The sequence below is a fragment of the Yoonia sp. I 8.24 genome, assembly GCF_022096995.1.
GTDB lineage: Bacteria > Pseudomonadota > Alphaproteobacteria > Rhodobacterales > Rhodobacteraceae > Yoonia.
On record NZ_JACXGQ010000004.1, the window covers coordinates 283,188 to 447,670 of the forward strand.

Here is a 164,483-nt window from a genome sequence, read left to right on the forward strand (position 1 = left end):
AAATCCCGCGCATCTTCGAAGAATCTGGCGCGATTTTTGTTTATGCAACGACTGAACCCGAAGAGGCGCTTTTGCTGGGCGGCAACACCGCCACGCTTTGGGAGGGCCGGATCACCCAGTTCGACCGTACCCCTTTGGTTTATCGCCGCCCTGTTGACGCCCGGACCGCGCGGGTGTTTTCTGACCCGCCGATGAACTTTCTGACGGTCACCAAATCCGGGAATCAGATTTCATTCGGCAGCGGCCATATCGCACCAACCCCAAAGCATTTTGCCGGACTAGCAGATGGGAGCTATACCGCCGGATTTCGACCCAATCATTTGGGGCTTGAACCACAAAATGCGCAATCCATTGAATTTGCGACGCATTTGACCGTGACAGAGATCACGGGCTCCGAAACATTCATCCACCTCAATCACCACGGCGAACGCTGGGTGGGCTTGGTACATGGGGTGCGCGACCTGCCGATTGGCACGGCCATAAAGACTTACCTTGATCCGGCGCATGCCTATATCTTTGCCCCGGATGGCGCCTTGCTGTCAGCCGCCCCCTATGCGGAGGCGGCGTAAATGGCCAAAATTACCCTTGATAACCTTGCGCATTCTTATCTGCCCAACCCGAGCGGCGAAGCAGATTATGCCCTGAAAGAATTGAACCATGACTGGGCGGACGGCGAAGCCTATGCGCTGCTTGGGTCATCGGGCTGTGGGAAATCCACCCTGCTCAATATCATTTCAGGCCTGCTGCATCCCAGCCAAGGGCGCATTCTGTTTGACGGCAACGACGTGACACATGCCCCTACTGCCGCGCGCAACATCGCGCAGGTGTTTCAGTTCCCTGTGGTCTACGACACGATGACAGTGCGCGATAATCTTGCATTTCCGCTGCGCAATCGCGGCGCGAATCCAACCTATATCGCACAGCGTGTAAACCAAATCGCAGCGATGATCGGGATGGAAGACAGGCTCGGCCAAAAGGCTCGCGGGTTGACGGCGGATGCAAAACAGAAAATTTCGCTTGGGCGCGGAATGGTCCGTGAAGACGTAAACGCGCTGTTGTTTGATGAACCGCTTACCGTGATTGATCCGCATATGAAGTGGGAATTGCGTACACAGCTCAAGGCGCTGCACCATGAATTTGGGCACACGATGATCTATGTGACCCACGACCAAACAGAGGCACTAACTTTCGCAGATAAAGTGGTCGTCATGTATGATGGGCGTGTCGTGCAGATCGGCACCCCGCAAGAATTATTCGAACGGCCTGCCCATACATTTGTCGGTTATTTTATCGGCTCGCCAGGGATGAACCTGTTTGACGCAACGATTGATGGCGCAACGGCGACAATCGCGAATACGTCTGTTGATTTGGGTGCGGGATATGCCGCCGCAGGCCAACTGCAAGTCGGTGTACGCCCCGAGTTCATTCAGCTTTCGACGGACGGTAGCGGGATTCCTGCACAGATCAAACGGGTCGAAGACGTGGGCCGCCATAAAATCGTACGGCTGGAGGTGAACGGTCAAAACATCGCGGCCATCGCGAATGAAGGCGCCAGCATTCCTGCCGACGCAAACCACATCACCTTCGATCCCAAAGGGATCAACGTCTACGCCAATGATTGGCGCGTCGCACCAGCCGCGGAGGCCGCGTAATGAATAAAACTGTCAATCAAAAAGCATGGTTTCTAGTGTTGCCAGTATTGGTACTGGTCGCGTTTTCTGCGGTGATCCCACTGATGACCGTGGTGAACTATTCGGTGCAAGATACCTTTGGCAACAACCAGTTCTTCTGGGCAGGTTTGGAATGGTTCCGCGAGATGCTCGCATCTGAACGGATGTGGAACGCGCTGTCACGGCAATTGGCCTTTTCGGTGATCATTCTCGCCATTGAAATTCCGCTGGGCATCTATATCGCGCTAAACATGCCTAAAAAAGGGTTTTGGGCCAGCTTTTGTCTGGTGCTGATGTCCCTGCCCTTGTTGATCCCCTGGAACGTCGTGGGGACGATTTGGCAAATTTTCGGGCGCGTTGATATCGGGCTGTTGGGCTATACGCTGGATAAAATCGGGGTGTCATACAACTACACCCAAGATTTCTTTGCCGCTTGGGCAACGTTGATCGTGATGGATGTATGGCATTGGACGTCACTGGTCGCCCTTTTGGCCTATGCAGGGCTGCAATCGATCCCAGACGCCTATTATCAGGCGGCGAAGATCGACCAAGCATCACGCTGGAACGTGTTCCGCTTTATTGAGCTACCAAAAATGGCGGGCGTGCTGATGATCGCGATTTTGCTCCGTTTCATGGATAGTTTTATGATCTATACAGAACCGTTTGTTGTCACCGGCGGAGGCCCCGGCAATGCCACGACATTCTTGTCAATTGATCTTGTAAAAATGGCAATGGGCCAGTTTGACCTTGGTCCGGCAGCGGCATTCTCGATCATGTACTTCCTTGTTATCCTACTGATTTCATGGGTATTTTATACTGTAATGACGAACCTCGACAAACGGGATGGTGTATGATGAGCACGTCAATGAAAAATACCCGCCGCATCAATGGGTCAGCGATTGTGATGGGCCTTTATCTGTTGTTCCTTTTGCTGCCAATCTATTGGCTGCTGAACATGAGCCTGAAAACAAACACCGAAATTTTGGGTGGGTTTTCGCTCTGGCCGCGTGACCTGACCTTTGCGAACTATGCGAAAATCCTGACCGACCCAAGCTGGTACATGGGTTATGTCAATTCGATGATCTACGTAGTCTTGAACATGGTGATCAGCCTGACAGTGGCCTTGCCAGCCGCCTACGCGTTTTCACGCTATTCGTTCATGGGCGACAAGCATTTGTTCTTTTGGCTGCTGACTAATCGGATGGCGCCACCTGCGGTCTTCGCACTGCCGTTCTTTCAGCTTTATAGCTCGGTTGGTCTGTTCGACACACATATCGCAGTCGCTTTGGCGCATTGCCTGTTTAACGTCCCGCTTGCCGTGTGGATCCTTGAAGGGTTCATGCGTGGCGTCCCCAAGGAAATTGACGAAACCGCCTATATCGACGGCTACAGCTTTAGCCGCTTTTTCACCCGTATCTTTATGCCGCTAATCGCCAGTGGCATCGGGGTCGCCGCGTTCTTTTGCTTTATGTTTTCGTGGGTGGAACTGTTGCTAAGCCGCACGTTGACATCTGTTGACGCCAAACCGATTGCCGCCACCATGACCCGCACGGTTTCCGCCTCGGGGATGGATTGGGGTGTCTTGGCCGCCGCAGGGGTTCTGACGATCTTGCCCGGTGCGCTCGTGATTTATTTTGTCCGCAACTACATCGCCAAGGGCTTTGCCCTGGGCCGTGTGTAAAGAAAGGATCTGCACATGGCTTGGATGGCTTGGACAACACCGACGGCTATTTTCTTTATTGTGATCGCGTCACTGCTTGTGACCTTTACATTGCTTGCAATTAAATTTCCCGAAACGCCGCGCACCGGTGTCTTGGGGTTTGAGACAACGCGCGGTGACCGTCTGTTCATCACGCTGTTGGGGTCGGCCTTTATCAATTTGATTTGGCTTGGTCTTGAAGCCGGACCACAGCCCTATGCGCTGTTGGTCTGCCTGATCTACGCCGGCGGGGTTTTTCGCTGGGTATGATCCGCACGCTATGTCTTGCGGCAACTTAGATTGCCGCAGGGTTTTCACCAAAGTTCAATTCTCGGGAGGAGATAAGATATGAACTTACCACTTAAATCAACGACGGCGATGGCACTGACCTTTGCGGTGCTGGGAAATATGGCCCATGCCGATATGGCTGCCGCCATCGATTTTCTAGACAGTACAATTGAACGGTCATCTATTGATCGCGCGTCACAAGAAGCCGAAATGCAATGGTTTGTCGACGCGGCTGAACCTTATGCTGGTATGGATATTCGTGTGGTGTCTGAAACCATCGCGACCCATGAATATGAGGCCAACGTCCTTGCCCCGGCCTTTACCGCGATCACTGGCATTCAGATCACCCATGATCTGATTGGCGAAGGCGATGTTGTCGAAAAACTGCAAACGCAAATGCAGTCTGGCCAGAACATCTATGACGCCTATGTCAACGACAGTGACCTGATCGGCACGCACTGGCGCTATCAGCAAGCGCGCAACCTGACCGACTGGATGGCCGGCGACGGTGCCGCAGTCACAAGCCCCACGCTGAATCTTGATGATTTCATCGGCCTCGATTTTACCACTGGCCCAGATGGCAAACTCTATCAGATGCCAACACAGCAGTTCGCGAACCTTTATTGGTTCCGCTACGACATGTTCACTGACGAAAAAAACATGGCCGATTTCGCTGCTGAATATGGCTATGATCTGGGCGTGCCTGTGAACTGGTCTGCCTATGAGGATATCGCAGCCTTCTTTACCAACCGTGATCTCAGCCATATGGGCATCGATACCGAAGTCTACGGCCACATGGATTACGGCAAAAAAGACCCGTCGCTTGGCTGGCGCTTTACCGATGCTTGGATGTCCATGGCAGGGATGGGCGACAAAGGCGAACCAAACGGCCTGCCCGTTGATGAATGGGGCGTGCGCGTCAATGAAAACAGCCAACCCGTCGGGTCCTGTGTGGCGCGCGGTGGTGCAACCAATTCACCCGCTGCGGTCTATGCGATTGAAAGCTATGTGGATTGGCTGACAAACTATGCGCCACCCGCGGCGGCTGGGATGACGTTCTCTGAATCTGGTCCTGTGCCGTCTCAGGGTGGGATCGCGCAGCAAATGTTCTGGTACACCGCATTCACCGCCGACATGGTTGGCGAAGGTGCAGCAGCTGTGCTTGATGAAGACGGTATGCCGCTTTGGCGCATGGCCCCAAGCCCACACGGCGCATATTGGGAAGACGGCATGAAAGTCGGCTACCAAGATGCCGGATCGTGGACATTGATGGAATCGACACCGCTGGATCGCGCGCAGGCTGCGTGGCTTTATGCGCAATTCGTCACGTCGATGACGGTGGATGTTGAAAAGTCCCACGCGGGTCTGACGTTTATCCGCGAATCCACAATCGATCATGAAAGCTTTACTGAACGCGCCCCGCGTTTGGGTGGCTTGATCGAATTCTACCGCTCACCTGCGCGGGTCCAATGGTCGCCAACGGGTACCAACATCCCCGATTATCCAAAGCTGGCACAGCTGTGGTGGCAAAACATCGGCGATGCATCTTCGGGTGCAAAATCTGCGCAAGATGCGTTGGATAGCCTGTGTTCAGAGCAGGAACGCGTGTTGGAACGGCTTGAGCGCGCAGGCGTCCAAGGCGTTCTGGGGCCTGTCATGAACGAGGAAATGGAAGCGGATTACTGGCTCAGCCAGCCCGGTTCGCCCAAGGCCGCATTGGACACCACAGATGAAGAGCCGATCACGGTGTCTTATGATGAGCTGATCCAATCTTGGCAGTAAACGGCACCCTTTGTCATGGGCGGCCTCCCTGCCCATGACCTCCACGGCGCGGCGGCGCTTTTACGGCCGTCGCGCTTTTCTATTTCACGCGAATCCGGATAAGATCGTGACATGACACATATTCTTGCAATTGATCAGGGCACCACATCATCGCGCACGATCATTTTTGATCGCGACATGCATATTGTGGCCTCAGCCCAAGAAGAATTCGAACAGCATTTTCCGCAATCAGGCTGGGTCGAACATGCCGCCGCCGACCTTTGGTCGACCGTCGCAGGCACAGCGCGATCCGCGATTGAACGGGCGGGGCTACGCCCTGACGATATCGCTGCCATCGGGATCACCAATCAACGCGAGACCACTGTGGTCTGGAACAAGCTCACAGGGCAAGCGATCCATAACGCAATCGTCTGGCAGGATCGCCGCACTGCCGCTTATTGCCGCGAACTTGGCGACGCCGGCCACGCCGATATGATCACGGCCCGTACTGGCCTTTTGCTGGACCCGTATTTTTCGGCGACCAAGCTAAAGTGGATATTGGACAACACCCCTGGCGCCCGCGAAAGCGCGGCCAAGGGCGATCTGCTGTTTGGCACCGTCGACAGTTACCTGATTTGGAAAATGACCGATGGCGCGTCGCATGTCACAGATGCGACCAATGCCGCGCGCACGATGCTGTATGATATCCACAAAGGCCGCTGGAGCACCACGATCTGCACGCTGCTCGACATTCCGATGAACATGCTTCCCGAGGTTAAGGATTGCGCCGCAGATTTTGGCCATACCCGTCCCGATTTATTCGGGCGCCCTGTTCCGATCACCGGGGTGGCGGGCGATCAGCAGGCCGCGACCGTTGGGCAAGCGTGTTTTGAACCTGGCATGCTCAAATCCACCTATGGCACCGGATGTTTTGCGCTGCTCAACACCGGCGATACACCCGTAGCCTCGCAAAACCGTCTCCTGACAACGATTGCGTATCAGTTGGAGGGCAATCCAACCTATGCGCTTGAAGGGTCAATTTTCGTCGCCGGGGCGGTTGTGCAGTGGCTACGTGATGGGTTGAAGATCATTCGCGATGCGGCGGAAACTCAACCGCTGGCACAAACGGCGGACGACGGCCAAGACGTAATCCTTGTGCCTGCCTTCACCGGGCTTGGCGCGCCCTATTGGGACCCCGAATGTAGGGGCGCTATTTACGGACTCACACGGAACACCGGACCTGCGGAACTGGCCCGCGCGGCATTGGAAAGTGTGGGTTTTCAGACCCGCGACCTGATCGAAGCCATGCATGCCGACTGGCAAGGCGAAGGGGTGCAACCCACCCTTCGCGTTGATGGCGGGATGAGCGCATCGAACTGGGCTATGCAGTTCTTGGCCGATATCATCGGCGCATCAGTGGACCGCCCCGAGGTGTTGGAGACGACAGCGCTTGGGGCCGCGTGGCTGGCCGGGCAGCATGTGGGGCTGTACCCGAACAAAGATGAATTTGCGCAACGCTGGCGGTGTGAACAGACGTTTTCTGCCGCGATGGACGAAGACACGCGCGCGCGTAAATACGGCGCATGGAAAAAAGCGGTGGCCGCGACAATGTCGGTTACCAACTAAAAAGGGCGGCGAGGTTATCACCTGCCGCCCCCTTAATTCGTTGCGATACACCGTCTATGCCGCGTCGCGTTTTGGGTTTTTGCCCATAATGATCATCGACAGAATGTCGTCTTCGGTCACATCCTCGACGCGTTCATTCCCAATCATCTGACCATTCTTCATCACCGACACGCGATCACACAGCTCCATCATTTCGCGGGTGTCATGGCTGATCAAGAAAATCCCCAAACCTTGGGATTTCAGTTCCTTAATTAAATCCGCGACCATCGCCGTTTCATGCACACCCAGCGCCGCTGTGGGTTCATCCATGATCAAGATGCGTGCATTAAAATACACGGCACGGGCAATTGCGACGGACTGGCGTTGGCCGCCTGACAGTGAGCGGACTGGTTCCGAAAAGCGATTAAAGTTAGGGTTCAGGCGCGCCATGATTTTGCGTGATTCAGCCTCCATTTTTGCATCATCGACCAGACCCAAGGGCGTTGTGATTTCGCGCCCCAAGAACAGGTTTGACGCCGCATCAAGATTGTCGGCCAACGCGAGGGTCTGAAAGATCGTCTCGATGTTCTGGGCGCGGGCGTCGCGTGGATTGTTGATGTCCACCTTTTTGCCATCGACAAAAATCTCGCCCTCATCAGCCTTGTAGGCCCCAGCAAGGATTTTGATCAGCGTCGATTTCCCCGCACCATTGTGACCCAACAGGCCGACAACTTCGCCCGGCATAAGGCTGATGGATACGTTATCAACCGCCTTGATGCCGCCAAAACGGATTGAGATGTTTTTCATTTCAAGAAGTGGCGTAGTCATTAGACGTCTCCCGTTTTGCGACGATACACGATGTCGACCCAGACAGCGAAGACCAGCACGGCACCGACAACGATATTTTGCAGCGGGCTGTCGACACCCACCATCCCCATACCCGATGTCAGTGATTGCATAATCAAGGCTCCCAAGATGGCTCCGTAGATCGTCCCGGCGCCCCCCGAAAGCGCCGTGCCGCCAATCACGGCCGCCGCAATGACCCGTAGCTCATCCAGCGTGCCGATATCCGTTGTATGCGCCTGCAAACGTGCTTGGGCGACGATGGCGGACAGGCCGCAGAGGAACCCCATGATCGCAAAGACCTTTACGGTTAAAAGCCGTGTATTAATCCCAGACAGTTCTGCCGCATCGGGGTTACCGCCCGTCGCAAAGATATAGCGCCCCAAACGGGTTTTGCGGGCGACGACCGTCATCACAACCGCCACGGCGATCAAAATCAGAACCGAGATCGGAAGCCCGTGCCCTTGGGTGAAGCCTTCTGGCATGACTTCGCCGCGCGCTTCGAACATGCGGCGCAGTTTGCCCTTGGGGATGTTGTAGGCATTGAGCGTCGCAACAAAACCCAAAATCGCGACGACAAAGATACCGGCAATTATGAATTCCGCCCATAGCGGTTTCGTCGGGAAGCCGTGCGAAACCCGGTTCTTGCGGGCGCTATAGACACCCCAAACAGCAAACAGCGACGCGATGGCACCGACAATCCAGCTCCAGAATTCGCCCAACGTGCCTTCGGCCCCGCCCAGCAGGATGAAGGTGCTATCAAGCGGTGCGATTGTTTGCCCGTCGGTCAGGTACCAACCCGCATAGCGCCACACCAGAAAGCCACCCAAGGTGACAATGAACGCTGGGATCATCTGATAGCCGATTAGCCAACCGTTGAATGCGCCGATTAAGGTGCTGACAATAAGACCCGAAAGAATGGCCAATGGCGCGATCCAGATTGATCCGTACTCTAGCCCAAAATAGCCGGGCAACCAGCGGGCCTGCACCATCGCGATCACGGCGGATGAAATCGCCAAAAGCGCCCCAACCGACAGATCGATGTTGCGGGTGACAATTACAAACACCATGCCGGTCGCCATAATGGCCACGGACACGGTTTGGATTGTTACGTTAAAGATGTTGCGCGGGGTAAGGAACGTGCCCCCCGTCGCAATGCTAAAGCCGATGGCGATCACAATGAACGCGCCAATCATGCCCAATAGTCGCGTGTCGAGCTCAAGGCTTTGTATGATATTTCGTGGGGACTGGGTCGGGGTCGATCCAGTGGGTTCGGTACTGTCGGTCATGTGTTGTTCCGGGGTTTCAGAGTTGCAAGAGTGAGTGCGCCGCCCCGATGGACCATCGGAACGGCGCGTTTCGTTCACAGTTTCATTGCATTAATTACAAGGTGCCGGACCGTTTTCGACGCCTTGGCACAGGGCCTCTTGGGTGATCCAACCTGCATCAACAACAGCGGACAGGTTGTCAGCGGTCACAGGCACAGGTGCAAGGAACACGGCGTTCATGTCGTTCCCACCGGGCGTTGAAAACGTCACAGCGTTTGCAACATCAGCCGGGGCCGTGCCACCAGCAAGTGCGACCGCGATCTCGCCAGCCGCTTTGCCCAGTTCGCGCGCGTCTTTCCAGACAGATACAGTTTGCGTACCCGCTGCGACGCGGTTCAGCGCAGCATGGTCCCCATCTTGACCAGACACGGGAATACCTTGCATCCCTTGGGCTGTCAGCGCAGCAACAACACCGCCCGCCGTACCATCGTTAGATGCAACAACCGCATCAACGTTGTTGTCTTGCTCGGTCAGGATTTGCTCCATGTTGCGCTGTGCGTTCGCAGGCTGCCAACCATCTGTATAAGCTTCACCAACGATGGTGATCGCGCCAGAATCGATGGCCGCTTGCAGGACTTCTTGCTGACCACCACGCAGGAAGTCCGCATTTGGATCGGTTGGTGACCCTTTGATCATGACATAGTTACCTGTTGGCTGCGCCGCCAAAACAGCAGCAGCCTGAAGCCGACCCACTTCAACGTTGTCGAACGTCAGATAGAACGCACGGTCGTCTTCAATCAGCCTGTCATACGCAACGACAGGGATATCTTCATCTACTGCAGCCTGAACCGCAGGGATCACAGCCTGAGTATCCTGGCCGAGAACGATTAGCGCATCAACGCCCTGTGCGATCAGGTTTTCGATATCTGTCAGCTGCTTTGCAGCAGATGACTGCGCATCCGCAGAGACATATTCCGCGCCCGCAGCTTCGAGCGCTGCTTTAATCGCAGCCTCGTCAGTCTTCCAGCGTTCTTCTTGAAAATTGGACCAGCTGACACCGACAGTCAGATCGTCGGCGAGTGTCATTGTTGCAGGCAGCGTTGCAGCTACCGCCGCAGCGATAAGTACGTTTTTGTTCATAATATTTCCTCCCAGAAAGACGGCCGTGCCGGCCGCTACGAAAACTATAGGTAGCGCTAACATTTATGTCAAACCTAATAATCCTATTGAAATTGTTAAGAAAAATTGAATAGCTATCCGGACGCGCGCAGCTAAGATTTTGCAAATACGCGCGATATGAGCTACAAAGATAGGCAGTCTATGGGCAGGCAATTTGAACGTTTTCCAACCGTGGAACTTGCACAATCTGCGCGTTTATCGCGCAAGAAATCCGCACGAATTACGCAAATCTCCTTAACATTTCCTTTGCTTTCTATAACGTTAACGTTGATTGGCGTGGGCGCTGCGGCGCAATCATCTCCACGTTTTATTGACCGCGCAAACACCCTTTCCGCACCACATGAATATGCCGGCGGGTGGGGCTACTTTGTCGGTGGCGGCGTCGCGATTTTTGACTGTAACGATGATTCGTTGCCCGATTTATTTATCGCGGGTGGAGAAAACCCTTCGAGACTGCTAATCAACGCATCTGGCAGTGATCTGAAATTTGAAAATGCCAGCATGCCTATGATCCAAGCTGTCACCGGTGCCTACCCTATCGACGTCAATAATGATGGCGCGATAGACTTGATGGTGCTCCGCAATGGACCCAATAAGCTATTTTTGGGCCTAGGTGATTGCCAGTTTTCAGAGGCATCTGAACAGCTCAACCTGCCGACCGATGATCGCTGGACAACCGCGTTTTCTGCCACTTGGGAGAGCGGGCAAACCTACCCGACGCTCGCGATCGGCAATTATGTCGATGCGACAGACCCAAACGGACCTTTTGGCACCTGCGATACAAATTGGCTACTGCGCTCCGACGGTCACCGTTATGGCGCCCCCGTCGCTCTTGATCCCGGTTACTGCCCACTTTCGATGCTGTTTTCCGATTGGCAGCGGAGCGGCACGCCGATGCTGCGTATTTCTAATGACCGGCAGTATTATCTGCACGACGGGTCCGAACAGATGTGGACGCTTGACCCGCTGCGCGCGCTAGACGCAGCCGATGGCTGGCCCGTGCAAAAGATATGGGGCATGGGGATCGCGAGCCGCGACATCACCGGAAACGGAATGCCTGATGTGATGCTAACATCAATGGGAGATCAGGTGCTGATGTTCAACGATGGGCAACAGTTCGCGCCCGTGGATTACGCTGTCGGCACCTATGCACAGCGCCCATTTACCGGCGATGACGGGCGGCCTTCAACCGGGTGGCATGCTGAATTCGGCGACATCAATAATGACGGGCGTGCCGATCTGTTTATTGCCAAGGGCAATGTCGACCAGATGCCGGGCCTTGCGATGTTGGATCCCAATAATCTGCTTTTGCAAGACCAAGACGGCACATTCACCGAGACCGCAGGCGTCGCCGGTATCGGCACAACCCACCGCGCCCGCGGGGCGGGGTTGGCCGATTTGAATGGCGACGGATTGTTAGATATCGTCGTCGTGAACCGGCGCGCGCCGCTCGAAATTTGGCAAAACATAAGCACAGAGACAGGCAATTGGCTGCGCATTGATCCGCGCCAGACTGATAGCAACATTTTTGCAATCGGCGCGATCGTCGAGCTTCGCACGGCTGACGGCGTCCAAGCCATCGAACGTACAATCGGTGGCGGCCACGCCAGCGGCAGCCTCGTGCCCCTGCACTTTGGAATTGGTACGCATGAAACGGCAGAGGTACGCATAATCTGGCCGAATGGAGCGGTGGGCGAATGGGAAACGGTGCATGCAGGTATCAGCCATATAAAACTTCGGCCCTAGAAGGCGTACCACCCAGTAGTCACACACAGCCTTACATCTAATCGCAGTCTTGGCCGGCGATCACATCATGTAGATTGACCTGCGTGATTTCAGTTCCATCATATAAAAAAAGTATTTCTGTTGGGTCACGAAAATTCGCCGAAACTGAGACAAACGCAGCCAAACCATTATTCACGTCATCTTTATAATACCGAAGCATATCGCGTTCTAAAATAGGTACGCGGTGCATTTCAGTGCCGATTATTTCATAGACCCTGTATGACTGATAACCTGTGAGCCAATGTGGTTTGGTGTAGCCACTATAAAACTGGCGACCTAATTCTGCGCTTCGGCTAATATCCTGCACATCATCAATGTCACCTTTCGGATCATAGAGGTTCGGGCGTATCTCTCCACCTTCGCCGAAACTCCAAACCCCACCGTCGTTCGAAACGTTGATCCATCCGTTCATGAACCAACCATATACATAAACGCGCCCACTGTCGGGATCATAAGGGCCCACGCCCACAATGAAGTCGCCTGTTGGCGACCACGCCGCTTCCCCTTCAACGGTGCCAAAATGCAGCTTTAACATTCCTTCGCTCGGAATGCTTATATGTGGTTCTAGGCCTGCAACGGATACCGGATCCCCTTGGTTCCAGAGGGGGGCATCGTTCCGCTGTTCCGAAACAAGACATAGCTCCAAATAAGGTGCATCTTCGGCTAACGACGGCATGCAAGAGCCAATTAGCGACACGACCAAGGCCATTGAGTTAAAAAGCGCGCACCAACAGGTACGCCCAAATTCGCGATCAATCATCAAGCACAAACGAGATTTTCATAACCACGCGATATTCTTGAATTTCGCCATCCTTGACCGTGACTTTTTGATCGGCGACCCAAGCACCTGTAATGCCCTTTAGGGTCTTTGAGGCCCGCTTGATACCGTTCTCGACCGCATCATCAAATGACTTTGATGAACTTGAAATGACTTCCGTGACTTTTGCGATAGACATCGTATTTCCTTTTCAAAGTAATTGGTTTGGTTAGGTAATAGTAGTGAGCACAACCATAAGAGCAACCTTCAAGAGAGTTTAAAAATCAAACGCCAATTGCCGTGTCGCGTTGAGTAGGCCAATTTTGCGGCCCATTACGCGTTCGGCCGCTAAAACCACTTGTGCCGCAGCACGTGCATCTTCGCCCGCGTCGTGGTGGCGAAATTGCAGCCCAAGCACTTGCTTAAGATGGCCCAACCCATGCCCGCCATTGCCCCGCAACTCTGGCCACGCTTTGCGCGCAATCGCCACGCTGTCGGACCAATCCGATTTCAGCACGGGCAGGTCGGCATGGGCGCAGGCCGCATCAAATGCTTTTTCATCGAAACGACTATGCTGCACAAGCGGATGCGCCTCCATGATGTCACGCAAATCGGGCAAAATTTCGTAAAATGGCGGGGCACCGTGCACCGTGCCTGCATCGATCCCATGCAGCCGGGTATTGCCCGCCGCAAACGTGACTTGTGGATCAACATAGGCGCTATGGGTCGTAATTGTGTCGTCAAACCCAACAACAGCAAGGCCAATCTGGCAAATGCTGGCCACATCATAAGCGGCCGTTTCGACATCAACGGCAATGAACCGGATTGCGGCATTCAGTGGCACTGTTTGCGCAAAGCAACTGGGCAATGTGAATGGTTCGAATTGCGACATGTCGTTTTGTAATTGACCTCTCATCCTACGGATTCATGCCATTGTATCGCGCGGTCACGGTCAGGCAAAGCGCATAGCGAGAACAGTCTTTTGGCAGCGCCCACAAAAATATTAGTTATGCTATAACATTTCTATTGCATCACATTCTTATCCCGATAAATTGCCGGACTTGCAACGTAGCCGATGGAGCCAAACATGTCAGACACACGCCTTCCCGTAACGGTCCTTTCCGGTTTTCTAGGTGCGGGCAAAACCACGCTTCTTAACCGCGTGCTCAACAATCGCGAAGGCCGCCGGGTCGCGGTGATCGTGAACGATATGTCAGAGGTCAACATCGACGCTGACCTCGTACGTGCCGATACTGAACTCAGCCGGACCGATGAAACGCTGGTTGAAATGTCAAACGGTTGCATCTGCTGCACGCTGCGCGATGACCTTTTGGACGAGGTCCGGCGGCTAGCGGCTGAAGGGCGTTTTGATTATTTGTTGATCGAATCCACAGGCATTTCTGAGCCGCTTCCCGTCGCCGCAACATTTGATTTTCGCGACGAATTTGGCGAAAGCCTCGCCGATGTGTCCCGCCTTGATACAATGGTGACTGTCGTTGACGCCGTAAATCTGCTGCAAGACTATTCCAGCCATGATTTCCTAAGCGACCGCGGCGAAACGCTGGGCGAAGAAGATGAACGCACGCTTGTGCACCTTTTGACCGATCAAATCGAATTCGCAGATGTCGTTATCTTAAATAAAGTTTCCGACGCAGGCCCTGACCGCGTGGACGCCGCCCGCAAAATCATTCGCAGCCTGAATGCAGATGCCAAAATCATCGAAGCCGATCATTCCGATGTTGCGAGCGGCGCAATTCTTGACACTGGGCTATTCGATTTCGAAAAAGCGCATGAGCACCCGATGTGGGCGAAAGAGCTTTATGGATTTGCAGACCACACGCCCGAAACCGAAGAATACGGCGTTGCGTCTTACGTTTATCGTGCGCGGCAACCGTTCATCCCTGAAAAGGTTCTTGCGGTTTTGAACGGGGAAATGCCGGGGGTCATTCGTGCCAAAGGGCATTTTTGGATTGCGACGCGCCCTGAATGGGTCGCTGAATTCTCGCTCGCGGGTGCACTTTCCAGCGTGAAACCGCTTGGTACTTGGTGGGCATCTGTGCCGCAAGAAAACTGGCCAGATCACGATAGCGCAAGGGACTATATGAAAGCCCATTGGCAAGAACCCTGGGGCGACCGCCGCCAAGAATTGGTCTTTATCGGTGCCGGGATTGATTGGAGCGCGCTTAAGGCGCGGCTTGATAGCTGTCTCGTGCCAGAAGTCGTTGCGACAAGCCCGGACGCGCTGCCGGATTATCCCGATCCCTTCCCCGTTTGGCGACGTGCACCGGCGGCGGCATGAATATACTACGCGCACGACTGCCCAAAAAGGTGGCAGGTATCACAGTTGTAGAAGATCCCGAGGCGCTTTCGGTGTTTATCGAGCCTGCCTGCGCTGGGGCAATTTGGCGCAGAAAAGCTTCACCAGATTTCCAAAACTGGGTCGACAGCTTGCCCCCCGAACAGCTGCCGCAAGGGCGTGTCGTGACGCGTGCCGATGCGGTAAGCGCTGTCGTGGCAGAGCTTTGCGAGATCGCACAGACACCGGTATGTCGGCAACGCGATCAACTGATCGACGATGTTGCAGCGCTGGCCGATGTGTTTTCCGATTTGATGAAACCACCATATCTGCGCGTGCGGCTACAGGTGGTCACATCAAACGCCTGTCGCAAGTTCCATACCGATGCGCTCACCGCGCGGCTTGTCTGCACATATCGCGGCACGGGTACACAATATGGGATCGCAACCAAGGGCCACGACCCGGCACGCGTATTCACGGTGCCGACCTGCGCGCCAATCCTGCTGCGCGGCACCCAATGGCCAGAGACGCCCGCCTCCGGGCTTTTGCACCGCTCACCCCCAATCGAAGGCACCGGCGAAACACGGCTTGTGCTTGTGCTTGACCCTGTACACAGCTTGGAAGACGCGGCATGAGCCAAAACCTTGGCGATACGAGCCTGCGCCGAAAACGTCGCTCGGTCGATCCGATGCATGCCTATGATGCCTTGCCTTCGCCGTTGCGCGCATGGCTTTCGCAGGCGGCCTTGCCATGGTCGCCGACCTCAGCCCGAAAAATTTGGAAACGGGCGCAGGCCAAGGGGCTCAGTGCGGATGAAACCCTTGACCTGCTGTGCCAAGTCGAGACGAATACGCTCGCCCGGGACAAACACGCGATCCGCTAGGAGCGGCCCAGCCCCCCACTCTGCTATGCTTCGTTTTGTTTCTTCAGGTCGTCCAAAATCGCGAGCGATTGATTGGACAACGGTAGCTTCACAGGTTCGTTGATTTCCGCAGAAACATCGGCCGCCGAATAGCTTTCCATCACCATGCGTGCGTGGTCCGGGGATACCATGACTTCACGGTCCAGCAGCACCGCTTCGAGGAAGTGAATGGTTTCCGGCCCCATCTGCCCTGCAAAGGCATGATCAACCTGTTCACCCGGCATTGTCGACATAGGATACTGGGTGCCACCTTTGACCGTATTCAGCCAATTATCGCGGCTGGTGTCATCAAGGATCAACGACCCTTCAGTGCCCGTGATTTCGATCCATGTTCCGCAATAGTTTGGATAGCTCGGTGGTAGATTCCACCCGCCACCAACGACGACCAACGTGCCATCATCCATAGTGACTGTGGACCATTGGCAATCATAGGATCCATTCAGATCCTTCATGTAGCCATAAGCACCTTGAGAATAGACCCGTTCGGGTTTCGCCGGGCCAAGTAGCCAGAACACAAAATCCAAGTCATGCGTGCTTTCCATCGCAGCGGGCGAAAGCTTCACGCGGTTTGCAATTTTTTTGCCTAGGTTGCGCGACAGGTGACGGCTCACCATCACGTTCACAACCTTGCCCAATGTGCCATCCGCGATTGATTTCTTCGCATAAGCAATCTTTGGGTTGAAACGCTGGGAATATCCGATAGTGAATTTCAGGCCCTTTTCCTTGGACAGTGCGATCAGCTCATCCGCTTGGGCCAGTTCCATCGCGATTGGCTTTTCCAACAGCACGTGTTTTCCGGCACGCAGGCAATCGCGGGCAATCGGGTAATGCGTGGATTCCGGCGTGGTCGAGATATAGACGACCTCGATCGCAGGGTTGTTGATAATGTCTTGGTAATCCTCCGTCGCGCTAGCTGGATTTGTCAGTTCCTTGACCTCGGCCAGCCGCTCTGGACGGTTTTCACAGATATGCAATTTATCGACAAGAGCAGAGCGTGCCAGTGTTTCAGCGCGAATGCCACCGCACCAACCCGTTCCAATGACGGCAACTTCGACTTGTCTCATGTATTTTGCTTTCTGATTTAGAAGTATTTTCGTAAGGTGTGACGGCGCAATCCGCGCCGTCACGTTGTGTCGTTATTGACCTGTGAGTTCGTCAACAAGCGTCTTGTAGGCTACGGCCTGCTCTTCACGCATCACTTGATAGGTCGGCCCATCAAGAAGTTCGATGGTTTCATTCAGGCGGCCCATCATACGTGTGAATGTTTGATCCTCGATCAATTGCGCGAATGCATCTGTCAGTGTCGCAACAACTTCATCCGGTGTGCCCGCAGGCGCAACCAGAACGCGGTGCATAAAGCCGATGTCGCCCTCAACGCCAACTTCGGCAAATGTTGGAACATCGTCAAACATCCGTTCTGCGCCCGCAGTTGCAAGAATACGGATATCCCCCGCTTCGATTTGACCGCTCAGCGTGGATGGGAACCCCATCGTGACATCTGAATCACCTGACAACAACGCCTGCAAAGCCGGTCCACCACCTTGGTAAGGGACGAGGTTAAACTGAACCCCACGTGCCTGCATGATCTGGGCGGCAGGCACAAAAAACGCACCCCAGTTCCCAGAGTGTGACAGATCAATGCTACCAGGTTCAGCTTCCGCCGCTGCTATCAGATCTTCAAACGTTTCAAAGGGGCTATCAGCCCGCACAACCACACCCATTGGTGCATAGTTCACGCGCGCAATCGGAATAAAGTCTGTCAGCGGGTCATAGGGGACGTTTTCAACATACTGCTGGAGCATATCGACATAGTTGTGCGTGAACAAAAGAGTGTAGCCGTCGGCTGGCGCATTTGCCACTTCTTGCGTACCCTTTTGCCCGCCTGCACCCGGTGTCAGGCGCACGATCATGGCTTGGTTCAAATACGTCGGAATGACCGACGTGATCACACGCGCGTTCAAGTCGTGCGACCCGCCTGCGCCAAATGGAATAACCATCGTGATCGGTTTCTCTGGGTATTCCGCATATGCGGCTGTCCCCATGGTCGCGACGGCCATCCCACCGGCCAGCGCTACTTTCTTAAAAATCGATGCGAACATAAATTTTCCTCCCTTTATGCATCTTTCGTTTGAATGGAGGGGCGATGCGTCACCCACCATTTTAGTTTTCCGCAGGCAATGCGTTCAGGCGTCTCCACAGCATGAACCCAATGACAGGAATTGAAAGCAGTACACCTATTGCGCCCAAACGTTCTTGGAATAGGAACTGCATGACTTCGCCGTTGCCCATCGCCATTGTCTGGCCGAATGCGTATTCCATCGGCGGCCCTAGGATGAAGCCCATGACCATCGGCATGACGTCAAACTTGCCAGCCCGAGCGACCAGACCAAAGACACCAAAAGCAACAAGCATGATCAGGTCGAAATTGTCAGACCGGAACACATAGGCACCTGCGAATGCGAACATAATCACAACGGGCACCAAGACGGATGTTTTGATCTGCACGATCCGCGAAAAGAACGGAATCGACAGGTACCCAATGACCAAGAACAACAGGTTGGCAAAAACCATCGCAACCAGAATGGCGAACACAGTCGCACCTTGTTCCTCGAACAATTGCGGTCCGGGGCGTAGCCCTTGAGCCACGAATGCGCCCAGCAAGATCGCAGTCACATTGTCACCTGGAATGCCAAGCGTCAAAAGCGGCACCATCGTTGGGCCGTTGACCGCGTTGTTTGCAGCCTCGGCGGCGGCGATACCTTCAAGCTCTCCCTCGCCGAATGTTTCGGGGTGATCTGACGCATTCTTTGCGGCCGAATATCCCATCATGGCTGCAACAACCTGCCCCAACCCCGGTATGATCCCGATACCTGTTCCAATGACGGTCGACCGGCAGATAGTTTTAAAGCAGCGGCGGAATTCAGCAAAGGTCAGACGCTCACCCATGACGGCGGCCAGCTTTTGCACCTTGTCTGACTTCATCACCACATTGGCGATTTCAGGGATCGCAAAGACACCGATCAGCATTGGCAATAACGGGATGCCGGATTTCAGATCGAAAATACCAAAGGTGAACCGTTCAACCCCACCCAGCGGGTCCGTCCCGATGAACGATAACCACAGGCCGAACAGCATCATCACCAACGCCTTGAGCGGATTTTTCCCCGAAGTGGCCGCGATAATCACCAAGCTTAGCAGCAGCACCGCAAACAGTTCAGGTGGGCCAAATTGCATCACAAGAAATGCGATTGGGAAAATCATCACCATGGTGAACATGTCGCTCATAGTGTCACCAAAAACCGAAGAACACAGCGCCATATCCAGCGCCTTGCGCGACTTTCCTTGCTTGGTCAGCGCGTATCCGTCGCGGGACGTGGCAACCGCCGCTCCCGTGCCCGGCATGGACACAAGAATCGCAGGGATAGAACCTCCAAAAATGCCGCCTTTATAGACACCTAGAAGGAACGGAATACCGACAATAGGTTCCAAGAAAAACGAGATAGGCAACAAAATCGCCATCGCCAAAAGCGTCGTGAATCCGGGCAAAGCGCCCACAAGCATACCGCCAAACAGACCTGCGGCCATCAGCGCAAAGGTATCGACCCGAAACGCCATACCAAAGCCGGTAATGAATTGTTCTAACATCCGCGTTTTCCTTAGAGGCCGAGTTGCTGCGCGTAGAACAGCTCGATTGTATTGAGTTCAGGAAGCGATACAGCCAAGACCCGCGTTGCCACTAAGTAAAGTGCCATAGGGCCAATCACGGCGATCGCAATAATTTGTAGGGCAGATCGGTTTCCCGAAAGTACGGACACCATGATAATCGTGAGCGCGGACGATATGAAAAAGCCCAATGGCACCATCGCCAAGGCGTAAAACAGCATAAAGGCAAACAACATCACGCCGCGCCCAATGGCCTGCCAATCCGTACCCGCGTCCTCTGGTGTTTCTGCTTCATCGACATTTGAAAAATACAAAACGATGCCAGAAAGCACCGCCAAAACGCCAAGAACCAAAGTTGGAAATAGGCTCGGTGTGATCGCAGTGAGCATCCGCCCCATCAGAACTTTTGGCGCAGCAACAAGCTGCCCCATGCACACGACAGCCAGCACTGAAAGCGCGGCAAACGCTAACAGCACCCACCTCTCAGCGGACATATTTATATTTGCAATCACATCACCCTCCCCGGTGTGGACTTGGCTGCGCTGCTCATACAGCGCGCCGGTCTCCCATCTGCCGTCATGACTCTCCCAATCATTCCGGCGTGTTTTTAAGATCGTAACCAAAGCTGCAGTAGGAAAACAACGCGTGGTTACTTATGGTCGGAATCAGAAAAAATGATGGGTCTGAACCCGCTGTTTTATCCCTTTGAACCAAACGAAACTCTTGGGTGTTTTCACGGCCAAACTATGCAACCGAGAAGCGTTCACGCACATCGGCGCAACTCTTTCTAATCATGTGACAAAGTAGCTCTCCGAAGGCAGAAGTCGCGGTTGATTTTGCGCGCGTTTCTGGTTCGATGAGCAGATAATCAACGGTCAAAATAGGGTCCCGGATTGGGGATAATTTTGCCTTTGGATCATCAAATTTTGAGATGCATAAACAGCCTGGCAAAATTGACGCGTAATTGCCGCGCTCCAGCAGGTCAAAAGTCGTCATCATACTGTCCAACTGCAAGATCGCATGTTTCGACTGACACGTATTTTCAAGGTATTGATCGATCCCTTTGCGGCGCGCGTTACCTGTCCCTGGCAGTACGAGATTCAGAGGTGGGGCCGTCGCGAGATGGGTAAAGCCGTCAGTAGCTTTGCCATCCAGATTGCTTTCAACAAGCAGTTCCAAATCAGTATCGACATGCGAACTGCGGATGCCTACAGGCAAAGGGCCTGCTGGCACAACGGCGAAATCAAGTTCTTCGTCGGCCACGCGCCGAGTTAGCGTTTCGCTATAGCCTTCGCTGATTTGTACATCCACATAGGGGAATTTTTCCGAAAACTCCATCAAGGTAGGCCCAAGGACAGACCGCGCGAAGGTCGGCATAATGCCGGCACGTACACTCCCAACCAGATGCCCGCGATGGGCCGACACGTCGTTTTGCAGTTCATCCATTTCGCGCAGAACACGTATCGCACGACGGTAGACCAAATCGCCCATTTTGGTCGGCACAACGCCTGCGGAATTCCGTTCGAATAGGGGCATTCCAACGCGATCTTCGAATTCGCGGATCTGCATGCTGACACCCGACTGGGTCGCGTTCACCTGATGTGCTGCGGCCGTGATCGAACCGACGTTATAAACGGCAACGAAGTAACGCAGTTGTTGGGTCTTGATATTTCGCATACTGGAAAAGCCCCTAGTGCTGACGCTGAATGCGCCACGTTAAACTAGCTGGAACTGCGCATTCCATCAATGGCTTGCGGCGGCGGGCCGTTAGACAGGCCCGCCCCGGTTATTAGCATCCTAAAAAGGCGCATATCTCATTTTTGAACGCTTGCGGTTGTTCGAGGTTCGACAGATGCGCCGCATCCGCGATGACCTTGAATGTGCCATTGGGTGTGGCGTCAGCCATTGCTTGCATAACGGCGACGGGTGCCGCGACATCTTGTGCGCCCGTCATGAACAACGCGTCATGCGTAAGCCCTGACAATGACGGCAAAACGTCCAATGACTGCAAGCAGCGCGCCGTCCCTTCATACCCTATGGAGGCCGTGGCGTTGAACATATCACGTACGACATCCAGCTTGGGCTTATTCGCCCCATCCGCAAGGAAACTTTCGGTAAACCAGCGGGTTAACGTCGGCTCACAAAGCGCTGCCAGATTTTCATTATGCAATTTCGCAATATTACCGTCCCATATCGCTTTATACGGGTCGGGCGCATCTGCGCGGGCGTCACAACAAACAATCCGGTTCACACGGTCCGGGTGATGTACCGCCAATGCCAATGCAGTCATTCCACCAAGCGAGACACCAAGAACATCAGCTTTTGCGATACCCACATGATCCATCAGCGCGATCAGATCACCGACCAGCTGCGGGAAACTGTAGGGTGGTTGGCTAGCGGTGCTTTGCCCGTGCCCACGTGTATCATAGCGCAAAACGCGAAACGTTTTTGCCAAATATGATGCTTCATAGTCAAATAAGCGCATATCGGTCGCCAGCGAATTGGAACAGATGATCCAATCACCATTGGCAGGGCCGTCAATTTGATAGGCCAGCTTAACGCCGTCAGATAGCTCTAGAAAATTCACATTAGCCATCAGGTATTTTCCAACGTCAAAGCGCCAAGCGCTGCATTAACCTTTGGCAGCACTTTTTCCGCCGTCAGGATCATAGAACGACGCCCCAATTCGCGGTCTGCCCAGTCGTGACCTGCATAGACGAGCTTGCCAAAGTGGCCGATTTCGTCATGGAATTCCAATACCTGATCAGCAACGCTTTCAGGATCGCCATAGATCACCAACCGGTCCATCACGTAGTCCAATGTCACGTCATCATCGGGCATGTTTTGATCTTCTTTGAAAAGATTCAAACGTCCGCCCGCCCGCATTTTGGTCAATAGCTGACTATAGTAAAACACATAGGGGCTATCTGGATCACGCGCATAGGCTTTGGCCGTTGCCATATCTTCGGCAACACAGATGTTCTTTGCAACGCTCCAGTTATTGAAATCAGCCTTCCGGCCACCCTGTTCGCAGCCCTCTACATAGTTGGGCCAATGGGTCTTCACCCATTTAGGCAGCAAGAAGTTCGCAGAAATGGGCTCCCACCCGCGCGCGGCCATCGCTGTCACCCCTTTTGAAAACGGGGCAACGACGGTCCCAACGATGGGGGGATGTGGATCCTGATAGGGCTTGATCACAGTGCCTTGCCCGATCTCGGGGATCATTGTCTTTTCAGTCGAAACCTCAAAAAATTCACCCTTTAGATTATAAGGCGCTTCGCCTTCCCAAATCTGAAGCACCATATTGATGCATTCGATGAACATCTTGTTGCGATCATTATCAAGGTTGCCGAAAATTTCTGCGTCCGACATCAGCCCGCCGGGCGAGATACCGAAATTCATCCGGCCTTTGGTCATGTGGTCAAGCATCGCCACTTCGGCAGCCACCCGCGCAGGGTGCGAATTTGGCAGGTTCACGGTTCCCGTACCAAGCCGAATATTTTTCGTCTCATAGGCAAGGCTCGCCATAAATGCGACGGTAGACGTAATCACCTCTGCAAGATCGGTCGTATGCTCACCGCAATAACCTTCGACGAACCCAAGCTCATCCGCGAGAATAAAAGCTTCGCGGTCTTCTTGCAGGCTTTGTGAAATCGATTTCCCAACCGGGTGTATCGGCATCGTGAAAAAAGAAAGCTCCATCTGTCCCTCCCAAGGATGTCAAGCAATGTTGGCGGCTAGATTGACCGTCTCGGGCCAACAGGGAAAACGATGCTTTGTTATGGCTACAATCAGAAAATCTGATTGCCATCGCGGGTTAAATGCATTGGCATAGGTCAGAGTGAGCAATCAGATTTTCTACTTGCCCCTATAAGTTTTGATGAGTTGCAAGGCCTTGCCGTTCGCCATCTATTCGGTTTGGTATGCTGTCGTATCACAAGGGGGGAGCCTAGGATGTCTGACAAATTTACGGTTGCGATTGCCGGTTTTGGATGGTGGGGGCGCCATATGGTGAAACGGCTCGCGACTTCGCCAGACATTGATGTTCTTGCGGTGATCGAACCAAACACGGCTAATCATGCCGATATCATCGCCGCCGGTGTTGATGCTTGCGCCGATTTCGAAACCGTACTTGCCCGTCCCGATATCGATGCCGTGATCCTGACGACCCCGAACCCTGTCCACGAAGAACAAGTAACCATGTGCGCCGCCGCCGGAAAGCACGTCTTTTGTGAAAAGCCACTTGGGCTAACGGGCCCCAGTGCAAAACGGTCCGTGCAAGCCTGTATTGACGCTGGCGTGACCTTGGGCATTGGCCACGAACGCCGGTTTGAGCCGGGATTAGAGGCGCTGAAAGCTGAAATCGACAAAGGCGGGCTTGGTACGATCATGCATGCCGAAGCCGCATTCAGCCACGATAAGCTGATCAATGTACCCGCGGGCGATTGGCGGACCTCCAAAGCCGTGAGCCCCGCAGGCGGCATGACCGCGATGGGCATCCATCTGACTGATTTGCTCATCTCATTCTTTGGCCCAGTCGAAACTGTACAAGCGATGACGGCGGATCGGTCGCTAGGCTGGGAAACCGGGGATTTGGTCACTGTGCAGCTTGGCTTCAAAGCCGGGATGACAGCAACCCTAAGCGCGGTTTTACATACACCCCACTTCATCCGCATGCATGTGTTCGGGACCGAAAAATGGATCGAAGTCCGCAACGATTCGCACCCAGACACCCCCGGCGGCAAGGTCAGCTATGTCGAAGCGGTCACTGGCCAACCGCACCGTGAACAGGTTTTTGAATGGACCGATGCCGTCGTTGACAATCTGAACGCATTTCGCGAGGCATGTCAGGGCACAGCACCTTATCGTTTTAGCCATGAAGAAATGATTCACAACATCGAAGTCTTAGATGCGATCGCCCAGTCTGCAGAGACCCGCGAAACCATCCATATGGGATCTTAAATGCTCAACCTGCCGAAAATTATGGTCGCCCCAAACGGCGCACGCCGCACGCAAGCCGACCACCCCAAGCTGCCGGTCACGATTGACGAAACCGTCGAGACCTGTATCGCCTGTGCTGGTGAGGGGGCGACTGGCGCGCATTTGCACGTGCGCGACGACGCTGGCATCCATTCGTTGGACGCCGACCGTTATGCCCGTTTGCTGGAAAAGATAGACACTGCCCTGCCCGACTTTTTTGCGCAAATCACAAGTGAAAGCGCAGGGCTGTATACCGCCGCAGATCAGCGCGATCTTATCCACGCGTTAAAGCCGCGTTCAATTTCCGTTGCCCTACGCGAATTCCTGCCCGATACCGCGACCCAATCCGCCGCAAAAGATTGCTATCATTGGGCGCATGAAAACGGCGTTACAATTCAACATATTTGCTATAGCCGCGATGAGCTTGATCGGCTGCTCGGATTTATGAACGACGGTATCATTCCAGGTACGCACCACCATGTGCAGCTTGTTTTAGGGTCCTATGACGGGACCAAGATCAGCCGTCCCGAAGACATCGCAAGTTTTGCTGCACCACTTATCACGCCGACGGGTGGGGCATCCTTTGACTGGATGATGTGCGCTTTTGGGACTGCCGAAACAGACTGCCTGTTGCGCACGTTTGAATTAGGTGGGAAAGCTCGGATCGGGTTCGAAAATTCGCTTTGGAATGCCGATGGATCTGGTGCAAAAAACAATGCAGAGCGTGTGCGTGAATTGGTCTCGCGGATGACCGCAAACTAAAGGGCAAACATGGACCTGATCCAACTCAAGGCGCTGGCAGAAGTCCTTGCCCCAATCTGTCTTATCATCACGATTGGGTTTTTCCTGCAAAGATCATCGGCAAAGGTCGATGTCACAAGTATCAGCCGCCTTATTATGCTGGTGGGCACGCCAGCCTTGGTATTTTCTACGCTCACGACAACCGATCTTCCGACGCAAGTTTTGATGGACGTCTCGCTTGCTGCGCTTTGCACCTGCGGGTTAGCGATCATTTTCGCGCTGATTTGCCTCAAGCTTATTGGCAAACCGGTAAATACCTATCTGCCACCTTTAACGATGCCGAATTCCGGTAACCTTGGGCTGCCGCTTGTTCTGCTGGCCTTTGGCGCTGATGGGTTAGCTATCGGTGTGGCGTTCTATTTTGTCGTGGCCATCATCCAATACACCCTGATGCCGATTGTCGTCGCCGGGGCGTTTTCGCCTAAAAGCCTTGTAAAGGAACCGCTCATCTGGGCCGTTATTGCGGCACTATTCGTCAAGTTTACGGGCGCGATGGTCCCCTTGATTATCGCCGACACCACCGAAATTTTGGGAGGTATGATGATCCCTGTCATGCTTGTCCTATTGGGGGCTGCGATTGCTGGTCTTGGGGTATCTGATCTGAAAACCGCGGCCACGCTGGCGCTCTTGCGGCTTGGCATTGGGTTGGCTGCCGGTCTTTGCACAATCTACATCCTTGGCGCGACAGGCATCGCTGCGGGGGCGATTTTTATTCTCTCTTCGATGCCATCAGCGGTGGTCACCTATGTCATTGCAGCGCGCTACGACCAAGGTCCGAAACGGGTTGCAGGGCTTGTGGTCATGTCAACCTTGTTAACCCTGATATGCCTGCCCCTATTGCTTTGGGTATCATTGCAATTAGCTGCCTAAGCCCATCACCGTTTCTTATAGGCCGCATAAGCAACGATGTCTTTTTTCGTGTAGGCGGCCACTTTACGGTCATTCCATAGCAACGGTGGAGGAAGCCCGCGCTGAACACGCTATCAACCGCAGAACCGACCCACTGTGTATTGATGTGCTTCCTCCTCCCAGACCATGACAACAATACTTCCGCACGGCAGCGGCAGATCAGGAGTGAACGCAATGCAAACCGATGTCATTGAAAAGGCCCCGGCAATAGATCCCAAAGCCTTGCGGGATACATTGTCTTGCTTTCCAACCGGCGTTGCAATTGCGACGACGTCAGCGCGTGACGGCACACCGATTGGCGTCACGATCAGTTCGTTCAATTCCGTGTCGATGGACCCACCGCTTGTCTTGTGGAGCCTTGCAAGCAATGCGGGCAGCCTGCCCGAATACATGGCGCACAAAGGCTTTGCGATCAATATTTTGTCCAGCGATCAGGTCGCATTGTGTAAGCTATTCTCAAGCCAAGAACGCGACCGTTTTGCGTCATTGAACTGGATGCGAGGTATGCACGGGCTCCCGATTCTTGCCGGTTGTGCCGCGACGTTGGAATGCACCACCCATGCTGTGGTTGAAGGCGGGGATCATCAAATCATGATCGGTCGCGTCGAACAGCACGCATCTTTTGATCGGACGCCGTTGGTGTTTGGAAAAGGTCAGCTTGGCGCGTTTGCGACTGCATAAACCGTAAAAAAACTGCGCGGCCGTAAGCCACGCAGTTTCTTTAGATTAACCGTTTTAGGCCTGCCTAGCGCGGCAGCCCCTTGCCTTTACCAGCCTCCATAACACCATCAACAAGCACAAACATAATCGTGCAAGGTACAGTGCCACGATTGGCCCATGCGTGGTTGGTGCCGCGCTGCACAACCACGTCGCCCGCCTTCAGCAGTACGTCATCTTCTTCATTGTCCATCAGCATCCAAATTTCGCCGTTCATGACAATGCCATAATCGACGGAATCCGTGCGGTGCATCCACGGGTGCCGTCCACCTTGCACCACATTCGCGCCCGCGCCCATTTCAGCGAATGCCGCGGCGCCATCTTCGCTGGATAAGCGCGCCATCACTTCGGGGTCTTCTGGCATGAATTCAACACAGCGAAACACCGTGCCGTTTTGCGGCGGGTGCAGAATGAAATCACCCGTGCAGGTTTCCGTCGGGCCATCATATTCGGCTGGCGTTTGATCCGTCATCCAAAAATTTGTCAGCCGCACACCCGGCCGATTTGGACGTTCTAGCTGTTGCGTCGCGATTTGATCGCTTTCAATGATCGCTGTGCCTTCGGCGTTATGTCCGGTGACAACGCGGCGGTAGTCTTTGTGTTTCATGAAGTTGCTTTCGAAGTTTGGTGAGAAGATCGGTCGAGAACCACGACCGCAACAAAAAGACCAAGGCCCACAGCCGCGCTAATCAACCCTTGGAACAAGAGGCACAAGCCCGCTGCCGCAGCGATTATCCGCACAAGTGGCGACAACCGCCCATTCAGATTGCCGATGATCGCAACCCCAATGGCGAATGTCCCCAGTGCCGCCGTGACAATGGCAAAACCGTTTTCAACGATTGTACCCCCCATCAACAGACCCGGCCCATAGACAAAGGCAAATGGCAGCACAAAGGATGTCGCCGCATAGCTTGCTGCGGTCCAGCCCACCTTATTCACATTCGCGCCTGCGATGCCCCCCGCCACATAAGACGCAAGCGCAACAGGCGGTGTGATTGTCGAGATACAGCCGTAGTAAAAGACAAAGAAATGCGCGGTCAGCACTGGCACGCCAAGCTTCACCAGCGCAGGTGCCACCACCGTCGCAAGGATAAGATATGCAGCAGTCGTCGGCAGCCCCATGCCCAAAATGATCGATGTGATCATGGTGAAGAATAGCGCAAGGAACAGATAGCCACCCGATGCCAAATCAATCAGCGTCGCAATCTTTGACCCAAGCCCCGTGACCCCCAAAATCCCCGCGATAATCCCCGCTGCGGCACAGGCCGCAGAAATGGTCACCACAGAGCGCGCCCCCTCTGAGATTGAGCGCATAAGTTTTTCAAAGAATACCTTGTCGATTTTACGCTGCCAAACGATATCGCCCAAGACCAACACACCCATCGCCCAAAGCGAGGCCTTAAACGGGGAATAGCCCATCAGCATCATTGTGATTAGCGTCCCAAAGGCTGCAATAAAGGGGCTGCCCTTTACCAAAACTTTGGCCAAAGGCTCTGCGCTGATTTCAGCGCCAGTGTTCGGCGCAATACCAGATTTGACCGCTTGCAAGTGCACAACCACAAATGCAGAGCCAAAAAACAAAAGCGCGGGCACAATGGCCGCAGCCATTACCGATGTGTAAGGGACGCCCACGATTTCAGCCATGATAAAGGCCGCGGCCCCCATCACTGGCGGCATGATTTGCCCCCCAGTCGAAGCCACAGCCTCGATTGCGGCGGCCTGATGCGGCGCATAGCCTTCGCGCTTCATAATTGGGATCGTCACGGTCCCCGTAACCGCCACATTGCCCGCCGCTGACCCGCTGACCATGCCGATCAAAGTCGAAAACAGCACCGCCGATTTGGCAGAGGCCGCACGCAAACCGCGGGTACAGCGCACCGACAATTCAAAAAAGAAATCCCCGGCCCCAAAATTCGACAACAACGCGCCAAAAATCGTAAAGACGATGATATATGTCGCCGCAACGCCAACTGGAATGCCGTAGATTCCTTGGGTGTCTGTGGTCAGCACAACGATAATGCGGTTCAAATTCGACCCGCGCCCTTCCAGCACGCCCGGTAGATAAGGCGCAAGAAACGGGTAGAGAAAGAACACAAAGGTGATCAAGGCGAGGATCAGACCGATGCCGCGTCGTGCGGCCTCAAAGACGACGAACAACAAGACCGCGCCAGCAATCAAATCCGTATCGTTGGTGATGCCGCCGCTAAAGGCAATCGGCTTCCAACGTGTCAACATCCAAAGACTGGCAGCGACCGTTGCCAAGACAAGAAACCCGGAAATCGCAGCGTTGAGCTTTGTCCCCTCGAGCTTTGCGCTCGCAGGTTTGATGACAAAAAGAAGTGAAAGCGCGAGCATCACATGTGTTAAGCGCATCGGCATTGTCGAGATGACAAAAACGCCAGAAACCACCATCAGATGGTACGCGCCAAGCGCCAGCCCAGCCGCGAAAATCGCGTTCTGAACCGTCAAAAATCGGTGAATTGAGTTCATTGAAACCGCCCCCCAACTGACCAAGCCACTTACAGTGGCTCAGTCAGTCGTAATTTTAAATTACTTCGAGTCGAAATAAGCCTGCGCACCCGCGTGAAGCGGAATAGCAAGCTCTAGCGACATCGCGGGATCAATCTGAAGCGCATTGGCGTTTTCAGCTTGTAGCTCTTCGAGATTGTCAAAGATCGCGGCGGTCACAGCTTCAACCGTCGCCGCATCAAGACTGTTTGGCGCAATCAACATGTTGTTGACACCGATCGCTTGGCCAGCTTCGGCTGTGCCATAAACATCCGCAGGGATTTCGACAGCAACATATGCGCTATTTGCTTCAAGCGCTGCGTCAAGCATCCCTTCGGAGAAGCTAATATAGCGCAGATCAGCGCCAGCCGTTGCTTGCAAAACCGCCCCTGATGGGAAGCCAGACAGGGCAAGCGCCGCGTCGACCGTGCCATCTGTCAATTGGCTGAAGCCATCAGAATAGGACACAAAGCTTGGCGTGATATCTTCGATGCTCATGTCATGCTGCGGGAACAAGAAGTTCACAAAACCCAATGTGCCGCCGCCAGCAGGACCGACAGCAACGCTTTTGCCGCGCAGGTCTTCGATTGTCATAATGTCGCTATCGGCCAAAACCATCATGTGCAAAACTGATGGATGCAAAGCCGCAACCGCACCGATGTCGATTTCGCCTGTATTGCTGTATGGGCCAACACCTTTGGTCGCCAATACTGCAAGGTTATTGTTTGTGATGGCAATCTCAACTTCGCCGCTCGCGATTAAATTGGGGTTCTGCACAGATCCGCCGGTAACGATTGGCACCATAGAGATACCTTCGCCAGCGTGTGCATTCACAACGTTCGAAATACTCTGCCCCATAGGATAAAACGCACCGCCAAGCGATGCAGTACCGATACGCAACTCTTCGGCCGCAGAAGCCGTACCAAGAATCGCCAACACAGCGACGCCAGCGATTTTTTTGAATGCGTTAGACATGGAATCCTCCTTAACATGCAGGCACAAGCTAACGACATGAGGCGGGAAAGCAATAAAAAATCTATATTTTTGACATAATATAAAATAAATAGATATTTATTGCGCAGTGGCTTTGCCCGATTCACACATATTAAATCGTGTATAATAAGGTAATATGTAGTGCATCAATACGGCTCCACCGTATCGATATATGTAGGCTGTCGACTGCCTAAGTCGCACCAACGCTATAGGCTGAAACTTGTCAAACACACACCAATTTTCGATCATGGGTTGTGCGACGTCCAGTGCCGCGATGCATGTGCGTGCTCGAAAATTTTAGTTAAGGATCGTTTTGCTTAAAAAACGCGCTATGGTTTGCAAATCACATCACCAAACGTAGATTTCCATAAATTCCGCTTCCAGAACGTACCCTGTTTGCGCCACTTCCGTCATCTGCACCTCATGTTGCATACGGCCTGTCACCCAAACCGCATCCCATAGGTTATCTGACGGCCATGGCGTGAACGCATTCACGAACACCAGTTGATTGGGCGGCGGCGGCGGCGTGTGAATGCAGGCCCCCACATAGGGAACAAGGATGAAACTGGTGACACCAGCAGCCGTCTGCTCTATTGGAATGATGAACCCCGGCATCTTGATATAGGCCCCATCCAATGCGGGGTTCAGCTTGGTCGCATTACCATCAAACACGGGCAACCAAATGTCATTCACTTCGTCCATCACCCCTTCGCCGATGATTTCTGAATATGGGACACCCGGTGGTATCAAATCATCCCAGGTTATCTCGGTCGCGGGGTTTGCTGCGGCAACACGCGGCAGCGCTGCACCCGCCGTTGCAATCGCAAGCAGTTTTCTGCGTGAAATCTTCATCAATTGCCCCCTAAGGCCTAGATTTTGACCATCATACCATCGGCAAGGGACAATCTGTAAGCTCTGATTGCGGGTACCATACTCACGATTGCGCCAGCGCAAACAACACCAAGTAACACCCAAAATTCTCTCATGCTGGGTGCCACAATGGGAATCCAAAGCCCAAAGGCGCTATCAATCAGCGGCTGCGCCACCCAAAGCCCCAAATACAACAGCACCAATCCAAGCAACGCGCCAAGTGCGGCCATCAAAGCCGCCTCTAGCACCAAGAGGCTAAGAATGACCCAGGGACGCGCGCCCATCGCCCTGAATATCGCCATTTCCCGGCGGCGTTCATTGAGGCTCGAAAAAATGGTGGCCATCATGCCGATCATAGCCGTGACGATCACCATCGCAGACACCGCGACCAAGGCGGTTTCAGCGATCCCCACGATTTGCCACAACTCTTGCAGTGCCACGCCGGGCAGAATGGCAAGCAGTGGCTCTTGCGGATATTCGTTAATTGCCCGTTGCAGGCCAAAGATTTGCAACCGACTTTTGACACCGACCAAGGCGGCAGTCACGGCCTGCGGTTGCAGGTCCATCTGGCGGATTTCATCCACGGGAGTCGATTGACCGGGGATCTGCGCGCCACTTTGCCAATCCACATGGATCGCTTCAATCGCCGCAAGGCTGACGATCACCGTGCGATCAACAGGCGTGCCAGTTTTGGCCAAGATGCCCGAGACACGAAAAGGCTGGTCTTTATGCTCAGTAAAAGAAGCCAGCCCATGCGCCACCACAATCGGATCACCCACCGCATAACCCAAGGTCTGCGCAACATCGGCCCCAATGGTCGCGTCAAACAGATCATCCATAACCGCACCATGTTGGATGGATAGCGATTGCCCTGACCGATACTTGTAGCGGTCAAAAAACGCCGTGGTGGTGCCCATCACCCGAAATTGCCGATGACTATCCCCCAAAGAGATCGGCACGATCCAATCGACCTCTGGACGCTCGGCGATATCTTGGTAGCTTTCCCAAGTCAGGTTGTTCGTCGCATTCCCGATCCGAAACACAGAATAAAGCAGCAATTGTACCGAACCAGACCGCGCCCCGACAATCAAATCGGTGCCCGAGATCGTATCGGCAAAGCTGGCCTTCGCACCGGTGCGGACCTTTTCCACCCCTAAAAACAGCATGACAGACAAAGCAATCGCCAGAATAGTCATCGCGACCGTTAACGCGCGCGCCAAAAGCGATGCAAAGGCCAGACGCAAAATCATGCTGCATATCTTGTGGTGTGTGCGATATCGGCCATGTCGATCACCCGGTCAAACTGGTTTGCCAAACGTGAGTCATGGCTGACCATCATCACCGTGCTGCCATGCGCGCGCGATTGTGCAAACAGCAAGTCAAGAAACGTGGCTTGCGTCACGGCATCTAAAGAAGAGGTCGGTTCATCCGCGACGATCAAAGGCGGGGTGCCGATTAACGCGCGCGCCGCGGCGACACGCTGTTGCTGACCCACACTTAGCCTTCCGGCCTTTTGCGCCATCACATCTTCAGGCAACCCAAGATCACGGCAAAGGCGTTCAGCCGTTGCCAAGGGCGCAGACACCCGCCCTGCCCGGTCAGGGGCGAACCGCAGCGGCAGCAAGATGTTATCGCGCACGCTTGCAAATGGAAGCAGGTTAAACTGTTGGAAAATAAGCCCGATCTGTTCGGCCCGAAACCTATCGCGCTGACCAGACGATAGGCCGCCGATATCCGTTCCGGCCACATGCACCCTACCCGATTTAGCCAAGATCGTACCACAGATCAAAGATAATAGTGTCGATTTCCCCGACCCGCTTTCACCAAGTAGCAAAACGGTTTCAGCCGGATCTAGCCGAAAATCACGGACATTCAACGCAAACGATGTCTGCCCCGGCCACCGGAAACTGACATCGCTCAGCGCAAGAATATGATCCGAATTAGTCACGAAATACCTTGGTTAGTTCACATCGCTCAGGTCAAGCAACGGCGCATCACGATCGACTTCGAATGCTGTTGCACCTGCATCCGATACGAATTGAACGTCAACTTCAAGCGCGTTGGGGAATGCATTAAAATAGGCAAAGGCAATCTCGGTGAGTGCAGAGGTATCAGCACAGTCTAACAAATATTGTGCCTGAAATTCGGTGTGACTTCCACTCTCGTCGTGATCATCATGGTCATCGTGGTCGTCATGATCATCATGGTCAGCGTGGTCGTCATGATCATCGTCACCTGCCAACGCGGCATCCGCGTCGATAACGCTGCATTGGGCGGCTTCAGATGGGACAAACAGTACCATGGGTTGCGCCAGCACGGACAGAGCTGCGGCGATTTCCGCGCGATCTTCCGCGCTTTCAGCGGCATATTCGAACCCAACAATATCGGCGCCGGGGACATGTAGTTCCATCGCGATTTGCGTGCCATCAAAGGCAATACTAAGCTGGCCAACACCATGTTCATGGCTGCCCACATGCCGCGTTTCTTCGGCAAAAGCGGGCGTCGTGATAAGCGTAGATAAAGCGAGAAATGATGCGATTTTCATGTTTAATTTCCATCGTTTAAGAGAAGAATGGTTAGGCTGTGCAACCCAGTAAGAGCCTGTGCATGTTGACGATTCCTTCGTCGCCGCAGATGTTAGAAAGGAACACAGTCGACACAGCCCGATCGGGTTCTTTGTGGATCGACGCTTGTTCGCGCATTGTGTTCAGACTTCCACCGGATGCTAATTCGTTATATTATAAGATAACACCCGACAAGCCCGAATGCGGGCGATAGGCACAAACCCGGCTAAGACACGGCTGGGCGACGAGAAGCCTATCGTATCAGCCGATTATCCGTTAAAAATAATCTAATTATTTGGGATGAATGGGAGCCTCAAGATGTGCAGATTGTTTGTTGGTGCGGACCCCGCAATGTGGACAAGCCACACGCGGTCAATCCGGATGGATGGTATGGTCACAAGCGTCAGGCTAGAGAGCATGTATTGGACAGTTCTTGAAGAAATCGCTGCCAACGATGACATGAATGTCCCGCAGCTTTTGCATCAACTTTATAACGAGTCGATCGACGAAGGGCACGATCTGGGGAACTTCACATCGTTTCTCAGGGTGTGCTGCTTGCGCTTTATCGACCTGCAGCTTCAAGGGCTGATCCCGTCCGCGCAATCTGGCAGTTTTGAAACCTTGCCTGCCGAAGATATTCTAAAGGTCGAAGCCGAGAATAACCGTGAGCGGGCGCGTCTGACGGCCACCCCAAGCACGCAGCACTGAAGCGACACATAGTCCCGCCGAACGAATACGGCCCCGCCTCAAACCGCGGGGCCGTCCAGCTTTGTATATATCCACCCTAGAGATTGCCCTGAGACATCTCGCTTGCGACATGGTCAGCCTGCCGAATTGCGAGCGCCACAATCGTAAGGGTCGGGTTTTCCGAGGCGCCTGTCGTGAATTGCGATCCGTCTGAAATATACAGATTTTCAACGTCGTGGGTCCGGCCCCATTTATTCACAACCCCATCTTTCGGGTCTGCCGACATCCGATTGGTACCCAAATTGTGGGTGGATGGGTACGGCGGTGTTGGCATTGTCCGGGTCGCGCCAACGGCATCATAAACCGCCTGACCTTGGCTGTATGCATGGTCACGCATGGCAATGTCATTCGGGTGATCCGAGAAATTCACATTGACCACGGAAAGACCCCATTGATCCTTGACGTCAGTATTGAGCGTGACGCGGTTGCTTTCTTGCGGCATGTCGTCGCCCACGAGCCACATGCCTGCCATGTGTTCATAGCCAAAGCATCACCCCTTGGATTTTATTATTGGTAGCGCCCGAGCCTCTGCATCACTTCGATTTCGTACCCATCAGGGTCCTGAACAAAGAAAAACCGGGCGAGCGTTTTTCCTTCATGTGCAAAATCAACGAGCTTACGCGGGGCGAACCCGGCCTCCTCAAACCGTTGATGTTCAGCATCGACGTCCTCGACAACAAATGCCGTGTGGCCATACCCGTTCCCAAGGTCATATGGCGCGCTTTGGCTTTTGTTGATGGTCAGTTCCAGCTCAAAGGTGTTTTCCGCGTTGGAAAGGTAAACCAGTGTAAAGCCGTCAAAATCCAGACGCTCCGCAACCTTCAACCCGAATGCTTGATCATAAAATGCGACGGATTTGTTTTCGTCCAGAACGCGTATCATCGCGTGTACAAACTTCGCCAATGTGTCCCTCCTTAGGCTTTGCAGTGCCGGGGACCCTAGCGCATTAAGGTTCGGGACGGGTATTATCCAAGTACTACCATGCAATAACCTGTACGGGCGGGGTGGCGTAAAGGTTTCGGCGGCACCACGATCACGCGCGGGTGGCGCCTCAGCGTTTCAATTCTGCGGCAAGAAAATCGTAAACGCGGCGGATACGGCGGCTGGTTGACAGTTCACGGTGCGCGACAAGCCAAATTGGAAACCTGAGCGGCTCTAGGTTTGGCAAGACCCGCACCACAGCAGGTTCTGCATCACCAATAAAGGCATCCAACACCCCGATACCGACACCCTGTTTGACCAATTCCCACATGACCAGATAGCTTTCGGTCAAAAGCGGGAAATTAGCTTCGGTGAGCCCAAGACCAAGGCTGTTGAGCCCCTTCAGCATCATCCCCGAATGGTCCAAGTTGATAAAATCGGCGTGCCGCAGATCATAGGGTACCGCCGGGTTCCCCAGCTTTTCAACATAGCTGGGTGCCGCATAGAGTATCGCATCCGCCATACCGATTTTCTTGGCGATCAGGTCAGGCTCTGTTGGTCGAAAATTGCGCACGGCGATGTCGGCCTCGCGGCGGCGCAAATCACTGGCGCGATTTGAGACGACGATCTCAACCTGAATGCCCGGCTCTTCTTGGCGCAGTTTGGCGATGATCGGAGGAAGCAAAACAGCGGCATAGGTTTCGCTCGCGGCGATCGAAATGGACCCTTCGAGCGTCTGCGATTGGCCATGTGCCGTGAGCGACACGCGTTGCGCCGCTTCGCCCATCGCGCGGACATGTTCAAGCAGTTCCATCCCACTTGGGGTCAAGCTCAGACCGCGGCCGACTCGTTCAAACAGCACCACGCCAAGTTCTTGTTCAAGCCCATCGACCTGACGTCCAAGGGTGGGTTGTGCCATGCCCAATGCACGCGCGGCAGCCGACAAAGACCCTTCCTCTGCGGTCACAAGAAATGCCCGTGCTTTGTTCCAGTCAAATTTTACCGCACGCCAATCCATGCGGATATGCATATCAAAATTAGAAAATTGGTCAATTCGCATAGACCACGACAGATCGTAGACCTTCGCCAACACAGAAAGGATAGGCAAATGACATCCATCTCAAAGAATAACTGGGACCCGCAGGCGGCACGTATGGCCGGCGCGCTTTATCTTTCCATTGCGGTCTGCGGCGGGTTTAGCATTGGCTATGTGCCGACGCAGATCGTCGCAAGTGATGCCGCATCATCCAGCGCCAATCTGATGGCAAACCTCGGGCTGTTTAAGCTTGGGGTTTTGGCCGATAGCGCAGTGATCCTGTTCGAGCTCGCCATTACGGCGATACTGTTCCAAATGTTCCGCCATGTCGGACCGACCATGTCGATGATCGCGCTGATCTCGCGGGCGGGTATGATCACGGTGATGGGGATCAACCTGTTGCTTTGGGTGATGCCCTATCTTTTGCTGCACAGCGATGCAGGCCCAACCCTGCTTGTTCAGTTCTGTTTTGAAGCCCACGCGATGGGCGTCTTTGTCTGGCAGCTTTTCTTTGGCGTGCATCTATTGGCGCTTGGTTGGCTGATCCTTAAATCCAACATCGTGCCACATCTGCTGGGGCGCGGGTTGTTTATCGGTGCGTTTGGCTACCTTATCCAAGGGGTTGCCGCGCTGGCGTTCATCGATATCGCGCTGATCAACTACGCCGCCATCGGCCTGCTTGTGATCGTCACAATTTCAGAGGTCAGCTTTGGCCTATGGCTGCTAATTTGGGGCAGCCGCATATCCCCCACCCAAACCGTAACAGCATAAAGGAGACCACCGATGCTTGCCTATTCATATTCACGCTATGGCTCCCCCGACGTCTTGGAACAAGTCACCCTGCCCACACCAACGCCACAACCGAACGAAGTGCTGGTCAAAATACACGCGACGACTGTCAGCGCAGGCGATTGGCGCGCCCGCAGCCTCACTATGCCAAAGGGGCTTGGATTTATGGGACGGCTTGTGTTTGGGATAACGGGGCCGCGCAAACCGGTCCTCGGTACTGAATTTTCAGGTGTAGTTGCCGCCGTGGGATCAGAGGTCACCAGTTACCAGCCAGGTGACGAAGTGATCGGATTTCCCGGAGCCAGCTTTGGCGCTCATGCGGAATTTATCACGATGCCATCGGACGGCAAGCTCGTACGAAAGCCAGATAACATCAGTTTCGAACAAGCTGCCGCCATCCCATTTGGCGGCACGACAGCCTATGATTTTCTGGTCAACAAAGCAAAGCTCCAGCCGGGCACAAAGGTGTTGATCAACGGCGCATCAGGGTCTGTCGGGTCCGCCTGTGTCCAAATCGCAAAGCATCTGGGCGCGCATGTGACGGCTGTTTGCAGCGCCAAAAACGCGCAGATGGTCACAGGCTTGGGTGCAGATCAAGTGATCGATTACCAGACCCAAAACGTCATCACTGACGGCATGTTGTATGATACTGTTGTCGATGCAGTTGGCACACTTCCTTGGGCGCAGGCGCGCCACGCATTACGCCCCGGTGGGCAGATGGTTCTGATCGCAGGCAAGACATCGGATATGCTGTTTGGGTCGCTTAAGGCCCGGCTCGCGGGCAAGCGGCTGATTGGCGGCGTCGCCTCTGAACGTCGCGAAATCATCGAAGCGGTGACCCAACTTGCGGCGCAGGGCATCTTCCAACCGGTAATCGATCGCAACTATCCGTTCGATGAAATGAAGGCAGCCCATGCGCATGTCGATACCGGGCACAAGTGCGGGAATGTGGTGATTTCTATGACCTAGCGCGGGCGATCAAGCACCCGCCAACCAATCGTAGACAAGACGCGCCTTGCCAGAGGCGCGCGGGTGCAATTTCACATAAAACCCCTTGGGTGAGGCGACCCCGCTGGGCAATAGTTTTACCAATTTGCCGGATGTAACTAATGCGTCCGACAGCCCATCCCACCCCAAAACAGCCCCCATGTCGTCTTGGGCGGCTTGCAATGCGATGACGTAATTATTCACTTGGTGTGTATTTTGCAGCGGTCCATGATAGCCTAACGCGCCGCACCATTCTTGCCAGTTGGTCCAGCGCGTGTCTGGCGCATCCAGATGGATCAGCGGGATTTTCGCCATATCTGCGACAGTTTCAACCCTGTGCTTGGCGGCAAAGCTGGGGCTGCCAAAGGCCATGATCTGATCGTGGAACAGCGCCCGACATATGCCCGTTTCTTGTGTAATATCGCCGTAGTGAATGCTGAGGTCGCAATCAGATTGAGTCTGATCCGTGTCGCTCACGATCTGTGCCACTGAAATATTACCGTGCGCCCGCCAAAACTGCGCCAATCGCGGTGTCAGCCAAAGCGAACTGACCGCCGTCGTCGCCCGGATCGTGACTGCGGCCTTGGGCGCACGGGCGCGCAGCTGACCGATTGCATCATCAATTCCTTCAAACCCGCGCTGGATCGCGACCATCAGATAAGCCCCAGTTTCAGTCAGTTCAACACCACGGTGATGGCGGTCAAATAGGGGGCGCTGCAAATCCGCCTCAAGTGATTTGACCTGATGGCTGATTGCCGCGGCGGTCACGTTCAGCTCTACTGCTGCGTTCTTAAAACTCACATGACGCGCGGCGGCCTCAAAGCTCACCAGCGCAGTCATCGACGGTAGATTATAGGGGCGCTGCGACAATTTATCTATCCATATATCCAAATTATATACTGATATACTTATAACATATCACAATTTGGCTCAATTTTTCTAAGCCATATCAAATTTTTTTGCAATTGTCCGCGCCAGTATTTGGGCAGAGCCTACGTGTAGCCCCTCCCGAAAGGACTTGCAGATGAATATTGAGGTAAAGCCGCTCAAGACGCGCAGATCACGGCGCGGTGGCGACCGTGCGCGTTCTTCGGCCCCGGGACAAAACCCACATCTTGTGACGCCTTTCATTACGCGCAAAATCAAACCCTATGAAATTCTAGATGAAGACCAGCTTGATCAGATCGAGGCGACCTCGGATCGGATCATGTCCGAGATCGGGATCGAGTTTCGTGATGATCCAGAGGTGGTTGAGCTGTTTCGCGCGCGTGGCGTCGCTGTTGAAAATGTCACCGGCTCTGCGGGCGATCCTGCATGGCGGCTGCGGTTTGAACCGGGGCTCGCGCGTGACATCTTGCGCACCGCCCCTGAACGGTTCACGCAACATGCACGCAACCCGACAAAATCGATTGAGATTGGCACAGATGCTTCGGTATTTTTGCCCTCTTACGGCAGCCCCTTCATCATGGAAATGGACGGCACCCGGCGCTATGCTACATTGGACGATTTTGAAAACCTCGTGAAGCTTGCGCAGTCAACACCTTGGCTGCACCATTCAGGCGGCACCATCTGCGAACCCACAGATATCCCTGTCAACAAACGCCACCTTGATATGGTTTATGCCCACATGCGGTATTCAGATCGGCCGTTCTTGGGGTCAGTCACCGCCCCCGAACGCGCCGAAGATTCGATCGAGATGTGCCGTATTCTATTTGGGGCGGAATATGTCGATCAGCACTGCGTGATCATGGGTAACTTTAACACCACTTCGCCCCTGGTCATTGATGGGGTCACGAGCAGAGGCATCCGCGCCTATGCCCGCGCCGGGCAAGGGTCGATCCACCTGCCCTTTTTGCTGGGCGGGGCCGTTGCCCCACTGACCATGGCCGGGCAGGTTGCGCAAAATTTGGCTGAAACATTGGTCAGCGCCGCGATTACACAGCTTGAACGACCCGGTGCGCCCGCGGTGATCGCCAGTTTTATGAATTCACTCGCGATGCGGTCTGGCTCTCCGACATTTGGGACGCCTGAACCTGCGACGGCGAGCCTGATCATGGGGCAATTTGCGCGCCGCTATAAATTGCCGCTGCGCTGCGCGGGGAATTTCACCACCTCCAAACTGCCTGACGGGCAAGCCATGCAACAAAGCATGATGTCCGCCCTGTCAGCCGTGCAATCAGGGGCCAATTTTATCATGCACATGGCCGGGTATTTGGATGGGCTTTTATCCATGTCCTACGAAAAGATGATGATGGATATTGACGTTTGCGCGGCGCTTCATGCTTACTTGCGTGGGGTTGATGTGAACGAAGACACGCTTGCCTTTGAAGCTTTGGCCGAAGGCGGACCGGGCCAACATATGTTCGGCTGCCAACATACATTGCGCCACTACGAAACCGCATATTGGGATAGCGCGCTTGATGATAATACACCTTGGGAAACTTGGGATGAAAACGGGCGGGTTGATATGGCCACACGGGCAAATCAACGCTGGAAAGCGCAACTGGCACAATATGAGCCACCTCCGCTTGATGCGGATAAGGACGCGGCGTTGAAAGCATTTATTGCGCGCAAAAAAGAAGCAATGCCAGATATGTGGCACTAGCGCGAGGGCGCACGAAAGGAAAACCCATGTCGAACGATCCGCTGTTGCAGCCCTATCAGCTCAAACATCTGACGCTCAAGAACCGGATCATGACCACGAGCCATGAACCCGCCTATCCCGAAGACGGGATGCCTAAGGACCGCTACACCGCTTATCACGCCGAACGCGCAAAGGCAGGGGTTGCATTGACGATGACCGCAGGATCGGCGGCCGTATCCAAAGACAGCCCGCCTGTGTTTAATAACGTGCTGGCGTACCGTGATGATGTCGTGCCGTGGATTCAGCGGCTCACGGATGCCTGTCACGAACATGGATCAGCTGTGATGATCCAATTGACCCACCTGGGGCGACGTACCGCGTGGAATAAGGGTGATTGGCTGCCTTCGGTCAGTTCGTCCAAACACCGCGAACCCGCCCACCGTGCCTTTCCCAAACTGGTCGAAGATTGGGATATAGAACGCATTATCAACGATTTCGCAGATGCCGCCGAACGCATGAAAGCAGGCGGCATGGATGGGATTGAATTGCAGGTCTACGGGCATTTGCTGGATCAGTTCTGGTCGCCCCTGACCAATGATCTGAGCGGCCCCTACGGCGCAGATAGCTTGCAAACCCGGCTACAATTCCCGCTGGATGTCCTCGGCGCAATTCGCAAACGTGTGGGTGAGGATTTCATCGTTGGATTTCGTTACACCGCCGACGAGGCGCAAAAAGGCGGTATCACCGAAGACGACGGCATCGAAATATCAAAAACCCTTGCCGCGACAGGGCAGCTAGATTTTCTGAACCTGATCCGGGGTCGCATCCATACCGACCCTGCCATGACAGATGTGATCCCTGTGCAAGGCATGCCCAGCGCCCCGCATCTTGATTTTGCAGGCCGGGTCAAAGCGGCCACTGGCATGCCGACATTCCATGCCGCGCGTATTCCTGACGTCGCAACTGCGCGCCATGCGATCACAGCCGGGCTTTTGGATATGGTGGGCATGACCCGCGCGCATATGGCTGATCCGCATATCGTCCAAAAGATCACAGAGAACCGCGAAGACGACATCCGCCCTTGCGTTGGCGCGACCTATTGTCTGGACCGCATTTACCAAGCAGGTGACGCGCTGTGCATCCATAACGCGGCCACTGGGCGTGAATTAACGATGCCGCATGTGATCGCCCCCGCCAAAACGCCCAAACATGTCGTGATCGTCGGTGCTGGCCCTGCGGGGCTAGAGGCCGCACGCGTCGCTGCCGAACGTGGTCACCGGGTAACCGTGTTCGAAGCGCAGCCAGATCCCGGCGGTCAAATCCGGCTGGCCACACAATCGGCCCGACGACGTGACATGATCGGCATCATTGATTGGCGCATGGCGCAATGCGCTGCGCGCGACGTCACATTTCACTTTAACGCATGGGCCGAGGCAGATGATGTCACCGCATTGAACCCCGATGTCGTGATCATCGCCACTGGCGGGTTACCAAACACCGAATTGTTTGAAAGCGGCGTTGAACAAGGGCGCGCTGTGACCAGCTGGGATATCATCGCAGGCGATGTGAAGCCCGGACAGAATGTGTTGATCTATGACGAAAGCGGTGATCATCCGGGGCTACAAGCTGCCGAAGTCGCCGCCAATGCCGGGGCCACCGTTGAGGTGATGACCCCAGATCGCGTCTTTGCGCCGGATATTATGGCCATGAATTTGGTTCCCTACATGCGTGCATTGCAAGATAAGGATGTCACGTTCACTGTCACCCGCAGGCTGTTAGACATCACCCCAGCGGGCAATCTGTTGAAGGCAACGATTGGCACAGATTACAGCGATTTCACCGCTGAAAAGACCTATGATCAAGTGGTGATCAACTACGGCACATTGCCGATGGATGATCTCTACTTCGACCTGCGCCCGGCCTCATCGAACCTTGGTGAAGTGGATTACGAAGACCTCATCACGGGCCACCCGCAGGTGCAAAATCGCAATCCAGATGGGGCGTTTCAATTGTTCCGTATTGGTGACGCAGTGTCAGCACGCAACACACATGCAGCCATTTATGACGCTTTGCGTTTGGTCAAGGACATCTAGTTGGGGTTTGGAGCGCCGGACACCCTTCTAACGATTTAAACTAATATATTGCAATAATATCGATATTATGCCAGCTTCACAATCCAAAGACGGGGGGAGCCGCAGTGAAGCACAATAATATGGTCACCGATCATGCGATCGGCCAGAAGACATGCACCCTCCCAACTTACGACACGGCGCGTAAAAGCAACCGCGCCTGGTAATCGCATACCGCGAGACAAACCGCCGAAACCATCTGGGAGGATGACATGAAACACACTTTACGCGTAGCCCTGACGGGTCTTTTGCTGGGTTCAACAGCCGTATCAGCGCAAACCGTTGAAGGCCCCGAAGTCAATTGGAGCTTTTCAATGTGGGGCAACCCACGTGCGCTATCCGCAGGGATGGAGGCCATCGCACAAGAAGTTGCCGCACAAACGGGTGGCAACTTTAACATCGAAATATTCTACGGCGGGCAACTGTCTGGTGCACGCGAAAACCTTGATGGGCTCCAGCTGAACGCATTTGAAGGCGCCGCAATCTGCAATTTCTACCACCCCGGCAAAAACCCGGCTTGGATGGTATTTTCGCTGCCGTTCTTGCCGCTTGGTGACCCGGCCGTAGATCAATATGTACGTGCCAAAATGTTTGAACATCCCGCCATCGTCGCCGACATGGAAGCATGGAACGCGATGCCCTATATGTCTGGCCTGCTACCGCAATACGAGATCCTCGGCAAAGGTGATGCACCAACCGAATTGAGCGGCTGGGAAGGCTTGCGGGTGCGCGCGGGCGGCGGGCTTGGCAGCGCGATGGAAGCGCTTGGCGCAACCAAGCAGACCCTGCCTGCGGGCGAAACATCAACGGCATTCCAACGGGGCGCGCTTGATGCTGCCGCATTCCCCTACACATATGCGCACGTCAGCTTTGGCATCGCAGAAGAAGCCGATTGGTACACATCCAACCTTGCCCCCGGCACGTCAGAATGCGGATGGGTCTTTAACAAGACAGCCTATGACGCGCTCCCCGAGCAGTATCAGACCCTGTTGATGGATCTGCGCGGCATGGGCATGGACATCGAACAAGCCGCCTATGCGGCCCAAGACGAAATCAACCTGCCTATCTTCCAAGATACGATGCAGGAAATCGTCTATTCCGACGCCCAAATCGCTGAATTCCGCGAAGTTGCAGGACAGCCCGTTTGGGACGCATGGATCGCAGACAATAGCGAAAAATTCGATGCCCAAGGCCTGTTTGACGCCGTTTGGGCCTACGCAGAAGAAGCACAAAACCAATAGGTTTTTCTCGGTCGGTCCCTTGTCGGGGCCGGCCGTCACATTTGATAAAATAGAGACCAACAATGCCAGATGATACATCGGCAGACCGTAGTCTGCTTGCCCGGCTTCACCGCGGGTTTATCCCCATAGAGGACTTAGCCAATCTGCTGGCAGCCTTTGCGATCATGGCGTTGATGATCTTAGGTGTTCTGCAAATTGTACTGCGCACCGTCTTTAATACCCCGATCGGCGGCTATATCGATCTGGTTGAGCTTTCGATGGCGAGCATGGCGTTTCTCGGGGCCGCTTACACCCAAAGAATCGGCAGCCATGTGCGGATGGAATTGGTGGTCGGCAGCTTACGCGGTCGGGCGCTTTGGCTGCTTGAAGCCTTTGGCGCCGCAGTCGCAATGTTTATCATTGGCGTGTTGATCTATTACAGCTACGGCCACTTTATGCGCGCCTATACGCTGGGCGACACCACGATCGACGCTGAATATGTGACGTGGCCCTCAAAACTTTTGGTACCGATCGCGTTCTCTATCTGGTGGATACGGCTTGCGCTGCAATTCATCGGCGCGGTGCGGCTCTTTATCTATCCGCATGCGACACCAATTGGGGTCGTCATCACCAAAGACGCCGCCGAACAGGCCCAAGACGAAATTCACGAAGTTATGGGCGATGACGTCGACTTCTCTAATCCTGAGGATGAATCATGATTATTGGTATCGGCATGTCCGACCCGTTCTTGGTCGGCGTTATTACACTGTGCCTGCTGCTTGGGCTCATTATCATGGGCGTGCGTGTGGTCTTTGCCGCCGCTGTGGTTGGCCTATTGGGCCTGATTGAATTACGTGGCTGGGGCCCGGCTGCGGGCATCGTCGGCACCATTCCGCATGCGAAATCATCGACCTACGCCCTATCCGTCTTGCCAATGTTTATCTTTATCGGCTTTCTGGCATTCCACGCAGGCATGACCCAACAGCTGTTTGATGCCGCGCGCAAATGGCTGGGCTGGTTGCCCGGTGGTTTGGCGATTGCGACAGTCTTTGCCACCGCGGGGTTTGCCGCCGTATCAGGTGCGTCCACCGCGACCGCAGCGGTGTTTAGCCGGGTCGCGATCCCTGAGATGCTCAAATACGGGTATAACAGACGCATGGCGGCGGGTGTTGTGGCTTCGGCTGGCACGCTCGCCACGTTGATCCCACCTTCTGCGATCCTTGTGATCTATGCGATTATTGTTGAGCAATCCGTCGGCAAACTGTTGCTAGCGGGCTTCCTGCCCGGCATTTTTTCGGCCATCGTTTATGCGGGCATCATTATCGTTTGGGCGATGCTCAAACCCGAAGCCGCGCCATCCGTGACCGGTTTCACATGGGGCGACCGGATGCGCACCCTGCCCGGCATTTCACCGATTATCATTGTTGTCGTGATCATCATGACATCGATCTACAGCGGCTGGGCAACCCCAACCGAAGCCGGCGCGCTTGGTGCGTTTGTGGTCTTTGTCTTGGCATTGGTTCGGGGCACGCCGCTCAGTTCGATCAAAGCGTCATTGATGGAATCAGCCAAGCTGACCGTGATGATCTTCTCGCTGATTTGGGGCGTTTTGATCTTTGTGCGGTTCCTTGGATTTTCGGGCATCCCTGGCGCGTTCACCGAATGGGTTGTGAACCTGCCCTATAGTCCAATGACGATCATGATCTGCATCTTGCTGGCCTATGCTGTCTTGGGCATGTTCATGGATGCGATTGGGATGCTTTTGCTGACGCTTCCTGTTGTTTACCCCGCCGTTATCGCGCTTGGGTTTGACCCGATTTGGTTTGGCATTATCGCCGTAAAAATGGCCGAGATTTGCCTAATCACGCCGCCCATCGGGCTGAACTGTTTTGTCGTCAACGGCGTCCGACCCGACATTCCACTTGGCGAAGTCTTCCGCGGCGTTGCATTGTTCTTTATCGCGGACGTCATCACCATTGCTGCGCTTTTGATGTTCCCTGAAATCGTCACATGGCTTCCGAACTTTGACTTTGCCGCTTGGTGGTCAGGTCTTGGCACCGCAGCTAACTAAGGAAAGAAAATGCGCTTACACACCAGCCTGCCGCTTGCAAAAGCAAACGCAATCATCACCGAGGCGCTGCGCCTTGGGCGCGCTGCCAACCTGCTGCCTTTGACGGTTGTGGTGCTTGATGCTGGCGGCAAGATGGTCGCGATGCAATGCGAAGACGGATCAGGCGTGATCCGGTTCGATGTGGCCTTTGGCAAAGCCTACGGCGCACTGGGCATGGGCATTTCAAGCCGTCTCATCCGGGACCGATTAAGTGAACGGCCAACGTTTCAGGCGGCTCTTGCGACAGCATCAGATGGTCGGCTTATTCCGGTGCCCGGTGGCGTTCTGGTCGAAGACGCAGGCGTGACCATCGGCGCGGTCGGCATCAGCGGCGATACATCCGACAAGGATGAATACTGTGCGATTGAAGCGATCAAAGCCGCAGGTTACGTGTCGGAGCCCAGCGACCCCAATCCAGATTGGCGCACGTCGTCCCTGTCGGATCATTATCCGGCATCGACCTAAAGCGGTAGATCAATATGGCGGTGGGTTACCTGCAAGCGCGGCAATGCAGCATCAGCCGGATCCACCAAGGCAAAGGTGGATTTGCCTGCAAAAGACGCTGGGATCACCATAGCCCGGACAAAACTTGTGACGCCGATGCCCTGCAAGGCAACAGCGCGCACCGGGGATGTGATCGGTTCAAACCAACTGTCGCCCTCGCTGACGATTTGGGTATGACCCTCCGCCTCGATCCGCAGCGCCCCGCGTACAAGATGGCGCAGGCCAGCGCCACTATGCGTGTGCCGATGCGCAACGGCCCCGACTGGAAAACAAACCTCATCCACGCGCAACAGTTTATCACTGTCAGGAATATCACAGGCATGGCTGCTCAGAACCCCTGCCCCGGCGGGCGCCGCTTCGGACAAAACAAACGTCAGGCCAGCATGCGGCAATTGATCGACAACTGTGGCTATACCCGCGGGGTCCAGCCCGGCAGTATCGTCGCGCGGCGTCCAAGAGATAGCCGCGCGAATGTCGACCTCTGCATCCCCGCCACGTATCAGGCTCATAAACATCAACAATCCCCCCATTCAGGGCAACCTAACTGATGCGCGCGCTGCTTGCCATTGTGCTGATAGCTGATTCTGCGGCTGTTTTGGCCGCCAATACATTTGGCGGGGATTTTGCGCATACCGTCGCACGCATATTATTTGTTGTCCTGTGCTTGCTTGGCATGAAGACAAGCACGTTACGCGAAATGCTTTTGTTTCTGGCGTCATTGATGCTCGCCGCTATCTTGTGGCAAGATCCGGAAGATCACGCAGCCTTGTTCATCGCGATGGACCTCGCTGCCTATTTCGCAGCTTTTATCGCCCTGCTCACCGCGCTCAAACTCGCAGCCGAAAACTCGCAATCGGTATTGGCCGTCGGGCGGTATCTGACCCGGCAACCCACAGGGCGCAGGTTTGTCGCGACCGCCACGGGCGGACATATTTTGGGGGTGTTTCTCAATTTCGCAGCCGTAAGCCTGATGGCGCCATTGATCCAATCAACCACGAGACGCAGCGATGGCAGCATCGACCACGACCTTGAACGCCGTCAGATGTCAGCCCTTTTGCGGGGCTTTGCGTGGATTTTGCTCTGGGCCCCCACAACGTTGGGGCAGGCGGTGCTTTTGACGTTGTTCACAGATATCGATCATATCAAAATCATCTGCGTTGGCATCGCGACATCCATGCTGATGATGGGCATCGGCTTGGCCTATGATCGGTTCGAGTGGCGCAATAGCACGCCGCCCGGAACAGAAGATGCGCCGCCCGCGTGGCCCGGCACCGCGCTTGTGCGATTGGGATGTGTCTGCGCAACGCTTATTGGTGCCACGGCAGTGCTTCAGATCACGATGGGGTTTAGTACCGCGCTTTCACTGATGTTTGTGGCCCCGTTGGTGACCTTTATCTGGTTCACATGGCAAAAACCCAAGGGGTTGCCACTATCCAATCAGATGACGTTATTTTGGCAGGCGCTCAAGACCGACGCGGCGGGATTGACGCGGTCCGCCATTGCGCTCGGGCTTTCTGGGTTCATCGGGCGTGCCGTGGCAGAGGTGCTACCACTTGCACAGATGAGCCAGCACATAGACCTCGGGGCGATACCCGGCTGGCTATTTTTAGCGATTTTGCCGATCTTGATCACGCTCGGTGGACAAATCGCGCTGAGCCCGATCATCCTTGTCGTGTTCATCGGACAGGTGGTGCAAACCTTTCCGGCATTGCCCGCCGATCCAACGCATATTGTTTTCGCGCTCAGCGCCGGTTGGGCGATTTCAATGTTTGCATCCCCCAATGCAACGGCCACCTTACTGATCGCGGCGGCGTCCAAGATCCCGCCCACAACACTGACATGGCGCTGGAACCTGCGCTACGGCGCGATCTGCTATGCCGTGCTTGTCGGCATCTTTGCGCTGCTTGAAGCCGCATAGGGCAAGCTAGCCTATCACCTGCACCGCGTCCTGACCCGTTATCGCGTCGCGCTTGCGATAAAGCGCGGTTCCCTTGTGTCCCGAAATCATGCCCGCGGTGCCCGGATCACGCAGCAATTGGGCCGGGGTTGATGTCGCCCGCGCAAACGCTTGGCCGATATCGTCGCCTACCTGTTCAACCATCACATCAATCGCGCGCGGCATGGCAAGGTCGGCGCCCGCAAGTGTTCCGTCATCCAACGTCAGTCGGCCGTCATGGCGAAACACGTCGCGCCCGTTAAGACTGAACTTTTGGATATCTGATCCGGCAGTAGCCATCGCATCGGTTACCAAGAACACGCGCTCTGACTGCGGCTTTGCAGCCAATGCAATACGCATCGTCGTTGGGTGAACATGGATCGCGTCCGCAATCAGCCCGGCATAGACATCGTCCCGCGCTAAGGCCGCGCCGACCAACCCGGGTGCGCGGCTACCCAATTGGCTCATGGCGTTAAACAGATGTGTCACACAGCGCGCGCCTGCATCAAATGCAGCGTGACAGGTATCAACATCCGCATCCGTATGCCCCAAAGACACGGTAATCCCGGCGTCAGACAACTGCTTGATTTGAAGAGGTGTCACGTTTTCAGGGGCAAGTGTAACCATCACATTGGCCAATCGATCAGCAGCGTTCAGCAATACGCGCAAATCCATATCATCCATCGCGCGGATCAAATGCGGATCATGCGCGCCTTTGCGTGCCACGCTAAGATGTGGCCCCTCGAGGTGAATACCGACAATCCCGTCGACCTTTTGCGCAATGGCCGCGTCAACCGCGTCAATGGCAGCGGCGGTCCGCGCGGGCGTATCGGTGATCAGCGTCGGAAGGATCGCCCCGGTCCCCGTCGTTGCATGTGCTTGCGCAATCACACGCAATGTTGCGACGGATTGATCATCGTTGAACATGACACCGCCGCCACCGTTGACCTGCAGATCAACAAACCGCGGGGCAATCACCCCGCCCGCCAAATGCGTGATCGGACATCCCTCAGGCAAAGCCTGACGCGGCAAAACAGACAGATAGCCATCGCCGCCCACACCCAAAGCATGGTCATCATGCAGGGTTTGCCCATCAAAGATCTGCGCGCCCAGATAGGCCTTTTTTACTCCGCTCATATCGACCCGCCTTGGTGTTCCGCCCGTGCCAGCGCAAAGGCACCGTCCAATGCGCTGCCCTTCGCATCCATTTTTCCGGCGAGATATGCAGGGAGCAAATACCGCGCGTAATGTGGCCCCAGCCCGCCAAGGAAACAAAGCGCATCCCCCGGCTGAAACCCCAATTGCGTAAGGCCGCGCGCCATGTAATCCGCGCCGCGTTGCAAGATAGATTGCGCCCATATATCGCCATCAATCGCGCCCGCAATGACCGCAGGGGCCAAGGTACCAAAATCGCTTGGCGTTGCGGTAGTTGCAAAGCCTACAACCGCGCTAGGGTCATCCCCATATTGCGCAAAAAGCGTGACCGACAGTTCTGACCACTCCGCCAGCCCATCATAACACAGAAGCACATGTTCGAGCGCCGCACGCCCCAACCAAGCCCCCGAGCCTTGGTCCGAAATTTGCAGCCCCCATCCGCCGACGGATCGCACAGCCCCTCCCTTGTTTGTAGCGACAATCGTGCCAGTCCCAACGGCTAGCAAGTAACCTTCTTGCCCTGCAAATGCGCCTGCCAATGTCGTGGCGCGGTCATCGGTAACGGAGACTTGCGCAAATGGCAGCGCCCCCGCGATACGCGATCTTTGGGTTGCAGTGATCGCTCCGGCCAACCCCAAATGCGCAGTGCCTGCTGCAAACGCGCTAGGCGCGATGCCCGCATTTTTTGCGGCGGCATCAATCGCAGCAATAACGTTGGTGATAGCACAATCGATATCAGTGGTAACATTGGCGCGACCGCCCTCAGCCTGCGCCAGCACACCCGCTTCGACCGTACCAATCGCAACCCGGCAGCCAGTTCCACCGCCGTCGACACCGATAATCACATTGCTTTGCAATTCGTCCATATGGGTATCGTTATAATACCTCTTTGACGAATGATAGAACGCAGGGATCGGCGCCGCAGGAAATCGCAAGAAAGAACTGCACCGATTATGGATTAACGGCCCGCTTTGCGACCGCCTGCAAAAGCACCTGAACGATCGCGCGCTGTTCGTCGGTAAACGACGACATCGCGATGTCAGGCTCTGGTCCGTCTAGATCGCTCGCATCAAACAATGCAGCCTCATCTGGAAAAAACTGCGCCCGAAGCGCTTCGTTATCCTCTGCAAATTTTGCAAGCAGCGCCTTTGCTGTCGCGTTGTCCATGACGCCCCCTGAAAACCGAGGGAGGTCTTGCTGCGGCAACGACCGGAAAACACGCCGAATATGGACTTCAGGGACATTTTTCACCAGTTGCATCAGGTCTAAGACGTCTATTGAAGGCGTCGCATTCGCAGCGGACTGCGGCGTCGGGAATCCGTCAGCTTGCGTATCAATCCCAAGCACCTGCAAGAAATCACGGACGACATCGCCTTGCGGAAATGATTTGGGATCAAACCTGCGAAACAAAAATTCAGCTTCAGGCCACGCGGTCTGCCAGGCGGCAACAATCCGACGATATTCCCCGCCGCCAGTGCCAAACTTAGCGATGAAATTCTCGAATCCGAACCGCGCCTTCGCCGTTTTCAGTTTTTGTTTGTAGGCGTTCGCAAGGTATTTATCTTGCCGCCGGAAATACCCAACAATCTTAACGCCCATGGGTTCTGGCAAGGCAAGAACGTCGCGTAGGGCCGCCGGGTTTACGCCCGAAAACATTTCAGAGGTCAGCACAAAATTTTGCAACGCGCTTTTGCTGATCAAATTGCGCACAACTGCTCCAATCTCGACGGCGCGGTCGTGGTTGCCGCTGCGCAACGCGACGCTCAGATCGTTGTAAGACCCGCTGCGGTGCCGTGTGAGGAAATCAAAGCCAAGGGGATTGAGGTAATCCTTATTGTCGCGCGTGAAACGCTGAATGGCCGTCGACCCCGTTTTGGGCGTTCCAATATGTATCCAAAGTGTACGCATAACCTATGCACTTTGCCCATGATAAAAACATTTAGAAACGGCCGCATACATTTCTAAATCCTCTTCATACGCTCGTTCGGCATTTTTGCGGTCTTGTTCTGTTAAGCCGTCTTTATAACGCGCGCTGTTGCTCTGATGGCCCAAATACTGTCGTGTATCAACGACACTCAACTCAACACTTGAGTGCGCGAACAAGCGATTGACGATGTCGTTCCGAGCGACCTCCATATGTTCGACCTGACCGATCATATCATAGGCCACAAGCCCGTAACTGATTTCTTTGCATTGCGGCCGCCAATGGCGATCTAGATTTTTTGCGCTCTCGTCATTCGCTACAATATCAAGAAACTGAGATAATGTTATCTCGTGCGTGGGCGGGCGCCCTATGTGCGCATTAATTCTTTTCCTATAGGCCGCCATCCCTTTGATACGGTCAGACCAAGCCGATACGGTGCGGCTATATGGGTCGCGTATCACAGTAAACCGAAAGCAATTGGGATCGCTCAATGCCTCCTCTACCAACATGGGGTTGAGGCTTCGCGCCCCTGCCCGCAAATACCTATCATCAAGATTGTGGACACTCTCCATGCTGATATCAACATCCCCTTCAGCGCGGATTTCGGCGTGAATATGTGTCATGAGCAACGTCAAAACATTTGTACATGCGGCCTTGTGGTTCTTCATATATAAAAAATTTGCTCCGCCAAAAGCTCGGGCAGGGAGATGCACATTCTGCAACAAATGTCGCCGACTTTGATAGTTAGGCAGCATTTTCTCAAACAGAGATGCGTTAGTCATTCCGTCACCTCACCCGAAACCTTACGCCTAATCGCCCGTCTTGGCTGCCCTGTGTGTTGATAGGTCATTGCGATAAAATCAGCCCAATCTTCGCGCGCTTTGATGTCAATAATCTTGGCCCGGTGCCATGCGACGGCATCTGTGTGTAGGTTTCGCAGCACCTTGTCAGAGCGCAGTTTTGCCAGTTCTTGCAACATGCCAGGCACATGTTTCAGCATCGAATAATCGCGCGTGTAATTCGTGTTCATCGCGTCAAAGTAATCTTGACCTTGGTCCATATTCACATGGTTTGTCCGACCACGGTCACGCTTGACCAAAAAGCTATCCGCGCTACGGATCGCGTAGTGATGAAGCCGCGCGAAATCATGCGCAAAGCCTTTCCAGGTCCGCCAAGACACCGTTTTCGCATCTACCGCATTGCCGCCTGCATCGCGCCACGTGATATCTTCATAGGGGGATGGGGCTTCTGCCGCGGCATCTGCATCCACTTTCATGAATGGCCGATGTACCCCCATACGGTGGAAAGCGCCATTGTTGCGATACAGCGTTTTGATCCCAGCCCCGCGATAATTCGTAAAGATATCTTCAGGCGCGCAATGAAAGAACTGCTCGGTCAGCGGCAGGTCCTCGTAGTGGCGGCGCATCCCATTGCCGAACAGTTTCCAACTGAGCGAGATCGCATCCGCCGGGCCGCTTTTGTCGATCAAGTCCGGCAAGCCCATACCGCAACGCAGGTTCAAAAATTCGTCAGCATCGGCGCAAATCACCCAATCGGCGGCTTTGTAGTGATCGGTCTTTGGTGCCAGCCGCAATGCTGCGCGCTGCGGCGACAGTTCACGCCCCTTCCGGCCAATTTTACGATCATTATTATCGACGTGCCCCGCCAGACCCAATTCTTGCAGGCGCTGCGCGATCGCATCGGTGCCATCGGCGCAGTCATTCGTGTAAATCAAGAAATCGTCGAACCCAATCGCACGGTTAAACGCAATCCATTCAAGCATAAACGGGGCTTCGTTTTTCATTGTCGTCACAATGAGAAAGCGTTCTTTGTCCAACTTACACCTACACGTTTACCACTGTCAGAGCTGGCTTTTAGTCCAACCCAAGTTTTGCCGCGATTTCCGGCATTTCTGCAACTACGGCCTGACGGGCAGTATCAAGTTTTTCGCGGTGCCATTCAAGGCTTTGGGCGTGTAAACGCGCCAGATGCGGATGCGCGGCTTTGATATCGTCAATACGCGCTTGCAAGGCGGGCACATGGCGCTGGATGCTCGTCTCACGCACATCATTGGCGTTAAAGGTTTCAAAATAGGAAAAATCAATCCGCTCTTGGTCGGCGCTATTGGCGGTGCCGCGGTAGCGTTTCATCAAAAATGCTTCGGATGATTTGATCATATAGTGGTTCATGCTAACCAGATCACGGCCCAAGCTAGCCTCAAATGACCGCCAGCCTTGCTTCAAATAGCGCTCTGGCATCGGTTGACCAGAGCCGTTGACCCAATTGACCGGATGGCTACCATCCTGAAATCGCGGCTTCAGGCGCGGGCGATGAATGGCCGGTTTGCGCACAAAACGCGGGCGGAACATGGTTTTGAACGCGGTGTAGCGTTGGATGTTATGGGTGCCTGCCGGGGCCGCTTGATCAAACTGTGCGATCACGGGCACGTCTTTGAACCCGACAATACCGCCATTGCCAAACACCCGCCATGTGGCGGAGATCATATCAGCACGCTGGGGTGATATTTCGGCAAGTGCTGCAAACAGGGCATCAATGGTCCCGTCCCCCACGTGGATGTTCAAAAACTCATCCGCGTCCGCCACCAATATCCAATCTGACGCCGTGATCGCCGGATCTGCCCAAAACCTCTCGTAGGCGCGGTTTTGCGGGTCTTCGCTAGTGCCTTTTGGCTGGCCACTGTTTTCAAGATGGGTGATTTCGCCCACCGTGTCGAGATAATCCAACATCTGCCGGGTGCCATCACTGCAGTCATTCGATGCAATCGCAATCCGATCAAAGCCAATCAGCTTGTAATAGTAAATCCACTCAAGCAGATAGGGGCCTTCGTCTTTGACCGTCCCGACAAGCGTGCATGATTGGCGATCAGCCATGACGACATCCTTTTTTCATCTGTGATCCTGCGTAACGCCAAGCCCCTTACATGCCAAGGATGGATGTTGCGGGGCTGCGCGCCATCAGATAGAAATTACCCCGACAAGGACCCAAATTTGAAGGTATTGACGATGGCCGTGCTTCCCCCGATTGGTGCCCTTTGGATTGGGGGGTCTTTGACATGGCTTGAACAGCTTTGCCTGAAATCCTTTGTCGATCAGGGGCACCCGATGATCTTGTACACATATGGCAAGGTGAAGGGCGTGCCAGAGGGCGTCGAAATTCGTGACGGCAACGATATTTTGGCCACCGACCGGTTTATCACCCATGACCGGACTGGATCTGTTGCGCTTTTCTCCGATCTATTCCGGTTTCATCTGATCGCAAAAGAGCCTGAAATCATCTATATCGACACCGATGTCTATTCGGTGCGCCCCTTCCCCGGCGGCGAAAGCCATATCTTTGGCTACGAATTCTATAACGAAGAGCGCCAAAAGGGGCAGGTCAACGGTGCCATTTTGCGGATGCCGCAAGACAGTCCTGCGCTGAATGCGCTGCTTGAATTCACATCCGACGAATATCCGATCCCAGAATGGCTGCCCCGCCGTCATCTTGACCCGATCAAAGCACGCGCCGCAGCAGGCGACCCAATGCATGTCTCCGAGATGCCATGGGGAATTTGGGGACCGCTGGGCGTTACCGCATATCTGATACAGAGCGGCGAAATCGAACACGCGCGCACAACGGATGTTTACTATCCGGTCCACTTTGCGGATCGCAGGATCTTTACAAAACGCCCAATGCTCACACGACGACATTTTACGGATGAGACCCGCTGCTTGCATATTTGGGCTCCGATCAAGAACTTCTGCGCCAAGCGCTTTGGCGGGGTTCCCCCTGAAAACAGCTTCCTTGATGAACGGCTCAAGCACCATGGGATTGACCCAAACGCGGCGCCAGTGATCCCACAAAGCGATCGGTCGGTGGTAGCCTAACGTGGCGCGTGTCGCCCCCCAGCCGTTTTACGCGTCAGACCGGGTCAAAGCGACCTATGTCACCGGGCGCGAACCCCGGCTGGTGGTGTCCTTCACGGGGATCGGCAAACCAGATACCCGTACCCAAGACGAAGAATTCGTCGGATATGGATCACAAGACGGACGTAACCATGTGTTGTTTGTCGCGGACACATTGCGCAGTTGGTACAACGATCCCGGTATTTATGACGAGATCGTAGACACGGTTGCGCGGTATAAATCGAAACACAGCATCGCCGACACGGTCTCATTTGGCAATTCAATGGGCGGCAACGGGGCCGTGATTTTTGCGGGCGCAATTGGCGCAACCCGCTGCTTGTCGTTGTCGGCGCAATACTCTGCAGACCCTACAATCGTGCCCGAAGAAACACGTTGGCGTGAATACCGCGATAAGATCGCCGAATTCACACGCCCGCCATTAGAGACGACCATCACCCCAGGTTGTCAGTATTTCATCCTACACGGCGGTGGTGATGTCGAACGCCCGCATTGGTCCCGTTTTCCCAAAGGGGGGAACATCCATCATTATCTGGTGGGCGGCGCAGGGCATGGCGTTGGTCGGCGGCTCAAGTCATCGGGTCTGATCAAACCCGCAACGCATTTCGCTATTGCGGGACGCCCACGCGCGTTTCGCATGGCACTGAAAGACGGGTTACGATTACATCGGCCCAAGTGACTGATCAACGTAACGCGGTGCCACCTCTATCAAAGTAATGCGTCCGCTTTGGGTCGAACTGCACCGATACTTTATCCCCCGGCGTCAGGTCTGAATCGCCCAAGACCCGGACCGTCACCTGCCCCGCGTCGGCGCAATCAAGCACCACGAAAGTATCAGCGCCAAGGTATTCGAGTACGTCAACCGTGCCGTCCAATTGCCCAGAACCCGGCGCAGCAAGTGTTGCATGTTCGGGTCGCAAACCGACATGGGTTGCGCCATTTGGCGCATCGACACCCGGCACCGCACCCGCAGGCATCACGTTCATTTTCGGCGATCCGATGAACTGCGCGACAAACAGGTTGGCCGGGCTTTCGTATAGCTCACGCGGCGTGCCCACTTGCGCAATATAGCCGCCATCCAGCACCACGATGCGGTCGGCGAGCGTCATCGCTTCGACCTGATCATGGGTTACATAGATCATCGTGGATTTTAGCGTCTGGTGCAGCTTGGCGATTTCATAGCGCATTTCGACACGCAAGGACGCATCAAGGTTTGATAGGGGTTCATCGAACAAAAACGCTGTCGGATCACGCACGATTGACCGACCGATTGCGACACGTTGCCTCTGGCCGCCAGATAGATCTTTGGGACGCCGATCCATATAGGCGTCTAGCTTTAATACGCGTGCAGCTTCGTCCACCTTTGCAGCAACTTCATCGGCGGGCATCCCGGCAGATTTCAGCGGAAAACCAACATTGTCGCGCACCGACATATGCGGATAAAGCGCGTAAGACTGGAACACCATTGCCAGCCCGCGTTTGGCGGGCGGTTCTGCCGTTGCATCGCGGTCATCAATGACGATTTGGCCGCGACTGGTTTCCTCAAGCCCTGCAATCATCCGCAATAGGGTCGATTTCCCGCAGCCAGACGGGCCGACAAAGATGATGAATTCGCCTTCTGCAATATCAAGATCAATACCCTTGATGACCTGAACCTTGCCGAACCACTTTTCAACGGAATTGAGCGCGATAGAGCCCATTTAGAACCTCCCCTTTGCGTGCGGAGACGCCCATGTCAGCCAGATTGCTGCGGTCCAGCTAAAGTTGTCACCACCCTCGGGCGTGCCGATGTAAGGATCAAAATATTCAAAGAACCCATGTTCCGCGATCAGGCTTTGCGTGGCTTTGCGCAGCTCTTCGGCTTTGGTGATATGGTGCATTTCCGCAAGACCAATCGCGATCAATGCGTTCACATTCGACCACGTTGGGCCGCGCCAATAGCGTTTGGGGTTGAACGTCGATGCGGCCGGGTCATTGGACGGCACGCCAAACGGCACCACGCCCATAATCCGTTCATAATGCGCAAGCATCTGCGGGTGATCAATCCCAGCATACCAGCATAGAAACGACCCCGTGCTCAGCGAATTCGCAAATTCCCCGGTGCGCAAGTCGATACTGTCGTAATGGCCGTGCTCAGCATTCCAGTGACGTTCAACACCACCTTTTAACGTGGTAATCCAGCCTTGGATTTCGTCGGTTTCATGGTCCAATTCTAGCGCGAGATGCAGCAGGTCACGACAAGCGCGCAAAAATAGAAAGGTCATCCCAACATCCGCGACGCGGAACGGCGCGTTCTTGGCGATCTCGTCCTCATCCCAACCGCAATCGCGCGAAAAGTAGAGCATGGTCAGGTAGCGATCATAATCTTCTTTCTTAGGGCGCATTTCGGGGTCGATATGGGCCGTGTCCCGCCGCGTGTATTCACCAACGTTTGATCCATCCACGTTGGCCATCGCGCCATCCCAATCAACCGCATTGTCGCGGCCAGATTCCCACGGGTGAGTGATCGCGACCATCCCATCATGCAGGCGGTATTTCACGAACCAGCGGTGCCATGACACTAACCGTCCATAAAGCAGCTCCATATGGACGCGGCCATAGTGCTTGTCTTGCTCATACACGCTGCGCGCCATTGTCGCCGCGATGGGCGGTTGCGTGATACCAGATGTGTGCGGCACGCGCGGCACGTCCCACACATCAGGCCCCGGAAAATACCCGATTGCCTGCTTGTGGAATACAATATGCGGCACCATGCCGTTGTCCCATTGGCCTGTAAAAAGCGTCTCTATCTCGGCCCAAGCACGGCGCACGTCATATGTTGCGATACCCCATGCGCAAAATGCACTGTCCCAGTTCCATTGATAGGGGTACAGCCCCTTGGTCGGCACCGTGTAAAGCCCCCGGTCGTTGACCTGTAAGATTTTGCGCGCGCGTTTATCTAACTTATCGTAATTCATCGTCTTATCCTTTGACCGACCCGGCGGTCAGTCCTTTTGTCATGAAGCGTTCCAAACCCAAGAACAGCGCCATGATCGGCACAGTCGCGATCACAGATCCAGCCATCAGGTGTTGGCGCGGAATTTCGGAAGAGTTGAGGCTGGCGATCCCACGGGTCAGCGTAAATTTCGATGGATCATCCAACAGCATGAACGCGAGCAGGAATTCATTCCACGCGATCATGAAAACATAAAGCGAAACAGAAGCCATCGCAGGCAACGACAGCGGCAGCGTGATTTTCCAGATGACCTTCAAGCGGCTAAGCCCGTCCATCAGCCCGGCTTCTTCGATTTCAGCGGGTAGCCCACGAAAGTAGCCTTGCAACATATAGAGCGCGACAGGGATCGTCGTGACCGGATAGATCATGACAATCCCGCCCAAAGAATTGCGCAAACCGAGCATCGAAAATGCGATATAGATCGGCAGTGCCAAAACGATCATCGGCACCATATAGATCAACAAGATAGAGCGTGAAAACGCCGCCCGCCCCCTGAAACGCAACCGCGCCACAGCATAGGCACCCGGCACGGCAAACAGCAGCGTGATGAACACCGTCAGAACAGAAATGATAAATGAGTTGAACAAATAGATGCCAAAATCAAACTGGCGGAACAACTCGTCGTAGGACCGGAAAAGGTCCCAGCCTTTAGACAGGTCGATAGAGAAGTCGAGCGGGTTTTGGATCAGCTCGGCTTGGTTCTTGAGGCTGGTCAAAACCATCACATAGAATGGGATCAACACGATCGCTGTAAAAAAGATGTAGCCGAACCCGGTGAGGAATTTGATCAACGCAGCCTCAGAAACATGCCGGTTGATCGCGCCAAAATCCACGTCATCAAGTATGATCCACAGCCCCAGTGCTGCAAATCCAGCGGAAGCCCCCGCGCCCAGCACCGATGATAGCGCCGATACGCCTTGTCCGATCACGATAGGCCCAAAACCAAACAATGCTGCGGAGGCTGCGAGAATTGCCGCGACAATTGCATTCCACTGCGGACCCGGCAGGCAAGCCAACCCAAGCCCTGCGCCCCAGATCAACGCGCCAAGCCCCGATGGGCGAAACGCAGACCCGGTTGCGAAACTCATGGTGATCGCCACAGTCAGAGCAATCACAAAGGTCCATAAGACCCCCAATAGCGGCGCAGTGACATATCCAAACCGCAGGTATTTCATAGCCCTTCCTCCTGCGAGATGAACCGAAAGAAGAAGAATGAAAACGCCAGAAGGCAGCCAAAGATCACAACAGCGACAGCCGCCCCAGCGCCGATGTTCGACACTGCAAAGGCTTGTTCATAGACATTCACTGTCAAAGTCCGCGTGCCCGCATTCCCGCCCGTCAGCAAGAAAATATCGTCAAATTTATTGAACGTCCAAATGAAGCGCAGCAGGAACAACACGGATAGAATACCCAAGAGCTGCGGCACGCTTAGGTACCAAAACTGTTGGAACGGCGATGCGCCATCCATATCGGCCGCTTCATACATGTCAGTATCAATCGATTGCATGCGCGCAAGGATGAACAGGAATGACAGCGGGAAATAGCGCCAGATTTCAAACAAAGTCACCATGATCAGCGCCAGCGGGCGCTGCCCAAAGAAATTGATCGCTTCTTGCGTGACGCCCATCTGGATCAGCAATGCGTTTGCCGATCCAGAAAATGGATCAAACAGCAATATCCATGCAAAGGCGACCGCGATCACCGGGGATACATAGGGAAACAAATAAAGCCCGCGTAAAATGCCTTGGCCCCTGAAGGACTTGTTGAGCAATAGCGCAGCAAACAGCCCAAACAAGAGCGCGCCAATCGTGCCAAAGACCGTGTAAAACAGCGTCACCCAAAGCACCGACCAGAATTCATCGCCGTCGAAAACACGCTTGAAGTTATCCAAGGTAAACGTGCCATTGGTCAGCATGCTTGACGCGCGACCTGTTATGACAGCAAGACTGTCTTGCGGGCGGAGTGCGTTGTCCAGATAGGCCTGTTCTACAGTAACGGGGATCATCAGGCTTTCGCGAAACCCACCGTCCCAATCGCCCATGTCGCAAAACAGATCACGGCCATCAAGGGTGCAGCGCGGGTCAATTTCAGAGACGGTCAAACCCTCTGGAATCGTGTCGGTAATCGTCACACCGCGAATGGGTTGATCTTGTGATGAATTGCGCAGGCGGTAGCGAATAGATGCCGCATCGCCCGCGGCCTCGTCATCGCCACGGATGTCTTCGCGAATGACGACTTCGGGTGCGCGCAAATCAGAGAGCGACACAGGTTTCACACTGATCCAAAAAATCGCCAAAAGCGGCAGGATAACCACCAGCGCCACGGCGGTGATCGTCGGGGCAAGCAGGCCCCATGCCAAACGCGCCTCTAGCCGCGCAAGCGGGCCGGTGCCTTTGGGGGGTGAAACGTCTGACATTGGGGCGTGCTCCGAAAGAAGATGTGCAAGGCGGCGGACCGCCTTGCAGGGTGGTTTACTCGACGCCAGCGATGGCTTCGTTCATGGCGGCGACCGTGGCGGCAGCGTCACGCTCACCGTCGATATATTCGCGCACAAGGCGGTTGATCACTTGGCTGTTGATGATCTTGGATGCTGTCGCAAGCTGGCCATCAGCCACGCCCCAACGTTGGGCCACATCCAAGCCACCCACGATTTCAGCAATCATGTCGGCTTCGTACAGGTCACCAAGTGGTGCCTTGCGGTCGACACCAACATCCAGCGTCGCCCAAAGATCAGCGAACTGTGTTGGATTGTCAGCAGTACCACGGCGCACAGGGAACTTGCCCTCAGGTGCGATGGCAAGCGTCTGGCCGTAGCCGTCGTTCATCGAATATTCGACAAATTCCATCGCGGCATCGGTCGACGCATCAGAGGTAATGCCGAAGTAACGGATGTCACCCCAAGCCGCGCCACCCGGGTTTGACGGGCCAGAGAAGTTGGTCACGATACCAGTTGCCGCCGCCAGATCAGAACTGGTCGGATCGTCGTTGATTGTGGGTGGGGCGCTGTCGCGCAAGCCAGCCAATTCGTCAAGAATGAACGGCGACCAGATGATCATCGCAGCATTACCAGAGAAATAAAGCGACCGGGATTGGTCCCAATACAGATCACCGGGTGGGGATGCTTCAGCGATGGCTTTGTAGAATTCCAACACTTCGATTGTGGCGGCCTCATCCAGATCTTGGATCCCATCAGGCCCAACCGGCGACACGCCATTGGCCAAGAAAACATGCTCAAGCACTTGGCTCATGAAGTTTTCGTCGATCTTGGTTGCAGCCACAAACCCGTACATTTCTGGCGGATTGTGCAGGGCTTCAACAGCAGCCAGCACGTTCGCATAGGATGTCGGTGCGTCAAGCCCGGCTTCCGCGAATTTGTCGGCTCGGTAGACGATCATCTGTGTCCAACCGTCAACTGGGACGGATGCAAAACCATCATTGCTTGCGGCCATCGCGAGCGCACCGGGCGCAAATGTGGCTTCTCCGAGGTTTTCAACAACGTCCGTTGCGGCATCTGTGTCCAAGATACCGGCTTCGGCCCATGGCAGCGCATATTGCAGCGGGTGATAGATGACGTCAGGCAAATCGCCAGCAGCATAGGCGGCCGTCGCGCGTGTACCCAGATCGCTTTCGGTCACGGGGATCACTTCGACTGTGTGGCCAGAGGCGGCCGCGAAATCAGCGGCCATTTGTTCTTGGCGTTCTAAACGCTCTGGCTGCTCTTCGGTTGTCCAGAACCGCAGCGTGTCTGCGCTCGCTGAAACCGCTGAAAGGGCCAGCGCCGTTGCTGCCCCCATCAACAATGTCGTTTTACAATTCACTTTCATAGTTTCCTCCCTTGGAATTTGTTTGTGAATGGGGCGCAGGACCCGTGGACCCACGGCGCAAAAATTGCGCGGTGGCGGTTTCCTGAAGCCCGGTTGGTTTTTCACCGCGAATATTGCGGATCAAAAGGTTGCTCAGCCGCAGGCCAGCATGTTTGAAATCCACCGCAAATGTCGAAAGCGGTGGCGACACATGTGCGCCCTCGGGAATGCCGTCATAGCCGATAACCGATAGGTCCGTGCCAATTTCCAATCCGCATGCGGCGGCGGATTCGTAAACACCCAACGCAGCCATATCGACAGCGCAAATGATTGCGGTGGGCGGGTTAGGCGCGGCCAGCATCACATCAGCAGCGGCACGCGCTTGGTCGATGGTTACAGCATCCTGCGCAATCAAAGCAGGATTAACTGACAGCCCTGCATCGCGCATCCCGCGCAGAAATCCATCTGCGCGCGTTGGCGCGTAACTGTATTGCGTGCCACCGTTGATGAACCCGATCTGCCTGTGACCCAAAGAAGAAAGATGTTCCACGGCCTCATGCATCGCGGCCCCACCCTTAATGTCGTAGGATGGTAAATCGGCCGCGCCCGCGACGCGGCCAAATAAAACAAACGGCACATCCGCCGCACGCAAAAGCGCGATCCGCGGATCATCAACCATCGTGCGCGGTAAGATAAATCCATCGGCCTTATGATCGCGGATCATTGACTTAAACGTATTAAGCGTGGCCTGTTCGCTATTGGACGTCGCAATGGTCAGCGTGAACCCTTCCGCGCTCGCGCCCTCAGAAAGCCCCGCCAGAAAAGTCGAAAGAAAGGGGCGCTGCGCATCATGGTCACCCATCTGAATGACAAGACCCAACGACTTCACCAATCCAGTGCGGATGGCCTGCGCGTGGCTAAGCGGGCGATACCCCATTTTGTCGGCCATGGCCTGTACGCGGGTCCGCGTCGTTTCCGAAATATCAGGATAGTGATTGAGCGCGCGCGACACAGTTGATTTCGTCAGTCCCAGCGCATCTGAGACGTCCGATATCTTCACACGTGCGCCTTTGCGCGGCATATCTTTGCCTTCAAAACTCATACTCGTCGCAAACCCTCCACGAATCATAGATCGTTTCCGAAACCGGTTTCGGCAAGGGTATTATCGACTTACGCACAACTTTCAACGCTGCATCGCAGCATGCTGTCGCAGCCAGTCCGGACAGCGCACGGCAAGGCTCAATCAAGGAACCTGACGATTCTCGCGCTAAGATGAAGAACTTTTTTTCTTAGTCGGTGGCTTTTTGCGCAACTCAGATCTGACTTTGACAAGTTCAAAGCGATCAGAATATGGGACACGTTTGATATAGTCGGGACCCCAAATTATGCGAGAAATGAATGTCCGCATGCGCGCGAATATGCCGCCCGCCTGACGCGCCAGCAATCGTTCAATCCGGCGTTTGTAAATCTCGTCAAAGAATCTCGCGATACTCTTGCCGCGCAACACGGCAATTTCTGACAACCGATCGTTTGCTGCAAATTTCCCCGTCCGTTCGAACCCAAGCGCAAGCAAATTCTTTATAATTGCTTTTTCACCTTTCGCGGTCGATGCATAGACGGCAACGCCCTTTATCGTTGCCCATTTAGATAGCTCATAGATCGTCGCAACGTTATCAAGCTCAACCTTCGCTTCGCGAATTGGCAAAGAATTTCTGTGCACCCCGTCCGTAAATTTGGGAATTGTGACCACCCCAATGTGATAGAGGTAAAGATCATGCGGATCAGCCTCGGCCCAACTGATGCAGGCATCTGACAGCATTTCTGCATGAGATAATTCACCTGCAATAAAGCGCTCAAAATCTTGCTTGGAAACTGGAATAATCCCCCAGTAGCCAAATGGCTGCTCTGATTCAGATATGATACGAAACGCATGCTGGTTCTTTTCGAACGCGTCCCAATATGAATCGTCGCTACTGATTACATCGCTATTGAGTACCTCTGAAAAATACTGCCGTCTGAGCCGCAACACCTCGTCAATTTCCCAACGCTCATTACAATATCGCGCGGATAACGCTTGCGGCCAACCTGTATCAAATTCCTCAGGAAAACATCGCACAATGAGCCAATCTCGGATTTCAGACAACATCGTTCTAAGGCTGCGAATATTGCCATAGATCACGACGACAGCGCCAACTGCGACGCCGAAGGCGACCCAGTACTCGTAAAACAATTCAACCATTTTCCCTCACGAGCTCGGCACCTATCGCAAACAGTTTGTACAATCAGGGCGTGACTTCAAGTAAATTTACGGAACAATTTTGTCTGGTCGAACATATCTTCTAGCTGTTCCATCCGATCCTTGGTGTCATCCCAATCAACGTTTTGAACGGCGGCGATCATCGATTCCACGAGCAGCATCAACGTCGCCACCGAATCCCACGCCGAAGGCACAACGATCCGGCCGCTAAAACTGATTTCGGCCAATTGATGCACCGGCGACCGCCATTGATCCGTAAACAAAATTATCTTTGCCCCACGTGCATGTGCCATTTCAGCCAGCTTGAGCGTGTTGTTTTCATAACGCCGCACATCAAAGATCACGAAAACATCGCCTGGCCCCACGTCGAGCAGGTAGTGTGGCCAAGCGTTCGACGTGGATTGAATATGCGTTACATTGGGCCGCAAAATTTGCGTATGCAGGAACAGGTATTCCGCCAACGTATGTGAGACACGACCACCCACAATATAGAGCGGCTTGGATTGATCAGCGACCATCTCGCAGGCTTCGTCGAATTTATCGGGATCAATCTGCGCCAACGTGTGCCGTATATTATCGATCACCGCATCCGTGAATTGGTTTAAGACATGCCCCGACGGTGCACCCTCGGCCCATGTATCATGTTTGGCGATCGGGTTCTGCACTGTTGCTTTTAGCTCTTCGCGCAATTCGGCCTGAAAATCGGGATAGCCCTTAAACCCAAGCTTTTGCACCATCCGCGCAACGGTAGGGACCGAAACATTGGCCACCTTTGCAAGCGCCGCAAGTGGCCCCAACCCCGAAGCTGGGTAATTTTCCAGAATCGAATGCGCCAACTGACGTTCAGCGCGTGTCATATCATCTAATTTGTTATGTATACGATCTGCGATCGTGAGAATTCCATCGGTCATGCAAGCCCCCGCTTGAATAAAAAATAACAAAGCAATTCGGCCTGTTACAAATATAACAGAATTCTGTTGACATGTCGCCCCTCATGCAAGCAGTTTATCTGCAACGGAGAATATATGACATACGACACCGCCCCCAACCCAGTACAAATTGACAACGCAGAGGGACAATCTGCGGCAATTTTGGTGTGCGAGCACGCATCTTACGCGATTCCACCCGCACTGAATGGGCTGGGGCTGTCCAAGGAAGCCAGCCAAAGTCACGCGGCGTGGGACCCGGGCGCAATGGCCGTCGCGCAGCGCATGTCACAAAAACTGGATGCTGTGCTTGTGTCCAGCACGGTGTCGCGGCTTGTCTATGATTGCAACCGCCCGCCCAGCGCGCTTGATGCGATGCCTGCCAAAAGCGAGGTTTTTGACGTGCCCGGCAATGCCGGATTGACCCAAACCGACCGTGATACGCGCGCCGAGACCTATTACGTCCCGTTTCAAGCGGCACTGGCCGCGCAAATTGCCAAAACCGCTGCCCCTATCATCGTGACAGTTCATAGCTTTACGCCCGTTTACCATCGTCAAGAACGCGCGGTAGAAATTGGCATTCTGCATGATCACGACACGCGGCTTGCCGATGCGATGCTGAACACTGCCGCGGCCCATACATCCGCGTTGGTCTTGCGGAATGAGCCTTATGGCCCTGATAACGGCGTCACACATACGCTGCGCGAACATGCGCTGCCGGGCGGGCATCTGAACGTGATGCTCGAAGTGCGCAACGACCTGATCACAACACCCGAGGCCCAAGCGGCAATGGGCGATATGATCGCCGCATGGGTCGCGGATGCCGTTTCACAAATTACGGATCAGGGGGCAGTGCAATGCGTCGCGTAATGCATCGCTATATCCGCGCGGTTGATGCCGTAAACTACCGGATCGGGCGGGTCGCGATGTACGGCATCTTTGTGCTGATGGGTATTTTGCTGTGGTCGTCGATCTCCAAGAGCTTTTTCTTGCCGTCCCTATGGACGCTGGAAATGGCGCAATTCGTGATGGTGGGCTACTATATCCTTGGCGGGCCGTATTCACTGCAATTGGGATCAAACGTGCGCATGGATTTGCTCTATGGCGAATGGTCCATCCGCAAAAAAGCATGGTTTGATGTCGTCACCGTGCTGTTGTTGATCTTCTATCTATGCGTGCTGCTTTACGGGGCTGTGGCCTCGACCGCTTATTCGCTCGGCTATTGGGGGTCGGAACCGTTCACCTATCTTGGCAGCGTCATCATCGGTGTCGAAGAAGTTGGCCGGATGGAACGCGCATCATCCGCGTGGCGCCCGTACCTTTGGCCAATCAAGGGCGTGATGGTTATCGGATTTTTCTTGATGCTGCTGCAATGCACATCCGAGCTGTGCAAAGACATATTGCGGATCAAAGGCGAGACTATCTGATGTCCTATGAATTGATCGCAACCCTGATGTTTTCGTCGATGATGCTGATGTTGCTGACCGGCCAGCGCGTGTTCGGCGCGATTGGGTTCGTCGCGGTTGTCGCGTCCTTGCTTCTTTGGGGCGACCGGGGCGGGTTTGACCTTGGCTTTGCGGCAGCAATGAAGCTGATGAAATGGTATCCGCTGCTAACCCTGCCGATGTTTATTTTCATGGGCTACGTGCTGTCAGAATCTAAAATCGCTGATGATCTTTATAAGATGTTCCATGTCTGGATGGGCGGGCTGCGCGGTGGACTCGCCATTGGGACCATCGGATTGATGGTGCTGATTTCAGCAATGAACGGCCTGTCAGTTGCAGGCATGGCGATTGGGTCGACAATTGCGCTGCCCGAGCTTTTGAAGCGCGGCTATGACAAGCGCATGGTCACTGGGGTGATCCAAGCTGGATCCAGCCTTGGTATCCTCGTGCCACCTTCTGTTGTACTGGTGCTCTATGCGATGATCGCGCGACAACCGGTCAGCCAATTGTGGCTTGCCGGGATTATTCCAGGGTTGATGATGGCCGGGTTGTTCATCGGATATATTGCGATCCGCTGCCGGATGAATCCTGATCTGGGACCAGTTTTACCCGCCGAAGACCGCGATATTCCGCGTGCTGAAAAGATGCGCCTTTTATCCGCCGGGCTGCTGCCGCTGGGAATTTTCTTTGTGATGATGTTCCCCTTTGTCAAAGGCTACACATCCTTGGTCGAAAGCTCTGCCATCGGCGCAATCGCAGCCTTTGTCGCGGCGGTCCTAAAGGGGCGGATGACCCGTGAAGTGTTTGAAAATTCTGTGCGCAACACGTTGGGCATCACCTGCATGTTCATGTGGATCATTCTTGCCGCCCTCGCCTTTGGGGCCGTATTCGACGGGCTGGGTGCTGTCAAAGCGATCGAAAGCCTGTTTACCGAAACGCTGAACCTGTCACCTTGGACTATCCTGATCTTGATGCAGCTTAGCTTTATCGTGATGGGCACCTTCCTTGACGATACGGCAATGCTGGTCATCGTCGCCCCGCTCTATGTGCCGCTGGTCGGCGAGCTGGGCTTTGATCTGATTTGGTATGGTATCCTGTATACGATCACCACGCAGATCGCCTATATGACGCCGCCGTTCGGCTATAACCTGTTTTTGATGCGCGCGATGGCCCCGCCCGAAGTCACGCTGCGCGATATCTATGCCTCGATCACGCCTTTTGTGATGATCATGGTCGGCGCATTGACCCTTGTCATGGTCTTTCCGGGCCTCGCCACATGGCTGCCTGACTACGTTTATAACACCACCCCTTAACAAGAGCCCGCCCAAGCGGGCCATCCCACCCCAACCAAGGAGACGACACGATGACTACAAGACGTAAGTTTATCCAAGGGGCCGCAATTGCCGCCCCAGCCGCGCTGGCGACCCCAGCCTTGGCGCAATCAACAATCAAATGGCGGATGCAGACCTATGCCGGTGCTGCCTTAGCCGAGCACGTGATTGATCCGGCGATCAAAATGTTCAACCAGATCGCAGGCGACCGCATGCAGATCGAACTGTTCTACGCGGACCAATTGGTCCCAACAGGTGAATTGTTCCAAGCCATGCAACGCGGCACAATTGACGCAGTTCAATCAGATGACGATTCAATGGCCTCTCCAACCGAAGTCACCGTATTTGGCGGCTACTTCCCATTCGGGTCACGCTATTCATTGGACGTGCCTGTACTGTTCAACAAATACGGGTTGAACGAAATCTGGGACGAAGAATATTCCGCCGTTGGTGTGAAACACATCAGCGCGGGCGCATGGGATCCATGCCACTTTGCGACCAAAGACCCAATCCGTAGCCTTGCTGATCTTGAAGGCAAACGCATCTTTACCTTCCCAACTGCGGGCCGGTTTATGTCGCAGTTTGGCGTGATCCCTGTGAACCTGCCATGGGAAGACATCGAAGTCGCCGTGCAAACCGGCGAACTCGACGGCATCGCATGGTCTGGCATTACCGAAGATTACACTGTCGGCTGGGCTGATGTGACCAACTATTTCTTGACCAACAACATTTCTGGCGCGTGGGCTGGATCGTTCTTTGCGAATATGGATCGCTGGAACGAACTGCCCGAAGATCTGCAAACGCTGTTCCGCGTCTGCTGTGATCAGTCACACTACTACCGCCAGTGGTGGTATTGGGGCGGCGAAGCCGACCTGCGCGTCAACGGTCCGAAGATGGAGCTTACCTCCATCCCAGACGAAGAGTGGGCGACAGTCGAAGCCAAAGCACGCGACTTTTGGGAAGAAATCGCGGCAGAAAGCGACGTCAAACGCCGCGTTGTCGATATCTTCAAGCAGTATAACGCTGACATGGAAAAAGCTGGCCGCCCCTACCGTTACGGCTAAGATGAATACTTGGTGTTCCCTCTGAATTGCGGGAACACCAACATTGAAGGAAGGAACAAGACGAATGGAAAAAGTAGCCCCCGTGATTGATCCATCCATCATAAATGTAAGTCCAGCAGCAGCTGCGCACATTAAAGATTGGTTCGCGCAGGTCGAATCAGAACCATCACTACCTGATCACGTGGCGTCGCTGACACACATAAACAGGGCTGCCAGGTATGACCCTGATGGAAACCTAGAATACACCCTTGGTCGCCACCTTGGGCTTGGCTGCTATAAGCGATCCGATGTTAATGAACGCTGTTTGGTTACATTTCTAGGGCACGATGTTTTTCTATCCCTCCACCCTCTGGGCGAAGTCGAAACGCTGCGAAGCGTTGATATAGAGCTTACGGACCGCGTATTAGAAGCGCGATTTGATCCCCCGGCGCCAGCACCCACAACCAAAGACCGCGACTTCCCTGCACTCTTGGAACAGCTTGAAAATGACGCGCAAAACCAAATGAAAGAAAATTCATAATGCCCAGCACATTAAGTTTTGAAGATCTGAAATCCCGCGTCGCTGACGGTTCGGTTGATACGGTTCTGACCTGCCTTGTTGATATGCAAGGCCGCCTGATGGGCAAACGGTTCCATGCCGCGAATTTCGTGGAAACATCCTATAACGAAACGCATTGCTGCAATTACCTGCTTGCCACCGACCTTGAGATGGCGACCCCCGATGGCTACGCATCCACAAGCTGGCAATCGGGCTATGGCGATTATGTGATGAAGCCCGACCTTGCGACCATCCGCATGGTGCCTTGGCTTGAAGGCACGGCAATGGTGCTTTGTGATGTGCTGGATCACCACACGCACGCACCTGTGCCGCATTCGCCGCGTGCGGTGCTGAAAAAGCAAATTGAACGGCTCAAAGCACTTGGTTTTGACGCGATGATGGCGACAGAGCTGGAGTTCTTTCTGTTCGCCAAAAGCTATGATGATATCCGCAAATCGGGCTTTCGGGATTTAGAGCCGATCAGCGGCTATAACGAAGACTACCACATCCTACAGACCACCAAAGAAGAAGGTGTGATGCGCCCGATCCGCAACCATCTTTATGCAGCAGGCATCCCGATTGAGAATTCAAAAGGCGAAGCAGAGGCAGGCCAAGAAGAGCTCAACATTCGTTACGCCGCCGCCCTTGATTGCGCGGATCACCACACAATTGCAAAGCATGCGATCAAAGAAATTTCATGGCAGCAGGGGCATGCAGCGAGCTTCTTGCCCAAATGGGCGCCGAACCGCGTTGGATCATCGTCGCATGTGCATCAATCGCTTTGGGTAGATGGCAAACCTGCTTTCTTTGACCCTGTCGCCGATCTAGGTATGTCAGAATTGATGTCGCATTACATGGCCGGGATTATCGCCTATGCGCCGGATTACACCTATTTCCTGGCACCCTATGTGAACAGCTACAAACGGTTCTCCAAAGGCACCTTCGCACCGACCAAAACCGTTTGGTCCGTTGACAACCGCACCGCCGGTTTCCGTCTGTGTGGCGATGGCACCAAAGGCGTGCGGGTTGAATGCCGGATCGGCGGGTCGGATTTGAACCCCTATCTAGCGCAAGCGGCCATGCTGGCTGCGGGCATCAAAGGCATTAAGGACAAAATGACGCTCGCGCCAGCGACAACGGGAGATGTCTATGAAGATGCCAAAGCGGGCGACATCCCGCAAACGCTGCGCAAAGCGACTGAAACACTCCGCAATTCGGCATTCTTACGCGAAGTCATGGGCGACGATGTGATCGACCACTACACCCGGGCTGCGGAATGGGAACAAGAAGAATTTGACCGCGCAATCACAGATTGGGAAATCGCGCGCGGTTTTGAAAGGGCCTAAACCATGACAATTCAATGTATCTCTCCTATCGACGGATCGGTCTATGCCGAACGTCCAACCCTGACGCGTGTCGAGGCAGACAGCGCCGTGTCCGCAGCCAAAACAGCGCAGGTCGCATGGGCCGCGCGCCCGCTTGATGAACGCATAGCGCTTGTCATGGCAGGCGTCGCCAAAATCGGCGAAATGAACGACCAGATCGTGCCTGAACTGGCGTGGCAAATGGGCCGCCCTATCCGCTATGGCGGCGAATTTGGCGGCTTTCACGAGCGCGCCCAATATATGGCAGATATCGCCCAAGACGCGCTGGCCCCAATGATCATTGAAGAAAGCGACAGCTTCCGCCGCATGATCAAACATGTGCCACATGGTGTGGTGCTGGTCGTGGCCCCTTGGAACTATCCTTATATGACCGCGATCAATTCTGTCGCACCAGCGCTGATCGCAGGCAATACCGTCGTGCTGAAACATGCGTCGCAAACACCGCTTGTTGGCGAACGTCTGGCTGAAGCATTCCACGCTGTTGGCATCCCGGCTGATGTGTTCCAAAACGTCTTCCTTGATCATGCCACCACATCCGATCTAATCGCCGCACGCGCCTTTGATTTCGTGAACTTTACCGGTTCTGTCGGCGGCGGTGCTGCGATGGAAAAAGCAGGCGCAGGCACATTCACCGGCATGGGATTAGAGTTGGGCGGCAAAGACCCCGGCTATGTCATGGAAGACGCAGATCTTGACGCGGCAGTTGACACGCTCATCGATGGGGCGATGTTTAACGCTGGCCAATGCTGTTGCGGGATTGAGCGGATTTACGTCCATGAAAGCCTCTTTGATGCGTTCGTCGAAAAAGCCGTCGCAATTGTGAACAGCTACACGTTGGGCAATCCGCTTGATGCGGAAACGACACTGGGGCCCATGGCGCAAGCACGGTTTGCTGACGGTGTACGTGCCCAAATCGCCGAAGCGGTTGCCGCTGGTGCAAAAACTCACATCGATCCGGCCCTATTCCCGCAGGACGGTGGCGCCTATCTGATGCCGCAAATCCTGACCAACGTAACCCATGAGATGCGTGTAATGCGCGAAGAAAGCTTTGGCCCGGTTGTGGGCATCATGTCTGTCAAATCCGACGAAGAAGCCATCGCGCTGATGAACGATAGCGATTACGGGCTGACTGCATCGCTTTGGACGCCAGACATCGCGCGCGCTGAAACCATCGCAGATCAGCTGGAAACCGGCACGGTCTTTATGAACCGCGCCGATTATCTTGATCCCGGCCTGTGCTGGACAGGCTGCAAAGACACGGGTCGCGGTGGTGGTCTTTCCGTTATCGGGTACCACAACCTGACCCGCCCCAAATCCTACCACATGAAAAAGGTCACACAATAATGTCGATCACTGCCAATTGGTCCTACCCTACCGCGATGCGGTTCGGTGCTGGACGTATTTCTGAAATCGCTGACGCCTGCGCCGCAGCCGGCATCAGCAAGCCGCTTTTGGTCACAGACAAAGGCCTTGCGGATCTGCCGATCACTACGGCGACGCTCGATCTGCTTGAAGCCGCAGGGCTGGGTCGTGCGATTTTCGCGGATGTCGACCCGAACCCAAACGAGAAAAACGCAGCCGATGGTGTCGCCGCTTACCGTGCTGGCGGGCATGATGGGGTCATCGCCTTTGGTGGTGGATCTGGGCTTGATCTGGGCAAGGTCGTGGCGTTCCACGCTGGCCAAACACGCCCGCTTTGGGATTTTGAAGACATCGGCGACTGGTGGACCCGCGCCGATGCGGATGCGATCGCGCCGATCGTCGCAGTCCCAACAACCGCTGGCACCGGTTCAGAAGTCGGCCGCGCCTCTGTGATCACCAATTCGGTCAGCGCCGAAAAGAAGATCATCTTTCATCCCCAAATGCTGCCCGCCGTTGTGATCTGCGATCCGGAACTGACCGTGGGGATGCCGAAATTCATCACCGCAGGCACCGGGCTTGACGCGTTTGCACATTGCGTCGAAGCGTTTTGTTCGCCGCACTACCACCCCATGTCCCAAGGTATCGCGCTCGAAGGGATGCGGCTGGTCAAAGATTACCTGCCCCGCGCCTATGCCGATGGCACCGATATCGAAGCGCGCGCACATATGATGTCCGCTGCCGCAATGGGCGCAACCGCGTTCCAAAAAGGGCTGGGCGCCATTCACGCGCTATCGCATCCGATTGGCGCGATCTACCATACGCACCACGGCACCACGAACGCCGTTTGCATGCCTGCCGTTTTGCAATTCAACAAACCAGCCATCGCAGACCGGCTTGCCACGGCAGCCGCATATCTGGGTATTGAAGGTGGGTTTGACGGATTTTGCGCCTTTGTCGATGACTTGAACGCATCAATGGAAATTCCAAAATCCCTAAAAGAGCTTGGCATCGAAAACCCTGATGTCGACCGTATTGTCGCGGGCGCGCTGATTGACCCAAGCACAGGTGGCAACCCAATAGAGATGACGGCCGAAAACACCCGCGCCCTTCTTTTACAAATCCTCTAAACGCTAACCCGACCCTATCGTTTAGTTGATCGGCATCCCGGGTTCGCCCGGGATGCCGCCGATTGTTAAAAAGGTTCAATCAACCACCCCAAGATTTGACGGAGAACACAGATCCCGGCCTTTGCGGCGGCGTTCTTGGGGCTACGCTGCAGTTTGTTTAAGATGCTCCATCGCCGCCTGTGCCCCGCCAGATTGATGCGGCACTCCCGCTTTTGCCAGCCCCATTTCGACGCCTGACAGGGTCGCCATGAGCATCAGATCGTTGAAATCGCCCAGATGCCCAATACGGAAGACTTTATCGGAGACTTTAGACAGCCCGTTGCCCAACGATATGTTGTAATGCGCAAGCGTGGTGGCACGAAACTGGTCCGCTGATTGGCCTTCGGGCAGCAACACGGCGGTTAGCACGCCAGATTCGTCACCTTGCTTTGCGCATAGCACGTCCAGCCCCCAAGCCCGCACCGCCGCGCGGGTCGCGGCACCGTGACGCGCGTGCCGGGCAAAGACCTGATCCAGCCCTTCTTCGTGCAACATCGCAATCGCTTCGTTCAGCCCGTAAAGCAGATTGGTGCATGGCGTATATGGAAAATACCCTGTCGCATTCGGGCCAACCATATCATGCCAATCCCAGTAGCTGCGCGGCATCGTGACCGATTTGGCATTCTCCATCGCTTTGTCGCTGACCGCATTGAAGCTAAGCCCCGGCGGCAACATCAACCCTTTTTGTGACCCCGAGATGCAAACATCCACGCCCCAAGCGTCGAACTGAAAATCAAGCGAGGCCAGGCCAGAAATCGAATCCACCATCAACAATGCCGGATGCCCTGCGGCATCAATCGCTTTGCGGACCTCATGGATGGGCGACACCGATCCGGTCGAGGTTTCATTGTGCACCACACAGACAGCTTTGATCGCGTGGTTGGTGTCTTGGCGAAGTCGGGCTTCGATCTGGTCAGGATCAGCGCCACCGCGCCAATCACTTGTAATTACCTCGGGCGAGAGGCCAATTTTCTTAGCCATGCTCTGCCACATCGCAGCAAAATGTCCGGTCTCATACATCAGTACTTTGTCGCCGGGTGACAGCGCGTTCACTAGCGCCGCTTCCCACGCGCCGGTGCCAGATGAGGGAAAGATGAACACGTGCTGTTCGGTCTTGAAGATGGATTTCATCCCGTCCAATGCCGTTTTTCCGACTGCCGCGAAATCTGGCCCCCGGTGGTCGATGGTCTGCTGACCGATAGCCTTGAGGATACGGTCCGGTACCGCGCTGGGGCCTGGGATTTGCAGGAAGTGTTGTCCCGGTTGGCGCATCTATTCTGTCCTTTTTCAAGCGGCCAAAGGGCCGCGTTATTCGTTCTTGTCAAAATGTAATTATGAATTCATAATTAAGTCAACTACAATTCCATGCCTCACCTCTCTGCACCAAATGCGCGGACCTCCAATATGAAAGGGCAGTGCCTATGCGTAAAAATAGCCGTCTTGCCAGCCGCTTAGGCGCTGCCGTTGCCGGAGACGTAAGCGCCGATCCTGCCACACGCGCGCGCTATGCGACCGATGCATCAATCTACCAGATGGTGCCCCAAGCCGTGGTCGTGCCGCAATCCGTGCAGGATATAGAAGCCACAATGGCCGTCGCGCGCGATGAAGGTTTACCGATTCTGGCGCGTGGTGGCGGGACATCCCAATGCGGCCAGACGGTGAATACGGGCATCGTGCTTGATAATTCGCGCCATCTTAACCGCATCCTTGATATTGACCCAAAGGCGATGACCGCGCGGGTTGAACCGGGGTTGGTTTTGGATGACTTAAACCGGGCGCTCAAACCGCATGGGTTGTGGTTTCCGGTTGATCCGTCAACCGCGTCGCGCTGCACGTTGGGTGGCATGGCCGCGAATAATTCGTCAGGCGGAAAATCACTGCGCTATGGGATCATGCGCGACAATGTTCGGGCGATTTCAGCGATCTTGCCCGACGGGTCCAAAGCCCGGTTCGACACAACGCCCGGCACAGGCCCCTATGCCGATCTTGTGACCGATATGCGCAAGCTCGGGCAGCGCGAAGCGCCCGAAATCGCCGCCCGCTTTCCAAATGTCCAACGCCGTGTTGGCGGCTATAACATCGACGCGCTCACGGGCGATGATGTGAACATGGCCCATCTTTTGGTCGGGTCCGAAGGCACGCTTGCCTATTTTACCGAACTCGACCTGCACCTCGCAACGCTACCGGGTGAAAAAGTCATCGGCGTTTGCCACTTTTCTACATTCCATGGCGCGATGGATGCGGCGCAGCATTTGGTCACGTTGCACCCGCAGGCGGTCGAATTGATTGATGACACAATGATCGCACTCGGGCGCGACTTGCCGCTGTTTCGTGATACGATTGAAGGCTTTGTTCAGGGCGCACCTGCGGCGGTGCTGTTGGTCGAATTCGCGGAAGGCAGCGCAGAAGCCAACGCTGCCAAGCTGCTCGATCTTGCCGCTCTGATGGGAGATTTGGGGTTTTCCTTTGACGCGCAAGGTCCCGCATGGGGCGGCCTGGTTCCGGTGATCGATACAGGCTTGCAAGCCGCAATCGCCGAATACCGCAAGGCCGGGCTGAATATCATGATGTCAATGAAAGAGGCCGGCAAACCGATTTCCTTTGTCGAAGATTGCGCCGTCGCCCTGCCCGATTTGGCGGATTACACCCAAGGGCTGACCGATATTTTTGCACGTCACGGCACCAAGGGTACGTGGTATGCACATGCTTCGGTCGGCTGTCTGCATGTGCGGCCCGTGCTCAATATTCGGCAAGACCAAGACGTCAAAACAATGCGCGCCATCGCTGAAGAAGCGTTTGATCTAGTCAAACACTACAAAGGCTCGCATTCCGGCGAACATGGGGATGGGATCGTGCGATCTGAGTTCCATGAAAAGATGTTCGGCGCGCAGATTGTTTCGGCCTTTGAAGAGGTGAAAACACGGTTTGATCCAAGCGGGCTGATGAACCCCGGGAAAATCGTGCACGCGCCGAAAATGGATGATCGCCAGCTGTTTCGCTATGGGCCGGATTACGCGGTGCCCGATTTTGAGACCGCGCTTGACTGGTCGGCATGGCCCGGGGCTGCGGGCGGGCTTCAGGGCGCGATTGAAATGTGCAACAACAACGGGGCCTGTCGCAAACTCAAGGCAGGCGTGATGTGCCCATCGTTCCGCGCCACCCGCAATGAACGTGACGTCACGCGCGGGCGCGCCAACACATTGCGCTTTGCGATAAGCGGACAAATCCCCGGCGGGATCGGATCTGACGCCGTGGCAGAGACGATGAAGCTTTGTCTTTCGTGCAAAGCATGTAGCCGCGAATGCCCCACAGGCGTCGACATGGCCCGCATGAAGACCGAAGTATTAGCCGCGCGATTCAAGACAGGGGGACCGTCGCTTGCCGATAAGCTCGTGGGGTATTTGCCGCGCTACGCCCCCTTTGCCGCCAAAGCCGCTTGGCTGATGAACAGCCGCAATAAAATCGGCCCGCTGCGCAAGTTGACCGAAAAGATCACAGGCGTGTCGCATCGCCGGGATTTGCCGATTTGGTCGCGCACCCCGTTCCGCGATCAAGAAGCCCAAGACACAAACCCCGATGTCTTACTGTTTGCTGATGTCTTTAATCGATATTTTGAACCCGAAAACCTGCGCGCGGCGCTACGTGTTTTGCGGGCTGCGGGATTGCGGGTCGCGACCGCCAACGACGGCACAGGCAAAGCACTGGATTGCGGGCGCACGATGCTGGCGATCGGCGATGTGGATGCCGCCCGCACGCAAGCACAGCGCGTGATTGCCGCCACCAAAGACGCAGTCCGGGCAGGCGTGCCTGTGATCGGGCTAGAACCTTCGTCGATCTTTACCCTGCGCGACGAATTTTTGGCGCTTTGTCCGGGGGCTGAGGCTGAAGCACTCGCAAAGTCAACCTATAGCTTAGAAGAATATCTGGTGACCTGCGGGGACCTTCCGTTGAAACCGCTGGGGCAGCCGATCTATGTGCACGGTCATTGCCATCAAAAGGCTCAAGATGCGATGTCACCCGTGCTAGAACTGCTGGGGCGCATTCCTGACGCGCAAATCAACATGATTGAAAGCGGCTGCTGCGGGATGGCGGGTGCCTTTGGCTATGCGCCAGATACAGTCGACGTCTCGCTCAAGATCGCCAATCTTGATCTGGTGCCAGCGCTGAACGCGGCACCGTCCGATGCGATTGTTGTGGCTGATGGGACCTCTTGTCGTCACCAAATCGCGGAAACCACGCCGCGGCGCGCGCTACATGTCGCCCGCTTGCTAGACCAAGCACTAAGGGGCTAAGTTACAGGCATGAGTTTAGCAGAAACGATCAACCGCCCGACGCTTCACCAAGAACTTGTGGATCGCATCCGCAACCTTGTGATTGAAGATAAATTGAAGCCGGGTGAAAAGGTGCCTGAAAAGGACCTGTGCGAAGCCTTTGGGGTCTCGCGGACCCCGTTGCGCGAAGCGCTCAAGGTGCTTGCCTCCGAAGGGTTCGTGATTTTGCAGGCCAACCGTGGTGCACGCGTCACCCACGTAACCCGCCAAGAATTAGCGGATACGTTCCCGGTCATCGCGCGGCTCGAACAATTGGCGGGGGAATTGGCCTGTGTTCAACTGTCTGATGTGGATATTGCCCAGATCGAAGACCGTCACCGCGCGATGTTGGCCGCCTATAGTGCTAACGATCGCCCCGCCTATTTCCAAGCCAATCAAAATATTCATCAGGCTTTGATACAAGGTGCGCAAAACAAAATCTTAGAAGATCATCACAAGCTCTTGGCGGCGCGCATTCAGCGCGCACGGTTCATGGTCAACCTGTCGAATGACCGTTGGGCCGCCGCCATTTCAGAGCATGAAACCATGATGACCCATCTGCGCGCGCGCGATGCCGCACAACTTGGGTTGACCATGAAGGCCCATATCGAAAACAAATTCGCGGCCTTCATGCAGGGGATCGATGCGCAAAGCGACGGCTAACGGTAAGACACCATCAGCCGCCATATTTGGTTAGGTGACGTTTACAGTCAGCGTACCGACGCCTTCAATCTCGGCCTCCATCACATCGCCTTTAACGACGGAGTTCACGCCAGATGGGGTGCCTGCCATGATGACATCACCTGCCTGAAGTTCAAAATACTCCGACAGGTAAGAAATCATTTCCGGCACTTTCCAGATCATCTGGTTCAGATCGCCCTCTTGACGCAACTCACCGTTGACGCTGACCGCGATGCGGCCCTGATCGGGATGCCCTACTTCTGAAACCGGGAGGACGGGACCAACCGGGCCAGAGCGTTCAAACGCTTTGCCGATTTCCCAAGGGCGGCCCATTTTTTTCATTTCGCCTTGCAGGTCGCGGCGGGTCATATCAAGCGAAACGCCATATCCCCAGACGTGATCCAGCGCGTCTTCCAACGCGATGTTGGTGCCACCTGATTTCAAACAGACCAGCAATTCCACCTCGTGATGCACATCAGAGGTATGCGGCGGGTAAGGAAAATCGCCCGAAGCATCGAGGTTATTGGGGTTCTTTTGAAAGAAAAACGGCGGCTCACGGTCCGGGTCGTGACCCATTTCAACGGCATGGGCTGCAAAGTTGCGGCCGATGCAATAGACACGACGGACTGGAAAGGCATCGCCTGTGCTGGTTGGAATTGTGTGCGTTTGCGGTGTTGGAATAACATGATTGGACATTTATCTGCTCTCAATTGGTTGACGACCGATTGCTAAAATTATTCGGGCCTTCAGCGATATTGGCAAGGGGTCCGGCCCGATATCGGGCCAACCATTTGCACAATTGGTTGACTTTTCGCGCATTCACCCAACCTCCAGACAACCGAAAACAACAACCTTCGCGGCGTCAAAATAGCGCCTAGGTCCCTGCTTTTCCGGGGCCATTAATCAGGCGCGCATGCACTGTATTCAAATGGTTAGTCATTACAGAGGCGGCCCGATCACCGTCACCGTTTATGATACCTTCTACAATCGCAGCGTGTTCATAAAAGCTAACGTAATCGGCTGGCGGACGGTCACTGGTACGCGGCTGCGCCCATACAACCGATCGACGCAGTGAGTTCAGCGTTTCAAAAAAATAGAGAAAAAGATGGTTCCGCGTGGCCCGCGCAATCGCGTGGTGCAGGTTGTTGTCCCATGCCTCGTAATTGCGCCAATCCTCAGAAGTACAGCATTTATCGTGGCATAATCTCATTTTCTCGTGGTCGGATTTTGTTGCAGTCCGCGCAGCCAGACGGCACAGCTCTGGCTCAATCGCGAGACGCACCGACATCACCTGTTCGGGCTTAATCTGATCGCGCAGATAGGTCACATCCTGAAGGTTGAGCACGGGCCGCGTTCCGACAAATGTGCCGCGTCCAACATGTCGCCAAATCCGGCCTTGCGCCTCAAGTTCGGACAGTGCGCGACGCAGTTGGTTGCGCGTTGTTCCAAACTTTTCGCACAGCTCGCGCTCCGGCGGAAACCGGTCATTATGGCGATAACCCGCGTTGTCTATCAGGTCACGCAATTGCGCGACTAAATTATCGATATTTGTCATACTTCCGACCAATTGTGTGATTGGTTGCTTGCTTATTAACCCAGCGCGGCGAACAGTTCTACTCAAATATGACGTCGCGGATCACCCAATGGTCAACCTCTGCTGGTGCCGCGCATACAAATGAAATGGGAGAACAGCGGTGCGACTGGCAACAATATCTGTAAATAACATGGCCGTTTGTGTTGCAATCTTGAAGAACGGCCAAAGGCTGGACATCGCAAAGGCAACGCAAAAGCTGATCAATGGTAGCAGCGGTTCATTGGACGGGACAACCATGTTGTCGGTCATCGAATCAGGCCCCGAGGGCATAGAGACGTTAGGCCAACTGGTCGCCCAGGCCGAAGCTGGCGGGTTTGAAGATGCATTGGCACCAGAAGATGCGCCCTTGCTTGCCCCCATCCCAGTCATACGCAAAAATGTGCTGTGCGTGGGACGCAACTATGCCGAACATATCGCCGAAGGGGACCGTGCCCAAAAGCAAGATGTCGGCGTGACCGAATACCCGGTGTTCTTTACGAAGCCGCCAACAACGATCACCCCGCCCGATGGTGTAGTGCCGATCTTTCCGACCGTTTCAACGCAGGTTGACTACGAGGTCGAACTGGCCGTCATCATCGGTAAGCCCGGGCGCAACATCGCCAAGAACGACGCCTATGACCATGTTTTTGGCTATAGCATCATGAATGACATTTCAGTCCGCGATGTGCAGCGTCGCCATGGCGGTCAGAACTTCAAAGGGAAGGCGTTCGATGGATCTTGCCCGTTTGGCCCGTCCATTCTGACAGCCGATGAAATCGCTGACCCGCATAACTTGCCGCTTAGCTTGACGGTGAACGGTGAAACGCGCCAGAATGGTAATACCGCAGATATGATTTTCGATATCCCCACGCTCATCGCTTCGCTTTCAGAGGGTATGACGCTTGAGCCGGGCGATATCATCGCAACTGGGACGCCATCTGGCGTCGGCTATGCCATGGATCCCCCCAATTTCCTAAAGGATGGGGATACGGTGGTCTGTCATGTTTCCCGAATTGGAACGCTCACGAACACAATGAGGGAAGTATAGAAATTTCGCAGGGAACTGCGGAGTGGGCAAACTATTTGCCCGAAAATGGGAGGAGAAACCAAAATGATCAACAGAAGAACATTCACAGCTTCGCTACTATCCGCTGTACCCGTCGCAGGTGCTTTGGGAAGCCCTGCGTTTGCGCAGTCGCTACGCGATATCACTTTCGTTCAGCCAAGCCCGTCTGCGATTAACTCGTTTCCGGTCTTCGTTGCGATTGGCGAAGGCTACTTTGCCGAAGAAGGTCTGAACGTGACCGTCGAAGCGATCAATGGGTCAGGCGCGGTGCTTCAGGCGCTTTCCGCTGGCCAAGCGCACTTTGGCCGCCCCGGCCCCGGCCCGCTAATCGCTGCGCGTTCGCGCGGAGTTGAGGCAGTGCACATTTACAATGTCGCAGCGCGCAGTAACTTTGGCATCGCAGTCCAAGAAGGATCCGATATCCAGAACGTTGAAGAATTGCGTGGCAAGGTTATCGGCACAGGTACCGCAGATGGTGCCGAAGTGGGCTTTGCCCGTAATGTCATGACCAGCGTTGGCATGGTCGAAGGCGAGGATTTTGAATTTCTCACCGTTGGCGATGGTGGCCCTGCAACGGCAGCGTTCTTGAATGGCGCGATTGATGCCTATTCATCATCTACTGCTGATACGGCGGTACTGAATGCGCGCGGCATGGCCGTACGCGATATCACACCAGTCGAGTTCGGCCGTTTCTTCGGCAATGGCATTGCGACGATGGCGGATACAATCGCCAACGACCGTGAACTGGTCGAAGGCTGGAGCCGCGCATTCGCCCGTGGTCACGCATTCGCGCTTGACGATGCTAACCGCGAAGCAGTGCTCAAGCACTTGGCTGATGGCAACCCACAAGAAGGCGAAGACAAAGAGTTCCAGTCAGCGCTGTTCGATGCTGTACGGTCTAAAACCATTCCGACAGATACCAGCAATGGTTACGGTTGGTACCCAGCAGAAGTTTGGGAAGAATGGCAAGATGCGCTTCTCGCAGGTGGTGAAATCCCAGGCCCACTTGACGATCTAAGCACCATTTGGACCAATGAGTTCGCAGCAATCGGCAACGCGGCGATCGACGGATGAACACAGTCGCCGTCGAAAATTCCGGCTCACCCTTGGGTGAGCCGGTCTATCAGCTTTCAAACGTCAGTAAGACCTACGCAAGAAACCTAGTGGTTGCGCTTGAAAGCGTCGACCTCACCTTAACCAAGGGCAGCTTTACCTCGGTCATCGGCTCAAGCGGATGCGGAAAATCTACACTGCTTAAAATCATGGCAGGTCTGATTCCGCCCTCAAGCGGTCGCGTCACACTGCAAGGAGAGCCGGTCAAAGGCACGCGTCGCGACATCGGGATGATGTTTCAGCAAGCAACGCTTTTCCCTTGGAAAACGGCAGTAGAAAATATCGTTCTTCCGATTGAAATCCGCGATGGGAAAGCAGCCGCAACCAAGGCGCTCGACAAAGCGCATGAGTTGTTGGAAATCGTTGGGCTAAAAGGTTTTGAAAACGTTTATCCCAACGAGCTTTCGGGCGGCATGGCACAGCGGGCATCAATTTGCCGGATGCTGATCACAGAACCCGCCGTTCTTTTGCTGGACGAACCTTTCAGCGCGCTCGACGAATTGTCGCGCGACATGATGAATATGGAACTTCAACGGATTTGCCGCGAACAAGATGCGACCGCATTTCTGGTGACCCATTCGATTCAGGAAGCGGTGATTTTATCAGATGAAATCGTCGTGATGAAACCGCGCCCCGGTCGGGTCGCTGAAATTGTAAAAGTTGATCTACCCCGCCCGCGGACGCTCGACATGATGACGACACCGAAATTCGGAGAGATCGTCGATTATATTCGTGGGCTACTGGATAAAGGAGAAGGCATGTGAGCGATGTTCAGAGCGGCGCCCCTGCGCCAACCCAAGACGCCGAAGATACGGTCTGGGTTCAAGAAGTATCGTTTATCGATTCCGTTCCGCGTTGGATCGCGATGAGTTTCGTGTTTTTCGTATTCGTCGGCACGTGGCAAATGGTGACCTACTTCGAGATGGTTTCACCGATCATTTTGCCAACACCGTGGGAAACGCTCCTCGACATGATCTTTGTTGGTAAAAACCTGCTAAGCGGCGGCTATATGCTGGTCTCGCTCTGGATCACGATCCAAGAGGTGATCCTTGGTTTCGCGCTTGCGATATTCATCGGGTTCTCCTTGGGCATTCTGGTTGGGGAAACGGCGTTCGGCGAGAAGGCCGTGATGCCTTATCTCGTGGCGATCGACACGATGCCAAAGGTGGCCTTTGCGCCGTTGTTTGTTGCATGGCTTGGCTTTGGGATTGAATCCAAAGTTGCCTTGGCCGCCTTTATCGCGACCTTCCCAATTGTGGTTGGCACAGCGGCTGGGCTGCACGCGGCGGATGAAAACGCACGGATGCTTTTCAAAACCATGGGCGCGACACGTTTGCAAACGCTGTTTAAGATGAAGCTGCCGACAGGTCTGCCGCAAATCTTTACCGGTCTAAAAATTGGCGCTGTTGGCGTTATGGCGGGTGCAATTACCGGCGAATTCCTTGGCGGTGGTAAAGGCTTTGGCGAATTGATCCGCGTTGCGGCATCACAGTTGAACACGCCTCGGGTGTTCTCGCTGATCCTATACCTCAGCCTTGTTGGGCTTGTGGTCTATTTGCTAGTGATGTTTGCACAACGCAAGATCGTCTTCTGGCATGAAGAAAGGGTCGGTGCCCATGACTAAACTGGTTGCTGTCGATGCGTTGTGTGGTTTCGTGGCCAATGCTTTGGAAGCACAGGGCGTCCCCTCGGAAGATGCAGCAAGTGTTGCGGAACTTATGGTCGAGGCCGATATCTACGGCTACCGCACACATGGCGTGTTTCGGTTGCGGCAATATCTGGCGCGGTTGAACGGGGGTGGGTGCAATCCCACCCCTACCGTCTGCGTTGTACAAGAAACCGTCGCCACCGGGTTAATCGATGGCGACAACGGGCTTGGGCATCTTGCGATGTCTGCAGCCCGCGACCTTGCCATCAAGAAAGCGAACGACGTTGGGATCGGCTGGGTCGGCGTGCGCGGGGGCAACCACGCGGGGCCGCTTGCACTTTATGTCCGCCCCCAGGCAGAAAACGGTTTGCTCGGCATGGCCGCCGCCGTTGGCAGCGCAAATCATGTGCCACCCTTTGGGGGATCAGATCTTTTGATTGGTACCAATCCGATTGCCTTTTCCGCACCAGCCGAAGGGCCGGACCCATTTATCTTTGACATGGCAACAACCGTCGCGGCGATGGGCAAAATTAAGACACTGATCCAGCAAGGTGAACCGATGCCAGAAGGTTGGATGGTCGGCAAAGACGGCCAGCCGCTCACCGATCCGACCCGCAAGTCCGAAGGGTTTCTGTTACCGATTGGCGGACCTAAGGGGTTTGGGCTTTCAGTCGCGATTGGGATGTTGGCGGGTGTGTTGAACGGTGCGGCCTTTGGGTCAGATGTCATTGATTTCACCTCTGATACAACGTCAAAAACCAATACCGGACAGTTTGTCATGGCGCTGAATCCGGCGGCCTTCGGCTTGGGGGATGATTTTGGGCACGAAGCGGCCCGTATTTTTGCCGAAATGCGCGCGTCAGAACCTTTACCGGGGCACGACCCCGTGCGTCTGCCGGGCGACGGGAAAACCGCCGCTGCTGCCGAAGTACGTAGCACAGGGGTCACCCTAAAACCTGCATTGCGGCGCGATCTTGACTTGCTTGCAGACGAATATGGGTTCGCCGCACTTTAGCCACTGGCGATCACCTGACCATTCCGCATCGCGCCATAGGCCGTGATGCGGAACCTTTAGCCCTCTAGGATCAAAATGACTGACATAACAACACTACAGATCGCGCTCATCTTGGGCGGCGTCATCCTTGCCTCTATCACGGCTGGTATCTTGGCAGGCTTGCTAGGCGTCGGCGGTGGGATCGTCTTGGTCCCTGTACTCTTTTGGATTCTGTCATTTACAGATTTCCCACCTGCCCTCTCGATGCATATGGCGGTGGCGACATCGCTTGCGACGATCATCTTCACTTCTGTTTCCTCTGCGCGGGCCCACAACACGCGTGGCGCCGTTGATCGCGACCTCTTGTGGCAATGGGGGCCGGGGTTGGTTATCGGGGCTTTGGCAGGTGGATTGCTCTCGCAATTTATTGACGCCGACGGGCTGCGGCTCATTTTCGGGGGGATCGCTGTTTTGGTCTCTATCAACATGCTGCTGCCGCGCACATTGATCATTTCGCCCGCACTACCAAAGGGCTGGGTGCCGAATGGGATCATATCCTTGGTGACCGGCGTTTTCTCGGCGCTGATGGGGATTGGTGGTGGCACATTGTCCGTCCCGCTTCTTAGCGCGTTTTCAGTCGACATACGGCGCGCCGTTGGCACGGCTTCGGCCTTTGGGTTCTTGATTGCCGTGCCCGCCGGAATCGGATTTATCATATCGGGCTGGGGTGTGCCTGACCGCCCGCCGTTTTCGCTTGGTTATATTAACTATGCGGCGGCTGCGATCATCCTGCCCTTCACTGTTGGCTTCGCGCCCTTGGGGGCCAAATTGGCGCATGCCGTCGGTACCGTCTGGATCAAGCGCGCCTTTGCCCTCTTTTTAATGATCACCGCGTTTCGGATGCTGGCATCATTCTTTAGCTAAGGCGTCTGGGGTCTGGGATCAGCACATAGGTTGCAATGGCCGCGCAAAGACATATGGCCATTGCCAGAAAGCTCCACCACCCACCAAAAGTTTGGGTCATCCATGCGAACATAAACGGGGCTGATGCATTGATCCCCATCTGCACGAATGAAATCCAGCCCAGTCGCGCACCATAGCCTTTTGACCCAAACAGCGCGAGCGGCAAGGTACCGCGTGCAATCGTTTTGATCCCATCGCCCATCCCATAAAGCGCGGCAGCAAGGACCACCCCGACGAGCGTGAAACCCAGCGATAACAAGATCGCGAAACCGGCCAGCATCAGGCCAAGCGCCAAAATATAGGTGAAAAGCGGATACATGTTGCGGCTGACCAGCATTTCGAAAAAGCGACCCACTGTCTTAAACGGACCGATGACCGCGCCCGCAAGCGCAGCCATGGCCGCCGTGTGGCCAATATCTTGGACATTCGTGACCCACAGCGTCATCATGGCCCCCATGATGTAGCCAGAAAAGACGAATGAGATAACCATCCAAAGCATCCCGCGTTTTCGCGCCTCGCCTTGGAGTTCGGGCCAATCGTGGCTGTCTGCTGTACTGCGGACAGTATGGTCATTTTCTGCGCCGCCAAGCACATAAAGATGCACAGGCACCGTCACAATTAGATAGGCAACGCCCAAGATTATCCACGTCGCCTCCCATCCGAACCGATTGAAAAGCGCGAGCGTGAGCGGCCAAAAAATCGTTGAGGCCACACCGCCAAACAGCGTGATCACAGAGATTGATCGCTGCGCCGGGATACCCACCGCAAGCCGCGCCACAGAGGCAAATGCCACGTTGTACAGCACGAACATACCTGCGCCCTCGGCCAAAAGGATCGCCAAGAACAGCCCAATTCGCCCTTCGACAAATGACAGCAAACACAACGATATTCCAGCAATCAGCGAGCCTAGGGTCATCACCCAGCGCCCGCCAAATCGGTCAACCAATGTGCCTGCAATGGGCGACACCAGCCCGCCAAAAAACAGGCCCAACGACAAGATGCCAAAGACTTCGGATAGCGACAGGCCAAGATCCGTCGCCATATGCGGCAACAGAACCGCATAGGCATACATCAAACAGCCGTAGCCCATGATTTGAGAAACCCCAAGGCCGATGGCTGGGACGTAGTCGCGATTGATCATCTTACAAGCATTCCATGATCGACGCGTTTCCGGGCATTTGCGCTCTCATCATCAACGCGTTTATCAAAAGCACAGCTAGATCATTCTTTGCTGCGTTGAAACAGCAATGCAAGCAGCCCGAGCGCTGCAGAGATGATCATCAGCAACAGTGACACTGCGTTCAGAACGGGTGTTGACCCGTGCTTAAGCTTGTCAAACATCGTGATCGTTAGTGGTGAATCTGACCCGACTAGCATCAATGTCGTGTTGAAGTTCTCAAAGCTCATCAACACGGCCACAACGCCTGCGCCCATGATTGCGGGGAACAAAAATGGCAACGTGACCTGCCGCACGGCACCCCATTTGGACGCCCCAAGGTTCAGCGCCGCCTCTTCAAGACTGGGATCAAACTTTTGTAGGCGCGCTGAAATGACCAGCGTTGCAAATGTCGTGATGAAGGAAAACTGCCCCAAGATCACCAACAATAGCCCGGGGCGGAGCCCGTCGAACCACATATTCGTCGCGTCTTCGAGTGTGTTGGCGACCGAGCTTGCAAACACAAGGATCGAAATCCCCAAAATCACACCCGGAATGATCAGGGGCAGCAGCATCAGGATATACAGAAAACCCTTGCCCCGAAAGTCATGCCGCACAAATAGGAAAGCGTTGCAGGTGCCGACGAACACCGCAAGCCCCGCGACCCACATGGCCACAAAGGCCGATGTGCCAATCGCGCGCATGATAGAGCGTTCATTGAACACGCCGATAAACGGCGCTTCGGTTCCGAAGAACCAGGCCATTGTGAACCCTTCCCATGGAAGCGATGGAAAGACGCTGTCGTTAAACGCAAAGACGCAAACGACCGTCAGCGGCAGCGCAAGGTAGATAAAGAACAGCGTCACATAGGCCCGATATGACCATTTGAGCACATTCGTTTGGGGGATTGTCGGGATCATCTAGCGCCCCATCGTTTCAGTCAGCGATTGCCGCGACAGTTTCAGGCCAAGGAAAACGATGGTGGACGATAGCGCCAAGAGCAGAAAGCCAAACGCCGATCCAAGTTCCCAGTTAAAGCGGGTGATAAACTGCGTATAAATCAAACCGGTGAACCACAGGCTATCTTTGCCACCCAGCAAAATTGGAGTCAGATAGTTGCCGAGTGACAGCATGAACACCACGATGCAGCCCGACACGATACCCGGCATCGCATGCGGGATCACGATTTCGCGCATGATGGAATAGCCCGTTCCCCCCAGATCATAACCGGCTTCGATCAGACTATCGTCGAGACTATCAAGCGTGGTGACAAGCGGCACAATCATGAACAGGATCGACGTATAGACCAGCCCAACCATGATCGCCCCGTCGTTATACAAAAACTCGACCGGGCCACCGATCACGCCAGTGTATTGCAAGAAATTCGACAGCACCCCAGTTTCACGCAGCAAGATCATCCAGCCGAATGTACGGACCAATTCCGACACCCAAAACGGGATCAGGCACATCAAAAACAGCGTGGTCTTTGTGCGCCCGCGCGTCAGCTTAGCGATGTAATAGGCGACCGGAAACCCAAGCACGAGCGTCAGGATTGTTGTGAAAATCGACATGAACGCCGTGCGCGCAAAAGTCCGCCAATAAAGCGGTTCGTTAAAGAAGACCGCATAGTTGCCAAGGCCGGTTTCATATTCGCGCACACCGATTTTTTCGCTAATCGACACCATGAACAACCCAATATGCGGCAGCACGATCAGGGTGATTAACCATAGCATCAGTGGCATCAGCAGCAGGTAAAACCCAAGTTTGGATTTATCGGTCATCTATGTGCCCTCGGTCGCGAAACAGCGGGCTTGGGCCGGATCCCAATCGGCGAAAACAGTGTCACCCTTGCCCAATCCCAGCAGATCGCCGGTCTGTGGCAGGGTAACTTGCAATGTCTCGCCAGATTGCGGTTCACGCAGCAGGACCATGCTATTGGCCCCGTTGAACAGAACGCTATCCACGATGCGCGGGATTGTGTTCGGGTTATCTGTTGGCGCCGTCTTCGAAAGCGCAATCGCCTCTGGGCGCACAAATATTTGGGCGTCTGCACCGATGCTTGGGGTGCCGTGCATAGCTTGCGCGCTGAGTTCAGCGCCGCCATTTGTCGTTACTGTAACGCGCTGACCGTCAATCCCCATAACCTTGCCCGAAAATTTATTCGCATCACCAACGAACCCGGCGACAAAAGCGTTCGCCGGTTCGTAGTACAGTTCTTTAGCCGTGCCAATTTGGTCAAACCGGCCTTTGTTCATCACAGCGATATTGTCGCTCATGACCAAGGCTTCGGATTGGTCGTGGGTGATATAAACAAAAGTCGTGTTGAATTCGGCTTGCAAAGATTTGAGTTCGATTTTCATATGCTCGCGCAGTTTCAGATCCAGCGCGCCCAGCGGTTCATCAAGCAACAAGACATCAGGTTCCAGCACCATGCAGCGGGCGATGGCAACGCGTTGTTTTTGACCGCCCGACAGTTGATCAACTTGGCGGTCCTCGATCCCCGGCAGGCCAACACGTTCCAAGACCCGACCTACACGCGTCTTAATCTCAGAAGCCGGAACACCGCGCTGGCGCAAGCCAAAGCCGACGTTCTTGCCAATATTCATCATCGGAAAGAGCGCGAGGTGCTGAAAAACCATCGACACAGGTCGCTTGCTAGGGCCGACGTCAATCATCGATTTACCTTTGATCAGCAAATCGCCACTGGTCGGGAATTGAAAACCCGCGATCATCCGCAAAAGCGTGGTTTTCCCACAGCCGGACGGTCCAAGGATAGAAAAGAACGACCCTTGCGGGACTTCAAAGCTCACCTGATCGACGGCGCGAAAATCATCAAAGTCTTTGGTTAAGTCTTTGCACACAAGGTCAGCAGGTGTCGTCATCGGTTTTGGTCGTCCTATAATAGCGACGAAGGGCGCAAAACGCGCCCCTCGCATTCATCGTTTTAGCTGGCTTAGTTGGACGCGTTGATACGGTCCAATGTTGCGCCCTCAAGGGCTTCTAGGCCAGCAGGCACGGGTGGGTACCATTTGATGTTGTCGATTGCAGCTTGATCAAAGCTGCCTTGGTAACGCGCTTTGAGTTCCGCGCTCACTTCGGCATCACCATCGACAGCTGCGGTAAAGTTGCCGGCAGTGTTTGTGATCATTGATGCGATTTCTGGACGCATCACAAAGTTGATCCAATCATATGCCGCCTCATCTGCACGACCACGGGCAGGCAGAACGAATGTATCGATCCAGCCCAGCGCACCGGCTTCTGGCGCAACAAATGTGATGTCCGCATTGTCAGCATTCAGCTGCCAGCCGCCTGTATCCCACGCCATTGCGGCAACAACTTCGCCTGAACGCAACAGGTTCTTGATCTCGTCGCCGCCATCCCAATAGGTTTTTACGTTGGGCTTACATTCGATCAGCGCGGCCTCAACTTCGTCCAGAATGCCTTGATAAGCGTCCGCATCTGAATAAGCCGCAAAAGGGTCGAGCCCCATTGAATAGGCGAAGCCGATCAGCGTTGGGCGCTTCAGGCGGTAAGATACGCTACCGGCAACGGATGCGTCACATAGGTCTGTGTAGTCCGTGACTTGGCCAGCTTCGGCCGTATTCACAACCAAACCGCTTGTACCCCAAACATGTGGCAAACCGTAAACTTCGCCTTCATATGTGGTGTTTGCAGCAGTCGCTTCCAGCATGGATGGAATGAATTGCGCGGCGTCTACCATGGACATGTCCAAGGGTTTGTAGATACCGAATTCTTCTTGGGCGCTTGCGATCCGATCTTGGCTAGGCTGGGCAAGATCAAAACCGCCGCCGTTTGTCGCGCGTAGTTTCGCGATCATTTCTTCGTTGTTTGATGTCGTCACTTCAACAGTGTGGCCTGTTTCTGCCTCAAACAGCGCAATTACGTCTTCCGGTGCATAACCACCCCATGTCAAAAGACGCAAAGTTTCAGCCGATAGGCTGGTTGTCGACAAAGCGGCTACAAGAACCGTCGCTGGTGCTAATCCAAATTTCATATCAGAATTCCGTTTGTTTGTGGGTGATTGCGGCCAAGGTGGCCAGCAAAGCAGAGAAAGTGCATATGCTTAGCTTGTGAAACTTTTGCGACAGTTTCAAATGAAATCTTGACCGTTCGGTAAATACAACCGTTGGTGGTAAAGCTGCCGGAAGCCACCCAATTGCGGCAGTTCGGTAACAAATCAGCTCATCGTGATCGCCCTGGGAAGACGGCCAATGCGTGGCGGTCTTCCCTTCGAATGCCTATAACAAGGCCCAACCATTACCGCATGTTGAACAACTCTTGATGGAACGCACCCGAGGCAAGCCCCTCTGCGACAAGGTCTTTGCGTAATGCCTGCCCAAATCCGGCTGGGCCGCAGAACCAGACGCTTGAAGATTGCCAATTTGGCACCATTTCGCGCAGGCGCGCGCCGGTCAAAGGTCCGTCTTTGCTATCAACGACCAGATGTAGGGTGACACCGGCCGCTGCTGCGTCTGCTTTTAAGAGTTCCAACGCCTCGGGTGCAATTTCGTTGATGCTATGGATTAAGTCGATAGTCTTGGTGCCGGGCGTCATCGCCATTTGCTTCATCCGCGCGATGAATGGCGTAATGCCGATACCGCCTGCAATCCAAATCTGGCGCTCTTTTGTACAATGGAAAGTAAAGCGGCCGTATGGCCCTTCGACTTTTGCTTCGCCACCTACCGTCAATTTCTCAGGAAGAAAGTTGGTGTAATCTCCCAGCCCCTTCGAGATAAACATGATATTGCGCGTCGCCGGGTCCCAAGCCGAAGCCATGGTGAAAGGATGCTTGCCTTCGCGCCGGTCAAACGTGACGAAGGAAAACTGACCGGCCTCGTGCCCCTTCCAGCCCTCGTCCATATGGATCTCGATCTCGGTGACACGCATTTCAGTGAAGGTACGAATCCTAGAAATCGTACCCGGAACAAGACGATTGCGGCCAATCTGGCGGGTCAACGACAGCACCCCAGAAACCACCCCGCCGATCATCAATAGGGCGACCACGCCCCCAACGGGCTGCGTCCAAAAATCGAAATCCATCAACACCGCGGCGTGGAAAACCAGCACGAGATATGCGATCGCGATCAGCATATGCGTTGAAACAAAAATCTTGTAAGGGAATCGTTTAATCAATGCGAGGATGATCAGAATTCCCGCCCCATAAAAAGCCCACTCTCCCAACGTCTCAGCGGTGCCACGTTGGCTGTTAAAGAATGTTTGGATTGCGCCTAAATCCGGGATGCCTTCAGGTCGCTGCCCTCGTTCCGGGGTCCCCATAATTCCCCATGAAACCATCCACTTTGGCCCTTTGGCGGCAACCCAATGGACAACCGACGTGGTCAGCGCCGCGATCCCAAGCCACTTGTGTAGACGGTAAGATTTATCAAGCCCGTTTAACCAAGGCTCGACCCAATGCATTCGCGTTGCGAGGATCATTGCGACACTCATCGCGCCGATACTTAGAACGCCAGAATACTGCACCAAAAGATTGCGCAGGGCGATAAAGTTCAGCTCTTCGGGGAAAGGTAGGTTTGCAAAAAGCCACAGGGCGCTGAGGCCCACGAGAATTACCCAAAGGGTGATTTTAATCTGTTTCATCATGATACCTTTATGGAAACGCGATCTTAGGCACTTGAATCATGCCGATTATCCCACTGATACGTCGAAACCACGAAATTCCGTTTGATCTAAAACAAAATACGCCACAAATGGCTGTTGAACGAACTATGTTTTGACCGCAGCGCAGGAATTGCGCACGATCAAATCACCGTGCAGTTCGCTTGTCGCCACAGCGGTTGCCGGATCGCCAAGTCGGTCAAGCAACGCCGTCATCGCGTATTCGCCGATTTGGCTGCGGGGTTGGCGAATCGTCGTTAAGGATGGCGTGATATTGTTCGCGAACGGGATATCATCAAATCCCACAACAGACATATCGTGTGGCACATCATAGCCACGATCTTGGAGCGCGCCGATCACACCGATGGCAGTGTTATCGTTAAAACAAAAAAATGCCGTCGGCAGCGTGTCGCGAATAAACAGGCGTTCCACTGCAGCCCGACCACCCAAACTGGTGCCGTCGCCGTCTACTTTCCAAATTGACATCGGCTCTGACGATTGGCTTAGGGCTTCGCAATATCCTTTCAGCCGCCGTTCCGTCAGGACTGATCCCTTTGGCCCGGCGACATAGACAATCCGCCGATGCCCAAGCGACATTAGATATTCGGTCGCTATCCGCGAAGCCGATTGATCATCAGTACAGACATAACTGATATTGGGGTGATCAACCGGGGTTGCTGCAGCCACCGTTGTGGGGATCAGAGTTTTCGAATTGTCAGGCCATCCGGCGACGGGCAGATGCCCCGTCAACAAGATCAGCCCATCAGCGGTCCCTGCTGATAGAAAGCGCAGATATTTTTCTTCGACGGCAACATCGCCTTCAGTATTCCCGATCAGCACGCCATAGCCGCGCGTGTTCGCGACTTTTTCAAGCCCTGTTAAGATACCCGGAAAGTTTGGATCTGAGATCGATTCCGCTAAGACCAAAACCATATGCGACCGCTGTCGACGCAGGTTCTGCGCCATCGCATTTGCTGTATAGCCTGTACGCGCGATCGCAGCGGTCACCTTTTTGCGGGTACTATCGGCGACTTTTTCAGGCTTAGAAATCGCGCGCGACACCGTTGCAATCGACACTTCGGCAAGCCGCGCGACATCTTCAATCGTTGCTGGTTTCTTCGGTGGGGGTTGCACGTAATTTCTTTACCATTTGCGCAGCACAGGGTTCAGCCAAGGGCCTAGAACCCCGAAAGCTCTGACAAGATAGCCAATATTTCCGCGAATGAAAACCTTTACATGAGATCGTGTAAAGGTTTACATGGGATTCGTTGCGGGAGGCAACACATGACCAGGGAGGGTCTATGGTGGTCGAAAGTCCGATGGCATCGGATGGGTTGCTTTGCGCGGATTCGCTGAGCAAGTCCTTTGGAACAGTGCCTGTATTATTTAGTGTCAGCTTCTCGCTACGAGCGGGCGAAGTGCATGCGCTGATCGGCGAAAATGGCGCGGGAAAATCAACACTGATGAAAATCATGTCGGGTTTTCATAACCCCACATCAGGGCGCATCATTTATGACGGCAAACCTGTCACCCTGCCCCCAAATGGCGGAGCAGAGGCGCTCGGAATCGTCCTTATCCACCAAGAGCTGAACCTCTCGGAACAGATGACCGTGACAGAGAACATCTTTTTGGGTCGCGAAATCGCAAAACATGGCATTCTTGATCGACCAGCGATGACCGCCCGTGTTGTTCAGCTTCTGGCCGATGTCGGTCTGAATATTTCACCTGACACACGCATTTCGGAGCTATCCATCGCGCAAAAACAAATGGTCGAAATAGCTAAAGCCATGAGCCGCAACGCCCGCGTGTTGATAATGGATGAGCCGACTGCTGTGCTGACCGAAGCCGAAACGAATATCCTGTTTAAGCAGGTGAACCGACTGCGTGACCAAGGCGTAGCGATCATGTTCGTCAGCCATAAGCTGCACGAGGTAAAAGAGATTTCTGACCGCGTCACCGTGTTGCGCGACGGCCAATGGATCGGGACTAGTGCCACGAGCGATCTGAATCTTGATGACATGGCGCGCATGATGGTGGGCCGGGAATTATCGGACCTCTATCCGCCGGTGAATGAACCAAATGTCGATGCGGATATCGCGCTAACGGTCAATGGGCTACATACCAAAAACATAACAGATATCTCGTTTGAACTGCGACGCGGTGAAATCTTGGGGTTTTCTGGGCTTGTAGGGTCTGGCCGCACCGAGGTGTTCGAAGCCGTCTGTGGGCTGACCCCAATGCAGGCCGGGACGATCACCACCTTTGGTAATGAAATACGGTTTGCATCGGTAGCACAGGCGCGTGATGCGGGAATCGTCTATCTGACGAAGGACCGCAAAGGTAGGGGGCTGCTGCTTAACGAAGGGATGCAGACAAATCTGACGTTGCTTGCCCTACCCCAATTCGCCAATCGCTTGATGTTGGATCGCAAAAAAGAAGCCTTTGCCCTGACCCGCGCCGTCCGCCGTTTTGACATCCGTGCCCGTGACCCCAATGTGCGCGCCAAAGATATGTCTGGCGGCAACCAGCAAAAACTTCTTTTGGCCAAGGTGATGGAAGCCGACCCAAAGATCGTCATCATTGATGAACCGACCCGCGGGATCGACGTGGGCACGAAACAGCAAATCTATCATTTCATTGCCGCGCTTGCAGCCGAAGGCGTGTCTATTGTCGTGATCTCGTCCGATATGCCCGAAATCATCGGCATCAGCCACCGTGTCATCATCATGCGCGAAGGCCAGATCGCAGGCACTGTTTCGGGCCGCGATATCAACGAAACACAAATTGTACGCTACGCCGCAGGGCTGAACGAGGAGACCATTCATGCCTGAATTAGCCCAAACGGATGCCACTATTCGCAAACCAAAGATCGACCTAAAAATGTACGGCCCGGCGATTGCGCTGGTGATCCTTTGCATCATCGGGTTTTCGCTTAACACCGCGTTTCTAAGCGAAGGTAATATCACCAACCTGCTGACCCGCTCTGCCTTTATCGGGATTATTGCGGTTGGCGCGACATTTGTGATTACCGCCGGGGGGATCGACCTATCGGTTGGTTCGATGGCCGCCGCGATCGCGGGCATCATGATTATTTTGATGAATGCTTTAGTTGATATTTTGGGAACGGGCGTATTGACCGTTGCCGTTGGGGCGGGCTGCGCCGTGCTTTTAGGGGCGCTCGCAGGACTGGCAAACGGGTTACTGACCACCAAGGGCAAGATCGAAGCCTTTATCGTGACGCTTGGCACAATGGGGATTTTCCGGTCATTGGTGACCTATTTCGCGGACGGCGGCACGCTATCGCTGAATTTCGACATTCGCGGCACTTACCGCCCGGTCTATTACGACAGCCTGATCGGCGTACCGATCCCGGTTTGGGTGTTCATCATCGTCGCGATTTCGGGCTGGTTTTTGATGAACCGCACCACATTTGGCCGCTATTGCACTGCGATTGGGTCCAATGAACATGTCGCCCAGTATTCCGCGATCAACGTCAACAAGATCAAAACTTGGACCTATGTGATCCAAGGGCTTTGCGTCGCACTTGCTACCGTCATCTATGTGCCGCGCCTTGGGTCGGCGTCATCGTCAACCGGGGTATTGTGGGAGCTAGAAGCAATCGCAGCGGTGATTATCGGCGGCACGGTTCTTAAGGGCGGCTATGGCCGGATTGGCGGCACAATCTTGGGCGCGCTGATTTTAACGACAATTGGCAACATCCTCAACTTTACCGACCTGATCTCAAACTATCTAAACGGCACGATGCAAGGTCTGATCATCATTATCGCCGTTTGGTTACAACGTGCAGATTGGGGCAAATCGAAAGACTAACCAACGACCACGCGCAGCGGAGGAGACATTGCGCGTGCCAACTCGCCCCATAACACAGGGCATTCACCAGCAAAATCTCATGGGAGGGATAAAATGCAATTCGGAAAGATAATCGCTGCGGGCCTTATTAGCGCGCTCGCATTTGCAGGGGCTGCGACGGCCCAAGACACTATCAAGATCGGCGTTTCATACCCAACGCCGACACATGCTTGGGCTGCCGGCATGAACTGGCACGCCGAACAGGCCGAAGCCCGGCTTGAAGCGCTTTATCCTGATGTCGATCTGATCCTCATCAACTCGCCTGATCCTGCGGCCCAAGCCAGCGCGCTTGAAGATCTGGTGTCTATTCACGGCATCGACGCGCTTGTTGTACTGCCATTTGAATCAGAGCCGCTGACCGATCCGGTTCTGAACGTCAAAGATAGCGGCGCGCTGATCACTGTGGTTGACCGTGGGCTTAGCCAGCCGGGCATCGAAGACATCTATGTTGCGGGCAACAACCCGGAATTGGGTCGCATTTCAGCGCAATACATGATGACCCGTTTGGAAACCGGCGATAACATCGTCATTCTGCGCGGCATCCCTACGATCATCGACAATGAGCGTTTTGATGCGTTCATGGCTGAGATCGAAGGATCCGGCATCAATGTTCTGGACCACAAGCACGCGAATTGGAACCGCGATGATGGTTTCGAAGTCATGCAAGACTTCCTCAGTCGCTTCCCAGATATCGACGCAGTTTGGGCGCAGGATGATGACATCGCTATCGGTGTTGTTGCGGCGCTTGAGCAGGCTGACCGTGCAGGCGACGGCATGTTCGTTGTTGGCGGCGCTGGCATGAAAGAAACCATTCGCGGCATCATGGATGGCAACGAGCTGGTCCCAGTTGACGTGCTGTACCCGCCGTCAATGATCGCAACGGCGATGGATGTGACTGTGGCTGCGTTTAAATCGAACGGTCCGGTGGCGGGTCGCTACATTCTTGGCGCGACATTGATCACCCAAGAAAACGCGGAATCTTTCTACTTCCCAGATTCACCATTCTAAGCGCGTCATCATTTATACGACGAGCATAAAAAAGGGCCGCGCTGTCGATCTGACAGCGCGGCCCAAAAATTATTATGCGATCTTATTGATCGATAATCGCGTTCAAGGTCGCTGATGGGCGCATCGCCGCAGCGGTCTTGACGGGATCTGTGCGGTAGTATCCACCAAGATCAACGGCTGGGCCTTGGGCGGCTGCAAGCTCTGCCAAAATATCAGCTTCGCCTTCGGCAAGTGCTTTTGCAACTGGCGCGAAATACTCTGCCAATTCTGGATCGCTGTTCTGGCGCGACAGGGCTTCGGCCCAATAGCGTGCGAACCAATAGTGGCTGTTGCGGTTGTCTGGCTCACCAACCTTACGAGACGGCGAACGGCCATCGTCCAAGATGCCTTGTGTCGCGGCATCCACCGCTTGGCCCAAGACGCGCGCTTTTTCATTGCCCTTCTGTTCAGACAAGAACGTCAGGCTTTCGCCCAGCGCACAGAACTCACCAAGGCTGTCCCAACGCAGGTGGTTTTCTTCGGCCAGCTGTTGCACGTGTTTCGGTGCGGAGCCACCAGCCCCCGTTTCAAACATGCCGCCGCCGTTCATCAGTTTCACGATGGACAGCATTTTAGCAGATGTGGCAAGTTCCAAGATTGGGAACAGATCGGTCAAATAATCGCGCAGCACGTTGCCGGTGATGGCAATGGAATCTTGTCCCTTCGTGATTGTCTCAAACGAAGAGCGTGTCGCCGCCCGTGGCGTCATGATGTCGAACTTATCGGCAACGCCGCGCGCTTCGAGGATCGGCTTCACATAGGCGATAAGTTCTGCGTCATGCGCACGATCTTCATCAAGCCAGAAAATAGCGTTGCAGTTTTCGGTCTTCTGACGGTCAATCGCGAGGTTCACCCAATCTTCGATCGGTGCCTTACGTGTCGAGGCAGAGCGCCAAATGTCGCCAGCTTCGACTGTGTGCGCGTGCAATACGGTGCCGTCTTCGAGGATCAATTTGACTGTACCAGCTTCTGGCACTTCAAACGTTGTCGGGTGAGACCCGTATTCTTCTGCTTTTTGCGCCATCAAACCAACGTTTTGTACTGTGCCAGCAGTCGCTGGGTTCAGTTTTCCGTTCTCTTTGAAGAAGTTGATCGATTCATCATAGATCGGTGCATAGGAATTATCTGGGATCACACAATTTGCGTCTGATTCTTTGCCATCCGGGCCCCAGCCCTTGCCGCCAGCACGGATAAGCGCGGGCATAGACGCGTCAATGATCACGTCTGATGACACGTGCAAGTTGGTCAGCCCCTTGTCACTGTCGACCATATACATTGGTGGACGTGCTGCGATGCAGGCATCAATGTCAGCAACGATTTCTGCGTTGTCTTTCACGCGTGCCAGCAGATCACCCAGACCAGAGTTAGGGTTCACACCAAGCGCTGTAAGCGCATCACCGTGGGCTTCAAATACCGGCGCAAGAAAGGCTTTGACTGCGTGACCAAAGATGATCGGGTCAGACACTTTCATCATTGTTGATTTCAGGTGCAGCGAAAATAGTGTCCCGTCTGCTTTGGTCTTTTCGATTTCAGCAGCCAAAAAGTCCTGAAGTGCGGCGACGCTCATGAATGTCGCGTCAACCACGGTGCCCGCTGGGTAGCTTAGGCCATCCTTAAGAACGATTTCACCGTTTGCGGTTTCAAGAACGATTTTAGCAGTCGTTTCTTCGGCAAGCGTTGCCGATTTTTCATTCGAGAAGAAATCGTTGCCAGACATGGACGACACGTGCGTCTTGCTGTCTGCAGCCCAATCACCCATGCGGTGCGGGTTGTTTTGCGCAAAGTTCTTGACGGCCTTCGCAGCGCGACGATCAGAGTTACCTTCGCGCAGCACAGGGTTCACGGCTGACCCTTTGATCGCGTCATATTTTGCACGCGCGTCTTTTTCGGCGTCGGTTTGTGGCGCCTCGGGGTAGTTCGGCACCGCGAAACCCTTTGACTGCAATTCCGTGATGGCACCAACCAATTGCGGCACAGAGGCCGAGATATTTGGCAGTTTGATTACATTGGCATCAGCCGTTTTCACCAGTTTGCCAAGTTCAGCCAGATCATCAGATTGACGCTGATCTTCGGTCAGATTGTCGGGGAAAGCCGCCAAGATACGGCCCGCAAGGCTGATGTCCTTGGTGCCAACGGACACGCCTGCGGCGGCCGCGAATTTTTGGATGATGGGCAAGAATGACGCAGACGCCAGTTCAGGGGCTTCGTCGACTTTGGTGTAGATGATATCTGACATAGGAACCTCTTGTGATTGAGTTGCCTTGCTCCATAGCCGATGTCACCGCCATCGTCCACAGTATACCGCTGCATACGGAACGGGAATTACGTAAGCCTAAATCGAACTGTTCAAATCTTAAGGCTCTCAAAAAACCTCACTAACCACAAACAAACTGACATGGAAATCCAACGCGCGGCGTGTAGGCAGCACGAACGACGTTGTGCTAAACTGTTTTTGGTGGAGCTATATTTTTAAGTTCACGGATTCGACGCAAAGATACTCGGTACTCAATGAAAACGATACAAATCATAGACGGTGCAGAAAACTGTGCATACGATTGCTTTCTCGCGGATGACGAGCTGTTCGAAGCGATATTCCCAGAAAATGGTCAGGATATCGAATTTATTGAGGATTTCTTAGAAAGAGTGTCAGATGGCAGTTGCGATAGCCTATTCGCGCTGATGTGGGAGCGGCGCGTACCAAAGAAAGGTATAAAAGGGATAGATGGTAGCTTGTACTATGAGCTTCTAGGTAAGAAGAAATTCTACCCAAACAAGCGTGACAGTGATCTGAAGCGATAGGGGCGAAACATGAAACCATAGCATTGAAGCGTAGCTTCTATCCGTTCCCTGATAACAAACAGGCAGCCGCGAAAACGCAGCTGCCGTTATTGCTTCTAGAAGAAACCCAATTTGTTGGGGTTATAGCTGACCAGCATGTTTTTGGTCTGCTGGTAGTGGTCCAACATCATTTTGTGGTTTTCACGTCCAACGCCGGATTGCTTGTATCCGCCAAAGGCCGCGTGCGCCGGATAGGCGTGGTAGTTATTGACCCAGACGCGCCCGGCTTCGATCCCGCGTCCAAAGCGGTAGCAGGTGTTCATATCGCGCGACCACACACCGGCGCCAAGCCCGTACATCGTGTCATTTGCGATTTCCATTGCTTCGGCTTCGTCCTTAAAGGTCGTCACCGATACAACCGGGCCAAAGATTTCCTCTTGGAAGACCCGCATCTTATTGTGGCCTTTCAGGACAGTCGGCTGGATGTAGAACCCGTTTTCAAGGTCGCCATCCATTTGCGCAGCTGCGCCACCCGCCAGAACCGTCGCACCTTCTTCGACGCCGATTTGCAGATACGACAAAATTTTGTCCTGCTGTTCACGGCTTGCTTGGGCGCCAAGCATCGTGTCTGGCAAACGTGGATCACCTTGCTTAATTGCCTTCACCCGCGCAATCGCTCGTGCGATGAATTCTTCGTAGATGTCTTCTTGGATCAGCGCGCGGCTTGGGCTTGTGCAAACCTCGCCTTGGTTGAATGCAAACAACACAAAACCTTCGACCGCTTTGTCCAAGAACGCGTCATCCTTAGCCATGACATCCGAAAAGAAGATGTTCGGCGATTTGCCCCCCAGTTCCAATGTCACGGGGATTAGGTTTTCTGTCGCGGCTTGCATGATTTTACGGCCGGTCGCGGTGGACCCTGTAAACGCGATTTTTGCAATCCGTGAAGATGATGCCAGTGCTGCGCCCACTTCACCGCCATATCCGTTGACAATATTCAATACGCCGTCGGGCAATAGATCTGCGATCAGCTCTGCCACAACCATTATCGCGGCTGGGGTTTGTTCGGCGGGTTTGATGACCACGCAGTTGCCCGCAGCTAGTGCTGGGGCCAATTTCCAAGCGGCCATCAAGACCGAGAAATTCCAAGGGATGATCTGTCCAACGACGCCAAGCGGTTCATGAAAGTGGTAGGCGACCGTGTCGGCGTCAATTTCTGACATCGCGCCTTCTTGGCCGCGCAACGCCCCTGCGAAATACCGAAAATGGTCCGCAGCGAGCGGAATATCTGCCGCCATCGTTTCGCGGATCGGCTTGCCGTTGTCCCATGTCTCAGCGGTCGCAATCAGTTCTAAATTCGCGTCGATAACATCCGCGATTTTCAACAAGATGTTGGACCGATCGGTGACAGATTTCTTGCCCCACGCATCTTTGGCCGCATGTGCCGCATCCAGCGCCAGATCAACGTCTGCCGCATCAGATTGCGCAATTTCGCATACCGGATTGCCGGTAATAGGCGTTATATTATCAAAATAGCGCCCATTTACTGGCGGCACGAATTTGCCGCCGATAAAGTTATCATAGCGGTTTTTAAACGGAGAGCTAAACTGCTGCTCTGTCTGTGTCATCTCATTCATAATTTTTTCCTCCAAGCCCAGGTCCTCCACCCGGGTTCGAGAAAGCTAACGGCGATGTGATTACCGCGTATATGGGTGAAACGAGATAGCCAACGTAACCTGTATCAGAACTGAGACAATGGCAGGACTAGATGCGCACGACCCGTGCAGCGGTCAGCGGAACCAGCGCCATCAGCAGCGCCAAAAGCCCAAACGCGATCTGCAGATTTGAGGCATCCGCCACGAAACCAACCAATGCAGGCCCAAGCAAAACCCCCGCATAGCCCGTTGTCGTGACCGAAGCGATTGCAAGGCCCGGCGGCATGACTTTCTGCCGCCCCGCAGCGCTAAACACGATGGGCACGATATTTGCTGCCCCCACCCCAATGAACACAAACCCAGCTAGCGACAGGATCGACAAGGGCGCTGCCGCCACCAGTAGAATGCCAAAAATTGTCAGAATCCCACCAATGAACAACACCCGAAACTCGCCCAGCGCCGTCACAATCCGGTCGCCGGTTAGCCGCGCGATCACCATCGCAATAGAAAATAGGATATAGCCGATACCCGCAGATGCCTCTGAAACCACGTCGCGATCAATGATCAGCAACGCCCCCCAATCCAAAACGGCCCCCTCGACCAGAAACGTCACCGCCGCCAACGCAGCAAGCAAAAGAACGATACCATGCGGAATGGTATAGGGTTCTGGCGCATCACCGCTGACGGCCAACAACCGAGGGCTCGCAAACAAGATCGCCGCGAGCGCAATCGCCGCGCCAACCAGCCCCGCTACCACGACAGAGGCGCCAACCGATAAAAGCCCGGTTGTCAGCATCGCCCCAAAGAAACCGCCAACACTGAACTGCGCATGAAATCCGGACATGAGCGAGCGGCCCTCTTTGCCTTCGATCTCGGCGCCATGCAGGTTCATCGCGACATCAATTGTTCCAAGCGCAGCCCCAAACAAAAACAACGCAGCCCCAAGGGAAACCGGTGATCCCGCAAGCACAAGGACAGGCAAAAACGCAACCAATCCAAGGCCCCCCAAAAGCACCATGGGCCGCGCCCCACGGCGCGCCGCGATCACCCCGGTGATTGGCATCGCAATAATCGATCCCAGCCCAAGACAAAGCAATATCACGCCAAACTGGCCTTCATCAGCACCGACATTTGCTTTGATAAAGGGAAAGAGCGGCGCGCAGCAGGCCATGGTGAACCCGGCAACAAAGAATGCAACCCGCGTTGCAAGGCGCGCAGGCGCTGTAGCGGAATAATCAGTCAATGAATGTCCTAACTTTGACGGTTATGCGTGTATGAATGTTGTGCCCGCGTCTGAAAACGGTGCGGTCAATCTGTGATCCGCGTCGGTGATCACCGCGTCGATCTGATCGAGGGGCAACGTATGATGTCGCGCGCGGCGGCCAATCTTTTGCGCCCCGGTGACAACGATCGTGCGTGCGGCGGCAGCGTGCATCGCTTGTTTCATTTGCGATTCTGCGTGGTCATCGCTGCTCAGCCCGAATGAAGTATCAACACCGCAAGCCCCCAAGATGGCGATATTCGCAGAGACCACGCCCGTCTGAAGCTGGGCATGGTCCCCGACGGCAATACCACCACGCGCGCTAAGCGTGCCACCAATCAAAAACACCGCAATCGCGTGTTCCTGGCAGGCAATCGCAACCCAAGGCGATGGCGTGATAACCAAACGGTTTGCAACGCCCGCAAGCTGCGGGATCAATGACAATGTCGTCGCGCCGCCGTCCATCAATAGCGTTGGCGCATCGCCAATCTCGCGAATTGCGGCGCGGATGATTGCAGGGTTGACTGCATCGGCGGCATTTATGCGTGCATGTAGCGGATCAGCTGGGCGCGCAATCGGCATTGCGCCACCGCGCACGCGCTGGGCCAAACCGTTTGCCTCAAGCGCAAGTATATCCCGCCGGATCGTATCCAGCGACACATCGAATTCTTTCGCGACATCGGTCGCGACAATCTGGCACCCAGCATCCAATCGCTGCGCGAGGAGACGTTGTCGGGTATCCGGAATATTTAGGTCCATGCAAATTCCCGCATAATGTTGCAGAATCATGCATAGAGCGATTTTAGGACTCGGTCAATGCCGGGGTTAGTCGCCAATCCCCAGCCGCTTCATCCGACGGTACAACGTAGCACGCCCCACGCCCAGCGCGCGCGCGGCCTGCGACACATTCCCATCCGCCCGGGCAAGCGCGCGCACGACGGCGGCGCGTTCGGCCTTGATGAAACCCGTCGGCCCCTCATCCCGGCCAAAGATATCAGACGCCGGACGCGGGCGTAGCGCGCCGATCAGCTCAAGCCCAAAGACCTTGCGCGCATTGCGCGTCGCCCCGACAACAATATCATCGGCATCCACGGCCAGTAGCGTCGCAATATCGGCGTCGCCGCTGTCGGCGACGATGATTCGGGCTTTCGGAAACGAAGCGCGAAAAAAATCGGATTCGATGGCCTTGGCGGTTTGCCCGACCATTGCGCCAATCAATTGGTTATAACTTTCGGTTTGATCAGCGCGTGCCGACGACACATCCAGCGCGGCTAACAGCCGCCCATCTGTACCAAAAATCGGCGCGTCCATGCAGCTCATCCCGATGTTGCGGGCAAAGAAATGCTCGTTGCGGTGAATCGTGATTTGCCGTTGCTCTGTCAGACATGTGCCGATGCCATTGGTACCCTCGGCGGCCTCGCTCCAATCAGCGCCGACACATAGCCCCCAATCGGAAAACGTGTCGCCGTCTGCATCTGTACAGCGTTGATCTAAAACAATTCCGGTTTCGTCTGTCAGCAAAACGCCGCAGCCCGAATTGCCCACCAACCCATACAAATGGTCCAGCTTCGGGGCGGCCACCATCATGAACCGATCATGCTTGCCGCGCCGGTCGTGCAGGTCTGTTGTATCGATACGGGTCACGCTGACATCATCTGCCGGATCAAGCCCATGGTGTTCCACCGACCGCCGCCAAGATGCCGCCAAAGCAGATCGCGCCGCCGCTGACCCTGAATGCACGGCACCCATAATCCTGTCGATATGTAACTTTTTCTCTGAAATGACCATTCCCCCCTCCCGTGGCTAGTGGTCGTCCTCCGCCCAGACAATAGCGCGCATGTGCGCAGATGTCTCGGTTTGTGTTTAGCGGGCTCACTATACAGTTTCTCGCTTCGGAACTAATACTAGGCCCAGAGGTTGCGATCAGGGTGGGACAAACAAGCAATGACGAACGAAAATTGGACGGCGCGATTTCCCGGACTTGCGCGGCTTTCCCCTGAAACCCAACAGATGTTGCAAGAAAAAAGCGTCGTGATCGATGTGCCCGCAAACACAACCATCTTTGGGCCCGGCAATTCGCCTGAAAACATGTTATTCTTGCTTGATGGCAGCGTGCGGGTACAGCAAGTGTCTGAAACCGGGCACGAAATTGTGCTTTACCGCATTCATGCGGGGCAAAGCTGTGTGCTGACCACGGCCTGTCTTTTGGCGTTCGAAGACTATTCCGCCGAAGGCATTTGCGAGACCGACATTTCCGCCGCAGCCGTTCCACGTGCGGTGTTTGATGATCTTGTTGCGCAATCAAAAGAGTTCCGCGATTTTGTCTTTGCTGCCTTTTCCAAGCGGATCACTGATCTGTTCTTGATGATCGACGAGGTCGCGTTTCAAAAGATGGATGTGCGGCTTGCCGATAAGCTGATCGCCCTTTCTGACGGCCAAGACACAATCGCGACGACGCACCAAAAACTATCCGTTGAACTGGGCACCGCCCGGGAGGTTGTCTCGCGTCAACTGCAAGAATTTCAACGCCGGGGCTGGGTCGCGCAAAGCCGCGGCTGCGTACACTTGATCCAGCGCAATGCGTTAGAAAACTTGGCGGGTTACAGTCGGTGACATAGATTTCGTTCACATGGTGACATTGTCACCGTCATCGCGCAGGCATCCCCTGTAGGTGATCCGTGAACAAAACACGGAGCCAAGAAAATGACTGCAAACGTTGGAACAATCGACCGCCTAGTACGCATCATCATTGGTGCAGCCCTGCTACTGCTGCCATTTATGAGCAGCTTCGCACTCTTCGAAAGCACCGCCGCGACGGTCATCGCCGTGGTCGCTGGCGTGATTCTGATCGCCACATCGGCGATGCGGTTTTGCCCGCTTTACCGCATCTTAGGCCTGCGCACCTGCCGGGTTTAAAACTGATTTTTGGAGAAACACCTATGACCTACCCCGTTGATATGAACGTCATTCCTGATGTGTCTGCGCATTTCGATGAAGCGACAAACACAATCAGCTATATCGTCAAAGACCCGTCTAGCGACCACTGCGCTATCGTCGATAGCGTCATGGACATCGACTATGCCGCCGGTCGGATCACCTATGATCACGCAGATGCGCTGATTAAAGAAGTCCAAGACCGTGGATTGACCCTTGATTGGATTATCGAGACTCACGTCCACGCGGACCACCTGTCGGCGGCCCCTTACATTCAGGAAAAACTGGGTGGTAAGATCGGCGTCGGCGACAAGATTTTGGTCGTGCAGGACACATTCGGGAAAGTCTTTAACGAAGGCACTGAATTTCAACGCGACGGATCACAGTTTGATGCGCTGTTTAAAGATGGCGACACTTATATGATTGGGAACATGCAAGTCGTTGCAATCTACACCCCCGGTCACACGCCTGCCTGTATGGTGCATGTTGCAGGGAACGCAACATTTACGGGTGATACATTGTTTATGCCCGACGGCGGGTCCGCCCGCGCAGATTTCCCGGGTGGGGATGCAGGTACGCTTTACGACAGCATTCAAAAAGTGCTCGCGCTGCCTGACGATATGCGCCTGTTCATGTGTCACGACTATGGCCCCAACGGGCGTGATATCGCGTGGGAAACCACGGTTGGTGACGAAAAATCCCACAACATCCACGTCGGTGGCGGCAAGTCACGCGAAGACTTCATCAAGTTCCGCACCGAACGCGATGCCGTGCTGGATATGCCCAAGCTGATTATCCCGTCTTTGCAGGTCAACATGCGCGCTGGCGACGTTCCGACCGACCCGGACGGGAACCCAATGCTTAAAGTCCCTGTAAACAAACTTTAATCGAGGAGCGCGACAATGGAATTGAACACCCTTACCGCTGGCGTCTCGGCCAGCCCACAAATCATGCCCGCTGATCTGCAAGTGATCAAAGATGCCGGTTTCCGGTCGGTCATTTGCAATAGGCCAGACGGTGAGGGTAGCGATCAGCCCACTTTCCAAGAAATCGCGAAAGCGGCCGAAACTCTTGGGATTGAGGCGGTCTATCAACCCATTGTCGCAGGCAAAGTCAGCGACGAAGACGCTGAAACATTCGGCAAATCCCTGAACGATCTGCCCGGTCCTGTGCTGGCCTATTGCCGCACGGGAACACGCTCCGCTACGCTTTGGTCATTGTCGCAAGCCGACAAACGCAGCGTGGCCGATATTCTCGCCGCGACCAAGACCGCAGGCTACGACATGGGCGGCGTTGTGCGCCGGATCGCCAATGGTGGCAAAACGCCAACTGACACGGGCGATGCCAGCTATGAGGTTGTGATCATCGGCGCAGGCGCAGGCGGCATTGCCGTTGCGGCCAGCCTGAAAGCGCGCAAACCTGATTTAGAAATCGCGATTATCGACCCTGCGGACGTGCATTATTACCAGCCCGGCTGGACAATGGTTGGCGGCGGTATCTTTGAGCCGCAACAAACCGCGCGCACGATGGGGTCACTGATCCCGCGCGGTGTGCACTGGATCCAAGCCGCAGTTGCCGCATTTGAGCCTGACAATAACGCGATCATTCTCGATGGCTGCCGCGTGGTGAAATACAGTCGCTTGGTCGTCACACCGGGGATTAAGCTTGATTGGAACAAAATCGACGGCTTGGTCGAGACTTTAGGCCAAAACGGTGTCACCTCAAACTATCGCTATGACCTAGCCCCTTACACTTGGAAACTTGTGTCCGGGATGATGTCCGGCCGCGCGATTTTCACGCAGCCCCCAATGCCGATCAAATGTGCCGGCGCGCCGCAAAAGGCGATGTATCTGTCGGGTGATGCTTGGTACCGGCGTGGTGTCCTGAAAGACATCGACATTCAGTTCAACAATGCTGGCGGCGTGCTATTTGGCGTCAAAGACTATGTGCCCGCGCTGATGGAATATGTTGAAAAATATGACGCCAACCTGAATTTCTTTCACAATCTTGTCGCGGTCGATGGCCCGGCAAAGAAAGCATGGTTTGACGTCGCAAAACCGGACACGCCCGTTGAACGGGTTGAGATGGATTTCGACATGATGCACGTTTGCCCTCCGCAGACGGCGCCTGACTTTGTGCGCGTATCGCCGCTGGCGGATGCCGCAGGTTGGGTTGATGTCGATCAGTTCTCGCTGCGCCACAAAACCTATGACAACATCTGGTCTCTGGGCGATGTGATGAACGCGCCAAATGCGAAAACCGCTGCCGCCGCACGTATGCAGGCCCCAGTTGTGGCTGACAATATGATCGCTGACATGCGCGGTGGTGCCCCTGTTGCGCAATACAACGGATATGGGTCCTGCCCATTGACGGTCGAGCGCGGCAAAATTGTCTTGGCTGAATTTGGCTATGGTGGCGCCTTGCTGCCCAGCTTCCCCAAGTTCCTTGTGGACGGGACCAAAGCCACCCGTGCAGCTTGGTTCCTGAAAGAAAAGATGCTTCCCCCGATCTACTGGAAAGGGATGCTCAAAGGCCGCGAATGGCTTGCCAAACCTGAAAAAATTACTGCCAAATAAACATCTGATCAAACCGAGCCCTATCATGTCCCTTGCCCGTTACCTGCCCATTCTTACCTGGGGCAAAGACTACACCCGCGAAACGCTATCTAACGATCTGATCGCGGCGGTGATTGTGACGATCATGCTGATCCCGCAATCGCTCGCTTATGCGTTGCTTGCCGGCTTGCCTCCTGAGGCAGGGCTTTACGCGTCTATCGCGCCAATTATCCTGTATACGGTATTTGGCACGAGCCGCGTATTGGCCGTGGGTCCGGTGGCCGTGGTATCGTTGATGACGGCGGCGGCACTTAGCAATATCGTCGAACAAGGCACGATGGGCTATGCTGTGGCGGCGCTTTCGCTGGCCGCGTTGTCAGGGATCATGCTTTTGGTGATGGGGCTGTTTCGGATGGGGTTTGTCGCTAACTTCCTGTCACACCCGGTTATTTCGGGGTTCATTACTGCGTCAGGGATCATCATCGCGGCAAGTCAGCTCAAGCATATTCTTGGCATTGATGCGCACGGTCATAACCTTTTGGACCTTGTCCTTTCACTTTTCCAACATTTACCCGAAACCAACGTGATCACGGCTGTTATCGGCGTCTTTGCGACCGCGTTTTTGTTCTGGGTCCGCAAAGGGTTAAAGCCGCTGCTGCAAAAGCTTGGGGTTGGCGCCACAATGACAGGCGTCGCCGTAAAGGCGGGCCCGGTGTTTGTCGTCGTTGCCACAACGCTCGCTGTTTGGCTGTTCGGACTTGGCGATCAGGGCGTCAAAATCGTTGGTGACGTCCCGCAAAGCCTGCCGCCGCTGACATTGCCTTCGTTCTCACCCTCACTTTTGGGGCAACTGCTTTTGCCTGCTTTCTTGATCTCGCTGATCGGTTTTGTGGAATCGATTTCAGTTGCGCAAACTTTGGCGGCCAAGAAAAGACAACGGATCGACCCTGACCAAGAACTGATAGGGTTGGGCGCGGCCAACATCGGCGCGGCATTCACTGGCGGTTTTCCGGTGACGGGCGGGTTTTCGCGGTCAGTCGTCAATTTTGATGCAGGTGCGCAAACCCCAGCCGCCGGAGCATTTACAGCTATCGGGCTTGCTATCGCAGCATTGGCATTGACCCCGTTGATCTTCTTTTTGCCAAAAGCGACACTTGCCGCGACCATCATTGTCGCCGTGCTTAGCCTTGTTGACTTCAGCATTCTAAAGCGGGCTTGGGAATACTCTCTTGCTGATTTTTCAGCCGTCTTGGCGACCATCGTGCTGACGCTCGCAATGGGTGTCGACGTCGGCGTTTCTGCCGGGGTTGTCCTGTCGGTCCTGCTGCACCTTTACAAAACATCGCGCCCCCATATCGCCGAAGTCGGGCTGATCGAAGGCACAGAGCATTTCCGCAACATCAACCGCCACGAGGTGCAAACCGATCCACGGGTAGTGTCACTGCGCGTTGATGAAAGCCTCTATTTTGCGAATGCGCGTTTCCTTGAAGACTTCATCCAAAACCGCGTCGCGGGCGACAAGAACGTGCGCCACGTGATCTTGCAGTGTTCTGCGGTAAACGACATCGATCTCAGCGCGCTCGAATCGCTTGAAATGATCAATACGCGGCTCGAAGAAATGGACGTTTGCCTACATCTGTCAGAGGTCAAAGGCCCTGTCATGGACAGATTGCGCGACCAACATTTCCTAAAGACACTGACTGGCAACGTTTATTTGTCGCAATTTGACGCACTTAACTGCATCAATTGATTGTGCGCAGCACAATACTGCGCGCGCTAGTTGCTCCACAAGCACCCTCAGTTGCATTCCCATGCCATGCTGCGCCATAACGCTTGCCAAGAGCGACTGGATGCCTACACTCTCCTAAGTTTTGTCATTAAAATTGAACCCATACTCCTTATTGCCGCCTCATTTTTACCGCGTTAAATCGTTACAGATAAGGCGTCGTTAGTCAGAAAGTATGTAGTTATGAACCAATCAACCCAACGCGTCGCCCCCCATGAAGCTGCCGCAAAGTCGTTTTATGGTCAAAGTGAAGAAGCATTTAATCAGCAAGTTGAACTGCTTGCCATTAATGATCCGCGTTTGATCGCTGTGTTTCAAAAAACGCGCGCCTTTTATCAAAATCTGGGCCAAAACTAGAAACGACCAAGATTCCTTTGTCTATATTGATCACAAGTGTCGCAATCGACCCATATTTCCTGAAAACCTCTTGACCTTTCCGACCCTGACGGGTTGAACGGCCTTCAGATTTTATGGGAAAATGGGCGGTTTCGAATGGACGACCAGAACAAAAACCTCATCTTGGCGACGGTACTTAGCTTTTTGGTAATCATGGCATGGACCGTTTTGTTCCCGCCAGAAGAGCAGCCGATCGACCTGACCAACGAGGTCACAGTTGGCGCAAGCGATCCAACCGTTCCCGGCACCCCAGATACGGCTGTTGCCCCGACTGCATCCGTCACTGCGGAACCTGAAGCACCTGCCCCGCGCGTTGCAATCAGCACAGACACTCTTGAAGGCTCACTTTCGTTGCGTGGTGCCCGGATTGATACACTGTCGCTGACCCAATACCGTCAAGAAAACACCGAAGATTCCCCTATCGTCCAACTGCTGCGCCCTGAGGGCGAAGCGGGCGCATATTACGCCGCATTCGGTTGGGCCGCGTCAGAAGGGATCGCAGCGGAAAACGTACCGAGCCCTGACACCGTCTGGACGCTAGAATCCGGTGATACGCTAACGACCGGCTCACCTGTGACGCTGATGTGGGATAATGGTGTCGGCCAAGTCTTCCGTACCGAAGTATCCGTTGATGACGAATTCATGTTCTCATTCGCGCAAAGTGTGACAAACAACGGAGATAGCGCAATTTCGACGCGCCCTTACGGCATCCTTCGTCGTCATGGCATTCCTGAGGATATGAAAAATTTCTTCATTCTGCACGAAGGCCTGATCAGCATGACTGACGGCGAACTTGCTGAAACGGATTACGACGACATTCAAGAATACGATATCCACCCAAGCGAACGTGTGCCCGCACAACGACTAGAGGCGGCGGAATCTGGCTGGATTGGCTTTACCGACCACTATTGGATGACGACGTTGATTCCAGAACAATCTGCGCCATTCCGGTCGACGTCAAAATACGTCGAAAGCCACGACCTGTTCCAGGCAGAGACTATGATGTCCGTTGCGACCATCGCAGCCGGTGAAACCTATGCAAATACCACCCGGTTCTTTGCGGGCGCAAAGGAATGGGAAACCATCAAGCACTATGAAGAGGAAGAAGGTGTTGGCGGCTTCTTGGATAGTATCGATTGGGGCATGTTCTTTTTCCTGACCAAACCGATCTTTTGGTTGCTCCACCTGCTTCATGGGCTGATTGGCAATATGGGCTGGGCGATTATTGCACTAACCATCGCACTTAAAGCGCTGGTCCTGCCACTTGCTTATAAATCCTATGTCTCAATGGCGCGGATGAAAGAACTTCAGCCAGAAATGGAAAAGCTAAAAGAGCAAACCGGCGACGATAAGCAAGCCATGCAGCAAGGCATGATGAAGCTGTACAAAGACAACAAAGTGAGCCCAGCATCCGGTTGCTTGCCGATGCTCTTACAAATCCCGATCTTCTTTTCGCTCTATAAGGTGATCTTTGTCACAATCGAATTACGCCATGCCCCATGGGTTGGCTGGATTACCGATTTGAGCGTCCCGGACCCATCCTCGATCTTTAACCTCTTTGGCTTGCTGCCATTCGCAGCCCCTGATCTGGGTCCGCTACAGTTGTTGTCGCTTGGTATTTTACCCATCTTCCTTGGCGTATCCATGTGGCTGCAACAGAAACTAAACCCGGCCCCGGCAGATCCGACGCAGCAGATGATCTTTGCTTGGATGCCTTGGGTCTTCATGTTCATGCTCGGTAATTTTGCCAGTGGTCTGGTCCTATACTGGATCGCAAACAACGTGATCACCTTTACGCAGCAGTATTTGATCATGCGCAGCCACGGAGCCAAGCCGGATGTGTTTGGCAACATCAAGGCAGGCCTGAAGCGCAAAAAGAAGGCCGACGCTGACACGACCGAGGGCAAGTAAATGATCAATGTCGCCGCGTTGTGGCGGCATCCGATTAAAAGCCATGGGCGTGAAGCACTCAGTGACGTTATGCTTGAAACAGACGGCACGATGCCTTGGGATCGGCATTGGGCGGTCACACACGCGCAAAGCAAATTCTCGCATACTGATCCCACGTGGGTGATGTGCCGCAATTTCATGACAGCCACGCGCACCCCCGGCCTTGCAGGTATCTGGGCTACGTTGGATGTCGATCATGCGCGGCTACGGCTGCAGCACACTGATCTGGACGATTTGATTTTTTGTCCTGACGACGCAGATGATGTGGCCCGTTTTTTGGCATGGGTTGCACCGCTTTGTCCTGCTGACAAGCCACAACCAACTGGGGTGGTTGCCGCGCCCAATCGCGGTATGACGGATACGGATTATCCGTCCGTTTCCATTATGTCGCTGGCCAGTCATGCCGCTATTGCCGCACAGCTTGGCCATCCGCTCGCGGTGGAACGCTGGCGCGGGAATATTTGGATTGATGGCGCGGACGCTTGGGACGAATTGAATTGGATCGGGAAAACCATCCAGATTGGCGACGCAACCCTGCAAGTCAAAGAACCGATTGTACGCTGCATGTTGCCTGCTGCAAACCCAACAACTGGCGCCCGTGACGTAGACATATTAGGTGCGTTGCGTAACGGCTGGGGACACCAGAATTTTGGCATCTATGCCACCGTCACCAACGGCGGTAAGGTGCAAGTCAACGATAAGGTCGAGGTAGTCTAAGATGGAAATGCGCTTTCCCGAGGTTGAAGCCCCGGAGCCCGATGAACTGGAAGCCGGGCGGTTGCTTTTTGCGGGCGAAACCGACTTTGTCAAAGGTGTGGTTGCGATGGACGGGCTGCCGCCAGCAGATCGGGTTGAAATCTGCTTTGCAGGCCGGTCAAATGTCGGAAAATCATCCCTGATCAATGCGCTCACCGGGCGAAAAGGGCTGGCACGCGCCTCCAACACACCTGGCCGCACGCAAGAAATCAACTATTTCACCGCAGGCGATATCTATGTGGTCGATTTGCCCGGCTACGGATTTGCCAATGCCCCTGTTGCTGTTGTTGAAAAATGGCAGCGTCTTTTGAAAAACTACCTGTCGGGACGCCAAACCCTGCGCCGTGTGTTTGTGCTAATTGATGCCCGCCACGGGGCAAAGGCAGTGGACGAAGAAATCATGTCGCTGCTCGACCGCTCAGCAGTGACATTTCAAGTGGTCATGACCAAGGTCGACAAACTGCGCGGTGATGCGCTCGCGGCATCTCTTGAGAAAACCCGCGCGGCCTTGGCGAAACACCCTGCCGCCTTCCCCGAGCTGATCCTGACCTCGTCTGAAAAGGGTGAAGGCATCCCAACCCTGCGCGCCGTCATTGCAGGCATATCATGAAATCAAGGACCCAAGACATGAACCGTGATTGGATCGCCACCGCCCGTACCTTGTCCGAAGCCCTGCCCTATTTGCAGCGCTATTCTGGTGCAATTGTTGTGGTCAAATTTGGCGGCAACGCGATGGGCGATGCCGATGCGATGGCCCAATTCGCACGCGACATCGTACTGATGAAGCAGGTCGGCATGAACCCTGTCGTTGTGCATGGCGGTGGCCCGATGATCAACGAAATGCTCGACAAGCTCGGCATTCAGTCCGAATTTATCCGCGGCAAACGCGTCACCGATCAAGCCACCGTTGAAGTGGTCGAAATGGTCCTGACCGGGCTGGTCAACAAACGTATTGTGCAAGCCATCATGGATGAAGGCGGGCGCGCAGTTGGGCTTTCGGGCAAAGATGATGATCTACTGGTCGCCGAAGCTGATGATCCGGAATTGGGCTTTGTCGGGCGCCCTGTTGAGATGAACACGCAGGTTTTACGCGACCTGTTTGATGCAGGCATCATCCCCGTCGTCGCGCCCGTGGCCACAGGCCGGGGGGCAAACGAGACCTTTAACGTGAACGGAGACACGGCAGCAGGCGCGATTGCAGGTGCGCTTGAGGCAGATCGCCTGCTTCTGCTCACAGATGTCCCCGGCGTCAAAGACGCAAGCGGTGAAGTTGTCACACAGCTTTCGCCGGACCAGACCCGCGCGATGATTGCCGACGGCACCATTGCCGGTGGGATGATCCCCAAAGTCGAAACCGCGCTGGTTGCGCTTGAAAAAGGCGTACGCGCGGTCGTGATCCTTGACGGGCGCTTACCTAATGCGAGCCTGCTAGAGCTATTCACCGAACATGGCGCCGGCTCGATTATTCGTGAACCAAGGTCATGTTAACATGACCTGACAGTTGATCATTCTTCTGCTATGCTAACTGCATATTTAAAGGAGAATTTCTATGAAGCTTCTCACTGCACTTATTTTCGCAGCATCTACATCGCCCGCATTTGCGATTGATCCCTGCCTTGTCGGCGTCTGGCAAGCGGACAACGCCGATTTGGCCCATGTAATGGGATCGCAGATGCCTGCGGGCGGGTCTATCGGATATGTAAGCGGCACCGTGACGCTTGAAGTTACAGGGGACGGCACCATGACGCTGCTCTCCAACAATTTCAGGGTCAACAGCATGATGCCAGATATCCCCCCAACCACCGTCACAATCAACGGCTGGAGCGAAGGGGCAATGAACGCCGACGACGGGAGCACCTATGTCGCGAATGCGCCCGACTATGATCTGATAGGAACAGCCGATGTGATGGGGGCCATCATTGAGATTTCAGCGGCTGAGCTATCTGGGGGTGTCTGGGGACAATCCACCGGCACCTACGGCTGTACCGGCGATTCGGTATCTTTTGAAGCGGAACGGCTTGGGTCGATCCCACGCCTTTGGAGACGCGCCGGATAATCCATCTGGTGCCTCGAGGATACGCGATCTAGGCTGCTATGATGATGGACACGCTCACTGCAACTTTGGCCCCCTATGCGCTGGCCCCATTGGGAACACTGCCTGATCAAGGACGCTCTATCGTCCTTATCGGGCCGGATGAACCCGCATTCTGGCCTCTGTTCACGCAAAGCCCCGAATACAAAGACGGTGCGCCCAACCCGATGGACCGTTGGTCGCGCCGGGTGTTCACCCACCTCGCCGCCACTTTGGATGCCGAACCACTGTTCCCGTTTGGCGGGCCAACCTACGCACCCTTCTATAGTTGGGCGATCAGCACCGGGCGATTTTGGACCTCACCCATCAGTTTTTTGGTCCACGACAAAACCGGGCTTTTCGCCAGCTTTAGAGGCGCGTTGCGTATGCCCGGCAAATACCCACAAGAAAAATCGGCCAAGCCCTGCGATACCTGTGCGCAACCCTGCGCCACCGCCTGCCCTGTTGACGCCTTTGCAAGTGGTTACGACGTTGCCGCTTGCAAGACGCACGTATCATCCGACAAAGGGCGCGATTGCCGCACAGGCGGTTGCCTTGCGCGACGCGCCTGCCCTATTGGGCAAGCGAACCGCCTGCCCGCACAATCTGCATTCCATATGGAGTCGTTTCTTTGACCATACGCCTGATCCTGATCCGCCATGCGAAATCTAACTGGGATGATCCGTTTTCGGATGATCATGCCCGAGACCTGAACCCGCGTGGGCGCGCGTCGGCCACTGCGATTGGCGGTTGGATGTCGGAAAACGGGTATCAACCCGATGAAATCCTCTGCTCCGACGCCAGTCGGACCCAAGAAACGGCCGAGCTGATTGTCGCCGCCCTACCGACACCCCCTAAGCTACGGCTGATGCATGCGCTTTACCACGCGGCCCCTGACACGCTGTTGGACACGATCCACCGCGAGACCGTCACCACAGTCGCGCTGATCGGACATAATCCGGGGATTGGCATGTTGGCGAATATGTTGGTGGCCCATGCGCCGGACCACGCGCGGTTCATAGGCTACCCGACCTGCGCCACTACAGTGATCGACTTTGACATCACCAACTGGACCGCAATACAGCGCCACAGCGGCACCTGCACCGATTTCATCGTACCGCGTGATTTGATTGGGACGACAGGTGGTGGGGAATAAGCCCAAGGCAATCCGACATGCAACTTAGCTCTCAAATTACCGTCCAATTTGCGTTAGAAACAGAATCTGCGCGAAAACTGTTCCTCGAAACCGATAACTTCCATGATTCAGATTTGAACTATGTGCGATCTACAGCCAGCAGTGACCTGAGCATCGGAATTAGAATATTACGCTGGTCATTCTTGCATAACAGTCACGAAGTCGATCAGCTATCGACACTCCATTTCAAGCTATCAAATCCAGTATACCATCAACGATGGGGCGACGATGAGCAGATCTGCAAGTGCATCATCTATGACTTCTTTATGCAGGGCGATTCATTCGATCTCTTAACTGGTGATGGTGGCAGGGCCGGGACATTTTCATCCGCCGAATCATATCTCAGGTTCGTTACTACGCCGGAAGTATTAGAGCACTTAAGGTTGGTTTAATACAATTAGAATGCGGTGGCCTCGAGGCTTGTGAAGCCCACATAAAAAGCCCCGAGATTTCCCTCGGGGCTTTGTTTTTAGTGGCCGATGATCTGGCTGAGGAACAGTTGCGTCCGTTCCGATTGCGGGTTGTTAAAGAACTCGGTCGGCTCGTTTTGTTCAACGATCTGACCTTGGTCCATAAAGATAACCCGGTTCGCCACCGCTTGGGCAAAGCCCATTTCGTGGGTCACGCAAAGCATGGTCATGCCTTCTTCGGCCAGCTCGATCATTGTATCGAGCACCTCTTTGATCATTTCGGGATCAAGCGCGGAGGTCGGTTCGTCAAACAGCATGATGCGTGGCTTCATGCACAGCGAGCGCGCAATCGCCACACGCTGTTGCTGACCACCCGACAACATGCCGGGGTACTTATCGGCCTGCTCTGGGATCTTCACCTTTTCAAGGAAGTGCATCGCGATTTCTTCGGCTTCTTTCTTGGGCGTATTACGGACCCAGATCGGTGCCAACGTGCAGTTTTCCAAAATCGTCAGGTGCGGGAACAGGTTGAAGTGCTGAAAGCACATGCCAACCTCTGACCGGATCTTATCGATGTTTTTCAGATCAGATGACAGTTCTGTGCCATCCACGATGATGTCGCCCGCTTGGTGTTCTTCAAGCCGGTTAATGCAGCGGATCAGGGTCGATTTACCGGACCCTGACGGGCCGCAGATAACAATCCGCTCACCGCGTTGCACGGTTAGATCAATATCGCGCAGCACGTGGAATGTGCCGTACCATTTGTTCATGTTGCGGATTTCAATCGCGACCTCATCCGAGACCTGCATGTGGCTACGATCAACGGTGCGTTCTTGTGTCATTTCAACCATTGTCAGGTCTCCTTAGCGGTGTTCACGCTGGAGCTTTTTCTCCAGGTAAAGTGAGTAACGGCCCATGCTGAAGCAAGAGATAAAGAACATGATGCCAATAAAGAGGAAGAGTTCCCAGTAGATGCCGTTCCATTCGGTGGTCGCGCGGATCGCGCTGGCAATGCCAAGCGGATCGAACAAGCCGATGAAAACAACCAGCGTGGTATCTTTGAACAGCCCGATAAAGGTGTTCACGATACCTGGGATCGAGATTTTGAGCGCCTGCGGCAAGACAATTAGCTGCATGGACTGCCAATAGTTCAAACCAAGGCTATCTGCGCCTTCGTACTGACCTTTTGGCAAGGCAGCTAAGCCACCCCGGATCACTTCGGCGATATAGGCCGCAGCGAACAGGGTCACCATGATGATCACGCGCAGCGTCAAGTCAAAGCTACTGCCCGGTGGCAAGAAATAGTTCAGCAGCAATTGCGCTGTGAACAGCCACACGATCAACGGGATGCCCCGGATGACTTCGATAAAGACAACTGCACAGGTCTTGATGATGAACAGGTCAGACCGCCGCGCGAGCGCCAGCAAAATCCCCAGTGGCAATGAGATCACGATCGCCGACAGCCCAATCACAATAGACAGCATAAAGCCACCAAAGGACCGCGATGGGACAAATTCGATACCCAATGGGATGATGCTCGCCAGTCCCCCTGCAAGCGGTCCGCAGATGTATAGCCAGTAGATCAGCGGCAAAACGATTGCCCCGATGATAGCTGCAAGCGAACTGACGTGTGTATCAAGAAGCTTATGCGCGACCACACCAACAGCGAATCCAAGTGCGATGGCGATCGGGAGCCAGATTGACCCGCCCCATAGCAACCAAAAGCAAAGCAATGGCGCTGCCATTGTCACAATATACAGCTTTCGCGGCAGCGACGGGAACATGACGGGGGCAATACCCACTAAGAATACGACCAGTGCCAAGACCGGCCGCCAGTACAGCTCTGATGGGTAGTACCCGAACACCAATTGGTGCCAACGTGCCGAAATCACGCCAAAACAAGCGGCTGAATGATGGCCATCACCCGTTGCAGCGATGATTTCACGGCATTCGGTCAACGAATCCGCGTCCCAAATACCGTTCACCAACCACGGCCCAACGTGGCTGACGACCACATAGACCACATAGAGTGACAAGATCGTCAGGATTGCGTTCATAGGTGAAGAGAACAGGTTCTCGCGCACCCAGCGTACGGGCCCTACTTCGGATGTGGGAGGGGCCTTTTGGCCCAACATTTCCTTGCGGACGTAAGTAACAGGAGTATCTGACATCTTAGCGCTCCGCGAGTTGAGTTGAACGGTTGTAGTAGTTCATGCCGCCTGAAATCAGCAGTGATAGGGTTAGGTAGAACGCCCCCATCAACAGCATCCCTTCGAGCTCGCGGCCTGTTTGGTTAATGGTAATGCCGCCAAGCGTGGCACGCACATCCATGTAACCCACAGCAATTGCGAGAGAAGAGTTTTTGGTCAGGTTCAAGAACTGCGAAATCAGCGGTGGGATGATTACCCGCAAAGCCTGCGGCAAGATCACCAGCTTCATCGTGCGGCTTGGCTGGATACCAAGGGCTGCCGCAGCTTCTGACTGGCCTTTGGACACAGCCAAAATACCAGCCCGAACGATTTCTGCGATAAACGCACCGGTATAAAGCGACAAAGCCACCCAAAGCGCGATCAAAGAGTTACGCAGATGCGTACCTTCGGTGAAGTTAAATCCCTTCAGATAAGGCGACACAATCGTTGCGCCCAGCGCGATTAACACGACCCCAACAGGGATCACCAAAATTGCCAGCTGTTGATACCAAATCGTCGGCCGGTCGCCGGTCGATTGCTGAACTTTGTCAGCGCGATTACGAATATAGCGTATAGCAATCAGGCTCAGTGCAAGCGTACCTAATATCAGCAACCAATCTGCACCACCCGATGCGACAGGTGTCGCGCCCTCGATCGGGGCAACTGCTTCTTCACCGCTGATGGAATTTGAGAACCCAAGACGAGGAATCCAAATACCGCGGTTTGTAACTGCGACATTGTCGCTAAAATACATGCTTTGCGTCGCATCTTCGCCGCGAAATTCGCGGGGTTGCGGCATGCTTTCTGACATCACCGCGCCAATCAACAAAATCCAAATCAGCAATGGTACGTTACGAAATCCTTCGACGTATACCGCCATGAGTTTACTCACGACCCAGTTTTTCGACAGCCGTAGCACGCCTACAAAAACCCCAATGACCAGCGCGGATATACAGCCCAAGAAGGCAACCAGAAGCGTATTCAAAATCCCAACCAACGCGGCACGACCGTGCGACATCTGGTTGTCATATTCAATGAGCCGTTGGTTAATGTCATATCCAGCGGCACTATTCAGGAACCCAAAATCGAAATCCTTACCCAATGCGTTGAGGTTATTGACGGTGTTATTACCCAGCCACCAAAATGCGCCGATAATGAGCACAAGCGCGATGACTTGGATGGTGATTGATCGATACCGTGTATCGTAAATAAGCTGGCTTAGCCGAAACCCCGGCTTAGGCGGGTCGGTCAACGTCGACATGAATGTATCTCCCGGTGCGGCCTGGTGTAGGTCACGTGCGCGTCGGTTAATCCAACTGTCATCACGTGCAGGGTGCGCATTTTTTATTTATCGTGGTCGCCATTTAGAAAAGGGCCCGGGATTTACCCGAGCCCTTTCCAGTTTCAGATCTTAACGGAACGGTGGAGAGTAGAGAAGACCTCCGTCTGTCCACTGTGCGTTCAGACCACGGGCCAGAGCGATAGAAGTGCTTTCACCGATGTTGTTGTCGAACAGTTCGCCGTAGTTACCGCCAGCCATGATGGCGTTTTTCGCCCAGTCAGCTTCAAGACCCAGCATCGCGCCCAGTTCACCTTCGGTGCCCAGCAGACGGTTAACTTCTGGGTTGTTACCTGGTGTGGCAGCCAGTTCTTCGATGTTTTCTGATGTCACGCCCAGCTCTTCAGCTGTGATCAGCGCGTTCAGTGTCCAACGTGCGATATCACCCCATTCGTTGTCGCCGTGGCGGACAAGCGGGCCAAGTGGCTCTTTAGAAATGATTTCTGGCAGCAGAACGTGGTCGTTTGGATTTTCAAACGTTGCACGTGTCGCAGCAAGACCAGATGCGTCAGTTGTGTAAACGTCACAAGCACCGGCAAGGTACTGCTGTTGGCCTTCAGCATTTGTTTCAATAGGCACCGGTTCGTATGTGATGCCGTTAACGCGGAAGTAGTCAGCAAGGTTCAGCTCTGTTGTTGTACCAGTTTGGATACAAACAGTCGCGCCGTCCAGTTCTGTCGCAGAAGTTACGCCCAGTGCTTTTGGCACGAGGAAACCTTGGCCGTCATAGTAGTTCACGCCAACAAATTCGAACTTCAGGTCGACGTCACGGCTCATGGTCCATGTTGTGTTACGCGCGAGAAGATCGATTTCGCCAGACGCAAGCGCTGTGAAGCGTGTTTGACCTGTTGTTGGGACGAACTCAACGGCTGTTGGGTCGCCAAAGATCGCTGCTGCAACGGCACGGCATACGCCAACGTCAAAGCCTTCCCATTCGCCTTCGGCGTTTGGTGCGGCAAAGCCGACAAGACCAGTTGTAACGCCGCAGTTCAGCGAGCCACGTGCCTTGACGTCGTCAAGTGTCGCCGCAGAAGCCATGCCAGCAGCCAAGCCGGCGGCAGTCAGCGCGCCAAAAAATACGGTTTTTTTCATTTTTACCTCTTCCTGAGTTTCTGCCCCAACATTGGGGGCAGTCTTTTTATCCCGTCCCGATGGACAGTGTATGGTGAATAAACAGGCTCGCGCCCGCTCAATCTAGCTAGACTGTGCGGAATCAGCCGATGAGGTCAAGAGGACCAAATGGAAAACTCTGTGCATTTGCCGTGAAAACAGGCAGTTTTCCTGAAAATCGGATATCCACAGGACAATTCCCTACGCTTGTGAAAGCCTAAAAAACCGCACAGCGTCCAAAAATGCAGCACGTTTGGTCACTTCAAGGGCGGTGGCTTCGTCGTCCTCGCCCCATTGTTCAATTTGCCAGTGCTCGTCAACACGCGAGACCGTCCATGCATGGTCCGGATCGACCGCATCACGCGTTACTGCCAGCCCAAGAATCAGAGACCCTGAAATACTGATCAGGTCATGGGCTGCGGCCAATGCAAATTCATCAAAGGCAAAGACTTCGGCGCGTAGCCGTGCCAGTGCGTCCGGACTTTGGTCGATGTGCATTACCCCTTCGCCTACGGTCAGGCGTGCGTTCAACTCTTGCGCCGCCCAATCGAGCAACGGATTCCAAGCTGCGGCTTGGCGCGCAATGAGTGTATCTGGTCCCGCCGCCCGGTAGCACAGCAAATCACTATCGCCATACTCAGCCAACATCGCAGCGACTTCGGCATGTTGTGTGCGCACTTTGTCGATGGCAGCGTTTGCACCGCGTGTGATCGGCATGGTCAGCGGATCGACATGATCGCCCTGCGCGTCCCACTCGGCTGCGATTGCTTCGGCCATTGGCAATGTCGGCACGACCAGTGTGGCTTTCGCGGGCGTTTTCACACTGCGCCCGTCAAGTTCCACGGTGAACCCGCCCTCACAGGCTGTCGCTACTGCCGTTTTCCAAAATCGCTTAGGTTTCCAATCGCTCATCTTACTGTCCTACAAGTGTATCCACGGCACCCGGCAAGGCCCCAAAATCCGCGATCAGCATATCTGGCTGCAACGCATCTGCCGCATGATAGCCCCAAGGCACACCAATCTTTGCAACCCCAGCCGCGCGCGCCATATCCATATCATATGTGGTATCGCCGACCATAACCGCCCGTGATCCAGCAACGCCCAATTCGTTCAAAGCCGCCAAAATCATCGATGGGTTTGGCTTCGATGGGTGATGATCCGCGACCTGTTCGCTGTGGAAGAAACCTTCCAACGCATGGCGTTCAAGCAGCTTGTCCAATCCGCGACGTGATTTTCCGGTCGCGACGGCCAGCAAGGTATTGTCTTGGCCCGCCAGTATATCAAGCACATCACGCGCACCGGGATATAGCGGCCCGTGATTGGCGTTTTGTGCGCGCTGGGTATTGAACGCGTCCTTATACCCGGCGATCAACCGATCCTGCGTAGCACTGTCAACGGTAGGGCATAGCTTGGCAAAGGCTACATCGAGCGATAGCCCGACAATCGACAGCACAGCCGCACGCGCAGGCATAGCAATTGCTTCGGCGTCAAAAGCATGGGTCATCGCGGCCAGAATTTCGGCCTGACTGTCGACGAGGGTGCCATCGACGTCAAAAATGACAAGCCGCAGATCAGGCATCAGGCATATTAAACGGATCAACCGGGGCATGGCCCACAACCCAACCGACGTAATCCCAAGTGTTCTGCATATGCTCTGGCAAAGGCGCGGTAATGTGCAGCTGCGCGCCCGTGGCCGGGTGTTCGATCGTCAGGGACCGCGCATGTAGGTGCATCTTGCGGCCAATCTCAGACCCCATGCCAGCGCCCCAACCATCGCCAAGGTTCTCTTGGCTGGAACCGCCATATTTCCCGTCGCCGATGATCGGATGCCCGATTTCAGCCATATGCGCGCGCAACTGGTGTGTGCGGCCTGTAATGGGCACAAGCGCGCACCAAGAGGCGCGCGACGCGAGCGTATCCATCACAGCGTAATCGGAGGTGGCGCGTTTGGCACCTTCGATGCTGTCGACATCTTTCGGATGCACGCAGCGCATCTTTTCATTTTCACCACCACGGCCACCGCCCGATTTCACCAAACCATATTTAATGGTCGCCGCGCGCGGATGCGGGACGCCCGCAACGGCGGCCCAGTAGATCTTACGGGTTTCGCGGTGCTTAAGGTTTTCAGTCAATTGCTTGGCCATCATGCGGGTGCGGGCAAGCAGCAAGACGCCAGATGTGTCCTTGTCCAAGCGGTGCACAAGGCGCGGCTTTTCATCATAGCCAAAGGTCAGCGCCTCGGCTAAGCCATCCACGTGGCGTGACGTATTGGTGCCGCCTTGCGTCGCCAGCCCATGCGGTTTGTTGATCGCAATGATGTGGTCGTCTTTATAGATCACACATGATTGGATCAGCTTTGCATCGGCCTTGGTCACGCCTTGACGGGCCAATGACCGCAGTGCGTTCGCTTCGTCCTCGGACGGTAGCGGCGGAATGCGTACCTTTTGACCAACCTCAAGCCGTGTATTGGATTTCACGCGCCCGCCATCCACGCGCAATTCTCCCTTGCGGCACATCTTTTCGATACGCCCTTGGGTCAGATGCGGGAACAGACGGCGCAGATAGCGGTCAAGCCGCTGATCACCATCGTCGGGGCCGATTGTCCGTGTTTGTACGCCGCTCATAGGGCACCTTTCGCAATCCAAAGGCCAGCAGCGCAGGCCGCCAGCGATAATAGAACCGTGCCCATAACATATCCACCAGCCGCCGCCAGCCTTCCGGCCTCTACCAGACGCATGGTATCCAATGAAAACGCAGAAAATGTGGTGAATCCGCCCAAAACACCGACGATCAGGAACGGCTGCCAGCCATGAAGCCCCTTGTGATGCGTTGTCGCGTAAATGACGCCAATGAGCAGCGACCCCAGTGCATTCACTGTCATGGTTCCAAACGGGAACGCCACGCTGACCACCACTAAATAGCGTAGCACCGCACCCAATGCGCCGCCACATGCGACCATCAATAGTGTCATGGCTTGTTCCTTTTCGCGCGCAGCCCGGCAAAGTAATCGACGCGCTTTTTCAGCTCGCGTTCAAACCCGCGATCGACGGGCAGGTAGTAGACACCGCGCTTCATCCCATCAGGGAAATAGTTTTGGCCTGAAAATGCATCTTCGGCGTCATGGTCATAGGCATAGCCCGCGCCAAAGCCTTGCTCTTTCATCATCTGCGTTGGGGCATTGATGATATGGCTTGGCGGCGGGGTTGATCCGGTCTGTTTCGCCGCAACCACGGCTGCCTTATATCCAACGTAGGCCGCGTTCGATTTCGGGGCCAAGGCAACATAGACGAGCGCCTGCGCGAGGGCCAATTCACCTTCTGGGCTGCCGATGCGCTCATACGCATCCCAAGACTGCAAACACACGGCCTGCGCTTGGGGGTCCGCAAGCCCAACTTCCTCGACAGCCATGCGGGTGATCCGGCGCGCGAGGTAGCGCGGGTCTTCGCCCCCGGCCAACATCCGCGCGAACCAATAAAGCGCCGCATCCGGGTCCGATCCGCGCACAGATTTGTGCAAGGCGCTGATCAGATTGTAATGCTCTTCGCCCGATTTGTCATATTTCGCCGCACGTTTCATCAGGCGTTTGGTCAGGTCATCAGTTGATAGTTTTCCATCCACCTTCCACGCGGCCACCTGTTCGATCAGGTTCAAAAGCGCGCGCCCATCGCCATCGGCCATTTCAAGCAATGCTTCACGGGCATGACCATCAAGCGGCAATGCACGGTCCAAATCTTTCTCGGCACGCTGCGCGAGGCGCTCTAAATCAGCGAGATCCAGACGCGTAAGAATCAAGACCTGCGAGCGGCTCAGCACCGCTGCATTCAATTCAAAGCTGGGATTTTCGGTCGTAGCCCCCACCAGCAGAATGGTGCCATCCTCCATATAGGGCAAAAACCCGTCTTGCTGGGCTTTGTTGAAACGGTGAATCTCGTCCACGAATAACAAGGTTCCCCTGCCATTTTGGCGGCGAATTTTGGCGGCTTCAAAGACTTTGCGTAGGTCCGGCACACCCGTAAAAATCGCGCTGATCTGTACAAAATGCAGGTCGGTTTCATCGGCCAGTAAACGGGCAATCGTGGTCTTCCCGACGCCGGGAGGCCCCCAAAAAATCAAAGACGACAGGGACCCCGACGAAAGCATTGTCCCCAAAGGTGCATCCGGCCCAAGCACCTGTTCTTGTCCAATGACATCACCCAACCGCTGCGGTCGCAAACGATCCGCCAACGGACGCGGGTCTTTTGACGGTTCCGAAGGGGAGGATGCAAATAAATCAGTCATATCACGCCAAGATATCATCGGGTGACGGACCGAATGCAAGTCCCAACGGGGCGGCCATCCCTACCCGAGCTGACAAATGGGTCGCCTAATCAACAAATGCCGCGGTAAAACGCTTGCCGTTGAATGTGTGCGTGCAGCAGGCGCATGACGGCACCATTGTCTGATGGGTAACATTCGGATCAACGACCGCGAGCTTGTTTGCTTCATCAACATATAGGCCGCTGTAATAGGTGCTTTCACCCGTGCGGATGAATGGCTTTCCCGCTGACAGGTCAGGCGCAACCATCCATGTGATCGGTTCTTCGCAATCCAGCCGTGCAACCGCTTCGCTGTGAACCACACCCCAGTCGTCGCCGACACGTGACAGCAAGAATTTGAACAAGGGCGTGTAGTCATACCCGTGCCGCTTGCCTGTATGCATGGAGCCGCGCGACGATTCATTTCTTGCGGCAGATTTCGTGTTGCGATCCCACTTCGACTTACCACCTGAACCATGTCGGACACCATGGGTTCGCGTGTTTACCGATCTATACAGGGGCTTCTTTCTATCTCTCATGGGAAATTTCTAAACGGGCGCCCCAATGGATGTCAAACTGCGCAAATCTCGCCTCTCGCAACGCGCGCCCACGCAAAAAGGCCTCGCATTTCTGCGAGGCCTTTAGATTTCTAACAAAACGCGGGAAACTTAATCCTCTGCGTTCTCGTATTCAGCAAGGCGTGCTTTGTCAGCAGAACCCTTGGCGTCGACGTCGCGGTCAACGAATTCGATGATCGCCATTGGCGCCATGTCGCCGTAGCGGAAGCCGGCTTTCATGATGCGGATGTAGCCACCCTGACGGTCCTTGTAGCGTGGCCCAAGGATTTCGAACAGTTTCGCTGTGTGCATTTCTTGCTTCAGGCGTGCGTTTGCCTGACGACGGGCGTGCAGGTCGCCGCGTTTTGCGAGCGTGATCAGCTTTTCAGTGATTCGGCGCAATTCTTTTGCTTTTGGCAATGTTGTTTTGATTTGCTCATGTTCGATGAGCGAGCCAGCCATGTTCGCGAACAGCGCTTTACGGTGTTCATGTGTACGGTTCAGGCGGCGGTAACCACGTGCGTGACGCATTTGATAGTCTCCTAAGTGCTTTATACTTTGTGCAGCGGTCTGATGCGTGCCAGCCGCGTTATTGGGGCAGAATTACCCAGGTCTTCCCCGCCATTGCGGGCATTTGCGGATGGGCCCGAAGGCCCACCCAAATTCTTAGAACTGATCTTCGAACTTTTTCGCCAGATCTTCGATGTTATCCGGCGGCCAGTCCTCAACGTCCATGCCAAGGTGCAGCCCCATGCCTGACAGCACTTCTTTGATTTCGTTCAAAGATTTGCGGCCAAAGTTTGGTGTGCGCAGCATTTCTGCTTCGGTTTTTTGGATCAGATCGCCAATGTAAACGATGTTGTCGTTCTTGAGGCAGTTTGCCGAACGGACAGACAGTTCCAGCTCGTCCACTTTCTTCAGCAGAAGCGGGTTGAACTCGAGACCATCATCGTCTTGGCCAGCGGTTGCTGATTCAGGCTCGTCGAAGTTAACGAAGATCGACAGTTGATCTTGCAAGATGCGGGCCGCATAGGCAACCGCATCATCAGGCGTGATAGACCCGTCTGTTTCGACTTTCATCGTCAGCTTATCATAGTCCAGAACCTGACCTTCACGGGTCGGTTGAACGTCATAGCTGACTTTTTTGACAGGCGAATAGATCGCATCGATTGCAATCATGCCGATTGGTGCGTCTTCTGGCTTGTTCTTGTCAGCCGCAACATAGCCCTTACCGGTATTCACGGTCAGTTCCATGTAAAGATCAGCGCCATCGTCGAGGTGACAAATCACGTGGTCTTTGTTCAGCACTTCGATCCCAGCAGTCTCGCTGATGTCAGCAGCAGTCACAACGCCAGGGCCTTTGGCTTGAACGGACAAACGCTTTGGGCCTTCGACTTCCATACGGATGGCGACGCCTTTGAGGTTCAAAACGATGTCAGTTACGTCTTCGCGTACACCTGACACAGAAGAAAATTCGTGCAGAACGTTATCGATCTGAACGGCAGTGATCGCAGCACCTTGCAGCGATGACATAAGGATACGGCGCAATGCGTTGCCCAAAGTCAGACCAAAGCCACGCTCAAGCGGTTCAGCAATCACAGTTGCCTGACGCATTGGGTCGTTGCCCGGTTTCACTTCCAATTGAGTTGGCTTAATCAACTCAGCCCAGTTCTTGTGGATCATGTGTCCCTCCATTCCTGTTTACCTTCATGTCCGAAAGGCAAACGCCCGAGGTTTCAAAATGACGTATTGGGGCCGCGCAAAAACATGCACGACCCCAAAGCGTTTGGGTGAAATTAGACGCGGCGGCGCTTTGGTGGGCGGCAGCCGTTGTGGGCCATTGGTGTCACGTCACGGATCGATGTGATGTTGAAACCAGCAGCAGCCAAAGCGCGCAATGCGCTTTCACGGCCAGAACCGGGACCCTGCACTTCGACTTCAAGCGTTTTCACGCCGTGATCTTGTGCTTTTTTGCCCGCATCCTCAGCCGCCATTTGGGCAGCATAAGGTGTCGACTTACGTGACCCCTTAAAGCCCATTGTGCCCGCAGACGACCAAGAGATCGCGTTGCCCTGCACATCGGAGATGAGGATTTTTGTGTTGTTGAAAGAAGAATTCACGTGCGCAACGCCAGCGGCGATGTTCTTGGAAACCTTCTTTTTGGTGCGTTTGGTATCGCGTGCCATCTGTCAGATCTCCCTTATTTCTTCTTACCAGCAATGGCCTTTGCAGGGCCTTTGCGTGTACGTGCGTTGGTTGATGTACGTTGCCCACGAACAGGCAGGTTACGACGGTGACGCAGGCCACGGTAGCAACCAAGGTCCATCAGACGCTTGATGTTCATCTGTGTCTCGCGACGCAGGTCACCTTCAACAGTCAGGTTACCGTCGATGTATTCGCGGATCGCCAATACTTCGGCGTCTGACAATTCGTTGACGCGACGTGTGCGGTCAATTTTGACAGCTTCACAGATTTCTTCAGATTTGGCTGGGCCAATTCCGGTGATATAAGTTAGGGCGATTGGAACCCGCTTTGCAGTCGGGATGTTTACGCCGGCAATACGTGCCACGTGTGCAATTCCTTTTGTTGCGGGTCCGTCATTCCAGACCCTTTTTTCACAACGCAAGCCCGCAGCGATTGCCCGGGCTTAAGTCATATCGAGGTGGTTGATGGCATTCCGGGGGCGACCCGTTAACCATCCATTGATTCCCTTGCGGGATGGCGCTGTTTAGGGGGGAATAGCATTATGGTCAACCCACCCAGACAGCGGCGATGGATTTTCGCGAAAATCCATCTATGTTGTAAGTTTCTAAAGAATTATGACAACGCTTCTGCAATGCTCGCCGCAACATCATCCATGCTGGCAAGGCCATCTACAGATTGCAGGTCGCCCTTGGCATAGTAGTAGCCGATTAGCGGGCTGGTTTGCTTGTAGTAGGCGGCCAAGCGCACGCGCAAGGCCTCTTCGTTATCGTCGGCGCGGACAGGTTGGCCTGCAGCGCGGGCTTCTTCAGCGCGGTTCACGATGCGGTCAACCAATACGTCATCATTGACGCGCAGCTCAATCACAGCATCCAATGTTTGGCCCATGTCGGCCAACAGGTCGGCCAAAGCATCGGCCTGCGGCAATGTCCGCGGGAAGCCGTCAAAGATAAAGCCGCCCTCCGCACCATTTTCCAATTGTTCGCGGATCAGGCCGATGACGATTTCATCGGTGACAAGATTGCCCGCATCCATAACGGCTGCGACTTTCTTGCCCATTTCAGTTCCACTGGTCCGCGCGGCACGCAGCATGTCACCGGTGCTCAGCTGCACCATGTTACGTTCGGCCACAAGTTTCTGTGCTTGTGTGCCTTTGCCCGCTCCGGGCGGTCCCAGTAGAATGATATTCATTTGCGCGATGGTCCCTTACGTTTGCTTGAACTGCGCTTGCCGCGCAATTGTGACTTCTCGATCAGGCCTTCATATTGATGGGCGACGAGATGTGACTGGATTTGCTGGATTGTATCCATACCGACCGAGACGATGATCAATACCGATGTCCCACCAAAGTAGAATGGCACCGAAAGCTGTGCCCGAATGATTTCAGGCAGCAACGCGACAAGCGCCAAATAGCCAGAACCAAGCACAAGAATACGGGTGACAACGTAATCCAGATATTCAGCGGTCTTTTTGCCGGGGCGGATGCCAGGCACAAAGCCGTTTTGGTTTTTCAGGTTGTCCGCAACTTCATCAGTCTTGAACGCAACTTCACGGGTGTAGAAGTAAGTGAAGAAGACAATCATGCCGCCAAAGAAAATCAGATAGAGCGGCTGACCGGGGCCAAACAGCGCAAGGATCGTTGACATGACAGGGCCAGAGGTCCCACCGCTGAATGTGCTGATCGTGGTCGGCAGCAGCAGCAACGCAGAGGCAAAGATCGCAGGGATCACGCCGGCTGGGTTGACCTTGATCGGCAAGTGGCTGGATGATCCGTCAAAGACCTTCATGCCACGCTGTTGGCGCGGGTACTGAATGTGGATCTTGCGCAGTGAGCGCTCCATGAACACAACAAACAGCAACACCACCCCTACCATGACCAAAATACCGATGATGGTCAGCGGGCTGATGGTGCCGGACCGGCCTTGGGCCAGAAACTGCGCCAACGCAGCTGGAATTTCAGCGATAATGCCAACAAAGATAATCAGTGAGATACCGTTGCCGATGCCGCGTGCAGTGATCTGTTCACCGATCCACATCAACAGCATGGTGCCACCAACGATGGTGATCATGCATGATGCGCGGAAAAACAGACCCGGATCAGTGGCGAAACCGCCGGCCTCAAGCCCGACAGACAGCCCGTAAGCCTGCGCCGTGGCAAGGAATACAGTCCCATAACGCGTGTATTGGGTCAGCTTGCGGCGTCCCTGCTCGCCCTCTTTTTTGAGGTTCTTGAGCGGTTCCCACATGGAGCCCAGCAGTTGCATCACGATGGATGCAGAAATGTAAGGCATAATACCAAGGGTGAAGATCGCCATGCGCGATAGCGCACCACCAGTGAACATCGACAGAATGCCGCCAATACCTGTGGCCGCTTGATCCATAAATTCGCGCAATGCGGTCGAATCGATGCCGGGGACCGGAATATAGGTACCAAGACGGTAAACCATCAGCATCCCGATGGTGAATAGAATGCGCTGGCGTAGTTCGGTCGCTTTACCGAACGCGCTCCAACTTATGTTGGATGCCATTTGCTCTGCTGCAGAAGCCATTTCGTGTCTCTTTTCATGCTAAACGCCGCCAAACGGGTTCCCGTTGGCGGCGTTTGGGAAAACTTGAATGGATATGTAAGCAACGTTTCCGCTGCTCACAAGTCTTACTCAGCCGCAGCCGCTGTTGCGACGGTCAGTGAACCGCCTGCTTTTGCGACAGCTTCTACAGCGCCAGCAGAGGCGCCGGTGACGACGATCGTTGCTTTTGCGGTGAAATCACCTTTTGCAAGAACGCGGATACCGTCTTTTTTGCGACGCACCAGACCGGACGCAATCAGCGCATCTTCGGTGATGTCTGATTTGATGTCGATCTTGCCGTCGTCGATGAATTTCTGGATCAGGCCAAGGTTTACAACAGCGAATGCCTTGCGGTTCGGCTTGTTAAAGCCACGCTTTGGCAAACGTTGGTAAATCGGCATTTGGCCGCCTTCGAAGCCTTTGATCGCCACACCAGAGCGTGACTTTTGACCTTTGATACCACGGCCACCGGTCTTACCCATGCCGGAACCCGGACCACGGCCAATGCGTTTCTTGCGCTGTGTTGCGCCTTCGTTGTCGTGAAGTTCGTTCAGTTTCATGTCGCTTCTCCTCTTGCCGGAACTGACCCCCAGCGACGGGAGCGGTCAAACACGGCGTTTCAATTGAGTCGGCCCAACAGAGGCAGACCAGCGGCGTATAGACGGATGCCGGGGTTGGTTCAAGTGGGGAAGATGTTTGCAGCGGCGCAGCGCGCGCTTTTGACGCGGCAACGCAAAAAGGCGCCGGGTGATTACTCACCGGCGCCCTGTGGGTGGATTTGGTTAGTTTAGGCGCTGCCGTAAGCCGCCTTGGTCGCAACATCGCGGATCGCCTTGCGTGGAATGCCGATGTCAGCCAAGTCACGATCCGTCATGCATTCGAGCTGCACGACAACATCACGGTAAACGGCACTGCGCGCAGAAGCTGCTTTGAAATCGGCGATTGCACCGGAGATAAAGCGCGTGACCGGGTTGCCAGCAACTGTTTGTGGATTTGCGTTCATATAGGCCATGTGTCTTTTCCTTCTCGAGCGAAGCCCCATTTTGCGCTGCGGTCAGTCGCGGGGCGGTGAATTTCATACCTCATAAATAAGCGGTGGTACGGGGTAGGACAAACGCCAGTTTGGAATTGCTGCTATGCAGCATTGGAATGCCGCACACGCAACACGCCTAAAAGTTGTGCTTGACACATTTGGGCGTTTTCAACGCAAAACGCCCTCGGTTTCCCGAGGGCGTTCTTTAAAACTATATCGAAATCCGGCGAACCGGAAAAGGCGTTAGCCTTTTTCTTCGATGATTTCGACCATGTGGCTGATCGAGTTGACCATGCCGCGAACTGAAGGTGTATCTTCAAGCTCTTTGGTGCGATTCATTTTGTTTAGACCCAGACCGATCAGCGTAGCGCGCTGTTTGGCGGGGCGACGGATGGGCGAGCCCACCTGTTTTACAACAATCGTTTTTGCCATTGTTCAGGTTCCTTACGCGTCTGCGGCTTCAGCAGTGGCTTCGGCAGCGGGTGCCTCGTCACGCTTGGGCAGGATGTCAGCAACCTTTTTGCCACGGCGCTGTGCGACGTTGCGTGGAGATTGCTCTTTAGAAAGGCCATTCATGGTGGCGCGGATCATGTTGTAAGGGTTCTGTGAACCGATGGACTTAGACACAACGTCTTGTACACCCAACATTTCAAACACAGCACGCATTGGACCACCGGCGATGATCCCGGTACCAACTGGGGCTGTCCGCATAACCACTTTACCGGCGCCGTGACGGCCTTCCATGTCGTGGTGCAATGTCCGACCGTCGCGCAGGGCAACACGGATCATCTGACGCTTCGCTTGCTCAGTCGCTTTGCGGATCGCTTCAGGGACTTCTTTTGCTTTCCCTTTACCGAAACCAACACGGCCTTTTTGGTCGCCAACAACGACGAGGGCTGCGAAACCAAAGCGCTTACCACCTTTTACGGTTTTTGATACGCGGTTGATTGCGACCAGACGGTCTGCAAACTCAGGAGCTTGCTCTTCACGGTTACGGCGGTTGCCGCCCCGATTGTTATCACGTTCTGCCATATGTGGCGTCCTTTTATAAATGATGCATAGCATCTTTTGATACGATCGCAGTGCCCGACCGGGCCTGGATCATCGAGAGGGTCCCGAACATGCCGGGACCCTCTACGCTGACTTAGATTTTCAAACCACCTTCACGCGCAGCTTCGGCCAGGGCCTTCACTTTGCCGTGAAACAGGAAACCACCACGGTCGAAATAAGCAACTTCGACGCCAGCTTTCTTGGCGCGTTCTGCGATTGCAGCACCCACCTTTGTCGCGGCTTCGATGTTGTTCTTGCCAACCACGCCCAGTGCTGTTTCGAGCGAAGACGCAGATGCGATTGTTACGCCCTGCACGTCGTCGATCAGCTGGACGCTGATGTTTTTGTTTGAGCGGTGAACCGACAGACGCGCGCGCCCTTGGTTGGCTGTTACGCCCCGCAGTTTGTTCCGAACGCGCATGCGGCGCTTCAGAAACAGAGTTCTTTTGCTGTTTGCCATCTGTGCGTTCCTTACTTCTTCTTGCCTTCTTTGCGGAAGATGTATTCGCCTTTGTACTTGATACCTTTGCCTTTGTAGGGCTCTGGTTTGCGCCATTCACGGATATTCGCCGCGACCTGACCAACAAGCTGAGAGTCGATACCTTCCACTGTGATTTCGGTTGGCTTTGCGGCCGTCACTGTGACGCCCTCTGGCACTTCGAAATTCACATCATGGCTGTAACCCAATGACAGTTTCAGGACTTTGCCCTGCATCTGTGCACGGTAACCAACACCTGACAGTTCAAGTTCTTTCTTGAAACCCTCAGAAACGCCAGTCGCAAGGTTCGCAACCATCGTGCGGCTCATGCCCCACTGCTGGCGCGCGCGCTTGGATTTGCCGCGTGGTTCTACAGTAACAACATTGCCATCAACAGTGATGGAAACATCGTCAGTGGCTTTAAAAGAAAGAGTCCCTTTAGGGCCTTTAACTTCTACGGTTTGGCCAGACACCGTGGCGGTAACGCCTGATGGTAGCTCAACCGGTTTTTTACCAATACGAGACATTTTATCCCCTTAGAATACAGTGCAGAGCACTTCGCCGCCAACATTGGCCGCACGTGCGTTTGCATCCGACATCACACCTTTAGAGGTGGAGACAATCGACACACCCAGGCCCTGACGGACAGATGGGAGGTCATTTGGACCCATGTAAACGCGACGGCCAGGCTTAGAAACCCGCTTCACTTCACGAATAACAGGAGTACCCTCGTAGTACTTCAGTTCGATTGCAAAAGCGGGGTGCCCGTCTTTGCCATCTTTTTTAGCGTAGCCGCGGATGTAACCTTCGTCTGAAAGCACGTCCAGAACCCAACCACGCAGTTTTGATGCAGGTGTTTCCACCGCAGCTTTACCGCGCATTTGGCCGTTACGGATGCGTGTCAGCATATCACCGATAGGATCGTTCATCTTATGCTCTCCTTACCAGCTTGACTTGACCATGCCTGGAATTTCGCCATTGGAACCAAGGTCCCGCAGCGCGATCCGGCTGATCTTGAGTTTACGGTAATAGGCGTGTGGACGCCCGGTGAGCTGACAACGGTTGTGCAGACGCGTTGCAGAAGAGTTGCGTGGCAGTTTTGCCAGTTCAAGGGTTGCCTTGAAACGCTCTTCTACGGGCTTCTCTTGGTCGTTGATGATCGCCTTCAGCGCCGCGCGCTTTTCAGCGTACTTTGCCACCAGCTTTTCACGCTTAACTTCGCGTGCGATCATGGATTTCTTAGCCATTTCTAATCTCTCCCTAACGCTTAGCTGTTGAAAGGCATGTTGAAAGCTTTCAACAATGCTTTTGCTTCAGCGTCAGTGTTCGCTGTGGTGCAGATGACGATGTCCATGCCCCAGTTCACATCGATCTTGTCGAAGTTGATCTCGGGGAACACCAGGTGCTCTTTAAGGCCAGTGGCATAGTTGCCGCGACCGTCAAATGATTTACCAGATACGCCGCGGAAATCGCGAATACGTGGCATCGCAACGGTGATCAGACGATCCAGGAATTCGTACATTTTATCGCCACGCAAAGTTACCTTTGCACCAAGCGGCATGTCTTCACGAACGCGGAAACCAGCGATTGATTTCTTAGCGCGTGTTGTCATGGCCTTTTGACCAGCGATTGTAGAAAGATCTTCCTGTGCGGATTTTGCTTTCTTGCTGTCACGGACAGCTTCAGCACCGCAGCCGATGTTCAGAACAATTTTGTCCAAACGTGGGATCTGCATGTCGTTTTTGTAACCGAATTCTTCTTTGATCGCAGCGCGGATCTTAGTAGCGTATTCGGACTTCAAACGTGGGGTATAGTTTGCGGTATCAAGCATTAGATCGCATCCCCTGTTGTCTTAGCGAAGCGCACTTTGTTGTCGCCATCCATACGGAAGCCAACACGTGTTGCTTTGCCATTTTTGTCAACGATTGCCAGGTTCGACAGTTGGATCGGCATCGCCTTTGGCGTGCGGCCACCCTGTGTTGCCTGAGATTGCTTCACGTGACGGACAGCCATGTTAACGCCGTCAACGATTGCTTTGCCTGACTTTGGGTCGATGGACGAGATAGTGCCCTTTTGACCTTTGTCTTTACCGGCAAGAACGATCACGTCGTCACCTTTACGGAGCTTAGCAGCCATAGTTACAGCACCTCCGGAGCAAGTGAGATGATTTTCATGAAGTTTTTCGCACGTAATTCGCGAACAACTGGCCCAAAGATACGTGTACCCATTGGTTCGTTGTTGTTGTTCAGGATGACAGCAGCGTTGCTGTCAAAACGAATAGCTGTGCCGTCTTCGCGACGTACTTCTTTTGCGGTGCGCACGACGACGGCCTTGCGGACGTCACCTTTCTTTACGCGGCCACGTGGAATGGCTTCTTTCACCGATACAACGATAATGTCACCGACACTCGCGTAACGACGATGTGAGCCACCCAGAACCTTGATGCACTGAACACGGCGAGCGCCGCTATTGTCAGCAACATCCAGATTGGTCTGCATCTGGATCATTTGGTTTCCTTCCGACCTATGGGGTAGTCCCGATTTCCGTCCGGGGCCCCAGGGTTTCGATTAAACTGTTGGTGGGCGCCTTACGACGCGATCACTTCCCAGCGTTTGGTTTTCGACTTTGGAGCACATTCTTGAATGCGAACTTGGTCGCCGACGTTGAATGTGTTTTTCTCATCGTGCGCCCGGTATTTCTTGGACTTACGAATAGTTTTCTGAAGCAGCGGGTGCTTGTAACGACGTTCTACAGAAACTGTGACCGTCTGTTCGTTTTGGTTGCTTGTGACAACCCCAGCTAGGATACGCTTAGGCATAGATTAAGCCTCCGAAGCAGCGGCAGCTGCTTTTTCGTTCAGAATTGTTTTGACTTTGGCAGCGTTGCGACGTGCAGCGCGGATACCAGAAGTATTTTCGAGTTGGCCTGTGGCCTGCTGAAAGCGCAGGTTAAAGGATTCTTTTTTCAGGTTCACCAGCTCTTCACGGAGCTGGTCGGGCGTTTTATCCCGCAGTTCATTGGCGTTCATGCCATTTTCCTTTTTCAACATCACCGGCAGGCCGCACACGTGCGTGACCCGATTCCCGATGGAGTGGGGTAGAAGTGGGCCGTATAGGGGGGATGCGACCTTGTGACAAGGGGGTTTGTGATGCTCAGTCCTTATAGAGACCATCGGTGTGCTGTGCTTTAAGCCAAACCGCCTCTGATGACTTGTTCGCCGTCTTTTTTCGGGAATAGTTGTCAGGGTGTTCGGTGGCGTATTCACGCAAGGTTTGGCGGATTACCTCAGACACTGAACAGCTTTGCACCTTGGCAGCTGCTTCCAGCCAGTAAGCCAGTTCTGGCTCCAGTGAAACTGTCACGCGTTTAGTAGGCACCAGAGTCACCAATTGCTTGGATAATCGAAATCACCGCGATTGCTGTACCGAAAACGATTCCCATTTCGGCTATTGCAGATCCTCCGAGAGGAAGGATCCGAAAACGTCTGGGACTGACTGCTTTGGTGACAGTGAGTATAAGGAGTACTGCTCCGGCTATACCAAGTACGTTCATTTGCTGCTCCTATATCATCATTCGATGTGATTAATCTCGCACCAAAATATCAAGAAAAAATTAACAAAGCGTTGCAACTGCATCATCCCGCTCGGACGATAGGCCGGGCAGCGCCCGGACCTCCCCCATGGGGAGGGCGCTTCGCACCCACCCCGAGGTCCAAGCGCTGCCCCTTGCGCACCAACGCTTGACGCAGATCAACGACAGGTTTGGCGATATGTGGTCTGGTTGCCTCAAACGCATAAAGGAGAAACCATGCCCACAAACGCCGCCAAGAAAGCCGCACCTTCCAATAAAGCCCGTACCGCTGAAATCATCGGGTTTGAAGAAGGCAAATACCCCTACGCGCGCCGCCTGCCCCGTAAGCGCTATGAAGACGAAAAAGCCGCCTTGCAGGTGGAACTGCTCAAGGCGCAGCACTGGGTGCAGGAAACGGATCAAAAGATTGTTTTATTGTTCGAAGGGCGCGATGCGGCTGGTAAGGGCGGCACGATTAAGCGGTTCACGGAACATCTGAACCCACGTGACGCGCGCGTCGTGGCGCTGAATAAACCATCCGACGAAGAGCGCGGGCAGTGGTTTTTCCAACGCTACATAAAACATCTGCCCACAGCGGGCGAAATGGTCCTGTATGATCGGTCATGGTATAACCGGGCGGGCGTTGAGCGGGTCATGGGGTTTTGCGAGCCGAATGAATATCTGGAATTCATGCGCCAAACGCCCGAATTTGAACGAATGCTAGCGCGCAGCGGCGTAACCCTGTTTAAATACTGGTTCTCGGTCACCCAAGAAGAACAGCGCAGCCGGTTCGATTCGCGTGAAACCGATCCGCTCAAACGGTGGAAGTTGTCGCCCATCGACCGCGCCAGCATTGACCGTTGGGATGATTACACCGAAGCGAAAGAAGCCATGTTCTTTTACACCGACACAGCTGATGCGCCATGGACAGTGATCCGTTCGAACGACAAAAAACGTGCGCGGCTGAACTGTATGCGGCATTTTTTATCGCAGCTGGACTACCCGGACAAAGACCCAGAGGTTGCCACTGCACCTGACCCGCAAATCGTGCTGCATGCGTCGCACGCGGTGAAACATTCTGATCATATCTTGGGCGCATCACTGCACCCTGACAGTAAATAGCATAGGCCGACGCCACCAAACGCCTCTCGCGCTTTGCGAGGGGCTAGGATACAAACTGCACCATGTCAGATATCAAATCGCTGTTCGCGACCCGCCTTTACCACGCCCCCCTGTCCGAACAGGGTGCCATTGACCCGGCAGAGCTGGAAAACTCTTGCCTCGTGATCGCTGATGACGACGAAGCGGGCCAAGATTGGTGCGAAGAACACGGTTATCCCGGCTATACGTCTTATGCGTCTTTGACCGATCTGCCGTGGCGGTTTCCGATCTTCGCGGACCTGGTCAAAGTGCTTGATGCGCATGTCGCGGCTTTCGCCAAGGATTTGGAATTCGATCTGGGCGACAAAGGCCTTAAGCTTGAAGATATTTGGATCAATATCCTACCCCCCGGCGGCATCCACACCAGCCACATCCACCCGCATTCGGTGATCAGCGGCACCACCTATGTCGCGATGCCCGAGGGCGCTAGCGCGCTAAAGCTCGAAGACCCCCGCCTGCCAATGATGATGGCCGCGCCCACGCGTGTAACCGGCGCGCGCGATGAACTGTGCCCGTTCATCTATATTAAGCCCGCCGTAGGCGATGTGCTGCTTTGGGAAAGCTGGTTGCGCCACGAGGTGCCGATGAACATGGCCGAAGAAGAAGAACGGATTTCGGTAAGTTTTAACTATAGCTGGGGCTAGTCCAGTCAAAATGTGAACCTTGTTCATATTTTGATTGACAGGGACGATTTTGCTATCTATCAATTTATGAACGTTGATCATAAATTGGATAAAGCTATGAAACACCAACTTATAACACTCGGCGCGCTTTTGTGCGTCGCCGGCTGCGCCACACCTAGCGCCCAGCATTCTACCCAAGCCGCAGATAACAGCGGCCAAGCGCTTGGACATAGTGTTGCGGCCGTTGGCACCGGGGCCGCATTGGTCAGCGCCGCCCCACTGACTGCCGTTGGTAATACGCTTACCATTTCTGGTGCCGCGCTCGCCGATGCGGCCTATGGCGCGGATGGGACCTATTATGATCCAGAGCTGGCCGCCGATGGCCCGCCAACCTTGGAATAAGGGGGAAAATTCATCATGAAGCGTTTCATTTCTGCCTGCCTTCTCGCCGCCACTCTTTTTGCCCCTGCCCCCAGTTTTGCTGGCAGCAGCGCCAATGGGGTCGCCGTTTTGCCCATGAACCAAGTCGCAAGCTTTTCAAACCGCGTCCAACAGGACCTTGCGGCGCGGGGCGCGCGTGTCGCGATCGTGGCCCGCGTCGGGCGCGACCCGGCACAATTGCCTGACGATGTGACCTATACCCACGTTGGGCTGTGGGTCTATTCGCGGATCACCCGCGCGGACGGAAGCTCCGGGCAAGGCTACCGGGTCTATAATCTGTACCAACAGGCCGATAACGCTGTGCGCAGTGATCTGGTCCAAGACAGCCCGGCCGATTTCTTTGCCGGCGCGCATGTACTGGATGCAGGGGTCATCATCCCCGACCCTCGGCTACAAACCAAATTGCTGGATGTGATCAACAGCCCAACCTACGCGGCCTTGCATAATCCGGTATACTCCGCACTGGCCAACCCCAATACCAACCAATTTCAGAACTGTACCGAACATACGCTCAACTTGTTGATGGCAGCCCTGTACGGCACCGATGATCTGAACCAAATCAAAGCCAACACCGCCGCCCATTTTGAACCACAACCCATCCAAGTTGGGGGGCTCCAACGCGCGCTTGCCACGGTCGCATCCCAAGCCCTGACCACCGCCGACCACGGTCCAAACGTGGCAACAGCGACGTTCGGGTCCATTGCACGGTTCATGGAAGACAACGGGCTAGAAGACGAGGTTTACCGGATCACGCCGACGCAGGTGGTACGGTTCTAGGCCAGCCGCGCCCAACATAATGTTTTCTTTTTGTTCTTTAAATCCAACAGTGCTTGCATAGATCAAGAGCATTAGCAGATTATTAAGGAACGTATAATGCCTAGAAACAATAAACGAACATCATCAAAAATTGCCTCTGAAGCATCCCGAACATTGCGCAACCCTCGCGCATCTGCACGTGCCAAGAGCCTTGCTGGTTCCGCATTATCACAACGCGATCCCAAGAAGCAGACTGGGAAGGCAATGGAACGCAAAGCTGCCAAGGCCGTATTTGGTAGAGGGACCTCCGCTTCCATGAGAAGGACGGGTGGCTCAGTTCTGTCCCAATCGAACAAGTCACGATAATACGAAGAAGCCCCCGCTGATTTCTCAGCGGGGGCTTCTATCTCTACGTGGTGCGACCCGCCAATTTGCTTTGCAAATTCGCTACACCGCACTTGGTAGTTTTCGCGTTGCGAAAACTACCAGTCTTCGCGCACGATTGTGCGTGTTTTGATTGGAAGCTTCATCGCAGCAAGGCGCAGGGCCTCGCGGGCGACGTCTTCGCCAACACCGTCGATTTCGAACATCACGCGGCCAGGTTTAACCTTGCATGCCCAAAAATCGATAGAGCCTTTACCTTTACCCATACGTACTTCGACGGGCTTAGATGTGACTGGAGTGTCTGGGAAGATACGAATCCAAACGCGGCCTTGACGCTTCATGTGACGCGTCATTGCACGACGTGCAGCTTCGATCTGACGGGCAGTGATTCGCTCTGGCTGAAGGGCCTTGAGGCCATATGTGCCAAAGTTCAGGTCAGACCCGCCCTTTGCTTCACCACGGATACGGCCTTTGTGCAGTTTCCGGTGTTTTGTACGCTTTGGTTGCAGCATTTATCTAGCTCCTTAGCGACGGCCAGCGCCGCGAGGAATGGAACCCTCTTGCAGCTCGGCGTGTTTACGATCGTGCGCTGACGGGTCGTGCTCCATGATATCACCTTTGTAGATGAATACCTTGATGCCGATGATCCCATAAGGTGTCATAGCTTCGAACAATGCATAGTCGATGTCTGCACGCAAAGTGTGCAGCGGCACGCGACCTTCACGGTACCATTCAGTACGCGCGATTTCAGCACCGCCAAGACGACCCGCAAGGTTGATCCGGATACCCAGAGCGCCCATACGCATTGCGTTTTGAACAGAACGTTTCATCGCACGACGGAAAGACACACGACGCTCAAGCTGCTGACCGATGGATTCAGCAACCAAGGCTGCGTCCAGTTCAGGCTTACGCACTTCGACGATGTTCAGGTGCAGTTCAGATGCGGTCAGCTTAGCAAGTTTCTGACGCAGACCTTCGATGTCTGCACCTTTCTTACCAATGATCACACCCGGACGTGCAGCGTGGATCGTCACGCGGCACTTTTTGTGCGGACGTTCGATGATCACGCGGCTGATGCCAGCCTGTGCACAGTCTTTTTTGATGAAGTCTTTGATCTTCAGATCTTCGAGTAGCAGATCACCATAATCTTTGGTGTCAGCGTACCAGCGGCTGTCCCAGGTGCGGTTGACCTGAAGACGCATACCGACGGGATTTACTTTGTTACCCATTATGATTGCTCCTCAACTTGGCGAACCACGATTGTGATTTCGGCAAATGGCTTGATGATCTTGCCAAAACGACCACGTGCCCGCGGACGACCGCGCTTCATGATCAGGTTTTTGCCGCAATAAGCTTCGGCAACGACCAGTTCATCAACATCAAGGTTGTGGTTGTTTTCAGCATTCGCGATGGCAGACTGAAGACATTTCTTCACGTCATCCGAAATCCGCTTTTTCGAGAAAGTCAGGTCAGTCAGAGCCTGCTCAACTTTCTTGCCACGGATCAGACCAGCGACGAGGTTCAGCTTTTGTGGCGAAGTGCGGAGCATGCGCAGTTTTGCACGTGCTTCGTTGTCGGCCACGCGGCGGGGATTTGTATCCTTGCTCATGGCTTATTTCCGCTTCGCTTTTTTGTCAGCTGCGTGACCGTAATAGGTGCGGGTCGGTGAATATTCACCAAACTTTTGACCAATCATGTCTTCAGTGACGTTAACAGGGATGTGCTTCTTGCCGTTGTACACACCAAAGGTGAGACCAACAAACTGAGGCAGGATAGTTGAACGGCGGGACCAGATTTTGATCACTTCGTTGCGACCGCTTTCGCGCGATGCTTCTGCCTTTTTCAAGACATAGGCGTCGACGAACGGGCCTTTCCAGACGGAACGAGCCATAATTACCGACCCTTCTTCTTGGCGTGACGCGAACGTACAATAAGACGCTGCGACGCTTTGTTTTTGTTACGGGTGCGCTTGCCCTTGGTGTCTTTACCCCAAGGTGTCACAGGCGTACGACCACCAGATGTCCGGCCTTCACCACCACCGTGCGGGTGATCGATCGGGTTCATCGCGACACCACGTACAGAAGGACGGATGCCCTTGTGACGCATACGGCCAGCTTTACCGAAGTTCTGGTTAGAGTGGTCAGCGTTAGACACGGCACCGATTGTCGCCATGCATTCCTGACGAACCAGACGCAATTCACCAGAAGACAGGCGGATTTGCGCATAGCCACCGTCACGACCGACGAACTGTGCGTATGTACCAGCAGCACGTGCGATTTGACCGCCCTTGCCCGGTTTCATTTCGATGTTGTGAATGATCGTACCGATTGGCATGCCAGAGAATGGCATTGCGTTGCCCGGCTTAATGTCAGCCTTGGCAGATGCGATCACCTTGTCACCAACAGCCAAACGCTGCGGGGCAAGGATATAGTTTTGTGTACCGTCTTCGTACTGGATCAGCGCGATAAACGCGGTCCGGTTCGGGTCATATTCAATACGTGCAACAACAGCGGACATGTCCAGCTTGTTACGTTTGAAATCAACGATACGGTAAAGACGCTTTGCGCCCCCACCAATGCGACGCATTGTGATTCGTCCGGTGTTGTTCCGGCCGCCCGATTTCGTCAGACCCTGTGTAAGGGATTTGACGGGACGTCCTTTCCAAAGCTCCGAACGGTCGATCAGCACCAACCCACGTTGGCCTGGCGTCGTCGGCTTATACGACTTAAGTGCCATGTTAGCTTCTTCCGTTTGCTTAGGAGGGCCAGTTTCCCGACCCCGATGTTATAGGCCCCCGTAGGTGCCCAGAGTAATAAAAGCGCAGCCCCGGACGAATCCGAGGCTGAGCGATTGCTGGCATATAGCGGGGGATGGGGGGAAGGGCAAGTGGGGAGATTGGTTGCGAAACTCATTTAACCTTGCCAATGTGTCCATGGTTGAATTTTGGAAAGTTAAGAAATCTTATGAGTGTATTCGCTACAGAGTTTCAGGTTAAGACTGGCATTTCAAAGGCCGCATTTGTCGCCTCAGTTGTTGCATGGCTGCGAGGCATAAACAGAAGTCAAATCCTAGACAGCGCTGACGCCCACGTAAACTATGACGATGAAGTTTGGCTTGAGACCGCCGAAGGTGAATCACTCTCGCTCAAGAGTTATGAACATAATCAAATGGCGGTTTTCGGATCGCGATTGGAGATTTTAGACAATTTGGGCCGTAAGTGGCGCACCGAATGTGTCTTAACCGACTTCGGCAACGCCGCATTTCTCAGGGTACGCGGTCAGTGCGTCGCAGTTGATGCCTCAGCCGTTGTAATACCCCCCAAAAAGCCCCACTTTATCCGGCAGGCCATAGAAGATGGATGGTGTGTTGAGGATGGGCATTTTCTGCCCTCTCTGTCAGAAATTTCAGTTGATTCCACCTCGATTGATACTGCAACGAATATAATTTTGGGTGGTGCCTCATTTTTTCTACCGGTTCTGTACATATCGCGCGGAAACCAAGACCACCTTCCCTTCAAAACAACAAATATTGCGAAGGAGCTTGCAGGCATTTGTCACGTTGTAGTTGAGCCAAGTCGGGCGTTTTCTTTCGAGTTAATGGAAAGAACGAAACGTAAAAACCCGTACGGTGGTGCTGTAGCGCTCTTTGCGCCAGATGGACGAGAAGTATTCAAGTTCTTCAAGAAATCCGATGATCATTCTGGCACCGATTTGGTCAAAGCTTGTGTTCAAAGGACGAATGAGTTTGTTTCGTCTCAGGCCGCCCAAAAGGCTTGGGAATGGCAAGACCTTCAGGAAGCTCAGTCACGAAGACTTAGAGAAGCGGTTACAAACGCAAATGCTGAGGGATTGGAAGACTATGTCGCCGCTTTCGACACCGAGCTAGCAGCTAAGGAAGAGAAAATCCAGAATCTCGAAGCAAGGCTGCTCATCGAAACGGCGCGAGCAAACAATGCCACACAAAACACCGACGATCTATTTCCTACCGACCTAAAAACACAAATTGGCCCCGAGTTATATGACGGTGAATTTACGGATCGCCTACACTCATTTCTTTCTAACTCTCTCGACGCCCCGTCCATACCCAGAAACCCACGAACCGACGAGTTTGTGAAGCGATTGCTAGAAAATCTTGAGTTTAGCGGTAGATCACAATCTTTGGTTTCACAAATCAAAAGTGCCTGCCGGGACGGCAATCAGATGCCAAAGCAGTTAGGATCGATACTATCCGGTTTTGGGTTTACCAAAAGTAACGATGGTCCGCACTTAAAGTTTCAGCCACCGAAGGAACTATTTGGATTACAGACCGAAGTATTACCGTCGACACCAAGCGACTCTCAAAGAGCCGGGAAGAACCGTGGCGCTGAAGTAATTCGTAGCTTTGGCCTGAACGAATTGAAGTAATAACAAAAAAGCCCCCCGCATTTCTGCGGAGGCCTTCTTCAATTCTATCTAACGGGCTTACAGGCCAGTCGAGATGTCGAGTGTGTTACCTTCTTCGAGGGTAACCGAGCATCGCCCAAGTGGGCTAAAGTAACTTTCCCTATGTCTGTCATTCTGGACAAACACCTGAAGTGGTCTATCAAAGCTGGCCAGCGTGATCAGATGTAAGCCACCTCATGTTGCGGTACTTCAGTTGCATCGACGTTTTTGCGATAAACAGGGGCATGATCTTACAATCACAATTTGGCCCTATGCACTTGTCGATCCCTCCACCTCGGCCCGAAGCCGATGAGATGCAGCCCCGGGAGCCGCGCCCCATACGGCAATCCAACGATAGAATATTGGCGTCAAAAACAAAGTAAATACGGTGGCAAAGCCAAGCCCTCCAACGATGACCCAGCCGACTGCGATGCGTGCTTCGGCGCCCGCACCCGAGGTTAGGATCAAAGGCAAGCCCCCAAACACGGTTGAAACCATCGTCATCATTACGGGACGGATGCGCAGCCTCAAGGCATTACGGATGGCGGTGTCGATGTCTTCGCCCGCTTCGCGCAATTGGTTGGCAAATTCGACAATCAGGATTCCGTTCTTCGCCATCACCCCGATCAGCATCACGAGGCCGATCTGGCTGTAATAGTTCAATGATCCGCCTGTTAACGAGATCGCCAATACGGCGGCCGCGAGGCCAAAGGGGACTGTCATCATGATGACCACAGCGCTTGCGAAACTTTCGAATTGCGCGGCAAGCACCAGCAGAACCACAACAAGTGCGACGCCGAAGACAGCATACATCCCACCAGACGTATCGTTCAAAGTTGCGGCTTCACCGGTGAAGATGATGCCCATCCCGTCAGGTAAAACTTCGTCTGCAATGGCAAGCAACTGATCCATAGACGCCGAAAGGTCGACGCCTGCGCCTAGGTTGGCTTGCATTGAAACAGCCAAAGACCCACCCAAACGTTCGATCTGTGCTTCGCTGACAACTGTGTTCAGCGAGGCAACGGCAGACAATGGAATATAGGCTCCGCTGTCTAATCGGATGGACATAAATTCGATATCGGACGGGTCGTCAACCGGTGGGCCACCCGGCACGACATTAACGTCAATCTCGGTGTCATTAGAAAAGACGCTTACCGCCACGTCGCCCTGAACCATAGCCTGAACGAGGCTTGTGACATCCGAGCTGTTCAACCCCATGTCACCCGCGGCAGCATCATCGACAGTCACCTCTAATTGCGCATCGACGCTATCGTTGGAAAGTTGCGGGTTCGAAAAGGTATCATCAACCGACATTGCCGCGACAAGGCTTTCGGCGGCCGCTGTTATCTCGGCGACATTGTTGCCCGAAACCGCAAAGCTCAGCCCGCCCCCTGCGCCGCGAATGTTGAGGCTGTTAGTGGAGCGCGCGCTGACCTGCACGCCAGGAACCGAAGACAATTTGCCGCTGATTTCGGCAATCAGTTCTTGTTGGGTAAAGTCGCGCTCGGCCCAATCGGGCAAGCGAACGACGATAAACGCACTTGTTCCGCCGCCAACGCCAATGATGCTTTGCACTGCGTCGATTTGGCCACTTTCGATGTAGGGCGCAAGAATATCTTCGACCAACACGACCTGCGTGTCGAGATAATCGACCGTCGTATCAGATGACCCGCGTGCTTGAACAAGGAAAAAGCCACGGTCTTCGTCCGGTGTAACTGTAGAAGGCAATGTCATCGCCGCTCCGCCCGCGATCATAGCAAACCCCAGCGCCACAGCGAGGACGATAAGAGGGGTACGGATAGCAAAATCCATCACCGCGTCAAAGGCCCGCGCTATGCGGCTTGGCTGTGTTTGGGTGGTTTTGATCTGGGATTTCCCTGGGTCAAGCAATGCGGCCAGAACAGGTGCCAGTGTCAATGCTGTGATAGACGACAATGTCACCGCAAACGCGAGCACGAACCCGAATTCAGAGAACACCCCCCCCGCCTGACCGGGCAGGAACGAAATCGGAATGAATACAGCCGCAAGCGTGGCCGTGGTTGAGATCACGGCAAAAAACACTTCGTTAGTGCCCGCTGCGGCGGCGGCAAATGCCCCCATCCCCGACTTGCGCTTGCGCACGATATTTTCGATCACGACGATTGCGTCATCGACGACCATGCCCGTGGCCAACACAAGTGCAAGAAGGCTGATGGTATTGACAGAAAAGCCCGTTAACCAAATCGCGGCTAAGGTGCCGATTAATGCGACTGGAATGGTGATTGCTGGGATCACCGTCGCGCGCGGCGAGCGCAGGAATGCAAAGATAACAGCAACCACGATCCCGGTTGCCAGAAGGATGGATTTCCCAACCTCGCTGATGGACCCTTCGATAAATATCCCATCGTCTGAGGTCACCACAAGCTGCACATCATCGGGCAGTTGCGTGCGCAATGCTTCGACGGCCACCCCCACGTCGCGGGAAATTTCGAGCGTGTTGCCAACCGATTGCCGTGTTATGTCCAGACCAACGGCCGTTACACCATTCACACGTGTATAAACGCTGGTGTCTTCAGGGATCAGTTGGACAAAGGCGACATCTGCCACCTGAGTTGTGTCGTTGATCGGTAAATCGTTGATTGTTTCAACCGTAACTTCTTCGTTGCCGACACGCAGCGCGAGCGTTTGAGACTCAGTCGACAACGAGCCAAGGGCTGTGTCATCGCGCAGTTGTGCCAACGCAGTCGAGACGTCAAAAATTGTTAGGCCGCGGCTAAGCAAAGACGGCATATTCAATGCGACCCGGAATTCATTGGCCCGGTTACCACGCACGGTAACTTCGGCAATCCCGTTGATCAGGGACAGACGTTCGTAAACCGCACCTTCGGCGATTTGGGTAAGCTCGTCAAAGCTGGCGTCCCCCAAGAGAGCCAGTCTGATAATAGCGTCTGAATTGCTGTCGCTTTTGGAGACGGTGGAATCGTCGATATCATCAGGCAAGGATCGCAACGTATCAGACACGATTTCGCGCGCTTCGTTGGCTGCGACATCCACGTCCGTTCCGTCCGACAGGTCAATTGTGATGCGACTAGAGCCCGTGCTGGAGGTGGATTCGATATTGGACATACCTTCTAGCGCGCTTAGGGCGTCTTCCAGGACTTGGGTGACTTCCGTGTCCACAGTGCTTGCCACTGCGCCGTCATAGGTGGTGCGCACGGATAGAACCGGTTGATCCACATCAGGCATTTCGCGAATATCAACGCTTGTTAACGCTGCAAGCCCGGCGATGATGATAAGCAGGTTTAGCACGATCCCTAGGATTGGCCGTGCGACAAACGTATCGGCGAAACCTGCCTTGTGCGCGCTTTTTTCGAAACTCATACGCCTTGGCCTTCGTTTGACTGCGCGGTGCTGACCTGCGCGCCTTCGCGTAGCTTTGATGCGCCTTCGGTCACAATCTGCGACCCGACACGCGCCTCTGTTTCAATCCAGACTTGGTCGCCATCACGATAGCGAATGGTGACAGGAACACGGCTGGTTGTTCCTTCCACAGCGACCCAGATGCCTGCACCGGCGCGGTCCCAAGTGATCGCAGTCGACGGGACTATAGGCAATGGTGTAGTTTCTTCGGTCATTCGGACGGCAAAGGTCATCCCAGACAGCAGCAACCCTTCGGCATTATCGATTTCAGCTTGCACTGTTGCGCTGCGTGTCACGCTGTCGAGGCGGCTGTCAAATGCCGTGATCGCGCCTTCGAACACCCGGCCTGTGTAGGTCGGGGTGACTACAAAAACAGGCTTACCTTCGGCCAACAACCCGATCGAGCGTTCGGGCACCTCGAACTCAGCTAGCAGAGTCGTGGAATCGTCAATCGTCACGATCAGATCACCGCTGGATAACTGATCGCCCACGTGAATATCGCTCAACCCAATGCGGCCAGAAATTGGTGCGGTAATCGTGCGGTTCTCCAAAGCTACTTCCGCCAATCCGACATTGGCCTCTGCCAGTCGCAACGCCACTTCCGCCTCTGCCAAGGCCACATCCGTTACAACCGAACTGCCATTATTGTGCAGCCCTTCATAGCGGGAAACGGTGGCCTGCGCCTGATCACGGTTAGCCTGAGCGATCTCAAGGGACAGACGTTCTGTACGGTCATCCAGACGAAGAATGACATCGCCCTGTTCAACAAGGGTATTGGCCTGAAGTGCCGCCTCCGCAACCTCACCCGTTTCCGTTGCAATCACATCAGCACGACGCGAGGAGACTGCACTGCCGACCGCACGCAGCGAGAGGCTATAACTGCGTTCTTCAAGTGGAGCGAGTACAACCGTCGTGGTCCGGCTTTGCCCGCGTGGACCTGCATCCACACCGCGTGACGGCGCGCCGGATTCTTCGGTCGGTACACTGCCCCAAAGCTGGGAAACCTGATGCGGAACCCCGAATGCTATAACGTAAGCCCCCGCGAGAACGCCCAACGACAAAAGAACAACAACAACTTTTTTCAATATCTTCTAAGCTCCAAATCAGGCGTCATGTCGTGCGACGCATTTAGCGGTTCGCGAAAAAACACATCTCTCGTCATACCATGTACAAGAGCACCGCATCCCCATGAACGATCTGTGCGACCGGGTGAGACGCGTCGCTGCTATATGAATTTTTGGCCATGACAATGCTCTCTAAATGAACGCGTTCTGAATTATACGCGGTTCAAAACCTCTTCCGTCGCGTTGGTTCGAATTTTTCATTTGTCCGCCGTCAGGGTTAGATATGTACGGACTCTCAGGACGCCCAGCTTCGGCACGAAAGCGTGACAGGTCCAGATTTTGGTACGGCCTTTCATGGACCGCTCGTAATATGAACAACGTTATCCGCGACGAAAGACCGATTTTTTACGATCATCCACAAGGTCGAACAAGTCGCTCCGATCACGATCAGAAGCACGCCGTAGTTCGCAATAAGGTCGCCGGATTTGAACGTCACGATCTGGATGCCTACTGCACCCATCAAGGTCCCGCTGAACTGAATGAGGGCTGCTGCCGATCCGGTGTCAGACGCCTGTTGATCAAGGAGCAGGTTTGCCCCCGGAACGCGCACGACAATGACGGCGATTGTCATGGTCGCGGCGGTCGCGGCAAATATAAACGGCGATGCGTCGCCAATGGACAACATCATTAAACCGCCCAAAGTCATGATCCCAAAGCACCCCAAAATGATGCTTTGTACAGGAACATACCGAGACAATTTCAGGTAAAGTGTCGGCCCGACCATCGCGCAGACCGCGTTGAGGGCGAAGATAAAGCTGAAAGCCTGCTCAGTCATCCCGAAGCGGTCGACATAGACGTATGACGAAATCCCGATGAATGCCATGAGGCACATCGGTGAGGCAGCAAAGATGACAAGCAGGTAGGCAAACTTTGGGTTCATCAATACGACCCCCAACCGGTTCCACGACCGCAGGAATGGGCCGGTTGATTTTGCCTCTAGCGTCTCGCGATACTGGGTCACAAGCACGATCACGAAACTTCCGAACACAGCCAAAGCCACAAACATCATATGCCATGACGCGATTTTTAACAGGAATGCGCCCAAGATCGGCGCGACCATCGGCGCGACGAGAACCAAGGACATCACAGTCGCCATAACGCGCTCGCGTTCGCGACCATCAAACAGGTCTTTCACGATGGATGTCCCGACGACCGTGACACCGCCGCCCGCAAACCCCTGCACTATTCTGGCCGAAATGAGAGCTTCGACACTGAAGGACGCGGCACACAGAAAACTGGCGGCGACATAAAGGGCCAGCGTGGTGAAAAGGATCGGCTTGCGGCCCGTCCGTTCGCTGAGCGGCCCCCAAAACAGCATGCTGATCGCAAAGGCAATCATGTAGCCGCCAAGCGTGAGGTTGATCATGCTTCGGCTGGTCGAAAACGTCTCTGTCATCTGTGGTAGCGCAGGCAGATAGAGGTCCATCGTCAGCGGCGGGAACGCCCCAAGTGCGATCAAGAGAAACAGCGTTCCCTTCTTGCCGAGGGCGGGTTGACTAACCTTCATTGTCTGTGTCCTGTCGTTCTAGCCGAATTAAATGCGGCGTGTCTGGGTTAACGTCCGGCCATGGTTGCCAGTACATCGTCACGCCGCACCAAACGGTGCCAGATCAACGCCATGCCGATATGTCCAAGTGCCAAAAGCGCGAGGGTCCAGCCCATCTGCCCGTGCCATTCCGCCAGAACCTGCGTCCATGCAATTTCAGCCTCTCGGGCGGGAAAAATCTGAAAACCTAAATACCTGAGACCGCGGGTGCCGCCTCCGGAAGCCAAAATCCTGCTAAAGGGCACGAGCACCATAAGACCGTAAATCGCAACGTGCCCAATCGTCGCCGCGCGCGCCATGGCACCAGCGTGGGTGGGACGTCGTGCTATATTCGCCAGCCCCCAAGCGCCGCGCACCATCACAAGGAGGAACAGCGTGAAACCCAGCGTCGTGTGGTAGCTCCAGAGGGTGTCGCGCAGCGCGTTTTCACGGGGAAGCCCCCAATGTGCCGCAGCCGACAAAAACTGCGCAGCAAACAGGGCGGCCATGCCCCAGTGAAGAATGCGGCTAACAAGGCCGTAGCGGACGGGGCTGTCTGAAAGTTGCGTCATGAGTATCTCCGTACGGTGGTTTGATCAGAAAGGTTCAGCGTCATTGAATCGGAGTATTTCTGCCACAAGACCACGTTGTAACTGTGAAAATTACCGAAGTTGATATGCAGTTAGCATACTAACTGTTGAGCGCAAACCTTGGGGAGCCGATGTGTCAGCTCCACACAGCCTTGTGAACAATGGCCTTTGATTGAACGCCGCCTTAACTCTGCGAAAAGGCGGACACAAAGGCGCGAATGCGTGCGGCGTTCACCCCCTGATCACTGCGCCCGACACGGGACACACTTCTAAGATCGACGCGGCTGCCATCGTCCAAAGGTGTCACCACCACAACGATGTCATCGGCAAAGTAAAACACGGGTGTGCGGGCCGTTGCCTCGAACCGAAGGCTGTCGAACGTGGGCGGAATAATCTCCCAATTCATCGTTTCGGCAACACTTAGGGCGCGTTCAAACGCATCCTCGGCCGTCATTGTTGTTATAACCGGTGCGATATCGGGATAGGCGCTGAGCTGCGCGTCAGCAGTTTCTTGGCCGCTATAGTCTAGACTGTTGGACGCACCCGCACGTGTTTCATCAAGCACCTGAAACTCCGGCGGGTTCTGAGTGTCCGTCGTGATATCATGGATCGGTGGTGCGCGAACCGGTGGGTCGATTGTTGCAAAAAGCCAAGGCAACAGCATGACTGCCCCCATTAGAAACGCGATACCGGACAGTAAAGATCCCGCGCGTTCTTTTCGAACAAGGTGGATTACTAGGACCACAAGCCCAAGGCCGGCAGCCACAAAAGCAATCGGGTTGAAATAGGTCCGATAAAGCCCCATGCCATCCAGCGGAGCCCAAAACCCCAACCGTGCGCCGAACATAATTACGAGGTTCGCAGCAATGGCCAAAACGGAGACCGCAAGCGCCAATTTCCACAGGTGCGAAAGGACACCCTTATTTTTACTGTCGGGGGAATTTCCTAAAACGTCAGACATCTTTCGCTCCACTGTGCAGAAAGCCCACGGTTTTGTTGACTATCAGATTGTTGTTGCCCCTTCAGTAGTATACTAACTGTTAGTATGGCAACACGTAAATTCAATATGCACATGCTGCTCCACTCTGCGGCCCTTATAGAAGATCGGCTTCGCCAGCGCCTTGCCCGGCTTGGTGTTCCGCCCAGACAGGCGCGTATTCTTGATGCGCTGGATAATGTCGGCTCCGCGTCGCAGGCTGATCTGGCACGCGCCTTTCATATAAAGCCCGCCAGTATGAGTACCATGACAATGCGGTTGCTCGACGCGGGACTTATTTCGCGCGAGGTCGACGCAAACGAAGTGCGCAGCAATATCCTGAAATTAAGCGCGGCTGGACAAGACTTATTGTCAGAAATCCGCGCGGCTTGGCACGATATCGACCTGTTGATCGACGACACAATTGGGGTCGAAAACGCAGAGCAGCTCGCAGATCTGACGGGGAGGTTACGCGACGGTTTGGGCGGACAAACTCCCGCTGGCGAATTGAAAGACATCAAGGTCGACGTACAAAATACAACGCCTAAATGATAACCTATCCTATGAAGGTATCATTTGCACCAAAGTCTGCCTGCCAAAAAATGGGATTGCTATAATCGGCAACAGTGAGCCCGAAATCGGTGGTCACTTTGAATAGCGCACTATGTGGATTGGTGCGTAAATCTGGCCGCACGACATCGCGATCGCGCGCAAATTTATTGGCTTGCACCCTCGCTATTGCGATCCTCTTGCGGCGTATCTAGCGTTGACCAAGTATCGTCCTGCGGCGGTGAGGGTGGTGCTTCACAGTCACCACGATGAATATTTACCTTTGCGATGAAGTTCGCAGAAATGGGGGCCGTCACAAACAGGAACCCCATGATCAGCAACTCGTGAATCGACGTCTGGCCTATGACGAAAGAGTGCAACATTGAGGCTGCGAGTAACATCCCGACCCCGACCGTTCCTACCTTGGTCGGGGCATGCAGGCGCGACATTGGTGTGTCGAACTTTAACATCCCGATTACGCCAACAATGGTAAAAAACGATCCGATAAGCAGACAGAATGCGACGGCGTAGGTTCCGATAATATCAATGCTCATTCGATGATGTCCCCGCGCAAGACAAAACGAGCCAGTGCGACTGTCGACACAAAGCCTAACATCGCGATCAACAGCGATACTTCAAAATAGATTTGCACGCCTTGGTAAATTCCCATGGCGATAACGATACCGAGGCCGTTGATGGCCATTGTGTCCAGCGCAAGAATACGGTCACCGGGTGCTGGTCCGACGACCAACCGCACCATCGAAAGGATTTGTGAAACGACCAATGTGATCAAAGTCACAATTATCGCGATGTCAAAAAGCCAGAGTGCTGTTGTCATACGAAAATCTCCTTGAGGCGGCTTTGGTAGCGGTTCACGATGTCGTCTCGTACGGCGTCTGGGTCGTCTGTGTGCAGCACATGAACCAGTAAGCTATGCCCTTCGTCAGACATATCCGCAGATACCGTTCCTGGGGTCAGCGTGATCGTCCCTGCAAGCACCGTGATTGCTTCGGGCTGGCGTAGCTCTAGCGGCACAACGATCCACGCCGGTTTTCGTTTCGCATTGGGGACTGTCAAAACGATCCACGCCACTTGGATGTTGGCCACAAGAATGTCCCAGATGACCACGGCGCTATAGGTCGCCATTTTGTCCAACCGGAAACGTTTCGGGGTGTTGGGCCACCAGATCGACGTTCCTCGTGCGATAATGATGCCGAGGATGATCCCAAAAACGACCATCCCTGCCGAAACTTCGTTTTGTAAAAGGATCCAGACAACCGCGAGAAGGAGCGTAACGAATGGGTGTGGGATGAGCCAGAGAAATGCGCGCTTCATATCAATACCCCTCCTGCGGCGTACTTAACTTGCCAGATGTTTCCAGCACGGTCGCGATATAGGGCTGCGGCGAGAAAAGCTGCGCGGCCATTTTAGTTGTATAGCTATGCACTTGCCCTGCGAAAACCGTATGCGCAACCAAAAGCGCGATCAGCCCGCCGACGGCCACATAGGACAATACGGCAGGGGTCGGCGAATTTGGTGCCTCCGCATCGGGCTCAACGCTTTGCGCTTTCCAGAACAAAATGCTGCCAGCGCGCGAAAATCCGACAATGCCAATCAGGCTTGATCCAAGGACAATCGCCCAAATCCATACGACCTGATCCGTGCCGAAAGCCGCATCAAGCACCAACAATTTGCCCAGAAAGCCGGATAGCGGCGGAAGTCCCACCACAGCAATTGCACTGGCAAAAAAGAGTGCTGCCGTAAGCGCGTTTCCAGCAACGGGTTGTTGAGGGACTAGATCCAAATTTGCCCGTCCGCTACGCACCAAGTCAGTGATTAAGAATAATGCCGCTGCTGCCAATGTCGAATGCACAATGTAGTAAAGCGCCGCCGCAATACCTTCTGGTGTGAACAGCGAAATTGCGACCATCACCATACCCATCGACCCGATGACCGAGAACGCCACCAAGCGGTCAAGCCGTTTTGCCGCCATAACCCCGGCCATACCAAGGGCCACCGACAGCAGCGCGGCAGGCATTAACCAGTCCACTTGCAGACCCGCTGTGATCTCTAGGTCGGGCGGGAAAATCATCGTATATACACGGATAATCGCGTATGCGCCCACCTTTGTCATGATCGCAAACAGTGCCGCAACGGGTGCTGGCGCTTCTGCGTAACTTGACGGTAACCAAAAATGTAGCGGCACTACGGCGGCTTTGATCGCAAAGACCAAAATCAGCAAGACAGACGCCACACGGATACCCACAGTGTCTTCTGCGCCGATCAAGGCCACCCGATTGGCAAGGTCCGCCATGTTTAACGTGCCTGTTTCGGCATAGATTGATCCAAGCGCAAACAGGAATAGCGTTGATCCAATCAGGTTAAACAGCACATATTGTACGCCCGCGCGCAGTCGTGCGTCACCGCCAGCATGGATCATCAACCCATAAGACGCGATCAAGAGGACTTCGAAAAATACGAAAAGGTTAAAGAGGTCACCCGTTAAAAATGCGCCCATGATCCCCATCAGTTGGAATTGGAACAACGCATGGAAATGTACGCCGCGATTGTCCCAGCCAGAACCGATTGCATAAAGAAGCACGAAGAGGGCCAGCACCGCCGTTAGAAGCACCATGAAAATAGATAGCCGGTCCCCGACCAAGACAATGCCAAACGGCGCCGCCCAATCGCCCAGTTGATAAAGAAGAATAGAGCCGTCGAAAACCTGCAACGTCAGACCGAGTGCGATCACTATCAGTGCCAGCACGCCCACAACAGAGAAGGTGCGCTGAATGCCGATGTGATATCTGGCGGCCAGCACAATGAAGGGTGCAAGCAGCGCGGGCAGAACGACAGGCGCGATAAGCCAGTGGGTCATGATAGTTCCCCCTTGGTCGCGTCGGGTTGATCGTCCACGTGGTCATCATCAGAGCCTAAAAACGCGCCGAGGCTGATCATGACGACAACGGCTGTCATGCCAAACGATATCACGATGGCGGTTAGGACCAAGGCTTGCGGTATAGGGTCAGCATATGTTGTCGCCCCATCTTGCAGAATCGGCGGGGCGCCGACGGTCAAGCGACCAGAGGCAAATAGGAAGACGTTGACCGCATATGTCAAAAGAGAGACCCCTAAGATGACGGGGAATGTGCGCAGTCGCAGCACGAGGTAAAGCCCGCCGGCCGTTAAAATGCCAATGGCCGAAGCAACTAAGAGTTCCATGTTACACGCCCTCCTTTGCAGTGTCAGGCGTGTCATCACGTGACGGATCAATGTCCATTGGGTGTTCGCTATCTTCCATATGCGCACGACGTGCCAGACGTGAGAAGCTTTCAAGCGACAGCATCACCGCACCAAGAACCGCAAGGAACACGCCCAAATCGAACAGCGCAGCGGTTGCCAGTTCAAACTTTTCAAACGGCGGAACCCGCACATAAGTGAAATCGGATGTCAGGAACGGTTTGCCAAAAAACCAAGATCCCATGCCAGTAAACCCAGCGATCAAAACGCCCGCCCCGATCACGCCGTGATACGGGTAGCGCAAGCGCGCGGACGTCCAGACAAAGCCGCTCGCCATATACTGCATCACGACTGCAATCGAGACAATAAGCCCCGCAATAAAGCCACCACCCGGTTCATTGTGGCCGCGCAGGAAGATATAGAAACCGACCATTAAAACGACGGGCATGATCACACGGGTCAGGACAACCATCATCATCGGATGTGTATCGCCTGAACGAGGCTGGTCGGGCTCGCGGTTCAATAGTCGGGCACGCACAGGGCCATTCAAAAGTGTTTGGGTCAGCGCATAAATCAGCAAAGCCGCGATACCCAAGACGATGATTTCACCGTAGGTATCAAAGCCACGAAAATCGACAAGGATGACGTTCACAACATTCGTGCCGCCGCCGCCTTTGTAGGAATTCGCCAGATGGAACTCCGAAATTGGCACATCTTTTGCGTCGCGCAAAAGATAATAGTAGGCCAAGGCGAAGGTCGCCAATCCACCCATAATTGCGATGGCGCTGTCGCGGCAGCGGCGCAAAACCGTGCTCTCTATAGGGGTTTGCTTGGGCAGGAAATTCAGCGCCAAGAGCATCAAAATAATCGTTACCACCTCGACGGTAAATTGCGTCATAGCAAGGTCTGGCGCGCTAAAGAACACAAAGCCGATAGAGACCATCAACCCCACAATGCCAATCAAGATCAGAGACAACAGGCGGTTGCGGTGCAATAATACCATGCCAATGGTTGCTGCCACGAGCATCAACCAGCCCGCAATTGCCACAGGCCCCGCGGCTTGCATCGCGCGTGTCGGCGCACCTACCGTGCCCGTTGTCCAAGCGTAAAACCCGACGACAAAAATCGTCACAGCCCCAATCGCAGCATAGCGCGAGAAAGATCCGTTATGCAGCGGTAGAATGACAGCTTGTACCAGTTTTACCGTTGATCCAATGATTTTGTCAAAGATCACCTTGGCCTCGGGGCGTGGCGTGCGCTCCCAAACCCGCAGGGCAGAGTTGAACCCAGCCAGCATGATCAGGCCACCAAAAACTGCGATGATTGACATGTAAAGCGCAGGCACCAAGCCGTGCCATATTTTGATATGTGCGTATGGGATCGTGGCGGCGTTGCCCAAGACTGATGTTGTCACGAGCTTAACAAACGGTTCGATGACAAAGGGCGCCACGCCGATCACAACAACCAAGACCACCAGGATCGCAGGCGGCAACCAAAGGCCCGGGTTTGGGTCATGCGGTGTGGCAGGATAATCGTCGCGCACTTTTCCAAAGAAGACATGCCCGATGAGCCGGAAACAATAAGCTGCTGAAAAGATCGACCCGAATGTCGCCAAGGCGGGGACCAACCATGGCAAACCAAACAGCACTGTCGCATAGGATTGCTCTAGCATCATTTCTTTGGACAAGAATCCGTTAAGCAGTGGAATACCCGCCATCGACAGGGCCGCGAGCACGGCAATAACAAACGTAACGGGCATCAATTTGCGCAGCCCGCCAAGCCGTCGGATATCGCGGGTATGCGCCGCGTGATCAATGATACCCGCCGACATGAACAAAGCCGCCTTGAACGTGGCGTGGTTTAGAATGTGGAACACGGCTGCCATTGCACCAAATGCTGTCCCCGTGCCCAAAAGCATGGTGATCAAACCCAAATGGCTTACCGTTGAGAACGCGAGCAACGCCTTTAGGTCATGCTTGAAGAGCGCGATCACCGCGCCCAGCACCATTGTTATCAGGCCCGCAGTGGTCACGATCACAAACCACTCTGGCGTGCCAGATAGCACGGGCCACATGCGCGCCATCAAAAAAATCCCTGCTTTCACCATCGTGGCAGAATGCAGATAGGCGGATACAGGGGTGGGTGCTGCCATCGCGTGGGGCAGCCAGAAATGGAACGGAAACTGTGCCGATTTGGCAAAACAACCCAGCAAGATCAACAAAAGCGCCGGCACATAAAGCGCATCTGCTTGGATCAAATCGCGGTTCTGCAAGATCACGCTGAGGTCATAGCTGCCGACAATCTGTCCAAGGATCAGCATGCCCGCGACCATCGACAGGCCGCCCATGCCCGTCACCGTCAAGGCCATGCGCGCGCCTTGGCGACCTTCGGGCAGATGTTTCCAAAAACCGATCAAAAGAAAAGACGATAGCGATGTAAGTTCCCAAAAAATAAGCAAAAGCAGGATGTTGTCACTCAATACGATCCCCACCATCGCGCCCTGAAAGAGAAGCAAATAGGTGAAAAACTCGCCCATATTGTCGTTACGGCTAAGGTAATTTCGCGCATATGCAATAATCAACAAGCCAATGCCCAAAATCAGCAACGCAAAGAAAAACCCCAACCCGTCAAGCATCAAGGTGAAGTTGAGCCCCAAAGCGGGCATCCAATCGACACGCGCGGCGACAACTTCACCCGCTAAAATAGACGGCAGGTTTGTGAGCAATCCTACAAAAGCAGCTAAAGTGACGGTGAATGTCACGCCAGCACAAGCTGACCGCCCTGCGGGATACATGAGACCAGGTAGAAGCGCGCCGAAAAACGGCAATGCGACGATAAGAAAAAGGGACACGCAAACTCCTATTCGACTCAATTCTTGCACTTCAAATAGAAAATGCCAGAAATCATTACCAACGAAATAATAGGTAATTGCGGGAAAGGCGAGTGCCTCACGCTAGAATACCGAGGTAGTTCCTAAAACCTTGTATGAAGACGTTGTACATCGTCTCCTTGAACCAGCGGGTGCCGATAAGTCCGGAGCACACTGAGCAACCTCGCGAAAGGCTCGATATACATCAATGTTAGGTGACCTGTGCTGGTTTACGGTCCCAGCAACGAACTCTGGCTTCGGAGACATTTAGTATGGCACAACCCACTGTTACTCGCGACTACAAAACAAGTTCGCCCCCCTTCGAAAACTCCCTTGTGCGGTATCTGTCCGGCCAAGGTTTTACGGTCTTAGTGATGTCGTGGAAAACCCCGATGCAAGTGATCGCGGTCTGTCGATGGACGATTATCGCTCACATGAGCTCATGGACGCAGTGGATGCAGTCAACGCCATCACCGACGGGCAAAAATCCTAGCGTTGGGCTATTGCATTGGCGGCACATTGTTATCGATCGCAGCAGCGGCGATGGCACGCGAGGGAGACGACCGGCTGCAAAGCCTGACGTTCCTCGCGAGCCATACCGAATTCACAGAAGCCGGCGAGTTGATGCTGTTCATCAATGGCAGCCAGTTGGCCTACGTTGATGACTTCAGTCGTGAAAACGTGGTTCTGATCGCAGATATGCGGACGCAAGCCTGTCTAAGCGCGAACAATCCGCGCGGCGCTTGCTCGCGATTATCCGAGAGCACGGCTGGGAGCGTTTCTCGTCGCGTGAGGTCCAACGCATGGACCGCAAAGGGTTGACCACAGCCGCCGAACTGAAACCCGCGCTGGACGCTCTGATTGAGGCGGAGGTATTGCGCCAAGTGGACGGTAGCACGGGCGCGAATGGCGGGCGGCCCGCAAAGCTGTTCCTTGTCAATCCGGCGGTCTTGGCTGCGCTTGCATAGCGCCTGACAAAACTGACTTAACCGACAAAACCTATCTATTCGCGCATCAAACGGGGATTGTGTCAGTTTTGTCGGTTTTGTCAGAGAGCGAAGGGTGCCGACCTTCTCTGTAATTGTAAAATCTAACTAAGGGCTTTCACGTCCAAAAAGCGTTTCGACACGGTTCGCAAAAACTGTGTAGATCAAACTCTCTTCGGAGTAGGGTTTTGCAATCCCTGAATGATTTTGTCCCGACGGTATAGTTCTTTCACTACATAGACTTTGTGCACTAACTTGTTCAACAACCAGAATACCGTTCGTAGGCACGGTCTCAAACGCGCATAAACTATAGACTTTAGACATCAAATGCGAGCCTCGCCATGTCGAATATTGGTCGGCTAAAAAATTGCTTCTTTCAAATGATGTTATGGCGTCTAGTTGGCGGTTAGAAGGGTCAACTAAACTTGCAAGTCTTGCGATGTCAGAGCCCGCAGTAGGTGTTGCAAGAAAATAGATGAGCGGGACTTTTTCAGATATAGCATCATTTTTGAGAAGCAAATTCCGAACAACAATACCCCCCATGCTGTGAGCAACAAAGATTATATTTTCGTAATCTGTAACCGACCCATTATCAATTCTAAATGCCAATTGATCAGCCACATTAGAAATCGAGAGGCTGCCAGCCTGAAAGAGCATTGATGAGTAGTGGTAACTACTTAAATCAAAGTTCTCGAAGCGGCTATCCTCAGCCAGCATTTGCCCCCAATTCTTTTCGGTTTCGGCGTTTGTCCAAGTCAGTTCTCCATCATCTCTTATGCCATGCACAAAGATAATTAAGTTGTCTCGTCCATCGCTTCGTATCTCTCGAAGCTCATCTCTTCCTGCTTGGCTTTTTATGTGGCCTATTGGTGGGAGCACCGAAAAAATCGCAACGGCAGCAACTATCAAAACGCCAACCGTTAGAATAAGCCGCACATATTTATTCATATCCAGCAACCAACTTCTAAAAATAGAAATCGCGGTTTTTGGATGACTATTCACTGGCGTGCTCGAACCCGTGTTACTTGTCTTATGGCTGTAAACCAACGTCGCTCCAACCATTGCATCGACCAAGTTTCTATACTCTTCCGGTATATCTTGCATTTTCGATTGAAAGTGCGTCATTGCTTCTTCGCTGGATAGCGTTTGAATCTCCAGTAGAAGCTTACGGGCGATATCTTCTGCTTTTCGGAGAGAATTAGACAAGTTCAAGCTTTTCCAACTGAATAGATAACCTCAACGTCCCTTACGGGGTTGACCGTAACGTAAGAGTCACTTGAGTCATCGAACACTCGAGTAGGTATTTGATAGAGGTGACCGAATTCAGCAATTGTAACCTTCGTGTCTGGAGATTTGACACGATAATGAATTTCAATTTCACCGTTGCTTATCAATTGTGCCGCATACTTTGAAAGTTCTTCGAAGGAAGGTGCATTTACGATTTCTCTTAATGCTGGCACGGTCAACGACTCTGGTCGAGAACCATTTTTCATCTCGAGAACAACCTTTCTCAGTCTGTTTTTCCAACCAAGTTTCATTTCAGCTTCATAGCCTTCATGGCGCCTAAAATTGTTTGAAGAACATACTCATATTCGCTTTTTGTAACTTTGGCAGTCAAAAAGAATTCATTGTCTTCACCGGACAAGCCAAGATTGATATTTCTTCGAAGGCCTTTGCAACTCCGCACGGTCAACCCAGCTCTATGGACGGTCCCCTCAGTTACGTGAAAAGCGTCAATAGCTGCTGTCAAAGATGAACTATTCAACATGCTTGTCCCGTACCCTGAAATCGATGGGCGCAGGCGACCTTCAGCCAAATCAAGATGCTCGGTGTGCTTAACGTCAAAAGCCTCCATAGCCTTTTTCCGATGTTTAGGATCACAAACATATTGTTTAGCATCTTGTAGAGAGTACGATGAAAATTTCTTGCTATCGATCAGAGGCTCGAGATTAGTTAATAATGCTCGCGCTTCTACGCCGTAGTCGTAGGCATCCATATGAGAATGTATTCGCACCTCACACAGGCCATCTGAATGAATCCGTACAACATTCGCAGCGCGATATGGGCGAGTGTCTACGGATGTAAATAGCTGGCCGTCCTTCTCCCATTCTCGATAGGAGCTTTCATCCCTAACATAACGTTTTTCAATGACTTTAATAACTATAGTAGTCCCCTCGGTACGGACCTCAGAGATTGTTGGGCTTTCGGGAACACCAACGATAGATCGCGAATTAAAGGGAGGAAACCTACTTTCAGTCGCACAAATGGCCCTCAGGTAGTTTGTGTCAAGAATCCGGGCAACCTCGGATTTACCTATTCTGTATAGTAAAACATGTTGCTTTCCGTGCTCCTCAGCTTCGGCTAGAAAGCCTGCGACTTCCAAAAGGCTGACTGTCCCGTCTTTAAGTGCTGGCTTGAGCCTCTCATTGATCATGAAGTCCCAGCTACCAGCCGAAAAGGATATACTTCGTTTAGCCAGAAACGTCTTTGCTTGCTCCAAGGTAGCTTGACTAGGGAGAAACTTGAAAATCTGTTCGGCCGTGACATCCGAGGCTAAACTTGCGGCACTGGCGTGTCTATTCAACTAAATCATCCTTGTACTAACGTAGATTGCCCCGGATTACTTCCTCGCCGGATTACCCTATACCCACTAAAAGCTCACTATTTTTAAACTGTAAACCAAACCTTCACACTCTGCCACATCACTTGGGAAACAGGTTTGCATTCATGCTGTTCAATAGAGTTTAACTTGCGCAGACATTGTAAAGCAAATCCCTTTTAGGATGATCCTAAAATTAGTTCACTCAACCTATTTACGAGTCAAGCCATATGCGCCCTTCAAACGTAGCACCATTGTAGCACCACGCATTTCGGTCGAAACGCAAATATCGCCCCGTAGGGCGTTAACGTATTGATATTACTTATCTAA

General features: G+C 54.2%; 170 protein-coding genes and 1 pseudogene (1 of these 171 only partly in view). 68 read left to right on the forward strand and 103 right to left on the reverse strand.

Annotation, left to right across the window (positions count from 1 at the left end; genetic code table 11):
- From Yoon_RS09975 to glpK, 7 genes are all read left to right on the forward strand, one after another.
- On the forward strand, positions 1–569 hold the 3' portion of the coding sequence (locus Yoon_RS09975; protein WP_238112047.1) for an ABC transporter ATP-binding protein. 520 nt of this gene lie to the left of the window's left edge; 569 of the gene's 1,089 nt are visible here — the last part of the coding sequence; its start codon lies beyond the left edge, outside the window; its stop codon occupies positions 567–569.
- Positions 570–1,652: an ABC transporter ATP-binding protein gene (locus Yoon_RS09980; RefSeq protein WP_238112048.1), complete on the forward strand. Its 1,083-nt coding sequence runs from the start codon at positions 570–572 to the stop codon at positions 1,650–1,652.
- On the forward strand, positions 1,652–2,524 hold the full coding sequence (locus tag Yoon_RS09985) for a carbohydrate ABC transporter permease (protein WP_238112049.1): 873 nt from the start codon (positions 1,652–1,654) through the stop codon (positions 2,522–2,524). Before Yoon_RS09980 ends, Yoon_RS09985 begins: the two co-directional genes overlap by 1 nt.
- Before the next feature lie 11 nt (positions 2,525–2,535).
- Positions 2,536–3,351, forward strand: a complete 816-nt coding sequence (locus Yoon_RS09990; protein WP_370642154.1) for a carbohydrate ABC transporter permease — start codon at positions 2,536–2,538, stop codon at positions 3,349–3,351.
- A gap of 15 nt (positions 3,352–3,366) precedes the next feature.
- Positions 3,367–3,639 (forward strand): DUF2160 domain-containing protein, encoded by a 273-nt coding sequence (locus tag Yoon_RS09995; protein ID WP_238112051.1) that lies wholly within the window; start codon positions 3,367–3,369, stop codon positions 3,637–3,639.
- A 78-nt stretch (positions 3,640–3,717) separates the two neighbouring features.
- On the forward strand, positions 3,718–5,439 hold the full coding sequence (locus tag Yoon_RS10000; RefSeq protein ID WP_238112052.1) for an ABC transporter substrate-binding protein: 1,722 nt from the start codon (positions 3,718–3,720) through the stop codon (positions 5,437–5,439).
- A 111-nt stretch (positions 5,440–5,550) separates the two neighbouring features.
- Complete coding sequence (gene glpK, locus Yoon_RS10005; RefSeq protein ID WP_238112053.1) at positions 5,551–7,044, forward strand: glycerol kinase GlpK; 1,494 nt, start codon at positions 5,551–5,553, stop codon at positions 7,042–7,044.
- A 54-nt stretch (positions 7,045–7,098) separates the two neighbouring features.
- Here the strand turns inward: glpK and Yoon_RS10010 are convergent, their stop codons facing one another.
- The 3 genes from Yoon_RS10010 to xylF form a co-directional block, all read right to left on the reverse strand.
- Positions 7,099–7,851, reverse strand: a complete 753-nt coding sequence (locus Yoon_RS10010; protein ID WP_238112054.1) for an ATP-binding cassette domain-containing protein — start codon at positions 7,849–7,851, stop codon at positions 7,099–7,101.
- Positions 7,851–9,155: a sugar ABC transporter permease gene (locus Yoon_RS10015; RefSeq protein WP_238112055.1), complete on the reverse strand. Its 1,305-nt coding sequence runs from the start codon at positions 9,153–9,155 to the stop codon at positions 7,851–7,853. Before Yoon_RS10015 ends, Yoon_RS10010 begins: the two co-directional genes overlap by 1 nt.
- Before the next feature lie 90 nt (positions 9,156–9,245).
- A complete protein-coding gene (gene xylF, locus Yoon_RS10020; RefSeq protein WP_238112056.1) occupies positions 9,246–10,274 on the reverse strand; it encodes a D-xylose ABC transporter substrate-binding protein in 1,029 nt (342 codons plus the stop codon).
- Positions 10,275–10,559: 285 nt separating this feature from the next.
- On the opposite strand from xylF, the gene Yoon_RS10025 reads away from it, so the two are divergent.
- The gene (locus tag Yoon_RS10025) at positions 10,560–12,059 is read left to right on the forward strand and encodes a CRTAC1 family protein (protein WP_238112057.1); all 1,500 of its coding nucleotides are present in this window, start codon (positions 10,560–10,562) and stop codon (positions 12,057–12,059) included.
- Between the two features lie 37 nt (positions 12,060–12,096).
- Here Yoon_RS10025 and Yoon_RS10030 read toward each other — a convergent pair whose 3' ends face one another.
- The 3 genes from Yoon_RS10030 to Yoon_RS10040 all read right to left on the reverse strand — a co-directional run bounded on the left by Yoon_RS10030 (position 12,097) and on the right by Yoon_RS10040 (position 13,771).
- Positions 12,097–12,858 (reverse strand): hypothetical protein, encoded by a 762-nt coding sequence (locus tag Yoon_RS10030; protein ID WP_238112058.1) that lies wholly within the window; start codon positions 12,856–12,858, stop codon positions 12,097–12,099.
- Positions 12,851–13,054: a dodecin family protein gene (locus Yoon_RS10035; RefSeq protein ID WP_238112059.1), complete on the reverse strand. Its 204-nt coding sequence runs from the start codon at positions 13,052–13,054 to the stop codon at positions 12,851–12,853. Before Yoon_RS10035 ends, Yoon_RS10030 begins: the two co-directional genes overlap by 8 nt.
- Before the next feature lie 78 nt (positions 13,055–13,132).
- Positions 13,133–13,771 carry an exonuclease domain-containing protein gene (locus Yoon_RS10040; protein WP_238112060.1) on the reverse strand — a complete coding sequence of 213 codons (639 nt, stop codon included), beginning with the start codon at positions 13,769–13,771 and terminating at the stop codon, positions 13,133–13,135.
- A 171-nt stretch (positions 13,772–13,942) separates the two neighbouring features.
- On the opposite strand from Yoon_RS10040, the gene Yoon_RS10045 reads away from it, so the two are divergent.
- The 3 genes from Yoon_RS10045 to Yoon_RS10055 are packed head-to-tail and all read left to right on the forward strand — an operon-like array spanning position 13,943 to position 16,034.
- Entirely contained in the window at positions 13,943–15,154 is a 1,212-nt protein-coding gene (locus tag Yoon_RS10045) for a GTP-binding protein (protein WP_238112061.1), read from the forward strand.
- The gene (locus Yoon_RS10050) at positions 15,151–15,786 is read left to right on the forward strand and encodes a DUF1826 domain-containing protein (RefSeq protein ID WP_238112062.1); all 636 of its coding nucleotides are present in this window, start codon (positions 15,151–15,153) and stop codon (positions 15,784–15,786) included. The genes Yoon_RS10045 and Yoon_RS10050 overlap by 4 nt, the downstream gene beginning before the upstream one ends.
- The gene (locus tag Yoon_RS10055) at positions 15,783–16,034 is read left to right on the forward strand and encodes a DUF6525 family protein (RefSeq protein WP_238112063.1); all 252 of its coding nucleotides are present in this window, start codon (positions 15,783–15,785) and stop codon (positions 16,032–16,034) included. The genes Yoon_RS10050 and Yoon_RS10055 overlap by 4 nt, the downstream gene beginning before the upstream one ends.
- 23 nt (positions 16,035–16,057) lie before the next feature.
- Here Yoon_RS10055 and Yoon_RS10060 read toward each other — a convergent pair whose 3' ends face one another.
- From Yoon_RS10060 to Yoon_RS10090, 7 genes are all read right to left on the reverse strand, one after another.
- Positions 16,058–17,137, reverse strand: a complete 1,080-nt coding sequence (locus tag Yoon_RS10060; RefSeq protein WP_238112064.1) for a Gfo/Idh/MocA family protein — start codon at positions 17,135–17,137, stop codon at positions 16,058–16,060.
- A gap of 72 nt (positions 17,138–17,209) precedes the next feature.
- Complete coding sequence (locus Yoon_RS10065) at positions 17,210–18,172, reverse strand: tripartite tricarboxylate transporter substrate binding protein (RefSeq protein WP_238112066.1); 963 nt, start codon at positions 18,170–18,172, stop codon at positions 17,210–17,212.
- A 61-nt stretch (positions 18,173–18,233) separates the two neighbouring features.
- Positions 18,234–19,718 carry a tripartite tricarboxylate transporter permease gene (locus Yoon_RS10070; RefSeq protein ID WP_238112067.1) on the reverse strand — a complete coding sequence of 495 codons (1,485 nt, stop codon included), beginning with the start codon at positions 19,716–19,718 and terminating at the stop codon, positions 18,234–18,236.
- 11 nt (positions 19,719–19,729) lie between these two features.
- Positions 19,730–20,248, reverse strand: coding sequence for a tripartite tricarboxylate transporter TctB family protein (locus Yoon_RS10075; protein WP_238112068.1), 519 nt, complete (start codon positions 20,246–20,248; stop codon positions 19,730–19,732).
- 232 nt (positions 20,249–20,480) lie between these two features.
- On the reverse strand, positions 20,481–21,413 hold the full coding sequence (locus Yoon_RS10080; RefSeq protein ID WP_238112069.1) for a LysR family transcriptional regulator: 933 nt from the start codon (positions 21,411–21,413) through the stop codon (positions 20,481–20,483).
- A 112-nt stretch (positions 21,414–21,525) separates the two neighbouring features.
- Positions 21,526–22,332 (reverse strand): alpha/beta fold hydrolase, encoded by an 807-nt coding sequence (locus Yoon_RS10085; RefSeq protein ID WP_238112070.1) that lies wholly within the window; start codon positions 22,330–22,332, stop codon positions 21,526–21,528.
- Positions 22,332–23,438, reverse strand: coding sequence for an LLM class flavin-dependent oxidoreductase (locus Yoon_RS10090; protein WP_238112071.1), 1,107 nt, complete (start codon positions 23,436–23,438; stop codon positions 22,332–22,334). The genes Yoon_RS10085 and Yoon_RS10090 overlap by 1 nt, the downstream gene beginning before the upstream one ends.
- A 252-nt stretch (positions 23,439–23,690) precedes the next feature.
- Between Yoon_RS10090 and Yoon_RS10095 the strand changes: the two genes are divergently transcribed.
- The 4 genes from Yoon_RS10095 to Yoon_RS10110 all read left to right on the forward strand — a co-directional run bounded on the left by Yoon_RS10095 (position 23,691) and on the right by Yoon_RS10110 (position 27,107).
- Complete coding sequence (locus Yoon_RS10095; RefSeq protein WP_238112072.1) at positions 23,691–24,698, forward strand: Gfo/Idh/MocA family protein; 1,008 nt, start codon at positions 23,691–23,693, stop codon at positions 24,696–24,698.
- A complete protein-coding gene (locus Yoon_RS10100; protein ID WP_238112073.1) occupies positions 24,699–25,478 on the forward strand; it encodes a 3-keto-5-aminohexanoate cleavage protein in 780 nt (259 codons plus the stop codon). It begins immediately after the preceding gene.
- 9 nt (positions 25,479–25,487) lie between these two features.
- Complete coding sequence (locus tag Yoon_RS10105; protein WP_238112074.1) at positions 25,488–26,387, forward strand: AEC family transporter; 900 nt, start codon at positions 25,488–25,490, stop codon at positions 26,385–26,387.
- Positions 26,388–26,600: 213 nt separating this feature from the next.
- Positions 26,601–27,107 carry a flavin reductase family protein gene (locus tag Yoon_RS10110; protein WP_238112075.1) on the forward strand — a complete coding sequence of 169 codons (507 nt, stop codon included), beginning with the start codon at positions 26,601–26,603 and terminating at the stop codon, positions 27,105–27,107.
- Positions 27,108–27,171: 64 nt separating this feature from the next.
- Here the strand turns inward: Yoon_RS10110 and Yoon_RS10115 are convergent, their stop codons facing one another.
- The 7 genes from Yoon_RS10115 to Yoon_RS10145 form a co-directional block, all read right to left on the reverse strand.
- Positions 27,172–27,750, reverse strand: coding sequence for a cupin domain-containing protein (locus Yoon_RS10115; RefSeq protein ID WP_238112076.1), 579 nt, complete (start codon positions 27,748–27,750; stop codon positions 27,172–27,174).
- Entirely contained in the window at positions 27,747–29,633 is a 1,887-nt protein-coding gene (locus Yoon_RS10120; protein ID WP_238112077.1) for a TRAP transporter fused permease subunit, read from the reverse strand. The genes Yoon_RS10115 and Yoon_RS10120 overlap by 4 nt, the downstream gene beginning before the upstream one ends.
- Before the next feature lie 60 nt (positions 29,634–29,693).
- Positions 29,694–30,626: a TAXI family TRAP transporter solute-binding subunit gene (locus Yoon_RS10125; protein ID WP_238112078.1), complete on the reverse strand. Its 933-nt coding sequence runs from the start codon at positions 30,624–30,626 to the stop codon at positions 29,694–29,696.
- Between the two features lie 366 nt (positions 30,627–30,992).
- Positions 30,993–31,496 carry a DUF3299 domain-containing protein gene (locus Yoon_RS10130; protein WP_238112079.1) on the reverse strand — a complete coding sequence of 168 codons (504 nt, stop codon included), beginning with the start codon at positions 31,494–31,496 and terminating at the stop codon, positions 30,993–30,995.
- 17 nt (positions 31,497–31,513) lie between these two features.
- Positions 31,514–32,764, reverse strand: coding sequence for an ABC transporter permease (locus Yoon_RS10135; protein WP_238112080.1), 1,251 nt, complete (start codon positions 32,762–32,764; stop codon positions 31,514–31,516).
- Positions 32,761–33,462: an ABC transporter ATP-binding protein gene (locus Yoon_RS10140; protein WP_238112081.1), complete on the reverse strand. Its 702-nt coding sequence runs from the start codon at positions 33,460–33,462 to the stop codon at positions 32,761–32,763. Before Yoon_RS10140 ends, Yoon_RS10135 begins: the two co-directional genes overlap by 4 nt.
- Before the next feature lie 12 nt (positions 33,463–33,474).
- Positions 33,475–34,059 (reverse strand): DUF2796 domain-containing protein, encoded by a 585-nt coding sequence (locus tag Yoon_RS10145; protein ID WP_238112082.1) that lies wholly within the window; start codon positions 34,057–34,059, stop codon positions 33,475–33,477.
- 337 nt (positions 34,060–34,396) lie between these two features.
- On the opposite strand from Yoon_RS10145, the gene Yoon_RS10150 reads away from it, so the two are divergent.
- Positions 34,397–34,786, forward strand: a complete 390-nt coding sequence (locus Yoon_RS10150; RefSeq protein WP_238112083.1) for a ribbon-helix-helix domain-containing protein — start codon at positions 34,397–34,399, stop codon at positions 34,784–34,786.
- A gap of 76 nt (positions 34,787–34,862) precedes the next feature.
- Here Yoon_RS10150 and Yoon_RS10155 read toward each other — a convergent pair.
- From Yoon_RS10155 to Yoon_RS10165, 3 genes and pseudogenes are all read right to left on the reverse strand, one after another.
- Positions 34,863–35,306, reverse strand: a pseudogene (locus tag Yoon_RS10155) (GMC oxidoreductase); the annotation flags it as partial.
- 26 nt (positions 35,307–35,332) lie between these two features.
- Entirely contained in the window at positions 35,333–35,728 is a 396-nt protein-coding gene (locus Yoon_RS10160; protein WP_238112085.1) for a VOC family protein, read from the reverse strand.
- A 148-nt stretch (positions 35,729–35,876) separates the two neighbouring features.
- On the reverse strand, positions 35,877–36,776 hold the full coding sequence (locus tag Yoon_RS10165) for a LysR family transcriptional regulator (protein ID WP_238112225.1): 900 nt from the start codon (positions 36,774–36,776) through the stop codon (positions 35,877–35,879).
- A 78-nt stretch (positions 36,777–36,854) separates the two neighbouring features.
- Here Yoon_RS10165 and Yoon_RS10170 point away from each other — a divergent pair, with 78 nt between their 5' ends.
- On the forward strand, positions 36,855–37,553 hold the full coding sequence (locus tag Yoon_RS10170; protein WP_238112087.1) for a DUF4386 domain-containing protein: 699 nt from the start codon (positions 36,855–36,857) through the stop codon (positions 37,551–37,553).
- Between the two features lie 12 nt (positions 37,554–37,565).
- Entirely contained in the window at positions 37,566–38,540 is a 975-nt protein-coding gene (locus Yoon_RS10175; protein WP_238112089.1) for an NAD(P)-dependent alcohol dehydrogenase, read from the forward strand.
- 9 nt (positions 38,541–38,549) lie between these two features.
- Here Yoon_RS10175 and Yoon_RS10180 read toward each other — a convergent pair whose 3' ends face one another.
- Positions 38,550–39,428, reverse strand: a complete 879-nt coding sequence (locus Yoon_RS10180) for a LysR substrate-binding domain-containing protein (protein ID WP_238112090.1) — start codon at positions 39,426–39,428, stop codon at positions 38,550–38,552.
- A 154-nt stretch (positions 39,429–39,582) separates the two neighbouring features.
- On the opposite strand from Yoon_RS10180, the gene Yoon_RS10185 reads away from it, so the two are divergent.
- The 6 genes from Yoon_RS10185 to Yoon_RS10210 all read left to right on the forward strand — a co-directional run bounded on the left by Yoon_RS10185 (position 39,583) and on the right by Yoon_RS10210 (position 47,066).
- Positions 39,583–41,163, forward strand: a complete 1,581-nt coding sequence (locus Yoon_RS10185) for a trimethylamine methyltransferase family protein (protein WP_238112091.1) — start codon at positions 39,583–39,585, stop codon at positions 41,161–41,163.
- Positions 41,164–41,189: 26 nt separating this feature from the next.
- Entirely contained in the window at positions 41,190–43,235 is a 2,046-nt protein-coding gene (locus Yoon_RS10190; RefSeq protein WP_238112092.1) for an NADH:flavin oxidoreductase, read from the forward strand.
- Positions 43,236–43,483: 248 nt separating this feature from the next.
- Complete coding sequence (locus Yoon_RS10195; RefSeq protein WP_238112093.1) at positions 43,484–44,512, forward strand: C4-dicarboxylate ABC transporter substrate-binding protein; 1,029 nt, start codon at positions 43,484–43,486, stop codon at positions 44,510–44,512.
- A gap of 62 nt (positions 44,513–44,574) precedes the next feature.
- Complete coding sequence (locus tag Yoon_RS10200; RefSeq protein WP_238112094.1) at positions 44,575–45,210, forward strand: TRAP transporter small permease subunit; 636 nt, start codon at positions 44,575–44,577, stop codon at positions 45,208–45,210.
- Positions 45,207–46,562, forward strand: a complete 1,356-nt coding sequence (locus tag Yoon_RS10205; protein ID WP_238112095.1) for a TRAP transporter large permease — start codon at positions 45,207–45,209, stop codon at positions 46,560–46,562. The genes Yoon_RS10200 and Yoon_RS10205 overlap by 4 nt, the downstream gene beginning before the upstream one ends.
- Before the next feature lie 9 nt (positions 46,563–46,571).
- Entirely contained in the window at positions 46,572–47,066 is a 495-nt protein-coding gene (locus Yoon_RS10210; protein WP_238112096.1) for a heme-binding protein, read from the forward strand.
- Here Yoon_RS10210 and Yoon_RS10215 read toward each other — a convergent pair.
- Positions 47,063–47,614, reverse strand: coding sequence for a cupin domain-containing protein (locus Yoon_RS10215; protein ID WP_238112098.1), 552 nt, complete (start codon positions 47,612–47,614; stop codon positions 47,063–47,065). The genes Yoon_RS10210 and Yoon_RS10215 overlap by 4 nt on opposite strands.
- A 38-nt stretch (positions 47,615–47,652) precedes the next feature.
- On the opposite strand from Yoon_RS10215, the gene Yoon_RS10220 reads away from it, so the two are divergent.
- Positions 47,653–49,023: a hypothetical protein gene (locus Yoon_RS10220; RefSeq protein WP_238112099.1), complete on the forward strand. Its 1,371-nt coding sequence runs from the start codon at positions 47,653–47,655 to the stop codon at positions 49,021–49,023.
- Between the two features lie 6 nt (positions 49,024–49,029).
- Here the strand turns inward: Yoon_RS10220 and nagA are convergent, their stop codons facing one another.
- From nagA to Yoon_RS10250, 6 genes are all read right to left on the reverse strand, one after another.
- Entirely contained in the window at positions 49,030–50,178 is a 1,149-nt protein-coding gene (gene nagA / locus Yoon_RS10225; RefSeq protein WP_238112102.1) for an N-acetylglucosamine-6-phosphate deacetylase, read from the reverse strand.
- The gene (locus Yoon_RS10230; protein ID WP_238112103.1) at positions 50,175–51,062 is read right to left on the reverse strand and encodes a BadF/BadG/BcrA/BcrD ATPase family protein; all 888 of its coding nucleotides are present in this window, start codon (positions 51,060–51,062) and stop codon (positions 50,175–50,177) included. Before Yoon_RS10230 ends, nagA begins: the two co-directional genes overlap by 4 nt.
- An 85-nt stretch (positions 51,063–51,147) precedes the next feature.
- Positions 51,148–52,104, reverse strand: a complete 957-nt coding sequence (locus Yoon_RS10235) for a hypothetical protein (RefSeq protein WP_238112104.1) — start codon at positions 52,102–52,104, stop codon at positions 51,148–51,150.
- A 3-nt stretch (positions 52,105–52,107) separates the two neighbouring features.
- Positions 52,108–52,902 (reverse strand): sulfotransferase family 2 domain-containing protein, encoded by a 795-nt coding sequence (locus tag Yoon_RS10240; protein WP_238112105.1) that lies wholly within the window; start codon positions 52,900–52,902, stop codon positions 52,108–52,110.
- Entirely contained in the window at positions 52,899–53,924 is a 1,026-nt protein-coding gene (locus tag Yoon_RS10245; RefSeq protein WP_238112106.1) for a glycosyltransferase family 2 protein, read from the reverse strand. The genes Yoon_RS10240 and Yoon_RS10245 overlap by 4 nt, the downstream gene beginning before the upstream one ends.
- Before the next feature lie 70 nt (positions 53,925–53,994).
- Positions 53,995–55,011: a glycosyltransferase family 2 protein gene (locus tag Yoon_RS10250; RefSeq protein ID WP_238112107.1), complete on the reverse strand. Its 1,017-nt coding sequence runs from the start codon at positions 55,009–55,011 to the stop codon at positions 53,995–53,997.
- 132 nt (positions 55,012–55,143) lie between these two features.
- Here Yoon_RS10250 and Yoon_RS10255 point away from each other — a divergent pair, with 132 nt between their 5' ends.
- Both Yoon_RS10255 and Yoon_RS10260 read left to right on the forward strand, forming a co-directional pair.
- The gene (locus Yoon_RS10255; protein WP_238112108.1) at positions 55,144–56,007 is read left to right on the forward strand and encodes a hypothetical protein; all 864 of its coding nucleotides are present in this window, start codon (positions 55,144–55,146) and stop codon (positions 56,005–56,007) included.
- A gap of 1 nt (position 56,008) precedes the next feature.
- The gene (locus tag Yoon_RS10260; RefSeq protein WP_238112109.1) at positions 56,009–56,722 is read left to right on the forward strand and encodes a hypothetical protein; all 714 of its coding nucleotides are present in this window, start codon (positions 56,009–56,011) and stop codon (positions 56,720–56,722) included.
- Positions 56,723–56,726: 4 nt separating this feature from the next.
- Here the strand turns inward: Yoon_RS10260 and Yoon_RS10265 are convergent, their stop codons facing one another.
- The 8 genes from Yoon_RS10265 to Yoon_RS10300 form a co-directional block, all read right to left on the reverse strand.
- Complete coding sequence (locus tag Yoon_RS10265) at positions 56,727–57,743, reverse strand: ABC transporter ATP-binding protein (RefSeq protein ID WP_238112110.1); 1,017 nt, start codon at positions 57,741–57,743, stop codon at positions 56,727–56,729.
- Positions 57,744–59,000, reverse strand: coding sequence for a hypothetical protein (locus tag Yoon_RS10270; RefSeq protein WP_238112111.1), 1,257 nt, complete (start codon positions 58,998–59,000; stop codon positions 57,744–57,746). It lies immediately after the preceding gene.
- Positions 59,001–59,004: 4 nt separating this feature from the next.
- Complete coding sequence (locus Yoon_RS10275) at positions 59,005–60,213, reverse strand: carbohydrate ABC transporter permease (RefSeq protein ID WP_238112112.1); 1,209 nt, start codon at positions 60,211–60,213, stop codon at positions 59,005–59,007.
- Complete coding sequence (locus Yoon_RS10280; protein ID WP_238112113.1) at positions 60,210–61,454, reverse strand: carbohydrate ABC transporter permease; 1,245 nt, start codon at positions 61,452–61,454, stop codon at positions 60,210–60,212. Before Yoon_RS10280 ends, Yoon_RS10275 begins: the two co-directional genes overlap by 4 nt.
- A 55-nt stretch (positions 61,455–61,509) precedes the next feature.
- On the reverse strand, positions 61,510–62,862 hold the full coding sequence (locus Yoon_RS10285) for an ABC transporter substrate-binding protein (RefSeq protein WP_238112114.1): 1,353 nt from the start codon (positions 62,860–62,862) through the stop codon (positions 61,510–61,512).
- Positions 62,846–63,943, reverse strand: coding sequence for a LacI family DNA-binding transcriptional regulator (locus Yoon_RS10290; RefSeq protein WP_238112115.1), 1,098 nt, complete (start codon positions 63,941–63,943; stop codon positions 62,846–62,848). Before Yoon_RS10290 ends, Yoon_RS10285 begins: the two co-directional genes overlap by 17 nt.
- Positions 63,944–64,108: 165 nt before the next feature.
- Complete coding sequence (locus Yoon_RS10295; protein ID WP_238112116.1) at positions 64,109–65,080, reverse strand: hypothetical protein; 972 nt, start codon at positions 65,078–65,080, stop codon at positions 64,109–64,111.
- Between the two features lie 56 nt (positions 65,081–65,136).
- Positions 65,137–66,009: a MurR/RpiR family transcriptional regulator gene (locus Yoon_RS10300; protein WP_238112117.1), complete on the reverse strand. Its 873-nt coding sequence runs from the start codon at positions 66,007–66,009 to the stop codon at positions 65,137–65,139.
- A 114-nt stretch (positions 66,010–66,123) separates the two neighbouring features.
- On the opposite strand from Yoon_RS10300, the gene Yoon_RS10305 reads away from it, so the two are divergent.
- The 8 genes from Yoon_RS10305 to Yoon_RS10340 all read left to right on the forward strand — a co-directional run bounded on the left by Yoon_RS10305 (position 66,124) and on the right by Yoon_RS10340 (position 74,276).
- Entirely contained in the window at positions 66,124–66,894 is a 771-nt protein-coding gene (locus tag Yoon_RS10305) for an N-formylglutamate amidohydrolase (protein ID WP_238112118.1), read from the forward strand.
- Positions 66,882–67,451 (forward strand): TRAP transporter small permease subunit, encoded by a 570-nt coding sequence (locus tag Yoon_RS10310; protein ID WP_238112120.1) that lies wholly within the window; start codon positions 66,882–66,884, stop codon positions 67,449–67,451. Before Yoon_RS10305 ends, Yoon_RS10310 begins: the two co-directional genes overlap by 13 nt.
- Complete coding sequence (locus Yoon_RS10315; RefSeq protein WP_238112121.1) at positions 67,451–68,782, forward strand: TRAP transporter large permease subunit; 1,332 nt, start codon at positions 67,451–67,453, stop codon at positions 68,780–68,782. The genes Yoon_RS10310 and Yoon_RS10315 overlap by 1 nt, the downstream gene beginning before the upstream one ends.
- A 50-nt stretch (positions 68,783–68,832) precedes the next feature.
- Positions 68,833–69,864 (forward strand): TRAP transporter substrate-binding protein, encoded by a 1,032-nt coding sequence (locus Yoon_RS10320; protein ID WP_238112123.1) that lies wholly within the window; start codon positions 68,833–68,835, stop codon positions 69,862–69,864.
- A gap of 64 nt (positions 69,865–69,928) precedes the next feature.
- A complete protein-coding gene (locus Yoon_RS10325; RefSeq protein WP_238112124.1) occupies positions 69,929–70,384 on the forward strand; it encodes a hypothetical protein in 456 nt (151 codons plus the stop codon).
- Positions 70,384–71,748, forward strand: coding sequence for a glutamine synthetase family protein (locus Yoon_RS10330; RefSeq protein ID WP_238112125.1), 1,365 nt, complete (start codon positions 70,384–70,386; stop codon positions 71,746–71,748). Before Yoon_RS10325 ends, Yoon_RS10330 begins: the two co-directional genes overlap by 1 nt.
- Before the next feature lie 3 nt (positions 71,749–71,751).
- Positions 71,752–73,131 (forward strand): aldehyde dehydrogenase family protein, encoded by a 1,380-nt coding sequence (locus tag Yoon_RS10335; protein ID WP_238112126.1) that lies wholly within the window; start codon positions 71,752–71,754, stop codon positions 73,129–73,131.
- Positions 73,131–74,276, forward strand: a complete 1,146-nt coding sequence (locus Yoon_RS10340) for an iron-containing alcohol dehydrogenase (protein WP_238112127.1) — start codon at positions 73,131–73,133, stop codon at positions 74,274–74,276. Before Yoon_RS10335 ends, Yoon_RS10340 begins: the two co-directional genes overlap by 1 nt.
- A 141-nt stretch (positions 74,277–74,417) precedes the next feature.
- Here the strand turns inward: Yoon_RS10340 and Yoon_RS10345 are convergent, their stop codons facing one another.
- On the reverse strand, positions 74,418–75,587 hold the full coding sequence (locus Yoon_RS10345; RefSeq protein WP_238112128.1) for an alanine--glyoxylate aminotransferase family protein: 1,170 nt from the start codon (positions 75,585–75,587) through the stop codon (positions 74,418–74,420).
- A gap of 149 nt (positions 75,588–75,736) precedes the next feature.
- Between Yoon_RS10345 and Yoon_RS10350 the strand changes: the two genes are divergently transcribed.
- Positions 75,737–78,607: an FAD-binding and (Fe-S)-binding domain-containing protein gene (locus Yoon_RS10350; RefSeq protein ID WP_238112129.1), complete on the forward strand. Its 2,871-nt coding sequence runs from the start codon at positions 75,737–75,739 to the stop codon at positions 78,605–78,607.
- Positions 78,608–78,616: 9 nt separating this feature from the next.
- On the forward strand, positions 78,617–79,288 hold the full coding sequence (locus tag Yoon_RS10355) for a GntR family transcriptional regulator (RefSeq protein ID WP_238112130.1): 672 nt from the start codon (positions 78,617–78,619) through the stop codon (positions 79,286–79,288).
- A 30-nt stretch (positions 79,289–79,318) separates the two neighbouring features.
- On the opposite strand, the gene Yoon_RS10360 is transcribed toward Yoon_RS10355, so the two are convergent.
- The gene (locus Yoon_RS10360; protein WP_238112131.1) at positions 79,319–80,002 is read right to left on the reverse strand and encodes a fumarylacetoacetate hydrolase family protein; all 684 of its coding nucleotides are present in this window, start codon (positions 80,000–80,002) and stop codon (positions 79,319–79,321) included.
- A 178-nt stretch (positions 80,003–80,180) separates the two neighbouring features.
- Positions 80,181–80,861, reverse strand: coding sequence for a FadR/GntR family transcriptional regulator (locus Yoon_RS10365; protein WP_238112132.1), 681 nt, complete (start codon positions 80,859–80,861; stop codon positions 80,181–80,183).
- A gap of 139 nt (positions 80,862–81,000) precedes the next feature.
- Here Yoon_RS10365 and Yoon_RS10370 point away from each other — a divergent pair, with 139 nt between their 5' ends.
- The 6 genes from Yoon_RS10370 to Yoon_RS10395 all read left to right on the forward strand — a co-directional run bounded on the left by Yoon_RS10370 (position 81,001) and on the right by Yoon_RS10395 (position 86,624).
- On the forward strand, positions 81,001–81,927 hold the full coding sequence (locus tag Yoon_RS10370; protein WP_238112133.1) for a fumarylacetoacetate hydrolase family protein: 927 nt from the start codon (positions 81,001–81,003) through the stop codon (positions 81,925–81,927).
- 63 nt (positions 81,928–81,990) lie between these two features.
- On the forward strand, positions 81,991–83,019 hold the full coding sequence (locus Yoon_RS10375; protein WP_238112134.1) for an ABC transporter substrate-binding protein: 1,029 nt from the start codon (positions 81,991–81,993) through the stop codon (positions 83,017–83,019).
- Positions 83,016–83,822, forward strand: coding sequence for an ABC transporter ATP-binding protein (locus Yoon_RS10380; RefSeq protein ID WP_238112135.1), 807 nt, complete (start codon positions 83,016–83,018; stop codon positions 83,820–83,822). Before Yoon_RS10375 ends, Yoon_RS10380 begins: the two co-directional genes overlap by 4 nt.
- Positions 83,819–84,682, forward strand: coding sequence for an ABC transporter permease (locus tag Yoon_RS10385; protein ID WP_238112136.1), 864 nt, complete (start codon positions 83,819–83,821; stop codon positions 84,680–84,682). Before Yoon_RS10380 ends, Yoon_RS10385 begins: the two co-directional genes overlap by 4 nt.
- A complete protein-coding gene (locus Yoon_RS10390; RefSeq protein ID WP_238112137.1) occupies positions 84,675–85,721 on the forward strand; it encodes an Ldh family oxidoreductase in 1,047 nt (348 codons plus the stop codon). The genes Yoon_RS10385 and Yoon_RS10390 overlap by 8 nt, the downstream gene beginning before the upstream one ends.
- A gap of 75 nt (positions 85,722–85,796) precedes the next feature.
- Positions 85,797–86,624, forward strand: coding sequence for a sulfite exporter TauE/SafE family protein (locus tag Yoon_RS10395; protein WP_238112138.1), 828 nt, complete (start codon positions 85,797–85,799; stop codon positions 86,622–86,624).
- Here the strand turns inward: Yoon_RS10395 and Yoon_RS10400 are convergent.
- From Yoon_RS10400 to Yoon_RS10430, 7 genes are all read right to left on the reverse strand, one after another.
- Positions 86,617–87,804 carry an MFS transporter gene (locus Yoon_RS10400; protein ID WP_238112140.1) on the reverse strand — a complete coding sequence of 396 codons (1,188 nt, stop codon included), beginning with the start codon at positions 87,802–87,804 and terminating at the stop codon, positions 86,617–86,619. The two genes, Yoon_RS10395 and Yoon_RS10400, sit on opposite strands and share 8 nt — an antisense overlap.
- An 80-nt stretch (positions 87,805–87,884) precedes the next feature.
- The gene (locus tag Yoon_RS10405; protein WP_238112141.1) at positions 87,885–88,739 is read right to left on the reverse strand and encodes an ABC transporter permease; all 855 of its coding nucleotides are present in this window, start codon (positions 88,737–88,739) and stop codon (positions 87,885–87,887) included.
- Positions 88,740–89,600, reverse strand: a complete 861-nt coding sequence (locus Yoon_RS10410; protein WP_238112142.1) for an ABC transporter permease — start codon at positions 89,598–89,600, stop codon at positions 88,740–88,742.
- Positions 89,601–90,701, reverse strand: coding sequence for an ABC transporter ATP-binding protein (locus tag Yoon_RS10415; protein WP_238112143.1), 1,101 nt, complete (start codon positions 90,699–90,701; stop codon positions 89,601–89,603).
- Between the two features lie 71 nt (positions 90,702–90,772).
- A complete protein-coding gene (locus Yoon_RS10420; protein WP_113775247.1) occupies positions 90,773–91,834 on the reverse strand; it encodes an extracellular solute-binding protein in 1,062 nt (353 codons plus the stop codon).
- A 263-nt stretch (positions 91,835–92,097) separates the two neighbouring features.
- The gene (locus tag Yoon_RS10425; RefSeq protein WP_238112144.1) at positions 92,098–93,441 is read right to left on the reverse strand and encodes a ferric reductase-like transmembrane domain-containing protein; all 1,344 of its coding nucleotides are present in this window, start codon (positions 93,439–93,441) and stop codon (positions 92,098–92,100) included.
- Positions 93,442–93,564: 123 nt separating this feature from the next.
- Entirely contained in the window at positions 93,565–94,590 is a 1,026-nt protein-coding gene (locus tag Yoon_RS10430; protein WP_238112145.1) for a LacI family DNA-binding transcriptional regulator, read from the reverse strand.
- A 167-nt stretch (positions 94,591–94,757) separates the two neighbouring features.
- Here Yoon_RS10430 and Yoon_RS10435 point away from each other — a divergent pair, with 167 nt between their 5' ends.
- The 3 genes from Yoon_RS10435 to Yoon_RS10445 all read left to right on the forward strand — a co-directional run bounded on the left by Yoon_RS10435 (position 94,758) and on the right by Yoon_RS10445 (position 98,334).
- Positions 94,758–96,287 (forward strand): sugar ABC transporter ATP-binding protein, encoded by a 1,530-nt coding sequence (locus Yoon_RS10435; protein ID WP_238112146.1) that lies wholly within the window; start codon positions 94,758–94,760, stop codon positions 96,285–96,287.
- Positions 96,280–97,287 (forward strand): ABC transporter permease, encoded by a 1,008-nt coding sequence (locus Yoon_RS10440; protein ID WP_238112147.1) that lies wholly within the window; start codon positions 96,280–96,282, stop codon positions 97,285–97,287. Before Yoon_RS10435 ends, Yoon_RS10440 begins: the two co-directional genes overlap by 8 nt.
- A 93-nt stretch (positions 97,288–97,380) precedes the next feature.
- Positions 97,381–98,334 carry a substrate-binding domain-containing protein gene (locus Yoon_RS10445; protein ID WP_238112148.1) on the forward strand — a complete coding sequence of 318 codons (954 nt, stop codon included), beginning with the start codon at positions 97,381–97,383 and terminating at the stop codon, positions 98,332–98,334.
- Between the two features lie 82 nt (positions 98,335–98,416).
- On the opposite strand, the gene Yoon_RS10450 is transcribed toward Yoon_RS10445, so the two are convergent.
- A complete protein-coding gene (locus tag Yoon_RS10450; protein ID WP_238112149.1) occupies positions 98,417–100,609 on the reverse strand; it encodes an NADP-dependent isocitrate dehydrogenase in 2,193 nt (730 codons plus the stop codon).
- Between the two features lie 272 nt (positions 100,610–100,881).
- Here Yoon_RS10450 and Yoon_RS10455 point away from each other — a divergent pair, with 272 nt between their 5' ends.
- Complete coding sequence (locus Yoon_RS10455; RefSeq protein ID WP_238112150.1) at positions 100,882–101,172, forward strand: hypothetical protein; 291 nt, start codon at positions 100,882–100,884, stop codon at positions 101,170–101,172.
- A 95-nt stretch (positions 101,173–101,267) separates the two neighbouring features.
- On the opposite strand, the gene adh is transcribed toward Yoon_RS10455, so the two are convergent.
- The 4 genes from adh to Yoon_RS10475 form a co-directional block, all read right to left on the reverse strand.
- Positions 101,268–102,788, reverse strand: a complete 1,521-nt coding sequence (gene adh, locus Yoon_RS10460) for an aldehyde dehydrogenase (protein WP_238112151.1) — start codon at positions 102,786–102,788, stop codon at positions 101,268–101,270.
- Positions 102,789–102,915: 127 nt separating this feature from the next.
- Positions 102,916–104,049 carry an MFS transporter gene (locus tag Yoon_RS10465; protein WP_238112152.1) on the reverse strand — a complete coding sequence of 378 codons (1,134 nt, stop codon included), beginning with the start codon at positions 104,047–104,049 and terminating at the stop codon, positions 102,916–102,918.
- Between the two features lie 21 nt (positions 104,050–104,070).
- On the reverse strand, positions 104,071–104,826 hold the full coding sequence (locus Yoon_RS10470) for a DeoR/GlpR family DNA-binding transcription regulator (RefSeq protein ID WP_238112153.1): 756 nt from the start codon (positions 104,824–104,826) through the stop codon (positions 104,071–104,073).
- Between the two features lie 66 nt (positions 104,827–104,892).
- The gene (locus tag Yoon_RS10475; RefSeq protein ID WP_370642156.1) at positions 104,893–105,855 is read right to left on the reverse strand and encodes a helix-turn-helix domain-containing protein; all 963 of its coding nucleotides are present in this window, start codon (positions 105,853–105,855) and stop codon (positions 104,893–104,895) included.
- Between the two features lie 156 nt (positions 105,856–106,011).
- On the opposite strand from Yoon_RS10475, the gene Yoon_RS10480 reads away from it, so the two are divergent.
- The 13 genes from Yoon_RS10480 to Yoon_RS10540 all read left to right on the forward strand — a co-directional run bounded on the left by Yoon_RS10480 (position 106,012) and on the right by Yoon_RS10540 (position 117,671).
- A complete protein-coding gene (locus Yoon_RS10480) occupies positions 106,012–106,680 on the forward strand; it encodes a Crp/Fnr family transcriptional regulator (protein WP_238112154.1) in 669 nt (222 codons plus the stop codon).
- Positions 106,681–106,770: 90 nt separating this feature from the next.
- Complete coding sequence (locus Yoon_RS10485; protein WP_238112155.1) at positions 106,771–106,983, forward strand: DUF2892 domain-containing protein; 213 nt, start codon at positions 106,771–106,773, stop codon at positions 106,981–106,983.
- Positions 106,984–107,006: 23 nt separating this feature from the next.
- On the forward strand, positions 107,007–107,888 hold the full coding sequence (locus Yoon_RS10490) for an MBL fold metallo-hydrolase (RefSeq protein WP_238112156.1): 882 nt from the start codon (positions 107,007–107,009) through the stop codon (positions 107,886–107,888).
- A 15-nt stretch (positions 107,889–107,903) separates the two neighbouring features.
- Positions 107,904–109,577 carry a bifunctional protein tyrosine phosphatase family protein/NAD(P)/FAD-dependent oxidoreductase gene (locus tag Yoon_RS10495; protein WP_238112157.1) on the forward strand — a complete coding sequence of 558 codons (1,674 nt, stop codon included), beginning with the start codon at positions 107,904–107,906 and terminating at the stop codon, positions 109,575–109,577.
- A gap of 25 nt (positions 109,578–109,602) precedes the next feature.
- Positions 109,603–111,306, forward strand: a complete 1,704-nt coding sequence (locus tag Yoon_RS10500; protein WP_238112158.1) for a SulP family inorganic anion transporter — start codon at positions 109,603–109,605, stop codon at positions 111,304–111,306.
- 219 nt (positions 111,307–111,525) lie between these two features.
- Complete coding sequence (locus Yoon_RS10505; RefSeq protein ID WP_238112159.1) at positions 111,526–111,699, forward strand: hypothetical protein; 174 nt, start codon at positions 111,526–111,528, stop codon at positions 111,697–111,699.
- A 135-nt stretch (positions 111,700–111,834) separates the two neighbouring features.
- Entirely contained in the window at positions 111,835–113,649 is a 1,815-nt protein-coding gene (yidC, locus tag Yoon_RS10510; RefSeq protein ID WP_238112160.1) for a membrane protein insertase YidC, read from the forward strand.
- The gene (locus Yoon_RS10515) at positions 113,650–114,405 is read left to right on the forward strand and encodes an MOSC domain-containing protein (protein ID WP_238112161.1); all 756 of its coding nucleotides are present in this window, start codon (positions 113,650–113,652) and stop codon (positions 114,403–114,405) included. It abuts the gene before it with no gap.
- 1 nt (position 114,406) lies between these two features.
- Positions 114,407–115,054: a ribosome biogenesis GTP-binding protein YihA/YsxC gene (gene yihA, locus Yoon_RS10520; RefSeq protein WP_238112162.1), complete on the forward strand. Its 648-nt coding sequence runs from the start codon at positions 114,407–114,409 to the stop codon at positions 115,052–115,054.
- A 17-nt stretch (positions 115,055–115,071) separates the two neighbouring features.
- A complete protein-coding gene (gene argB, locus Yoon_RS10525; RefSeq protein ID WP_238112163.1) occupies positions 115,072–115,932 on the forward strand; it encodes an acetylglutamate kinase in 861 nt (286 codons plus the stop codon).
- A 61-nt stretch (positions 115,933–115,993) separates the two neighbouring features.
- Positions 115,994–116,500: a hypothetical protein gene (locus Yoon_RS10530; RefSeq protein WP_238112164.1), complete on the forward strand. Its 507-nt coding sequence runs from the start codon at positions 115,994–115,996 to the stop codon at positions 116,498–116,500.
- Positions 116,501–116,538: 38 nt separating this feature from the next.
- Entirely contained in the window at positions 116,539–117,150 is a 612-nt protein-coding gene (locus Yoon_RS10535; protein ID WP_238112165.1) for a ferredoxin, read from the forward strand.
- The gene (locus tag Yoon_RS10540; RefSeq protein WP_238112166.1) at positions 117,147–117,671 is read left to right on the forward strand and encodes a histidine phosphatase family protein; all 525 of its coding nucleotides are present in this window, start codon (positions 117,147–117,149) and stop codon (positions 117,669–117,671) included. The genes Yoon_RS10535 and Yoon_RS10540 overlap by 4 nt, the downstream gene beginning before the upstream one ends.
- Positions 117,672–118,179: 508 nt before the next feature.
- Here the strand turns inward: Yoon_RS10540 and Yoon_RS10545 are convergent.
- From Yoon_RS10545 to Yoon_RS10690, 30 genes are all read right to left on the reverse strand, one after another.
- Complete coding sequence (locus Yoon_RS10545) at positions 118,180–118,971, reverse strand: amino acid ABC transporter ATP-binding protein (protein ID WP_304957297.1); 792 nt, start codon at positions 118,969–118,971, stop codon at positions 118,180–118,182.
- A gap of 12 nt (positions 118,972–118,983) precedes the next feature.
- Positions 118,984–120,291 carry an amino acid ABC transporter permease gene (locus tag Yoon_RS10550; protein WP_238112167.1) on the reverse strand — a complete coding sequence of 436 codons (1,308 nt, stop codon included), beginning with the start codon at positions 120,289–120,291 and terminating at the stop codon, positions 118,984–118,986.
- 1 nt (position 120,292) lies between these two features.
- Positions 120,293–121,570 carry an amino acid ABC transporter permease gene (locus tag Yoon_RS10555; RefSeq protein WP_238112168.1) on the reverse strand — a complete coding sequence of 426 codons (1,278 nt, stop codon included), beginning with the start codon at positions 121,568–121,570 and terminating at the stop codon, positions 120,293–120,295.
- 150 nt (positions 121,571–121,720) lie between these two features.
- Positions 121,721–122,740, reverse strand: a complete 1,020-nt coding sequence (locus Yoon_RS10560) for an amino acid ABC transporter substrate-binding protein (RefSeq protein ID WP_238112169.1) — start codon at positions 122,738–122,740, stop codon at positions 121,721–121,723.
- 219 nt (positions 122,741–122,959) lie between these two features.
- Positions 122,960–123,670, reverse strand: a complete 711-nt coding sequence (locus Yoon_RS10565; protein ID WP_238112170.1) for an ATP12 family chaperone protein — start codon at positions 123,668–123,670, stop codon at positions 122,960–122,962.
- 1 nt (position 123,671) lies between these two features.
- Entirely contained in the window at positions 123,672–124,337 is a 666-nt protein-coding gene (locus tag Yoon_RS10570) for an HAD-IA family hydrolase (protein ID WP_238112230.1), read from the reverse strand.
- Positions 124,330–125,382, reverse strand: a complete 1,053-nt coding sequence (locus Yoon_RS10575) for an RluA family pseudouridine synthase (protein WP_238112171.1) — start codon at positions 125,380–125,382, stop codon at positions 124,330–124,332. The genes Yoon_RS10570 and Yoon_RS10575 overlap by 8 nt, the downstream gene beginning before the upstream one ends.
- Positions 125,379–125,729, reverse strand: coding sequence for a fluoride efflux transporter CrcB (gene crcB, locus Yoon_RS10580; protein WP_238112172.1), 351 nt, complete (start codon positions 125,727–125,729; stop codon positions 125,379–125,381). The genes Yoon_RS10575 and crcB overlap by 4 nt, the downstream gene beginning before the upstream one ends.
- Positions 125,726–127,036, reverse strand: a complete 1,311-nt coding sequence (locus tag Yoon_RS10585; RefSeq protein WP_238112173.1) for a replication-associated recombination protein A — start codon at positions 127,034–127,036, stop codon at positions 125,726–125,728. The genes crcB and Yoon_RS10585 overlap by 4 nt, the downstream gene beginning before the upstream one ends.
- A gap of 85 nt (positions 127,037–127,121) precedes the next feature.
- Positions 127,122–127,457 carry a hypothetical protein gene (locus Yoon_RS10590; RefSeq protein WP_238112174.1) on the reverse strand — a complete coding sequence of 112 codons (336 nt, stop codon included), beginning with the start codon at positions 127,455–127,457 and terminating at the stop codon, positions 127,122–127,124.
- Positions 127,458–127,721: 264 nt separating this feature from the next.
- Complete coding sequence (gene rplQ, locus Yoon_RS10595; RefSeq protein ID WP_113775277.1) at positions 127,722–128,141, reverse strand: 50S ribosomal protein L17; 420 nt, start codon at positions 128,139–128,141, stop codon at positions 127,722–127,724.
- Between the two features lie 135 nt (positions 128,142–128,276).
- Positions 128,277–129,293 carry a DNA-directed RNA polymerase subunit alpha gene (locus Yoon_RS10600; protein ID WP_181820730.1) on the reverse strand — a complete coding sequence of 339 codons (1,017 nt, stop codon included), beginning with the start codon at positions 129,291–129,293 and terminating at the stop codon, positions 128,277–128,279.
- A 113-nt stretch (positions 129,294–129,406) separates the two neighbouring features.
- Positions 129,407–129,796, reverse strand: coding sequence for a 30S ribosomal protein S11 (gene rpsK / locus Yoon_RS10605; RefSeq protein WP_090194871.1), 390 nt, complete (start codon positions 129,794–129,796; stop codon positions 129,407–129,409).
- 14 nt (positions 129,797–129,810) lie between these two features.
- Positions 129,811–130,179, reverse strand: a complete 369-nt coding sequence (gene rpsM / locus Yoon_RS10610) for a 30S ribosomal protein S13 (RefSeq protein ID WP_238112175.1) — start codon at positions 130,177–130,179, stop codon at positions 129,811–129,813.
- 248 nt (positions 130,180–130,427) lie between these two features.
- Positions 130,428–131,003 (reverse strand): adenylate kinase, encoded by a 576-nt coding sequence (locus Yoon_RS10615; protein ID WP_238112176.1) that lies wholly within the window; start codon positions 131,001–131,003, stop codon positions 130,428–130,430.
- Positions 131,000–132,340 carry a preprotein translocase subunit SecY gene (gene secY / locus Yoon_RS10620; RefSeq protein WP_238112231.1) on the reverse strand — a complete coding sequence of 447 codons (1,341 nt, stop codon included), beginning with the start codon at positions 132,338–132,340 and terminating at the stop codon, positions 131,000–131,002. The genes Yoon_RS10615 and secY overlap by 4 nt, the downstream gene beginning before the upstream one ends.
- Positions 132,341–132,465: 125 nt before the next feature.
- On the reverse strand, positions 132,466–132,939 hold the full coding sequence (gene rplO, locus Yoon_RS10625; RefSeq protein ID WP_238112177.1) for a 50S ribosomal protein L15: 474 nt from the start codon (positions 132,937–132,939) through the stop codon (positions 132,466–132,468).
- Between the two features lie 227 nt (positions 132,940–133,166).
- Entirely contained in the window at positions 133,167–133,391 is a 225-nt protein-coding gene (locus Yoon_RS10630) for a DUF1127 domain-containing protein (RefSeq protein ID WP_238112179.1), read from the reverse strand.
- Between the two features lie 264 nt (positions 133,392–133,655).
- The gene (rpmD, locus tag Yoon_RS10635; RefSeq protein WP_090194856.1) at positions 133,656–133,844 is read right to left on the reverse strand and encodes a 50S ribosomal protein L30; all 189 of its coding nucleotides are present in this window, start codon (positions 133,842–133,844) and stop codon (positions 133,656–133,658) included.
- Positions 133,845–133,856: 12 nt separating this feature from the next.
- Entirely contained in the window at positions 133,857–134,444 is a 588-nt protein-coding gene (gene rpsE, locus Yoon_RS10640) for a 30S ribosomal protein S5 (protein ID WP_238112180.1), read from the reverse strand.
- A gap of 112 nt (positions 134,445–134,556) precedes the next feature.
- Positions 134,557–134,922 (reverse strand): 50S ribosomal protein L18, encoded by a 366-nt coding sequence (rplR, locus tag Yoon_RS10645; protein WP_238112181.1) that lies wholly within the window; start codon positions 134,920–134,922, stop codon positions 134,557–134,559.
- A gap of 11 nt (positions 134,923–134,933) precedes the next feature.
- Entirely contained in the window at positions 134,934–135,467 is a 534-nt protein-coding gene (gene rplF / locus Yoon_RS10650; protein ID WP_238112182.1) for a 50S ribosomal protein L6, read from the reverse strand.
- A 9-nt stretch (positions 135,468–135,476) separates the two neighbouring features.
- A complete protein-coding gene (gene rpsH, locus Yoon_RS10655) occupies positions 135,477–135,869 on the reverse strand; it encodes a 30S ribosomal protein S8 (protein ID WP_106358393.1) in 393 nt (130 codons plus the stop codon).
- A gap of 12 nt (positions 135,870–135,881) precedes the next feature.
- A complete protein-coding gene (gene rpsN / locus Yoon_RS10660) occupies positions 135,882–136,187 on the reverse strand; it encodes a 30S ribosomal protein S14 (RefSeq protein WP_238112183.1) in 306 nt (101 codons plus the stop codon).
- A 20-nt stretch (positions 136,188–136,207) separates the two neighbouring features.
- Positions 136,208–136,771 (reverse strand): 50S ribosomal protein L5, encoded by a 564-nt coding sequence (gene rplE, locus Yoon_RS10665; protein WP_238112184.1) that lies wholly within the window; start codon positions 136,769–136,771, stop codon positions 136,208–136,210.
- On the reverse strand, positions 136,771–137,076 hold the full coding sequence (gene rplX / locus Yoon_RS10670; protein ID WP_090194839.1) for a 50S ribosomal protein L24: 306 nt from the start codon (positions 137,074–137,076) through the stop codon (positions 136,771–136,773). Before rplX ends, rplE begins: the two co-directional genes overlap by 1 nt.
- A gap of 2 nt (positions 137,077–137,078) precedes the next feature.
- A complete protein-coding gene (gene rplN / locus Yoon_RS10675) occupies positions 137,079–137,447 on the reverse strand; it encodes a 50S ribosomal protein L14 (RefSeq protein ID WP_113775287.1) in 369 nt (122 codons plus the stop codon).
- 80 nt (positions 137,448–137,527) lie between these two features.
- Positions 137,528–137,758, reverse strand: a complete 231-nt coding sequence (gene rpsQ / locus Yoon_RS10680) for a 30S ribosomal protein S17 (protein WP_113775288.1) — start codon at positions 137,756–137,758, stop codon at positions 137,528–137,530.
- 3 nt (positions 137,759–137,761) lie between these two features.
- Positions 137,762–137,968: a 50S ribosomal protein L29 gene (gene rpmC, locus Yoon_RS10685; protein ID WP_090200179.1), complete on the reverse strand. Its 207-nt coding sequence runs from the start codon at positions 137,966–137,968 to the stop codon at positions 137,762–137,764.
- A 124-nt stretch (positions 137,969–138,092) separates the two neighbouring features.
- The gene (locus tag Yoon_RS10690; RefSeq protein WP_238112185.1) at positions 138,093–138,317 is read right to left on the reverse strand and encodes a ribbon-helix-helix domain-containing protein; all 225 of its coding nucleotides are present in this window, start codon (positions 138,315–138,317) and stop codon (positions 138,093–138,095) included.
- A 430-nt stretch (positions 138,318–138,747) separates the two neighbouring features.
- On the opposite strand from Yoon_RS10690, the gene ppk2 reads away from it, so the two are divergent.
- The 4 genes from ppk2 to Yoon_RS10710 all read left to right on the forward strand — a co-directional run bounded on the left by ppk2 (position 138,748) and on the right by Yoon_RS10710 (position 141,512).
- The gene (gene ppk2, locus Yoon_RS10695; RefSeq protein WP_238112186.1) at positions 138,748–139,632 is read left to right on the forward strand and encodes a polyphosphate kinase 2; all 885 of its coding nucleotides are present in this window, start codon (positions 138,748–138,750) and stop codon (positions 139,630–139,632) included.
- 62 nt (positions 139,633–139,694) lie between these two features.
- Positions 139,695–140,315, forward strand: a complete 621-nt coding sequence (locus Yoon_RS10700) for a TIGR02466 family protein (RefSeq protein WP_238112188.1) — start codon at positions 139,695–139,697, stop codon at positions 140,313–140,315.
- A 96-nt stretch (positions 140,316–140,411) separates the two neighbouring features.
- Positions 140,412–140,696, forward strand: a complete 285-nt coding sequence (locus Yoon_RS10705; protein WP_238112190.1) for a hypothetical protein — start codon at positions 140,412–140,414, stop codon at positions 140,694–140,696.
- Between the two features lie 15 nt (positions 140,697–140,711).
- Positions 140,712–141,512, forward strand: coding sequence for a DUF2145 domain-containing protein (locus tag Yoon_RS10710; RefSeq protein WP_238112192.1), 801 nt, complete (start codon positions 140,712–140,714; stop codon positions 141,510–141,512).
- 461 nt (positions 141,513–141,973) lie between these two features.
- Here the strand turns inward: Yoon_RS10710 and rplP are convergent, their stop codons facing one another.
- Genes rplP through rplB form a run of 5 tightly spaced genes read right to left on the reverse strand, consistent with a single transcriptional unit; the run spans position 141,974 to position 144,611 of the window.
- Positions 141,974–142,387, reverse strand: coding sequence for a 50S ribosomal protein L16 (gene rplP, locus Yoon_RS10715; RefSeq protein ID WP_238112194.1), 414 nt, complete (start codon positions 142,385–142,387; stop codon positions 141,974–141,976).
- Positions 142,388–142,399: 12 nt separating this feature from the next.
- Positions 142,400–143,104 (reverse strand): 30S ribosomal protein S3, encoded by a 705-nt coding sequence (gene rpsC, locus Yoon_RS10720; RefSeq protein ID WP_238112195.1) that lies wholly within the window; start codon positions 143,102–143,104, stop codon positions 142,400–142,402.
- The gene (gene rplV / locus Yoon_RS10725) at positions 143,104–143,484 is read right to left on the reverse strand and encodes a 50S ribosomal protein L22 (protein ID WP_113775300.1); all 381 of its coding nucleotides are present in this window, start codon (positions 143,482–143,484) and stop codon (positions 143,104–143,106) included. The genes rpsC and rplV overlap by 1 nt, the downstream gene beginning before the upstream one ends.
- A gap of 3 nt (positions 143,485–143,487) precedes the next feature.
- Positions 143,488–143,766: a 30S ribosomal protein S19 gene (rpsS, locus tag Yoon_RS10730; protein ID WP_055295568.1), complete on the reverse strand. Its 279-nt coding sequence runs from the start codon at positions 143,764–143,766 to the stop codon at positions 143,488–143,490.
- A gap of 2 nt (positions 143,767–143,768) precedes the next feature.
- Entirely contained in the window at positions 143,769–144,611 is an 843-nt protein-coding gene (rplB, locus tag Yoon_RS10735; protein ID WP_113775301.1) for a 50S ribosomal protein L2, read from the reverse strand.
- 227 nt (positions 144,612–144,838) lie between these two features.
- Between rplB and Yoon_RS10740 the strand changes: the two genes are divergently transcribed.
- A complete protein-coding gene (locus tag Yoon_RS10740; RefSeq protein WP_238112196.1) occupies positions 144,839–146,278 on the forward strand; it encodes a hypothetical protein in 1,440 nt (479 codons plus the stop codon).
- A gap of 288 nt (positions 146,279–146,566) precedes the next feature.
- Here the strand turns inward: Yoon_RS10740 and Yoon_RS10745 are convergent, their stop codons facing one another.
- The 5 genes from Yoon_RS10745 to Yoon_RS10765 form a co-directional block, all read right to left on the reverse strand.
- The gene (locus tag Yoon_RS10745) at positions 146,567–149,656 is read right to left on the reverse strand and encodes an efflux RND transporter permease subunit (protein ID WP_238112197.1); all 3,090 of its coding nucleotides are present in this window, start codon (positions 149,654–149,656) and stop codon (positions 146,567–146,569) included.
- A complete protein-coding gene (locus Yoon_RS10750) occupies positions 149,653–150,780 on the reverse strand; it encodes an efflux RND transporter periplasmic adaptor subunit (RefSeq protein ID WP_238112198.1) in 1,128 nt (375 codons plus the stop codon). The genes Yoon_RS10745 and Yoon_RS10750 overlap by 4 nt, the downstream gene beginning before the upstream one ends.
- Positions 150,781–151,111: 331 nt before the next feature.
- Positions 151,112–152,326, reverse strand: coding sequence for a Bcr/CflA family efflux MFS transporter (locus tag Yoon_RS10755; RefSeq protein ID WP_238112199.1), 1,215 nt, complete (start codon positions 152,324–152,326; stop codon positions 151,112–151,114).
- 47 nt (positions 152,327–152,373) lie between these two features.
- Entirely contained in the window at positions 152,374–152,916 is a 543-nt protein-coding gene (locus Yoon_RS10760) for a cytochrome b (RefSeq protein WP_238112200.1), read from the reverse strand.
- A 202-nt stretch (positions 152,917–153,118) separates the two neighbouring features.
- Positions 153,119–153,895: a DUF1499 domain-containing protein gene (locus Yoon_RS10765; protein WP_238112201.1), complete on the reverse strand. Its 777-nt coding sequence runs from the start codon at positions 153,893–153,895 to the stop codon at positions 153,119–153,121.
- Positions 153,896–153,979: 84 nt separating this feature from the next.
- Between Yoon_RS10765 and Yoon_RS10770 the strand changes: the two genes are divergently transcribed.
- Positions 153,980–154,462: a MarR family winged helix-turn-helix transcriptional regulator gene (locus Yoon_RS10770; RefSeq protein WP_238112202.1), complete on the forward strand. Its 483-nt coding sequence runs from the start codon at positions 153,980–153,982 to the stop codon at positions 154,460–154,462.
- 164 nt (positions 154,463–154,626) lie between these two features.
- Here Yoon_RS10770 and mnhG read toward each other — a convergent pair whose 3' ends face one another.
- From mnhG to Yoon_RS10800, 6 genes are read right to left on the reverse strand one after another with little or no spacing between them, the layout of a single operon-like run.
- On the reverse strand, positions 154,627–155,013 hold the full coding sequence (gene mnhG / locus Yoon_RS10775; protein ID WP_238112204.1) for a monovalent cation/H(+) antiporter subunit G: 387 nt from the start codon (positions 155,011–155,013) through the stop codon (positions 154,627–154,629).
- Complete coding sequence (locus tag Yoon_RS10780; protein WP_238112205.1) at positions 155,010–155,297, reverse strand: K+/H+ antiporter subunit F; 288 nt, start codon at positions 155,295–155,297, stop codon at positions 155,010–155,012. Before Yoon_RS10780 ends, mnhG begins: the two co-directional genes overlap by 4 nt.
- Positions 155,294–155,794, reverse strand: coding sequence for a Na+/H+ antiporter subunit E (locus tag Yoon_RS10785; protein WP_238112207.1), 501 nt, complete (start codon positions 155,792–155,794; stop codon positions 155,294–155,296). The genes Yoon_RS10780 and Yoon_RS10785 overlap by 4 nt, the downstream gene beginning before the upstream one ends.
- 1 nt (position 155,795) lies before the next feature.
- Complete coding sequence (locus Yoon_RS10790; RefSeq protein ID WP_238112208.1) at positions 155,796–157,337, reverse strand: monovalent cation/H+ antiporter subunit D; 1,542 nt, start codon at positions 157,335–157,337, stop codon at positions 155,796–155,798.
- Positions 157,334–157,681 carry a Na+/H+ antiporter subunit C gene (locus Yoon_RS10795; protein WP_238112209.1) on the reverse strand — a complete coding sequence of 116 codons (348 nt, stop codon included), beginning with the start codon at positions 157,679–157,681 and terminating at the stop codon, positions 157,334–157,336. The genes Yoon_RS10790 and Yoon_RS10795 overlap by 4 nt, the downstream gene beginning before the upstream one ends.
- A gap of 1 nt (position 157,682) precedes the next feature.
- Entirely contained in the window at positions 157,683–160,550 is a 2,868-nt protein-coding gene (locus Yoon_RS10800; RefSeq protein WP_238112210.1) for a monovalent cation/H+ antiporter subunit A, read from the reverse strand.
- 537 nt (positions 160,551–161,087) lie between these two features.
- Between Yoon_RS10800 and Yoon_RS10805 the strand changes: the two genes are divergently transcribed.
- Both Yoon_RS10805 and Yoon_RS10810 read left to right on the forward strand, forming a co-directional pair.
- Positions 161,088–161,390 carry a hypothetical protein gene (locus Yoon_RS10805; RefSeq protein WP_238112211.1) on the forward strand — a complete coding sequence of 101 codons (303 nt, stop codon included), beginning with the start codon at positions 161,088–161,090 and terminating at the stop codon, positions 161,388–161,390.
- Entirely contained in the window at positions 161,372–161,536 is a 165-nt protein-coding gene (locus Yoon_RS10810) for a hypothetical protein (RefSeq protein WP_238112212.1), read from the forward strand. The genes Yoon_RS10805 and Yoon_RS10810 overlap by 19 nt, the downstream gene beginning before the upstream one ends.
- 126 nt (positions 161,537–161,662) lie before the next feature.
- Here the strand turns inward: Yoon_RS10810 and Yoon_RS10815 are convergent, their stop codons facing one another.
- Genes Yoon_RS10815 through Yoon_RS10825 form a run of 3 tightly spaced genes read right to left on the reverse strand, consistent with a single transcriptional unit; the run spans position 161,663 to position 164,138 of the window.
- On the reverse strand, positions 161,663–162,760 hold the full coding sequence (locus Yoon_RS10815) for a triacylglycerol lipase (RefSeq protein ID WP_238112213.1): 1,098 nt from the start codon (positions 162,758–162,760) through the stop codon (positions 161,663–161,665).
- A gap of 2 nt (positions 162,761–162,762) precedes the next feature.
- Positions 162,763–163,092, reverse strand: a complete 330-nt coding sequence (locus tag Yoon_RS10820; RefSeq protein WP_238112215.1) for a hypothetical protein — start codon at positions 163,090–163,092, stop codon at positions 162,763–162,765.
- A complete protein-coding gene (locus tag Yoon_RS10825) occupies positions 163,089–164,138 on the reverse strand; it encodes a hypothetical protein (RefSeq protein ID WP_238112217.1) in 1,050 nt (349 codons plus the stop codon). Before Yoon_RS10825 ends, Yoon_RS10820 begins: the two co-directional genes overlap by 4 nt.
- Positions 164,139–164,483 lie beyond the last annotated feature (345 nt).

Bases quoted from the DNA above. Each gene is read 5' to 3' on its own strand.
- Yoon_RS10280 (WP_238112113.1), bottom strand. From the start codon at position 61,454: ATGTCAGACGTTTCACCCCCCAAAGGCACCGGCCCGCTTGCGCGGCTA.
- secY (WP_238112231.1), bottom strand. From the start codon at position 132,340: ATGGCATCCAACATAAGTTGGAGCGCGTTCGGTAAAGCGACCGAACTA.
- rplB (WP_113775301.1), bottom strand. From the start codon at position 144,611: ATGGCACTTAAGTCGTATAAGCCGACGACGCCAGGCCAACGTGGGTTG.
- rplR (WP_238112181.1), bottom strand. From the start codon at position 134,922: ATGGCAAACAGCAAAAGAACTCTGTTTCTGAAGCGCCGCATGCGCGTT.
- Yoon_RS10425 (WP_238112144.1), bottom strand. From the start codon at position 93,441: ATGATGAAACAGATTAAAATCACCCTTTGGGTAATTCTCGTGGGCCTC.
- Yoon_RS10550 (WP_238112167.1), bottom strand. From the start codon at position 120,291: ATGTCAGATACTCCTGTTACTTACGTCCGCAAGGAAATGTTGGGCCAA.
- Yoon_RS10630 (WP_238112179.1), bottom strand. From the start codon at position 133,391: ATGGCCTATATGAACGCAAATCCACAAACAGTTGCTGGCAACCCGGTC.
- Yoon_RS10330 (WP_238112125.1), top strand. From the start codon at position 70,384: ATGCCCAGCACATTAAGTTTTGAAGATCTGAAATCCCGCGTCGCTGAC.
- Yoon_RS10255 (WP_238112108.1), top strand. From the start codon at position 55,144: ATGGCCGTGCTTCCCCCGATTGGTGCCCTTTGGATTGGGGGGTCTTTG.
- Yoon_RS10085 (WP_238112070.1), bottom strand. From the start codon at position 22,332: ATGGCTAATGTGAATTTTCTAGAGCTATCTGACGGCGTTAAGCTGGCC.
- adh (WP_238112151.1), bottom strand. From the start codon at position 102,788: ATGAATGAGATGACACAGACAGAGCAGCAGTTTAGCTCTCCGTTTAAA.
- Yoon_RS10570 (WP_238112230.1), bottom strand. From the start codon at position 124,337: ATGCCTGATCTGCGGCTTGTCATTTTTGACGTCGATGGCACCCTCGTC.
- rplN (WP_113775287.1), bottom strand. From the start codon at position 137,447: ATGATCCAGATGCAGACCAATCTGGATGTTGCTGACAATAGCGGCGCT.
- Yoon_RS10090 (WP_238112071.1), bottom strand. From the start codon at position 23,438: ATGGAGCTTTCTTTTTTCACGATGCCGATACACCCGGTTGGGAAATCG.
- Yoon_RS10300 (WP_238112117.1), bottom strand. From the start codon at position 66,009: ATGACCGATGGAATTCTCACGATCGCAGATCGTATACATAACAAATTA.
- Yoon_RS10150 (WP_238112083.1), top strand. From the start codon at position 34,397: ATGTGCAGATTGTTTGTTGGTGCGGACCCCGCAATGTGGACAAGCCAC.
- Yoon_RS10130 (WP_238112079.1), bottom strand. From the start codon at position 31,496: ATGAAGATTTCACGCAGAAAACTGCTTGCGATTGCAACGGCGGGTGCA.
- Yoon_RS10530 (WP_238112164.1), top strand. From the start codon at position 115,994: ATGAAGCTTCTCACTGCACTTATTTTCGCAGCATCTACATCGCCCGCA.
- Yoon_RS10500 (WP_238112158.1), top strand. From the start codon at position 109,603: ATGTCCCTTGCCCGTTACCTGCCCATTCTTACCTGGGGCAAAGACTAC.
- crcB (WP_238112172.1), bottom strand. From the start codon at position 125,729: ATGACACTATTGATGGTCGCATGTGGCGGCGCATTGGGTGCGGTGCTA.
- Yoon_RS10505 (WP_238112159.1), top strand. From the start codon at position 111,526: ATGAACCAATCAACCCAACGCGTCGCCCCCCATGAAGCTGCCGCAAAG.
- rpsS (WP_055295568.1), bottom strand. From the start codon at position 143,766: ATGGCTCGTTCCGTCTGGAAAGGCCCGTTCGTCGACGCCTATGTCTTG.
- Yoon_RS10485 (WP_238112155.1), top strand. From the start codon at position 106,771: ATGACTGCAAACGTTGGAACAATCGACCGCCTAGTACGCATCATCATT.
- xylF (WP_238112056.1), bottom strand. From the start codon at position 10,274: ATGAACAAAAACGTACTTATCGCTGCGGCGGTAGCTGCAACGCTGCCT.
- glpK (WP_238112053.1), top strand. From the start codon at position 5,551: ATGACACATATTCTTGCAATTGATCAGGGCACCACATCATCGCGCACG.
- Yoon_RS10565 (WP_238112170.1), bottom strand. From the start codon at position 123,670: ATGAGCGATTGGAAACCTAAGCGATTTTGGAAAACGGCAGTAGCGACA.
- Yoon_RS10515 (WP_238112161.1), top strand. From the start codon at position 113,650: ATGATCAATGTCGCCGCGTTGTGGCGGCATCCGATTAAAAGCCATGGG.
- Yoon_RS10190 (WP_238112092.1), top strand. From the start codon at position 41,190: ATGTCGAACGATCCGCTGTTGCAGCCCTATCAGCTCAAACATCTGACG.
- Yoon_RS10780 (WP_238112205.1), bottom strand. From the start codon at position 155,297: ATGACAACAGCACTCTGGCTTTTTGACATCGCGATAATTGTGACTTTG.
- Yoon_RS10790 (WP_238112208.1), bottom strand. From the start codon at position 157,337: ATGACCCACTGGCTTATCGCGCCTGTCGTTCTGCCCGCGCTGCTTGCA.
- Yoon_RS10030 (WP_238112058.1), bottom strand. From the start codon at position 12,858: ATGATTGATCGCGAATTTGGGCGTACCTGTTGGTGCGCGCTTTTTAAC.
- Yoon_RS10350 (WP_238112129.1), top strand. From the start codon at position 75,737: ATGCGTAAAAATAGCCGTCTTGCCAGCCGCTTAGGCGCTGCCGTTGCC.
- Yoon_RS10000 (WP_238112052.1), top strand. From the start codon at position 3,718: ATGAACTTACCACTTAAATCAACGACGGCGATGGCACTGACCTTTGCG.
- Yoon_RS10200 (WP_238112094.1), top strand. From the start codon at position 44,575: ATGCCAGATGATACATCGGCAGACCGTAGTCTGCTTGCCCGGCTTCAC.
- Yoon_RS10245 (WP_238112106.1), bottom strand. From the start codon at position 53,924: ATGAAAAACGAAGCCCCGTTTATGCTTGAATGGATTGCGTTTAACCGT.
- Yoon_RS10060 (WP_238112064.1), bottom strand. From the start codon at position 17,137: ATGAGACAAGTCGAAGTTGCCGTCATTGGAACGGGTTGGTGCGGTGGC.
- Yoon_RS10475 (WP_370642156.1), bottom strand. From the start codon at position 105,855: ATGGTCATTTCAGAGAAAAAGTTACATATCGACAGGATTATGGGTGCC.
- Yoon_RS10380 (WP_238112135.1), top strand. From the start codon at position 83,016: ATGAACACAGTCGCCGTCGAAAATTCCGGCTCACCCTTGGGTGAGCCG.
- Yoon_RS10235 (WP_238112104.1), bottom strand. From the start codon at position 52,104: ATGCGTACACTTTGGATACATATTGGAACGCCCAAAACGGGGTCGACG.
- rplE (WP_238112184.1), bottom strand. From the start codon at position 136,771: ATGCTTGATACCGCAAACTATACCCCACGTTTGAAGTCCGAATACGCT.
- Yoon_RS10095 (WP_238112072.1), top strand. From the start codon at position 23,691: ATGTCTGACAAATTTACGGTTGCGATTGCCGGTTTTGGATGGTGGGGG.
- Yoon_RS10545 (WP_304957297.1), bottom strand. From the start codon at position 118,971: ATGGTTGAAATGACACAAGAACGCACCGTTGATCGTAGCCACATGCAG.
- Yoon_RS10615 (WP_238112176.1), bottom strand. From the start codon at position 131,003: ATGAATATCATTCTACTGGGACCGCCCGGAGCGGGCAAAGGCACACAA.
- Yoon_RS10230 (WP_238112103.1), bottom strand. From the start codon at position 51,062: ATGGACGAATTGCAAAGCAATGTGATTATCGGTGTCGACGGCGGTGGA.
- Yoon_RS10305 (WP_238112118.1), top strand. From the start codon at position 66,124: ATGACATACGACACCGCCCCCAACCCAGTACAAATTGACAACGCAGAG.
- Yoon_RS10360 (WP_238112131.1), bottom strand. From the start codon at position 80,002: ATGTCCAATCATGTTATTCCAACACCGCAAACGCACACAATTCCAACC.
- Yoon_RS10100 (WP_238112073.1), top strand. From the start codon at position 24,699: ATGCTCAACCTGCCGAAAATTATGGTCGCCCCAAACGGCGCACGCCGC.
- Yoon_RS09995 (WP_238112051.1), top strand. From the start codon at position 3,367: ATGGCTTGGATGGCTTGGACAACACCGACGGCTATTTTCTTTATTGTG.
- Yoon_RS10135 (WP_238112080.1), bottom strand. From the start codon at position 32,764: ATGATTTTGCGTCTGGCCTTTGCATCGCTTTTGGCGCGCGCGTTAACG.
- Yoon_RS10585 (WP_238112173.1), bottom strand. From the start codon at position 127,036: ATGACTGATTTATTTGCATCCTCCCCTTCGGAACCGTCAAAAGACCCG.
- Yoon_RS10455 (WP_238112150.1), top strand. From the start codon at position 100,882: ATGAAAACGATACAAATCATAGACGGTGCAGAAAACTGTGCATACGAT.
- Yoon_RS10125 (WP_238112078.1), bottom strand. From the start codon at position 30,626: ATGTCTAACGCATTCAAAAAAATCGCTGGCGTCGCTGTGTTGGCGATT.
- Yoon_RS10175 (WP_238112089.1), top strand. From the start codon at position 37,566: ATGCTTGCCTATTCATATTCACGCTATGGCTCCCCCGACGTCTTGGAA.
- Yoon_RS10315 (WP_238112121.1), top strand. From the start codon at position 67,451: ATGTCCTATGAATTGATCGCAACCCTGATGTTTTCGTCGATGATGCTG.
- Yoon_RS10050 (WP_238112062.1), top strand. From the start codon at position 15,151: ATGAATATACTACGCGCACGACTGCCCAAAAAGGTGGCAGGTATCACA.
- Yoon_RS10220 (WP_238112099.1), top strand. From the start codon at position 47,653: ATGCGCGCGCTGCTTGCCATTGTGCTGATAGCTGATTCTGCGGCTGTT.
- Yoon_RS10445 (WP_238112148.1), top strand. From the start codon at position 97,381: ATGCAATTCGGAAAGATAATCGCTGCGGGCCTTATTAGCGCGCTCGCA.
- Yoon_RS10575 (WP_238112171.1), bottom strand. From the start codon at position 125,382: ATGAGCGGCGTACAAACACGGACAATCGGCCCCGACGATGGTGATCAG.
- Yoon_RS10265 (WP_238112110.1), bottom strand. From the start codon at position 57,743: ATGGGCTCTATCGCGCTCAATTCCGTTGAAAAGTGGTTCGGCAAGGTT.
- Yoon_RS10310 (WP_238112120.1), top strand. From the start codon at position 66,882: ATGCGTCGCGTAATGCATCGCTATATCCGCGCGGTTGATGCCGTAAAC.
- Yoon_RS10045 (WP_238112061.1), top strand. From the start codon at position 13,943: ATGTCAGACACACGCCTTCCCGTAACGGTCCTTTCCGGTTTTCTAGGT.
- rpsQ (WP_113775288.1), bottom strand. From the start codon at position 137,758: ATGCCTAAGCGTATCCTAGCTGGGGTTGTCACAAGCAACCAAAACGAA.
- Yoon_RS10185 (WP_238112091.1), top strand. From the start codon at position 39,583: ATGAATATTGAGGTAAAGCCGCTCAAGACGCGCAGATCACGGCGCGGT.
- rpsE (WP_238112180.1), bottom strand. From the start codon at position 134,444: ATGGCAGAACGTGATAACAATCGGGGCGGCAACCGCCGTAACCGTGAA.
- Yoon_RS10705 (WP_238112190.1), top strand. From the start codon at position 140,412: ATGAAACACCAACTTATAACACTCGGCGCGCTTTTGTGCGTCGCCGGC.
- Yoon_RS10600 (WP_181820730.1), bottom strand. From the start codon at position 129,293: ATGATCCACAAGAACTGGGCTGAGTTGATTAAGCCAACTCAATTGGAA.
- Yoon_RS10395 (WP_238112138.1), top strand. From the start codon at position 85,797: ATGACTGACATAACAACACTACAGATCGCGCTCATCTTGGGCGGCGTC.
- Yoon_RS10015 (WP_238112055.1), bottom strand. From the start codon at position 9,155: ATGACCGACAGTACCGAACCCACTGGATCGACCCCGACCCAGTCCCCA.
- Yoon_RS10345 (WP_238112128.1), bottom strand. From the start codon at position 75,587: ATGCGCCAACCGGGACAACACTTCCTGCAAATCCCAGGCCCCAGCGCG.
- Yoon_RS10170 (WP_238112087.1), top strand. From the start codon at position 36,855: ATGACATCCATCTCAAAGAATAACTGGGACCCGCAGGCGGCACGTATG.
- Yoon_RS10110 (WP_238112075.1), top strand. From the start codon at position 26,601: ATGCAAACCGATGTCATTGAAAAGGCCCCGGCAATAGATCCCAAAGCC.
- Yoon_RS10755 (WP_238112199.1), bottom strand. From the start codon at position 152,326: ATGAAGGTTAGTCAACCCGCCCTCGGCAAGAAGGGAACGCTGTTTCTC.
- Yoon_RS10195 (WP_238112093.1), top strand. From the start codon at position 43,484: ATGAAACACACTTTACGCGTAGCCCTGACGGGTCTTTTGCTGGGTTCA.
- Yoon_RS10590 (WP_238112174.1), bottom strand. From the start codon at position 127,457: ATGCATACAGGCAAGCGGCACGGGTATGACTACACGCCCTTGTTCAAA.
- Yoon_RS10390 (WP_238112137.1), top strand. From the start codon at position 84,675: ATGACTAAACTGGTTGCTGTCGATGCGTTGTGTGGTTTCGTGGCCAAT.
- Yoon_RS10210 (WP_238112096.1), top strand. From the start codon at position 46,572: ATGCGCTTACACACCAGCCTGCCGCTTGCAAAAGCAAACGCAATCATC.
- rplX (WP_090194839.1), bottom strand. From the start codon at position 137,076: ATGGCTGCTAAGCTCCGTAAAGGTGACGACGTGATCGTTCTTGCCGGT.
- Yoon_RS10440 (WP_238112147.1), top strand. From the start codon at position 96,280: ATGCCTGAATTAGCCCAAACGGATGCCACTATTCGCAAACCAAAGATC.
- Yoon_RS10320 (WP_238112123.1), top strand. From the start codon at position 68,833: ATGACTACAAGACGTAAGTTTATCCAAGGGGCCGCAATTGCCGCCCCA.
- Yoon_RS10165 (WP_238112225.1), bottom strand. From the start codon at position 36,776: ATGCATATCCGCATGGATTGGCGTGCGGTAAAATTTGACTGGAACAAA.
- rplQ (WP_113775277.1), bottom strand. From the start codon at position 128,141: ATGCGTCACGCACGTGGTTACCGCCGCCTGAACCGTACACATGAACAC.
- Yoon_RS10795 (WP_238112209.1), bottom strand. From the start codon at position 157,681: ATGGAACTCTTAGTTGCTTCGGCCATTGGCATTTTAACGGCCGGCGGG.
- Yoon_RS10495 (WP_238112157.1), top strand. From the start codon at position 107,904: ATGGAATTGAACACCCTTACCGCTGGCGTCTCGGCCAGCCCACAAATC.
- Yoon_RS10770 (WP_238112202.1), top strand. From the start codon at position 153,980: ATGGCAACACGTAAATTCAATATGCACATGCTGCTCCACTCTGCGGCC.
- Yoon_RS10335 (WP_238112126.1), top strand. From the start codon at position 71,752: ATGACAATTCAATGTATCTCTCCTATCGACGGATCGGTCTATGCCGAA.
- Yoon_RS10535 (WP_238112165.1), top strand. From the start codon at position 116,539: ATGATGATGGACACGCTCACTGCAACTTTGGCCCCCTATGCGCTGGCC.
- rplF (WP_238112182.1), bottom strand. From the start codon at position 135,467: ATGTCTCGTATTGGTAAAAAACCGGTTGAGCTACCATCAGGCGTTACC.
- Yoon_RS10470 (WP_238112153.1), bottom strand. From the start codon at position 104,826: ATGGACCTAAATATTCCGGATACCCGACAACGTCTCCTCGCGCAGCGA.
- Yoon_RS10410 (WP_238112142.1), bottom strand. From the start codon at position 89,600: ATGACCGATAAATCCAAACTTGGGTTTTACCTGCTGCTGATGCCACTG.
- Yoon_RS10295 (WP_238112116.1), bottom strand. From the start codon at position 65,080: ATGGTTGAATTGTTTTACGAGTACTGGGTCGCCTTCGGCGTCGCAGTT.
- rplO (WP_238112177.1), bottom strand. From the start codon at position 132,939: ATGAAACTGAACGAACTTCACGACAACGAAGGCGCAACACAGCGCAAG.
- Yoon_RS10070 (WP_238112067.1), bottom strand. From the start codon at position 19,718: ATGTTAGAACAATTCATTACCGGCTTTGGTATGGCGTTTCGGGTCGAT.
- Yoon_RS10560 (WP_238112169.1), bottom strand. From the start codon at position 122,740: ATGAAAAAAACCGTATTTTTTGGCGCGCTGACTGCCGCCGGCTTGGCT.
- Yoon_RS10080 (WP_238112069.1), bottom strand. From the start codon at position 21,413: ATGCGAAATATCAAGACCCAACAACTGCGTTACTTCGTTGCCGTTTAT.
- Yoon_RS10435 (WP_238112146.1), top strand. From the start codon at position 94,758: ATGGTGGTCGAAAGTCCGATGGCATCGGATGGGTTGCTTTGCGCGGAT.
- Yoon_RS10740 (WP_238112196.1), top strand. From the start codon at position 144,839: ATGAGTGTATTCGCTACAGAGTTTCAGGTTAAGACTGGCATTTCAAAG.
- Yoon_RS10215 (WP_238112098.1), bottom strand. From the start codon at position 47,614: ATGAGCCTGATACGTGGCGGGGATGCAGAGGTCGACATTCGCGCGGCT.
- Yoon_RS10555 (WP_238112168.1), bottom strand. From the start codon at position 121,570: ATGTCGACGTTGACCGACCCGCCTAAGCCGGGGTTTCGGCTAAGCCAG.
- Yoon_RS10700 (WP_238112188.1), top strand. From the start codon at position 139,695: ATGTCAGATATCAAATCGCTGTTCGCGACCCGCCTTTACCACGCCCCC.
- rpsC (WP_238112195.1), bottom strand. From the start codon at position 143,104: ATGGGTAACAAAGTAAATCCCGTCGGTATGCGTCTTCAGGTCAACCGC.
- rpmD (WP_090194856.1), bottom strand. From the start codon at position 133,844: ATGGCAAAAACGATTGTTGTAAAACAGGTGGGCTCGCCCATCCGTCGC.
- Yoon_RS10760 (WP_238112200.1), bottom strand. From the start codon at position 152,916: ATGACGCAACTTTCAGACAGCCCCGTCCGCTACGGCCTTGTTAGCCGC.
- Yoon_RS10290 (WP_238112115.1), bottom strand. From the start codon at position 63,943: ATGAGTTTTGAAGGCAAAGATATGCCGCGCAAAGGCGCACGTGTGAAG.
- Yoon_RS10745 (WP_238112197.1), bottom strand. From the start codon at position 149,656: ATGAGTTTCGAAAAAAGCGCGCACAAGGCAGGTTTCGCCGATACGTTT.
- Yoon_RS10040 (WP_238112060.1), bottom strand. From the start codon at position 13,771: ATGAGAGGTCAATTACAAAACGACATGTCGCAATTCGAACCATTCACA.
- argB (WP_238112163.1), top strand. From the start codon at position 115,072: ATGAACCGTGATTGGATCGCCACCGCCCGTACCTTGTCCGAAGCCCTG.
- Yoon_RS10120 (WP_238112077.1), bottom strand. From the start codon at position 29,633: ATGAACTCAATTCACCGATTTTTGACGGTTCAGAACGCGATTTTCGCG.
- rpmC (WP_090200179.1), bottom strand. From the start codon at position 137,968: ATGAACGCCAATGAACTGCGGGATAAAACGCCCGACCAGCTCCGTGAA.
- Yoon_RS10420 (WP_113775247.1), bottom strand. From the start codon at position 91,834: ATGAAATTTGGATTAGCACCAGCGACGGTTCTTGTAGCCGCTTTGTCG.
- mnhG (WP_238112204.1), bottom strand. From the start codon at position 155,013: ATGAGCATTGATATTATCGGAACCTACGCCGTCGCATTCTGTCTGCTT.
- Yoon_RS10355 (WP_238112130.1), top strand. From the start codon at position 78,617: ATGAGTTTAGCAGAAACGATCAACCGCCCGACGCTTCACCAAGAACTT.
- ppk2 (WP_238112186.1), top strand. From the start codon at position 138,748: ATGCCCACAAACGCCGCCAAGAAAGCCGCACCTTCCAATAAAGCCCGT.
- Yoon_RS10240 (WP_238112105.1), bottom strand. From the start codon at position 52,902: ATGACTAACGCATCTCTGTTTGAGAAAATGCTGCCTAACTATCAAAGT.
- Yoon_RS10285 (WP_238112114.1), bottom strand. From the start codon at position 62,862: ATGAAAGTGAATTGTAAAACGACATTGTTGATGGGGGCAGCAACGGCG.
- Yoon_RS10250 (WP_238112107.1), bottom strand. From the start codon at position 55,011: ATGGCTGATCGCCAATCATGCACGCTTGTCGGGACGGTCAAAGACGAA.
- yidC (WP_238112160.1), top strand. From the start codon at position 111,835: ATGGACGACCAGAACAAAAACCTCATCTTGGCGACGGTACTTAGCTTT.
- Yoon_RS10415 (WP_238112143.1), bottom strand. From the start codon at position 90,701: ATGACGACACCTGCTGACCTTGTGTGCAAAGACTTAACCAAAGACTTT.
- Yoon_RS10010 (WP_238112054.1), bottom strand. From the start codon at position 7,851: ATGACTACGCCACTTCTTGAAATGAAAAACATCTCAATCCGTTTTGGC.
- rpsH (WP_106358393.1), bottom strand. From the start codon at position 135,869: ATGAACGATCCTATCGGTGATATGCTGACACGCATCCGTAACGGCCAA.
- Yoon_RS10325 (WP_238112124.1), top strand. From the start codon at position 69,929: ATGGAAAAAGTAGCCCCCGTGATTGATCCATCCATCATAAATGTAAGT.
- Yoon_RS10205 (WP_238112095.1), top strand. From the start codon at position 45,207: ATGATTATTGGTATCGGCATGTCCGACCCGTTCTTGGTCGGCGTTATT.
- nagA (WP_238112102.1), bottom strand. From the start codon at position 50,178: ATGAGCGGAGTAAAAAAGGCCTATCTGGGCGCGCAGATCTTTGATGGG.
- Yoon_RS10055 (WP_238112063.1), top strand. From the start codon at position 15,783: ATGAGCCAAAACCTTGGCGATACGAGCCTGCGCCGAAAACGTCGCTCG.
- Yoon_RS10065 (WP_238112066.1), bottom strand. From the start codon at position 18,172: ATGTTCGCATCGATTTTTAAGAAAGTAGCGCTGGCCGGTGGGATGGCC.
- rplV (WP_113775300.1), bottom strand. From the start codon at position 143,484: ATGAGCAAGGATACAAATCCCCGCCGCGTGGCCGACAACGAAGCACGT.
- Yoon_RS10785 (WP_238112207.1), bottom strand. From the start codon at position 155,794: ATGAAGCGCGCATTTCTCTGGCTCATCCCACACCCATTCGTTACGCTC.
- Yoon_RS10105 (WP_238112074.1), top strand. From the start codon at position 25,488: ATGGACCTGATCCAACTCAAGGCGCTGGCAGAAGTCCTTGCCCCAATC.
- Yoon_RS10375 (WP_238112134.1), top strand. From the start codon at position 81,991: ATGATCAACAGAAGAACATTCACAGCTTCGCTACTATCCGCTGTACCC.
- rplP (WP_238112194.1), bottom strand. From the start codon at position 142,387: ATGCTGCAACCAAAGCGTACAAAACACCGGAAACTGCACAAAGGCCGT.
- Yoon_RS09990 (WP_370642154.1), top strand. From the start codon at position 2,536: ATGAAAAATACCCGCCGCATCAATGGGTCAGCGATTGTGATGGGCCTT.
- Yoon_RS10270 (WP_238112111.1), bottom strand. From the start codon at position 59,000: ATGAATTACGATAAGTTAGATAAACGCGCGCGCAAAATCTTACAGGTC.
- Yoon_RS09985 (WP_238112049.1), top strand. From the start codon at position 1,652: ATGAATAAAACTGTCAATCAAAAAGCATGGTTTCTAGTGTTGCCAGTA.
- rpsN (WP_238112183.1), bottom strand. From the start codon at position 136,187: ATGGCTAAGAAATCCATGATCGCACGCGAAGTTAAGCGTGAAAAGCTG.
- Yoon_RS10810 (WP_238112212.1), top strand. From the start codon at position 161,372: ATGGACCGCAAAGGGTTGACCACAGCCGCCGAACTGAAACCCGCGCTG.
- Yoon_RS10820 (WP_238112215.1), bottom strand. From the start codon at position 163,092: ATGAAACTTGGTTGGAAAAACAGACTGAGAAAGGTTGTTCTCGAGATG.
- Yoon_RS10365 (WP_238112132.1), bottom strand. From the start codon at position 80,861: ATGACAAATATCGATAATTTAGTCGCGCAATTGCGTGACCTGATAGAC.
- rpsK (WP_090194871.1), bottom strand. From the start codon at position 129,796: ATGGCACGCGATACCAAACGCACCAAAAAGAAGGTTTCCAAGAACATC.
- Yoon_RS10405 (WP_238112141.1), bottom strand. From the start codon at position 88,739: ATGATCCCGACAATCCCCCAAACGAATGTGCTCAAATGGTCATATCGG.
- Yoon_RS10340 (WP_238112127.1), top strand. From the start codon at position 73,131: ATGTCGATCACTGCCAATTGGTCCTACCCTACCGCGATGCGGTTCGGT.
- Yoon_RS10275 (WP_238112112.1), bottom strand. From the start codon at position 60,213: ATGAAATACCTGCGGTTTGGATATGTCACTGCGCCGCTATTGGGGGTC.
- Yoon_RS10400 (WP_238112140.1), bottom strand. From the start codon at position 87,804: ATGATCAATCGCGACTACGTCCCAGCCATCGGCCTTGGGGTTTCTCAA.
- Yoon_RS10450 (WP_238112149.1), bottom strand. From the start codon at position 100,609: ATGTCAGATATCATCTACACCAAAGTCGACGAAGCCCCTGAACTGGCG.
- Yoon_RS10035 (WP_238112059.1), bottom strand. From the start codon at position 13,054: ATGTCTATCGCAAAAGTCACGGAAGTCATTTCAAGTTCATCAAAGTCA.
- Yoon_RS10480 (WP_238112154.1), top strand. From the start codon at position 106,012: ATGACGAACGAAAATTGGACGGCGCGATTTCCCGGACTTGCGCGGCTT.
- Yoon_RS10145 (WP_238112082.1), bottom strand. From the start codon at position 34,059: ATGAAAATCGCATCATTTCTCGCTTTATCTACGCTTATCACGACGCCC.
- yihA (WP_238112162.1), top strand. From the start codon at position 114,407: ATGGAAATGCGCTTTCCCGAGGTTGAAGCCCCGGAGCCCGATGAACTG.
- Yoon_RS09980 (WP_238112048.1), top strand. From the start codon at position 570: ATGGCCAAAATTACCCTTGATAACCTTGCGCATTCTTATCTGCCCAAC.
- Yoon_RS10710 (WP_238112192.1), top strand. From the start codon at position 140,712: ATGAAGCGTTTCATTTCTGCCTGCCTTCTCGCCGCCACTCTTTTTGCC.
- Yoon_RS10765 (WP_238112201.1), bottom strand. From the start codon at position 153,895: ATGTCTGACGTTTTAGGAAATTCCCCCGACAGTAAAAATAAGGGTGTC.
- Yoon_RS10490 (WP_238112156.1), top strand. From the start codon at position 107,007: ATGACCTACCCCGTTGATATGAACGTCATTCCTGATGTGTCTGCGCAT.
- Yoon_RS10115 (WP_238112076.1), bottom strand. From the start codon at position 27,750: ATGAAACACAAAGACTACCGCCGCGTTGTCACCGGACATAACGCCGAA.